Source organism: Exiguobacterium sp. s133 (assembly GCF_018618595.1).
In the GTDB taxonomy this organism is placed as follows: Bacteria; Bacillota; Bacilli; order Exiguobacteriales; family Exiguobacteriaceae; genus Exiguobacterium_A; species Exiguobacterium_A oxidotolerans.
In genome coordinates, this window is record NZ_JACSMK010000006.1 from 1 (window position 1) to 191678 (window position 191678).

Genomic DNA, 191678 nt, shown 5'->3' on the forward strand with positions numbered 1-191678 from the left:
TAAACGGCTTAAGTCCGCTGGAATTCAGGGCTCAAGCCGTTTAAAAAATTTATATTATTTGACCTGTCTACTTGACGGGGAGCAGTTCATTCAGAGGCAGGCAAGACCCTACTCGTTGTCCGCTAGGATCAAGGAGCAATGGCTTGCGCCTCGCCCGAGGAAAGCAACGAAAAAAGACGCTTAATGTCACGATAGCACGTTGTCTACAGTCTAAAGGGATTGCCATCTAACATTGATGAGCAATCCCTTTAGACTGTAAAAACCTTTTTATGAAGCGTGAACATGCTGCAGGAATAATGTCAATTTTCTCGCCTTGTCTTCAAAGAAGCAATTCACATTGCACTAAGTGAGGAACAAAAAAAGTGAGTCCCAAACACAGACAAGCTGCGTGAAGACCCACTTAACTCGAACATTCATTTTTAGTAATATGGACGAATCATGATGTAGACGATGACACCCGTCAGACTGACATACAGCCAGAGCGGCATCGTAAAACGTGTCCATTTTTTATGTTTCTCGAAATTTTGATTGAGCGCATGTGCGAGCGACATCAAGACGAGCGGCACGATAACCGCTGCCAAAATGATATGCGAAATCAAAATAAAGAAATAGACCGGGCGAACGAATCCTTCGCCGCCAAACTTCGTCGACTCACTCACGGCGTGATACGTCACGTAAGAAACTAAAAAGAGTGTCGTCGTCGTCATGGCACCACCGATGAAACGACGGTGATTGATCCGGTTTCCACGACGAATCGAAATCCATGCTCCAAGTAGGAGCATGAACGTAAAACTGTTAAAAATCGCATTGAAAAACGGTAACAACGTCCAATCAAAGCCATCACTCACCTGAAGCGGTGGCGCGAAAAAAAGTAAGGCGACAAGTAAGTTGATGACGAGCGTCAAAATAATGACGACCGGCACAAAATTACGCCGTTTAGCAGGTTCTTGCATGAATCATTCTCCTTGTTTCCAGTCAAAGTATCGTTTCAACCATTTCGGCAATGGACCATCAAAGAGACGCTCACGCCAGTAAAGATCAGCCGCACGTTGCACAGCCGCACCACGAATCGGATACGGGTGGACGACACGTGACAATTGACCGACTTTATCTTTACGAGCCATCGCATAAACGACTTCTTGCATCCACTCGCCAGCTTGCTCCCCAATCGCATGAGCACCAATTAGTTTACCACGTTTGTTCGCAATCAATTTGACGCGACCTTCTGTCCGACCATTGATGACGAAACGATCGACTTCATCGAGGCCTGTTTGATAAACCTTGATTTCGTCATATTTTTCGCGTGCTTCTTCTTCGGTCAATCCAAGATGGAACAGCTCAGGCGTCGTGAATGTGACCCACGGGACGGCACGGTAATCGGGCTTCGTCCGTAAACCGAACAAGGCGTTCGTAACGACCGTCTTACCTTCAAGACCCGCGACGTGTGTGAATGGTAACGATTGAATCGTATCACCGACAGCAAAGATGTGCCGTTGACTCGTCCGAAGTGATGCGTCGACTTGCACGTACCCTTTTTGCACATCAACACCGGCGCGATCGAGGCGTAAGGCTTCAATCCGCGGTTTACGTCCGACAGCGACGAGTACGGCATCCGTTTCGATGACACGTGATTCTCCATCCGTTTCGACCGTGACTTCAATCCCACCTGACGCTTTTCGAACTTGCGTCACCGTCGTGTTCAGATGCAACACAAGCTCTTGCTCAATTTGGCGTTGCAAGACTTCAACCATGCCTTTATCTTCTTTCGGCATCAGTGATTTTGCACCTTCAATGACCGTCACTTCTGTTCCAAGATGCGCGTAGGCTTGCGACAGCTCCATCCCGATTGCGCCGCCCCCGATGACGAGCAGACGTTCTGGACGCTCCGTCTGTTCAAAAATCGTTTCGTTCGTCAAATACGGAACCGTATCAAGACCATCGATTGGCGGAATGATTGGTTGCGAGCCTGTCGAGATTGCAAATTTTTCCCCGACAACAAGTTGTCCTGCTACCTCGACTTCGTTTGCACTGAGGAAACTCGCTTCACCGATATAGACATCTACGCCTAAGTCTTCGAACCGTTTTGTTCCGTCATGTGATTGAATGATGTTTCGTGCCCGGTCGACGCTCGCTTTCGTTTTCGAGTAGACCGCGTCACCATTTAATGTGACATTATATTTTTCAGCAGTCTGCTTCATGACATAGACATCGTGTGCTGCTTCAATCAACGCTTTTGACGGGACACACCCGTAGTGTAAACAATCTCCACCGAGATGCGTATGACGTTCAATCAAAGCGACGTGCGCACCAAGACTTGCAGCACCAGCTGCAATAGTCATGCCTGCTGCTCCACCACCGATAACAACGAGTTGATAACTTTTCATTGTGACTCCTCCTTCTGATAACGGTTAACGATATCTTCCATCCGCTTTCGATTGACGCCCCAGTCGGAGTAACCGACGCGTGAGGCAGACCGGAAATGAACAAGATGAGTCGACTGATCAAAATAAAATTCGACATCATCCTTAAAGTGGAAAAACTTACTCGAGAAGACAGCATGGATATAGTCTGGTGTTTCTTTCACGATTTTAACTCGATCGAGACTTTGCAAAATCCGCATGACTTGGAATTTCGAATCTTTCATCGTACCTTTGAACGGTAATGGGTCCATCTTTAACGCTTGTTGATCCGTTTGTGTCGATACTGCGTTCGGTTTTCCATTTAGCAGACTTAATGCTCCATTTGAGACGCCAAGTGCCATGTCTGATTCCTCCGTTTCATTTCTTGAAAAAAATAAATACTATTCCCATTTTACTTTACCAGTTCGATTTCGAAAGCGCTTCTCATTCGACTCCCCTGTTATGCTTTCGTCACCGGAAGCAAGATTGTCGCGATAGCACCACCTTCTGGTTGATTATCGATAAATAGTTTTCCTTCATGTGCTTCAACGAGTTCACGGCAAATCGATAGACCCAGCCCGGTCCCACCTTTTCCTTTTTGGACTTGATAAAATTTCTCCGTGACATGACGTAAATGTTCTTTCGGGATTCCTGGTCCTTCGTCACTAAAGGATAAAAAGAGCACACGTTCTGAACGGACGAGACGGATTGTAATTTCGCCACCTACGGGCGAAAAACGAATCGCATTATCTAAGAGGTTCAAGAAGACTTGTTTCAGTCGATTCTCGTCGTAGAGACCGATGACTTGTGCTGGTAACTTCCGCACGATGGTGACTTCTTTTTCTTCGACCTTTTGACGCAGTTGAGCCGTGACGGCTTCGATGATTTCCGTCAAGTTGACTTCCTGACGGTATAAGACGAGGCGACTCGTCTCAAGCTTCGAAAAGTCGAGTAACTGTTCAACGAGTGAAATCAGTCGTTCCGTCTCCGAGTGGATGATGCCCATACCGAGCGAGGCTTCTTCCGGTAGACGCTCTTTCTCTGCGAGCAATGTTTCACTCCATCCTTTGATTGAAGTCAGCGGTGTCCGTAACTCATGTGATATCCCAGAAATAAATTCATCTTTCAACGTTTCTTGTTGCTTGATCTGTTGTCCCATGTAGTTGATCGTCCGCGCGAGTTCTCCCAGTTCGAACGTATAGGCCTCATTCACTTTAACGTCGTAATGTTGCTTTGCAATTTGATCTGACGCCCCGATGACTTCTTGAATCGGTCGGACGATCGAGGAGACGAGTCGGGAAGAATAAATATAGGCGAGCCCCCAAATGAGGATTCCGAGCAAAAGGATTGCTAAACAAATCTCCATAACCCGTTGATCGATTTGATTGAGTGACGTCGTATAACGTAACGCCCCTGTCGTCTGTCCGAAAGAGACGACGGGTTCTGTCACTTCAAGCAGATGTTCATCCGTTGCAGCATCATCATAACGCTTCGTTATTGTTTCCCCAGCTTGGAGTTGTGTAATCTCTTCGTTCACTAATTTTCGTTTTGAGATGAAGCCAGTCGACGAATAGCGGGGGACGCCCTTCGCATCCAGCACCTCAATCTCAGCATCTTCATACGCATAGGAATCGAGGACGTCATGAATCGTCGCATCTGAATCCATGTAGTCATATGCCAAGCCACTATTTGCGAATAAGACAGCGCTCGCATTCGCATGCCGCTTCAAGACGTCTGTCGCCGTCACATAATAATAGTTATAGGTCACAAACGATAAAATCCCGATGACGAGCAGAACGGTCACCGTAATAATCGTCATGAACCGCATCAATATCTGTCGTTTCATTTTTCGTTACGCCACTTGTAGCCATGCCCCCACAACGTTTCGATAAACTGTGGTTCAGCCGGGTTTTCTTCAATTTTTTGACGAAGACGACGAATGTTGACATCGACGGTTTTTCGATCGCCGAAATAGTTTTCTCCCCAGACGGCATCAAGCAATTCATCCCGTGACATGACTTGATCTTCATTTTTAATGAAATGACAAAGTAAATCGTACTCTGTCGGCGTCACTTCGACATCGACGCCTCCTTTTTGGACACGTTTCGCGCCAAGATCAATCCGGAATGGTCCTGAAATCAGCTCGCGTGGTTGCTTCCGACGACGTAACGTTTCGACGCGTCGTAACAACGATTGAATCCGGGCCAGTAATTCGGCCGGGCTGAACGGCTTCGCGATGTAATCGTCCGCCCCGACACTGAGCCCCATGACTTTATCTTCCTCACGTGTCCGCGCTGTCAACATGATGATCCCGACGACTTCATCTTGCGCCCGTGCTTGCTCACATACAGCAAATCCATCGACTTCAGGCATCATGATATCGAGTAACATAATATCGAATGTCTCTTGTTTAAATTGTTCTAACGCTTCTCGGCCATTTTCCGCTTCACTCACTTCATATCCTGCCCGTTTTAAATTAATGACGATGAAACTTCGAATTGCGTGTTCATCCTCAGCCACTAATATTTTTGTCATGTTCGCTTCCTCCTACTTCTACTCTATTCGACGAGTGTTACGTTTGCTGCGTACTCTTCATATGATTTTGTGACATCCACGACATAAACGTAGTCAATGCCTTCTTTGATTTTCTTTTTTTGTGGACTGGCAATGTACTGATTCTTCGGAATCACTTCGATTTCGAAATCAATCCCATTCGTCTCCTGATTGATGAAGCGGATTCGATTATCTTTTTTATCAATCGTCTCTCGCGTCGCCCAGCGCGCCGGGAAGCGCATGACGAAATTGTATTCTAAATCGATGTATTGTTCTTCTCGGAGTTCAAATCCCGATTCGAGAAAAGGCGCCACGTCCAAGCCGTTCCATGTGTAATAGGCCGTGATACGCGGTTTGTCCTCACCAATCGGACCACTGCTGTTTTTTGGTGTGTACTGGTGTGCAAACTCTACGATTCCATCTTTATCGACGTCTTTCGGATACGTATACATCGGTTCGATGATCTCTGTTTGATTGCCGAATGTATGCTGCACAAGCCGACCTTCGTCCAGTTGAAACAGCGCCACATGCATCGCGGCATCACGTGTAAAAGAAATGAGCAATCCTCTTTTTTTAGACACATCAATCGAATCAACTTCAAACAAATCATGATCCGCGAACAAGTCACCCTCTTTTGTCGTCAAAGACATCGCCTGGCGATCAGATGGATTTAACACATCCTTGTAGTACATCACTTTTGCCGGTCGCCCTTTTTTCAAAAGAAGCATATCTTGTTGCTGATCTTGATTTAAGTCAGCAATCGTGACTCGATCGTATGTATCTACCTTCGTAATGTCTGCCGTTGGTTGAAGGAGATTTTTTAAGAGATAAACCGTGTTCGTCTCAAGGTTCGATATACCAATCACTAATTGATTAGACGTTTTCATCGGATTCAACACAACATGCAGTTGGTCGATTGCCTTTCCTTCTGCAATCGGTCGTCGTACCTTTAATGACCAACTCTCTTGTTTACGCTCGTGAACCAATAAATGAATTTGGAAGTCTCCGTTCACTTCAGTCCGATAAAAGGTGACCGCTTCTTGATGACCGTCCTGATTCAGGTCGATCAATTCATATAACCGTGATATCGACTGGTTTCGGGGGGCGATGATTTCTGCTCGTTCCGGGAGGTCGTGCTCAATTTTTTCCTTTAATGCAGTCTCCCATTTCGGTAGGGCCGGATGCTGTAGTAAGGTCGCAGGGTGCGGCAGGCTCAGGCCACATCCTGCTAAATATAGGGTCGATAAAATAATGGCAACATATCTCATAGTGGTTGAATCCTTTCCATTCGTGCTCTAATCAAACTGTATCATACTCTTCCTAAGGAGAGTATATTGTCGAATAGGAGGCAACTTGATACGATAGAACAGATAATTGAAAGGGGCTTACACTGAATGGCTTACGAAATGATTGTGCTCGATCTTGATGATACATTGTTGACGAGCGACCATACGATTTCCAAAAAAACGAAACAGGCACTACTCGACGTACAACGTCGTGGAAAAAAAGTCGTCCTCGCGAGCGGACGACCTACTTATGCGATGACTGATTTAGCGAAGGAACTTGAACTCGAACGTTACGGAAGTTTCATCCTTAGTTTCAACGGTGCATCCATCATCAACTGTCAGACAAACGAATCACTGTTTTCGAGTACACTCAGCCCGGAAACGGTTCATGGGCTTTACGATTTAAGTCGTCGTGAAGGCATCTATATCCATACGTACGTCGGTCACGAAATTTTTACGGAGACACCGAACGAGTATACGACGCTTGAAGGTCAATTGACGGGGATGGACGTCATCACGGTACCGGACTTTAAAGCTTCCGTAACAGAGCCAGTCGTCAAATGTCTGATGCTTGCTGAAGAACAACGCTTAGCGGAAGTCGAACAACAACTTCAAGTCGAACTTGCGGGTCAACTCGCAGTCGCACGTTCTAAACCCTTCTTCCTTGAGTTCACAGAAGCTGGTGTGACGAAAGGTACGAGTTTGGAACTTCTCGCTCGTCACCTTGGTATTAAACAAGCAGACGTCATCGCCTGTGGGGACGGCAACAACGACTTATCGATGATTGAATGGGCAGGCCTCGGTGTTGCGATGGCAAATGCTGCCGATACCGTCAAAGAGCGCGCTCAGCATATGACGGCTTCAAACGATGAAGACGGCATCGCACTCGTCATCGAACAATTCATGATGGATTGAGTTTTCAGATGACGATGTGATAACTACAAAAAAGCCGAATGCCTTCCCGCACTCAAAAGGGGGAAATCATTCGGCTTTTTTAGTGAACCTCCTACCCAAAACAGAATTCCCTGTTCGTTTATCAACCGTCTAATCCTGGTTAGGATATTTTCCGTTTCATGAGATACACCAATCAATCGGTTGGCGCCCTTGTTCTTCAAGCCACTGATTGACACGCGAATAAGGCCGACTCCCAAAAAAACCACGGTTCGCCGATAACGGACTCGGATGGACCGACTCCACTATCAGATGACGCGAGGTATCAATTAATACTTTCTTACTTTTTGCATGATTTCCCCAAAGAATAAACGCAATCGGTTCCTCCTGTGCACTGAGTACTTCGATTACTCGGTCAGTAAAGGGCTCCCAGCCCTTTTTAGCATGAGATCCAGCCTTCCCATCTTCGACCGTCAACGATGTATTCAAGAGGAACACCCCTTGATCCGACCACTTTTCGAGATTTCCGGTCGTTGGTTGCGTGCATCCTAAATCGGTTACAAGTTCTTTATACATGTTTCGTAACGACGGTGGAATCTTGACCCCGTCGTTCACGGAAAAGCTTAATCCGTTCGCTTGATTAGGTCCATGATAAGGATCCTGTCCTAAAATGACGCATCGAACGGCTGACGGTGCGACCGCATCAAACGCATGAAAAATCCGATCCTTCTCCGGATAAACTGTTGTCTCTTGATAGGCCGATTGAACGAACGACCAAAGTTGTTGAAAATATTCTTTTTCTTTTTCTTCTTTTAAAATTGTTTGCCAAGCAGGATGCATACAACTTCACTCCTTTTTCGGTCTTAGGACCCTGTTTGTTTAGATGGGTTCTGCTATGATGGAAAATGAGGTGGATTAACAATGATTCAAACAACAGAACTATTCGGGTTACCGTTCGTCAATGCCACACCATCGACATGGTATACCCATATTAAAACAGTCTTACACGACAATGAAAAAGCTTTTCTTGTGACGGCAAATCCTGAGCTCGTTCTCCGCTCTTTACGTGATCCGGAATACAACGTCATCTTGAAAAAAGCGACGTTCATCACACCAGACGGCATCGGTGTGACTGCCGCCAGTAAACGTCTAGGCAACCCGTTGCAGGCGACGCTTCCTGGAATTGAAACGGCACGGGAATTGTTGCGAACGGCTGACAATTTACACAAACGTGTCTTCTTACTCGGAGGTCGCCCGGAAGTCATGAAATCGTTGATTAAACAATTATCGATCCGTTTTCCGAATATCCAGTTCGTCGGGACATTTCATGGATTCGGTAAGGATCAGGAAGCTGCCGACGCCATTCGCTCTGCACAGGCTGATTTAATCCTTGTCGCGCTCGGAGCACCCAAGCAGGAACAATGGATTGCTTCCGTTTATGATCTCGTCGATCGCGGCATCTTCATCGGGGTCGGTGGTGCCTTCGATGTTTGGTCCGGTCATAGCAAACGAGCCCCTAAAGTGTTCCGCAAACTAAAACTAGAATGGCTTTACCGTATTTCGACACACCCTCGCGGTTTCGAGAAACTGAAGGACCTCGTTTTGTTTGCATTGCTTGTTCTACGTAAAAAATCACACATCTAATCAAAAAAATCCCTTCGTCCAGTCATTCGGACGAAGGGATTTTTTTAACTTACGCGTTGACCGTTGAGAACGCACGACCTAGTTCTTTTGCTTTTGCGATTGCTTCTTCTTTGATTTCTTCTGCTTTTTCTGGGTTCATCGCCATACCTTCGATGAAGAGCGCGTCGTATTCAGTCACACCTGTGAATGCGAGTGCTTGACGGAGATAATCGTCACCGAAGTTCAAACCAGAACCTGTGTAAACGCCGCCTGTTGCTTGGATGTGGAGTGCTTTTTTACCTTCCATCAATCCTTTTGGACCTTCAGCTGTGTAGGCAAAAGTTTTTCCAGCAAGAAGAACGCTGTCGATGTACATTTTGAGACGTGCCGGGAATGAGAAGTTCCACATTGGTGTAACGAAAACATATTCGTCAGCTGCCATGAACTGCTCGAGGTGTTTCGTCATTGTCCCGACTTTAGCGATTTCGACTTCTGAAAGCTCTTCACCTGTCGCGAATTTGCCCCATGCACTTAATACGTCTGTATCGATTTCTTGGACGTCTTCGCTGTAGAGGTTAAGTACTTCTACTTCTGCATTCGGGTTTGCTGCTTTATAGCTTTCAAGGAACGCTTCACCTGTTTGAAGGCTGAACGAATGTTCCGTAGATTTTGGGTTTACAGTTACATAAAGTAATTTAGTCATTTTTATTTCCCCTTTTTATTTAAAGTAATTTCTGTAACTAAACATACCAACATCATTTTCATTTGTCAATTCGTTTGATTTCAAAGTATTAACTCTATGAAAAGACAAACAAAAAAGATGAAATCTCACCTTTCGGTGACATTCCATCTAGATTGAATGGATCGGCTGGCATTACGCTTTTTCAGAATGCGTATAATTATCTGCCCGGTACCCGACTCGTTTAAGTTGATCAATCAATTGTTCTTTTTCGCTAACCGTCAAGTCGCTGAATAAGTCCATCAAAAATGCTTCATGTTTCGGGAACGTTTCTTCCATCAACGCTTGACCTGCCTCAGTCAACGTACCGAATGTGACGCGACGGTCTGTCGGGCAAGATTTGCGTGCTAGTAGTCCACGATTTTCAAGTTTATCTACTACGTAAGTGACACTTCCACTCGTCAATAAAATCTTGTCGCCGATTTGCTGGAGCGGTGTATCGCCTTTATGATACAACAACTCAAGCACACCAAATTCTGAAGGATTCAATTGATGGGTCTTGATGTCTGCTTTTACTTGTTCCGTCACAGCATGCATCGTTCGCGATAAGACTACGAGCAATTTTAGTGCTAGTTTCGAATCTGTCGCTTCCATTTTACGTTCGCCCCTCTTTATCTTGATTCGCAAATAATCATAGTCCTCTTTTTTACATTGGTCAATTGCGGTCAAAATCCTCATGCCTTCTTCCTCTTGAAATTGTTCTTGCCGTGGAACGCGTTCCATAGTCTATCGTCATGGTATACACTACTAAGGAGGTCTTCTATATGTCGCTTCATACACGACTAAAACGTCTCTACAAATGGAACGTCGCCTTCGAACTTGCGATTGAGCAGCTCGGGACGCCGACCGGTTATTACCTTTGCAAACATACCTTGATTGAACAATATCCCCATTTAAAACCGGCTGAAAAAATGAAGCTTCTCGAAAGAATTACGGAGCAAATCGAACGCTCTGATTCGTCGTCCGGACCGATCACGAAGCAACACTGGATTCAACTCGAACAACAACTATCTAGCTAAGGATAGGAGGGATTTTGAATGACGAACATTCGTGACTTGGCTCACGAAGCAAACGTTTCCGTGACGACGGTTTCACGCGTCCTCAACGATCATCCTTATGTCGCTGAAGAAAAACGGCGTGCCGTCAAAGAAGCCATTTTAAAGCTCGGCTACATCAGAAATCAGACAGCTGTCCATCTCTCGACTGGACGGACGAAAACGATTGGCGTCATGTTACCGTTCGTCGACCATCCCTATCATGCCGCGATTCTTCAAGGAATCGCTAAAAGTGCCTTCGAGGACGCCTATCGTTTTTTAACGTGGCAAACGAACTATTTCGAAGAACATGAACGAACTGTTTTACGCGCGCTTGCGCAACGTGAAGTCGACGGCTTAATCATCGTCTCACACAGTCTTGCCGTCTCTGAAATTCTTTCGTACGAACAATACGGCCCAATTGTCTTTTGCGAGTTGCATGAATATGTCTCATCCGTCTATATCAATCATTACACTGCGTTTTGTAAAGGCTTGACGGCACTCCAGCAACTCGGTCACCACCAGATCGGTATTTGCCTTGGACGGGCTGATAGTACGAATAGCCGCGCCCGCAAGCAAGCCTATCACGACCTCGTCGAACCTAATTCGAATGATTGGGTGTATGAGCAAACGTTGACGATTGAAGATGGTACCCGCGTCGCCGAACATTGGCTCAGTCAGAAACAGCGCCCTTCCGCTATCATGACGACGAGTGACCACGTCGCTGCCGGACTGATCATCGCGCTCAGAAAACGAGGGTACCGTATCCCGGAGGACCTATCTGTTATCGGGTTCGATGGCAGTGACCTCGCAGAAGTGCTCGATTTGACAACGATCGCGATTCCTTATGCGTTAATTGGTCAACAAGCTTTTTCGCTCGTAACGCGTGATGTCACGAAACAACCGTTACAAATCGAAATCCCGGCAACCCTTCGGATGGGGAATACTGCGGCACATCTTCCCTTTGCTGATTGAGAATGAGAACTAAAACACCCGCTTCTTGTCTCGCACAAGAGCGGGTGTTTGTCTTGTTCTTATAAAGTTCCTGCCGCGACGTAACGCGATCCCCAATACCCACCGCGGAATGATTCTTTGACGACTTGACCATAATACGAGTTAGCATTGATCATCGTCGAACCATCGACTGCAATACCGACGTGCTGGATGCCACTGCCATGCGTGAAGAACACGAGATCCCCGGCTGCTGGTGCCGTCCGTTTCGTTGCTGCATATTGTGAGGCTGCCGTACGTGGTAAAGATTTACCGAGCGCACGGTAAACGTAACTTGTGAATCCAGAACAATCAAAGCTCGTCGGACCCGTTGCACCAAAGACATATGGACGTCCTTTTAACCCTTCAGCGACAGATACAATCGTCGCACCTGTTTTTGAGAGTCCCGCTGTTGCTTTTTTATTGTAGCTCTTCGTGTACATCGCAGCGATGTACGCTGTCTTACCTTGATAACGCAACCGATACCAGTTGTTTGAGGTTTTGCTCGTGACAGTGACTGACTGGCCGAGCTTCAGCTGACCGAGTTTCTTCCCACTGACCGTGGCTTTCGAACGGATATTCAACACATCGACTGAAACGACTACTTTTTTTACCGATGCTGCTTTGGTTGCTTGTGGGACGGAACTCCAACTGCTAACGACTAATGTCACGAGTATAAATAAACGGATCCAGAGCGATACTTTCATCTTTTACTAATCCCCTTTTAAGTAAAGTTGACGGTTATGTAAAACGAATTAAATTGTCAGATAATTTCTGTTTTTATCCTATCATTTTGATTCCATCGCTCGTGTTACAGTTTATTGACAGGAATGCCTTCCTGTAATACTTTTGTAACAAAATAAAAAAAACAGGTTATAGAACGGCTTTATGAAGCCATTCTATAATTCCTGTTTCAGAGAGGTTTTTGTTTGAAATCAATTAATCGATTGACTTCTTTTTCCGAAAACGTGCTAAGAACTCATAGACAATCGGGACGATGAGAAGTGTGAGTAACGTCGAACTCGTTAACCCACCAATGACCGTGACCCCAAGTCCTTTCGAAATCAACGCGCCGCCTTCTAGACCGAGGGCGAGTGGTGATAAGGCACCAATTGTTGCGAGTGCCGTCATCAAGATAGGACGAAGTCGTGTGCCTGCTGCATCGAGCAGGGCCTCACGTGTCGCTAGACCTTCATTTTCCTTATGAATGACACGGTCAATCAAGACGATTGCATTCGTGACAACGATTCCGATCAACATCAAGGCTCCGATTAGTGAGGAAACCGAGATCGTTTCGCCAGTAATCAATAGGGCGAGTAAACCACCGATGATTGCGAACGGAAGTGAGAACAAGATGACGAGCGGCGTCAATGCTCCACCGAAAGTCACGACAAGAACGAGATAGACGATCGCGACTGCTGCTGCCATCGCAAGACCAAGTTGTGTGAACGATTCTTGAATCTGCTCCGTCACCCCACCGACTTTGTAAGAAACACCTGTCGGAAGGTCAATTGTTTTGACAGCATCGTCAATTGCTTGTGATGCTTCCGTCGCTTTATCTGTTTTCAGTTCTGCCGTCACGGTTGCGACGAGTTTCCCGTCTCGTTCATTTAACGAGTCCGGTGTCGTGCCTTTTTTGACAGAGACGAAATCAGATAACTTTTTAACACCGAGCGGCGTCGTGATATCGGCTTCTTCTAAATCATCAATCGAGTCGTACGTCGTTTGTTCGTTTGGTACGATGACGTCCAATTCTTTCCCGTCTACTTTTATAGTAGAAAGTGGTTTTTCGACGCCTTGCACGTTAGCGATTCCTTGCGCGAGTTGGGCTGTCGACACACCGAACTCGGCAGCTTTTTGTTGGTCGACTTCAAACGTGTACTGCGTATATGAATCTTTTAAGTCGGTCGTTACCTTCCGAACGTATTTTGATTCACCTTCGATTGCTTTAACGAACTTCGGTGTGATCGTTTCTAGATCTTCGATTGAATTCGCGAAGACTGAATACGAAACACCAGATGAACCGGCACCACCACTGAAGTCTTGTTCTTTCCATTCTCCAGTCGGGATGGCTTCATTCAAGTCTTTCACTGCCTGTTGTTTCACGTCTGCGAATTCCTCTGTATCTGGATCATACTGGGCGATGAAGACCGCTTGTTTCGTATTTCCCGGATTAAGTGGATTTTCGCCTCCTACCGTGAACTGGAGATTGTCGATATTCTTTTGTTTATCAAAATAAGCTTCAGCTTGATCCGCTGCCTCAAGCGAGTCATCAAGCGTTTGACCTGGTTCCGGATTATACGTCACATAAAACGTTTTTTCACTCTCTTGATTCAAGAAGTTGACCCCAATCGCCGGTACGAGAGCAAAGCTTCCGACAAGCATTAAGACTGCAAGACCGAAGACGATTAATTTATGGTTCAAGGACCAGTTCAACACGCCACGGTACCAGCTCGCTAATTTCCCGCCATCTTCTTTTTCCGGTTTCGGTGCTTTCCCACGTTTGAACAGTGAGTCAGCAAACATCGGTACGACTGTTACGGCAACAATCAGCGATGCGAATAATGCAAAGACAACTGTCAGTGCGAACGGCAGGAACAGTTCACCAACAAATCCTGTTACGAACCCGAGTGGTAAGAAAACAGCAATCGTCACGATTGTTGATGATGCGACCGGAATGAACACTTCACGTGTTGCATCGATGATTAAGGCTTTACCTTTAAGTTTTTCGCCGGGATCCGTTAAGCGACGATAAATATTTTCGATGACGACGATCGAATCATCGACGACACGACCGATTGCGACCGTCATCGCACCAAGTGTCATGATGTTCAACGAGATATCCATCTGTTTCAAGACAAGAATCGCCATCAGTAACGACAACGGAATCGAAATGACTGCAATGATTGTCGATTTAAAGTTGCGTAAAAATAAAAGGATGATGATGATCGCAAATAATGCACCAATCAAGGCTTTACTGATCATCGTTGAGACAGACTCTTCAATCGGTTTTCCTTGGTCGAGTGTGACTGACGTTTTGACCGATCCGTTTTCTTTTTCAAAATCTTGAATCGTTTCTTTGACGGCAGTGACGACATCGACGGTATTCGCATCCTGTGATTTCGTCACTTGAATTCCGATTGAACGTTCACCGTTCGACCGCGAAATCGATTCTTCGATTCCTTTATCTTCTACTTTTGCGAGCTCAGACAATTTAACAGTCGGGACTTGTGTTGGTGTTGGCGCTTGTCCTTCTGTTGGTGCTTGTCCTTCTGTTGGCGCTTGTGGCGTCGTCGGAGCTTGTGAAGGAGCTGCCGGTGTATCGCTTGCTGCCTGTTGCGGCGTATAAGGCAAACGAAGATTTTTTAATTCTGTGACCGTCGTAGCTTTTCCATCAAGCACAACAGCTTGCTCTTTGTCACCAAGCTCGTATAAGCCGAGTGCTAAACGCGAATCATTCGCTTGAATCAGTTGCTTGACGTTATCTTCTGTCAATCCATATTGCTGTAGCTTTTCATCATCGAATCGAATTTCAATCCGACGAATCTCTTGCCCAGCGATTTGAACCGTTTGAGCGCCTTCGATCCCTTCAAGTTTCGGTTGAAGTTCTGTCTCGACGAGCTTCGTCAACTCGGAGAGTGAACGTTTTTCGTCTGATACTGCGAAACCGACAACGGGGAAAGCATCGAATGAAATCCGTGAGACATTTGGTTCTTGCGCGCCTTCTGGTAATTCAACATTCGCTAATGCTTCTTTGACTTGTTGTTCTGCTTCATCCATATCCGTACTGAAGCTGTAGTCGATTTGTAGATTTGAGGCGTTTTGGAAAGATGTCGATCGGACCGTCTCGACGCCTCCTAGATTTTCGACCTTACTTTCGAGTTCTCGACTGACTTCATCAAGGACTTGTTCAGGCGTCGCCCCTGGATAAATCGTCGTTACCGAAACAGTCGGTGTCGTAATGTCTGGTAGCGTTTCGAGTTTCATCGTCGTTCCTGCATAAATCCCAGCGACGGTGATGATGATCGTCAGCAACCAAAGAGCAAATTTATTATTCACTGAAAATTGAATGATACGCTTCATGGTAATTATTCGCCTTCTCTCTGTTTTTTATTTCATATTTACTCTTTATCTGAAGCTTGGTCGATTTCGCGCGCCCGTTTTAATAGACGCTCGACCAATTGTTGACGCTCTGCTTTTGACGGCTGAGCGAACTTAAAGTGCTCCGACATTTTCAACCCATCTAATACGAATCGAATCATCATCGCTTCGACCGGATCAGCGCTCTCCATCAATTGATTAAAGAACTGATTAACTTGCTTTTTTCGTTCTTCGACAAACGCTTCATTTTCTTTCAAGAACGATAACAAAAACAAGACCGTATCGATATCCAAGTGAAACTCTTCCTCGTGATTCGCTTGTAACGTGACAAACGCTTCCATCTGACCTAAACCTTGATCCAGATATTCTTGATACTGCTTAAACTGACGGGATTCTTGTTCTTCAATCACACCCATCAGCAACTCTTCTTTAGAAGCGAAATGATACAATAAGCCACCCTTAGAAACATTCGCTTGTTTCGCGACTTCTTCTAACGTCAATTGCGGAAACCCACGGCTCATCATGACTTGAACAGTCGCGTCAGTGATTCGCCGTCTCGTTTCTAACGCTTTCGCACTAACCATACGTTACCTCCTTTCTTTTACTATACCGTCCAGACGGTTTATTTCTTCACTATACGAATTTTCATTTGATAATGCAACCGTCAATGCATGTTTCACGTGAAACGTTTTCAATTTTTACGAAAAAAGACACATTCTCGTCTGAACCGTGACGGAATATGCCTAAAGTCGTTCGATTTACGCTTCGCGTGCACTCTCACTTAATGCCGCTCGCATTATTTTCTTCAATTCATGCGTACGTAACACTTGAACCCCACGATCAGTTGGTCCACCCTCCGCCGCGACATCATCAATCAATGCCTCAGTCGGTCGATCGTCTTGAAGCAAAAGTTCGGCCGACCCTTTCATTGCTTGGGCGATGATCCGTCGCGCTTGTTGTGCTTCAAATCCGGCTTCCGTCAAAACAGGAGTCATCGCACCTACGATTTCATAGAAGAAAGCCGGACTGCAGCCAGCAGCAGCCATTAAGAACGGCATAGTCGTTTCATCCGTTTCTACCACCTCACCGACGCGTAGAAAAAGTTCCGTCGCCAATTGTTTTTGTTCCATCGCTACTTGATGACCGAACCAAAGCCCTGTCATCCCTGTCCGAAAAGCGACCGGTGTATTCGGCATCGCACAGACTGCACCGCAACCTGATATCTGTTCAATTTCATCCGGTGTGATATGTGCTGCGACAGAAACAAGCAGTTGATTCGTCCACTCATGACGCTCTACGTATTCCAGTACGCCGTCAGGTTGCATGGCTAAGACGACGATATCGAATGACTCGATATTCTCTTCTTCAATGATTTGAACACCATGTTCATTAGCGAGCTCTGATAAACGCTTACGATCTGCACGATTCGTCATCGTAATTGATTCGGGCGCAATTCCTGAATCAATCCATCCTTTGACCAACGATTCACTCATCGATCCTGCACCAACCATTAAAATGTTCATAACGTTCCTCCCACAACAAAAAAGGACCTGTTGTGCCAGGTCCTTTTCGTATTTTCCTTTTTAATTATACACGAAGTTCCAAGTCTTCGACAGCGACGACACGAAGCCCTTTTTCGTTCAATTTCTTCACGATTTTATTTTTTGTTTTCTCATCACAATCAAGCGGAAGGGTAATGAGAACACGACGCATGACACTACTTTTGGCATCAAGTGTCATGAGACTAGCAACCGTCGAGTATTTGTTGACGATTTTTGCGATTTTTTCAAGAGCACCTTTTTGTTCACTCAGTGCGATCGTCAACACGTAACTTCCTGAATCACGATTCCATGCCTCTTCCAACATCCCAAGCATTTTCCCGTGCGGTAAAATACCAAAGAATTGACCGTCATCATTTAGTACGGCGATGTATGGTAATTCTTTGATCGAAAAGAAGACTTCAAAGAAATTGCTTGCTGTATAGATGAATTTTGATGTGTTCTTAATGAGTGTCATGACATTGTCATCTAAACTGCCACCATTCATCCCATGGCGATAAATATGCATTTTATAGATATTTCCTTTAAATTCTTGACCTGACTGGTCGAGTACAGGTACGCAACGATATCCTGTATCTTCTAACGTCTTTAACGCTTCACGAAGCGTTGCCGTCTCTGAAATCTTGATACATTGGTGTTTTGGTATACATAAACTTTGCACGAGCATACAAAACGTCCTCCTCTATTTCACTTTGTGTTGTAACCTACTTCTTTATCCTTTGTACTTATTCGTTCTGTTATACATTTTTCCTGCTTCTCTTCTATTCCCTACTATTACAATAACAAAAACACAGATAAAACCCATTGAATACAAAGAAAATAGTCTTGAAAAATCTTTATCCAGATTATTTATTAATTTATCAACCCTATTAACTTTAAGTTTTATTAAGTTTTCGTAAACGCGGTACATAGTTGTATTCTTTTACAATAACGTCTGATACAATCGAACTCGTGAAGTTACTTCACTATTCTATTCTTGTTCTTAATATGGAGGCAGAAGAAATGTTTAGTAAAAAACAAGATCCATTCGCAGTGAAATTATCCGAGATTGCCGGACACTTGCAACAGACGTCTCAGTTTTTCGTTGATTTTAAAATCAATGGTATTGCGGACGTTAAAGAATTCGCGCATAAAGTCAAAGACTTTGAAACTGCTGGTGACGACTTGATGCACCAATTGATCATCGACTTGAACAATGCATTCATCACACCGATTGATCGCGAAGACTTGCTTGCACTCGCGAACTCACTGGATGATGTACTCGATGGATTTGAAGAATGTTCCGCGATTTTTGAGATTTATAACATCGTCCGTGCCGACGAACATATGATTAAATTCGTCGATGAGATTCATATCGCCGTCAACGAACTCGCTTTAGCGATGGACCTTCTTGTCGCACGTAAGCTTCAACCGATGCGTGAACATGTCATCAAAGTAAAAGAACAAGAAACGATTTGTGACGACTTACGTCGTAAATCAATCAAAGCATTGTTCGCGACTGAAACTGATCCAATTAAAATCATTCAATATAAAGAAATCTATGAATCGCTCGAATCAATCGCCGATTACTGCCAGGACGCAGCAAACGTCATTGAAACGATCATCATGAAAAACGCATAAGTGAGGAGCTAACGAGATGGATAGTCTGTTTATCATCACCGCTATAATCGTGATTCTCGCACTTGGCTTCGATTTCATTAATGGTTTCCACGATACGGCGAACTCGATCGCGACTTCAGTGTCGACTCGTGCATTGAAACCACGTCACGCCATTATCCTTGCTGCGACGATGAACTTTTTAGGGGCAATCACATTTACTGGAGTCGCTAAGACGATTTCCGGGGACATTGTTGACCCGTCAACACTAGAACACGGAAGTTATGTCGTCATCGCTGCTCTCCTCTCTGCGATTGCTTGGAATCTATTGACGTGGTACTTCGGTATTCCGTCCAGTTCTTCGCATACGTTGATTGGTTCGATTGCCGGTGCTGCGGTTGCTTCAGTCGGATTCGGCGGTATTGAAACAAAAGGCTTCTTAAAAATCGTCCAAGCCTTATTGATTTCGCCAATCCTTGCTTTTACACTCGGTTTTCTCGTCTACGGCATTTTTAAAGTAGTTTTCAAAAAAGGGAACTTGGCGAAGACGAATCGTCGCTTCCGTCATATGCAGATTGCGACTGCAGCCCTTCAATCATATACACACGGAACGAATGATGCGCAAAAAGCGATGGGGATCATCACCCTCGCCCTGATTTCTTCTGGTTTTCAGACCGATCATGATGTGGCCCTTTGGGTAAAACTCTCTTGTGCCATCGCGATGGGACTCGGGACGTCTGTCGGTGGATGGCGGATCATCAAAACAGTTGGTGGTCAAATCATGAAAATTCGTCCTGTCAACGGCGTAGCGGCTGACTTGACGTCTGCTGCCATCATCTTTGGTGCGACGGCGATTCACCTTCCTGTATCAACAACGCATGTGATTTCCTCTGCCATCATGGGTGTCGGAACATCGCATCGTAAAAAAGGCGTTAAATGGGGTACGGCTAAACGAATGCTGATCACATGGGTCATCACATTACCGATTTCGATGGCATTCGCCGCTCTGATTTATACGATTCTTGATTTTCTTTTCATTAAATAGTCTCGTCCCCCACTCGTTCATTTGAGGTGGGGGTTTTACTTACACTTCATAAGTTGCCGCAGTTGTCGCTCTGGTCATAATTCGCTATGATGAGAAAAAGAAGTAGCGCTATTTTATTAGGAGGAATTCCAAATGACAAAACGTAAAGCATTAACGATTGCTGGTTCTGACACGAGTGGCGGAGCCGGTATCCAAGCAGACTTAAAAACGTTCCAAGAACTTGAAGTCTACGGCATGAACGCGCTGACAGTCATCGTCGCGCAAGATCCTGATCAGGCTTGGCACCATGCGGTTTATCCAATCGATGCAGAACTCGTCCGGACACAAATCCATACAGTCCTCGGAGGAATCGGTGTCGATGCAATGAAAACGGGGATGCTTCCGACTGTCGAAATCATCGAAGTCATTGCTGAAAAAATTAAAGCATCAGGCGTTAACAACGTCGTCATCGATCCGGTCATGGTCTGTAAGGGTGAAGATGAAGTACTCAACCCGGATACAGCGAATGCCTTACGTGACATTTTGACACCGCTCGCGACAGTCGTCACACCGAACGTTTTCGAAGCGGGACAATTGTCTGGTCTTGGAAAAACACCTTCGACGATTGACGAGATGAAACTTGCAGCAGCACGGATTCATGAAAAAGGTGCACAATATGTCCTCGTTAAAGGTGGCAGCAAGATTGATCACCCTCGAGCAGTTGACGTGCTTTATGATGGGAAAGAGTTTATCCTAATTGAGGATGAACGCATTGAGACACCATATACGCACGGGGCAGGATGTACGTATTCTGCAGCGATTACAGCAGAACTCGCTAAAGGCGCTTCGGTCGAAGAAGCTGTCCGAACTGCCAAATCGTTTATCACAGCAGCGATTCGTAACTCATTCCGTTTGAATGAATATGTCGGTCCGACTGATCATGCTGCACATCGTACAGTTAAGTCTTAACACGTTCAGGAAGTCCGCGCAGTGATTCGCGGGCTTCTTTCTGTATTCGAAGGGAGAGATACTATTGCAAACACTTGATTTAAAGGTCGTTCAACAGTACATTGACGATCATGCGAACACACCACTTTACGTCCATGTCGAAACAACGAACGGTGCGTATGCGACGCACCAAGACCCGACGTTCCACAGTGCGGGGATGTTTTTCCGCAATGCGGAAATCACATACGAACGCGGCTTGATCACAGGAAACGGTCCATACCGGATTGGTCTTAAACTTGCCCACGGATGGCTATACGGTGAAGGATTAACCGATTATGAATTCGCGGGAGAGCAACTCTTGATCGCGGGACATGATGTCGAAGGACGTCTCGCGATTGCTTTTGAGCTCAGCCCGACACCATTCGCTCAAGGCGCAGAGGAGGTAGAATGATGGCTTACAATGAACACGATCACCTGCTCGTCATCTTCCCTCACCCGGACGATGAAGCATTCAGCTCGGCCGGGACAATCATCGAGCATGCAACGAACCGCGGACCTGTCACGTACGCCTGTTTGACGCTCGGTGAAATGGGACGCAACATGGGACGTCCCGTCTTTACGAACCGGGAACAACTCGCGACGATCCGCAAACGTGAATTAATCGCAGCAGCTGAAAAAATGCAGATTACCGATCTTCAAATGTGGGGATTACGGGATAAGACGGTCGAATTCGAAGATGAAGCAGCACTCGCTGAACGGATTGGACAGTTGATTCAAAAAACACGTCCGACTCGCGTGATTTCATTTTATCCGGGCTATGCCGTCCATCCGGACCACGAAGCAACAGCACGTGCTGTCGTTCGTGCCCTTCGCGCAATCGACGAAGCCGATCGTCCTGAATTTCTTGCCGTCGCTTTTGCGAACAACACAAAAGACGAACTTGGCGAAGGTACGTTCATTCATGATGTCAGTGCATATACGGATCAAAAAGTTGCTGCACTTGAAGCCCACGCTTCTCAAACAGGTGGACTGATGAAGGTCATTTCGGAAGACTCGAACATCCGGGACCTCCTTGTCAAAGAACGCTATTACCACTATCCATTATAATGAAGAACCTCGAAACGACTCCGACGTCGTTCGAGGTTTTTTTCGTAGAACAAAAGATTCACACGACTCAAGACGCTGACTCTGCGCGCTTTTCCCTGCAGGCGTCACAGGAGGCTGAATCTTTTGAAACCCGCAACGATTGACGCGAGAAAGAGTCGACTTTTTTTCTCCCGTCTGCTAGTGTGAATAGTTGAGACTGTGTCTCCGGAGTTCGTAACCTCCTCCGTCACAAAAACTAGGAATGGAAGTGTAAACTATGAAAAATGAACGTGCTCTTGTCGTCTTCAGCGGCGGCCAAGACTCGACGACTTGTCTGTTTCAGGCACTCGCGAACTATTCCGAAGTCGAAGTCGTTACCTTCAACTACGGACAGCGTCATGCCGAGGAACTCGAAGTCGCGCGAACGATTGCAGCAGAACTTGGTGTCAAACACCATGAGCTCGATCTCTCACTCCTCAGTCAACTCACAAGCAATTCATTGACCGATCACACTCAAACAATCACGACGAACGAAGATGGACTTCCTTCTACATTCGTAGATGGCCGAAACCATCTGTTCTTATCTTTCGCAGCCGTCCTTGCTAAGGGACGTGGCATCCGCCATATCATCACGGGTGTATGCGAAACTGATTTCTCCGGATACCCGGATTGTCGTGACTCCTTCATCAAGTCACTCAACGTGACACTCAACCTCGCGATGGATTATCCATTCGTCATTCACACGCCACTGATGTGGCTCGATAAAAAAGAAACATGGGCGCTAGCCGATTCGCTAGATGCTTTTGATTTCGTCCGTGAACGGACACTGACGTGTTACAACGGTATTATCGGAGATGGTTGCGGCGACTGCCCAGCTTGTGAATTACGGAAAAAAGGCTTAGACGCCTACATCGAGGAGGGAACTACCCATGAAATTCAACTATGAAGCACCTGAAACTGTCGAGCGCCCGACCGGCGACTCGCTCATCTATACAAAATCACGCGTCATGATCGTCAAAAAATTGACGTTTGATGCTGCCCATCACCTGTATGACTACGATGGAAAATGCCGTGCTTTGCATGGGCATACGTATCACGTCGATCTCGGAATCAGTGGATTCCTGGACCACCGCGGGATGACACTTGACTTTGGTGACCTGAAAAAGATCTTCAAAGAACATCTCGAACCATTGCTCGATCACCGTTATTTAAACGAATCGCTTCCCTATATGAATACGACGGCAGAAAACATGTCGGCCTGGATTTTTGAAACGCTCGGACAGCATTTACCGGACGAACGCGGTCTCCGTGTCGAATTCGTCAAGTTATATGAGACACCGACTGCCTTCGCTGAAGTCCGCCGCGAATGGATGAATGAAGCATGAGTCAACTGAAAAAAATACCAAAGATTCCCGTTCTTGAAATTTTTGGTCCAACGTTTCAAGGAGAAGGTCGTTCGATCGGACAAAAAACAATGTTCGTCCGGACAGGCGGATGCGACTATTCATGTGCCTGGTGTGATTCTGCCTTTACCTGGGACGGATCAGAAAAACCAGACCTCCTGACGGCAGAAGATATCCTGACGCGTCTCGATGCGCTCGGTTCGTATGGGCACGTGACGATCTCCGGGGGGAATCCATTGCTCCACGCATCAATCGGTACGCTCGTCGACGCCTTAAAGGCACGTGGCATCACGATGTCCGTCGAAACACAAGGTTCGTATTGGCAAAACTGGTTACTCGATATCGAAGACGTCACCATCAGTCCGAAGCCGCCGTCAAGCGGCATGACGGTCGATTACGATCGGCTCGACGTCTTCTTCAAACGACTCCCTGAACTGCAACGTGCTGTCAAAATCGTCATCTTCGACGAAGCGGACCTCGACTTCGCAGCAGCGATTTCTGAACGATATGCGTTAAAAACACTGTATCTATCACTCGGTAATCCGGATCCGGCGGAAGAAGGTACGATTGCTCCGCGGATGTTGTCCGACTTAAAAACTTTATGGGAACGCGTTGCGCAAGATGAACGATTTAATCATGCCCGTGTTCTACCACAACTGCACGCCCTCGTTTTCGCGAACGATCGTGGCGTTTAAAAAGGAGTTCTATTCATGCGTCCAGAAGATTTAAACGACTTATCTTTGCTCGGTCAAAAGGCCGTTCCTTATATTTTTGAATATCAACCGGAAGTGCTCGAAGCGTTCCCGAACCGTCACCCAGAGAACGATTACTTCGTTAAGTTCAATGCACCGGAATTCACGAGCCTTTGTCCGATCACGAATCAACCGGACTTTGCGACCATCTATATTTCGTACATTCCTGACGAAAAACTCGTCGAGTCAAAATCATTGAAGCTTTACCTCTTCAGCTATCGTAATCACGGGGATTTCCATGAGAACTGCATCAATGTCATCGGAAAAGACCTCGTCAAATTGATGGAGCCGCGCTACCTTGAAGTCTGGGGGAAATTTACACCACGCGGTGGCATCTCGATTGATCCGTATTATAACTACGGAAAACCCGGTACAAAATACGAAAGAATGGCAGAACACCGTTTGTTCAACCATGATCTTTATCCAGAAACGGTCGATAACCGTTAATCCGAAAACCATCAAAAAAAGCCAAATTCCTGACGTGATCATTTCACGAGAATTTGGCTTTTCTTCTATCTAATCGACTGTGTATGAACGTCAGCTCGATGGTAAATCCACGATTTTTTCTCGTTCTGCCTGAGCATGAATCGCTTCTGCTGACCAAGTATGTCGTAAGAGGTGCTCATAAGGAACGCCTAGCGCCTTCGCTAAGCGATCAATCATCGAAACGGACGGATGCGCGATACTTGACTCAATCCGTTGAATCATCTCAAACGTTGTTTCCGTCATAAGCGCAAGCTTTTCTTGGTCGATGTTCTGTCGCTCACGTAATGTTTGGATACGCTCTCCATAATTCGCAAGTGGATTCATCGCTTGATTCATGAGTTTTCAGTCTCCTTTATCGTCTCCCAGCTACTCCTACCCGATGCTACTTTTAGTTTATTCCCGCTTTTCATTTTCAAAACACATTTTAGTTTAATGTTTTTCACTATATGAAATATAATTTCAAATTATTCATTAAAAAAGACTAGCTTTTTAAAAGGTTATCGCTTACAATTTTAAATGCAAACGGTTGCATTAATCGCTTACATATTTGCACAATAAAGAGAAAATAGTCTGTCTGAGGAGTGAGAAAACATGCGTAAAACAATTTCATTCGACTTTTGGCAAAAGCTCGGAAAAGCTTTAATGGTTGTCATTGCAGTTATGCCAGCTGCCGGAATAATGATTTCAATCGGAAAATTAATCGGGATGTACGGTGGCGATATCACCATTGTGCAAACGATTGCAAGAATTGTTGAAGATCTCGGTTGGGCCATCATTACGAATCTCCACGTCCTCTTCGCCGTCGCGATCGGTGGTTCATGGGCTAAAGAACGTGCCGGTGGTGCCTTTGCCGCATTACTCGCGTTCATTTTAGTCAACCGCGTAACGGGTGCAATCTTCGGTGTCAATTCAACGATGCTCGCTGATCCGAAAGCAACGGTTAGTTCGTTACTCGGATCTGACTTGATCGTAAAAGATTATTTCACTTCTGTACTCGGTGCACCCGCTCTTAATATGGGCGTTTTCGTCGGAATCATTTCTGGTTTCCTCGGTGCCGTTCTCTTTAATAAATTCTATAACTTCAGCAAATTACCAGATGCACTGGCCTTTTTCAACGGCAAACGGTTCGTCCCATTCGTCGTCATCGGTGGTTCCGTCATCGCAGCATTTGTTTTATCGCTCGTCTGGCCGTTCGTCCAAGGCCTCCTAAACGATTTCGGTCGTTGGATTGCGACGTCACGTGATACAGCCCCAATCATCGCCCCATTCGTTTACGGAACGCTCGAACGTCTCCTACTGCCATTCGGTCTTCACCATATGTTGACTGTGCCGATGAACTATACGGAACTCGGCGGAACGTATAAAATTCTGACGGGTGCTGCACAAGGCTCGACAGTAGCAGGGCAAGATCCACTTTGGCTCGCCTGGGTGACCGATCTCGTCAACTTAAAGCAAGCCGGTAACACACAAGGCTATAACGACTTACTCAACAGCGTCGTTCCTGCCCGCTTCAAAGAAGGACAGGTCGTCACGTCACTTGCTTCTTTGATTGGTGTCGCAGTCGCGATGTATATGTCGGTCGACGAAGATAAAAAGAAAGCATACAAACCCGTCTTCCTGTCTGCCGGTCTCGCTGTGTTCTTGACAGGTGTCACGGAGCCAATCGAATTCATGTTCATGTTCATCGCACCTGTCCTGTACGTCGTCTACGCTGTCTTGACGGGTGTCGCGTTCGCACTTGCTGACGTCATGCACCTTCGGATCCATGCATTCGGGGCAATTGAACTCTTGACCCGGATTCCATTGATCGCGAAAGCTGGTCTGATCGGTGATTTGTTACGTTTCATCGGAGTCTGCGTGTTCTTCTTCTTCCTCAACTTCTTTACGTTCCGCTTTGTCATCAAGAAGTTTAACTACGCGACACCAGGTCGTAACGGAAACTACCTCGATGACATCGTCGTCAAAGAGGACGGGACAAGTGAAGTCGCTGCAACTGTCGTCGCTGACGGTTCGCAAGCAGCACGCATCATCGAACTGCTCGGTGGTCAACAAAACATCGAAGACGTCGATGCCTGCATGACACGTTTACGCGTCACGGTCAAAGATCCAAGCCTCGTCGCAAAAGAACAAGACTGGAAAGCGAATGGCGCACTTGGTATTATCCTAAAAAATAACGGCGTGCAAGCCATCTATGGTCCGAAAGCGGATGTCTTGAAGTCTGATATCCAAGATCGGATCGGCGCATAAACCAGACGAATTAGGGTAAATAAAAAAAGGTGGAGCTCATCCGTGAGTTTCACCTTTCTTTATTCAGAATCAACACTCAGGAGGAACGACAGATGCGCCTACTCACACTCAATTGCCATTCCTGGCAAGAAGAACACCAGCTTGAAAAAATCAATCAAATCGTCGCTCAAATCATCCAACAGGATTATGATGTCGTCGCCTTACAAGAAGTAAGCCAATTAATGGATACACCAATCGTTTATGGTGCAATCCGTGAAGATAATTTCGCCTACATGATTCAACAAGCACTTAAAGAACGTGGGCATGACTATGAATTCGTTTGGGACTTCTCGCACATCGGATACGATGCGTACGAAGAGGGACTCGCCCTCTTGACGAAACATCCGATTTTGAAATCCGATTCGTACTATGTCAGCCGAAGCCAAGATACGATGGACTGGAAGTCACGCAAAATCGTCCGCGCGACGATTGATGTCGATGGAACCCAAATTACGTTCAACTCTTGTCATCTCGGTTGGTGGGAAGATGCCGACGAACCGTTCAGCGAGCAGTTCAATCATTTGATTGCTCGGATGGATCCACTCGAATGGACCTTCTTCTTAGGTGACTTCAACAATGATGCCTTCGAACGGGAGACCGGTTACGATTATATGGTTGAACGGGGTCTCCATGACCTGTTCCTTCTAGCGGAAGAGACGGTTGGTGTCGAAACCGTCGAAGGTAAGATTGACGGTTGGGAAGAGAACCACCATGGCTTACGGATTGATTTAGTGCTCTCGAATCGCAAAATTGATGTCGCGCGTGTCGGTGTGACGTTTGACGGAGTACTGGCGCCAATCGTTTCCGATCACTTTGGTGTCGAAGTCGATATCGCGATTCAAAAAGATCCAATTTGACTGTTGACAACGCTTTCTTTTTTGCTTTATGATAAAGCCAACAAGCAAATAGTGCGGATTGTGACAGTACGGCTGGCAAGACCGATGCAACACCTAGAACGTTTAGGTGTTGTTCGGTCTTGCCTTTTTTTGTGGGCTGACCAGTCGCACACCTTTCCTAAAAGGAGGAATTCAAATGGATTACAAAAAAACAGCTGCGCAGGTCCTTACCCTTGTCGGTGGTCGTGAAAATATCATCACAGCAGCGCATTGTGCGACACGTCTCCGTCTCGTTCTTCATGACGAATCGAAGGTCGATCAAGCGGCACTCGAAGATCTTGACGGCGTCAGTGGTGCTTTCTCGAGTTCAGGTCAATATCAAATCATTTTTGGGACCGGGACCGTCAACAAAGTATTCGCGGAGTTCGCTCCCCTCGCTGGTGTCAACGTCAATGGTGAAGAATCAGTCGACGTGAAGAAAGCAGCTTCCCAAAAATTAAATCCGTTCGCGCGCCTTGCCCGGTCGCTTTCAAATGTCTTCGTACCATTGATTCCGGCAATCGTCGCCGCCGGTCTGTTGATGGGCTTACTCGGAATGATTAAAGCCTTCGGTTGGGTCGACGGGGCTTCACCGATCGTCCAACTGCTTGACATGTTCTCGTCTTCCGCTTTCATCATCTTACCGATTTTGATCGGTTTCTCTGCCGCGCGTGAGTTCGGTGCCAATCCATATCTCGGTGCGGTCATCGGTGGAATCATGACGCACCCTTCTCTGCTCAACCCTTGGACACTCGGAAACAGTGAACCGGAAGTGATGCACTTCCTTGGGATGAACATCGAACTGATTGGTTATCAGGGGACGGTCTTCCCTGTCCTCTTAACGGTTTGGGTCATGGCGAAAATTGAGCAGCAAGTCCGTAAACGGACACCGGAAACACTTGATTTGTTAGTCACACCGTTCGTGACGATTCTCGTCACAGGATTCCTTGCCCTCATCGTCATCGGACCACTTGGTACATTGCTCGGTAAAGGGATTTCATTCGTACTCGTCTTCTTCTATGAACAATTCTCGGTCGTCGCCGGTCTCTTGTTCGGTGGTCTCTACTCAACGATTGTCATCACAGGAATGCACCATAGTTTCCATGCGATTGAAGCGGGACTGCTTGCTGATAAGAGCATCGGGAAAAACTTCCTGTTACCCATCTGGTCGATGGCGAACGTCGCGCAAGGCGGAGCCGGTCTTGCTGTCTACTTCATGACGAAAAACGTTAAATTAAAAACGCTCGCTTTACCCTCTGCCTTCTCAGCATTTCTTGGTATTACGGAACCGATTATCTACGGGGTGAATCTTCGACTCGGTAAACCGTTCATCGGTGGTGCGATCGGTGGCGCAATCGGCGGTGGCTACGTCGTCTTGACGCAAGTCGCTGCAAACGCTTATGGTTTGACGGGCATACCGATGATTGCAATCGTCGCTCCACTTGGTGCTTCGAACTTAATCAACTACCTTGTCGGTTTTGCGATTGCTGTCGCGACAGCGTTCATCGCGACTGTCATCCTCATGCGTCTTGATGCACGAAAACAAAAACAAACCGATTTAGCCGCTTAAGTAAAAAAGACATGCGACCCTCACGAGTATACTCGTCGGGTCGCATTTGTCGGTTTTGTTCTGAGCACTGTTACCCGTATAATAAAGGGAGAAGGGAGGAGTCAGGCTGATTATTCATAAAGTACTCAACAACAATGCCATCGTCACAAAAGAACAAGGACAAGAACGCATCATCATGGGACCGGGGATCGCTTTCGGTAAAAAGAAAAAAGATCCCGTCGATCCCTCGAAAATCGAAAAGATGTTCATTCCCTCGTTCGAAAATGCTGAACTGTTTAAAGAAATCTTAACGACGACCCCATTAGAAATCATTGATTTGTCCGAACAAATCATTTCTTATGCGGAAGGCGAACTTCAGACACCTTTTCATGATTATATCCATGTCAGTCTGACGGATCACCTCGCCCATGCCGTTCGCTTAGCACGTGAAAATCTTGTCGTCCACAATCGGCTCGCGGAAGAAATTCGCTTGTTATATACAGCCGAGTACAAAATCGGAGCATGGGCGGTTGCGCAAATCGAACAGACACTTGCTGTTGTATTACCAAAGGAGGAAGCCGCGAACATCGCACTTCACCTCTTTAACGCCCGCCAACAGCATCCGAATATGGCGACGGCACTACAAACTGCTACTCTGTTGAACGAATTACGTGAACAAATCGAGAGTTTCTTTGGTCAAACGATCGAAACGACTTCCATGACGTATTACCGATTCTTCACACATATGAAACTTGTCCTCGCCCGGATTGAGCAGGGACAGACACTCCACGATATGGATGATGTCATTTTATCTGCTGTCAAAACACGTTACGCGGATGCGTTTCGTTGTGCAGAAAGTATGGCCGCTTGGCTCGAACAGGAATTAAAAACGACCGTCCCCGACTCTGAAGTTGGCTATATGGCACTTCATGTCGAACGGATTCGACCGGATTCAGAAAGGAGCGAACTATGATGAAAATTTTTAGTCTTGGAGAAGCATTAATCGATTTGATTCCACTCGATGACAGCAATACGACGTTCCAAAAAAATCCCGGCGGTGCTCCCGCCAATGTCGCCGTCGGACTTGCCCGCCTTGGCGCCGACAGTTATTTTCTCGGTGCTGTCGGGGATGACTCGATGGGGCATTTCTTGAAAGATACACTCCACCACTATGGGGTCAAGACGGATCACATCGTTCTTGACGCAACGAATAAAACGGGGCTTGTCCTCGTCACAAATGCTAAAAACGGCGAACGGTCCTTTGAATTCATCAACACGTATCGTGCCGATATGAGCTTTCATGAACAAGATGTTCCGGACGCACTGGCGGAAGCCGATTTACTTCACATCGGTTCGATTTCCTTAATCTCCGGTGATGCCGTCGCAGCAACACGTCGTGCCATCGCGCTCGCAAAAGAGCATCAGGTCCCGATTTCTTACGACCCGAACCTCCGCGAATCGTTATGGTCGAATCTCGATGTCGCCCGGATGACGATTCAGTCCGTCCTGCCTGACGCGCAAATCGTTAAGTTAGCAGAAGAGGAATTGACCTTCTTGACCGGCCAAACGAACCTGGATGAAGGGGCAGCCGAACTGCTTGCTGAATATCCGATTCAGTTGCTCGCCGTCACACGGGGCAGCGAGGGATCCTTACTCTATACGAATCGTGCGATGGCAGAGATCAACGCGATTTCGGTGGATGCCGTCGATACGACCGGAGCAGGTGACGCCTTTATGTCTGGTTTGCTACACCAGTGTGCGACGCGGTCCTTTGCATTCGATTGGGATGAAGATGAACTGCAGGACATCGGGCGGTTTGCCGCGATTTCCGGCGGGCTTGCCGCGTCCGTCAAAGGGGCGATGGCTGCTTTACCGACACTCGACGAGGTATCACGTCGTCTCGACTAAAACGTAAAAAACCTTTCCGTCTAGCTTCGTAAAATGGCTAGACGGAAAGGCTTTTTTAATTCGATGAAAGGAATGACTCAATTGCTTCAATCGCCTCATCCTGTTGTACTTTTGGTATTAATGGACTCGTGTTGTCGCCCTTTTGTGCGCCGTACATCCCGAAATTCGCGTGATTGCCCTCTTCGATGAAATGGAATGTCGCGTCCGATCGAAGATTTTTTTTACTTGCTTCGATGTCCGCTACAGGTAAGACGCCATCCCGTCCGCCATAGACCGTCAAGGACGGTGTATCGATGGCATCAATCGGATAGGACGCGAGAAATATGATTCCTTTAATCTTCGAATTATCCTCAAGTACCGTCGAAGCGGCACTTCCACCTAACGAATGTCCCATCACATACCATCGTTTGATTTTCGGATGTGCATCGATAATCGGTAAGGCCGCGTTTGCGTCGAGTAATGCGATATTAAATGGTAATTTCGGGATGACGACGAAATGTCCGTTCTTCGCTAACTGACTCCCGATATAACTGTAGGCACCCGGATCGACCTTCGCCCCTTGATAAAACACAAATCCGACTTCACTCTCCGGATCACCAAACTGATAATCCTGTCCAATCTGTTGTTCAACATATGTGTTTGCTTCTTTTGACGGATCATAATCAAATTGCGCCCAGACCATGAAGGCTCCGATGACAAGCCCGATGAGTATGATGAAACCGATGCTGATTCGCTTGAGCCACTTTTTCATATCCATTCCTCCCTCTTAACTCCTACCCCATCTCATGTGAAAAATCACATATGAAAATTATTTTCTAAATTTTCAGTCAATGTAAGCGTATCTATCGCTTTTTCAATAATTGGTTTAAGATGAAAAAAGTATCGTTTCTTTTGAAAGGGGAATCATTTGTTTTGCCACGTACCGTAGTCTCCACGATTCAGTGGTTTTTGTTTATTATCTGTACTAACATCGCCCCGCCACTCGCCATTGCCGCATCGTTTGAACTATCGAGCGCGGACACATTGGCTTTCCTATCTCGTTGTCTGTTCGTTTTTGCGATTTTAAGCTTATTCCAAGTGTTCCTCGGTCACCGTCTACCGATCATGGAAGGACCGGCCGGGATTTGGTGGGGTGTCTTCGCCCTCTACTCCTCAATCGGCATTACATTGTACGGGAGTTACTCGAACACACTCCAATCACTTGGTTTTCTCCTCATCTTAAGTGGCATCATCTGTATCATTTTGACAGTAACGGGTATTTTACGACGACTCGTTCCCTTGTTCACGCCACAAGTCATCGGCGTTTATATGCTCCTGTTGTCTGCCCAACTGTCGGGCTCCGTCATGAAAGGGCTACTCAACCTGGAAAACGGTAAGATTCAAGTGTTACCTGCCGTCATTTCCGTATTGACCGTCATCATCTCACTTTATCTCGAACGTAGCGATCGTTTGCGTCAGTATGCCTTACTCATCACGCTGCTCGTCGGTTGGAGCATGTTTGCCTTGATCGGACGCGCCGAGATGCCGAGCTTCGATGGTCCATTCTTTACTCTTCCTGATTTATTCCCGTTCGGCGGAATTCATCTGGACTGGACCCTTCTCCCGACAGCCTTAATCATTTCTTTACTGTTGATGACGAACGTGCTCGCGAACATCAAAGTCATCGAGCGCATCATCAGTGCGAAACGTGGCGAACACGTCAAAGGACAAGTCGGAACAGCCGGTGTCACGGCCGGTGTCGGACAGATTTTTGCCGGGATGTTCGGTACGGTCGGTCCCGTCGCGATTTCCGGAACAGCCGGATTCATCGCTTCGACGGATAACACGGATCGTAAATCGTTTGCGATTGCGAACGTCATTTGCTTATTTTTAAGTATCGTCACGCCATTCGTCGGTTTGATTGCAAAAATTCCTGTTGCCGTCGGTTATGCGATGGTTGCCCCGATTGTTGCCGGGATGGCTATCATCGGCGTCACGGAAGCAGCACGCGACTTAAATCGGCAAACGGCAATGATTACGGTCGGGTTACCGGTCCTCGTCGGAATCGGTGCCTTGCTCTTACCAAAAGGTGCGACAGCCGATCTCCCTCCACTCGTCACGACACTGATGTCGAACGGACTGGTGCTCGGGACGCTTGTTGCCCTGTTCGCAGAATCATTACGCCATATTCGGACAAATGACTAACAAAAAGACAGGTAACTCGGAAAAAGAATCCGAGTTCCTGCCTTTTTTTGTGGATTCGAGCTTAGCGAATACCACGCATATATTTTTGGAGCCTTGGTGCAAAAGCAAACAAGAGAAGTCCGAGTGCAATCGCGACGACACCTGTAATTCCGAAGTACGCGACTTCTGTTTCTTTCCCGTAATATTTAACGATCTGTGCATTGACGGCTTGTCCCGTTGCATTCGTTAAGAACCAAAGACTCATTGTCTGTGCCGAGAAAGCCGCTGGTGCCAGTTTCGTCGTTGCCGATAAACCGACTGGTGATAGTAACAACTCACCAATCACGACGAGGAAGAAACTGAGTGCGAGCCAGAGCGGACTAACGATTGTGTCTGTACCAAACAATAGTCCAGGCAACATCATGACGATGAACGAAAGTCCTGCGAAAATCAGACCGAACGAGAATTTTTGCATCGTCGTCGGCTGACGATCACCGAGTCGGACCCAAAAGCTTGCAAAGACTGGTGCAAGCACGATGATGAACAATGGATTCAATGACTGGAAGAACGCAGGCTGAATCTCAAAGCCTAAGAAAGATAAGTCTGTCCGTTCATCTGCAAAGATTGATAAGACATATGACCCTTGCTCTTGAATCGCCCAGAAAACAGCTGCTGCGATAAAGAGTGGGATGTAGGCGAATAAACGCGAACGCTCATCATCTGTAATTTTCGGACTGCGTAACATGAATGTGAAATACGCAATCGGAATCAAGATTCCGAGGAACGTCACCATCAACGTAAAGCGGTCGATCGTTAGTAAACCTGTCAATGCGGCAATCGTTCCGAGAACTGCTAGCGCAATGACGACAACTGTCGCAATTTTAAAGAAACGTTTCCGTTCCTCGCCTTCTAGCGGATTCAAGACGTATGTTCCGGCTTGACCTAAATTCTTTTTCTTCGTCAATATGAACACAACAAGACCGGCGAACATCCCGACCGCAGCGAGTGCGAAACCAGCATGGTATCCTGCCGTATCTGAAACTTTACCGACGACGAGTGGTGCTAAAAATGCACCGGCATTGATTCCCATATAGAAGATACTGAATCCAGCATCACGGCGGTTATCCGTTTTGCTGTACAAATCTCCGACGATGTTCGATACGTTCGGTTTTAAGAATCCCGTCCCGATGACGATTAAGCCCATCGAGATGAATAATGCCGTGATTCCGGCTGGTAGAGCTAACACGATATGTCCAAGCATGATGAGAATACCACCATAAAAGACGGTCCGTGATGTCCCTAACAGACGGTCGGAGACCCATCCTCCGATGATTCCCGACATATAGACAAGTGAACCATATACGGCCATGATGGAAGCGGCAGTCGTTTTATCAATTCCGAGTCCACCGTTCGCAACAGAGTCGTACATGTAGAATATAAGGATGGCGCGCATCCCGTAGTAGGAGAATCGTTCCCAGAACTCTGTGAAGAAGAGTGTGAACAATCCTTTCGGGTTTCCGAAGAACCCTTTTTGCGGAACAGTCTTGTAGACCTGATCGCGATCAAAATCTGCCATAATGAAGGCTCCTTTCGTCTACCATTGTATTCGTGCATAATCTAAAACCTTTTTTCCCGCTTTCCCCAAATGATAAGCGTCTCGTAATCGATTAAAAGATTTACACGTTTTTAACTGAATTGTCTCACTTCTTTTTATATAGGAGACAGCACCTTATCATTCAACCGTAAATCATTTGACTAGTCAAATATTAATTTTAAGCAAAAAAAAAGAGCGTAACGGAATCCGTTCGCTCATTTTTGCATGTCTTTTGATTCAAAGATGGTAATACCCGGGGGCGCATGGAGTGTTTGCTCCATCATCGCTTTCGCTACTTTACTCGCTTCGATTGGGGCATAAGGACTCCGTTTTAATAACGGGCGAAGAACCGTCGAGACACGAGCCGCCGCCTGTTCGCCAAACCGGAACTCTTCTCGCTCCCCTAACAAGAGCGATGGACGGAAAATCAATAAAGCTTCGTAGCCAAGAACCCGTAGTCCGTTCTCTGTGTCTCCTTTGACACGATTGTAGAACGTTTTTGCATTCGGATGTGCGCCGAGCGCTGAAATGAGCGCGAAGCGTGTCGCCCCTAAATCGAGCAATTCACGTCCGACTTCAATCGGATACGTGTAGTCGACCTGACGAAATGCTGCTTGTGACCCCGCTTGTTTAATCGTCGTTCCGAGCGCGCAGTAGACGTGATCCACCGTCGGCAATTCGATTTCCGTCACGCGATCAAAGTCAATCACCCATTCTTCCAGCTTTTGATGAAACCGGTTCATGGGTCGACGAACGAGCACATGAACTTCCTCATACGCATCATTCGCTAATAATTGATCGACTAACTCTTGTCCAACTAAACCGCTCGCTCCTAAAATGGCTGCTTTCATCTTGTCTCCTCCTCTCAATCTTGCAATCGCCCAATCGGTAAAAAGTAAGAACGATTTCCGGTGATTCGTTCGCCTGCTCGGACAGCAATCGCACTTGCCCGACCACCGAGGACGAACACGCCAAACATATAGGCCACTTCCACTCCATTACTAAGTACATGCGTCGGCAATGCTTGATACTGCTGATAAACCGATGCTTGGTCACTAAAGGAACGCTGATCATTCGATAACAGGATACGACCATCTGCTTGATAGATCGTTACCGTATCACCTTCTCTGCCAAAAACCGGTTTCTCGACAAAGGCGTGTCGCTGTTCAAGAAATACATCTGGTTCAAGATACGTTGGTAAAAAATAACGTTCTATGATTTGATGATCACGTCCTGTTAAATAAGCGTGGTCTGCTTCATGCAGTGCCCAAATCACTGCAAGAACGGACTTTGCTTGCATCAGAAACGCCGATGGTGGATTGATGATCTCGAGCAAACCTTGTTCGACGAGTTGTAACAATAAGACACCGAGTTCACGTCCCGTGTCATCGCGATCGAGAAGCGCCATTTCAATCGGAAAGGTCTGACGGTATAAAATATCAATCCGTCGTCCGTCCTGGTCGTACAATCCATCTTCCGGTCGAATTTCAAGGGCGTTAAGCGGGCAATACGCTGCCCCGTCCACGAACCCTTGCAAGTATTCTGTCGTCAGACGATCCTCGATATTGTCCCCATGTGACGTAAAGACGACATGCGGGCGTTGCTGCGTTCGATGTGTCGCTGCTGCGATGGCGCGACGGACGCTTGTCGCTAATTTCGCCGCTTCATCCGGGTTCACTGCCATCATGTGGCGTTTTTGCGCAATCCGGTCATTGACGTCAAACGATTCTTTAATGAACGTCGGCGTATCGGCATTCCATTCCATGACGGAAATCCGATCGTCCGTCACGATGAAGTCGAGTCGACTGATGATTGATAAGGGGCGCATCGTCTCTAGACGGAGAAAGGGAAGTGCTTGTTTTGGATACCCGAGCTCGAGTAACGCATCATCCTCCATCGTTCGTAGAATCGGTGCGACTTTCTCAAAAATCAGATACACGTCTCGAGCAGCTACCCGTAAGCGCTCCAGCGTCCGCGACGAAACCGTCAAAACATCAGTCAACGCATAGATTTCACCATCCAATTCATCCCAAAACGACTCAATGTCACCATATAAATCCTCTCGTTCACTCATCCGCCAAAGAAACCAGACGACGATCCCGTCCCGAATCCTTTTGTCTTCGCATTATAACTTTTGACTGCGTTCGACTTCGGCGTATAGCCTTTCGTCCGCATCGCACTATGCATCAGGGCACGGGATGCAAAATAACTGCCTCCCCAGTAATAAAAACCAGAATGGGTCGATGTTGCATCATCACAATACCAGACGCCTTCTTCATTATCATATTCATAATCGTCACAATCCGGATCATCCGGACGTTCGGCTTGCGCATCGTCTGCACCGCAACCACTGAGTGTCGTTCCAATCAAAAGCGTCGCCGCAAGTGATGCTTGTTTCATCCATCTCACGATTCATACCCCTTTCTTAACAATTTGTTATTCTAAGTATACGCTTTTTCTCTTAAAAAAGTTTCCTTGTCGTACCGGAACTTTTTTCTGATCGTCCGAGTAGAACATATCATGCCGTTACAAGGAGGAATCACGATGTCACTTGCTTATTATGTCGAAGATCAAGATGAATATAAGTCGATTTATCAATACAGTCGTTTCGCAATCGAACCGGATGAAATCATCGCTCATCAATTATGTGAATTTCATATCATCGAGGGCCAACTGTATGAATTACGCTCCAACGAAATGGAGGGCGAGTACGATCAGCTGATCGTCGATCACGTCGAAGCCTCTCCGCTCGATGCAGAGGACCGGATTTATCCGCCTCATCAAATTCACATCGAGTTTCGCCGGTACATGCCAAGCAGTACATCACCACTTATCAAAACGATGACCGTCCCGAACCACGTCCAAGCGATGCGCTATTTAATTAAGGATAAGGTGACCGTGCCAGAGCATGGAACCTTTGAACGTGACAGCTGCGAAATCGACATTGACCGGAATTGTTATGTCATTTATCTCGGTCAGGTTGTCCGTTAAAGGATGAATTAAGTAGAGTTCGTTTTCAAAAAGCGTTTTTTTTGGCATACTATAAGATAAGAACGAATTAATCGAGGTGAACACACATGAGCGAACAACAAAAAAAATTATCACTTCAAGAAGCGATGATTGAACAATTGAAAGCAAAAAAACAATCACAAACAAAACGTCCGACTGGTCTTCGTGGAACGGAAACGAAACAAATGACGAGCCAGAAGACGAAAAAGACGAACAACCAGAAAAAACGTACAGGTGTCTAATCACAGCGTTGAATTCATGAAATAAGGGAGTAGTTATGAGTATTTTAACGGTATCAAACTTAAGCCATGGCTTTGGTGATCGTGCGATTTTCGAAGATGTCTCGTTCCGCCTGTTAAAAGGGGAACACATCGGCCTCGTCGGAGCAAACGGTGAAGGGAAATCGACCTTCATGAACATCATCACTTCTCAGCTCGAACCGGATGAAGGGAAAGTCGAATGGGCGAAACACGTTCGTGTCGGTTATCTCGATCAACATGCCGTCCTTGCAAAAGGTTTATCGATTCGTGATGCGCTAAAAGGGGCATTCCAATACTTGTTCGATATCGAACAAGAAATCAATGACCTGTATGCGAAGATGGGTGAAGTCGAGCCCGAAGAACTCGAAAAGATGCTTGAGGAAGTCGGTGTCTTACAAGACATTTTAACGAATAATGATTTTTATACGATCGACGCAAAAGTCGAAGAAATCGCCCGCGGACTTGGTCTCGATGAAATCGGCTTAGACCGTGATGTCCATGAATTAAGTGGCGGTCAGCGTACAAAAATCTTACTTGCGAAGCTCTTACTTGAAAAACCAGATATCTTGTTACTGGATGAGCCGACCAACTATCTTGATGTGCAACACATCGAATGGCTGAAACGGTATCTCAACGATTACGAGAATGCATTCATTTTGATTTCGCATGATATTCCATTCTTAAACAGCGTCATCAACTTGATTTACCATATGGAAAATCAAGGCTTGAGCCGTTATGTTGGTGACTATGATAATTTCTTGACGGTCCATGAAGCGAAAAAGAAACAGCTGGAGTCTGCCTTTAAGCGCCAACAGCAAGAAATTTCTGAACTTAAAGATTTCGTCGCCCGTAACAAGGCGCGTGTCTCAACACGAAACATGGCGATGTCCCGTCAGAAAAAACTCGACAAGATGGATGTCATCGAGCTTGCACAAGAACGTCCGCAACCGGAATTCCATTTCCAGACGGCTCGGACACCAAGCAAGCTGATGTTCGAAGCAAAAGGTCTTGTCATCGGCTACGACGAACCCCTCTCGCGTCCGCTCGATTTAACAATCGAACGGGGGCAGAAAATCGCATTGCATGGTGCGAACGGAATCGGGAAGTCGACGTTACTGAAAAGTTTACTCGGTGAAATCCCCGCTGTTTCAGGGATGGTCGATCGCGGTGAAAACTTGCACATCGGCTATTTCGAACAAGAAATCAAAGAGAAGAATTCGAACACGTGTATCGAAGAAATTTGGGGGACGTTCCCATCCTTGACGCAACAACAAGTCCGGGCGATGCTCGCGAAATGTGGTTTGATGACAAAACACATCGAATCTAAAATCGAAGTACTCAGCGGTGGAGAGAAGGCGAAAGTCCGTCTTTGTAAGCTGATGAACACGGAATCAAACATTCTGGTTCTCGATGAGCCGACGAACCACTTGGACGTCGAAGCGAAAGAGGAATTGAAACGGGCCTTGCAAGAATATAAAGGAACGGTCCTCTTGATTTCACACGAACCTGAATTTTATGAAGCAGTCGCAACTGACTTATGGAATTGTGAATCGTGGACGACAAAAGTCTTTTGATTGATTGACTCTTACTTTTTTAAGAACGATGATTTGAGCCGCCCTGTTGATTGGGGCAGCTCTTTTTGTTTTTTATCGAAAAAGAGAATGGCAGTAATGCGGATTTTGTCAGCTCCTTTGGGTGAACGGTAGTGATTCAAAGCTTCTTCCTTTCCGTTGCTTTTCTCAAGCGCATGACTTGTCAGCTCCTTTGGACGAATGGTAGTGATTCAAAGCTTCTTCCTTTCCGTTGCTTTCCTCGGGCGAGGCGCAAGCCGTTGCTTCTTGTCCCGTAAGGACAAGAAGCAGGGTCTCGCCTGCCTCTGACAGCGCGTTAAAACGCGCCTTATCCCGTAGGAGTCAACGGAAAAGCGAAGCTTTTTTAAGATTTCCCTAAGAAGGGCGACATGTAACGCGAATATCTTGAAGCGCATTCCGGCTTGGATCGCTTCCGTAGCGAAAAGCGGGCGTCCGCGACCCTGCAACGCAGTGAAGCGGCGTGGACGCTCGCCGCTCGGAGACGAGACAAGGTGGAGACGCGCGGCACACTACGCACCTCTTTATCTCAGTATGCTGCAATTCGAAACGGAACATCTCTGACCTGGAGTCAACAAAAAAAGAAAGCTTTTTTTAGTTCTCCCTAAGAAGGGCGACATGTAACGCGAATATCTTGAAGCGCATGCCGACTTGAATCGCTTCCATATCGAAAAGCGGGCACCCGCCGCTCGGAGACGAGACAAGGCGGAAACGCGCAGCAGACTACAAGCTAGTCGATTTCAAGCACACCTCCATCCCGGCTCTCAAACGGCGGGGCGCAAAACGTTCTTTTCCTACTTTATTTTTTGTTCATAGACTTAACGATTGCTTTGCTTCCTAACTTGTATCACACTATGAAACATACGAAACTTTTTAAAGGAGCGAATGAGATGGAAACAATCACGAACAAAGCTAGTCTTTCTTTAATTGCCATACCGAGCGGAGGGAACGAAGCGCTATTTTGCCGTCTGTATTCTCCGGCAAGTACAGGTCCTGCTCCGTTAATCGTCCTCTTCCACGGGTTTCCCGGGAAACAATTGAACATGGACTGGGCGGTCCGTCTCCAAGAAATCGGCTACCATGTCCTCGTGACCTCTTATCGCGGCAGCATCGGCAGCTCGGGTGCGTTCCGTTTTCGTCATGTCCTGGAAGATGCGACAGCGATCATGGAGCACGTCGCTTCTCCGACCTTTACAGAACAGCATGATGTGCTCGGCGACCAAATTACGATTGTCGGTCACAGCATGGGTGGATTTGCTGGTCTACACGCGTTTGCTGCTGTTCCGCACATCAAACACTACATCGGAATTTCTCCGTTCAACTTCGGTCTAATCGGTCAACTGATCCTCGACTACCCGGAACACGAGGACGCCTTACGCGGTGTTCTCAGCCGCGGTGCGTCTTTCCTTACAGCGACTGACGGTGACACGTTACTCGAGGAGTTAAAAGCTAACCATGCGAGTTGGAACCTTCTTGCGCTCAAGGAAGAACTAAAGAACCGCTCGGCATTGCTCGTCACATCTGAACGGGATGAAACATCCGTCAAAGCGCTCCACCACGACCTCCTTCAAAACGCCGGTTATTTCGAAGAACTGGTCGTCGACAGTGATCACAACTACATCGAAAATCGGGAAGACGCTTTTGTCGCGTGGACGAAGTGGCTCGAGCAACAATGAATAAAACCGGAATCCTCTTAAGACGTCGAGGATTCCGGTTTTATTTGTACTTTTGTTTTAGGACGCAGACGCATCCGGTAAAGAATCAATGTGATAAATGTCAGTGTCGAAGCCACGTACCAGATTGTCGTAAACAACGTTCCCGTATCTGTCCCGATGAAGAGACCATGAAGCGTCATCAACCCCCAAGCCGGTAAGACAAGCCAGTGCGTTAATTTCCATAAAGTTTTTCCGAGCGTCTCTTTTAGGAAGTCCGACGTGATCAGGACAAAAGCGAAGAGATAAAGACTGATTGTCCCAAAGGCATTCCACAGTGGTTCGTAAGAAGCGTTGCCCGGTATCAAAATCTCGAGGATGGATAGCGGTGCATACGTATCCACGACAATCAACGTCGCGTGGAGGACAATCGCGAGCAGTCCGGCCCATCCGCCATAGAGGTGGACGTTATGAAGTCGTGCTTTTTGTTTTCGGAGATTCGGAAACGAGCCTAGTAATCCAGCTAATACGGATAATGTCATCAAAAAGTGACCCGCTAGCCCACTGAGACGAATCATCGTCCAGGTCGAAAACATCCATTTCAACCAGTCCATAGTGCACATCCTCCTTTCTTCTCAGATATGATTTCACCTGACGCGTCGAGTAACAATAATCGTCCATTCGGAAACCATCTGAATAACTTCTCTTGCCGTTCCTGTTCTGTCATCTGAAAAGCAAGTTTCGTCATTACTTCTGCTTCATACAGCTGTGGAGCAGAAGCCGTCACTTGAATGAGCGGTGTCTCAATCGGTCGCCCCGTTTTACCGTCAAGTAAGTGATGATTCATCCGTTCGCCGACATGCCAGGAGCGATAAATTCGATTCGAGGTTGCGATTGCCCCTTGTCGAAGGCTGATTTCCGCGATTTCTTCGTCTGTATGCGGATGTGTAATGCCAATCTTCCATGGTGTTTCGTCCGACCAGACGACGACATCACCGCCAGCTTCAATCAATCCGCGTCGTCGTTCTTTCCGAAGCCGTTGCGCCACCATCATTGCGGCTGCGCCTTTCCCGATTCCACCTAAGTCAATTGCTCCTCCACCGACACGTGTCACTTCAAGCCCTTCGAGAATAAAGGGTGTAATCTCTGGGGGACCAACCCGTTCCGACTCAGTCGCATAGTGAAACGGAAAGGAATCCCGGTATCCGTTTGCCTGTTGTTGTTCAAGAAGAAACGGAGAAAAATAGTGATCCGTCTGTTCAAAATAACGAATCGAACGCTTTAGTAACCGAGCGAGTGGTAACGAAATCGATAAGGTTTCACCGATTCGAAGGCGATTCAACCGATTCACTTCACTCGCTTCAGCAAACCGTGACCACTCTCGATCAACGTAGCTGAAAAATCGTTCAATCTCCTGCCATTCTTCTTCAGGAATCTGATTTTCCGTCACGAATCGAATCGTATTATGCATCGAATAGAGTTGTCGTTCCATCACTTGACCTCCTATTTCGAGTGACTCGAGCGTCCGTCGCTATTTCCGCTCGGCTGGCTGAATCCGGAAGAATCCTCTCCTGACCATCCCTCATCATCATCATAATATCCGCCATCATCGTCTGACTCCTCGTCACCATAAGAATCCCCTTGCGTCGGTTGACTCGGGAAATTCGTTTCATTCGAATACGTATCCCCTGTACTGACCGGTGTCGTCGATTGTCCATCTGAGCTGACACTTAATTGACCAATCGCTAGACCGATAAACACCGTACTACTTAAACCGACCATCCATTTTGCAAACGGCTTTGGTTTCATCTTCCTTCATCCTCTCTCGTTTGTTGTTATCTTTACTGTAGCGCTAAAAACTGATAACTAGCTGACGGCAACTATGGGATAATAAGAAAAAATGAACGCGGGGGGAAAATTCATGCGTGTATTGATTGCAGAAGACGATCAGCGGCTCGCAAAAATGCTTCGACTCCATCTCGAACGTGCCGGCTACCAAGTCGATGTCGCACACGATGGTGTCGATGCACTCAATCAATGCCAGACATTTCGTTACGATTTGCTTGTTCTCGATTGGATGATGCCTCATAAAAGTGGGGTTGAGGTCGCAGCTGAACTTAGAAAAAATCGTTTTGAAGGTGGTATTTTAATGTTGACGGCACGTGATACAGAAATCGACCTCGTCCATGGTCTCGATAGTGGTGCCGACGACTATCTCGTCAAACCGTTTCAATCGAATGAATTGCTTGCCCGTCTCCGCGCATTAAGTCGTCGACAAAAAAAGGCCTTCGTCGATACGGTATCTTTTCAAGGACTTGAACTCGATGTTTCATCGCAAATGATTTCCTATAATCATCATCCACTTGAATTGACACGTCGTGAATTTGAATTTCTATCACTCTTATTACGTCGACCGGAACAAGTGATGGGTCGCGAACTGATCATCGAAGTCGTCTGGGGAATTGGTGCCGACGTTACGGACAACGCTCTCGATGCCTTGGTCCGTCTCGTCCGCAAAAAATTAGAGGCGGTTGGCGCTCCACCACTCATCAAGACCGTCCGCGGTTTCGGGTATCGTCTTGGTGACCACCATGCTTGAAGTGATCCGAAAACGGCTGACCCTTTTATTCAGTGGGACCTTCTTACTGTTATTAATCCTCATACTCGTTGGCGTCTACTTTACGACGGCACGGTTACTCGACCAAACAGAGCTCAATCAATTAAAAAACATCTCGAACCGTGACGTCTTCGAACGAATCGAACATGGTGAAGATCGCTTGACACCTAATCCGATTTATTTTCAAGTGCTGGACGAAACGGGTGAAGAACAGTATTCGAGTCTTCCGGATGATTTAACGGAAGAGACCGTTCAGCGTTTCGTATCCTCTGCTCAAGAAACTGAAAAAGTGACTGTCGAGGATCACCATTTTTTATTGTACAAACGCGACACGAACGAAGGCTCCATCGTTCTTTTAAAAGAAACGTCCGCTACACGCGATACACTCCAACGTTTAATCGCTGTCTTATCTGGAATCGCCGTCTTATCGACGTTGATTTTGATGGGACTCAGTTATGTTCTCGCCGGTCGAGCCGTCCAGCCCGTCCAACAAGCTTTCGACCGGCAACGTCGCTTCACGTCGGACGCCTCCCATGAACTGCGCACACCGCTGACGATTTTATATAGCGGAATCGAATTGCTTGAAGCTGAACCGCTCAGTCGTGAGGGACAGACGATTCTCGACGATTTGAAAGCCGAGACGACTTCGATGCAATTACTCGTCGCGGACTTGCTGTTGCTTGCCCGCGGGGGTCAATCCATGACCCTGCAATCCGTTGATTTCAGTACGCTCGTCTCAAAGACCGCTGAACGGTTCGCCCATACATTATCCAACCGGACACTGCGAATCGAGATTGAACCGAACCTCTTAATTAAAGGGGACGCTAACCAATTGACGCGCTTATTAATGGTCTTTCTAGAAAATGCTTCCGTCTACAGTGACGGACCAATCAAGGTCCGCTTGTCAAAAGCCCCTGGCGAAGTTCAGCTGACAATCGCTGATGAGGGAATCGGTATCCCGAAAAGTGATCAGGCAAAAATCTTCGAACGCTTCTATCGCGGGGACCACGCTCGCCACGGAACAGGGACCGGTCTCGGCCTCGCAATCGCTAGCTCGATTGCTGATGCCCATAACGCGAGCATCGAGGTCGACTCCAGTCCAAATGAAGGAACACGGTTTACGATTCATTTCCCTCATTAAATAAAGCCGTCAGCTAACTATCAGGTAGCAGGGGTAAAGTAATGAATAGTCATACACTCATTACTTAAGGAGGATTTATCATGCTATTCGGTGTTCCGCTCCACCCCTTACTCGTCCATGCTCCAATCGGTCTGTTACTGTTCGCTACACTACTATTATTCTTTAGTTTAAAATGGGTTCAATTGAAATTGTTTGCTCTGATTACCCTATTCACCGGTCTCCTCGCAGGGGTCGCTGCGTATCTATCCGGAGATGAGACAAAAGACTATGCCCGTTCGACGTTCAATGCGACACGGGCTGCGATTGAAGATCATGAACACTTTGCGCTTTACAGTCTGATTGCTTTCGGTATTTCCTTTGTATTGTTGATTTTCAATTATCGATCAAATAAAAAAATGCTTCTTATCTTCAGTCTAATCGTCGCTGTGATTGGTAGTGGATTACTTGCTTATGCCGGTCATCTCGGCGGACAGATGGTCTATAAATAACACAGACCAGTAAAGCGTCTCTTCAACGATAAAAAATCCCGTTTCCGATGAATGGAAACGGGATTTTTCTGTAGATTGATTTGCTTACTTCCGGTGTGTCCGTCCTGGGCGACGATTATTCGACCGGCGTGTATTGCCACGGCCTTCCGTTGTCGGCTTTTTCGTGCCTTTACTCTGGTCATGCTGTGCCCGAATCATTTCATCTGACAATTCGACGACGATTGGTGTAACTTCGACCCCAAGTTCGCGTTCCATGTCACGGAAACTCCGACCGTCTTTCGGTGTGACGATCGAAATCGCGACGCCGTCGTTCCCGGCACGTCCCGTCCGCCCAATCCGGTGGACATAGCTTTCTGCATCGTCCGGCAAGTCATAGTTGAAGACGTGTGTGACACCTGTGACATCCAGTCCGCGTGACGCAACATCGGTCGCAATCAAGAATGGTGTTTTCCCTTGATAGAACTTCGACATCGCCTTTTCACGTTTTCCTTGCGTCAATCCACCGTGTAACTCGTCCGTCGGATACCCTTGCATTTGCAATTCTTCGTTTAATTTCGTTACGCGACGTTGCGTCCGACAGAAAATGATTGCGGCATACGGGCGCATTTCGTCGAGCATCGTCCGAAGTGTCGCTTGCTTACGACGATCCGTCGTTTCGACGACGAATTGTTCAATCGCATCGACCGTTACTTTTTCAGCTTCGACTTGAATTTCAATCGGGTCACGAAGGTACGTTTTCGCGAGTTGCTCGACTTTTGGTGGCATCGTCGCAGATAACATGACGAATTGACGATCGACCGGTGCTGCTGCGATGATATCTTCGATTTCCGGTAAGAAACCAATTTGAAGCATCTGATCGGCTTCATCTAAGACGAGTGTCTTCAGCGCGCTCAAATCGAGTGTTCCCCGTCCGACATGGTCTAAAATTCGTCCAGGTGTCCCGATGATGATTTGCGGCATCCGTCCGAGACGTTGGATTTGTTTAAAGACATCTTGTCCGCCGTATACAGCAAGTGCCCGAATGTCTTCCATATTCCGAATCAACTTATGTGTTTCGTCGGCAATCTGACGCGCAAGTTCACGTGTCGGTGCGACGATCAATGCTTGAACCGTTTTACTCTCTAAATCGATTTGCTCGAGAATCGGTAACAAGAAGGCAAGTGTCTTCCCTGTACCTGTTTGTGCTTTTCCTATTAAATCACGTCCCGCAAGCAAATGCGGAATAGCTTGTTCTTGAATCGGTGTCGGTTGTTTGATGCCTTGCTTTTGTAGTTTTTTTATCCACAATTCTTGAATGTTTAATGTTTCGAATGTTGACATAGTATCCTCCTAAAAATTATCCACAGAAAAAAGCTGTGGATAACCTGCTTCGCATAGACAAAAACAGTTATCCACAGCCGTGCTTTTACTAGTATACACAATTTACGCGTTTGTTGCTTCCTGTTTTAGCTTTCGATCGAGTACAAACGTACCAAACGGAATGAAGGATGCGATAAAGGCGATACCTGCTTTGACAAACGACCAGCGGTATTTAAATTTAACGACGACAAGCCATAACGCATACATGACAAACAACACACCGTGCATGGCTCCAACGACCGAGACTGCCTCAGGAATTCCTGCCATATATTTTAACGGCATCGCAATCAGCAACAATACTAAAAATGAAATTCCCTCTACAATCGCAATTAACCGAAATTGACCTAACGTAGTTCTTAACATCCCGTCACTCCTTTTCGTGATTCCTTCTTTTAGTATACGGGACGTCGACGTATCTGTGACCCGTGTCACAGGATTGTCAGATTTCGAGTGGACGAAGACGTGCTTCAATCTGCTCACGTTGTGGTTCTAAAAATGGTGGTAGTGCGAGTGTCTCGCCTAACTCCTCAATCGATTCATCTGTCGCAAATCCCGGTGTATCCGTCGAAAGCTCGAATAAAATATGATTCGGTTCCCGGAAGTACAAGGCTTGGAAGTAATGGCGATCAACTTTTCCGGAGTTCGGAAGACGGTAGTGGTTTAAACGCTCGACCCATAGATCATATTCCGCACTGTTCGGTACGCGGAACGCGACATGGTGGACACCGCCGCGACCAAGACGTTCTCGATCGAGATCCGGTCGCGCTTCGAGGTGGACTTCGGCTCCGATTCCTCCTTGCCCCGTTGCATACACTTCAATATCCGCAAACTCACCCGCAAGCGACGGATAACTGTCGATTTTTTTAAAACCGAGGACTTCCGTCAAAACGAGCGCTGTTGGTCCCGGGTCGTTAACGGTCAATGTCACGGCACCTAAGCCGACGATTGCATGTTCTGCTGGAATCTCGTCGTGTTTCCACGGCACGCCACCCGGGACGCCTAGTTCCCCATCTTCTGCGACGAGAATCAGACGTGTTCCTTCTTGATCACGAAAGGCAAGCGTTTGTCGCCCTGCCCGTTCGATGAGTGAATCATGATCAATCTCTTTTTGCTCAAATCGCTGTGCCCAAAACTTGAGTGCTGCCGTTGTCTTAACGCGAAGTGATGTTGAAGAAATACTCGATGCACCAGGTACACCTGTTCCGAGATGCGGAATGTCGAAGAACGTCAGATCAGTCCCCGGATTTCCTTCCGCGTCCCCATAAAATAAATGATACGACGTCGTGTCGTCTTGGTTCACTGTTTTCTTAATTAAGCGCATTCCAAGGACTTGCGTGTAAAATTGATAGTTCCGTTCCGCCATCCCGGTCAAAATTGAAACATGATGAATACCGAGTAATTCCATCTTTGCCACTCCCTTTTGAATTTGATTATATGCAAAGCATAGCGCACAGATATCTTAAATTCAAGATATTAAGACAATAAAAAAACCGCTCTTCCGAAGAAGAGCGATTGAATAGTTGAAATTAAAGTTTTACGACGTTAGCAGCTTGTGCTCCACGTGCGCCTTCAGTGATTTCGAATTCAACTTCTTGACCTTCGTCAAGTGATTTGAAACCTTCACCAGTGATTGCTGAGAAATGTACGAATACGTCTTCTCCGCCTTCAACTTCGATGAAACCGAAACCTTTTTCTGCGTTAAACCATTTTACTTTACCTGTGTTCATGGGAACAACCTCCAAAAATAAATTACTTAATACATATGACGATGCATATGAAAGAAATTCATTATTGTCCCGAAATACATGGAGCGACGAAAAGATTGTTCGTGACGCAATGTGAATCAGTAGTGACAATAACAATATTAAGCTAACGTCAGTATAGTATGGATGCGCTTTAAAAGTCAAGTTGTCTGACCAATATTTTTTCCAATTGATTCCACTTTTCAAAAGAAAAACAGACCTGGTTTCCCAGATCTGTTTTGTTCTTAACGGTGGATCCAGACAGCTCCAGCAGAGTTATCTTTCGCTTCACCGATGACTTGAATTTTAAGACCATTGTTCGGAAGAAGTTTCCCTGCATCCGGGATCAATTGGTTGATATACGATTTAGAATCATCGAATTTCGTTACACCTGAGAGACCTTTGTAGTCGTAAAGACCACGTGTTGGTGAATCGATCAACCAAGAAGGTGCTTTATCGTAGCTGAATGCAGCATCCGCAACTTGGTAACGTGTGCTACCTGATACGACTGGCTTGCCTTTAAGCGTACCGACGATTGCTTCAGGGTGTGAATCGACGACACCGAGGAATCCTTCACCCGGGTGAACACCGACCCAGTTATCTGTGAAGCTAGAATCTGCGTACCAAACGACGAGACCTGTGTTGTATTTCACGCCACGCGCATGCTCAAGTGCTTTATCTGAGCCTGCGTAGTTACGCCATTCGAGGTAGTACGCATTGTCAGCATAGCTGAAGCCGTCAGACGCGATGAACCCGTCGAGTTTAAACTTCGGTGTACCTTCTGCATCATCTTCGAAGACGACTTTACCGTCGACTGTCAATTTCGCGTTATCAAGTGCGAAACCGTCGAGTGCAAGACCAGCATCACCTGTGTAATCAAATTTAAGCATTACTTTTTTGCCTGCAAATTCGCTGAGGTCGTATGATTTATCGACCCATGCACCTTTTGAAGACTCAGCACGTTGATCACCATCAGTATCTTCGTCACCGATGACGTCGATGACTTTTTCTACTCCACCAGCTGTTGCTGTAACTGTCAAGAAGTCATAATCGAACTCGACATCAAAGTACGCTTTGTAATCAAATTTAGCAGCTTTAGCAGCTGTCAAATCGAATTCTGGTGACGTCATTGACGTATGAAGATCGTTTCCTTTTGTGCTGTAATAGTATTTTTTACCGAACGCCGGTGCAATTCCTTTGACCGGTTTTTTCGGTAAGTCTACTTTGATGATTCCTGGGTTTTTCGATTTTGTAACACTTTGATCGATATAAGAAGCAGTTCCTGCTTTTGATAACGAATCAAAATCGATTGTCTCGATATTCGCCCAGTTTCCACCCATCACGTTTTGGAAGAATTCTTTATTTTGTGGTGAGAAACTTGTTGGTTCTGTTCCGGCAACTTTCCCGTTCCAGCTACCGCCACTCATGATTGACCATGATGCGACCGGCTCGCCTTGACCTGTGTACTGTGTATCGTACTCATCTGGAAGACCTAAGTCATGACCGAATTCGTGTGCGAAAACACCGACCGCGCCGTCTTCAGGTTGAACCGTGTAATCGTAGGCAGCCATTTTACCGCCCCAATAGTTTACTTTCGCTACCGAGTCAGCAACAGGATATACGTTGCCGAGTGTCCAACGGTGTGACCAGATTGCGTCATCTCCGAGCGTTCCGCCCCCAGCTTCTTGTCCTGTTCCTGCATGGATGATCATCAAGTGATCGACGAGGCCGTCCGGCTCGTTCAAGTCGCCGTCTCCATCCATATCGTATTGGTCGAATTGATCGTACTCTGCTAAGTTGATGCCTGATTTTACTGCAGCATTCAACGAATCTTTAACGAGACCACGTGGACCCTTAGCGCCTGGAAGGTTATCGTTTCCGCCCGCTGGATTATCCGAACCGTAGTCTTTGGCTGTACCTGGAACTGTTAACCAGTTCGAGACCTTACCATCAACCGTGTAGCTTCCGCCTGACTGTTCTTCATAATACTGTTTAAACGTCTTGACCTTGTCTCCGTTAAAGAGTTCGAACTCTTTATTACCAAACATTAAATCTTGATAATGCTTTTGGTTGAAGTCATTCGAATACATGTATCCATCTTCTTGCACAACATTGTTATGCTTAAAGTCACTGTACTCAACGAGTAGAACAAGGACTTTATCTGTCCGTGTATCACCGTTGTATTTTGCTTGTTTAGCTTTGTCGACTTTGACAAACCCATCTTTTTTACCTTTTTTATAATTATCGTGTTTCTTGTTCAACTGTTTTGCGAGTTGATCTTTTTGTTTCGTCAAAAAGTCTTTTGTTTTTTGATCGAATTCTTTCGCTTTTTCTGACTCATGTTCAGCTGCTGGTTTACCGTTCGACTTTTTATCCAAATACTTTTGGACAGCCTTTTGTTTCTCAGCTGCAGATGATGCTTTTGAGACGACCCCACGATCCTGCAATACTTTTAAGAGACGTTCCTGATCGACTGTGTTCAAGTCCATCGGCGCTCCTACTGCTGCTTTTTCAGCAGCATCAACAGATTTTACCTTCCCACCAGGTAAAACCGGACTAACTGCGAATGCAGCTGCCGTGATTCCAGATAAAACGGCTAAGCTAAGCTGTTTCTTTTTCCCCACGTGAACTTACCCCCTATGTAGTAGTGAAAAGCACACTTTTAATATACTTTTCTGAATATTCAAATCATATGTTATTTTAGTTCGTTAATCAATTAGTTTTTGTATAATTAGGACTTTATAACTATACCTATTTTTGGAATTTAGTTTAATATTCTTACATCGTGCCGATATTAATAAGATAGACCATTATATAGTACTAGAAAAATTCTTTGCTGCACGCTTTGATTAAGAAGAGGAGGAATTCCATGCAACCTTTAAAACGTTTTGAGCGACAAGTCTTAACGAACTATTTAATCGGCTCATTCGTTGCCGTTTTCGGTGTCGGCAGTTTGTTCATCTTCGAAACACTGACCTTCAGTCCACAAGAGCGGATACTCTTGCTTGGTATCATGGCAGGATCTGTCACCCTGATGTTCAGCTTGGAATATACAATCTATCGCCGACACGTTCGGTCCCTTTATATAGTATTTCAATCAAAACAGCCCACTGCTGACGAATTGACAATTGCTTTTCAGACGACGCATCGCTTCCCGGTTTTGACGATGCAACGTATTCTCGGTCCACACTTTCTCGGATTATCACTTCCTTCTTCTACCTTGACAGCTTTCGCCATATACCGTGGTTGGCTCGACATGCCCTACTATTTGATTGGTCTCGCTTGTTTCGGAGCGATTCTCGTCGCGATTCTTCATGCTCTGATTGAATTTTTCCTCACTTACCGGGTCACGGAACCGATGTTGCTCGAGTTGACGAAACGATCTCAGGCGGCAGGTTACGGCGACATCGTCTTAAAGAAACAACATATGGTCAGCTTGCGCCAAAAAATGTTGATTAGTACACTCGTCATCGGTGTATTTCCAATCTTACTGTTCGTCCTCGCTTCTGCCGTTCAGTTAACGGAAAACGAAAGTCTTCAGTCTTATTGGAGTTGGGCGACGTTAATTTTGATTGTCATCCTCTGCCTTGCGACATTTTGCAGTCTTCTACTATATGAAAACATTAAAAAACCGATTCTTGCTTTGCAAGAAGGAGTTGCTCAAATCGAGTCGGGTCAATTGAATACGATTTCCAATCCCTACTCCGATGAATTCGCACACTTGATTGGCGGATTTAATTTGATGGTTGAAGGAATCGAAGGACGCGATTTAGAAAATGAACGCCTTTTAAATAGTTTATTTACGTTGTTTGCCGCGACTTTAGATGCTCGCGATCCTTATACGGCAGGGCATTCTTTACGGGTAGCGGAATATTCCGTTGAAATCGCCCGTGCCGCTGACTTACCTGATGAACAAATCGAGTTATTACGAAAATCTGCTCTTCTTCACGATATCGGTAAAATCGGTATCCGAGATGCCGTTCTTTTGAAGGAAGGACGGTTAACGGAAGAAGAATTCGATGAAATCAAACGCCATCCGGTAATCGGTGTCCATATTTTATCGCAAGTTGATTTACCAGAGACGTTACAACCGATTCTTCCCGGGGTAAAGTACCATCACGAGCGTTATGATGGCAAAGGCTATCCGGAAGGCTTGACCGGTGACGCGATTCCGCTTTTCGGAAGAATCATGGCAATTGCCGACGCCTATGATGCCATGACTTCCGATCGCCCCTATCGAAAGGGGATGCCCGCTGAACGAGCATTGTCGATTCTTGAAGAAGGAAGCGGCACACAGTGGGACGCAACTTTTACTAAACTCTTCTTAGACTTAAAACGACGGAACTTGACTACTGCTTCTTGATTTCTGACGAAAGGAGTCTCAAATGCATCCTAAAATTGTTGAACGTCACGAGCTTTATGTAATCGGACTCAGCATGACGTGCGAAGAAAATGAACTCCATACATTGATGCCTGAACTATGGCGTGAATTTTCACGTCGGGCCCATGAAATTCCGGCAGTCATACCGGACAGTTTTCCGTTAGATGTTTCGCTTGCCCATCGCGGAACGACCTATACGCAATGCGTCGGCTTACCTGTCTCTTCACTCGAACGGGTTCCTAAGGGAATGAAAGGATACCATCTCCCTCCCGCTCGCTATGTCTTTTGGAGACATGAAGGACCAGACATCGAGATTTGGAAGTCGTTTGAAAAAATTCAACGTTTTGCACACAAACAAGGGGTTGAACTTGATCCGCTTGATTTTAAAATCGATGAGACACGCGAAGGCACGCATCACTTATATCAACGAATTCTCTAAGGACTACTCAAATGAGTAGTCTTTTCCGCGTGTAGACAAACTCTAGCGTGAACTTACGATATCGAGACGGATTGTGCTCTAAACCGTCTGCATGCCCGGCTTTTCCCTCACGGTATTACCTACAAAGCGTCACGTTTCGTTGACTGCTACGGGAAAAGACGCTTTATCTACCGATAGTTCGTTGTCTACAATTTGAGGACTACTCACAGAATTTAAGGCCAGAAAGCCCGTTTCTTCAATGATAGGAGTGCTAGACGGGTATTTCTTCACTCGATTTGTCTCAATGACTAAATTGTTCAGTACGGGTACTAAATACCTATTTTCAGAAAATTCTATTTAATCCGAATGCCTTATTCTCGTTCTCTATTTTGTTTGGCATAGTTAGACTCAACCCAAACAAGGAGGCGATTTATTTTGAAAAAGTTTCTCGCTACATCGCTTGTCGCAAGTGTACTTGTCGTTCCTACAGTCGTAGGCGCAGAAGGTCTTCAATCTGGCAAGTTGACGAAAGCATCGTCCGAGCCAGCTGCATCAATCGTTAAAGAGTATGTCGAAGGTAAAGGTGACTTCTCTGTACAAGATGTTCAAAAAGATGGATCATCTCACATCGTACGTCTCCAACAAGAAGTGGATGGCGTCCCGGTCTTCGGTAGTGTCGTCGTCGGTAACGTTGCGAAAGACGGTACTTTAAAAGCAATCGTCAATGATGCAGTCAAAGTCAAAGGGAAACCAGGTCTTGATAAGAAAATTGCAATCTCTGAAAAGAAAGCTTTAAAGTTGTATAAAAAATCAATCAAAGCAACAGAATTCGAAGTGGCTCCAACGAGTGAACTCGTTGTCTATCCAGTCAAAGACGATGCTGTCTATGCTTATAAAATCACATCGACTGTCTTAGCTGGCGACGAGCCGTCACGCTGGACATACTTCATCGATGCAAACTCTGGTAAGGTCATCAACAAATATGACCAATTGGCACATGCGAAACCAGTTACGACAATCACCGGAACAACGACAGTCGGTTCAGGTACGACGGTTCTTGGAACAAGTGCTACATTCAACACAACGAAGAGTGGTTCTTACTACTACCTTCAAGATTCAACACGCGGTAAAGGCATCTCGACGTACGATGCAAAAAACCGGACATCACTTCCAGGATCACTTTGGGCGGATGCCGACAACGTTCTCAATGCTACTTACGACCGTGCCGCTGTCAGCGCACAAGTCAATGCAGTGAAAACATATGACTTCTACAAAAACACATATGGCCGCAACAGTTACGATAATGCAGGTGCAGCACTCAATTCAACGGTTCACTATTCTTCACGCTACAACAACGCGTTCTGGGATGGATCAAAAATGGTCTACGGTGACGGAGACGGTTCGACATTCACATATCTTTCTGGCGCACTTGATGTAGTCGCTCACGAATTGACGCACGCTGTCACTGAATACACAGCAGGACTCGTTTACCAAAACGAATCGGGTGCGATCAATGAGGCTGTTTCGGATATCATGGGAACAGTTGCAGAGTACTCAGTCGGATCAAACTTCGACTGGCTCGTCGGTGAAGACATCTACACACCAGGTGTAAGTGGCGATGCTCTTCGTTCAATGTCTAACCCTGCCGCTTACGGAGATCCAGACCACTACTCAAAACGTTACACAGGTACGGCTGATAACGGTGGTGTCCACACGAACTCTGGTATCGTCAACAAAGCCGCTTACCTCTTAGGTAACGGTGGTACACATTACGGTGTCACTGTACCAGGCGTCGGCGTACCGAAACTTGGTGCCATCTACTACCGTGCCCTTAACGTCTACTTGACTCCGACTTCGAACTTCAGCTACCTCCGCGCAGCAGTCGTTCAATCGGCAAAAGACCTTTACGGTTCTTCAAGTGCTGAAGCAGCCGCTGCAGCAAAATCATTTGATGCAGTTGGCGTCTACTAAGAAAACCTCCTCCCAAGGATTTTCTCTTTCCTCTCGAGTCGATGACTCGGGAGGTTTTTATTGTGGAACCAACGCAAAAAAGCACGTTCACTCGACGGAATGAACGTGCTTCAGACTTTAGATAAAATGAAAGACAGGACTGTGCATCTTTGTGAGATGACGATCCTGTCTTTTTTGTCGTTGCGTTCAAATCCAACTCGCCATGTCCGGCTCTTGATTAGAGAAACTGACTAGCTCCAGTCTCAATCGATTCATTTCCCAAGATCACGTGCGAGACGCAAGCGCGTCGAACCGTTATCCGGGAATGCCTTGAGCTGTAATTTCTCGCCCTCGTACCATGTGCCGTAATCCGTCTTGACGACCGGATCACCAAGTGCTGTTAAACCTGACGCTGAGACATTCATCCAGTCAATTGCTTCGACTACTCCATCTGATACGACGAGCAAGTACCCGGCGTTCGAGAAATGGTACGTATTGACGGCATCTTTTTGTGTGTTGCCGAGCTTGCCATACTTCGCCTCAAACGTTTCAAGCGGTTTCCCGAGGTATTGTTCCGGCTTGTCAATCGGCTGATTCGCGACGATTTGTCCGAGTGTCGAAAGGAGTTTCTCATCCTTTAAACCAGCCGGTGCCTCCATCTGAACATCCGTTTCCGGAATGTAGCCTTCGACAGCATCACTTAACTTCAGATGTACCATGCCGTCTTTTGCGTCGAGGACTTCATAAACATCCCCTAAGTCCGCCTTATAGATGACACTGGTCCGATTTGCATCTTGATAGACATCTGCAAACGGTCGTTTGATCCATGTTGCTGAACTAATCTCAGGTGCTGCTTCTTTTTTCGATTTCTTCGGCTCTTTTTTCTTCTCTTGATCGGCCGAATCTTTTTCTTTATCCTTTGATGTTTCTTTGGCAGAAGCATCTGTTTTCGGTGTTTCGACCGTCGACGTCGCTTGCGAAGGATCGTTATGCGCGACCATATAGCCCCATCCGCCGACGATCAAAGCCGTCGCCAAAAGGCCACCGAACGCAATCCCACGCCGGTTGCGCTTTTGTTTTCGACGCATGTGACGCGATTGCCGTGCCTGATCGTACTCTTGTTCCTGTTGACTCATATTTGGTTCCTCCTGAATTGACCGAGTGATGTTTCATTCACTATACCATCTAATCCAGAACCAAATTGTTTAAATTTCGATGACAGTTCTGCCTTGATGTGTCCCTTCAAGCAACGACTTGACGACTGCCGGAACATCACTCAACGCTTTCATTCGGACCATCTCGGCAATCGATAAATGCCAGTCGTTCGCGAGATGATTCCATAAACGCTCACGCTCTGTGATTGGTAACTGAACAGCATCGATTCCAATCAAACGAACACCACGTAAGATGAACGGATAGACGGTCATCGTCAGTTCAGCACCACCGACGTTACCGCACGTCGTGACGAGTCCACCGTATTGTACGTAACGGATGACCGAGGCAAGTAACGGACCACCGACCGTGTCGATAATACCGGCATACAGTCCTTTTTTCAAAGGTCGCGTTGTTTCTTCCAGAAGTGACTGGCGTGAGATGACTTCTGCGACACCTGCTTGCTTCAAGCGGTCATGCTCTGCTTCTTTCCCGGTCACGGCATGAACCGTGAACCCGAGTTTCACGAGGAGTGCGACCGCGACACTGCCGACGCCACCTGTCGCTCCCGTGACGAGGACCGGACCATCTTGCGGTGCTACACGTTGAACGAGTTCATCAATCGACTGGGCAGCTGTCAGACCGGCTGTTCCGTAACTCATCGCTTCAAGCGTCGTGATGCCGTTCGGTAGCGACGTAATCCAGTCCGCCGGCACGCGGATATACTCCTGAAAACCACCTGATGTATTCATTCCGAAATCAAAGCCGTTGACGACGACCGCTTGTCCTTCGCTGAAGCGTTCATCAGATGATGTTACAACATGACCTGCCGCATCGACGCCTGGTGTATGTGGGTAATTTTTCGTCACCCCTCGATTTCCTGTGACCGATAACGCATCTTTGTAGTTGATGCACGAATAGGCGACACGAATCAACACATCACCTTCTGGTAAGTCGTCGACTTGTTTTTGTTCGAGTGCCCCGACGAATTGTCCTTCTTCCTCACGTACGACGAATGCTTTAAATGAATTTTTCATATCAGTTCCTCCTTTAATATTTACTATTCCCCTAGCCTATACCCGAACTAAAGTAGTGGTCTACCTTTTTTTTTAAGGAATAACAAGATGTTATGCATAAAAAACCGCGATGCCGAAGCAATCGCGGTTTTTTGGCATCTGACGGAAAAAGTCTTTTCCGCAGGTAGTCAAAAGTGACAGGTAAACATGTCATCGGTCCGTGGTCATAGGTGTGCCGTGGCCGTTGTGATTCCCTTGTGGAAGCGTTTGAGAGTCAGAAATGCCATCCTTGATCAGGAGTCTCACCTGATCAAGGCTTACATATAACGGTGACCGTCAAAATCAATTTCCGTTCGGTAATTCGCGGCATTGATCGCATTCGAGATTCGGTGAGCAGCCCGCTCCATCTCTTGTGCCTTGATCCGGTATGCCTCAGGATCGTACAAAGCATGCCGGATGACCGTCGTTCCTTCAAATCCATACTGGAATTCGCGTTTCGGACGTGCGGCGAGTTCTTGGAACTGTGTCGCTTTTGCCCGTAATTGAGTCGCCAGTTCAATCGCTTCGACGAGCGGAATTGCTCCTTCTGTCGTCTCGATGGTCGTTGACAAGTTTGCTGCATAGACCAGCCGATCGAGTGTCCGCATATCACGCCTGACTGCATCCATCGCCGACTCGACATCGAGTAACGTCCGTTCTTGACCAGTCGGTAGGGCCTCCCCTTTTTCAAGGTCGATGAATGCAATACGCTCCATCTCTTCGACTAGTTGCTCCAACTGTTTCCGTAAGATACTTTTTAGTTTCACTGCGTCTGCTAAGTACATTCTTCAGTCCCCCGTTTCCTGACCTTCTGTTCCATGATACGTCGGGACTTTCTAAAAGGTTTCATCGGAATCGGTTGAGATAATTTGAAAAATCATGTTTGATGTCTGTCAGCGCAGTCGATGACACTTGAATTGATTGTTTTGAATCATACCGGATTACCTCATATAGATGCTGCAGTTCGGTTGACGGATGAAAACCGATCCGTCCGAACCACTCGCTGAACGACTCCGTCTCCCGGCGTTTCAGCCGTGCCGGCAACTGACGATTGAACAAAACGACCTGTTGCCGAACTTGTTCGACCGGCAATGGCGGGAACGTTTCCTCTGAATCCACCTTAGTCTGTCGGTATTGCTGCGGTGGCGTCACTTCGTCTTCGAGTGCATCTTTTCGCCGGCCACGGCGTTTTCGGAAGCGACGGATGAGCAGGACAAGCAACAGGACAGCCGCTGCACTAAACCCGATTAAGAAGTAAGGAAAGCCTCCGTCCTCTTCGACTCCCACACCTTTTTCAGCATGTTTAACTCCGAGTGAAATGAATTTAAATTTATCTTTAGGTTCCCCTCCCCGGTCACTCTTCTCATCCGTATCGTAACCATAAATCACACCCTCAGGTTTCGGTTCTTTCTTCCAAAGTAACTTCAGCCACCACCAGTCGAGCGGCTTGCTTTCACAATCTTCTCTGCACTGTTGCGCCGTTGCCGTCGCCGGAAAAACCTCGACATCACGCAGTGCTTGATAACCCGTCTCGACTAACGGTTTCATGATCCCAAGTGCAAGCAAAACTATACCCATCATCAAGAGTAATCGACTTTGAAATCGCATGCTCCCACCTCTTTAATGTCATTTTTATCCATTATATAATGATTCAAGCCTAATTAACGGAATTTTTTGATTTTAATTAAAAAGGGCTTGAACAACAGACGGGATGGGAAAAGGAATGTAGTGATTTTTAGAGAGGAGTTCAATCATGGTCATATTAGAAGCTACGCACGATCCCTATCAAAACGGGCGATTGATTGCTGAATATACGGAAAGTAACACGAATCTTGCGGCCGTCACCCGTGCGGAACAATTGATGACCGAAAGCCCGTTCGTCGCACCGCGTCGCGCGCCGCATCCGAGCCGCTACTTACGTTCGTTAATCTCGCCACTTTTTTTAACAGACCGCGATAAACATATCTTGCCCCTGACGAAAGCATTCGTCAGTCAACAGGATGAGGTCCGGCCGAGCTGGTTCGGTCGGCTAACTTATGAATTCGAACAACTGGCCTGTCAGGTCGAAAAAGTCGATGTCCGGACGTATGGAGCCATCGGTGACGGAAAGACCGATGACACGCTTGCCTTCAAGGAAGCACTTGCGGACGGACATCGGCAAGTCCACGTCCCTGCCGGCACATACATCGTCCGCGGGATCCGGCTCCCGAACTTTACGATTTTGACGGGTGACGGGAAAGGCCGGACGATTATAAAATTGCATGATGCTGCCCCGAAAGGACGCCGGTTAATCACGAACCAAAATTACTTACTCGGTAATCATCATCTGCTCGTCGAAAAAATGACCCTTGACTGGAACATCGAGCGGATCGGTGATGCTAAAAAGAGCAGCACATGGGGCAACCATTCGAGTTGTCTGACTTACGCCCATGTCACGTACGGCTGGGTCTTCGACGTCGAGGCAGTCGATCCCGGGCTCCATTGTTTCGACATTTCGACACCTTACTACAATTACAACGGGGACGGCGCACGGGCGAATTTAAGTAGTTCCTTCATTTGGTTCGACGGCTTGACGGGATCCGGATTCGGCGACGATGGCATCACGACGCATCATAGCGATCACTTATTCATCTCGAACTGCTTCATGCATGACCCGAGCGGGCGAGCCCACGCCGTCGGCTTTTCGAATTCGAACGGAATCGAAATCGATGATGGCTCGCGCGACGTCTGGTTGTTCAACAATGCGACGTCCCGTTGTTTCGGCGGACTCGAAATCAAGGCACATGCGACATCGTCCGCTGCTTCGACCGTCAAAATCGTCGGGCACCTCTCCATCGATGATCACCGCTCGTTCAACTTCCGCCATATCGGCCACCACCAAGCAACGGACCCGACGTCACAAACTGCCTATAACATCATCGCGACACGGCTCGTCGCGCAGACGCCTCAATACACACCGCTCTATGCAAACTCAAAACCGCGGGCACTCGTCGTCTCGGCGTATCGGAACGTCGTCATCCATGACTTCACCGTCCTCGGTGACCCGAACTATGATTACCAGGAACAGCCGGTGATCGGAATCCAGTACAAGGCGAAAAACGTCACCTTGAGCCAAGTCAAGATGACGGGATTCCGTCAGGCTAAAACGGACATTCAAGTCTTTGGCGGTGAGAACGGGGCAGACGACGTCCGGCTCGTCGATGTCCGGATTGAAGATTCCGCACGCCACGGGATTACGATCGGCCCCCACATTGAGCGCATCCGTTTGATGAACGTCGCGATCAAAGGGGACGGGACGGTCGGCTTGAATGCTAAATCCGAACCGGAGCTTGAACGCTTCATCGCAACCGGTTATCAAGTGCCTGTCCGGACCCATCCGTCCGCATAAAAGAAGCTCTGCCTGACCTCGGTCAGTGCAGAGCTTTTTCTCATTGGGCGCGGAGATAAGCAAGGACACGTGTATCGATCGTACGGTCCTGATGCTCACGCATCTCGAAATTCTCCGTATGCAGGTACGTCCGGAAAGCTTCTTCGAACGATCCCCGGTAACCGAGTTCGAGTAATTTATCCATCACTTCCGATTCGAGCGCATCATCAATCGGCTTGATTTCTTCCGGTTTACTTGGTTGCAGGTAAAGGGTGTGCAGTTGATAAATCCGCTCGAGCTCTTGAATCGGACTCGGGTGATCGTCGACACGCAAATCGATGTAGCGGTCATTGAAACCACCATATCCACCGTTTTCCTTGACGACGAGGAGCGCAGCCGACTGCATTCCGCGTGAGTCACCGCCTGCCGCTTGTCCGGCAGCGAGGGCACGTAACAACCGTTCACCGAGCGGTCCATCCGTCGCCTCGAACACACGGGCCATCTCCTTGACCGTGTTGCCGTCGACTAAGATATTCCCTTGCGCGGCAAAGTGTTTACCGGCAATTCCGCCTGCCCAGTCATTACAGGCGTCTCCCGTGAAAGTTGCGCTCCGACCAGTTGCGTCAACGATTCCGACTTGCCGCTCTGCCCGTCCTTCGTCCGCGTCCGTCAACAATTTTAAGACTTCTTCCGCCGACTTCCCTTCAGAAATCATCCGTAATCCTTCCGGACCGTATGTCGTATTCGCGAATGATTGGGTCGCGATTGCTCCGACACCTGCTTTTGCAAACGGGACGGCGCTGCCGACCGCAAGAAACTTCGATTGAACAGCGACTCCCCATGCTTGTTCTTTTTCACAATAGCCAACGATTGAATATGTCATGTTGAAATCCCCCTTATGAACTTATAACTAACGTTCGTCTTAGAAGTTCCCGATTCCTGCACGAAAAAAACCTTCCGCACCCATTGCACGGAAGGTCGGTGTTCATTGAATGCCTAAGGTGACGGCGAGGAGCAAGGCGACGCAGGCAAGTGTCACCCAAATCGCAAACAACTTCCAGACGAATCGTAACCATTTTTCATACGGGATGCCGGCAATTGCAAGGAATGCCATCAAATGGGCACTCGTCGGGAAAATCATATTCGTCAACCCATCTCCATACTGGAAGGCGAGGACTGCGACTTGTCGTTCAATCCCTAATAGATCAGCGAGCGGAGCCATGATGGGCATCGTCGTCGCTGCTTGTCCACTCCCGGATGGAATGAAGAAGTTCGTAATCAACTGGACGATGTACATGCCGATGACGGCAAGCGACGTCGGTAAATGTCCGACGGCGTTCGATAAACCGTAGATGACTGTGTCGATGACACGACCGTCTTCCAAGATGACGACGATTGCACGTGCGAAGCCGACGATTAAGGCACCGAACGTCACTGCTTTCGCCCCGTCAATCAAACTTTCGAACGTCCGATTGATACCGAGCGTCGCGATTCCGGCAAGCATACCGATGATGAGGAACGATGCCGTCAACTCCGTTAAGTACCAGCCCCACTCAAAGATTCCAATGACATTCAGTGTGATGCCACCAATCAAAACGATGAGGACGAACGCATGTTTCTTCGAAAACCGTGAAAATGTTGTCGTTACTTCTTCTTTCCGATGTTTCTCTAAGTCATAGACTAAGCTGCGCTCCGGATTTTTTTTAACCTTTTGGGCATAGTTCATGACATATAAAATCGTCACGAATAAAAAAGCCAAGTAGATTGCAGTCCGGTAACCAATCCCACTGAACAATGGAACTTCGGCAATCGACTGTGCAACACCAACCGTAAACGGATTAAGCATTCCGCCGGCAAATCCAACCGCTGCCCCGAGACTGACGATCGCTGCGCCCGTCATCGCATCGTAACCGAGTGCCCGGGCGAGCATGATACCGATCGGAACGAAAATAATCGTCTCTTCTGCCATGCCGATCGTCGCTCCAGCAACCGAAAAGACAAACATCGTCATCGGAATCATGATATGTCCCTTTTGACCAAATCGATTAATCAATTGATTGATTCCGGATTCGATTGCTCCCGTCTCACGGATAATACCGAAGACACCACCGACGAGAAAGATATAGAAGATGATGCCAGCACCCGCTTCCATGCCTTTTGGTATCGCTTCAAACAACCCAAACAAATTAACGGGTGCCGACTCGACCGCCCGGTATGTACCATCGATGACGACCGTCTGTCCATCTTGTTTCTCACGATCAAATTGACCTGCTGGTAACGTATACGTCAAGATAACTGAAATCAGTAAAATCCCCATAATAATGGCGTATGTATGAGGCATTTTAAAGAAAGAGCGTGAAGACGAATCTTCCTGGACTTTACGTTCGTTCATTTAGCTGCCTCCTCTCAAGTCTGAATCTAGCTACTCTTAAGATAATGCCCTATTTTTGGAAAAAGTAACAGGTATTCGAGGTCTTTTAATTTTTTTGTAACAAAAAAAGAGAACTTTCGTTCGCTTTAAACATAAAAAAAAAGCCTGACATTGCCAGACTTTTCTCCTACTTATGCAGTGAACATTTGAACATCAAGTGGTTTAGCGAGAACAGTTTGTGCAAATGCAACGAACTGTCCGAAATGTGTACTCGTGTTGTGTGATTCAATTGCTGCTTGATCTTCCCATTTCTCAATCATCATGAAGACATTTTCGTCTTCTGTGCTTTGGAACAGGTCATAGCTGACGTTTCCTGCTTCTAAGCGTGAACCTTCGATCAATGCTTTAGTAGCCTCCAAAAAATCAGTACGTTTTGCTGGTTGAACTTCTAATTTTGCTTCGATTGCGATCATGTAAATTCCTCCTTCAACTTTCGTTAACTTACATAGTTTAGCACCTCGATTATGCAAGTGCTATAAAGATGCCTAGACGATTAATTTAATTCGATTTCGGGTAAAAAATGGTATCATTTTTGACACCAGAGAGGAGTACACACGATGAGTATCGAGCTTTTTCGTTTTGAGGACGATGGTGTGATTCCAAATAATCCACGTTACCCGGTTTTGATTTATCGTCATGTCTTCGAAGACCCTTCTGCCATCGAAAAGACCTTCCGTGCGAACAATTGGCAAAACAGCTGGGTCGACGGTATTTTTGATTTCCATCATTACCACAGTGTCGCTCATGAAGTCATCGGTATTCTCGAGGGCCACGCCAGTATCCAGATTGGAGGACCGCTCGGGAAAACGTTTACGCTGACTGCTGGGGATGTCATCGTCTTACCTGCCGGAACCGGACATAAAGCGCTTGATACGAGTCGTCGCTTCAAAGTGGTTGGTGCCTACCCGAATGGTCAAGACTACGATACGTTGACAGGTGAAGCCTGCGAACGACCGGGTAATCTCGAGCGGATTGAACGCGTCGAGCGTCCATCGACCGACCCCGTTTATGGCCAGTCAGGTCCTTTGTTTGAGCATTGGTAAACAAACGATTGACGTTTTTTTCTTATCCATCCGTGGTAAAGCCTATTATTGTGAATTTTGGAGGAGGAAGCGAGAATGAATGAGACAGAACGGACGATTCTACTTGCCGCGTTAAAACAACAGACGGTAGCATTTCCCGATTCAACACACGTTCGGGCATTCGGTCAAGGAACGTGGCACATGGGTGAAGAACCGACAAAACGACAAGCGGAAATCGAAGCTTTGAACGTCGGACTCGACAGTGGAATGGAATTAATTGATACCGCAGAAATGTACGGTGAAGGGGCATCGGAACAATTAATCGGCGAAGCAATCGAAGGACGACGTGAAGAAGTGTTTCTCGTCTCGAAGGTTTATCCTCATAATGCTAGCGGAGACAAGTTACGCGAAGCATGTGAACGTTCGTTACGTAACCTGAAGACGGATTATCTCGATCTTTACTTACTCCACTGGCGCGGTGACATCCCGCTTCAAGAGACGATCGATGGTCTCGAGCAGTTGAAGGCAGAAGGAAAAATTCGCCGCTGGGGTGTCTCGAACTTCGACGTCGCAGATATGAAAGAGTTACTTGCGTTAGAAAACGGCGATCAATGTGCCGTCAACCAAGTACTTTATCACCTTGGCTCACGCGGGATTGAATACGAATTGATGCCGCTTTTAAAAGAGCACGGCATTCCAGTCATGGCGTACTGCCCATTAGCAGAAGGCGGGAGTCTCCGGGAGAAGCTGCTTGATCACCCGACCGTTGAACGCCTTGCTGAAACACATGGTGTCGACCCGGCACAAATCCTACTCGCCTTCGTCGTGCGGAGTGGTGATGTCATCGCCATTCCGAAAGCCGGTCAGGCGAAGCACGTCGAAGAAAATGGTCGTGCCGCACTCTTACAACTAACTGATGAAGAATTCGCAGCACTTGATGAAGCATTCCCTGCTCCAACTAAAAAAGAATCGCTCGATATCGTCTAAGGAGGAATTTGCTTATGGATACGAAAGTCAAACTCGGAAAATCAGATCTCATGGTTCACCCGATCGGTCTCGGAACAAATGCCGTCGGGGGGCATAACCTTTACCCGAATCTCGATGAACAAGCAGGACGCGATTTAGTCCGTGTCGCCTTGATGAACGGCATCAACTTTTTAGATACGGCCTTTATTTACGGACCAGAACGTTCAGAAGAACTTGTTGGTGAAACGTGGAGCGAGACGGTCGAACGCAAAGACGTCATCCTCGCAACGAAAGGCGCGCACAAAATCGTCGACGACGAGGTCGTCATCGATAACTCACCCGAGTTTTTGAAACAGTCGGTCGAAGAGAGCCTGAAGCGTTTAAAAACGGATTACATCGACTTGTTCTACATCCACTTCCCGGATGAAGCGACACCAAAAGATCAAGCAGTCGCTGCACTTGCCGAATTAAAGGAACAAGGAAAAATCCGAGCGATCGGTGTCTCGAACTTCTCACTCGAACAATTAAAAGAAGCCAATAAAGACGGGCACGTCGACGTATATCAAGGCGAGTACAACTTGTTCAAGCGGGATGCAGAAAAAGAAATCCTGCCTTATATCCGCGAACACGGGATTTCATTTGTTCCGTACTTCCCGCTCGCTGCCGGATTACTTGCCGGAAAATATGATGAAAATACGAAGTTCGATGATTTACGTGCGAAGGATCCCCTTTTCCAAGAAGATGTCTTCAAAGACAACTTAGCAAAAGTCGAGCTACTTCGCCCGATTGCAAAAGAAAAAGAGGTTGACGTCGCGCATGTCGTCCTCGCTTGGTACCTTGCGCAAGATGGCATCGATGCCATCATTCCTGGTGCAAAACGTGCCGACCAAGTAACAGATACGCTCCGAACGATTGAAGTCGAGCTGACGGATGCAGACATTAAAAAAATCGATCAAATCTTTAGTTAACGCCATGCAAACCCTCGGTCGCAAGATGACCGGGGGCTTGTTCATGAGCAAATAGCGCGAAAATCAAAAAGACAACACGTATGATAACAACAGAGGAGGCGATTTTGAAATGAAACATCATTTTCACTTAACAGCAGACTGGCCGGGAAACCGAAATGACATCGGCGACATCGAGACCGGTGACTTAAAAACAAAGATTTCGATTCCGGAAGCGATGGACGGTCCTGGCGTCGGGACGAATCCGGACGAAATGTTACTCGGTGCCGCTGCAACCTGCTACATCATCACGCTTGCCGCGATGCTCGAGCGCAGCAACATCAAAAAAGTATCGCTGACGATGGAGTCTGAAGGCATCGTCGATGTGACGAACGGGGTCTTTACGTATGATCAAATCATTCATCGTCCCACGTTGATTTTACCTGCCGATACGACAGAGGCAATGGTCAAGATGGCACGTCGCCTTGCGGAAAAAGCGGAAGGTTCGTGCATGATTACCCGTGCGCTTGCAGGAAATGTAAAAGTCTCGCTTGAAGCGATGATTGAAGTCGAAGCTTAATCGATGACTTTCTCCATATAAAAATAGATTTTTATACTTCGCTCAATTTTGGCAACGTGCTTTCCTACGGGATTCGCGTTGCACTTTTTCATTAGAAAATCTTTCTCTAAATAAAGAGCGGTCTGAACCTGTCTAAAAAAGATTCTTCCTTTTTTCGTGCTTTCCTCGGGCGAGGCGCAAGCCGAGGCTCCTTATTCTGACGAATAATGAACCTGGTCTCGCTTGCCTCTGTCAGCGCGAAAACGCGCTTCTTCCCGTAGGAGTCACGAAAAGGAAATCTTTTTTTACATCATCGTTTCAGTAAAATTAAGAAAAGAAAAAAGTCTCCAATTATTTTGAACAATTGCCGAGTAATTTTCATTTGGAATTAGATTGTTGCTGCACGATTTCCAATTACTTCGTATACTGAATTTAGTTTGGAATTTATTGGAGGTAGTCAAGATGTCTTCGTTTCAGGAACAATTACAGAATCAACACTCTACAACAGATTCTTCTACAAAAAGCTCACCTATTCAAACAGCAGATTATACAACAGAGCTCTTAACTCATTTAAATGAGCTTTTTTATAAATCGATTGTCGATCTTCAACAAAATCAGTTGACTGAAGAAATGATCGAAACTACAAACCGTTGGCTATCCGCATTAAATGAACCAAGCTTGACGGTTCCATTACAACGACAGTTAACAGCGTCTTCAACACCGCTCCCACTTCAATATGAAAAATCATTAAGAGCTTGGGATTTAATCGCACCCGGTCAGGAAAATCAAGAAAAGTTATTACACCATTTGATTGATGAGTTGACTACTGCTCAATCAGCGGACTGGATGGTGAGTTTCACTCGACATTCTGGTATTCAAGCGTTAGTCCCAGCATTTCAAGAAGCGGAACGATTAAACAAACCAATTCGTGTTCTCACTTCGTTTTATATGAACATCACTGAAGCGAAAGCACTTCGTACACTGATGCAATTCCGTAATATTGAGATCAAAATTTACGAACCGATCAAAAAGAATCAAGCATTCCATCCGAAGGCCTATTTATTTACACGAGAAACTGATTTACATAGTGCCATTATTGGTTCCTCTAATTTATCAAAATCAGCACTTACAAATGGCCTTGAATGGAATGTCCGAATTCCTCATTCTCCGCTTACTTCTCTCGTCTCTCAAGCGCAAACGTTGTTTACTAATTTATGGACGAGCGATGAAGCAATTACTTGTACAACAGAAATTTTAGAACAATATGAGCAACATCATCTGGAAACGCCAAAGATTAAACAGTTTGTTGTAAACGACCGTGTTGCTGAAGACTCCGTGGACTATGACACGATCCACCCTAATGAGATGCAGCTCCCGGCCTTAGAACAGCTTCACCGGTTGCGCTTAAAAAAACAAACTAAAGCCATGGTGATCGCTGCGACAGGAACAGGTAAAACATATTTAGCTGCTTTTGATGTAAAACAATTTGAAGCTAAACGTGTACTCTTTATTGCACATCGCGGGAAGTTACTGACCCAGGCAGAACAAACATTTAAAAAGATCTTTACCGATTCAGGGTCTACTTTCGGTCGCTACCAAGCAGATCAAAAAGAAATGGATAAGCAATTTACCTTTGCTACCGTTCAAACTTTTTCCAAAGAAATTCATTTAGCACAATTTCCCCCTTCAACATTCGACTATATTATTATCGATGAGTTTCATCATGCAGCATCAGAATCGTATCAAAAGGTTCTGAATCACTTTACACCGAAGTTTTTACTCGGTATCACAGCAACTCCAGAACGAATGGACGGACTAAATATCTTTAAATTAGTCGATCATAACATCGCGTATGAAATTCGTCTCTATGATGCACTGGCTCAAGATTTATTAACTCCATTCCATTACTTCGGGATTCAAGATGATGAAGAGATCGACTATGAAATGATTCCCCAAAAAAATGGACTTTATATTGAGAAAGATTTAGTTCAAGCACTTGAACGGTCTTCCCGAACGGAATATATCCTCGAGATGATCAATAAGTTCGGCAATAGTGGTTCTACCCAAGTCGGTCTTGGATTTTGTGTCAATATCAATCATGCTGAATTTATGGCTTCTGAATTTAATAAGCACCACATCGAAGCATTGGCGATCACAAGTAATCAAAGTGAAGTAGAGCGAGAACAAGCCATTCAGCGGTTAGAAGACGAACATGATCCATTATCTTTCATCTTCACAGTCGATTTATTTAATGAAGGGGTCGATATTCCTAAAATTAACTTGATGCTTTTCTTACGTCCGACGGAATCACCAACAATTTTCATTCAACAGCTTGGGCGTGGATTACGGAAGCATGATTCGAAAGAATATGTAACGATTTTAGACTTTATCGGGAACAGTCAACGTGCTTTTGTAGCCCCACTCGTTTTATCCGGACAACAATCGTTCCATTCCATTGATCGTTATCATGTAGCAAACGCTGTCCAAAATCACTTCCCGATCCTACCAGAAGGATCACTTGCGATTCTTGATCGTGTAACCGAAAACTTTATTATCGAGCAAATGAAGAAAATTGAGTTTTCTACAAGTAAACAGCTACGTGAAAGTTACCAGCGCCTTACGACAATGATTGGTGATACACCATCACTCAATGACTTAGTGACACACCGTGATGCTCCGGCCATTGAAGCGATTATCCAACAATGGAAAAGTGTACTGCGCTTAAAACAACTTGAGAAAGTTGCAACGGACGAAGAAATCTCACTTTTGCTCAATCCGGATGCACGAAAAGTCATTGAACATATCGAAAGTTGGTTCCCGATTCGTGAACCCTTTAGTTTATTGATGGTCGAGCTACTGTTACACCAAGAAACGATTTCAGTCGATGATATCATTCAGGCAGCTGCAAACCGCTTTGCGATTCCAACTTCTGCATTGTCCCATCGTTCGTCTCTTATTCAGCATTTATTCAAACGATGGTCGACACCACTTAAAAATGACCGTCTACCGTTACTTGTTGTATTAGACGATGGACGATTCCAGCTTTCAACGCAAATGACAGAAGCGTTATCATCCAATGAACACTTAGCTTCATACTTAAATGAATTGATTCAGGCTGGACTGCATGCTTTTGAACAACTATCGGGAGGTGAAGTCTGGTTAGCAAGTGATCAATCATTGATTTCACGAATGACGTATAGCCGCTCTGTCATACAGCGTTTACTTGAGTCACCACATCAAGAAGGTTCATGGCGGGAAGGTGTCGCGCAAGCAGGGGAAGATTATGTACTGTTCGTTAACCTACACAAAAACGAATCAATTGAAGATCAACTGAATTACCAAGATTACTTCATTGATAAAAATCATTTCCATTGGCAATCTCAAAGCATTGCGACTGCACATGGAAAAGCAGGAGAACTCTATCGTCACCATCAGGAGCGTGGCATTAAAGTTCACCTATTTATTCGTAAAGCAGAAAAAGAACAAGGCCGTTCATTACCCTTTACGTATTTTGGTGAGTTGATTCATAAAAGTAGTCATGGTTCTAAACCAATCAACGTAGAGTGGATCTTAAAAGAGCCTTTGACGGCGGAAGAATTTATTTCGTGGAAAAAACTTTCATAATTTTTTCAACAGCCGGAATATCTGCCGGCGCCCACTCTAACTGTTGTAAATCTTGAACGCGTAACCATCTAAGTTCCGCATGTTCTAACGCTTTAGGTGTACCTGCAACAATTTCCGCATAATATGTCGACAGCTCAACAATGATTTTTTCGTATTCATAAAGTGTTGTTTCAATATGTTCTTTCACTTGAATCGTACAATTTAATTCTTCGTTGATTTCACGGGAGAGCGACTGTTCTGGTCGTTCTCCTTGTTCGATTTTCCCGCCAGGAAACTCCCACAAGTTCGGTAACGACATCGCTTCACTTCGTAAGGCACAGAGTACTTCATTGCTTGAATTAAATATTACAGCACCGACAACTTGGATTGTTTTTTTCAAAATAACGTCCACCCTTTCTTTAAATCTTGTCTACAGCATTCAATATAAGTATAGAAGATGATTGATTTTATACTTGAGTTAAAAGAAGATCATCTTCGTAATTACGAAGGCGGTCTTTTTTCGAAGCAGAACCTTCGTTTCCACTCGACTCCTATGGGAAAAGAAAACATGACCGGTCATGTTTTCGTCAGAGCTGAACAAGACCCGAATCGGGACAAGCATTGGACCGCTTCGCGGCTTGTTGCTCGCCCATGGAAAGCGAGTGGAAAGAGATGGTTCGTTGAAGAACGTTCACTTAAGAACGTTCACTTAAATTATCTCCACCTGGATCATCTTAACTTATCCACAGAAACCGACGAAGGACATGTTAAATATCTATCGATTTGAATTATCCACATGTGGACAACTTTTCCTATGCTATAATTTGACTACTTATCCACAATTAGAAATGAGGAATTCACGTGCCACGCGAAATCTATCCTGTCGTCGTCAAAGCGACGGCTATCGAACAAATCAAAAATGGTCAGCCTTTACTTTATAAAGAACTGTTCCAAAAAAGTAACCACCTCAAAGAAGCCGGTGCGCTACTTCGACTTACTACAGAAGATAAAGAATACCTTGCGACCGGCTATTTTGGCAAGCAAGAAAAAGGACTCGGCTGGTTGCTCTCGACGGACGAGATTCAAGAAATCGATGACGTCTTCTTTAAAGAAAAAATCGAGGTTGCTCTCGACCGGCGCGATGCTTTTTTTGAGAACGAACTCATCGATACGTTCCGTGTCTTCAATGGTTCAGGTGACGGCATCGGTGGTTTGACAATCGATTGTTTTGATCACCACTACTTGATCACGTTCGAAAATGAAGGCATCTATTCATTTAAGCAGGAAATCGTCTCTGCCCTTGAGTCGTTAATCCACTTTAAGAGCATCTACGAAAAACGTGCCTTCCAAGTCGATGGTCAGCCCGTCAAAGGCGATGATTTCTTAGCCGGTGAACGGGGAGATTTCCCGGAAGTCCTCGAGGAGAACAGTCTTCCGCTTCTCTATCACCTGGACGCCGGCATGCGGACGGGTCTCGACATTAACCAACGCGACCTTCGTGCCACCGTCAAACAACATGCGACAGGACAAAATGTCTTGAACCTGTTTTCCGATACAGGGACGTTGACAGCCGCTGCGCTGCTTGGTGGAGCGCTTGAGACGACGAGCGTCGATTTCTCGACCCGGAGCCGGAACAAGACGATTGAACAACTTGAACTGCATCAGCTTGATCCAGCGGCGCAAACGATCCTCGTCCAAGATGCGTTTGATTATATCGATCAAGCTGATAAGAAAACACGTTTTGATTTTGTCATCGTCCATCCACCGGCACTCGTCAAAACACAAGCACGCCACTTCCGTGCCGAAGTCGATTTACCCGCTTTAATCCAACAAACGATTCACATGACGCATCGCGGTGGACTGTTGTTGATTACGACGGATTGTCAGCTATTTGATCAACAGCGCTTCATGAAAATGGTCGAACAAGCTTTCAAGAAACTTCGTCAAACGTACGAAATCGTTTGGGAAAGTTCCTCGCTTGAAGACTTTCCGGAGCATCCTTCGATGAAAGAAGCGGAACGTAAAGCCGTTCTTGTCCGCCGTAAATAAGCTCAAAACAAATAATTCTGCTAATCTTCTATCGATTAGCAGAATTATTTTTTGTATTAAAAGGAAAAATAAACCAAACGCCGAATCTTTTAGGTTAGTCGACATTCTGATTAAACATCATATACGCTGACCTTTCCGAAATGCGAGTGTTGGTCGAAGGTTTTATACGCTTCGTTTAACGCTTCCACTTGGCGCGGGACACGCGAATCGATTCGAAGTTCAATCGTTCCGTCTGCGACTAAACCGGCGACTTCCGTAAGGTGTTCTTGTTGGCGGCGCATCTCATCTGCTTTTCCTTTTAACAACGGCAATGCGACGAATAAGGCTTCAAGCGTCAATGCCTTACTATGCATTTGCGTCAAATCTTGTGTCGTCCGTGTCGCGATTGAGATGATTTTCCCGCGTTCCTTCGCTAAGACGAACGACTCTTGTAAATGATCACCGCCCACCGTATCGATGACGACGTCGAAACCGTCAGGCGCAACACGTTCGAGTAGCGCTTCACTCGTTTCGTCGCGATACCGATGGACTTGTATCCCATGTCCTTCTAGCCAGTTCGCTTTTTCATCGTTCGCGGCACTCGCCGTCACGTCGCATCCATAATGTTTTGCAAGCTGAACGACGAGATGACCAACCCCACCTGTTCCACCGACGACATACAGTCGCATCCCGTGTTGAACCATAGCCCGTTCTTTTAAAGCCTCCATCGCCGTTAAACCAATCACGGGCAGGCATCCGGCAATTTCCGAACGCAGTGCTGCTGGTTTTAAGACGGCCATGCTTTCCGGGATAAGCATCTCTTCCCCGAGTGCACCGGATCGTTCGCCTAATCCGCCTCCGAAGGCGATGACGTGATCGCCGACAGAAAAAGTCGTCACACTCGATCCAATTTCGATGATTTCCCCCGTTACATCGCCCTGGAGAATTCCAGTTGTCGGAGTTGCTGCCACATGACCGAAAAACATCTTCGTATCAAGTGGATTTAAGCTCGTCCCCGTAACACGAACGCGTAAATCGTAATGCCCCGTTTCAGCGAGTGTGACGTCTTTTTCTGTTAACGTAGCGTCTGTCCCATACTGATCGACAACAAATGCTTTCATCTGTACTCCCCCTTTTTTCTTTCCCATTTTAGCATGGTTCAGAATACTCGAATATTATCGCTTCATGATATGATGAACGTAACTCAACTCAGAAAGGACGTTTTTTCATTGAAACAAGATTTGATTCGTCGATTGACTACATATGCAAAAATCGACACACAATCCAGCTATGAAAGCACGACCGTCCCGACGACGGAAGGACAGTGGACACTCGCTCGTCTTCTCGTTGAAGAATTAAAAGAAATCGGCATGACGGATGTCACGGTCGACGCCAATGGTTACGTCATGGCGACACTCTCTGCGAATACAGACGCCGACATTCCGACGATCGGTTTTCTCGCCCATCTCGATACGGCGACGGATTTTACAGGAACGAACGTCAATCCGCAGCTCGTCGATACTTATGATGGAGAACCACTTGTCTTAAATGACACAATTCCAGTCGTTTTATCACCAAAAGATTTCCCATCCTTGACGAACTACGTCGGGCATACCTTGATGACAACGGACGGGACGACATTACTCGGCGCCGACAATAAAGCCGGCATCGCTGAAATCATGACGGCGATGGCTTACTTGATTGCCCATCCGGAAGTGAAACACGGACGGATACGTGTCGCCTTCACGCCTGACGAAGAAATCGGTCGCGGACCGCATCATTTTGATGTCGAAGCATTTGATGCCCAGTTTGCTTATACCGTCGACGGTGGACCACTCGGTGAACTCGAATATGAGAGTTTCAACGCGGCAGGTGCTAAAATCACGTTCCATGGAACGAACGTCCATCCAGGTACAGCAAAAGATAAGATGGTCAATTCACAAAAACACGCGATGGCCTTCCAAAACCGCTTACCGGGTGATGAAGCGCCCGAGTTCACGGAAGGGTTCGAGGGTTTCTATCATTTAATTTCCTTTGATGGATCCGTCGAAAAGACGATCGTCCACTACATCGTCCGTGACTTCGATCGCCATAACTTCGAGGCACGAAAACACTTCTTAACGGCGCTCGTCGAGGAATGGAACAAAAAGTACGGCGCCGGTAGTGTCGAAATGGAATTAAATGATCAATACTACAACATGCGGGAGAAAATCGAACCGCACATGCACATCATTGACATCGCGCATGCTGCAATGGAGTCGCGTGGTATCACACCAATCATCAAGCCGATCCGTGGCGGAACGGACGGTTCGCAGCTGTCCTACATGGGATTACCGACACCGAACATCTTCACAGGTGGCGAAAATTATCACGGGAAATTCGAATTCATTTCTGTCGACAACATGGTGAAGGCGACAGAAGTCATCGTCGCCATCGCAAACGGGTTCGCCGAAAAAAAATAAGTACCTTCACACGTGCGGCCCTGCTGAATCAGCAGGGCCGCTTGCTTATTATTCGGAAGATGCTTTTCGTTTCAAGTGATAAATGTAACCGAGTAAAAGAACGATGATGGAAAGCGAAACAATCATCAACATTTTCGATGTGTCTCCAAGGAACGAATTCGGATGTTGTTCGACGTCAGGAACCGTTTTTTTCATCTGTTCCACTTGTTTTTCACTAATTGTAAAATCATCCTGCCACGTCCAGTTTTTTTCTTTCCCGATTACTTTAACATCGAGTTGATATGTTCCCGGCTTCAAAATTCCCATTGATGTAAGTGGGAACGTCATGTATGTCGTCGGAGCGAATTGAGCCGTCATTTCTTTACGAACGATGACCTTTCCACCTTTTTTGACGACAGCTTCCACCTGAAATTTTTCACTGATGGCAGATGCTTGGTTCGCGAGGGTGACGAGGACGCTCGGACGAGACAGATAGGAAGTTGCTTTTACTCCCTCGAACAGCAAATCCGGTTCAATCTCCCGGATTGATGATCGAACCTTTACACCAATGACGTACGCTTGACGACTTTGAACACCGACTTCTGCGGATGCCTCTTCTGGTTTGTCCTGTTTCTTGATTTCAATACCTGCGAGCAGGACCCCTTCAATCGCTCGTTTCGGCAAAGTCAGCTTCAACGAAACGATTTTCGACTCTCCTGCTTTAATTGTAATTGGCTTTTCCGACACGCGAGCTAACTCGGATAGGGACACTTCCGCGAGCGTCAATGGTCCTTTCTCTTCATATACAATCAACCCGTTCCCGTTCGTCGTCGCATTTCGGAGCGAGACAAGATAGGACTGATCGTCTGATCCGTGATTATAAATCCGAATTTTCATATCAGTTCGTTGTTCCGGAGGTATCCTTAAATCGAAATACGTGACACCAGAATCCACTTGAAATTCATTCGGTATCGCTTCAACCGAAAAATTGACGTTACTCTCGGCACTGACGACTACTCCGGTCATGAGTAGATAGATGACTCCACTGAATCCAACAAGATACTGTATACCACGTTTAATCAACTCATCCCCTCCTTAATCAAGGAATCGAATCCGTTAATACCCAGTCGATTGTCGCGACGTGGGTTCCTTTGATTTGTTGATTTAATGGAACATTCAATGTAATGTTGTCATTCGACCAAAGTGATCCGTCCGTCTCAGGTGATACATCAGTACCCAACCAAGATAGTAACCAAGAGTAAGGCGATCCAGCTGTCGACGTTAAAATATCTACTGCTTCACCACCCGCAAGCAATTCAATCGCGCTTGTCACGGGTGCCGTCGCCCCGACGTTATAGGTAGGTGTATTCACGATGCCTTCCGCTATCGATAATGATGCTCCAGGCAACGTGTTTTCCCCTCCACTCGTGAACGTATTCAGCTTGGCAGTAACCGTCCATTCAGACAACACGACACGCCGGTCTGTCACTTGTAAAAAGGGTTTTTCGTCAGTCGATTCAAAAATAGCATCACTTCCAAGAATTTCATGTGTCCCAAAGTTAAAATTCGGTGCATAATCTAATGTCAACGGTCCTGTATTACCGGTCGGTGTGTTTTCACCCTTACCTGGGTCAGGTGTGTACGAATCATCGGGATTGGCTGGATCCAGAATGTCAGGTGCTTTATTCGTCTCAAAAGTGATGGTCGCGGTTGAACTTCCTGACGACGTTTCTGCAAATACGAGGGACGGTCCACCTAGTAGTAGTGCACTAGCAAACAATGAAGTAACGGTTGACTGTTTTTTCATTCAAATCTCCCCTTCTCATGGTGCATTAACTAATGTCCATTGAATTTGCGTCTGATACGTAGTAGCTCGTGGTCGTTTCCCTGTCAAATCGAGAATGATTCCTTCACTTGGTCCATACGTCAAAATTGTTGATGTCGCTCCCATTTTCCCGGATGCAATTTCGCTATCAATGGTTTGTAACGTTTGATTTGTCGCACCGACTTTAAAGAGCAGCACGTCATCTAGTACATCACCTCCCTCGCTCGAGAGTGGTGCCGTCAACCTAGCGCGAAGTTTCCAATCATAATTCAAAGCATTTTGATGCGAGATTTCAATCGTCATCGCTGTTTTTCGATTGATTACACCTTCTCTCCCTTTGATTTCCTGTGTTCCAAAATCGAGAACTTCAGGTACTTTAAGGTTAAATACGGGACCGATTGTTAAAGTCGCCATTCCAAAACCACTATTTAAAACATCCAAATCGACTACACTACTCGTCAATGAACTTTCAAATGTATACACTGAATTTGTTCCGACCGGAAGTGGATTGACTTTGAAACTTAACGTAAAGATATCTTTTGATAAAAGTGAGAGTGCAAGCAAAGAACCGACTTCTGCATAAATTTGATTACCGTTTTGTTGAATCGAACTGGCCGGTACATTTGCAACCTTCGCGCCCAGCAATCCTGTATAGGAATAACTCAAACTGATTGTCCCTGCCTGAATCGATTGCATCACTTCCTGTGGGAGTTGAAAAATCACGTATTTGCTTCCTAATCCTAAACTCAAAACGGATTGCATATCCGCAGTCAACGTAATTTTCCTTTGCGCTGCTTCATAGGCGGCGGTCAGGTTGACCGATCCTACCAACGCGACATCGAGTGCTCCTCTTTGTTCTGCTTTTTCCGCTCCTTCGTCGACAGGTATTTCCTTATCCTCTAATGCAGGATTTTGTGACTTTGATGCAGTTGATGATTCATCCTCGGATTCTAGTGATTCTTTCTCTTCAGGTACTTGAGGATCTAGTGTCAGGGGTATGTCAGTCTCGGGTGTTGGGGACTCTTCCTCTTCTGGTGCTTGAGGTTCTGGTGTCGGGGGTATCTCAGTCTCGGGTGTTGGGGACTCTTCCTCTTCTGGTGCTTGAGGTTCTGGTGTCAGGGGTATTTCACTCTCGGGTGTTGAAGATGCTTCCGGTGACGCAGGCTCTGCGTGATCAAGTTCGTCGTTTTCTGGTGGCACGACCGCTTGATCCTCACCTTTTGCCCTATCGTCTTCTTCCTTTTTTGCTTCTTCGTTGGATTCATTTTCTGCTTCATTCAAGGTGTTTTCACAATAATCGACTACATCGATTGCATTTTGGTCAGGTGGCGGTTGTGCTTCGAGAATGCTTACACATTCTTTTAACGTCGGATTACCTTTAATCGTAATCGAAGTTGCATTCGCTAAAGCGTGTGTGCCTGACAAGAAAATAATAAGCACTAATATTGTTGGGATAGATTGGATTGGAGATTTTTTTATCAACCACTACCTCCCCCTCCTAACGACCGATTACGATTAACTCATTCACGACTTACTTCAACAATTACCTTATAAACACTAAAATAAACCAATTATTTTACAATTTAAAAGATGTATCTTTCTTATTTTTTTCCTGAAATATGTTTATATGCTTGATATAACTCATTTATTCTCTCGTATCACTTTATCAAAATTATAATTTACTGTTTAAAATCTTCAAAAAAATACACCTTCCCATCGGAAGGTGTATTCCATTACTTATTCCTTCTCTGTTTCCTGATCCGGAAGCGGCAACTGCACCATGCTGCCCGATCCACTCACAAGTGGTGACTTTCCGTCCCACTTCTTGACAGCTTCATATTGAATCATTTCGGCAGTCAACGTTTTTTGAAGTTCCTTCTGTGCTTTCGCCAAACCTTGCGCTTCAATCAAACGCGCATCTGCTTCCCCTTGTGCCTCGACACGAAGTCGTTCTGCTTCAGCTTTGGCAATCGCGAGATCCGTTTTCTTCTTATCTAGCTCTTGTGAGGCTTTAACACGAGAATCGATGGCTTCTTGTGTTTTTTCATCTGGTTTCGGAGCACCGAGTGCAACGTCCTCAATGATGAAACCGATTTTTTTAACGTCTTCTGCAAATTGCGTTTGGATGCTCGTTGAAACATTTCCTGACTCTTCACCGAACAATTCGAGTACCGTTACTTTCGAAATTTGCTCTCGTGACGCATCATATAAACGTTGTTTCAAATAGCCATCTGCGATTTCATCGATATCGATCGGTCCGAACTTATTGAATACTTTCGTGACTTGATCGGGAGAGACTGCAAAACTGTACGTAAAGTCGACAACAATGTTCTTCCCGTCTTTTGTCGCGAGTGTCATATTGTCGAGCGACTTCGTTTGTGTCCGAATCGGATACTCCGTCACACGTGTGATCGGTGAAACGACGTGCCACCCTTGCGAAAGTGTTTCGTCCTGGACACCGCTTGACGGTTTGTAGACGACACCGACTTGCCCCGGTTCAATCTGTTCGACGATGAACGGTGTCATGGCAAGGAGTGCAACGACGATGACACCGGCGATGATCATCGCTGGGTTAATTCTTTTCTTTGGTTTGATTTCTCTCATTATGAGTCCCCTTTGTCAATTTTGTCTTGGATATATTTATACAGTTCGATTCCTAACAAGGCGATGAGTGCGAAAAACAGTAAGGTAAACAATGTTGCCATGATTTCTCATCCCTCCTTCATCCTGCCTCTTTAACTTATACGGTTGATTTCAGAAAATGTTTCATGACCATGGTTGCTTATTTTTAGAATCTGTCTTAACATGTAAAGAACTTTGTCCTTGAAACGAGCCGTATCATTTTGTGGTACACTCGTAACAGCACATCACACACTAGAAACGAGGGTTCATCTCTATATGATTACAGTACAAAACGTCGGCCTCCGCTTTGCGGACCGCAAATTATTCGAAGACGTCAACATCAAGTTCACACCAGGTAACTGTTACGGTCTGATTGGTGCGAACGGCGCCGGTAAATCGACTTTCCTCAAAATTCTTGCAGGAGACATCGAAGCACAACAAGGCGATGTCATCATCACACCGGGTGAGCGTCTTGGCGTACTCCGTCAGAACCACTATGAATATGAAGAGTTCCAAGTCATCGAAACCGTCATGATGGGACACAAACGTCTGTATGAAGTTATGAAAGAAAAAGATGCAATTTATATGAAAGAAAACTTCTCGGATGAAGACGGCATGCGTGCCGCTGAACTCGAAGGAGAATTCGCAGAAATGAATGGTTGGGAAGCTGAGTCTGAAGCTGCGATGCTCCTTCAAGGTCTCGGAATCAAAGAAAGCCTTCACACAAAAACAATGGCTGAATTAACAGGTGGAGAAAAAGTTAAAGTCTTGCTCGCGCAAGCGTTGTTCGGTAAGCCGGATATTCTGTTACTCGATGAGCCGACCAATGGTCTTGATTTGAAAGCTGTCAAATGGCTCGAAGAATTCCTGATCGGGTTTGAGAACACGGTCATCGTTATTTCCCACGACCGTCACTTCCTCAACAACGTCTGTACGCACATGGCCGATCTCGACTACGGGAAAATTCAACTCTATATCGGGAACTATGATTTCTGGTATGAGTCAAGCCAACTCGCTTCACGGATGGCTGGCGACCAAAACAAGAAAAAAGAAGAAAAAATTAAAGAACTTCAAGCCTTCATCGCGCGTTTCAGCTCGAATGCTTCAAAAGCGAAACAAGCGACGTCACGGAAGAAGTTGCTCGATAAAATCACACTTGACGACATCCGTCCGTCATCACGCCGCTATCCGTTCGTCGGTTTCTCACCGGAACGTGAAATCGGAAACGATTTGTTGACGGTTGAAGGTCTCTCGAAGACAATCGATGGCGTCAAAGTCCTCGACAACGTCCGTTTCTCATTAAATAAAACAGACAAAGTGGCATTCATCAGCCAAAGCGATATCGCCATCACAACACTGTTTAAAATTTTAATGGGTGAAATGGAAGCAGACAGCGGGACATTCAAATGGGGTGTTACGACGTCACAATCGTATTTGCCAAAAGACAACTCGGAGTTCTTCGAAGGGTCTGACAAAACGATTCTCGATTGGTTGCGCCAATACTCACCAGCTGATGAAAGTGACACATTCCTCCGTGGTTTCCTCGGTCGGATGCTCTTCTCCGGAGAAGAAGTCATGAAAAAAGCGTCAGTCCTCTCTGGGGGAGAAAAAGTCCGTTGTATGTTATCGAAAGCGATGCTCAGTGGTTCAAACGTCCTCGTCCTTGACGATCCGACGAATCACTTAGACCTCGAATCAATCACAGCACTCAACGATGGCTTGATTGCTTACAAAGGTGCGATGCTCTTCAGCTCGCATGACCATCAGTTCGTCGAAACAATTGCGAACCGGATCATCGAACTCACACCAAACGGAATCGTCGATAAAGAAACGACGTACGATGAGTACCTCAACAACGATTCAATCCAACAACAATTGACTGCGTTATACGCACATTGATTTGTCTACTGTCCTCGTTAATCGGGGGCAGTTTTTTGTAAATACGTTTATATTTTTTTGTTAAGTATCATCTTCCTTACTTAAAAAGGTACGCCTATTCTCGCAGTAATCGAGAGTAAGCGTACCTTTTTATTCTTGGATTTGCTTCACTTCTTTTTCGAGCCGCTCGAGAAATCCTTTGACGATTTTCTCGTTTTCACGTTCTCCGCCTAACGATAAGAGACTGCGACCGACGAAGTTGACGCCTTCATTTTTCCCCGTGTAAATCAAACGGCAGCTCGTCGCATCGATTCGCTTCAGCGCAAACGACATCTCAAGGCGAAACATCTTCGCTAACGTAAAACCAATCGTATTTTGTTTATAGTCCGGTTCATTCGTATAAGCGAGATCGGTCACGATGTAGGTTTCAAGACGATTCCCTTGCATGTAGGTTTGCCGGTACGTCGATCCGACGACGCCCGGCTTACGTTCAATCACCTCATGCTGGACGACACCCGGAATGAGTCGTTGCAGTCGATCGTGATCAAACAGATGCCACGCCTGTTCAATTGGAATCGCAAGTACTTTTTCTTCACGCCACGTCACCATGACACCACCTCCTTTTAGTTTAAAAATACCCTGATGTCCGTCGTTCTAACGCTCGACTCCGGCACAATCAGGGTATTTTTCTTACTTCAAGTGGTTTTTGATGTTCACTTCACGGTTTGACGTTCTAACGCATGACCAAGGAATGTTGCGAGTTCCAGCATCCCGAACTTCCCAGCTGCCGCTTCAGCGTCCGAATTGTAATTCGTATTCGTATTGACGTCGTACGTGTAAATCGTCCCGTCTGCATCCTTGATGAACTCAATCCCGGCGACCGCGATTTTATTTTCTTGCAGGAACGCTTCATACTGGGCGATGATCGGGTCATCGAACCCGTCGACAATTTGGAATTTCATCGGTGTCTCTGCCGCCTCTTCTCCGACCGGGCAGAACAAATCATCGATGACACAAGCATCCGCGGGGCAGAGCTCGAATCCTTCCGACGTATCGACACGGACCGCATAGACGAACTTACCACCGACGAATTCACAACGCGTAATGTAGGGTTCAGGTGCTTGAATGTACTCTTGAATCAACGTGATGCCGTCGACCGGCTCATCGAATGTCGGTCCGTCAAGATACGTCTCGAGTGCTTCAATCGAGTGGAACAATTGAACGCCGAGTCCTTTACCGGCACGATTGTGTTTCGTGATGAACGACGATACTCCGATGTTTTGAGCGGCTTGGACGATTTGATCACGTCCGACGGCTGCCGTCGTTTTCGGAACACGGATACCTGCTTTTCGTAAGGCGGTGTATTGGTTGACCTTACTGACCTCGAGTCGTAACGCACGGGTTCCGTTGAAAACGGTCCGGTCATGTTCTTCGAGCCAAGCGAGGACCCCTTCCGTCAATTCTGGTGCATAGCGGTGCCCGCGCGTATGGGACGAGGCACTCATCCGGCTGTAAAAAACGCCTTCCGGTGGTGTTTCATCGAGTGGGACGACCCCTTCGTTGAGGTGCCACTGTTCATACGGTAAGTTGAGTTCCTCGAGTCGCTTGATTAAATGATCCGTCCATTCCTGATTTTCGTGTAAGATATGAATTTTCGTCATTTTAGTTGACCTACCTTTCGTTTCGCTTCGACGCGTGGCATGACCTCGCGGGCAAAGCGTTCCATTTCTTCGAGTTGCGGAGAAAATTGAAGCAAGAGCAATGTCACGCCGACTGCTTCAAATTCAAGAATCCGTTCTGCGATTTGATCCGGCGTCCCAATCAAGTTCGGACGCAGTCCCCGGTTTGAGACCGAATAGTCATTTCGTTTGACCTGTTGTTCGAGTTGCGATTTACTGACGAAGTCGTCATACCCGGCATATCCGGCACCGTCTTCTTTAACGTTCGTAATCCGGTGCCATTCTTCGAGCGCCGCTTCTTCCGTCTCGCGACAGATGATGTAGGCCGCCAGTCCGAAACTCGCAAGCGGCTGCTTCCCGGTCGCCGCGCGGCGGGTTTTCATATCCGTAATTTTCGTCGCGACTTCATCGACCGTTCCTCCATGCATGACATAGGCATCACAGTGATTGACGATCGTCTGTTTCCCCGTCTCACTCTCACCACCAGCGTAGAGCTTGATTCCGGGACGCTGAACGGGTTTCGGGTGAAGCTCTGCCCGTTCCAGCTGATAGTACGCCCCATCAAAACTATAGGGTGATGCGTCCGCCCATAATCCTTTCATGACCGTCACGAATTCTTCCGTCCGGGCATATCGTTCGTCATGGGCTGTAAAAATCCCATTGTATTGACGGGCTTCTTCCTCCCACCAGGCCGAGACGACGTTGAGCGTAAAACGTCCGTTACTCAACTGATCGAGGTTCGCCGCCATTTTTGCTGTCGTCGCCGGATTATGAAAACCGGGCCGGACGGCTGTCATGATTTCCAACCGTTCCGTTGTCGCCGCAATCGCCGCTGCCGTCGTCCACGCCTCAAGACTCGGTTCGGCTATTCCTTTAATGTCGTTTAAGTTCAATTCTGCAATCAATGTCGTAGAAAAGCCAATCCGTTCTGCCGTCTGTGCGACTTGTTTCGCATAATCGAATGTCGCTGGCATTTGTTCCTCCTCGACGTTTCGTAACCAACCCCCGAAGATTGGTAACCAAAATCCGTATTCCATCCCCTGTGCCCCCTTTTTGCATAAAAAATCGCTCTTTTCGTTTAGAAAAGAGCGACGAATGTCTACTGTCAGCTCTTATCTTCAAAGGAATAAATTCCTCTTGGAAGTAGCACCTTCCGCTCATGCGGGGTTGCTGAAGTGTCGTCGGGCCAGTCCCTCGACTTCTCGTGATAAGAATAATTGAAATTAGCGTACATCTTTTAGCAGAGTAAAGCAACCTTTAAACCTTCTTTTCCTATCGGAATTAAAAAACATTTGGAAAATCACTCTGTTTCTTGATACTTCTTTGTCTAGAAGCTAAAAACAGGAATTGCACATCGGTTTAAGATGGCAATCCCTGCTTTGTATGGTGCTGTTCAAAATCAATTCATTCTGGTGATACGAACGGTGAGTCATTGTGATTTGCATCCATCATGGCTGTCCGGTGACCAGTCGTCGAAACTTCTTCCCCACGCACGCGATCGTAGAACTTCGCGATTGTGACGCTGAAGTACGGGCCAATCCAGAGGAAACCGATTCCGATCGTAACAATTCCGAGCAAGAACCAACCGATGAACGAAAGGACGAGGAAAAACGCCTCTTTTTTATGTCCATCCATCATTTGGCGTGAACGCGTAATGGCATCAAGGATGCCAATCGATGGTTCGTCCCGAATGATGTAATACGTCAACATGTAAGAGAATGACTTAATGATTCCTGGAATGATGAAAAGTAAGAACCATAGCCCTAAGAAAAAGGTTTGGACGATTGACACTCCAATGGCTTTCAAGAACATTTTGTACGGCTCAAACAAATCGGCGACTTTCGTCTGCTCGTCTCGGGCGACAGATAGGGTGAGCCATGACCATCCCATTGCAACCGGTAAGGTCAACACCGTCAAGAGCATACCAATCAAGTCGATAAATTGGAAATCCTCTTCGGGTGAGGACGCAAATCCGTTCGGAACGCCTTGAATGATTAAGAACAACAACATCATTAATGCCATGAAGCCCCATCGTCCCTGCAACGACTCGCGCGCTGCTAATTTTAATTGTTTTGACATCGAAAGATCCTCCTCAAAAATAAGTGCTACCTTTCTTTACGGTTTATTTTTGAGGAGGTTTCACTTTTTAACGCTCGTCTTTTAGTAAACGTTGGACCATTGCTTTTTCAAGTTGTTGCTGGCACGCCGTATACAAAGAGCGTCGTCCATCGAGTCGTTCAATCGCAAACGGAATATCGTGCTTTTTTGCTTGCACGAGAACATGTGCCGCTGCTGCGTGAGAAACCCGACTTTTGACGACGACGATCGCGTCCGTCTTTTTCGCGAGACAGGCGATTTTTTTCGCGGCTTGGGCGTCACCGCCAAGATGGATTAATTCGACTCCCGTCTCCGCAAAGAAGTCGCGGTAGACGGCGCGCTGTTGCTCATTACCGACGATGACGAGACGCATGCCGTCGTAGGAAGCAAAATCGAGTGCCGTTTTATCGACGAATTCGATTGGTTGACCTGGTAATGTCGTCGTATCGAGACGTTCGAGTTGCTGGACTTTCTTTTCCCGGAGGCGCCGCTCTTTTTTGACTTTCTTCGCCTTCGGTTTCCGTTGCATCATCTTGTCGTAGCGTCCTGTTTTCGCCTGTTTGTTTGCAGGTGACGCAGTGGCGGACTCGGGCGAACCACTCGATACGTCGCGTGCCGGTAATTCCGTCATGGTCGGTACTTCATAATGAAATGCGTGTTTCCAGACAATCGTCAATGTCTCCGGATGACCTTTCCACATGACGAGGTCGACGAGTTGACCTGCTTTCAGTTGGAAGAACCGCATGTCTTCGAGTGGTGTCGTGTAATAGAACGGTTTTCCCGTCTCATCTTGCAGTGGACCGTCAATCGTTGCTTCGATGATGCCATGGTTCTTGACGATACACTTTTCAAAAACGATTCGTTCTGCAAGTGGTTTTACTTGATCCGTCGCGACGACGGCTAAGATTTCAAGCGACGTCCGGCGCTCATCTTGATGTAGGACTTGGACACGGACTTCCATCCCATGCTCCAGGTTCCAGTCACGGATTTCTGTTTCTGAGACATGACTGTTTGGCCATTCCCGTAACGAGCCGCCCTTTAATTGCCGTTCGAACGTATAGGAATACCGTTGTTCGACAATCCGTTCAACTTCTTCCTTCCGTTCCTGGATCATTTTGATCGGGAGGCTAGATGGTGTTTCCGGACGTTCTACTAGTTTCGTCGTTGTTTGACGTGGCGCGTAGTACTGCGACAGCTGGACCCATTCATCGATTCCGTTGATTTCTTCAAGTAACAAACCCCAGTCGTCTGCTGTCTCGACGATGTTCAGTTTGCTTGTAACTAACTCCTTCGCTCGTTCGATTACGTGATGCATCATGTTAAAAACCCCTTTGCTATTTTTTCCAACTATAGCAAGGTCATGATGCTTCACCCGCGCAAAAAAACAACCTGGTATTTTTTTGTTATGGGTTACGATTTAACTTCGACTGCGGAGTCGCCACTTCGGTATTTTTCGACGACGACAATCAAGACGGTAATGATGACGAGTAAGAACCAAGACGATAATTTGCCAAAATCGACAAGTGCCCACCCCTCTTGCTGATGCGGATAGACCCAGCCCTTAAAAAAGGTGACGATGTTTTCCGCCAGCCAAATGAACCAGGCAATTAGTAAAAATGATAAGACAAGCGGGAGACGGTAAACCGTATCCTCTAGTCGGAAGTAGACCCACGATTTAAAGAAGACGACGATGACGAGTCCCATCAAGAACCACCGTAAATCGAGCATCCAGTGGTGCGTAAAAAAATTTAAGTAAATCAAACTCCCGACAGCAAGTGCGAGGGTCGGACGTGGAAAGGACGTAAACCGAAGATCAAGTCGCCGAAACGCCTGACAGATGTAACTCGCGACACTGGCATACATGAAACCTGCGTAGAGCGGAACACCAAACACTTTCGAAACAGCGTCTTCCGGATAACTCCACGAGCCGACGTGGACTTTAAACAGCTCAAGTCCTAATCCGATGACGTGAAAAATAAGAATCAGCTTGAACTCTTCTTTCGTTTCATAACGAGTCACGAGTAAGGCGACTTGGACGAACAGACACCACAGTAACAGGATGTCATAACGGGCAATCGGTTCACTCGGCAAATAACGTGATAAGGCGAGTGCAGCAAAGATGGCTACTGGAAAGATACAACAGAGCGCTTCAAGATATGTAAAACGGATGAGATGGCGGATCAATCGCATCGACGTCCCTCCTCTTCTTTCTTTAAGTATACGAGACGTTCGCCGTACCTCCCTCCTTCTCAAGTTGGACATTCGACAATTTGTTGCTTCTGCTTTAGTCCACGAACGTGATACAGTTAACGAATACGTATCTTATTGAATCGAGGTGACACGCAACGATGTTCAAACGTTTCCATACGTCCTGGTTGCTGCGCGCAACGTTGAAGTGGTTCTTATTTTTAAGCGGTCTCTTTTTACTCGCCGTCGGTTCCTCCATCATGATCACCGCTAACCTCGGTGTCTCGACTTGGGATGTCCTGCATCTCGGTCTTCAAAACAAAACACCTTTGTCAGTCGGGACGGTCATTCTTCTCGTCGGTCTGCTGCTCGTCCTCGTCAAATACTTACTCGACCGGATTCGACCGCAAGTCGGGACACTCGTCAATGCAATTTTCGTCGGTGTCTTCATGAACCTCGTACTTGGTTCTCATTTGCTTCCGTCGTTCTCAACTGTCTGGTTGAACGCCTTATGGCTCATCTTCGGTATTTTCATCATCGGCATGGGGGCAGGGCTATACGTCGCCGTCGGATACGGCGCCGGTCCACGTGACGGATTGACCTTGACGTTAGCCGAACGCTTCGGAACCTCAATCCGGATGATGCGGACAATCATGGAGATAACGGCATGTGGTCTTGGTTGGTTACTCGGTGGTCCCGTCTTTTTCGGGACGATTCTATCGATTTTTTTGATTGGACCGTTTCTTCAATTTTGGTTAGTCTATTTCCGCCGGATGATTGCCGCAATCGATGCTGGGGTCGTTCGACCGAACGAACAAAAAATCAGCTGAGCCGCTTGACTCGATATCGTTTCGAAAGAAATGGTATCTTTTTTTGTGGATGAAGCAGATTAGTTGCACCTGTAAAAAATACACGTTATATTAGTTTACATATCAATCTTTGATACGTCAAAGGTTTCTTGGGACGAAGGGAAGGATGTGATGATTTGAGTATTTCTTGTACGGAAAAAGGACGCCTCATTTATGCGCTCGTCTCGGTCAATAAGACGATTGCGCAAAAATTTGATTTATGTACAGATGGCTTCAGTCAGACTCGGATGGACTTACTAGCCCAACTCGAGGTCGGAAAGACAATTAGTCAAAAAGAATTGCAGCAACGCGTCAATGTCGACAACGCTGCCGTGACGCGACATTTAAAACATCTCGAAACGAACGGAATGATTCAACGTGTCCGTTCGGAGAGCGATAACCGTGTCATCCTCGTCTCATTAACTGCAGAGGGTGCCACGCGTATCACACAATTGCGCCAGCAAAAAGATGACTTCTTGGAAAGTCTGTTAACCGGCTTTACTGAAGAAGAACAAGATCAACTCGCACAAATGATTCAGCGCATTGAAGATAACGCGTTAACATTACCTAAAACTACTGCACGATAAAAAAGGAGAGCTTACTCATGACAACACAAACATCTACTGACTTTATGGAAATCGTAAAAGGCCGTCGTTCAATCCGCAACTACGACACGGACGTAAAAATCTCAAAAGAAGAAATGACACAAATTCTTGAAGAAGCAACACTCGCACCGTCTTCCGTCAACATGCAACCATGGCGTTTCCTCGTCATCGACAGCGAAGAAGGAAAAGCGACGCTCGCTCCACTCGCGAAGTTCAACCAAGTCCAAGTCGAGACATCATCTGCTGTCATCGCTGTCTTCGGTGACATGAATGCCATCGATCAACTTGAAAACATTTACGATACGGCCGTCGCACAAGGACTTATGCCGCAAGAAGTCCGCGACCGTCAAGTTCCGGCAATCAAAGGTATGTATGAAAACGTTCCTGCTAGTGCACTTAAAGACAGCATCTTGATCGACTCAGGTCTTGCTTCCATGCAATTGATGCTCGTCGCTCGCGCACACGGTTATGATACGAACCCGATCGGTGGATACGAAAAAGATCAAATCGCTGAAGCTTTCGGCATGGATAAAGATCGTTATGTACCAGTCATGCTCCTTTCAATCGGGAAAGCTGTTGATGCAGGATACCCATCAGTCCGTCTTCCAATCAACGATATCGCAGACTGGAAATAAGTTCGATTCGCTTCATCAAAAAATAGAGAACACAACAAGGGAGATTGAATACTATGACAACTCAAACAACTACTGACTTTATGGAAATCGTAAAAGGCCGTCGCTCAATCCGCAACTACGACACGGACGTAAAAATCTCAAAAGAAGAAATGACACAAATTCTTGAAGAAGCAACACTCGCACCGTCTTCCGTCAACATGCAACCATGGCGTTTCCTCGTCATCGACAGCGAAGAAGGAAAAGCGACACTCGCTCCACTCGCGAAGTTCAACCAAGTCCAAGTCGAGACATCATCTGCTGTCATCGCTGTGTTCGGCGACATGAATGCGGTTGATAGCATCGATACAATCTACGACATGGCTGTTGAAAAAGGGCTTATGCCGCAAGAAGTCCGCGATCGCCAAGTACCAGCAATTAAAGGATTCTACAGCCCAGAAGATACAGACACACTTCGTGACAGCATCTTGATCGACTCCGGTCTTGTTTCCATGCAATTGATGCTCGTCGCTCGTGCGCACGGTTACGATACGAACCCAATCGGTGGGTACGAAAAAGATCAAATCGCTGAAGCTTTCGGCATGGATAAAGATCGTTACCTCCCTGTCATGCTCCTTTCAATCGGGAAAGCCGTTGACGCAGGATATCCATCAGTCCGTCTTCCAATCAACGACATCACAGATTGGAAATAAGCAATCCGCACGACGAAGAGAGCACCTCGTTTTAACGGGGTGCTTCGACTGTAGACAAAGTTCTATCGGGAGATAAAAGCGTCTTTTTTCGTTGCTTTCCTCGGGCGAGGCGTGACAGGGAAGCGCAAACGGATTGCCTCTCGATATAACATGTTCACGCTTCATAAGCGTTTGTCTTCACGCTGAGCACCTCGTTTTACGGGGTGCTTTTTGCTATATCTCCTGTCCCTCCTTTGCATTTAAATTCAGTTCCAGTCAATCCTTTTGTATACTGAACGAAAAAGGAGCGGATGCAGGTGTATGACGTAACGATCATCGGCGCAGGTGTCGCCGGAATTTTTCTGGCACACGAACTCGTACAGGACGGACAATCCGTCTTAGTGATTGACGCCGGAAAACCGTTAGCCGAAAGAACCGTGACAGACGCTTACCTCGGCTTTGGCGGACTCGGTAAATCAGAAGGAAAATACAATTATTCAACAGAGTTCGGGGGCGAACTGGAACAAAAGTTAGGTCCGGAAGCGACACTTCGCTTAATGCAACAAGTCGATGCTGTCCTGTGTCAGTACGGAGCACTGGAGGTCCCTTTGTATTCCACTCATAATGCGTCATTTGCGGCGCGTGCTGAAGACGCTGGTTTACATACAATCGAGACGTCCGTCCGTCATCTCGGAACTTCACTTACGAAACAGGTGCTCGCCCGACTGGAGGACATGTTGATGCAGAAGGTCACGTTCCGCTTTTCGACGCAAGTCGAACAGATACAGAAACAAGCGGATACTACATTCACACTCAAAACAGCGTCAGAGACGTTCTCGAGCCGACGAGTCGTGCTTGCGACCGGACGTTCCGGAACGGACTGGATGCGCCAGCAGCTAAAGCAGCTCGGTCTGGTGCAAACGAAAACACGACTCGACCTCGGGATTCGGATTGAAATGGATGAAGCGCCTTTTCGGACTGTATTACAGGACACGTTCGAAACGAAACTGGCATACGCATCTGACGCTGGAACGGCCGTCACCTACTGCATGAATCCGACCGGTCGGATCATCCGCAAATATCAAGAAGGTCTCGTCATGCCGGACGGACAAAATTTCCGCGAACAGACGACGGGGACGGCAAATTTAAACTTCACGTTGTTTTTACCACGCTATTTCGATACGTTGACCGCAGCGAATCAATTTGCGACTTCAGTCATCGGACAAATCAACCAGGGGTCGGACCGGATTGTCGTCCAACGTCTCGGTGACTTGCTTGCCGGTGTAGCTTCTACAGCAACCGGAATCGCTCACAATCAAGTCGTCCCGACGCTCGAAGCAACACCAGGAAACCTGCTCGACGAGGTCCCGGACACAGATCTCACCGTGTTACTCGGATTTTTCGAGCGGCTCGAACGTTTGCTCGAAACTCCGCTCTCCCCTGATACATTGCTTTACGGAATGGACGGGAAGTTTTACGCTCCGGTCCTCGCGACCTCCCGCGACTTCGAAACAGACATCACGGGACTGTATGCAATCGGGGATTGTTCCGGCGCGACCCATTCGCTTTCGCAAGCAGCGGCGAGCGGTCTCCACCTCGGACAAGTCTTACAGCAAAAAACAGCCGTTTCGGGAGAGTAAAGCTCTCTCAAAACGGCTGTTTTTCATTCAGTTCTTATTTTTTAAACGCTTCATATACTTTCAGTTGTTTCCCTTTGACCTTCGTCGTCTTCATCGCGCGTAAGACGAGTGGCCCTTTACCGTTCAGAATCTCGACATACGTTACCGTATCTTGAATCGTGATGATCCCGATATCCTGAGCAGTCATCCCTTCGATTTTCGCAATCGTTCCGACAAAATCAACGGCCCGAAGTTTCTTTTTCTTCCCGCCATTGAAATAGAGCTTCATGATGTCAGCGTTCAGTTGTTGTGTTTTTGATGTGCGGACATCCGTCGTCGTGATTTTCTCTTCGAACGCATCTGCCGTCCGAATCAATTCACGTTCCGTCGGTGCTTGACGTTTTTCGATTGCTTCGCCACGGTACTGTTCGACTTCACGAAGACGGCGCATATCCGCTTCCGTCACGAGGCTGATTGCTTTCCCCATTGCGCCCGCACGCCCTGTCCGACCCGTCCGGTGCACATAACTTTCTTTTTCGACCGGCATGTCGTACTGGATGACGTGGGTGATGTTTTCGATGTCAATTCCACGTGCTGCGACGTCTGTCGCGACCAAGTAACGGAATTCGCCTGCACGGAATGCCTTCATGACCGCAAGGCGCTCGTCCTGTTCCATCCCGCCGTGAATTTTCTCGACCGGATACTCCATCGCCGTCAGTCCTTGGGCGACAAAATCGACATGTTCTTTCGTCCGGCAGAAAATCATACAACGGTCCGGATTTTCGACGACCGTGACGTCTTTCAGGATTGCAAATTTCGTCTTATCGGTTACAGAAATATAACTGTGATCGATTTGAGCGATTTCGGTTGCATTTGTCGTGATTTCGACCTCTTTCGGCGACTGCATGTAACGTTCGCTCAGCTTGTGAATGTCTTGCGGGAACGTCGCTGAGAACAACATCGTCGTCCGTTGTGTCGGCAGTTGTTTTAAAATCGTATCGACTTGCTCGAGGAAGCCCATGTTCAGCATCTCATCCGCTTCATCCAGGACAAGGTATTTGACCTTTTCAAGCGAAAGTGTCCCTCGCTCGAGGTGATCGAGCACACGACCTGGTGTTCCGACGACGATATGGGTCTTCTGTTTTAATTCCGTGACCTGACCACGGAACGGCTGTTTCCCGAAAACGGCTGTCGCTTTAATCCGCTTGTAACGCCCGATGTTCATCACGTCTTCCGTGACTTGCAGCGCCAGTTCACGTGTCGGTGTCAAAATTAGCGCTTGTGGTTTATTTTCTTCCCACTCGACGAGTTCACAGAGTGGAATGCCGAACGATGCCGTTTTCCCGCTTCCTGTGCGTGATTTGACGATGATATCTTTTTCAGACAAGGCGACCGGAATGACGGCTTGTTGGACATCCGTCGGAGTATGGTAACCAAGTTGTTCAATCGCTTCTAAAATTGGTGAACTGAGTTGAAAATCAGTGAATGGTTTTTTTGGCATGTGAATCCCTCATTTATTATATAGTTTCGAATTGACCGTACATCTCATGACCTCTCATTATGCGCTACTTTCCGCAGGACGTCAAAAGAGCTTCCCGTCAGAGTGACAGGAAGCTCCACTTGCTTATTTTGCTGCGACTTTATCTTTTTTGATTTGTTTACTACGTAACTGTCCACATGCTGCATCGATGTCTGTCCCGTGCTCGAGACGAACACCACAGTTGAGACCGTTCTTTTTCAACGTATCGTAGAATGTCGAGATATCTTCTGACGTACTCCGTTGATATTGACCATGCTCATCAACCGGGTTGTACGGAATCAAGTTGACATACGTCAAGTGACGTTTGTCTTCGAATAATTTCGCAAGTTCGATTGCTTGTGCTTTTTGGTCATTGACTCCACGAAGTAAGATGTACTCAATCGTAATTTTACGATTCGTCGTCTTCACGTAATAATCGATGGCAGGCATCAATTTTTCGAGTGGAATCGCACGGTTGATTTTCATGATTTGTGTGCGCAACTCGTTGTTTGGTGCGTGCAATGAAATCGCCAAGTTCACTTGAAGTTTTAAATCTGCGAATTTGTAGATTTTATCAGCAAGACCACTTGTCGAAACAGTGATGTGACGTGCACCGATCGCAAGACCGTTGTGATCTTTGATGACGTTCAAGAAGTCGACCATGTTGTCGAAGTTATCAAACGGCTCACCGATACCCATGACGACGACGTGGCTGACACGTTCTTCTTTACCGACAGCATCGAGGTGATGTTGGACGTTCATGATTTGTTCGACGATTTCACCAGCTGACAAATCGCGGCTCTTCTTAATCAATCCACTCGCGCAGAAGCTGCAGCCGATGTTACAACCGACTTGTGTCGTCACACAGACAGAGAGTCCGTATTTGTGACGCATGAGGACTGTTTCAATCAAACTGCCGTCATACAACTTGAAGAGGAACTTGATTGTTCCGTCCGCTGATTCTTGTTTAACTGATTCTGTCATCGAGCCAATCGCAAAACTCTGATCTAACAACTCAAGGCAATCCTTGTTGACATTCGTCATTTCAGCGAAAGTAGTGACACGTTTACGATAAAGCCAATCCCAAACCTGCTTCGCACGGAACGGCTTGTGACCTTGATGCGATAACCAGTCTGTCATCTGCTCAATTGTTAATCCATAAATGGATGGTTTATTCATTAGTGAGACCTCATTTCTTTTTCCAGAACTATAACATTCCTTTATCTTAGTAAAAATCGGGCACTTACGCAACGTTCAAATCCTAAATGTTCACTTTCTGTAGATTTCGAAAGGCTGTTTCGCTTTATTTTGTCAAAAAAATGCCTCAAATCGATAAATTCCGTTTTCGAAAACTGATAAAAGCAAAACTACTGAACATCAGACAGATTAGCACAAGTAGAAGGATGTGCAACAGTAAATGTTCTGTCTCCGCCAGCAATCGTCCCGTATCAAACAAACTGAAGATCGATCCATAACGCATCCAGTCCGTTTTTTCACTTAAGCCCGCTCCAATCGTCAAGACAATCGAGAAGACGAGGACACCGGCAGCGACGGAAAAGGCACGACGCTCATCGTCAAAGAGTGTCGTGATAAACAACGTGAAACCAGCAACCGCATACAGCAAAAACAAGGCATTGACTTGCAGTCGCAATAAAGTCATACCATCAATCGAGATACCAGACATCGTCCAGTCCGCCATCAGTAAAACGAGCCCATTCAATAGAATGAGACAGGTACTCGCAATCAGCATGACGATGAGCGCTGCTGCCGTATATTGAATCCGCGTGATCGGGGATGCTAGATATAAAATCAATTCGCCATTGTCGATCGGACGGGCAAGTAACCGTGCCGCGAGGGACAACATATAAAACGTCGCAATAACTTGAAAAATCAAGCCGTAATAATTGCCGGCTAAGAGATCGAGCAGATTATTGAACGTCACCTTGTCATATTGGAATGCCTGTAACAATTCTTTTGGGAGAGCTTCGAGTTTTGCCTCGAGCAGACCGGTCTTCATCATCGATGGATACAAGGCGGCGAGCAACAATAAGTACAAACTGGTACCAAGTGAATAGGCAACGATCGGTTTGACGTTCTGCTTGAGTAAAGACCAGACGACCACGCTCATGATTCGTCACCCTCCCCGTAATAGTGCAAAAAGACATGCTCCAAATCATCAGCCGTCGTCTGAATCGAACGAATATCGTACGCAGTCAGAAGACGGAGAACTTGATTCAGTGTCAATTGGTCACTTGTCAAAAAGGAGACACGTTGTTGTTTTTGCGTCGCCCCGACTTGAATCGCAAATTGTTCCGCCTGTGCAGCAAGACCGAATTCGACCGTATACTGTTTCCGGCTCGACCGGATCAGTTCATGGATATCGGATTCAACGATGATTCGTCCATTTTTTATCAACGCTGCTCGGTCGCACGACTTCTCCATCTCCGGGAAGTGGTGCGAACTCATCAAGATTGCTTTTCCGAGGCGACGTTCTTCCTCTAACCACGTCAGAAATCGTTCCTGCATCAATGGATCGAGTCCACTCGTCGGTTCATCAAGGAGATAGACCGGTGCGTCCTTCATGAAACATCCGACGAGTGCGAGTTTTTGTTTTGTACCTTTAGACATCTTCCGCACCTTCGTTTTCGGATCGAACGGAAAGCGCTCAAGTAAATCCGCTTGACGCTTCCGGTCCCCACCATGCAATTGTTGCATCAACTGTAAGATGTGGTCTCCCGTAAAGTCTCCCGGCAAACTGATTTCTCCCGGCAGATAACCGACGAGTCGTTTCACTTCTTTTGTTTCAACCCAGCAATCAAATCCACCAATCGTCGCATGACCGGAGTCAGCAGCAATCAAGCCCATCAATTGACGAAGTGCCGTTGATTTCCCTGCCCCATTCGGACCAATGAAACCAAAGACCATTCCCGGCTCGACAGAAAAACTGACATCGAATATTCCTTTACCCGACGCGAACGCTTTCGTGACATGTTCGAGATGAATCACTTCAACCGCCTCATTTCTTTTTTAAGAAATGGCTACAGTTAGTTATACCCGTTCTGTCATCGTGTCGGACGTAGCGAATCGATAAATCACAAACCGTTCATCATGATTTTTTTCGAATAAATCGCGTAACCGGACTTCCTCGATTTGTTCGAACGCCGTCTGGTTCTCTAAAAAATACCGGTATTCATCTGCCGGATAATAAAGAATCAAATCGATGGTCCGTGGCGCCTGCTCGACCGACTGTAAGATGTGGTTGACGACCTTGATAAAAATTTGAACGGAAAAAGGGTTAAAAAAATAAAATTTTGTCGCTTCTACCGGAATCGGATAACTTTCTGCATAGACATGTTCAAATTGAAGACTCCCGCGCCGTTTTTTAACTTTTTTTAAGTAATTCATCTGATTCGTCAGTGCATCCTCATAAAACTGACCGTTCATCTCGATTCCGATGACGGAACAGTCAAACCGATCGTGAAGATAAAAGTTCAGTCGTCCCTTCCCGCACCCAAAATCAATCACCGTATCCTCAGGATGAAACGGATAGACCGCGCATAGCTCATCCAGGGCTGCATATGGGGTCGGTTCATAACGGTTATAGTGACTGAAGGCATTGTAGAGGTGCTGGACATCAATCGTTTTAATGTGGAGCCGCGTTTCATATTCTTGTTCATTCATAGTTCAATTTCCTTCTTTCAAGCATTGTTTTCTCCATCGTACTATACTAAAGAGGTACGTAATTCGATAAAAGGGGATGTTTTTATGATCGTCGTAACGAACCGGATTAAAGTCAAAAAAGGGATGGCTGCTGCACTAGCACCTCGCTTCACACGCCCGAGTGGTCTCGACTCGATGGACGGATTCATTCGTGTCGAAGTTCTCTTAACGCAAAATATCGAAGAACATGACGAAATGAACGTCAACATGTACTGGGAAGACATGAAGCACTTCGAAGCATGGCGGAACAGTGATGACTTCAAGGAATCGCATAAGCGTCCTGCGCAGCAAGAAGGCGAGGCACAGGAGTCACCGATGCTCGGCAGTGAAATCATCACCTATGAAGTCGCTTCTGTAAAAGAAAGTACACGTTAATCGATACGACTTAAATCCTCGAATCCTTAAATCGATTCGGGGATTTAATTTTTCAAACGTTATTTTGCAATTAACCTCGCACAATATTTAACAAGGGTTAAATTGTATATCGTTCCATTTATTGTTATTATATGTCCAATACTAGAGAGAGAGGACATATTATGATTGATTCCTTAACGATTTTTGAACAAGTCATTCGAGATTTGCCTGTCGACCGGTCGTTGACACGAGAAGATATTTGTACAGAAGATTTTTTATTGCAAACGGAACATGAGTTATCGGTCTATTATTCCCCAATCGGTGACTACATCAATCCTTTCGCAAAAGTCATTATCGTCGGAATTACGCCAGGACTTGAACAGATGCGAATCGCGTTCGAAGAGATGGCCGATGCCTTACACCATGGCGTTTCGTTAGAGGAAGCGGCAAAAATCGCCAATTATTCAGCTAGCTTTTCCGGTGTGATGCGTCGAAATCTCGTAACGATGCTGGACGAACTTGATTTTGCGACAATGCTGTCGATTCCGACGACCGCTACTTTATTTAATGAACACCAGGAGTTACTCCATGCGACCTCCATCTTAAAACATCCTGTTTTCTATCGCGGGAAAAACTACAGTGGTCATCAACCGAAGATAGATCGTATCCCTTTACTCCGACACTATGCGTATGAACACTTCGCAGCAGAATTGAATCAATTAAATGAACCTGCCCTGATTATTCCGCTCGGCCGAATCGTTGAGGCGACGGTCCGGACCTTACTTCATCAAGGACGGATTCGAAAACATTTTCTTTTATCGGGTTTTCCTCATCCCTCTGGTGCCAATGGCCATCGTAAACGTCAATTCGAAGACAACCGTTCCTACCTCAACCAACAATTGATTCACTACTTCACGCGTTCGGATTAAATCAAAAAAAGAGTCCCTGTCGTACCAGCTTCGCGCTGAGACGTCAGGGACTTCTTATCGACCGATATGCACAGATGTGAACACGAATTTGTCATACCGGTGCCGCGAAAATGAATATTCAAATGGTTTTCCGTTCCCTAAAAAAACGACTTGTTCCACTTCGATGACAGGATCGGTTTCGAGATTTCCAAGATATTTTTGATCCCATTCATTCGGTTTATCTGCACGGATCATTTTGTGCGAGCTCGTAATCGTATAACCAAGTTCTTCTTGAATATAGCGGTAAATCGATTGATCGAGAATCGCCTTCGTTAAACCTGTAATCAAGGAGGAAGGCATGAATGTATGCTCAATCACGTAAGCCTCTCCTTCGACGTAGCGGACACGTCTAATTTCATAGACCGGATCCGTTTGCTCAATCATCAAATGTCGTGCGACTTCCTTCTCCGGAAAGCGCACCTCAAATTGAAGTACTTCGCTTTTAACAGCCCGTTCCCCAAGCAATTTGGTCAATCCTTGCGATTCTTTGTTCAGAACGTTAATACGTCCTTGTGAAAAATTCGATGGTAAAATAAACGTCCCTTGTCCCCGTTGTCGGTAAATAATTCCTTCTAAGACGAGAATCTCAAGTGCTCTCTTCATCGTCATCCGGCTGACTTCGAATTCTTCTGCTAAGTTGATTTCGTCCGGCATCGCCTGATCGACATCATATCCCCCATTTAGGATTCGTTTGCGAAGTTCATCAGCAATTTTCTCATATTTCGGTTGTTTCTTTATAGACATGACTTCACCCCATGTATAGACATATAAAAATAATATAACAAAAAAAGATGATCAGGACTAGACATCCTAATCATCTTTTCAGTTATTTCGTAAATCCTTGCTCTTCAATCAATTGTTTGAACCAATGGCCGCTTTTCTTGACCGTTCGTTTTTGGGTCGCGAGATCGAGTCCGACAAAACCGTAACGGTTTTTATAGGCATTGCTCCAAGACCAGTTATCCATGAACGTCCATAAGTGATAACCTTTGACGTTTGATCCTTCCTTCAGCGCACGATGCATCCATTGCAAGTGAGAGGCGATGAAATCGATGCGATAATCGTCCTGAACACTGCCGTCCTCGTCCCGGTAACGTTCCTCCCCTTCTACACCCATTCCATTTTCAGAAACAAAACACTTGATGTTCCCGTAATTCTCTCGCAGGTTCGTCAAAATATCGTAAATTCCCTTTTCGTAGATTTCCCAGCCACGATATGGATTCATTTTTCTTCCCGGCATCTCGTAATAATCGAACAGATGCTCCGGCATGAAAGGTGCATCTGGATGCGGAAGGTGCTCTTTTACTTTGATGCGTCGTGGTTGATAGTAATTAATTCCGAGTAAATCAACGGTATTTTTCGCGATGAGTTCCAGGTCACCTTGAACGACCTCGGGCAAAGCACCTTGTTGTTCCAATAAATCGACCAATTCGGCCGGGAACGTTCCGAGTACGGAAGGATCCAAGAAGGAACGATTGAACAATACGTCGGCTACTTGGGCCGCTTTCACATCCCCAGCATTTTGGCTTCGAGGATAAGATGGCGTTAAATTCAAGATGATGCCAATTTCACCCGTCTGCTCTGTTTCTTTATAGGCCTGTATTGCAAGTGCACTCGATAAAATCGAATGATAGGCCACTTGAACGGCACGCTTGAAATCAACAACGTTCGGGTAGTGGAAGTCGTATAAATAGCCACCTTCTACCGGGACGATTGGCTCATTATGCGTAAACCATTTACTGACACGATCTCCGAATAGTGAAAAGCACGTTTTAGCATATTCTGTATAGGCGGTGACGACGGCACGACTTTCCCAGCCACCGATGTTTTGCAGTGCAAGCGGCATATCAAAGTGATATAGATTTACGAACGGTTCGATGTCCGCTGCAATCAATTCGTCAATCACACGATTATAGAAATCAATGGCAATCGGATTCATTTCCCCCTGCCCCTCAGGAAAAAGACGTGACCAGGAAATCGAGATTCGAAACGAGTTGTGTCCGAGTTCTTTCATCAACGCAATATCTTCTTCATAACGATAATAAAAATCAGAGGCTACCGTTGCATTTACACCATCGAAAAAGCGATTCGGTTCTTGTTCGTACCAATGATCCCAAATGTTCGGTCCTTTTCCACCCTCAAATGCTGCACCTTCCGTTTGTGTCGCTGAAGCTGCTGTTCCCCACCAAAAATCTGCAGGGAACGTATACTTTTGTTCTTTTGCCGTCGTAACTTCCGTTTGATTCATCTCATCCACGTCCTATCTCTATTTTTGAATTCAACCTACATGTTGATTTTCATCTCCGGCAACATTCGCTTCTTCTCGTTCTTTTTTCATATTCAAGCGGTCAATGAAGACTAGGAATGGGAACCACACTGCCATGATAATGGCGAAGTTGACGAGTTGTAACAATCCGCCCGCCAGTGAATTCGTTGCCATCATGCCACTGATAAACATCGGCACCGTCCAAGGCACAGCAACTCCTGTTGGCGGCGGAACGATTCCTGTCGACATCGCAAAATAAGTAACGGTTACGGTAATCAACGGTGCAAAAATCCAGGGAATCATGATGAGGGGGTTCATGACGATTGGTAACCCGAAAATGATTGGTTCATTGACGTTAAAGATTCCGGGTCCGATCGATAACTTACCGATTTGCTTCAACTGTTTTGAGCGCATGAAAAGGAGGATTGCGACGACGACAGCCAGTGTCGAACCGGAACCACCAATTCCAACTGTATAAATTTCAATGAATTGTTTACTGATGATATTCGGGAGTTCTCCATTCGCCGTATAGGCGTTTAAGTTTTCAAGTGACAAAGTGTTCCAGATCGGATCCATGACCGAATTGACGATAACTTGACCATGCAGGCCGAAAAACCAAAACAATTGAACAAAAAAGATGGCGATTAATGTCGGAACCAAACCGTTCCCAAGATTCACGAGTGGTTTTTGAACTAAATTAAAGATTAAATCGTGGAGATTCGTGTCTAAAAGCGAGGTGATAGCGATGTTAATGCCAAGGAAAATGGAAAGTGTCAAAAGTGCAGGCACAAGAGCTGAAAATGACTTAGCCACAGCAGTCGGCACACCAGCCGGCATTTTAATCGTCCAGTTTTTTTGAACGACAAATCGATAAATTTCTCCTGCTAAGAACCCTGTCATCATTGCAAGGAACATGCCTTTTGCACCGAGACGGTCAAGTGGAATGACATTTCCGACAGGATCAGCAACATTTTCGACTGCTACAAAGAAAGGTGTTAAAAGTAAAAAAGAAACAAGGGCGATTACACCACCAAAAACAGCTTCTACATCATAGCTTTTCGAAAGATAATATCCGATACCGAAGACGACGAATAGTGACATGATTCCCATCGTCGCCGAGGGGGCGTTTCCTAATGAAGTTTTAAAAGCATCCAATACTCCAGGCGACATAAATTTATCTAAGAATGGTAAATTCGCAATAACAACGATTAATGAACCGAACATCGTAATCGGAAAAGCGAGCATGAACGCGTCACGTAACGTCTGAAGATAGCGGCTATTGTTTAAATATGCCGCAATCGGCATCAGAAAACGACTCAACAAATCGAACCACTTACTATTACCAGCCATTTCAATCCCTCCTCTTATTTTTGAGAAAATTTATGTTCCATCATTTCAACTAATCCTGACGTCAAATCAAGCATCGTTTGTGTCGACATCAAATGATCTTCTGCATGCAAAAGCAGTAAAGACAATGTCGTCGGCTCACCGCTCGCTTCTTTTTGGACTTGACCGAAATGAATCTGGTGCGCTTCTTGCAACTGTTCTCGGGCATCTGTTAATAACCGCTCAAATGCCTCAAATGATTCTTCCTTGTACACTTCGATTGCTTCACGAATCGTACTTCGCGCATTTCCACTATGCAAAATCATCATGAATGCTACTTGTTCCATCGTCTGTTCATTTGTTTTCATTTCTTCACCCCATCAACTTAACGGCTTGTTCATAGGCCGCTTTTCCGTCGGCCATTCCGTACGCCATCATATCGATGACTTCTACTGGTTTATCTGTCGCTTGTTGAAATTTTGATAATAAAAAGCGCATTTGTGGACCAATCAATACAACATCTGCTCCATCCATTTCTTTTAAAGCCTGGTCTTGACCGACTGCCCAAATTGTCGCCTCTTCACCAAGTGATTGGGCATGTTCCTGCATCTTAGTGACGAGAATACTCGTCGACATTCCTGAACTACACGCCAACATGATTTTTTTCATTTCAACCATTCCTCCCGCGTTTTGGAATCGCTTACAACTTTGATTATACGGATTTTACTACCCATGTCTATACTTGATTTTTATTTTGTTTATTTTTATTTTTAAAAAGTGTAGTGTTGTAATCGAAAACAACTTGGAGGAGGAACAATCATGGAAGAACTGATTCGTTTTGAGCCGATTTTACAGGAGCGGATATGGGGTGGATGTAAGCTTGATGCATATGGATTTGATACGTTAGGCAAACAAAACATCGGTGAAGCTTGGACCTTGGCTGATCACCAAAACGGGCAAACCAAGGTGAATGCCGGACGTTTTTCCGGTGATGCACTACGGGATTTATGGTCAAATCACCCTGAAATCTTTGGGATGGACACAACGGAAGCTTTTCCTTTACTCATTAAGTGGATTGACGCTGCGGATGATTTATCCGTTCAAGTCCATCCTGACGATCATGATGCCTGTCGCCTAGAAGGACAGCCTTACGGGAAAAATGAATGCTGGTATATCGTCGATTGTCCGGCAGACGCCACCATTATTTATGGGCATGACTTCAAAACAAAAGCTGATTTGTTGCGCGCTGTCCGTGAAGACGATTTAACTTCCGGCTTAATTGATTTGCCTGTTTCACCCGGCGATTTTTTTTACGTTCCAGCAGGTACTGTTCATGCTTTAACCGAAGGGTGTCTTGTCATCGAAATCCAGCAGAACTCTGATACCACGTACCGGTTGTACGATTACGATCGAATTGACCATTCGACCAACAAACCGCGTCAACTCCACCTTAAAGAAGCACTCGAAGTCATTCAATTTCCTCATTTCCAGTACGAGGAGCCTTATGTACCGACCTCTTTTTGTTCAAGACTACTGACAACCAACGCCTATTTTTTTGTCGAGGAATGGGCCATCCATGACATGATTACGATTGCACCACGAACTTCCTTCCAAGTCATCACTATCATCAGTGGCACGCTGATCATCAACCAATTGCGTTATACCGCCGGAGACACGGTTCTGATTCCGGCAAAAGTAACTTGTACCGTTTCTGGAAAGGGGAAACTTCTATTGACTGGTCCAAATCCAACACCGAAACAACGACTTCACATCGGAATTGATCTTGGTGGGACTCACACGCGTGTTGCCGCAATCAATCAGCACCATGTCGTAAAACAATATCGATTTTTGACAGAGGCGGCTGCTGGCCCGGACTATACAATTAAACATTTAAGACAAGCCATCCAAAAGCTACTTGAAGAATTTGAAGTCGAACGAATTGGTATCGCAGCGCCTGGTCCGCTTGATGCAGCAACGGGTCGGCTATTGTCACCTCCGAACCTGCCGGGTTGGGACGATGTAAATTTAGTTCGCCCGTTAGAAGAGTTCTTCAACATCCCGGTTTCCCTTGAAAATGATGCAAATGCCGCCGCGCTCGGCGAAGCATTGTTCGGGGCAGGACAAGACTATACATCCATCTATTACATGACAGTCAGTACAGGAATCGGTGGTGGATATGTCTATCAAAAGACGTTGATTCGAGGCGCACACGGATATGCTGGTGAAATCGGAAATACGATCATCGATGCTTCTGGACCGGAACATCACGTCTTGAACAAAGGCTCACTCGAAGGATTAGCAAGCGGTACGGCTCTTCAGACGCGGGCTGATTCATTAAATGAATCTTCTATTGCACAACTTCTTGGCAATACACAGGAAAGGCTTCGTTTCGTAAATCATTTAGCAACAGGCGTAGCGAACATCATTCACACACTTGATCCGGAAGCCGTCATCATCGGTGGCGGTGTTACGGCTTCCGCCGATTTATTTTGGGAAGAGCTCTTACAAGCCGTCAATGCCCGTCTCTACCCGACGTTACGTCAAAAAACAATCATTCGCTTAGCTGCATTGGAAGGAAATGCCGGTGTCATCGGTGCTGCCCATTTAAATCGGATGAACGCCGAATAACTTCATTGTTCCTTTTGAACAGACTTTACTACTTTTTTTAAAAACAGACTTGAAACTTTTTTCTGAAATATGATAAGGTTTTCTTATTAAAAGAATATGACTATTCTATCGATGAGGTAGAGGCGCGGTCTTAATGAGTATTTGATCTGAGGATGACAACGAGGACGATCAAGGAAAGGTAATGCTGCCGAAGTATCGTCAAGTGTCTGACTTGATGGTACTGGTCGAATTGGGAAATACCCGTTCGATTGCCATACGTGTTTTGTATGGAGCGCTCCAATTCGGCTAAGAAAGACGCATCCAGCAAGGGTGTCGGCTTTGTTGCCGGTGCCCTTGCTTTTTTATATGCAATGGGTCTCATCTTCTAAAAAAAGAGGAGGAACCACACAATGGTCAATTATTCAGATTCAATCGTTGCGCTCATTCCAGCTGTCATTGCAATCGCACTTGCAATCGTGACGCGCAAAGTCGTTATTTCACTTGGTGTCGGTATTTTGATTGGTGCTTTATTGCTGCATAGCTTTAATCCAATCGATACGGTCGTCTATCTCGGCAAAAACATCTTTAGTCTATTTTGGGCGGATGGGGCGTTAAATGAATGGAACGTCTTATTACTCATCTTCTTACTATTACTCGGTGTTCTATCGACGCTTATCCAAACATCGGGCGGTGCACATGCCTTCGGTGAATGGGCAACAACACACGTCAAGACAGCGCGCGGCGCTCGCCTCGCAGCATTTGGTTTAGGTATTTTAATCTTCATCGATGATTACTTCAACAGTCTTGCTGTCGGGAATGTCAGTCGTCCGTTAACGGACCGTCGTGGCGTCTCGCGGGCAAAACTTGCGTATATTATTGACTCGACGGCTGCTCCAGTCTGTGTCATCAGCCCGCTTTCAAGTTGGGGAGCGTTCATCATCTCGATCATCGCTGGTATCTTAACGACACATTCGATTACGGAGTATTCCGCATTCAGTGCTTTCATGATGATCGTGCCACTCAACTTCTATGCGATTTTCGCTCTATTGCTGACGCTTTACATCGCGTACACAGGGATTGCGGTCGGACCGATGCGGACGCATGAACTTCGTGCATTAAAAGGTGAACTTTTCGATGCAAGTAAAGGAACACCGATGGGGATGGCAGAGGAAGTCAAAGAACACGAAGGTGGAAAAGTACGTGACCTCGTCGTTCCGATTATCGTTCTCGTCATTGCAACAGTTTCCGCATTACTCTTTACCGGTGCTCAGGCACTCGCTGCTGACAATCGTGCATTTACGTTGATTGGTGCATTTGAAGCGACAGACGTAACACGTTCACTCGTTGCTGGTGTCGTCATCAGTTTAGTCGTTGCTTTCCTGATGTTGATTGGTCGGAAAATCCCGGCGCGCGAATACGGACACAGCATCTGGGCTGGGATGAAATCCATGTGGCCTGCTGTCGTCATCTTATTATTCGCTTGGACAATCATCGCTGTTATCGGTGACATGAAAACAGGTGAGTACTTAGCAAGCTTCGTCAGTAAGTCGATTTCTGCTTCGTACCTCCCCTTCTTATTGTTCTTGATTGCAAGCTTAATGGCATTCTCGACAGGTACAAGTTGGGGAACATTCGGTATCATGCTGCCGATCGGTGCTGACCTCATCATGGCGGTCGAACCGAATCTCTTACTTCCGACGCTCGCTGCCGTTCTTGCCGGATCCGTCTTCGGAGACCACTGTTCACCAATTTCCGATACGACGATTCTCAGTTCGACAGGTGCCGGTTCGCATCATATCGATCACGTCACGACACAACTTCCGTATGCGTTGGTTGGTGCAGCGACATCGGCAGTCGGCTACCTTGTGCTCGGTTTAACCGATTCATCAATCATCGGCTTCATCGGTGCACTTATCGCCTTCTTACTCGCACTCGTCGTCCTGAATGTCGTCTCGAAACGCGGCAAAGTACCAACTGAACTTCGCGCTGAATAATAAAAAAATAACGCTCAGCTTAGCCGAGACGAGAAAAAAAGAAGGGATTGCCATCTACGATGATGTGCAATCCCTTCTTTTAAGTTGTAGACAACATGGTATGAAGAAATAAAAAGCGTCTTGTTTCGTTGCTTTTTAGGTAATACCGTGAGAGAAATACAGGAAAGCACGAACGAATTGCAATTCGATATCGCATGTTCACGCTTCATAAGCGTTTGTCTACACGCTGAAGCGATCATTCTTACACCATCAAGGCACACACTTCATTTGCAAACGCAACTGGATCTTCGATTGGCAAGCCTTCCATGAGCAACGCTTGTTGGTACATTAATTTCGTATAGCGTTCAAATTTCGGACGGTCTTCTTTAAAGGCCGTTTCAATGGCTTGGAAGACGTCATGCGACGTGTTCAACTCTAAAATTTTCACGGCTGAAACATCTTGGTTGTTCGGCATCGATTTAAGAATTTTCTCCATTTCAATCGAAACGGCACCATCCGTCGCGAAGCAGACCGGATGTGATTTTAAGCGTGAAGAAGCTTTGACTTCTTTGACTTGCCCAGCAAGCACTTCTTGCATCGCTGTAAACATCTCGACTTGTGTTTCGGTCGTTTCTGCTTGATCCGCTTGCTCGATGCCAAGATCACTGCTCGTAACCGATTTAAATTCTTTTCCTTCATAGTTGAGCAACATTTGAATCGCGAACTCATCGATTTCTTCCGTAAAGTACAGAATGTCGAACCCTTTGTCTTTGACAAGCTCCGACTGTGGCAACTTATCTAAACGGTCCGTACTTTCCCCTGAAGCATAGTAAATGTATTTTTGATCTTCCGGCATCGCCGCGACGTATTCAGCGAGCGTGACCAGCTTCTTCTCTTTTGCCGAGTGGAACAGGACAAGATCTTTGACCGTCTCTTTATGCATGCCGTAATCATTGTAGATTCCAAACTTCAATTGACGACCAAAGGCTTGATAAAAGGCTTCATACTTCTCGCGATCGTCACGAAGCAGTCCTTCAAGTTGCGTCTTAATCTTACTTTGAATGTTTTTTGCAATCAATTTGAGTTGGCGGTCGTGCTGCAACAACTCACGTGAAATATTGAGTGACAAGTCTTCCGAGTCGACCATCCCTTTGACGAAGCTAAAGTGGTCCGGCAAGAGGTCACTGCATTTTTCCATGATCAAGACGCCGTTCGCATACAGTTCAAGACCTTTCTCGAACTCTTTCGAATAATAGTCGAAGGACGGTTGCTCCGGAATGAATAAAATCGATTGATAACGGACGGCACCATCTGCACTGATATGGATGTGCTTGACTGGTGTATCAAATCCATATCGTTTTTCTTGATAGAAGTTCGTGTAATCCTCGTCCGTCAACTCCCGTTTATTTTTCCGCCAAATCGGCACCATGCTGTTGATTGTCTTGACGACCTTCACTTCTTCCATCTCGTCCGATCCTTCAATCGGTTGACGTTCCGTCTCTTCCATCTCAATCGGATAGCGGATGAAGTCGGAATACTTTTTGACGATCGTCCGCAAACGATGCGTATCTAAATACTCATCATAATTTTCATCTTCTTCGTTCGCTTTGATGTGCAGCGTGATTTCCGTCCCGACTGTAGCTTTTTCGACTTCTTCAATCGTATAACCGTCGACACCGTGCGACTCCCACTTGTACGCTGTTTCGCTACCGAATGGTTTCGTGATGACCGTGACCACATCCGCGACCATGAATGCCGAATAAAAGCCGACACCGAACTGTCCGATGATGTCGTGTCCGTCTTGCGCGGCATTCTCCGCCTTAAAGGCAAGTGACCCACTCTTCGCGATTGTTCCGAGATTCGCTTCGAGCTCCTCTTTTGTCATCCCGATTCCCGTATCACGAATGACGAGCTGTCGTGTCGTTTGATTCGGTTCAATCGTAATCTTATAGGCATCCTTTTCGAACGTCAGCGTCTCGTCCGTCAATGCTTTGTAATAAATCTTGTCTATCGCGTCACTAGCGTTCGAAATCAACTCACGTAAAAAGATTTCCTTATGTGTATAGATGGAATGAATCATCATTTCGAGTAAACGTTTCGACTCTGCCTTGAACTGTTTCGTTTCCATTTCCGATACCCCCTAGTTCTTTTTTAGCACTCTAACAACAAGAGTGCTAATATAAATCTATTATTACGGATTGGAAAAATAGTGTCAATCCCCTTCTTCGAGTCGGCTGCGGATATATTTTCCGATTTTACGTAAGCTTTCCGCCGACCCGTATGTGCCATGACTGACACCATGGCAGTCCGGCCGATTCCCGAGTCCGATGAACTGCTCACTCGGTTTAAAGTGAAGACCGATGATTGGAACGGAAAATTGTTCCGAAGACCCGAGTTCGACGACGGCATCCGGATACCCCGGGACCGGCTCGGGTGCTTGCCATGTAGCCGTCTGATCGATTGTCCGGTAACGTTCCGTATGTTCCCGTCCGAGAAGAATAATTCCGCGTAACGAAAAAAGACGAATCAATTTCAAAAGGAACGTCTGACCAAATACGGTTTCTTCCAGTTCATGTCGCTGAGCAATCGTTCCCATGTAACGTTTCGTCGGAAATGGAAAAAAATCCGCATGGATGACCGGCTCTCCGGTTCCGTAAAAAGAAGCTTCGAATCCATTCAGAAAACCTTCCAATTTTCCTCCCCCCTCCCGTCCGAACCACGATTTATAAATGTCCGGCTGTTTGAAATAACGATTATAGGAATCAATCATTTGATTAAATCGTTGGTCCGTCCGGTACTCCGTAAGCGGCGCATCGACTTCTCTTAGGACGAATGGTCCTGTCGTCTCATAGCGTAACGTGCCATCCCGGTTCAAAAACTGGCCTGCCGACGGATTCGTCGCAATCGTAAGCCAGCTACGCTCGCTTACGTCACCAAACCATAAGACCGGTGTCGTCCGGTCAATCAACTCATCCTTAAATACATCATTCTCTAACTCGATTTGGTACAGAATCGCTTCATCGAGTAATTTTTTTGCATATTCACGTTGTTCAGATGTCAGCGTTCTCATTCCTTTCCTGTCGGGTTTTCACTTTTCATCTGTTCCCGTTCTCATGGATTGCTAGACAGTTCAGTAGGTTTATCCTCCAAAGTCAAGGGAATGATTCATAAGGTGAACAACATTCGGAGCAAGAGTACTTAGAAGGAGGAAATTACACATGGGTCGATTAGAGAATAAAGTAGCAGTTATTACAGGTTCAGCTACAGGAATTGGTCAAGCAACGGCACTCGTCTTTGCCGAACAAGGGGCGAAAGTCGTCTGTGCTGACGTCAATCTTGAAAAAGCACAGGAGACGGTCGAAAAAATCAAACAGGCTGGTGGACAAGCGGAAGCGATTCACGTCGACGTCACGCAAGTCGATAGTGTCGAACAGCTCGCGACACAGCTGAAAGACACGTACGGAACGATTGACGTTCTGTTCAACAATGCCGGGATTGATCAGCAAGGCGGAAAAGTCCATGAATATCCGATTGAACTGTTTGACCAAATCATCGCGGTCGACTTACGTGGTACATTCTTGACGAGTAAATTCTTGATTCCTTTAATGCTTGAGAAGGGCGGATCGATCATCAATACGTCATCGATGTCAGGTCGCGCTGCCGACTTAAACCGCTCAGGTTACAACGCAGCAAAAGGTGGAATCACGAACTTTACACGGGCGATGGCAATCGATTATGCGCGTGAGGGCATTCGTGTCAACTCGCTCTCACCAGGTACGATCGAAACACCACTCATCGACACGCTCGTCGGTGGAAAAGACGAAGACCAAGGAAAACAATTCCGTGATGCCAATGCATGGATCACACCAATGGGTCGTCTCGGGAAACCACGTGAGATGGCAACGGTTGCCCTCTTCCTCGCTTCCGACGACAGCTCTTACGTGACAGGTGAAGACATCACAGCAGACGGCGGGATCATGGCCTACACATGGCCTGGCGAGATGTTGATTGATGATAAATGGAAGACGGATGCTGAATAACGATCCATTTGACGCATGAAACATCGCAACATCTAAATAAAGAGGAGGACGATTTCGAATCGTCCTCCTCTTTTTCGTATGTCCTTCGACTTATTAAATCAACAATCTGCGCCTTTTGACCACAGTCCTTTGACGCATCCTCTTAAAAACGGACCATTTGATTCTAAGAAATACCGCGATTTTAAATTTTCTCCTCGCTTGTTTATCTCTCGGATAGCTTTTTTTCGGGGAATACTCTAGTGAATGTAAATCAAGGAGGAATCAGCATGACGCAACAACAACAAATCGAATCACTGCAACACTGCCTGCAAATTCCGAGTGTCAATCCGCTCGACGGGGAACGAGACGTCGCGACTTTTGTCTATGACTACTTGACCACTCACGAAATCGAAACCGAATGGATTGAGGTCGCGCCAAAACGAATCTGTCTCGTCGCGACCCTTCCGGCAAGCGAGGTAGCCACCGAACCAAAAACAATCGGTTTCTCGGGTCATCTTGATACCGTACCTGTCCAAACGACCGGTTGGACAAAACAACCTTTTGGTGGTGAAATCAGCGACGGACGGATTTACGGTCGCGGGGCATCCGATATGAAGTCTGGTGTGATGGCAATGGTCAATGCGATGATTGAGTTAAAGGACTGTGCGGACCGCCCGAATCATCTCAAACTACTTATTACATCTGATGAAGAAAATGGTATGACAGGCGCGAAGTATTTGACGGAACGTGGTGACGCCGACGATTTAGATGCGCTGTTGATCACGGAGCCGACAAGCGGAATGATTGGGTATGCTCAAAAAGGTGTCGTCGGAATCGAAGTGACGTGCGTCGGTAAAGGGGCTCATAGTTCCGCGCCGCAACTCGGAAAAAATGCCATCGATGATCTGTATCGTGTCATTCAGGAAGTGAAGTCGGACCGTTTCACGATCACCGACAATCGCCACCCGCAACTCGGACCTGTCGTCGCCTCGATCACGTCGATCCAAGGCGGAGAAGGTCCGAATGTCATCCCGAGTAACGCTTCCTTTTACATGGACATCCGGACGATTCCCGGATTCGGACGCCTCGAGATTTTAGAAGCTTTTGCGCAGATCGAACAACGGCTGCGTAAGGAAGATCCGACGTTCGCGATGACCCTGCGTGTCATCAAAGAGATTCCTTCATGTGAGACGGATGCGAATGCACCGTTCCTCGAAACGGTTGCACGACACATGGAAACCATCACGGGTCATCCGGCGCGTCGTGTTGCGATTCCGGGTGGGACGGACGGAGCCATGTTCAGCCAAGCCAACCGGACCTTCCCGATTGCCGTCGCTTCGTTCCATGACTTCCGTCTCGCCCACCAAGTCGATGAATCAATTCCCCTGTCGGAGTATTTCCAGACGATTGCGTTATGTAAGCAACTCGCACTTGAACCCCTAGCCTGAACGTAAAAAACCGCTCAAGCCTTCTCTTTCGAAGACTGGAGCGGTTTTTACGTATAGACCCCGATACTCGCAAGCGCTTGTCCGAGATAACTCTGATCACTTTGCAACGCTATTGTCTGTTGACCCTTCCATCCGATTTCAATCGTGACGTGACCGAGACGATGATAGGTCAACGTCATGTGAAAATCTGCTTGCGTATAGGTCGCAGATCCACGAAGTTGCTCATGGACCGTTAAAAAATCATGCGCAAAGGAATCATACTCAGCGAACGACATATTTAATCGATGACTGGTCTGGTTGTCCGATTGCGATAGGACGACATCGATTTCCAGTATTTCTTCCAGACGATTGACCCGTAAAATACGCCATTCGACCTTCCCTTCATAACCAATAAAGTAAATACTATGGACCTTCATCACGCTCACCTCGATTCTTATTGAGTGGATCGACATAAAATCGGGAAAAGAAGAACTAAAATCATAAATATCAATAGGTGTTTTCAGAAAGGAGCCGCCATATGACTTACAAACAAAAAACGCAACCCAACACAAACAGTGTGACTGAATTTTTAAATCAAATCGAATCCCCTGCAAGGCGCGCAGATTGTCAGGTATTACTTCAGCTATTTGAAAAAACGACGAACGCTCCACCTGTCATGTGGGGAGAATCAATGATCGGATTTGGTCACTATCATTATAAATACGCCTCCGGACATGAAGGAGATGCCTTTCTCGTCGGTTTTTCACCTCGCAAAGCAAACATTAGTCTTTATTTCGCTCCCGGGGCTGATCGTGAGGCATTGCTCGCCAAGTTAGGTAAACACAAAAGTGGAAAGGCATGCGTCTATATCAATACGGTAGCAGATGTCGATCTGGCTGTCATCGAATCCCTTATCGTCGAGTCTATGACTTTTTTACGTACTACGTATCCTGATTAAGAAAAACAATCCGCTCTTCTTTCTTAAGCAATTGAAAGAAGAGCGGATTGTTTAGTGACCGCTATCGATTGTATCGATGTGACGGATGTGCTTAAGATTGACCCCGATGATGACGACAGAGAGTAAGACAAATCCGCTCCCGACGTAAAACGGCAAGTTTGCGTTAAAGATTTCAGCCAATTTACCGGCCATGAATGGCGCGATGGCTGCCCCAAGGAAACGTAAAAAGCTGTATGCAGCAGATGCGGTCGAACGTTCGACCGGTGCCGCGTCCATGACGGCTGTCGTAATGAGTGTGTTGTTATTACCAAGTACCGCCCCGGCAAGAATCACACAGACGATGACGACAGCTGGTGTTTCCGTAAAGATCCCCATCAATAGTAAGAGAACGGCGAACAGTAACAGCATCAACACCATCGCTTTAATCGTCCCGAGCCATTGTTTTAATTTCGGTGCCGTCAAGACAGACGTGATGGCGAGCAACATCCCCCATCCCAGGAAGACGAACCCGAGACCTTGTGCCGGCAGTTTCATGACGAACGGCGCATAGGCCATGATTGTAAAGAAACCGACGTTATAGAAGGCCGCGACAATCCCGAGTGTCAAGAGCGACCGGTGTTTCATCGCTTGGAAAGGCGCGAGCAAGGAAATTTTTTGCCGTGGTGCCGTCGTTGTTGCGACCGGTTTCGGCATCAAGAACAACAGGACAAGGAAGGCGATGACCATGATTGTCGCGACACCCATGAATGGTGCACGCCATGTGATCGAACCGAGTGTCCCTCCGAGAAGCGGCCCAATTGAAATCCCGAGACCGACAGCTGCTTCATATAAGATGATTGCTTTTGCTGTCCCGCCTGACGAAAGGGAGACGATGGCCGCAAGTGCCGTTGCGACGAACAAGGCATTCCCAAGCCCCCAGCCGCCACGTAAGGCGACAAGCGTCCAAATGCTATCGGCTTGCGCTGCAAATCCAGCGACGAGCGCGATGACGGCAATTCCTAACATCAATGTTCCCTTTTGACCGATCCGTGATGAAATCGCACCTGTGATCAGCATCGCGAATGCCATGACGGCATTATAACTTGTAAATAAGAGCGTGACTTCACTTTTTGAGGCTTCTAAATTATCGGCGATCGTTGGTAAAACCGGGTTGACGAGCCCCATCCCCATGAATGCCGTGATACTCGCAAAAAATACTGCCCACACGGCAATCGGTTGGTGGAATAATCCATGCTTGCTTTCTTCTAACACCGTTTCCGGCGCAAGCGTCGTTGTTTTATTGGCAAGTGCCATATTGTCCCTTCTTTCTCTTATAAGAACCGTTTAAAGGAGTGACGGATGACGTCGCCCCGACTGATGATTCCGACAAGCTTTCCTTGTTTTAAAATCGGTAATTTTTTAATCCGTTTCGAACCGAGCGTCGCTGCGATTTCTTCCATCTCCGTTTCAACATCTGCCGTGACGACTTTCCGGCGTGCCATCTCCATGACCGGACGGTTCAGAATGTGACGCACCCGCGCGTCATAATCTTCTTCATCCCCTTTGATGACATCTACATATAAAAACGTATCGACGATGATGTCTTTGTGCTTTCCAATCGCCCGCATGATGTCACCATCACTGATGTACCCAACGACTTCGCTCTCGTCATTGATGACGGGAACACCGCTGATTCCGGATTGGATGAAACGTTCGACGACATGGCGGATGACGTCTGTTTCGTGGACTGTGATCACTTCTTGTTTCATCGATTCATAAGCTTTCATCGGAATTCTCCTTTTGTGTGTGTTCTGAATAAATAAGTTGTATGATGCAATTAAATAACAGAAATGATTGTATAATACAACTAATGGACTGTCAAGTTTCCTGACCTCTCATTGACAGGGGCTAAGTCCTTGCGTAATGATGGGAAACATGAAGCACTTAGGAAAAGAGGGGATTAACATGTCTGATCAGGCACTCGAAGTGATTGAACTAGAACTTGCGATTCTGATTCGTCGTTTGACGACAGCGACGGCCGATAACCGAAATTTAGATCGCGCGTCGTATTTGTTACTGCGTCAACTGTCCGAGTCTGGTCCAGTCGGGGTGAAGACATTGGCACGCGAATTGCAACTTGACGTCTCTACCGTCAGCCGGCAAGCGGCAGCGCTCGATCAAAAGAAATTGGTCGAAAAAGTACGCGATGAAGCAGATGGCCGTGCCTTCTTCTATCACATCACTTCATTCGGACAGGAAGAATTGACGATTTACCGGACGGCACGCCTCGCGAGCATCGAACGCTTACTGACAGACTGGTCAGGCGATGATACGGAAGCATTTGGACGCCTGCTCCAACAATTTAATCGTGAACTACGGGAACGTTAATTAAAAAGCTTCATCTCTTCTTTTTTAGGAGATGAAGCTTTTTCTATGCAATAAAAAACGTCTCACACCGCATTGGCATGAGACGTCTTATTTTTATTTCTTCGCGAAGAGATCGGCTGTCTTAAGTGCCATCCGAACCGCTTTACGGTTCAATGTACCTTCTTGATGTTTAACCATCTTCGTCTGCTTGTTGAGTTTACCTTGTAATGTTTTAATCTTTTTATCTTTATCTTTATCGCGTTTTTGGATCGCAGCGATTTTTTTCTCTTCTTCCGGGAAGAATGATTCAAAACGAGCGATTGCTTCTTCCATGCTGATTCCTGTGATCGGTTTAACCGCTGGGAGAAGTTCTGTTTTCGCCATTTCACGGTCAAACGGCACGTTCTCTGGGTAGTTCGTGTCTTGGTAGATGTGCTCCAATTCGTTTGTGTTCAAGAAATCGACGAAGTTGTCGAAGTTTTTCGCTTGAATCCGAGCCGGGCTTTGGAAGTCAGCTGTTTCGACGATGTCTGAAAGACGTGTGTCTGCCGTGATATCGTTCGCCCAGATGTGCGTCAATTGGTGGTAATCCGTCAATTCACGCATCCGTGCATCTTTCGGAATCAAAATACTTGGTGTTCCAGCGAGCGTCGCTGTGATGTTTCCGTGGAGACGCGCACCAAAGCTCAAGTCAGCTTCTTTGAGGAAGTCGAACCAAGTTTGAGCGTTCAAGAAGAAACGAACACGGTCGTTCATATATGTCGGGTCAGACATTTTAACCGGGTAGTTCGTGACAGAAAGGTCCGCGATCGGATGCGTTCCTGTGTACGTCAATTTCAATTCTTTCATCCATTGCGGGATGAAGTAGTGATTTGGATACTCTTCCATTCCACGTGTGATGAAATCAAGGACGTTTTTCGGCGAAAGACGTGACGAGTTAACACTGATCATCGAATCTTTCGTGATGTTTGTCTCACGGATGTGAAGATCACGACCAAACGCATACATCGATGGGCAACCGATGACTTTGTGATCGATTCCTTCACGGAAACCGAGGCGTGTCAGGTATTTCGATGTGATTTCACCACGAAGTCCGATGATGCTTGAACGTTCGAGGACTGCGCTGACGAATGCTTTAACATCCTCGTCGAACGGGAATCCGCCTTTTAAGTCCGGCTCGAATGGTGCGCGTAGACCAACACCGATGACGACGACCGGAATTTTCAATTTCTTAATCAAACGTGTGTACTTACGAAGTGATGGTGCGAACTCTTGACGGAATGCATCCGCAAGTGGAATGACGTAAAGATCGAAGTTTTCGTTGATCTCGTCTGCACGCTCTTCATCGTAGTAGTAATAGTCAGGTGTGATCGTCGTTCCTTCTGTCATCAATGTACGGAAGATACTGTACTGATAGATCAAGTTCCCGACGTTCCCTCCGATTGAGTTTTCTTTCATCATGTACTCAGCGTCGAACTGCTCAAACGGTGTCATACCGGCGCGAATGATAATACGTTTCATGTAAATTAAATCCCCTCTCACATCTGTTGTTCAGTTTTATATCCAAATGGTACTACACAATATATTGATGGTTTTTTCAATCTTACTAAGAATAGATGAATTCTAGTAAGGAAGTCAATGCTATGTCCGCGAGATTCAGCTAAAGTTCAGCTAGAACGTTTGTGCTCTCCAGTCTACTCTCTCCGCTTAATTTTACCAGTATAGTAAACAGCGTACTAATTCCTTATTCGGAAACTCCACTCCGCAATCGTTCATATATCTTTAAATTCGTATGAATCATCCGTAACGTCGGGTACACCGCTGGCTCCGCTCCTTCTATTAAACTGCCAAACAGATGGTCTGCTTCGACCATGCCTTGTTTTTCCATGTCCCGTTGCAACGACGACTTCATATCCGGTGCCATTTGGTGAATCCGTTTTTCCTGCTCCTGTTCGATATGTTGCACGAACGTTGCCCCTTGACTTTCCATGGCTTGTTTTGCTTCTTGTAAGACATTCCGGATGACACGATCCCCGGCTGCGTCGTCGCGAATCGGACCGATCGGTGCCCGAAATAGCGAAGTCACTCCGGAAAAAGTCGTAATGAAGAGATACTTTTGCCACATATCTTGCATGATGTGGTCTGATGCTTTAATCGATGCTTTCGTCCCTGCAAGTGCTTCCTTCACCTCAAACAAGCGATCCGTCCAGTCCCCTGTTCTTGGACCAAACACGAGTTGATGGGCAGGACTCGTCTGAATGACGCGTCCATTCGTGTCAAGCGTCGATTCAATGAAGCATAAGCCTCCGAGGACACGCGTCTCGCCAAATTTAGCGACGAGTTGTTCGATATGCCGCATCCCGTTCAAGACAGGTAACACATATGTATCAGGTCCGACGAACCCTTCGAGATCCCCGATGACATGCTCCAGGTGGTACGCTTTCGTCGACACGATGACTAAGTCAAACGTCTCTTTTGTTCCAACTTGGATTAAACGCGGCGTCAACGACACGTCTCCGTGCGGACTGTCAATCTCAAGACCTGTTCGCTCTAACTCCTTTGCCCGACGCTCACGGACAAGAAACGTCACGTCTTCCCCTTTTTCTGCTAGGCGTCCCCCGAAGTACCCTCCGACAGCTCCTGCACCCACGACTAAAATCTTCATCATATATCCTCCTTTGTCTTAAAGATCAACATGTTTTTCTCAGAAAATTGTTTTCTACATCCTATCATACTGAAGGTAATGCGAATGTAAACCAAACGAAATAAAGCGTTTTCATTAAAGCGCTTGCATTTTATATTCAGTCGTTTATACTACTTGTATACAAGTATACTCATAAAACAAAGCAGGTGATTTTTATGTCTGATTTTTTATACCCGATTAAATGGTTATCAAAAGCATCAACTGGAGATCGTGTCGCCCACGAACTCCGGATGCGTATCATTTCCGGAAAGATTGAGCAAGGGACCGTCCTTTCTGAAAATAAATTAGCGACGGATTTTTCCGTCAGTCGCTCGCCCGTTCGCGACGCTCTAAAAGTTCTCGCTGCTGAACGGATCATCCGGCTTGAGCGGATGGGTGCCGTCGTCGTTGGTTTGTCGGAAAAAGACATCCGCGAGATTTATGACGTCCGCCTGTTAATCGAAACGTTCGTCTTCGAACGGATCGTCCGGATGGACCGTCAAGAACTCGTCCGTGAACTGAGCAAGATCCTTGAGATGATGAAAGTCGCGATCAAGTTTAATGATGCCGACGAATTTTCGTATCAAGATGTTTTGTTCCACGAGACGATCATCCGGTCGATTGATCACAGTTATGTCAGCATGATTTGGCAAAACTTAAAACCGGTCATGGAAAGCTTCATCCTTTTATCGATGCGGACTCGCTTCGAAGGACAGATGGAGGATTTCGACCGGATCATCGCCAACCACGCACTTTATATCGAAGCCATCGAAACAGGAGACCGTGAACGGATGGTCACGTCTCTCCACCAGAATTTCGACGATGTCCAAGAAGTCGAAGATTTATGGCAATCGCAACAGATGATGACGAAAGGAGTCGAACCACATGACTGAATACATGCTAGGAATCGATATCGGGACGACGAGCACGAAAGCCGTCCTCTTTACGACAAAAGGAGAAGTCGTCGGCCAGACGAACGTCGGTTATCCGCTCCATACACCAAACCGTTCGACTGCTGAACAGGATCCGGAAGAAATTTTCCACGCCGTCCTCGAAACAATCCGGCTGCTGACGAGGCAGTATCCGGACCAAAAACCGAAATTCGTCGCTTTCAGTAGTGCAATGCACAGCTTGATTGCCATCGATGAGGAGGACCAGCCTTTGACTGCCTGCATCACCTGGGCGGACAGTCGGAGCGAAGCCTGGTCGAACCGGATTAAGGAAGAGTACGGAAATGATGTCTACCACCGGACCGGTACACCGATTCACCCGATGTCCCCTCTCGCGAAAATCTTTTGGCTCGTCGAAGACCGGCCGGAGATTGCCGAGCGGACGAAAAAATACATCGGAATCAAGGAATTCGTCTTCCAGCGTCTGTTCGGACGTTACGTGATTGATCATTCGCTCGCATCGGCGACAGGATTGTTCAATATCCACGACATGAAGTGGGACTCGAAAGCCTTAGAGATCGCCGGCATCGATGCTTCAAAATTGTCGGAACCTGTCTCGACGACGACACAGTATTCGGACATTAATCCTGAATATGCAAAACAAATCGGACTTGATCCGGCAACACCTTTCATGATCGGTGCCAGTGACGGGGTCCTGTCAAACCTCGGTGTCAACGCCATCCGTAAGGGCGAGATTGCCATCACGATCGGGACGAGCGGTGCGATCCGGACTATCATTGACCGGCCGCAGACGGACGAAAAGGGACGGACATTCTGTTACGCACTGACTGAAAAGCACTGGGTCATCGGTGGTCCGGTCAACAATGGCGGGATGGTCTTACGCTGGATTCGTGATGAGCTCGCATCGGCTGAAGTCGAAACAGCGAAACGACTCGGGATTGATCCGTATGCGGTGTTGACGAAAATCGCTGAACGGGTCCGTCCGGGTTCAGACGGACTGTTGTTCCATCCGTATCTATCGGGCGAACGGGCACCTCTTTGGAATCCGGACGTCAGTGGCTCATTCTTCGGATTGACGTTGTCACATAAAAAAGAACATATGATTCGTGCCGCGTTAGAAGGTGTCATCTACAACCTGTACACTGTCTTCCTGGCATTGATTGAATGTATGGATGGTCCTGTCACACGGATTCAAGCAACCGGGGGGTTCGCGCGATCTGAAGTGTGGCGTCAGATGATGGCCGACATCTTTGAGTCGGAAGTCGTCATTCCAGAAAGTTTTGAAAGTTCATGTCTCGGGGCTTGTATTCTCGGATTGTATGCGACTGGGGAAGTCGATTCATTCGAAGTAGCTGCTGAGATGATTGGGGAAACACATCGTCATGTACCGAATGAAGAAGCGATGCACGAATACCGTCAATTGCTACCGATCTTCATCAGCTTGGCACGGACGCTTTCAGCCGACCATCGGCGGATCGCAGAGTATCAACGTAGCTTGATTCAGCAAGAAAACTAATTTATCTTTTGGGGGAAGTCACATGCCGTTAGTCATCGTTGCCATTGGGATCATCACATTACTCGTTTTAATCATGGGGTTGAAATTAAACACGTTTGTTTCATTAATCATCGTCTCGTTCGTCGTCGCTATACTACTTGGAATGCCGCTCGACCAAATCGTCACGACGATTGAAGCCGGTCTCGGCGGAACACTCGGTCACCTTGCGCTGATCTTCGGACTCGGTGCAATGCTCGGGAAATTAATTGCTGACGCCGGTGGTGCACAGCGGATCGCGATGACACTCGTCGCGAAATTCGGGGAAAAGAACATTCAATGGGCAGTCGTCGTCGCTTCATTCATCATCGGGATCGCGTTATTCTTCGAAGTCGGACTTGTTCTATTAATTCCAATCGTCTTTGCGATTTCACGTCAGCTTCGCGTCTCGATTCTCTATCTCGGGATTCCGATGGTCGCAGCACTTTCTGTTACACACGGCTTTTTACCACCTCACCCCGGTCCAACTGTCATCGCGGGTGAATACGGGGCAGATTTAGGGCAAGTCTTACTTTACGGTTTCTTAGTCGCTGTTCCGACGGTCATCATCGCCGGACCGCTCTTTACGAAAGTCGCAAAACGTCTTGTGCCGGAATCATTCAAAAAAACAGGTAACATCGCCTCACTCGGCGAACAAAAAGAATTTGATTTAAGTGAAACACCTGGATTCGGAATCAGTGTGTTCACAGCAATGCTACCTGTACTCTTAATGTCGATCGCCACGATTTTGACATTGCTACAAAAAACGCTCGGCTGGGACGGCAATGCGGTTCTTTCTGCCATCCAGTTCATCGGGAATGCTTCCACAGCAATGTTGATTTCGTTACTCGTCGCAGTCTATACGATGGGACTTGCACGTAATATCCCAATCAAGACCGTCATGGATTCATGTACGACAGCGATCACACAAATCGGAATGATGTTACTCATCATCGGTGGTGGCGGTGCCTTCAAACAAGTCTTAATCGATGGAGGCGTCGGTAAATATGTCGCTGAACTCTTTGCTGACACAACACTTTCACCGATTTTACTCGCGTGGTTGATTGCCGCGATCTTACGGATTTCACTCGGTTCGGCGACGGTCGCTTCACTGACGACAGCTGGACTCGTCATCCCGCTCCTCGGTCAATCAGACGTCAACCTCGCCCTCGTCGTGCTTGCGACTGGTGCTGGTAGCTTAATCGCTTCGCACGTCAACGATGCCGGGTTCTGGATGTTCAAAGAATACTTTGGTTTAACTATGAAAGAAACTTTCGCGACGTGGACGCTGCTTGAGACAATCATTTCCGTCTTCGGACTTGGATTCGTCCTCCTCCTCAGTCTCGTCGTCTAAAAAAAGGAGTCGTTACACTATGCTAAATTCAATCGGAGTCATCGGCCTTGGTGTCATGGGACGCAACATCGCCATGAACATGGCGAGCCATGATGAAAACGTCGCTATCTATAACTACACGCCAGACTTAACGGAACAACTCGTCGCGAACCGCGAAGGGTTACCGCTTCATCCGTACTATGACGTCGAAGCCTTCGTCCGCTCACTCGAGCGTCCACGCAAGATTTTCGTCATGGTCACGGCGGGAAGTGCCATCGATTCCGTCATCGGTTCGCTTATCCCGCACCTTGAGACGGGCGATATCATCATGGACGGTGGGAACTCCCACTTCCTCGATACGGAACGTCGCTTTGATCAACTAAACGAGCATGGCATCGAGTACATCGGTGTCGGTGTCTCGGGTGGTGAAGTCGGAGCCCGGACCGGTCCTGCCATCATGCCGGGCGGAACAAAAGAAGCGTACGATCAAGTTGCGCCGATTTTGACAAAAATTGCAGCACAAGTGAACGGCGACCCATGTTGTGTCTACATCGGACCTAAAGGGGCCGGACACTTCGTCAAGATGGTCCATAACGGAATCGAGTACGCTGACATGCAGTTGATTGCAGAAGCTTACAGCTTCCTCCGTGTCCGTCTCGGACTCGATGTCGAAGAAATTGCGGACATCTTCTCCTCATGGAACGACGGCGAGTTAAAAAGTTATCTGATTGAAATCACGGCTGAGATTTTACGGAAAAAAGATGACGAGACGGGTCTTCCCTTGATCGACGTCATTCTCGATCAAGCCGGTCAAAAAGGAACAGGCAAATGGACGAGCTTGCAGTCCATTGATAATGGGATCGCTTCCTCTATCATTACGGAGGCACTCTTCGCCCGTTATCTCTCTGCCGTCAAAGAAGAACGTGTCGCTGCCGCCTCTGTCCTCGGTGGACCGGAAGCCCGTGCAGCGCTCGACAAAGACGTTTGGATCGAACGCATCCGCCAAGCACTCTACATGGGTAAAATCGCTGCTTACGCACAAGGCTTCACCCAGTACCGGACTTCATCCGAACTGTATGACTGGAACTTACGTCTTGAAGAGATTGCCTTGATTTTCCGTGGCGGTTGTATCATCCGCGCCGAGTTCCTCAATGTCATCAGCGAGGCTTTTGCAACGGACGCATCACTCGACAACTTAATGCTCGCACCGTACTTCGCAGACAAGGTACAGGCGTATCAAACGTCGCTCCGCCAAGTCGTCGCAGAAGGTGCGCTCACAGGTCTTGCGTCACCGTGTCTCAGCACGTCACTGACGTATTACGACAGTTACCGGACAGCGAATTCAAATGCCAACATCCTGCAAGCACAACGTGATTATTTCGGAGCCCATACGTATGCCCGGACCGATCGCGAAGGAATGTTCCATACTGAATGGCAATGACTTATACAGCTCCATCTCCCTGTTTCATTCAGGGAGATAGAGCTCTTTTTTTGTTCACAATTCATTTCTTGAAATAAGAATTTACAGGTTAAACCTTGACAAAAGAGACGCTTTATATGAAATTAGTATTAGATTAGAATTATTCTAGTGTGATAAGTACAGTTATTCTTAACGACTAGAACAGATTCTTAAATAGAACCCAACAGGAGGATTTTTATCATGTCTTTAATCGGAAGTGAAGTAAAACCATTTAGTGCATCAGCATTCCACAACGGAGAGTTCGTCGATCTTACAGACGCTAACCTTCGTGGAAAATGGAGTGTCGTTTGTTTCTACCCAGCAGACTTTACATTCGTTTGCCCGACTGAGCTCGAAGATCTTCAAAACCAATACGCAGCACTCAAAGCGCTTGACGTTGAAGTGTACTCCGTTTCAACAGATACGCACTTTACACATAAAGCTTGGCACGAAACTTCAGAAACAATCGGTAAAATCGAGTACGTCATGATTGGTGACCCGTCACACGTCATCTCACGTAACTTCGAAGTCTTAAACGAACAAGATGGACTTGCTGATCGCGGAACGTTCATCATCGATCCGGACGGCGTCATCCAGACTGTTGAAATCAACGCGGGTGGAATCGGCCGTGATGCAAGTACACTCGTCAACAAAATCAAAGCAGCACAATACGTGCGCAACAACCCAGGTGAAGTTTGCCCGGCGAAATGGGAAGAGGGTTCTGCAACACTCACACCTAGCCTTGACCTCGTAGGGAAAATTTAAGGAGCGGATTTGAGATGGCTTTAGCAGCAGATATTAAAGCACAACTCGCTCAATACCTCGATTTGTTAGAAGGAGACATCGTCCTCGCCGTCAGCGCCGGGACGGACTCCGTCTCACTCGAGATGAGCGAACTCGTCGAAGAAATCGCGAGTATGTCACCACGCATCAGCATCGAACAGGCGACGCTCGCCCGGACACCGAGCTTCAGCGTCAACCGCGCTGGTGAAGTAAGTGGAATTACGTTCGCCGGGATTCCGCTCGGTCACGAGTTCACGTCACTCGTCTTGGCTTTGCTCCAAGTCAGTGGTCGTGCGCCGAAGATCGATGCGCCTGTCATCGAACAAATTAAAGGCATCAAAGAGACGTATCACTTCGAGTCGTACATCAGCCTCAGCTGTCACAACTGCCCGGATGTCGTCCAAGCCTTGAACGTCATGAGCGTCCTCAACCCGAACATCAGTCACACGATGATTGACGGTGGAGCGTTCAAAGAAGAAGTCGAGCAAAAAGAAATCATGGCTGTCCCGACGGTCTTCGTCAACGGCGAAGCATTCGGGAACGGACGGATGTCACTCGAAGAGATTCTTGCGAAGCTCGGTACGGGTACAGATGCAGCCGATTTCGCTAACAAAGATCCGTACGACGTCCTCGTCGTCGGTGGCGGTCCTGCCGGTTCAAGTGCCTCGATTTACGCAGCACGTAAAGGCATCCGGACCGGGATTGTCGCAGAACGTTTCGGCGGACAAGTCATGGATACGATGAGCATCGAAAACTTCATCAGCATGAAGTACACGGAAGGTCCGAAACTCGTCGCGAGTCTTGAAGAACACGTCAAGGAGTATGGCATCGATGTCATGAACCTGCAACGGGCAACACGTCTCGAGAAAAAAGACCTCGTTGAGCTGGAACTTGAGAATGGTGCGGTCCTCAAAACGAAAACGTTGATTTTGTCGACAGGTGCACGCTGGCGTAACGTCGGTGTCCCAGGCGAACTTGAGTTCAAGAACAAAGGTGTCGCGTACTGCCCACATTGTGATGGTCCACTCTTCGAAGGAAAACGCGTTGCGGTCATCGGCGGCGGTAATTCCGGTGTTGAAGCGGCAATCGACCTCGCAGGTCTCGTCAAACACGTCACGGTCCTTGAGTTCGCACCTGAACTGAAGGCAGATGCAGTTTTACAACAACGTCTCGCAAGTCTTCCGAACGTCACGGTCGTCGCAAACGCCCAGACGAAGGAAATCACGGGGACGGATAAAGTAAACGGCATCACCTATGTCGAGCGTGAAACAGGCGTTGAACAACACGTTGAGCTGGAAGGCGTCTTCGTCCAAATCGGTCTCGTGCCGAACACGGACTGGCTCGGTGATACGGTGGAACGCAACAAATTCGGTGAAATCCTCGTCGACCGTCATGGTGCGACGAATGTCCCTGGTGTGTTCGCAGCAGGTGACTGTACCGACAGTGTGTATAAACAAATCATCATCTCGATGGGCTCAGGCGCGACAGCTGCACTTGGTGCCTTCGATCATATGATTCGCAATTAATCGTTTAAACGTCTTGCTTCGGCAAGGCGTTTTTTTAATTTAAATACTATGTTTTCATCGATGTACGATTCTTATTTCCATTGCTTTCCTCGGGCATTGCTCCTTGCCTAGCGGACAATGAGTAGGGTCTCGCCTACCTCTGGCAAGTCGCGTTAATAACGCACTTCAGACTGTAGACAAAGTGATATCGGGAGATCAAGCGTCTTTTTTTCATTGCTTTCCTCGGGCGAGGCGCAAGCCGTTGCTCCTTGGTCCTAGCGGACAATGAGCAGGGAGGGTCTTGCCTGCCTCTGAAAGTGCGTTAAAAACGCACTTTTCCCCGCAGGAGTCAACGAAACGTGACACTTTTTAGGTAATACCGTGAGGGAAATCCAGGCATGCAGACGGCTTAGAGCGCAATCCGTCTCGAATCGCTTTTAAAGCGAAAAGCAATCGATCGCGACCCTGCAGCTTTGCTGTAGCGGCGTGACCGATTGCCGCTTTGAAGACGAGGCGAGACAGGGGAGCGCGAACAGATTGCCTCTCGTTATCGCATGTTCACGCTTCATAAGCGTTTGTCTACACGCTGAGTGCGTTAATAACGCACTGTTCCCGTAGGAATCAATGGAAAATAAATCTTTTCCGAGACCATTTGGCTGAAGCACTATGTGAAACACAGATCTTTTAACGCGTATCCTGAATGGTATTGCTCCAACGCGAAAAACAAGCAGAAGCGAATTTGAACGAATACATACGCCGTCTTCCCTCTTCAGTATAAAAAGCAACGGTTCAACTGACCCCTATAAATTGTTCGATATTGACACTTTTAGCTAGTCCAGTATTTTGATAGATTTAAGCTATTCAAAATCTATCATAAAGAAGGTCTGACTCATGCAAAACGCAACACCGTATTCAAGCACTCGTACCCGGCAACTCGTCATCACGTCGATGTCGATTGCACTTGTTTTTGTCGCAACATTCTTTATTAATATTAAATTGCCAATCGCAGCGAACGGCGGACTTGTCCATATGGGGACGGCCATGTTGTTCATTATCGCCCTCTTGTTCGGACCGCGAACTGCCATGATCGCCGGAGCAGTCGGAATGGGACTCTTCGATATCGTATCAGGCTGGACACTTTGGGCTCCGTTCTCGTTCGTCGGACGTGGTCTGCAAGGTTTCGTTGTCGGTTATATTGCCTGGACATATGGTCGTAAAGCAACGAATGTCAGCGTCAACGTACTCGCAATGATTGCTTCTGTTCCATTTATGCTTGGCGTTTACTATATCTGTGAAGGGATTCTTTATAGTAACTGGATCGCTCCTGTTGCTTCAATCCCAGGTAACCTCGTTCAAAACGTCGTCGGAATCCTCGTTGCGATTCCGGTCAGCGCAGCTTTAAAGAAAACAGCATTTTTCCGCCAGCGCGGATAATCCATATGAAAAGCCCTGTCTCCTAACGATTAGGAAACAGGGCTTTTCATTTTGTCGTTTTTAATGAATCGGTTGTGCGGCTGTTAGTTTAAGTGTTTCGGTTGTTTCCGCATGGATTTCGTCAAACAGATCCGGGTGCGCAACAAGCGATGTTCCGTATGACGGAATCATCTCCTTGATTTTAGCTGTCCAACCGTCGATTTGATTCGGGAAACATTTTTCGAGCACTTCGAGCATGACCGGTACAGCGGTCGAAGCTCCCGGTGACGCACCGAGTAAGGCCGCAACGGACCCATCCGCCGCACTGACGACTTCCGTTCCGAACTGGAGCGTCCCTTTTCCTTGTGGTGTATCTTTGATGACCTGAACGCGTTGTCCCGCGACGACGACATCCCAGTCTTCAGTTTTTGCGTTCGGAATGAATTCACGTAGCTCGTTCATCCGTTGTTCTGTCGAAAGCAGCACTTGTTCAATCAAATATTTCGTTAAGCCCATTTCTTTTGCTCCGGCAGCAAGCATCGTCAAGACATTGTTCGGTTTGACGGACGCGAGCAAATCGAGATTCGAACCGGTCTTAAGGAATTTCGGTGAGAACCCGGCAAACGGTCCGAATAACAGTGATTTCTGCCCGTCGATGTATCGTGTATCCAAATGCGGGACCGACATCGGAGGTGCTCCGACTTTCGCTTTCCCGTACACTTTTGCATGGTGCCGTTCCGCGATGTCCGGATTTTTACAGACGAGGAACAGACCGCTGACCGGGAATCCGCCGATTTGTTTTGATTCGGGAATCCCTGTTTTTTGGAGCAATGGCAGACTGCCGCCACCGCCGCCGATAAAGAGGAACTTCGCCGTATGATGTTCAATCCGGTTGTCCTGTTCGTTTTTGACTTTGACTTCCCAGCCGCCGTCGACTCGTTTCAAGTCTTCGACGCCGTGCCCATAATTGATTTCAACGCCCTGTCCTGCGAGGTGCGTGAATAAAATCCGTGTCAGCGCACCGAAGTTGACGTCTGTCCCCGAATCAATTTTTGTTGCAGCGATCGGTTCCGGTGACGTCCGCCCTTCCATGATGAGCGGAATCCATTGCTTCAGCTGCTCCGGATCATCGGAAAATTCCATCCCTTTAAAGAGTGGATTCGCTGATAGCGCTTCCAATCGTTTTTTCAGAAACTCGACGTTTTCCGCTCCTTCGACCATACTCATATGCGGAATCGGCATAATGAATTCTTCTGGATTCGGTAAGACGTTTTCTTTGACGAGATGCGACCAAAACTGGCGTGACAGTTGGAATTGTTCATTTACTTTCACGGCCTTACTGATATCGATCGTTCCGTCTGCATTCTCTGTCGTATAGTTGAGCTCACATAACGCGGCATGACCCGTGCCCGCATTGTTCCACTCATTCGAACTTTCTTCCCCTGCGTTCGGTAACTTCTCGAACACTTTAATTGTCATGTCAGGCGCGAGCTCTTTTAATAAGACCCCTAGCGTCGCACTCATGACTCCTGCACCAATCAATATTACGTCTGTTTGTTTAGGCATACTGCTCATGATATCCTTCCTATCCCCGTTGATATTATGGACCTGCCATGAAAAATAGAGCGCTCTCATGACGACAACTTACCTTTCCATTATAACCCTATCACAGGTCGTTCATATATTAAAATATTGGGTGTTTCCGACTTAAAATAGATGCACTTTCCCTGAATCGCACGCGCACATCCTGAGACATACTTTCAGAGAAAGCGGATATATACTCTAGTAGAAGAAAAAGGGGGAATGATTCATGGCGACACGCTGGATTTTTGGCAATCAGCTGAACCACACGTTACCGCTTCTGCAGGAAGCGGATCCGAAACACGATGTCATCCTGATGGTCGAAGCAACGTCCCGCTCGACCTGGAAAATGTACCACAAACAAAAACTGGTGCTGATTTTTTCAGCGATGCGTCATTTCGCAGACGAACTCCGGAATAAAGGGTTTACGGTCGATTACCGGGAAGCGGATTCGTTTGACGAAGCATGGAAGCAGCACCAGCAACAATACAAACCGACGCACCTGCTCTATACAGCCATCACAGACGAACCGATGCGCCGTGCCATGAAAAAATTCCAGGAAAGTCTTCCGAAGACAATCACCGTCGATGTCTGTTCCGACGTTCCGCTCTTTTTGCTGACACAGGACGAAGCCGTCGCCATGCTCGGGGACAAACCGTGGAAGATGGACCGGTTCTATCGTCAACTCCGAAAAGACCGCCTCCTGTTAATGAACGGAACCAAACCGCTCGGTGGAAAATGGTCGTTTGACGCCGATAACCGAAAACCGGCGAAAGACGGCGTCGATTTTAAAGCACCGATCCGGTTCCGGCCGGATCAGATTACGCGTGACGTCATCAACAAAGTCGAGACGACGTTTGCCGATCATCCGGGGCAGCTCGATACGTTCCACTGGCCGGTCACACGACAGGAAGCACAGCGGGCACTCGCCCGTTTCATCGACGAACGGCTTGAGACATTCGGAACCTATCAGGACGCGATGCTGACAGGAAAGGATACGTTATCACACTCTCTCCTTTCCTCGTCGATCAATATCGGGTTGCTGTCACCGGACGAAGTCATCAAAGCCGTTGCCGCAGCGCTCGAAGAACAGGAGGCGCCGCTCAATGCCGTCGAAGGGTTCATCCGCCAGATTCTCGGGTGGCGTGAGTACATGCGGGCCGTCTATTTGAGTGAGATGCCCGGTTATGAACAGGTCAATGTCCTCAAACACGATCGTGACTTGCCGGACTTCTTCTGGGACGGTCAGACGACGATGACCTGCGTCGCCGAGTCGCTCCGCCCTGTCATCGAAACGGCGCACAATCACCATATCCAGCGGCTGATGGTGCTCGGAAACTTTGCCAATCTGTTTGAGATTTCGCCGCAACAAACGGCGGACTGGTTTAATGAAATGTACATCGACGCCTATGACTGGGTTGTCCTTCCGAATGTACTCGGCATGGCCTTGCATGCCGACGGTGGTCTCCTCTCGACGAAACCGTACATCGCGTCGGCGAACTACATCCATAAAATGAGCGACTATTGCGGGAACTGTCCCTTTAATCAGAAGGAGGCCCTAAGTGACGAGGCCTGTCCGTTCAATGCCTTGTACTGGGACTTCATCGCGAGGCACGAGGAACGCTTCTCCGGCAATCAACGGATGACGATGATGTACCGGCAGTGGGCCAAGCGGGACAAAGCGGATCAGCAGGCCATCCGTAAAAAAGCGACGGCATTGAAGAAACAGTTGGCGGACGGACAGTTTCATCGCTGAGTCTGCCACTGCGACAGCTCGACAAAGACCCGACTCCCTGTCTTCTTCGGCAGGCAATCGAGTCTTTGTCTTTCAGGAGCGCGGGTGAAAAAAGTGAGCGCGCCTTTGTCAGACGTTGCTCTGTTTTTTTCATCACGCACTGTGCCGTTCTGCTTTTTGATGTTTTTTCGTCCGCAACTGATACAGGACAAACAATCCGATGAACCAGACCGGTGTCAGGAGTAAGGCCGGACGGGTTTCATCCGCGACGAGCATGACGACGAGGATCAGTCCGAACAATCCGAGGACGAGGTAGTTGACGAACGGTGTCCACGGTGCCTTGAACGTTGACGCCGCATGCAGTTCCGGTTGTGTTTTCTTATATTTCAAGTGACAGACGAGAATCACACCCCAGACCCAGATAAAACAGATCGCACTGATTGTCGTGACGATGCTGAAGGCTTGTCCCGGGATCAATTTACTGAGTAACGCTCCGCCCGATACGACGAGTGTCGAGACAAACAAAGCGTTCGCCGGAACATGGTTTTTGTTGAGCTTCGAAAAATTAGCCGGTGCCTGTTTTTGATTTCCGAGATTATAGAGAATCCGGCTTGTCGAGAACATTCCGCTGTTACAGGCTGAGGCAGCAGACGTCAAGACAACGAAGTTGATGACGCCGGCAGCAAGCGGGATTCCAATCAAGCTGAACGTTTTAACGAACGGACTTTCCGTCGCATTTAGTCCCGTCCACGGATTGATCATCAGGAGAACCAGTAACGCCCCGACGTAAAAGAAGAGAATCCGTAACGGAATCTTATTGATCGCGGACGGAATGTTCTTTTTCGGATCCGCTGTTTCCGCTGCTGAGACCCCGATTAATTCAACTCCGACATAGGCGAAGACGACCATCTGGAACGACAACAGGAAGCCGGTCACACCGTTCGGGAACATTCCGCCGTGTTGCCACAAATTACTGACGGTTACAGGACCTGAATCGGTTTGGAAACCGATGATCAGTAAGACGATCCCGACACCAATCAAACCTAAAATCGTAATGACCTTAATCAAAGCGAACCAAAATTCAAGTTCCCCAAACAGTTTGACCGTCAGTAAATTAAAGCCGAGTAAAATCAGGAGCGAGATCACAGCCGGAATCCACTGCGGAATATCGAACCAGTATTTCACGTACACGCCGACCGCAATGACGTCCGCCATCGCCGTCATGATCCAGCAGAACCAATACGTCCAGCCGGTCACGAACGCGGCACGTGGACCGAGATAATCTTCTGCGATGTCCGTTAATGATCCGTATCCGGCTTTCGACAATAACAATTCTCCCAGTGCCCGCATGACGAAGAAAATCGCAATCCCGACGAGTAAATACGCAAAGACGATCGATGGTCCCGCGAGTTGAATCGCTTTCCCAGATCCTAAAAACAATCCTGTCCCAATCGTTCCACCAATCGCAATCAACTGGACGTGCCGATTCGATAAATCCCTTTTCAATCCTTCTTGTTGTTCCAAACCTGAACTCCTCCTTGAATGCTTTCTCTAGTTCCCCCGGTCGGACTGTTCTGTCAGTCCAACAAAAAAAAGAGACTGGACGGGTGTCCAATCTCAAAAAAATCATCAGAATAGCAAATAATCATCCCTTGACTGGCGACGCCAATTCAAAGAATCAAGATTTAGTACTACTCTTCTGTCCTTTTGCCTGAGATTGTGAACCCTTCGGCGCCGCATCATGCGGTCTCTCCAGAAGCTGCTCCTGCCATAGTGTGACCCATGACAATCATAGCTTTCTCTTTTATTCGGTTGCTGAGGTGACATAATCACCTGAATTGTTTTTAATACTAGTAATCTTATGATTGTTTGTCAACCGTTTTAGTTTATTCTTTCATTTCTTCTTTCATAGACTGAAACAGGAATCGATGTTGATTTTCTAGAAAAAGTAAATCACTACAGTCAATTAGGAGGATTAACATGAAAAAAATTTACTTGATCCGCCACTGCGAAGCATCAGGACAAGAACCGGACGCTCCGTTGACGGAGAACGGCCATAGACAAGCTAAAGAATTGGTTTCTTTTTTTGAATCCCGTTCCGTGGATCGTATCTTATCAAGCCCTTTTCGCCGAGCAATTGAATCAATCGAAGCTGTTGCTTTTCAGACAAATTGTTCCATCGAAATCCAAGATGATTTGCGTGAACGCGTTTTAAGTCGTCAACCACTGACCGATTGGCAGGAGCATCTCCAAAAGACGTTTACCGACTTTGATTACGCATGCCCCGGTGGAGAAACGAGCGCAGAGGCGACGCGGCGAATCCAAGACGTCCTGAATGACGTTTGGTCCCATTCTGCTGAGACAACTCTTCTTGTCACGCATGGCAATCTACTTGCGCTATACCTCCACTCACTCGATGCCTCTTTTGGTTTTGAACAAGGACAACAACTTCGCAATCCCGATGTATTTCTCGTGACAGAAGTTGACGATGCTCTCGTTTTCGACCAGTTAGATCTCTTCTGATTCCACTGATTGGTTGTACCGACCGTAACGTTCGAGTTCAAAAACGGTTTTCTCGAAATCGAGTAAGCCGTTTTCGATACGTATACCGAACTGAACGGCTCACTCGTCAATCTGCTTGTCTCCGGTGCCGGAATCATCGGAACTTTGTTGGTCTGAAAATCGGCAGTCGCGGAACACCGCGAAAACCGATTCTCCTGACCAGCGGACTCATCATGATTGGCAGTTTCATCGTTATGGTTGCGTTCGGCAACATCTCGCCACTCGTTTCGTACATCTTTGCCTCCATTTCCGATTTTGCGATGTACATCCAGTATCCGATTTTCACGAACTTGGCACATGAGATGAAAGGGATGACCCCGCAAAAAATCACCGTCCTCTTCGGTCTGTTTTGGGAAATCGCTTATGCGACGCAGACGATTTTCACCATCATTTGGAGCTATGCCCTCGGTCATATGGGCTATACCGTCTCGATGGTCGTCTTTTTCGTCAGCTGTTCGACTTATCTGCTGTTCAGCTTCTTCCTACCTGAAACAAAACTGAAGCAGACGCAACCCGCTTCGAAAAAAACGGCGTAACATTGCAAAAACCCATCGTGTTTCCTGACAAAAATACGATGGGTTTTTAGTTACAATAACGCGTATGATGTGATGTTGCCGCGTTGTTTACGTAACGCGAACAATGTCGAAATTAAACCTTCATGGTACGGAATGAACGTCCCTGCTTGAATCCGGGCGATGATTTCCTCCTCCGTCGCCCAGGCGACAGCTTGCACTTCTTCCTGTTGCAGGACGAGTGATGTTAAATCAACATCCCTTTCGATTAAGTAGATGTCATCAAATCCCTCGTCAAAATGTGACGTCAAATGCGGGCGCATGCCCTCAAAATCATAGCGCAGGCCAATCTCTTCAAACAGCTCCCGTGCCGCCGCCTGCTGGCTCGTGTCTCCCGCGACCGCACTTCCCCCGACGGTCAAGTCCCATAAGTTGGACCAGCCTTCTTTGAAAGGTTGCCGTTGCTGAATCAACATTTCGCCGCTTGAGTTAAACAGACAGACGTGCACGACTAGATGATAATCGCCGTCTTGTAACTTCTTTCCCCGTGTCCATGTCCGTCCTGTTTTCTCGCGGTCCGCTGTATAGATATCCCATTGTTCCATTTACTTCTTTCCCCCTGCCCAATTGTCCGCAAACAGCGTCGAGACCGTTTTGTCTGCTTTCGCCCGGTCGAGTCCGAGCACGACACTTAAAAACAGTGTCTCCGCCGTCTCGTCGAACAGTGTCAATTCATACTGTTTGATGAGGCGAACCCACCGTCTTTTGCCTTGACCGATTTTGTTTCCTTGATACGTGACACTAAACGTCATCGTCGCCCAGTTGATGTCGATCTGCAGGTCCCGGCTGTCAATCCGGTAATCCGCAAACATCAAAAACCCGGTTTTTTGAATGGTCGCAACGACACGCCCGTCCACTTCCACAAGGATATGCGGCAGCATGCTGAACGTCTGTTTCGTCACGCGGCCGACCTCGGCAGCTTCTTGTACGAGTTGCCAATTTTTCTGCATTTGCAACAACTGCCCGGTCACTTCATGCGTGACGTGTCCGGCTTCATCTTCAATCGTAAAACGACGGTTCAAATCCATCGTCTGGTTCATCAAAAGTGCTTTCATCGGTTCCTCCCTGGGTTCGGTTTATGAACTAGCCTCTTCGTCCTCTTTGACACAGTCAATTGCGACGACCAGCGCGATCAACACCTTCTCGACATCCGGGTCAAAGACTTGAATCTCGTAACTGTCACCAAACGTGAACCATTTTTTCTCGACGCTCCCGACGACTTCCCCATGACGTTTGATTTGAAAATCCATGTCCCACCAATCGCCGTCGATTTCTAAATCTGCCGCGTCAATCGTGTAACGGTCTTTAAAGAATGTAAATGATTTTTCGATCGTCAGTGTTTCGCCATCGACCTCAACAAAAAACTTCGGCAACAGGCTGAATACTTTCTTCGTGATGACGGCGACTTCTTCCCCGTCGACGCTCGAAATCGAAAAGGTCTTCGGAATTTGCATGAAGCTCCCTTCGACAAGATAGACATCCTGTTCCTGCTGATCTTGAATCGAAAAACGTCCCCGTAAACTGAATACTTTCTGTTTCATGTAAAGTGTGTGCATGGCTCTTCATCCTTTCGAAATTCAGAAGTTTTATTATCCTACGCACCACACTAGTATTTAGTTTCAACACAATACGAATATTTCACATAGTTAGTTAGGTTTGTTAGCGTCTCGTGAGTGGTATCGGATTAAGACTACAGTTCGCTTAGGAGGTCCACTCATGCCCATCCATACCGTCATCTTGATTACCTTACTTCTGCTCGTTGCGCTCGTCTTCATCGTCCCGCTTATTGTCGTTCTCTACTTATGGGTGACCGATTCACGTCAAAAAGAACATGCCGTCCTCCGAAATTTTCCCGTCCTCGGTAAAATGCGTTATATCTTAGAAAAGATGGGTCCGGAACTTCGGCAATACCTGTTCTTGAACAACAATGAAGGAAAACCATTTTCCCGAAACGATTACAAATCAGCCGTCATCGCCGGTAAATACAATTCACGGATTCTCGGTTTTGGATCAGAACGTGACTTCGATGAAGCCGGTTTTTATATCCAGAATGCCCTCTTTCCGACGAACCGCGATGAACTCCGGGTCGCGAACGATAACAAAGTTCCAACCTACTTATATGAACTCGATCAAGATAATTTATTCACCCGGAAAGAACATCTCGTCGAAAAACAAGTCGCGCCCTTTTTATTACAGGACGACGACGCCCCCATCATCGGTGAAGCGACGTGCCGCCAGCCGTTTCAAGTCCGCGGACTGATTGGACAATCGGCGATGAGCTTCGGTGCACTTGGAGACCGAGCGATCACTGCGCTGTCGATTGGCCTCGGACGCGCTCAAGGCGCCTGGATGAACACAGGCGAAGGCGGTCTGTCCGACCATCATTTAAAAGGCGACGTCGATATCATTTGCCAAATCGGTCCCGGACTGTTTGGCGTCCGGACGGAAGACGGTGACTTTTCATTCGAAGAATTTGAACAGAAAAGTCAAATTCCCCAAGTCAAAGCATTCGAATTAAAACTTGCCCAAGGTGCAAAAACGCGTGGTGGTCACCTCGAAGGTGAAAAGGTCACACCGGAGATCGCCAAAGTCCGGAAAGTCAAAGCCGGTGTCGGCATCGATAGTCCGAACCGCTTTAATGAGTTCAAGACGAACGCCGAGATGCTAACGTTCGTCGAGAAGTTACGCGACATCGGTGGGAAGCCGGTCGGCCTCAAAATCGTCGTCGGGAAAGTCGATGATATCAAGGATCTTGTCGCCTATATGGCGGAGTCCGGCAAACACCCTGATTTCATTACGATTGACGGCGGCGAAGGCGGGACCGGGGCGTCGTTCCAGGAGCTCGCCGACGCGGCGGGTCTTCCGATCAAATCGGCGCTCCCCTATGTCCATCAACTCCTCGTGGCATACGGGATTCGTGACCGGATCAAACTGTTTGCGTCCGGTAAGTTGATCAGTGCCGATAAGATTGCCGTCGCCTTAGGGCTCGGTGCTGATTTCGTCAACATCGCCCGCGGCCTGATGTTCAACGTCGGTTGCATTCAGGCGCAAGTCTGTCACACAAACCATTGTCCGGTCGGTGTCGCGACGACGGATCCGAAACTGCAAAAGGCCCTCATCGTCGACGAGAAGAGCTTCCGGGTGACGAACTACATCATCTCGCTTCGGGAAGGGCTCTATAATTTGACAGCAGCGGCCGGACTTGAAAGCCCGACGCAGCTGACGGCAGAACACATCATCTACAAGGATCAAAATGGTCATGTCACGAAAGCAACGGCGCTGAACTACAATCCATTGAAATGATTGACGTGTGCAAGCAGCTGACTCCTACGATCTGTGGAGTCAGCTGCTTGCACTTTTTCTGCAATACGCTTAAAGTATATAGTTGATGAAATTTTAATTGAACAAAACGAATTACCTTAAGGAAAGGGTTTTATATACGATGAAAAACAACTTTTGGCAGGACCTGCCACGACCATTTTTTGTACTTGCACCAATGGAAGATGTCACCGACGTCGTCTTCCGTCACGTCGTCGCGAAAGCAGCGCGGCCGGATGTCTTCTTCACTGAATTTACGAACACCGAGAGTTACTGTCATCCGAAAGGCAAACAGAGTGTCCGCGGACGCCTCGAGTTCACGGAAGATGAACAGCCGATGGTTGCCCACATTTGGGGCGACAAGCCGGAATATTTCCGTGAGATGAGTATCGGGATGGCGGAAATGGGCTTTAAAGGCATCGATATCAACATGGGTTGCCCGGTCCAGAACGTCGCCGTCAACGGAAAAGGATCAGGCTTGATCAACCGTCCCGACGTTGCGGCCGAACTGATTCAAGCAGCGAAAGCCGGCGGTCTGCCGGTCAGCGTCAAGACGCGTCTCGGCTATTCGAAAATCGAGGAGTGGCACGACTGGTTACGCCACATTCTCGAGCAGGACATCGCCAATCTGTCGATTCACCTGCGGACGCGTAAAGAAATGAGTGCCGTCCCGGCGCACTTCGAACTGATTCCGGAAATCAAGAAACTCCGCGATGAAATCGCGCCGCAAACGCTCCTGACAATCAACGGGGACATCAACGACCGGCAGCACGGTCTGGAACTCGTCGAGCAGTACGGTGTCGACGGTGTCATGATCGGTCGCGGGATTTTCCATAACCCGTTTGCGTTCGAAGTCGAAAAGAAAGAGCACTCGAGCGAAGAGTTACTAGGCTTGTTACGTCTGCAGCTCGACCTGCACGATCAGTATTCAGCGGAATTCGAACCCCGTCTGTTCAAACCGCTCCGTCGGTTCTTTAAGATTTATGTCCGCGGTTTCCGCGGGGCGAGCGAATTGCGCGCCCGTTTGATGGAAACGAATTCAACGGACGACGTCCGGGCGCTGCTCGACGAATTCGTCGAACAGGAAGGCATTCACGCCGTCAATTCGTTTTCGATTTAATGTAATCATGTGAAAGAGCAAGGCCACGCGCCTTGCTCTTTTTGTCGTCAGTTCGCTACCGCTTCCAGTCGAATCTTTAAACAGGTGAATTCAAATGGTGTGTCGCAGGTCACCCGTTCAAGCCGCCGCTTTCCGACACGCCGGTCGAGCAAGGCAAAGCCGCGGATAAAGGCATGGGGATGCGTCAACGCTTCTTCAATTGATAGTGTCGGGTACAACAGAAAATCCTGTTGGACGGCATAATTGGCATGCCATCCCTCTTGTTCCAACTCCCGTTCGATTTGCTGGTCTAATTCACTTGATGCCTTATACCAGTCTGATTGAAAGATTTCCAACGTAATCTGTTCCGGCTTTTCCGGCAAGCGGTTCTTCACCAACGCATAACGACGATCTGACTCTAATGTAAAACGTAAATCTTCGGCCTTAAAAAAGGGTTTTCCATCCAGTGTCATCCAGACTCGAGCTTCGCCGTCATGAAAATGACGATCGACTGTTGCATAGAGATTTATACGTGTCTGAAGCGATGGTGCGACAAACGACAACATCTGTTTTTTTATTTTTGAGAATTGCATCGGGTCCTCCTTTTACACACATCAAACACCAGGCAGCAACTGACTGCCTGGTGTTTAGTTTACCCGTTCTTCATATCGAACGACTCCGTCAACGTGAAAGTAATTTGCTTCACATCAAGACCCCCGAGCGTAAAGTAGAGCTTGAAGTAATTATGCGGATTAAAGACGAAAACGTCTTTCGTTTGCGTCACCCATTCGCCGTTCGTCCCGTTGAATGTAAAGGTCGCGACCGGCATATTGTTCGCAAACAGCGTCACCGGCATCTGCGCCAGCTCACCGGCAAACGAACGTACTTCTAGCGAAACATGATACATACCTGTCTCTTCTGCAGTCACAGCAAAAACATGACTGTTCCCAGTTGACGTAACAAGTTCATCGAAGACCAGTGGCACACCACTGATGAGTGGTTGATGCGTCATGGCTTGTTCGTTTGTATCCATTGTTTCTTCTGGTAATCCTATCACTTCAACTGTCGCTTCTTGACCAAGCGCCCGTTCCATGACCGGTGAGCGGAGAATGAAGCGGCAAATGTTTGATGCACTCCGGAGTAGCTCCGCCCGTGTCAATGTGCTGTCAGTGATTGATGTTAATGTATCATCCTCAAACGGATTGGCACCCGATTCACCGACGACCATGTATAAATCGTTTTGCGAACGGACCATCGCTGCCGTTTGTTGACGGTTCGCGTCCGTTCCTTCAGCATTGATCTTCGCCCACCAGTCGGTCATGACGACACCTTCAAAGCCCCACTCGTCACGCAGAATCCGTGTATTCTGATCGTAGAGTCCTGCGGTCCAAAGGCCATTGACGGCACCATACGTCGTCATGATCGCATAGGCCTGTCCGCGTTTGACAGCATGCTCAAATCCTTTGAGATAAATCTCCCGTAAGGCCCGTTCCGAGACAATCGAATCGAGATCATGGCGATGGAATTCCTGGTTGTTGGCGCTTAAATGTTTAAGTGTTCCCGTCACGCCGACCCGGTGCATCCCGTCCAGTTCAGCGACCGCCATCATCCCCGTCAGGTGCGGATCTTCCGAGAAGTACTCGAAATTTCGCCCGTTGAGCGGATGACGGTGAATGTTCATGCCCGGTCCGAGCAAGGTATCGACGCCGTTTTTCCGAAGTTCAAGACCTGTCATCTCAAACAAGTCCGCCACGAGCTCGACGTTAAAGGTCGAGGCGACAAGCGTCCCGTTCGGAAGTGAAAAGGCTTTTGTTCCGATATCCATCCGGATGCCGGACGGACCGTCGGCACAGCAGGCTGCCGGGATCCCGAACGCCGTCAGCCGGTCGGTCACGCCGCCAAACGCCGCCGCTGTTCCCGGTGTGACACGCGGTGAATTCATCCCTTCACCGCGCACGATTGCGGCGAGATCCTCATCCGTCAACTGATCGAGGAACACGTCGAGTGATGTGTTGCCTTCGTAAACGTCCTGCAATGTCAGTCCTTGATCGTCCGAGTAGATCCGCTCTACGGGACGTTCCGCTAAGCGACGGGCTTCCGGATCAATCGTCCGCAGCGGTGTTGCTTCGTACGACACGTCGTAACCGGTCTCCGTCTGTTGCGGCTTCAAGCGGTCGAATGCCGTGACCGGTGCCATGTTTTCGCTTAACGTCTCGATCACCTGTAACTGCCCGATCGTTTGCGTGGCCACGTGCGCCGCCGTCCGGACATCTGTTCCGACGTACAGATGATATGCTCCCGCTTCGATGACGTAAGACGATTTATGACCGGTCAGACCGGAGTCATCGTAGCTCGCGTATTCCGTCAGTGGAACCGTTAACGTCAGCGTTTCACTTTGACCCGCTTCAAGGAGTTGGGTCTTCGCGAACGTCACAAGTCCGCGCGCCGGATTGCCGAGCTTCCCTTGTGGTTTCTCAAGATAGACCTGGACGACTTCTTTTCCGCTGTGCTCTCCTGTATTCGTGACGGTGACGGTTAACGTCACCTGTTGATCCGTCATATCGACCGTCTCCGTCGCGACGTCAAACGTCGTATACGATAAGCCGAATCCGAACGGATAGAGAACGTCGTCTTTCGCAAACGTCTCGAAGTAACGGTACCCGACATAGATGTCTTCTTTGTAAATCGCCCGGTCTTCGTGACCGAAGTACGGTGTCGACGGATACGCATCAAGTGAACGGGCAATCGTATCCGGCAGTTTCCCGGATGGTGTGACAGCGCCCGTCAAGAGATCGACCAAAGCATTGCCGCCTTCCATCCCGCCTTGCCATCCGTACAGAATCGCACTCGGATTGAAATCGACTGCCCACTGCATATCGATGACGTTCCCGACGTTCAGTAAAACAACCGTCTTCGGGAAGGTCTGCGAGACTTTTTCGATCAACGTCAACTCGACGTCCGTCAGCAGATAACTGCCCGGGTCCGCCGTGTTATCCCGGTCTTCACCGGCTGTCCGGCCGATCATGACGATGGCGACATCTGACTGTTCCGCTGCGGCTGCGACCAACTCATCGCTAACCGGCATTTCTTCCTGTGACCATGTTTCTGCCGCCCAACCTTCCCCTTTATCAAACGGGTGATCTTCGAGCCATGCTTCATAGACGTCGAGTAACGACTGGTTCAGTGTCAAATCCGGATGACGTTGCAGGGCTTCGAGCGGACTGACTACGTATGAGACGTTGACCATTCCACCTGATCCTGTTCCACTTTTATAATAATTGAACTGATTGCGTCCAAAAACAGAAATCGTTGTCCCGGTAGCAAGTGGTAACGTCTGATTATCATTTTTTAACAGGACCGCGCCTTCTGCGGCCGTCTTTCGTGCAAGTGCTGTATAAGCGTCCCAATCTAGCGTGTATGTCGTCATCTGCTCATCCCCCTATGGTGTTTGTATCAGATTTTATCTCAGCAAACCGTTTCTGAAGACCGTTCGCGATTTCCGTGATGCAGTCTTCCGCTTGCGGGTATTGCCCGAGTTTTTCAATGAAGGCATGATCCATGCCGTTGTACTGAATCCGTTTTGTTTTGACGCCGGCCCGCGCGAGTTTCCGTCCGTACGCTTCGCCTTCAAGACGGAGGTAATCGTACTCTGCCGTGATGATTAACGTTTCCGGTAATTCTGCCAGCTTGTCACTGAAGAGTGGTGAGACGTGCGGATCCTGTACGTCCGTCGTCCCTTGCAGGTACAAGCGGTTTAACAAGCCATCCGTGTCTTCAAGTGCTGTGACAATCCCTTCAAGTAACTCACGATTTTCGTTCATCTCGTACGCGTCAAGACGCCACTCGAAGTCGTCCGTCGGCAAGGCGGCAAGATTAACGACCGGATAGAGCAGGACTTGGTACTGGATCATCTCTGTCTGTTGTTCGCGGTCAAGCAGGGCACAGACGGTCGCCAGGTTGCCGCCGGCACTGTCGCCGGCGACGGCTAGCTGCTCGCTGTTGATGCCGAGCTCATGCGCCTGTTCGTAGACCCATCTGACGGCCGCGAAACAATCGTTCAGACCGCTCGGGAAAGGATGTTCCGGTGCCAGCCGGTAATCGACGGAAATGACGACGACGTGCGCCCTTTCTGCCAGCAACTTACACGGGTGCTCGACCGGTTCAAGCGTCCCGCCGAAAAAGCCGCCGCCGTGAAAGTAGAGAACAGCCGGTAACGGTTCCGTCGACCGGGGACGATAGATTCGTGCCGGAATCGGTTGCTCGGCACTCGGTATCGTGATGTTTTCCGTCGTGATGTCTGTCGTCGTCAGATCAGTATTGATCCAACCCATCCCGGCCCGTGCCGCTTCGAGTGAAAATGGTGCTGCCGGTTGACTGTCTTGTTGTTGCTGCATCACGTCAATGACCCGTGGATCGAGCACACCTGTTTCTTGGCGGTCCGGCACCGGTTTGATGACGACTTCAACGCCATCTTGCAGTTTACCAGTCGTTTTTTCCGCTAACCGATCGACCAATTGCTGATAATCCTGTCCCATGCATCTTCCTCCTTTAACTCCATCATTTGCTTGCTTATCAGAGATCATTCATTTGTAAAAATAAGTATCGAAACCGCTTTCGTAAATATTCAAAAAATTTTCAGGATCCCTTTATCAATAAAAAGATACCGCTTACAAAACCAATCATACGCATCTTTATCCGATTAATCAATCATTCTGGATGATTCAAAAAAAGCCACTTATCTTTCGCGCGCTTTCCTTACCGGAATGACGTAAAATGAGTGGCTTTTTGACTTAACTTAAAATATTTTCTTCGGAAACAAGCTTAAAGCCGTCAATAATCGTATCTTCCTCGACTTCAATCAACAGACACTGTTTACCGTTGTAGTTGACCTGTTTGATGTACTTCAAGTCTTGCGGACTGACCGTGATGTTTGCGACTTTCGTATTGATTTTAATCGACTTCGCTTCATAGTTCGGGACGATGTTGCTCGCCTTCATTTCGTATGCCGTATCATCGATGACCGTCTTAAAGGCCCGCTCGACCTGTTCCGTGTCGACGTCTTCGATGCCGCTCGCTTTTAGGACCCGTTCGACTTCTTTGACGTCAAGCATCGGGATTTCTTCCGGCTCGTCTTCTTTTTCATCCTCAAACACAAGCAGGTGATTGACTTCCTCATAGACGCCGGCAAGCGTTTTTGAATCGACTTCTTCGCCGATGACGAGTTTGACGATTTCTTCAAAGACCGCTTTATCTTCTTCCGCCGTCACGATCTGGTCCCCGTTCAGGACATTTTCGATGAAGGCAAGGTCCGGTTTGTTCGGTTTACTCGCCGTGTAGAGGACACGGTTGACGTCCGCCGCATTGTCCGTAAAGCACGGGAATAAAAAGCCGCCGATTGGTGAAGCGAGTTTAATGACCGGGTTGATCAGCAGGTTCGACTTAAATTCGAGATCGACATAGTCAAAGACAAGCGACTGTTTCGGTAGTTCCGTCTGGTTGAGACTGCTGAGGATGAATGGCGTCGTATAGACTTCATCGTTTTTATCGACCTCCGTCTCGTCTGCCTGCCGTTTCGTCGTCTTGTAATACTGCCCCCGGATGAACGTGACGACGATATCGTTGTCGTACTGCACGTCCTGAACCATCTTCAATGCAATCTGTTGCATTTGCTCCGTCCAGTCTTCCGTTTCTTCCGTGTAGAGTCCTTCATACAGCAACTGCTGCGTATGGCCCGTCGCCCCTTCTTCCGGCTGCTGGAACTTGACTTCAAACAGCTTAATGTCGAGTTTACCGGTCAAGACTTTTTTAAAGTTCGCGAGGAACAGCTCCTGTTGCTCGAGTTCGAGAAAAGCGAACGGCCGGCTTTCTTCATAAAAGATTTCACTCGTTTCCTTGCGGATATATACATTATAAATTTCGTTGATTTTAAGTAGTTCCGAGTCGACCTTAAAATGGCGACGGATATCACTGATGTCTTGTTTGTTCATGATGCGATTTCAGCTCCTTGGCGTTTGAATTCCTCGTGGCTCCTAAAAAAGGAGTGCCTCCTGTCCGAATCGAACAGAGGTACCCCTTTACTATACAAGATTTGAATCAGATTCGCTGACAGAGTTCAATTCTTTGCCCGGGAACTGAATAAATAATGTCGAATTAGATAACCGACCAGAACAATCAGCAACGCGATGGAAAAGTAGACGATGAAATTCAGCGCGACCGGCAGAAAAATCGAGACGACATAAATGATCATCACCGTAACGGCATAAAACAGTAAAAACTGGCTGATGGCTTTCAATGGATTTCTCCTTTCGACGGAATTCGTATCAATCCTGTTCGAAGGCTCTAAAACTGTAAGAGTTCGTAATTGGTTCATGGATCACCAATTCGTAGCCGAGACCTCGTTCATCCGCTTGCTCGACAATCGACTCAATCTGAACCGTATTAAGGTGGCGTTGGACGAAGACGAGTGAAATGGCTACCGCGAACGCTAAACCAGTTAAAAGAACGATAGATGTAATAGATGAATGTAACCTTTTTTTCATGGTCTCAGCCCCTTTTTCAATTAATACGTTTTATTTCATCGAAAGTTCCTAGTTTTATTATTATGGCAGTTTTATTATTATGGCAGTTTTATAAATCTACTTTCTTTGTGTCTTCATATTGTCCATGTCAATACCATTTAATTTTTGTAATTTTTACATGATTTCAACCCTTTAAAAAATATTCAATGGCATACTGAAAAATGTAAGAGGATTCTCTCATCATAACCTACATAAGAGGAGGCAGTTCATGTTCCAGAAACTCAAGTTACTCGCCGTATCCGTTGTCTTGTTCCTCACTGCATTTCAGTTCGACCTTTCACCCGTCTCGGCACTCCCGTCCGGACTTCCGTCAAAAGCAACCGCTCAGTCTGAATTAAATGCATTAACGGTCAAGACCGAGGGCACGATGACCGGTTACTCCCGTGATCTCTTCCCGCATTGGAGCAGCCAGGGAAGCGGCTGTGACACACGTCAAGTCGTCTTGAAACGCGATGCGGATTCTTACGTCGGCAATTGTCCGGTCACGTCCGGCTCATGGTACAGTTATTACGATGGACTGACGTTCACGAACCCGTCCGATCTCGACATCGACCACGTCGTGCCGCTCGCTGAAGCATGGCGTTCTGGGGCAAGCAACTGGACGACGACGACCCGTCAAGCATTCGCAAACGACCTCGAAGGTCCGCAACTGATTGCGGTTTCTGCAAGCTCGAACCGTTCAAAAGGAGACCAGGATCCATCAACATGGCAACCGACACGCTCGGGTGCAAGCTGTGGTTACTCGAAGATGTGGATCCATACAAAAAGTCGCTGGGGCTTAAGTCTCCAAGCAGCTGAAAAAACAGCATTACAAACGATGTTAAACACATGTTATTACTAAAAGAAGCACACATTCCCCATAAATCAAGTTATCCGGAAGGACTGATTCGATGGAAACGAAAACCTCTACTTTCACCGCCACGCATGGTGTGATGACAAATGAAGTCGGCGTCATCCGCGGTGAACTGGAATTACGGACGACATGCCAGGAGGACGGCATGCTGGAGCTTGCGATTTTATATGCCGGTGCAACAGACGTCTATACCTTACCAGGGAAAGATTATCAGTTATATGATGCCCGCGATCATGACGTGGTACACCGGATGTTAGCAAACGTGCTTGAACGTACTTAAGAAGAGAAAAAGCAGCCATGGCGAAGGTTCTCGTCTTGGCTGCTTTTAAATGTTTTATCGTCCGATGCGACGAAAGGCAACAATCACACCGACTGAACTCATTAAGAATGCAAACAGAATATACGCATCGCTCTTCGTATAGTCTCCACTCGTTTCTTCACTGTCTGCATTGTTACTCGCTTCATTATTTAAGGGTTGATTGTTATTTGGATTTTCTCCATCAGCATTTTGAGGCGGTCCTTGTCCTTGTCCTTGTCCTTGTCCTTGTCCTTGTCCTTGTCCGCCCCCCATATTTTCATTGAGGTACGTCTTTTTCTCTTCAATCGTCATCGTCTCAAAATCATCTGGTAAGGCGATTGGCAGATTTCCAGATTGAATCTGTTCGACAAATTGATTAAATTCTTCATCTGTCATCGAGTTAATATCGGGTCTTGGCCCCATATTCCCTCCTGGTTGTGCTGGTGCACCTTCTTCATTCGTAGTTTGTTTATTATTGTCTGGGGTTTGATTTGCAGCTGAATTGTTTTCAGCTACCTCGTCAGCGTCAACCACGAGTTCACCCGATAATTGAGCTAATATTGATTCACTGCGTTGTTTAGCAAACTCTGGGAGACTGTTTTCACCACTGACACCTTCTAAAAATTCTTCCGTTGTAAAGAATTTAGAAGGATCGCTGTCGACGTAGGGTTCTAATAAGATACCGAGCTTCGACGTAATAGACTCCACGTTTTCTTCAGTTAAAATTTCAGTCGCAATTTCTTCCAGATACTCCTCGTATTGCTTCGATAAGGTTTCGTCACTTAATAGTACGTTCAACAAAGGACGTTCAGATAAAGTTGTACCAGAAACGGGCTGATCTATGCTGAAGTTGATCGTGTCTTCACTTAATAATTCTCCAGCCTGCGTTCCGCCACCTTGATTCCCTCCACCTGCTTGAGGAGTTACCGGTTCTGCATCTGTATCAGACTCCTGCGTGGGCGGAACTTGTTCCGGTCTAGTTTCAGGAGCTGTTACTTCTTCACCTTGTGTGTCTGCACCATTTTGTGTAGCTTCTTCGCCCGGTCCGCCTTGACCACCGGGTCCACCCTGACCGCCACCACCCATGTTAAATCCACCAAACGACATATTATAATCCCAAGGTAAAATCGAAAATTCACCGTCTGCATCTTCGTAGAGATAATAATTATGCTTCAGTTGGCCTTGATAACTATCTAAGCTGACTAAAGACGTGTTCAGGGCAAAATAGCGGAGCATCTCATCCGTATTCAGGTAATCCTCATACCCCTCCCCTTCATTGATGGCTTTCAGCATCGAGATCAGTTCAGATTCGTCTACACTTTCTTCATTCATTTCAACTTCGATACCGTCATAATCTTCAAGTGAATCACTTATATAAACCAAATCACTACCTGTACCGTCCGGCTTATACAAGTACCCTTCCGTCGTATTATAATTTTGGGCGATAAACGTCTCGTCAATTGCTTCTACACCGAGCATCAGTCCATAGTATTCTCCATTCACCATGACCTTCATGTAGGCATGCTCCGGTGTCTCTATTCCCATTTGCTCCATCAATTCATAAGAAACAAACTCTTTCATTTGTGTCGTGTCACTAAAGTTGTTATTTAAATTGAGTTTGGATAGACCATAATAACTTTGATTGGAATCATAATAGTTAAAATCTACTTTTAAGCTATACCGGTCTGAATCTTCATCACGAGCAACTGATGTTAATGAGGAGTTTCCTTTTGTACGGATGGCTACATTCGAAACTTCTTCTCCATTAATCGTGATAGAAGCTTCTTTATACTCCTCCTCAAGCGGATTTTCAATCAAATCCTCCCATTCATCGTCATCCATTGAAATCTCAATAGTAGAAACTTCATCTTTATTAAACATGGTTTCGTCATACGAATACGCAGAATTTACTTTTTGTAGTTGAAACTCTTGAACCGTATAAAGGCTCCCCACTGTAAAGAAAATCGCAACGAGCATTAACGTGATAATCCATCTTTTTTTTATTAACATTTCCACCCCTCCATTACGTAAATCTTAAGTAATCCGTTTAATTGAAACAGCGGTGGCAGCAAGAGTTTTCTTGCTGCCACTTGAGGTTCTCTCTTTTAATTAGGCAGTAAAGTTCCCGTCGTAACTGATCATGACCGCTGATTGGACACCTTTCATATCTGAAAGTGTGTTTAAAAATTCCATATCGTCTTCTTTAACACGAATTTCGTAAGTCACCTCAAACTGATTACCGGGTAACACAGACTTTGATTTGACTGTATGTTTCTTCGCATAATTCTTGACGACATGATCCACTAATTCAATGACTGAATTTTCGTTATATTTGATAACAAGTAAATAAGGATTTTCGATTTTGATTTTATTCACGAACAAAATTAAAACTAGACCAATGGCGATAGAACCTAATACTGCCAGAGGAACGAATCCTGCTCCACATAAAATCCCGACTACGATTGCCCAGAAAAGATAAACAATGTCCATCGGATCTTTAATCGGTGTCCGGAAACGGACGATCGATAGCGCACCAACCATACCAAGAGACAACAAGACATTTGACGAAATCCCCATGATAATGAGTGAAGTCGCCATCGTCATGATAATCAGCGAGATGTTGAACGTATGAGAATAAATCACGCCGGCAAATGTCTTTTTATATACCGTGTAAATCAATAAACCTAAAATAAACGCTGCCACTAAACCGATCAAAGAATCAACAATTGAAAAGCTCGTTGTTTTCTCTAAAATATTGGACTTGAAAATATCATCAAAAGTTATATTTTCCATTTCTATTCCTCCAAATGACTAATCTTTTATACGTTAGTCTTTTTTATTATCCGTACATTCGACTCATTTGATATTTTGAATACGTTCCTTTTCGTCTGTTACCAATCTGAAGAAGTTTTTTTATGACATCCGGTAGAAATTCGTCATACTTAATTTCTAAAATGACGACATCCGGATTCGTTTCAATCATCGGCAAATCAAAATTGAGAACGTCATTATTTCGAAAACTGGTTTTGATATCACTGTCAAACGTGACCCGGACATTCCCGTAATGATAAATGAACACTTCACGTTCATAATCCACTACGGTCATTGGTTTGATGTGATACATCTTCATTTCAATATAGAGTTCACGAATCAACATTCGTTCATCATGTTCCATCCAAGAAATCTCGCCATTTCGCATGTCTTCATACTCTTCAATACGAATGCGACATTTTTGTTTGTACGTGAGATTATTACGCTTACTTTTCTTCTCCAAATGGAGAAGACTGATACGATGGTCATACAACCGCACACGAAATTTATCTCGGTCGTAGTATCCTTCTTTTTTTTGCGTTAGCACTTTATTATCGATGTTATCGAAATACACGCTTCGAATATGATATTTGCCTTCCTCGTTTGCATGAGGATCGACCTCCATGACGTGCTTCAATCGATGGCGAAGCAGGTAACAATCCATTTTTGATAGCTCGTGCTTAAGCTCCGTCCGCCCTTGTACACCATTCAACGTCTTTGCCTGCATAGTGTTCAACTCCCTTTTAATAACTTCCTCATGCCTTGATTATTAAAGATGAACCTTAAAAATTGCTTAAAGTTTTACGCGATTTGAACAAAAAAAAGAAATCACAAATGCGTGATTTCCTTTTTAGGCAATTTAATTTGAAAAATACTCCCTTTTGATTCACCAGTGTCGACTACTTTAATTGTGCCGCCATGACTGACGACAATCCAGTGGGCGATTGCTAAACCTAGACCGGTCCCACCGGTATCTCGTGTTCTCGCTTTATCTTCTCTAAAGAATCTTTCAAAAATTCGTTTTCTATTTTCTGGACTTATTCCAATGCCTGTATCACTTATTTCTATGATTATCTTATGTCCTTCCAGATATGTTTTCACCCCGATACTTCCATTTTCCGCGGTAAACTTTAATGCATTATCCAACAGGATGACGAACAGTTGATGCATCCTACTCTTATCTGCTTCAATTTCTATCGGAGTATTTACATGAAGCCACATCGTTTTATCTTGCATTTCAGCAATTTCAAGATAGGGCTGACAGACACGTCGTACAAAATCATCTAAGTGGAACGTTTCTGTACTTAACAGGGTTTCCAATGAATCTGCACGGGCAAGCGTTAGCAAGTCGGTCGTCAGCTTCGACATGCGTCTTGTTTCAGATAAACTGAGTGCAATGCTCTCAAAAGAGTCTACAATTTTTTCATTAGGCTGGACCAATAACAATTCAAGCTTATTTTGAATGATCGTCAACGGGGTTCTTAACTCATGCGAAGCATTTTCCACAAATTCAGCCTGGCGATCCCAGGACTTAATGATTGGTTGCATTGTTTTTTTGGATAGTAAATAACTAATCGTAAGAGAAAGAACAATGCTTACAATTGAACAAATCAGTAAAATCCATCTGAAGTTTTCGGTTAGACTTTCTTCAGCATCTGTATTAATTAACAGTTGGGTGTAGGAAAAATCATCACTCTCATCATTCTCGTAAGACAAAGACCGAAAAGTATATTCATCCTTTAAGCGAACCTTCGTGACTTCATTCAAGGACTCTTCGTTAAAGTTTTGGTCTTCAAAATAATTTTGATAGAACTGCGTACCAATCTGATCTTCATTTACATTTTCGCCCTCACTATTCCACCGTAAGACAATGATTCGTGGATTTAACGGGGGCGCCAGCTGGTCCGGTTGTCCACGGTCAGCCGGCAGATTTTCTTGCTGATCTAAGTCTTCACGTTGTATTTTTTGTTTGAAATTATATAACTCCTCATCCGCTTTTTTATAAAGCGTACTTTGAACGAGTGTAAAAATAATCACGCTGAATATCGCAAAAATCAGCGTAAATGCAATAAAGTTCAACGACATAAACGTAAATTGCTGCTTGCTTATTATCTTGTTTTTATTCATGCGTCCTGACCTTCCTCGGATAACATATAACCTAATCCACGAAATGTCTTAATGTAACGATCGTAATCATATGCCTTTAATATTTTACGAAGATGACTTGTATAGACTTCGACGACTGTATTCGTCGTATCTGATTGAAAGCCCCAAATCCGGTCAAATATTTGTTCTTTCGTCACAATCGTTTCTTTGTTGTTAATGAGATACTCAAGTAGTTCAAATTGCTTTCGATTTAACTTAATCGACTCTCCGTTTAAAGTGGCAGTTTTAGTTTTTACATTCAGAATAAGCTCTTTAAACGAAATATTATTTTCTTTGAAATGCCCAATTGTCCTTCGAACGATTGCCTCTAACCGTAACAATAATTCTTCCCGGTGAAAGGGTTTCACTAAATAATCATCTGCACCTAGACGAAGACCCTGTATTTTATCATCAATCGCATCTTTAGCTGTTAAAATAATTACGGGTGTCGTGATGTCCTTTGACCGTAATGCCTGTAATACTTCGTATCCGTTCATAAGCGGCAACATCAAGTCTAAAATAATAATGTCATGGATGTTTTGCTCAGCTAAATAAAGCCCTTCTTCTCCGTCAAACGCTTGAGAAGTTTCATATAATGTATTCGTAGACTCGACAATTGTATTGGACAGCATCACATCATCTTCAATAATTAGTATTTTCATAAAATCCTCACTTTTCAATTTAAACTTTATTCTGCACCACTGAGATTAGAGAAGAAACAATCTATTTCGCACGTGTAAAGTTTACCGTAAAAAAGATTGTATCAGACTAAAGATTAAACGGTATCATGGTCCGATTAGAGTCGCTAAGTATGCTGATTTTAACTAAACCTTACATCCTTTATTTGATGTGTCTAACACCTTCTTAAAGGTTTGCAATTTTTTCATCTAGCGTAACACAATGAAATGCCATACAAATCAATTGCTTATTTTAATTTTGTAGACACAGAAAAAGGAGTTGTTTATTTGCACCCATCACATCGTCAGTTGATTTCCTATATAAATGATATCAAGGAACGAAATCATAGTAGTGCTGCTGCCTTAGTTGTCATGCAGAATGACAAGATCATTTTGGAGCATTATGAAGGATTTCATTCCAATGCGGAATCAAACGAAATTGGTATAAATTCCATGTTCAACATCGCTTCCGCTCGCAAAAGTTACCTGGCGTTAGCAATTGGATTTGCCTTGTATGAAAAGAAACTTCATAGCCTTGATGATTTGATATCCAAATACTTGAGCAACTACGATAATAACGTCTTGCAGGGTACAACAATTCGACATCTTGTCACTCACTCACATGGGCTGAATGAACGACCAGATGGATCGATTTACAGAGAGTTCGATGCTGGCAAAGGATGGGCCTATCGTGGCATCAACGTCCGAATCATGACTGAACTTTTCAAGGATATATACGGGTATGATTTCACTCGATTGTTAAAAGTGCGTGTCTTCAGTCCATTGGGATTTGAGTATACAGACTGGTCAACGGAAGCAGCAAAAAAACTAGTTCAAGTCATCGATAATCCTGATTCGAAAGCAGATTTTGCACTTTACCCTTCCGATGATGGCATGGGTTCTAACCTACACACCACAGCAAGAGAATTAGCACTTTGGGGAAATCTTCATCTGAACGATGGTCGTCATGAAGGCATTCAAATCGTCCCGAAAGAAGTCATTCAACTCTGCACCTCTATTCAAAGTCTTGAATACAACGATACACATCTTCCTGCCAATGGACTGTTTTGGTACGTGCAAGATAAACCACGAGATAACAGCGAGATAGGAGAGCGCGTCCCGCAAGAAGCCTATCAAATCCTCGGAAACACAGGTCCCCTCTTACTCGTGATACCAGAAAGTCGTCTTGTTGTCGTACGGATGTATAATAAACGGTACAACTTTGGTGGAGACAACTATCTTCATTATCTTCGTGAGTTTAGTAATCTAGCCTCGGACACGTTTTCATTAAATACACGATGAATGCTTAAACTGCACACATTTACTACGGATTATGACTAGTAAGTTCCCCTGTTCTGTTACTTCCATGCAGCGCATAAAAAAGACGGCCATCCACATGACCGTCTTGTATCATTCATTCAGTAAAATTCAACCGTCACATCGTTATACCCGTTTGTTTTAAGGAAAGAGGTTAATAGTTTTTTGATTCGTTCATCTGCTTCTTTCAAAAAACCCTGCTCGATTTTTTCCTCTTCAATTTTTCTTTTTTCTTTATTAATGTCATCGAAAATCTGCTGGGATTGATAGTCAGAAAAAATATTCCCTTTGACATCCGTTACCTTGGCTGTATCTGTATCCGCTACATTATCAAGAATCGTCGCATTCGGAACCTTAACGTATAATTGCTTTGCTGTTTCGTCATAAGATAACTGTAATTTCGAAAGGTCCGTTCCCGCTTTTAAATAACCATCATATTCAATTAGTTTGATTGCCTCTGCTAGCTTCATGTCGGTGAACGGTACCTTTTTACTGCTTCGACTGACTATGACTTTGCTGTATTCATATTTCAAAGTAGTCCATTCCGATAATTCTACTAACCGTTCTTTTACAAGAGCAGTGTCAGAGCTTTTAGTCGTAGAAAAGAGAGAAGGTTTGAAATAGAAAACGGCTCCCGCACCGATTACTCCGAGAATCACTAAAAGCACAGACATATTTATAATTAGTTTTTTCATCTTTAAAATCTCCTTAAGTCTGTATCATTACACTCCTGGCATAGAGAATATGTCAAAATTTCGTTAAAAAGAGTTGATGTGATTGCCAGACATCATACCCCCCCTTGAGTTTTACGCTTCTTGATACTGATTAGACTCCATTGCTCGTTTACATACCGCATAACATTCTTCGATATGTGCATTGCCCAAGTATTTCATCGCACCAAAGCTGATTCCGGCCGAGACGGCCTGGCCCACAAAAGGAACGTACTTTGTGACCTGTTTAATTGCCATTTTAGCTCCCATTTTTTTCAGTAACTGTGCCACTACTGTTTTTGTAATGTACTTACCGACTAGTTCACTGCCGACGGAAGAAATGATAATCGCAAGTCTTCCTTTTATCTCAGAATCGAGCTGATCAATCTGTTCCGGGGATAATCCAAACTTACGGTTAATTGCAGGAAGAAGTTCCATCATGATGACAACATCCGCTCCGACATCTGCCCCGGGAATCGGCACGACCGCTGCTGCGGCTGAAGCCGATGCTCGTTTATTCACCATTGCGTTACACTCTGCTTTAATACGATCTAACTCTGAAATAGAAATAGGTAACATGTTATTTCCTCCGGTCCTTAAATTAATTTCTATACTAATAAAAGATAGAATTTCATAATAAGTATCGGTTTCATTCCTTAATTTTACAATGGTTTTTTATTATTTACTGTCAATAGTGATTTATTCGTAATACCTCAAACCTTGCGAACATAATGCTTATAAAAAAAGATTACTTGCTAACTACTATGTAACAGTCGCTGCTCATTTTTTTATTCAGAGGTATCATACTGATGTATCTTTCCACTCATTCACTGCCGTTTCTAAAACGTACTCTTTTAAATTTTCCTTCTTTGTTTCAATAATGACTACATACTACATACTACATACATAAGAAAGACCATCTGAAACGCTTCTTAACGTTTGAAATGGTCTTTCTTATCAACTCTATTCACTTATGATACGGCTCATTCCGATTAATCCGATATGCCCGGTAAATCTGTTCACAGAGAATCATCTTCATCAATTGATGCGGAAACGTCATCTTCGAAAATGAAATCGTATCGTTTGCCCGCTGCATGACTTCTGGTGCTAATCCAAGCGATCCACCGATGACAAACGCGATTTTACTCTTGCCGTACGTCGCCAACCGATCGAGTTCTGTCGCAAACTGTTCACTCGTCCGTTGCTTTCCTTCGATAGCAAGTGCGTAGACATGAACGTCCGGTCCAATCTTCGCTAAAATCCGTTCGCCCTCTTTTTTCTTCACTTGCTGCATCTCGGCGTCACTCAATTGTTCCGGTGCTTTTTCGTCCGGGACCTCGATTTCTTGAATCGAACAATAGGCGCCAAGCCGTTTTGTATATTCGGCAATCCCTTGCTTCAAGTACTTCTCTTTCAGCTTTCCGACCGTGATAATGGTAATTTGCATCATTTTTCTCGCTTTCTGACAGAAAATTCAGGAGTTATCCACAGAGTTATCCACATGTCCACATGTTGATAATTATTTTTTGCTTGACACAAGATATGTTGCGGGCTGATCACAGTACTCACAAGTGACCGTTTTTTCTGAATTCACTTCTTCCAAAATCGGGTATTCTTCCGTTTCATCGACGACTTCGTCAAGTGCTAACTCGACATGTTCCAAACAGACATATTTATCCACAGGTCTTCTCCTCCTTTTCAGTTATCCACAGTTATCCGCTACCAGTATAACAAAAATCGGCTTCTTCAACCGCTTAAAAGTTATCCACATGCGTGGTATTCTCGCTTCTTTTCGTTCCATGATTAAGCTGCTGCTCATCGTGTCGGCTGCACGCGACTCCTACAGGAAAAAGCACGGCTCGTCCGTGCTGTCAGAGGAAAACGAGACCCTGGCATCTGCCGTCAGGCAAGAAGCCACCGGCTCGTTCCTCGCCTGAGGAAAGCGCGTGACAGCACATCACGATGACTCTTTCTCTTTCTTTCATACGCCCATTCATATCCCCAAACAAAAAAACTACCCGTACATGTACGAGTAGTTAATCTGAATCTGTTATTGCACCGTCGCCGCTTGTGCCGACAACTTCACATCAAGGGACTGTTTATCCCCATTCCGGTAGAACGTCACTTTGACGGTCTGTCCAACTTTCGCATCACGGTACAGGACACTCTTGAGATCTGCGAATGAATTAATCTTTGTCCCGTCGATTTCGACGATGACGTCATTTGCTTTCATCCCTGCTTTTTCTGCTCCACTGTTGTTTGTCAGACCGACGACGACGATTCCTTTCGTCACGTCACTCGGCAGTTTCAGGCGGTCCTCACGGTAGCCGCTCGGGAACTCCTGGACGTCCCGAATCTGAATCCCGAGTTGCGGGCGAATGACTTCACCGTTCTGTTCGAGGTCACGCATGATTGGTAACGCTTCGTTGATCGGAATCGCAAAACCGACACCTTCGACGCTTGCTTCCGCAATCTTCATCGAGTTGATCCCGATCAATTGACCGGACGTATTGATCAGTGCGCCGCCCGAGTTCCCGGGGTTAATCGCCGCATCCGTCTGGATGACTTCCGTGTTGAAGTCCTGCTGTCCGTCCTTGTTCGTATCGACCGGCACCGTCCGTTCCTGGGCACTGATGACACCACGTGTGACCGAGTTTGCGAAGATCCCGAGCGGGTTGCCGATCGCAAGGACCGTTTCACCGGCACGTAACGTATCGGAGTCACCGATTTTCGCGACCTGTGTCACTTTTGCTGCATCGATGGATAAGACGGCTAAATCATACGTCGGATCTTCGCCGAGGACTTTCGCTTCGAGCGCCGTTCCGTCTGATAACGTGACCGACAAGCTGCTTGCCCCTTCAACGACGTGATAGTTCGTCACGACATAGGCTTTATTGCCATCTTTTTTATAGATGACGCCGGATCCTGCTCCTGTCTCTTGATCCGCACCGCGGAATGAACTTTGTAAGTTCGTCACACTGACGACGGCTTCTTTCGTTTTACTGACGGCACCGACGATATCATTCTCGGCTTCCGTCGCTGTCGTCGCTGCCTGTTCCGTCGTCACCGTCGCGGCTGGTGTCGGACTCGTCATTTGATCACGGGCAAATGGCCAGGCGATCAAGGCAATCAGTAAGGCGCCGATGACGCCACCGATTAAGCCGACAAAAAATGCTTTACCACCGCCACCACGCTTACGTGGAGGTTCGTCTGTTTCTTCATATGGTTCACGATAAGGACTGACCGGTTCTTCTTCAGTCGGTCGGCGCGGTGGAAATCCGCTCTCCTCATCGGTCGATTGATTGATCTGTTCCGATTCATTCCGTGGTTCTTCAGGTCGATCCATCGGCACATGCCTCCTTCTTAAACTCTCTTTACACAAGTATACCCCCATCACCTGGCAAGTTAGCCAAATGTGGGGGTCTTTTGAGCATATTCAGTAATTTCCCATAATCAGAGCTTCAGGAGTGGTGTCGGAATGACGGGATCGGTATCAAGCAGATGAATCTTGCTGAGGTCGACATCCCGGCTCGCCAGTGTCTGGGAGACACTCATCCGGGCCAGTTCCTTCATGTTGTTGTCCTTGCTCAAATGGGCCATATGGATCCGTTTCGTCCGCTCGTCGAGCACCTCGCTCATCGCGACCGCCGCGTCTTCGTTCGAGACGTGACCGTAGTCGCCGAGGATTCGGCGTTTGACGCTCCACGGATAATGCCCCATCTGGAGCATCCCGATATCATGATTCGCTTCGAAGATATAGGCATCGGCACCACGGATCGTCCCTTTCATCCGGTCCGAGACGTAGCCGGTATCCGTGATGTGCGCGAGTCGTTTCCCTTCATGGGCGAACTGGAAGAACATCGGATCGGCTGCGTCATGGCTGACGTTAAACGATTCGACTTCGATATCACCGAACTGTTTCACTTCGCCGACTTCCCAGAGGAACTTCAAGGCGGGATCAATCTTGCCGATTTTTGCTTCCATCGCGTCCCATGTCTTTTGGTTCGCATAGAGCGGGATGTTGTACTTGCGGGCTAAGATGCCGACCCCTTTAATATGATCCGAGTGTTCATGGGTGACGAACAGCCCATCGATGCCTTCCGGTGACCGGTGAATCTGGTCGAACAATGCAAGCATTGCCTTTCCTGTCAATCCGGCATCGACGAGCAGCCGGCTTTGTTCACTTTCGATGTAGAGGGCATTTCCCGTCGAGCCGCTCGCAAGAACGCTATAGTGTAGGCTCATCGTGTATTCCTCATTTCTCTGAAACTGTATCGAGGCGTTCGATCGTCTGAACACCCCCGTCAATCGCGTTGACGAAATAAAGTTCTTCCCCGTCGAGTTCGATCTGCCACGTCGGCGGTAAAATCTGGACCGATTTTGTCCCTTCCGTCACGAGACAGAAATAGCCAAGCTTATGGCCTGTCATTTTTTTCGAGGCCGGGAAAAGACCTTGCTCCGACAATTGGATGACGGCTTCGCTCGCTGACAACAACGTCACGTCCTGTGCTTGGCGGACGACTTCGTTCAAGTGACGTTGCTTATAGCTGACGATTTCCTTGTCATCGTTCAGCTGCAGGACGAGCAGAGACGGACCAATCATCGCCTCATCGTCCCGTGATTGCTCCGGTGTCGAATACAGCGGTTGTCCTTTATATGTCTGCACGAACGTCAGTTCATTTTGTTTATTATCAAACTTCCAAAACGTGTAGTCTGAACCGTGATTAACGGACGACTGGACGAATGAAGTCGCCGAGTCGCGCATCGCTTTTGCGTCGAGCGGTGACGGCTTCGACAACCGAACAGACCATTCGACCTGATTTTTGACTGATGTGATCGCATCTTTAATCGGTGAGCTCTCTTTTGGTGCCAGTGAGCTCGAATCGACTTCTGCCGTCAAATAACCGATGTCGCGAGATGCGGTCTGCAGTTGTTTTTCGTCAATCTTCCGATCTTTCAAAATCGTCTTTCCGGACGCCGTCGTCGCGACGATCCGTGGTTCAATCATCCGATCCATCAATTGAACGACCAGGTAGACGTTCAGGATGAGGAAAGTCAGAATCAACAACGTCTTTGCTTTACTCCAATCCATTCAACATTACCCCTCATTTCCAATTGCTTGATCGACTGTGCTCCATTCTCCATCCCGTTTGACGAACCATGCCGGTTCAAACAGGGCGTAGCGACTCGTCGCGATTTTGTATGTCATGCTGTAGCCGACTCGAATTCCGGTGATGTCCTGCATAAGGTCTGCTTGCTCCAGCTCTTTCACCGTCTGTTCAATCGTCGGTAACGTCGTTTCCTTTAACAAAAGTTTCCGGTCTGCCCGTAACATGCTCCGGCTGATCGACCGGATTTGATTTTCTTCGAACGTCATCTTGATCGTCGCTAAATCAAATTCTGGTTGTTCGAGCAACGGGCCAATTTCGCCGAAGACCGGATAACGATTCAAATAGAGACGGAAGATTGCCGTTTGTTGCTCTTCTTGACTACTCATTTGATCGAAGTAATAACGGAAGCCACTGCGTTGTGTGACTTGGTCGAGCCAGCCCCCATGAATATTGATGTAGCTGACGAGCGTACTGTAATCGACTGCCGTACTTTGTGTATTCGGTGACAGCGTGTTGAAACGATAGGCATTGTAATCCCGGTCGTACGTCGAGACGCTGACCCCATCCGTCAACACGTCGAGTCCGTCTCGTCCCTTGATTTGCTGCACGTTCGTATTCGCTGTGAAGAACGCACTGCGGATCCGGTCGAGTGGTTTCGGGTCCTGTCCGACTTCGTCATAGACAAACACTTCTTCAAGACGAGGGGTCGCTGTTGCGACGTACGTGTAGTCACCGCCTTTAAGCTCGACCTTCGTCATCGGTTTTTTCTTATCGTAGGCAAAGAGGCGTTTTAAGACTGTCTCGTCGCCGACCAATTGAAAGTCTTTAAAGCGACCAGTCGCTGACTCGAGCCGAAGAATCGGTCCGTCATAATCGAGCAGATAGAGCCGTTTAATCGGTTCAGCCATCGCAATCTCTTTTTCACCGAGTAGTTCTTCAAGCATCGCTGCCGTGACCGGTGTCGGGAAAATCATCTCGACACTCCGTTTGCTGAGCGGGATGTTTGAGGCTTTATCCGTCAAGACGAGGACACCGATATCAAACGAAGCACCAATCCGGTTCAAAATCGTCCGCCCGATGATTTGTGTCTGATAGGCTTCCACACCATTCGAATAGACGACGAGTTCGGGATTGACGAGCTGATTACTCTCAACCGTCTTTGAAGCATCAATCTCATTAAACGATACTTGTTCCTGCTCAATCGATTCACTACTTGGATGATATGTCCAAAGCATTGCCGTCTGAAAAATAGAACCACATACAAGTAGAATCAGCAGGGTCGTTTTCAGTCGTTGCTTCATCATCCGGCATCCACCTCTTCAATCACTTCATAAGGAAGGGTAAAGTAAATCGTCGTACCACGTCCCCATTCACTTTCTGCCCAAATGTCGCCGCCATGTGCCGAAACGACATCTTTCGCGATCGAGAGACCGAGACCTGTCCCACCAATCTTCCGTGCCCGTGCCTTATCGACACGATAGAAACGTTCGAAGATTTTTTGCAGGTTCGCTTTCGGAATCCCGACTCCCTCATCCTTGATGCTGATGACGATCCGTTTCGCCCGTAACATCGTCCGGACAGTAATCGTTCCGCCTTCCGGTGAATACTTGATCGCATTCGTCAAAATGTTATCGGCAACTTGAATCAACTTATCCTGGTCCCCACGAATATAAACTTTCCGTTTCATGATTTTCCGGCGGAAGCGAATCCGCTCCGGTTTTGTCATGTCATGACGATCGAGAATTTCATTAATGAACTGGATATAGTCGAAGCGCACTTTATTCATCTTGTATTCCTTACTATCCATTTTCGACAGTTGCAGGAGGTCTGTGACGAGACGAATCATCCGCTCCGTCTCATTTTGTGTCGTCTCAAGGAAGCGTGGTGCCAGTTCTTCGTCTTGATAGGCCCCTTCTGCGAGTGCTTCGAGATAACTCCGCATCGTCGTCAATGGAGTCCGGAGTTCGTGACTGACGTTCGCGACGAACTCGCGGCGGTCCTGTTCGACTTGCTCTTGTTCCGTGACGTCATGCAAGACGATGATCATTCCGGTAATCGGTCCACTGTGTTTCTTGACGGGCGAGAAGAACGCCCGGACGAGGAACAGTTCATCCTCACTACTGAAATCAAGCAAGCGTGGTGGCATTGTTCCGTCTTCCGGAATCATGAAGTCATCCCCGAGTGCGAGTAAATCCTTCAGATTCGTTCCGACCATGCCTGCCTCTTCGACGCCGACGATGTCTTTTGCCTGATCGTTCATCAAGATGACACGGAGCGTCCGGTCCGTCGCGATCACACCGTCCGTCATGTTTTCGAGGACGCTCGTCAACTTCCGTCGTTCCGCTTCCGTCGTCGCGTTTGCTTCGAGCAACTCGTCGGTCAATTCGTTGAACGACCGGGCCAGCTGTCCGATTTCGTCATCGGAATAGACTTTTACTTTCCGGGAGAAGTTCCCCCGGCGCATCTCAATCGCTTGCCGACGCATGTCGGAAATCGGTCGCGTGATCGTTCGAGATAACAGCACCCCGAGAATCGACGTGATGACAAGTGCAATCACTGTTCCCGTCGCTAGAATGCGGGTGACCTGTTGCATCTGTGAATAGATCGACTCCATCGATGCCCGGACATAAATCATCCCGATCGTCGAACCATCACCTTCTGACGTGACAGGTACGGCGAAGATTCGGATTTTATCTTCATTCGGATCAAGGACGGTATCGATTCGGGTCGAACTCGTCGCCTGTGCTTTTTTGATTAACGAGTTTGTCGCCCGTTGCCCCACCGCCGACTGGTTGTCCTCATCCGACGTCGCTTGAATGACAGAATCCTGGTCGATGATTTGGACTTCGAGAATGTCGTTCCTTGAAGTGGAGCCACTACTAAACTCAGACAGCAGCTGCCCAAGAGACTCAGACAACTGCCGTTTAGAGGCTTCATCATCGCCTGCCTTATCAAATTCCTTCCCGACATTGTAAGCTACAAGTCCGGCTCGATCCTCGACAGATTTTGAGAAGTTTGTAATGTACTGCTTTTCAAGGGAACGAACGAAATAGACTCCAATGACTTGCATCGCGACTAAAATCAGTAACGCGTAAATGACGACAAGTTTCCACTGGATGGATTTAAAGAAGTTCGTTCCTTTTAACATAGTTATTCATTCTCCCCATCTTGGAGATAATAACCGACACCACGACGTGTCATGATATAAATGGGTGTACTCGGGTTGTCTTCGACTTTCTCACGTAGACGGCGTACCGTCACATCGACCGTCCGAACGTCGCCGAAGTAATCATAGCCCCAGACTGTCTGAAGAAGATGTTCGCGCGTCATGACTTGTCCGATGTTCTTCGCTAAATAATGCAACAGTTCGAATTCACGTTGTGTGAGTTCGATTTTTTCTTCACGCTTCGTGACCGTATGCGAATTCAAATGAATCGTCAACTCACCAATCGTAATATCATCAGGGTCATCACTGACTGGTTTTTCATCACGTCCTCGTTTTCGCATGTTCGCTTTGACACGTGCGAGTAGCTCGCGTGAACTAAATGGTTTCGTTACGTAATCATCCGCACCGAGTTCCAGTCCGAGTACTTTATCGATTTCTGAGTCTTTTGCCGTCAACATGATGATGGGTGTCTCAAGTGTTTTTCGGACTTCACGACAGACTTCCATCCCATCCATTAAAGGCAGCATGATGTCGAGCAAGATCAAGTCTGGTTTGAATTCCTCGACCTTCTCAAGTGCTTCAACGCCATCATTGGCAACAGCGACGCTGTAACCTTCTTTTTCAAGTTTAAATTTTAATATATCCGCAATCGGTTGTTCGTCGTCGACGACGAGTATTCTACGTTCCGTCAATGGGTGTTCCCCCTTAAAAAATTTCTATTCAATCTATTTTACCTGTTTTTTCGGCATATAGAAAGGTGGCGACGGAAACTACCGACGCCACACCTCTACCATTCAACCGATTTCATGTGGAACGTTCCACGTGAAACATTACTTTTAGTATACGCTCTTATCCTTTTGTTTGTGAATTATTTCGCTTATCAAAAGATATAAAAAAACAGGTGCGGCACCGATTGATGCCACGCCTGTTTGTATTCGACTTATGCTTCTTCGTAAAGATCGCGAAGGACGACTGTCTGCTCGCGACCTGGTCCGACCGAGAACGTGACGAGTGAAATGTTCGTCAAATCTGCGATCCGTTTTACGTAGTTTTGAGCATTGATTGGAAGGTCTTCAAACTTACGAATCCCTGTAATATCTTCTTTCCAACCCGGTAACTCTTCGTAGACCGGGACACACGCTTCAAGATCACGGAAGCTTGCTGGGTACTCATCGATTTGTTTTCCGTTGAATTCGTATGATGTACAAATCTTCAACGTTTCAATCCCGGTCAAGACATCGATCGAGTTCAAGGACAGGTCTGTCAAACCACTCGTCCGACGTGAGTGACGAACGACAACCGAGTCGAACCAACCGACGCGACGCGGACGACCTGTCGTCGTACCATATTCGCGACCGACTTCACGGATGTGATGACCGATTTCATCGAACAATTCCGTTGGGAACGGACCATCACCAACACGTGACGTATAGGCCTTACAGACACCGACGACGTGGTCGATACGAGCAGGACCGACACCGACACCTGACGCGACGCCACCCGCTGAAGCATTTGATGATGTGACGAACGGATACGTTCCGTGGTCGAGATCGAGCAAGACACCTTGCGCTCCTTCGAACAACACTTTTTCCCCTTTATCGAGGCTATCGTTGACGACGACTGATGTATCGCAGACATACTTCGCGAATTCTTGACCATACGCGTAGTATTCTTCAAAGATATCATCAAAGGCAATCGGCTCTGCGTCGTACATTTTCGTAAACATCCGGTTCTTCTGTTCAAGCACGATTTGAAGTTTTTCAGCGAACGTTTCTTTATCGAGTAAGTCTGCCATCCGGATCCCGATCCGTGCTGCTTTATCCATGTAGCACGGTCCGATTCCTTTCAGCGTCGTTCCGACTTTCGCGTCGCCTTTTGCTTCTTCTTCGAGCTGATCTTGCAATTGATGGTATGGCAAGATAACATGAGCACGATTTGAAATTAATAAGTTATCCGTAGAAACACCACGATCGTGCAGATACTTTAATTCCTTGACGAGCGATTTCGGATTGACGACTAGGCCATTTCCGATGACACATTTCTTGTCTGAGTAAAAGATCCCTGAAGGAATCAAGTGTAACTTATACGTCTCATTATTGAATACGATTGTATGTCCTGCATTGTCCCCACCTTGATAACGAGCGACGACATCGGCTTTTTTCGAAAGGAAATCGGTAATTTTACCTTTCCCTTCGTCGCCCCACTGTGTTCCGACTACTACTACTGATGACATATTCTCATCCACCTCCACGTACGATTCAAAACCACGACTAAGTGTAACGCGGAAAAAAACAGAAGTCAATCAAATACCGAACAATTAATTAATGTATTTCTGTTTCGTTCGTTTAATTACTCCTTTCTGCTTCCTTTTTTCCTTTACTTTCAAGATATCGAAACATAATGATTCTTCCCGATGACTTCGTTTGTCCAAATCGTTATGCTTCCTTTATGTGCTTTACTCTCGTCTTGTTTATCAAAATCGGGGGCTAGTCTACAGACAAGCTCATATCGAAACCTTTTACATACGCCCGCCGCGCTTTTCCTCTCCGAATCGACTTCTGAGCGGCAATCCCTTGCGCCGCTTCGCTTCGCTGCAGGGTCGCGCCTGATTGCTGTTCGTTCGAAAGCGATTCAATTCGGAACGCGCGACTCAACAAATCGATCCCCAATGATCCATACGACCCGCTACACAAGCCAACCGTTTCGCTTTTCGTGACTCCTACGGGAAAAAGTGCAAGATTTCTTGCACTGTCAGAGGCAGGCAAGACCCTGCTCCGTGTTCGTCAGAACAAAGGGGCAACGGCTTGCGCCTCGCCCGAGGAAAGCACGAGAAGAAAGAAACGGTTGTCAGCTCACCTCGTTCATAAAACACGCTACCCACATGCTTCGCTTTTCGTGACTCCTACGAGAAAAAGCACAAGACGTCTTGTGCTGTCAGAGGCAGGCAAGACCCTGCTTCGTGTTCGTCAGAACGAAGGAGCAACGGCTTGCGCCTCGCCCGAGGAAAGCAGAAAGCAAAAAGCAAAAAGCCTCGTTCACAACATTGAATTTATCTTGTCCACACGTGAACTAAACTAACACCTCAGTCATGATTTTCTACAAACAAAAACACCCCGACCTGGTTAGATCGAGGTGTTGCTTGTTACGCCGGTGGAGCATACGAATTACTCGGCTCAAGATCGACGAATTTATTAAATTCTTTCCGGAAAGCGAGTTTAACCGTACCGGTCGGACCATTCCGCTGTTTCGCGATGATGATCTCGATCGTATTCGCATCTTCCGTTTCTTTGTTGTAGTAATCGTCCCGGTATAAGAAGGCGACGATATCCGCATCTTGCTCAATCGCCCCTGATTCCCGGATATCCGACATCATCGGTCGTTTATCTTGACGACTCTCCACACCACGCGAGAGCTGCGATAAGGCGATGACGGGCACTTCGAGTTCACGTGCGAGCGACTTTAAGGAACGGGAAATCTCCGAGACTTCCTGTTGACGGTTGTCGCTTGAGCGACCGTTCCCTTGAATCAACTGCAAGTAATCAATCATGATCATGCCGAGTCCGTGCTCTTGCTTTAAGCGACGACACTTCGCCCGGATATCATTGACACGAATCCCTGGCGTATCATCGATGTAAATCCCTGCTTGTGACAAACTACTCATCGCGAGCGACAGTTTACCCCAATCTTCATCTTCGAGTTGCCCCGTCCGGAGACGTTGCGCATCGACGTTGCCTTCTGCACACAACATCCGCATGACGAGTTGTTCCGCACCCATCTCAAGACTAAAGATGGCAACATTCTCGTCGGCACGGGTGGCGACGTTTTGCGAGATGTTCAAGGCGAATGCCGTCTTCCCGACAGACGGACGGGCGGCGACGATGATTAAATCGTTACGCTGGAACCCGGCCGTCACTTGATCGAGGTCGCGGAAGCCGGTCGGAATCCCGGTCGTTTCACCGCTTTGCTTATGCAATTTATCAATCGTCGCATACGCGCTCGTCAAGACGTCAGAAATCGGGATAAAGCTTGCGCTCCCCTTGCCTTGCGATACTTCAAGAATCTTCCGCTCTGCCTCATTCAGCAGGACGTCGACTTCATTTTGTCGTTCGTACCCGTCTGTGACGATTTCATTCGCTGTCCGGATTAAACGGCGAAGCGTTGATTTTTGGTCGACGACATTGACGTAATAATTGATATTCGCCGCTGTCGGGACACCTTCCGCAAGCTCACCGAGATAGGCAAGCCCGCCGATTTCTTCTAAGACACCGAGCGTACTCAGTTCCGCCGTAACTGTGACAAGATCGATTGCTTCGCCACGGTCCGACAACACGAGCATCGCTTCAAAAATCCGTTGGTGTGCCGCCCGATAAAAATCGTGTGGCAATAATCGTTCGGACGCACTGATCAATCGATCAGCATCAATCATGATCGCCCCAAGGACGGCTTGTTCCGCCTCGATACTTTGGGGTGGCGTATTTTGCATTACATCACTCATCACCGATCCCCTTTTCTAATCACGCTTCTTTGACCTGAACGTTTAGCGTCGCTGTGACTTCATTGTGCAGTTTTAACGGCACTTTCGTGAATCCGAGGGCTTTGATCGGGTGTTCAAGCTCGATTTTACGTTTGTCGATTTTGTAACCCATGCTCTTCAATGCTTCTGCAATTTGTTTACTCGTGACTGAACCGAAGACACGACCGCCTTCGCCCGCTTTCGTCGAAACGACAATCGTTTCTTTTTCAATCTTCTCTTTTAACGCTTCCGCGTCGAGCAATGCTTGTTTCGCTTGCTCTGCTGCTTTACGTTCATGTGCTTCATGTTGTTTTAAGTTCCCTGTTGTCGCGGGACGCGCTAATTTCTTTTTGAATAACACATTGTTCGCGTATGCATCTGCGACTTCTTTCACGTCTCCTGCTTTACCTTGTCCTTTAACGTCTTGCAATAAAATAACTTTCATTCGATTTCCTCTCCTTTTGTTTCATCTTCTAGATAACGATCGATTGCTTGTCTTAATTCATCCGCGACCGTGATGATCGATTCCGCCATCTGCGTCGCCGCATTCGTTAAGTGACCACCGCCACCTAACGTCTCCATGATTAACTGGACATTGACCTCACCGAGCGACCGGGCACTGATTGCCGTCCGGCCATCTTGGAGCTCTGCGATGACGAAGGCGGCACGGATTCCTTGTAAGGATAACAGTTGATCCGCCGTTTGGGCGATCAAGACTTGATCATGGATGACCCCTGGCTCCGCTGTCGCGATTGCCATACCGGCCTTATAGATTTCCGTCCGCTCGAGAATATGCGACTGTTCGACATACGTCTCGAGGTTTTGACTAAGGAACTCTTGGACGAGGACCGTGTCTGCGCCTTGCGAACGCAAGTAGGAGGCCGCATCAAACGTCCGCGAGCCTGTCCGGATCGTAAAGCCTTTCGTGTCGACGATGATTCCTGCAAGTAACGCCGTCGCTTCAAGCATTGACAGCTTTTCGTTCGTCGGTTGGTATTCAATCAACTCTGTGACGAGTTCTGACGTCGAAGATGCATATGGTTCAAGATAGACGAGCACCGGCTCCTCGATGAAATCTTCTCCGCGACGATGATGATCGATGACGACCATTCGTTCGAACTGATCCAGTAATGCCGGAACGACGACAAGCGACGGTTTATGCGTGTCGACGATAATCAATAACGCTTGATCGTCGACGAGTTGCTCAGCTTGGAACGAATTGATGAAACGCGACTCCAGTTTCTCGTCTTCACTGATTTCCGACATCATCCGTCGAATCCCTTGACCGATTTCTGCATCCGGTAATACGATATGCGCTTCCTTATCGTTCATCTCGGCAAGCTTGAGAATACCAATCGATGCTCCAAGTGAATCCATGTCAGGATTTCGATGACCCATGACGAGGATTCGACTCGATTCCTGCATCAAGTCACGCAACGAATTGGCGATGACCCGTGCCCGGACACGCGTCCGTTTTTCTGTCGGATTCGTTTTCCCACCATAAAAGCGGACTTTCCCGTCACGTTTGATGACGACCTGGTCACCCCCGCGTCCGAGTGCTAAGTCAAGACTCGACTGCGCCATCTGACCGAGAACAGGTATCGCGTCACTGCCACAGCCAATTCCGATTGACAGCGTTAATTGCACCCCACGTTGACTCGTCTCGTCTCGGACAATGTCTAAGATGGAAAACTTCGTCCGCTCAAGAATCCGTAGATTCTCTTCTGTCGTCACGACAAAGTACCGGTCTGAGGCGGTACGTTTTATATAGGTGCCGTGATCCGCCGCCCAATGATTCAATAACTGGGTGACCCGACTATTTAATTCACTTCTTAATTGATCTTCAATCCCCTGCGTCATCTCATCATAGTTATCGAGATAAATGACGCCGATGACGGTTTGATTGTCGACGAGTTGTTGTTCAACTTGCGCCTCTTCTGTCATATCAAATAGATAGAACGTCCGATTTTCACGATTCGAGAAGACACGATAGACGGACTCACCAATCTCAAGTGTCGCTTGATCTTCATCCGTCGCCATCATTTCAACGAACAAGGGATCGAGATCGAGTAACAGATGCCCCATTGCCAAGTCGTCGAAGATTTCACGCATCGGATCATTGAACCATGTGACGTGCGTTTCCTCATCATATAGTAAGATTCCAATCGGCATATTCGTCAAAGCATCTTGCCCTGTATCCTCGACTTGAATCGATATTCTTTCGACATATGCTTCCCAGGACTTTCGTGCCCGCTGCTCTTCTAATAGATGAAGGACAAAAAGAACAGTCGTCACGAACGCACCAATTGCTGCGATGATTGGATTACTAATTGCGACGACGAGAAGTAGACCGACGATTAATAGATACGGAACGAAGCGAACAACCCGCCGTTCCCGTTCTGATGATACTTGTTGACCTGACTCCATCGCGTCCTCCTTAAATACTTCTAATTAAAAATTCGTTAACTTGTTTATTATAACCGAAAAATAGGACCGGTTGAAAGGGAAGCGAAAAAAAGCGCCCCTCCTTCGAAAAGGAAAAGCGCTTCACCGTAATCAGTCAGCTACGTATGGGATTAAAGCCATTTGACGTGAACGTTTGATTGCGATTGTAAGTGGACGTTGGTATTTCGCTGAAGTACCAGTCACACGACGTGGAAGAATCTTACCGCGTTCCGAAATGAAACGTTTGAGAAGTTCTACGTCTTTATAATCGATATGAGTGATGTGGTTCGACGTGAAGTAACATACTTTACGACGACGTTTTCCACCTGGACGACGTGCCATGTGATTAACCTCCTTTTTAGAGTAAATTTTTCAGTCCAACGTTCCCATTAGAATGGGAGATCGTCGTCTGAAAGATCGATCGAACTTCCACCGCTGAACGGATCAGCGCCGAAGCCCGAGTTCGATGAAGATGAAGCGGGTGCTGGCGAGGAAGAGTTGTTCTGCTGTTGCTGTGAACCCCATCCTGCAGCATTCCCGTTTCCACCTGTATTTGAATTCGAAGAATAGCTGTCACTATCTGAAGAACGGCTTGCATTGCGTGATTCTAGGAATCGAACACTATCCGCGACGACTTCAGCACGATATCGACGTTGACCCTCTTTATCGTCATAACTGCTAATCTGTAGGCGACCCTCGACACCTGCGAGGCTACCTTTTTTCAAATACTGAGCAACGTTCTCTGCTTGCTTGCGCCATACGACGCAATCGATGAAATCAGCTTCTCGCTTCCCATCTTGTCCCGTAAATGGACGGTCACATGCGAGTGTGAATCGCGTTACCGCAATCCCGCTCTGCGTATAACGCATTTCAGGGTCACGAGTTAACCGACCGACTAAAACGACGCGGTTAATCATCAGAATCACTCTCCTGTTTCAGCTTATTTCTCGTCTTTTGTGATCATTAAGCGAACGATATCGTCACTGATCTTCATGAGACGGTCAAGTTCTTTAGTAGCTGCTGGTTCAGCAGTCACGTTAAGAAGAACATAGAATCCTTCACGCATATCATTGATTTCGTAAGCGAAACGACGTTTACCCATTTCAGTTGTTTTTTCAACTGTACCACCGTTGTCAGTGAGGACTTTGTTGAAACGCTCAACTAGAGCTTTTCGTGCTTCCTCATCAACTTCCGGACGGATGATGTAAAGTACTTCGTATTTACGCATATCTGTCACCTCCTCTTGGACTGGCGGCTCGATTCATCGAGCAAGGAGCAATAATTCATTACTCACATTTGTTAATACTATCAAAGTATTTTGGTTTATGCAATAACGATTCGTTCGCTCTGCTTAAACGTTGAAGCGGAATGTGACAACATCGCCATCTTGGAAGACATATTCTTTACCTTCAGAACGGTAACGTCCTTGTTCTTTGACTGTCGCCATGTTTCCAGCTGCTGCTAAGTCATCGTATGCGACAACTTCAGCACGGATGAATCCGCGTTCGAAGTCAGAGTGGATGACACCGGCACATTGTGGTGCTTTCATCCCTTTTTTGAACGTCCAGGCACGAACTTCTTTTTCGCCCGCTGTGAAGTATGTCGCGAGACCGAGCGTGTTATAGGCTGCATGGATCAATTGATCGAGACCTGACTCTTCGATTCCGAGGTCAACGAGGAACTCTTGACGTTCTTCCGGTTCGAGTTCAGCGATTTCTTCTTCGATCCGGGCACAGATGATGATGACTTCCGCCCCTTCTTTTGCTGCAAACTCACGGACGAGACGAACGTTTTCGTTACTGTCTGCATCCGCGACTTCATCTTCCCCGACGTTTGCGACATAAAGCATCGGTTTCATCGTCAACAATTGGAAGTGTTTCACGATTGCCGCTTGATCTTCGTTTAATTCTGCAAGACGTGCTGGTTTTTCGTCTTCGAGCAATGCGAGGACGATTTCAAGTGCTTCGAGTTCGCCTGCTGCGTTTTTATCACGTGACTTAACTTGTTTTTGGACACGTTGGATCCGTTTTTCAACCAATTCGAGATCGGCCAAAATCAACTCGAGGTTGATTGTTTCGATATCATCGATGGGTGATACTTTACCTGAGACGTGTGTGATGTTTTCGTCGATGAAGCAACGGACGACCTGACAAATCGCATCGACTTCACGAATGTTTGCTAAGAATTTATTTCCTAATCCTTCACCCTTTGACGCGCCTTTAACGATTCCGGCGATATCCGTGAATTCGAATGCTGTCGGGATGGTCTTCTTCGGGTTGACGAGTTCTGTCAATTTACGAAGACGTGCATCGGGTACTTCGACGACACCTACGTTCGGATCGATTGTTGCGAACGGATAGTTCGCCGCCTCGACACCTGCTTGAGTAATTGCGTTAAAAAGTGTTGATTTTCCTACGTTTGGTAAGCCAACGATTCCTGCTGTTAATCCCACTTGGAATTCCTCCTTTTCGGTATTTCCTAGGAAATCCGTGCTAGCGGCCGCAGTGGGTAGATTGATTACACCACGTCAGCACATCTTTCACAATTATAGATAGTTCAATTTTTTTAAGCAAGGAGATGGGAATTCTTTTTTAAAGAGTTTGCTAATTCACCTAGCCGCTTAATCAAAACTTAGACTTCTCCTTAACCTTTTTTCCACCATTAGCGTTCTGCTTTGTAATTAAAAAAGACCGAGGCACCTATTAAGCGCTTCGGTCGTATTTGATAAAACTCATTCTGGTAAGACTTTTTTTAACCGCTTATCAAAATCGCGCCGTGGCATTAAGATGCTTGCCCCACACCCTTGACATTTGATGCGGATGTCCATGCCGACACGAATGATTTGCCACCGGTTCGTTCCGCATGGATGTTGTTTCTTCATTTCGACATAATCATGGAGATTGTACGTTTTTGGCATCATTGATTTGTTCACCATTCCCTTGATCTGTAGTGTTCATCATGACCATATGCGGGTACGGAATCTGGATTCCTTCCGCTTCGAGACCTTGTTTGAATTCTTTACGCATCAAACGTCCCGCTTGAAAATGTTGCATCGGTGGTACTTCTGCCATCATGCGGTACGCAACGCCAGAAGAATCAAGCATTTGGACACCGAGTATTTGAATCGGTTCAACGAACATATCGGCATATTTCTTCGTCGTCGCTTCCGAGATGTCGTTCAGAATCGTCTCGACCCGGTCGAGATCCTCTTCATACGGAACTTGGACATCGACTAAGGCAAAACTGTTATCGACCGAGAAGTTCGTCACTTGCAGGATTTGCCCGTTCGGAACGATATGAATCTCGCCCGTCAGACCTTTCAGCTTCGTCGTCCGAATACCAAGCTCGATGACAATCCCTTCAATCACGCCGACGCGGACATAATCACCGACTTTGAACTGTCGTTCGAAGATGATGAAGGCACCTGTGATGATATCTTGAACCAGGTTTTTCGCACCAAACGAAATGGCGAGACCGGCAATCCCTGCACTGGCGACGAGCCCTGTGATGTTGATTCCGAATTGACTGAGCACGGTCAGTAACATGACAATTCCGAGGACGTAGCGAATCGCATTTTGTAACAATTTGAGTAACGTCTCGTTTTGTCGTTGCGCTAAATAATCATGCTCGTTGATTTTTCGAATCGTAAACAAACGGGCGACTGCTCCCGTCATGATCCGTGTCAGGATATAAAATCCGGCAATGATGATTAACGCAATTGTCACCTTGAGTCCAAACCGAATCCACATTTCTGTGTCCGTCACTTGCGCAATCAACTTATCGACCTGGGCGACTGATTCTTTCACATCTTGATTGGTAGCCATTCTCTTCATCCTTTCATTTCTCTCTATTACGACAGTATACGTGATTTTAAATCAGTTTCAACTTAAAGAACCGATTTCGACGTTAGTTTTCTTGAAAAACCGGGAAAGGAAAATCATTACAGAACACCTTCACTCTCGCCAATACACCATGACGTAGACACCTAGAGAAGAAAGGATGATCTAGAGATGAACTTCCGCTTTCATTCACATGAGCCAAAGCCCTATTCTTTCTTTTTAGAGCATACAGAGCCGTTTGCGAAAGAACGATTAGCTGAACAATTACACGAGCAAGTCGCTGCGACGAAAGAAACACGTCCTGTCGTTCTCGTTTGTATCGGTTCCGATCGTTCGACGGGGGATTCCCTCGGTCCACTCGTCGGTACATTCCTCGAAAAATCCCGTCCCGCTCATATGCATGTGTATGGCACATTAGCCAAACCGGTTCATGCCTTAAATTTAGCTGAAACACTTCACTCGATTCAAACGACCCATTACAAACCACTCGTCATCGCCATCGATGCTTGTCTCGGACGCTTATCGAGCGTCGGTCATGTCTTTTTCTCGGAAGGTCCTCTCGCACCCGGAGCCGGTGTCCAAAAAGAATTGCCTGCTGTTGGCGACTTCAACATCAAAGCCGTCGTCAACGTCAGTGGATTCATGGAAATGATGATTTTGCAAAATACCCGACTCCATCTCGTCTATGAATTAGCTGAACTTGTTGCCGACAGCTTCGCCTTACTCGATGCGAAACTGGCAGCGGAAACAAAACGAACGACGATTTCCTTTACGCCCCGTTCGATCTAAACAGCACACACTACAATTAAAATAAGGACAAGCGAATCCTTACGACTCGCTTGTCCTTATTTTTTTGTCATTCTTCTTCCGGCAACAAAATCTCAAGTATCCGATTTAAATCCTCTTCGTCCATAAAATCGATTTCTAGTTTCCCTGCCTGCTTCGTCATCTTGATTCGAACACTGGCCCCGATCCGCTCCCGTAACGCGTCTTCAATAAAATGAAGTTCAGTCGTCTGTTCAGAAACATGCCGCTTTTGCTTACGTTCGCGGAGCTCTTGCTCAAGACGACGGACATTCCAATTCTCCGTGATGACGCGTTCCGCCATCCGCTCGATTTTTTGCGGGTTTTTTAAAGCGAGCAAGGCACGTGCATGCCCCATCGATAAACGTTCTTCCATGACTGCTTGTTGGACGAGTGGCGGTAACTGCAACAAGCGTAGACTGTTCGTGATGTGCGAACGGCTTTTTCCGACACGGCTCGCAAGTTCTGCTTGCGTCACTTCAAACTCTTCCAACATTTCGGCATACGCCATCGCTTCTTCAATCGCACTTAAATCAGCGCGCTGAATGTTTTCAATCAAGGCAAGCTCCATCATCCGCGTATCATTGGCCTCGATGATTAAGACGGGTACATGAACGAATCCGACTTGTTTTGCTGCCTGATACCGGCGTTCCCCGGCGACGATTTCGTAAAATCCATCACGTGGTCGAACGACGATCGGTTGAATCATCCCGTGCTGCCGTAAAGAATGTGCTAATTCTTGTAATGCTTTTTCATTAAACTGTTTGCGCGGCTGACCTGGATTCGGTCGAATCGCCCGCAGGGGTATCTCATTCACATAAATCTCTCCTAAACGTAGCGGAAGGCACGACCGCAGTTTACGGACGTGCCTTCACGATGCGAATTCGCACCTCGACATATTCTTCACAATCTACTTCTTCTTTTTCGACGGTCAATCCTGTCCGCTCAATCATGTCGACTGAATCACGTAGTGTATTCAACGCAATCCGTGTATCCCGTGCAAAACTTTTATGTCGCTTCTTCGGCTTTTTCGGTGTCAGTAGACGCTCGACACGCTGTTCCGTTTCTTTGACATTCCATTCGCGTTCCATGATTTCCGCTAAGACTGAGATTTGAAGATCTGCATCCTTTAAAGGCAACAAGGCGCGCGCGTGACGTTCCGTGATTGTCCGTTGCTTCAATGCCTCGCGAATTTCAGCTGGCAAACGCAACAGACGTAACTTGTTCGCAATCGTCGACTGACTGCGTCCTAGTTTACGTGCTAAGACTTCTTGCGTAATGTGTTGCATCGCAAGCAATCGTTCATATGCTTCTGCTTCTTCGATTGGAGTCAGTTCTTCCCGTTGTAGATTCTCAATCAATGCGAGTGCAGCTGTCGTTTCATCGGTCATTTCCTTGATAATTGCGGGAATCGTTTCCCACCCAAGTGATTGAACCGCTCGAAAACGACGCTCACCTGCGATGATTTCATAACCTAGCCCCTGTTTTCGTACTACGATTGGCTGTAGTAACCCATGTTCTTCAATCGTCATCGCCAATTCTTCAATCCGCTCCCCATCAAAAATCGTTCGGGGTTGGAATTGATTGGCAACAAGCTCTGTCAGCTTTAGCTCCTGAAGCGTGTCTCGGGGATCAAGCTCAAGCGGGACAGGCTGTCCCCCTTTACCAAGCAGTTTAGCAATTGCATTTTTCACGTTCGCGCACCTCACCTTTATCAGTCATCGTTTCACGTGAAACGGTGTTTAACTCAGTGGATCTTTAGCCGGTGTTCCCGCCTTACGCGGATATTTCCCGGGTGTTAATCGTTTTTTATCTACAATAACGATATTACGCTCACTTTCCTCACCTGGCAATTGGAACTGGAAACTTTCCCGTAAATTACCACCAAGTACTTTGAGTGCCGTTGCGCCTTCTTCTAACTCTTGCCCTAACTTCGCTGCCTTCAAGGCAACAAATTGTCCGCCGACTTTCGCGAGTGGCAAACAGTATTCTGCAAGGACTGACATGCGGGCGACGGCGCGTGCCGTCACGACATCAAAATGTTCCCGGAACTGTTTGTTTTTACCGAACTCTTCGGCCCGACCATGATGGAACGCGACACCTTCAAGTTCAAGTTCTGTCGCGAGCATGTTCAAGAAGCCGATTCGTTTATTCAGTGAATCGATGATCGTGACTTTTAAGTGCGGGAACATGATTTTAATCGGGAGGCTCGGGAAACCGGCACCGGCTCCGACATCACAAACGGTTTCGACTTCTGTGAAATCAAAGTAGAAAGCCGCTGTGATCGAATCATAAAAGTGTTTCAAGTAAACATCTTCTTTATCCGTGATCGCCGTCAGGTTCATTTTTTCATTCCATTCGACGAGCAGTTCATAGTAGCGTTTGAACTGGTGTAATTGTTGTTCTGAGACGTCGAGACCTTGCTCGGCTAAAGCCGTTACGAATTGCTGTTCGTTCATGTTATCACTCCGCAGTCAATGCGTATTGGCCTTGCTCGATATAAATTAGCAAAATCGAGATATCTGACGGGTTAACCCCAGAAATCCGTGATGCTTGTCCAATCGAGAGCGGACGCACTTGGTTTAGTTTCTGTTTTGCTTCAATCGCGAGACCATTGATGACATCGTAATCGAGTCGATCCGGAATTCGTTTTTGTTCCATCCGCATCATACGTTCGACTTGGTCGAGTTGTTTGTCGATATAACCTGCGTACTTGACTTGGATTTCGACTTGCTCGGCCGCTTCCGCTGACAATGCGACAGGTGGCTCTGTCATGTCTGCAATCATTGCGTACGTGATTTCCGGACGTTTCAATAACGTAATTGCGTGCAACGCTTCTTTCAACGGTGAGACACCGATTGCTGTCAGTTTTTCGTTGACGTCTGGTGTCGCTTTGATGACGACTTTTTCAAGACGTTTCATTTCGCGACTGATTTCGTCTTTTTTCAGTTCGAGTTTCGCATGACGCGTATCATTGATCAGACCGAGTTCATGCCCGATTTCAGATAAGCGAAGATCGGCATTGTCATGACGGAGTAAGAGACGGTATTCAGCACGTGACGTCAAGAGGCGATACGGTTCGTTCGTCCCTTTTGTGACGAGATCATCAATCATGACACCGATATACCCTTGCGAACGCGACAAAATCAATGGCTCTTTGCCTTGAACTTTAAGCGACGCATTGATTCCAGCCATGATGCCTTGTCCGGCAGCTTCTTCGTAGCCGCTCGTACCGTTAATTTGTCCTGCTGTGAATAACCCTTCGACCCGTTTCGTTTCAAGTGTCGGCCACAGTTGTGTCGGAATGACCGCATCGTATTCGATTGCATAGCCGGGACGCATCATTTCTGATTTTTCAAGACCGGGAATCGAACGTAAGATATCATGTTGGACATCTTCCGGTAAGCTTGTTGATAACCCTTGGACATAGACTTCTTCCGTATCGCGACCTTCCGGCTCGAGGAAGATTTGGTGACGCGGTTTATCATTGAACCGGACGACTTTGTCCTCGATTGAAGGACAGTAGCGTGGGCCTGTTCCTTTAATCATGCCTGAGAACATCGGTGAACGGTGTAAGTTCGCGTCAATCAATTGGTGTGTGTACTCTGTCGTATACGTTAACCAACATGGAATCTGCTCCGTGATCATCTGAGTCGTTTCATGGCTGAACGGTAAAGCAACCGCATCCCCTGGTTGGATTTCGGTTTTTGAATAATCAATTGTTTTTCCATCGATTCGGGGTGGTGTCCCTGTTTTGAAGCGCGCGAGCTCGAACCCGAGTTCCTCGAGATGCTTCGATAGGTTGACGGACGGCATCTGATTGTTCGGACCACTCTCGTATGAGAGTTCGCCGATGATGATTTTCCCGCGCATGAACGTTCCTGTCGTAATGACGACAGCATTCGCCCGGTACTCTGCTCCCGTATTCGTCACGACACCGACACAGCGTCCATCTTCAATCAATAGACGTTCGACGAGTGCTTGACGTAACAAGAGGTTCGGTTCATCCTCAAGGGCTTTTTTCATTCGATTTTGATACTCAAATTTATCTGCCTGCGCCCGGAGTGCACGGACGGCCGGACCTTTTGATGTATTGAGCATTTTCATTTGGATGTAAGTCGCGTCGATTGCTCGTGCCATCTCGCCACCTAATGCATCAATTTCCCGGACGACAATCCCTTTTGCGGGACCACCAATCGACGGGTTACAGTACATGAATCCGACCATGTCGGGATTCATCGTTAACATCACCGTTTTCGAACCCATTCGCGCTGATGCGAGTGACGCTTCGATTCCAGCATGTCCGGCTCCGACGACGATGACGTCGAATTCACCTGCTTGATAAGCCATAATTTCGGTTCCTCCTTTTATGAATCAACAACCTGACAGTGCAATTATTTCCCTAAACAAAACTGGGAGAAAAGTTTATCGAGTAGACTATCTTGCGCCGTATCCCCATTGATTTCGCCAAGCGTATCCCATGCCCGGCGTAAATCGATTTGGACCATGTCGATCGGCATCGCTGCTTCTGCCGCCCCGAGCGCATCTTCAATCATCTGACTCGCTTGTTTAATCAATTGAATATGACGTGCATTCGAGACGTACGTCATGTCTTGGCTTTCAACACCTTGTTCGAAGAAGAGGGCTGCGATTGCTGCTTCGAGGTCGTTGACGCCTGCTTCTTCAAGCAAGGATGTCGTGACGACCGGGCGTCCTGCAGCCAGTTCTTCAACACGTGTTAAGTCGATTTGTTGCGCAAGGTCACTCTTGTTGACGATGATGATCGCGTTCATATCGCGAATCGCTTCAAACAACAAAATATCTTCTTGCGTCAATTCGTCATTCCCGTTTAAGACGAGTAAAATCAAATCCGCCGAATTGAGTGCCTGGCGTGATTTTTCGACACCCATTCGTTCGACGATATCTTCGGTTTCCCGAATCCCTGCCGTATCGATCAACTTGAGCGGTACACCGCGGACATTCACATATTCCTCAATCGTATCACGGGTCGTCCCTGCGATATCCGTGACGATTGCTTTTGCTTCTTGCACCAATGTGTTGAGCAAAGATGATTTCCCGACGTTCGGTCGCCCGATGATTGCTGTCGACAGGCCTTCACGTAGAATTTTTCCTTGGCGCGCCGTCCGGAGCAGTTCCGTCAGGATGCGGCGGACTTCCCCAGCATCTTTTTGGACGATTTGTTGCGTCATTTCTTCCGCATCGTATTCCGGGTAGTCGATGTTGACTTCAATCGAAGCGATCGTCTGTAACAGCTGTTCGCGCAATTCTTGGACAAGCTTCGAGAGCCGCCCTTCGATTTGACCGATTGCAACCGTCATCGCCCGGTCCGTTTTCGCACGGATTAAGTCCATCACGGCTTCAGCTTGTGATAAGTCGATGCGCCCGTTCAAAAAGGCGCGTTTCGTGAATTCACCTGGTTCTGCTAGACGAACATCAGGTTGTGCCAGAATGAGTTCGAGTACACGATTGACCGCGACGACTCCACCATGGCAATTCAATTCGACGACATCTTCGCGCGTAAACGTCTTCGGCGCCCGCATGACACTGACCATTACTTCATCGACGACCTGCTCCGTCTCGTGGTCAACTAATTTCCCGTAATGAATCGTGTGGGTTGGTACTTCCGTTAACTGATTCGCACCTCGGTACACTCGGTTTGCCGTTGCTACTGCTTGCGGACCTGATAAGCGGACGATTGCAATCGCCCCTTCGCCCATCGGTGTCGAAATCGCGGCTATCGTATCAAATTCCATCATTCGTCATTCACACCTCGTTTTCTTCTATCGTTTCTATGATTAATTGATGAGTTAGTTATAAATGGGTATAACGTGACAACTATACACGAAAATGACTCAAAGAAAAAGAGCGACACTCTGTAAAAACGGAGTATCGCCCTCATTTGTGATTAACGTTTCTTTTTCGGCTTTTTCGGAGCAGGAGCTGCTTCGGCCGCTTCTTTTTCACGTTTTGAAGCAATCGTTGCTTCAGTCTGTAATTTGATCTTCTCACGCATCGGCTTCATGATCACGATCGTCACGATGATCGAGAAGATATAACCAACGACCCAGTAAAGTGACAAGGCAGAGGGTAACGTCACACCCATGACGAAGATCATGACCGGGAAGACGTACAACATGATTTTCATCTGCGGATTATCTTCTTGCCCTGCCATCGAGAGTTTCTGTTGCAGGTACGTAAAGACTGCTGAAAGAATCGGTAAGATAAAATATGGATCTGGCTTTCCAAGATCGAACCAAAGGAACGTATGCTTGAAAATATCCGGCGTGTAAATGATTGCGTTATAGAAGGCAATCAGGATTGGCATTTGAATTAAGATCGGTAAACAACCTGCAAGTGGATTGACGTTATGCTCCTGATAAAGCTTCATCATTTCCTGTTGCAATTTCTGTTGTGTTTCCTGATCTTTTGAACTGTATTTCTCACGCAGTTTCATCATTTCTGGCTGGATGACTTGCATACCACCCATACTCTTCGTCTGTTTAATCATCAACGGTAAGATGACAAGACGAACAATCAATGTCGTAATCACGATTGCAATCCCGTAATCCCCGTTAAAGTATTCTGCAATTTTTCCAATCAACCAAGCCATCGGCCAAACAAAATAATGTTTCCAGAAACCTTCTGTGTCAGCAGTAATCGGTTCACCTGTTCCGTATGTTCCAGGTGTACAACCCGATAGAACAACCGCGAGTACTGACATCAGTCCAAGTGTCAACCAAATCTTAGTTCTCTTGTTCATAATTCCTCCTAATGATGTTTACCCTTTGTCGGTCAGACTCCTTCTATAGATAGAATCAGGAAAGACCGTTACAAATCAAACAGAATATATTACGTATTTATTTAACTTGCCGCTTCCAGACGCCGGAACGCTTTAATACATGCCGCAAACTATCTGCGACTTCTTGCGCAGTCATCTTCGCAGCTGGATTGCGGGCGATGATTACAAGATCATAATCTGGTGCAATCGAAGCTTCATGTAACAAAAATGCTTCACGAAGGTACCGTTTTACCTGATTACGTACGACAGCATTTCCGATTTTCTTACTCACTGATAAACCAATCCGAAAATGAGCTTGCTGGTCTTTTTTTAGTGCGTATACGACAAATTGCCGATTGGCGACAGAGGCTCCTCGAGTAAACACCGCTTGGAACTCCTTGTCTTTCTTGACGCGGTATTCCTTCTTCACCTTGATCACACTCCATCCTGACATCACGAAAATTCGTCGTCTTTCATCATATCATAGAATAATCCTGCTTCGCGAGAGGGGGTTGTGACAAAAGCACGAACACCCTTAAAAAAAAAGCAAAAAAAAGATCACCTCAGGCATCGCCAGAAGTGATCTCATCATCGCTCGATTATACAGTCAAGGCTTTGCGGCCTTTAAGACGGCGAGCAGCCAAGATCCGGCGGCCACTCTTCGTTGCCATGCGCGCACGGAATCCGTGAACTTTTTTGCGCTTACGGTTGTTTGGGTTGAAAGTTGGTTTCATTTTAGTCTGCACCTCCTTTAAAAATTACTCTATTAAAAAACATCGTTTTCTACTTTAAGGCAGTCTTGTACATTATATAAATCAAAAGGGACCTTGTCAATGAAAGTTCGTAAGAATTATCTCGTTCGATTCTATACGATTCGTTACGATAGAAATCTGGATGAGGGTTCGTATTACAAGATAGGAATCCGATCTGCATGAACACTAGGAAATTCCCCAAATTAAAACTATCCACAGACTTATCCACACTATCCACACTTTCCGTGGATAACTCTTCACTTTGTCTACAATAGTATTTTTTAAAATCAACGTCAAGGTTTGATTTTCGACTCGATTCTCCAACTATTTTTGATTTTGTGTATAACTATTTTTTTACGCTTCCTCTTTCAAAAAGTTATACACACGTTATCCACACCTTATCCACACTATCCACAGCCTGTGGGTAACTACCTGTGTATATCTTTATTTACTTGTGGATAAATCACTCTAGGCATTGCCAGGGCTCATTTCATTTGATACACTAATTGTGCATAACAACGACACGAACCAAATTGAATTTTCAAGTTATACACACCCTGTGGATAACTTTATACACAGTTTTACTTGCCTGTGGATAACGTTATCCACAGTTTTTATGTTGTGGGGATAAGTCGAGTTTCTTCATTAACTTTGTCCTGTGCATAAACCTGTGTATAGTTTTTTATATCATGATAGAAAAAGGGGGGTATTTATGAAAAACGCTGCCGAACTTTGGCATAATGTATTGTCTGTGATCGAGGAAGAAGAACGGACACCTAAGGCAAGTTATGACATGTGGTTAAAATCCACTGAAGGCGTCACGCTGAATGGAACGACACTGATCATCTCAGCACCAGCTGCATTTACCGTTACTTGGCTGGAACGTCAATACTTATCGTTACTCGAAGATACGGTTGAAGAAGTGACAGGGAGTCGACTTGATATTCAATTTATCGAGGAAGGCCAAGCAAAGAAGATGCTCGATCGTCAAAATGAGGAAGCGTCTGAGACGGTACCACCGTCTAAAACATCAAATCGTGCACAATCGTCACGAAAACCGACCGATGAGCTGGTCATGAGTGAACTCGGTCAATTGAATACAAAATACACGTTCGATACGTTTGTCATTGGATCAGGTAACCGTTTTGCCCATGCCGCTTCCTTGGCTGTAGCAGAAGCACCTGCGAAAGCCTATAATCCTTTATTCATCTATGGAGGAGTCGGACTTGGTAAAACCCATTTGATGCACGCGATTGGCCAGTACGTCCAAGATCAAAACCTTGGGACGCGGATCGCCTATGTCTCCTCGGAACGTTTTACAAATGACTTCATTAACTCGATTCGGGACAATAAAACCGTTGAGTTTCGGAACAAATACCGGAATATCGATGTTCTATTAATAGATGACATTCAATTTCTCGCAGGAAAAGAGCAGACGCAAGAGGAGTTTTTCCACACATTCAATGCCCTGCACAATGATCAAAAACAAATCATCATCTCGAGTGATCGACCACCAAAAGAAATTCCGACACTTGAAGATCGGCTTCGCTCTAGGTTCGAGTGGGGATTGATAACAGACATCACACCTCCTGACCTTGAGACACGGATTGCGATTTTGCGGAAAAAAGCCAATGCCGAGCAACTTGATGTTTCTAATGAAGTCATGCTCTATATCGCGAGTCAAATCGACACGAACATCCGCGAGCTCGAAGGGGCGCTGACGCGTGTCATCGCTTATGCGAACCTGGTCGGACGGACGATTGATCCGAATGTTGCAGCAGAAGCGCTGCATAACATCATGCCGGTCACGGAGCCGCGAAAAGTCACGATCCGCGACATCCAGGAGTCCGTCAGTAAACACTTCAACTTACCGTTTGACGACTTAAAGGCTAAAAAACGAACAAAATCGATTGCCTTTCCCCGCCAGATCGCGATGTACCTCTCGCGAGAGATGACGGAAAGCTCTTTACCGAAGATTGGTGAGGAATTTGGTGGACGGGATCACACGACAGTCATCCATGCACATGAGAAAATCAGTATGCTCGTTAAATCGGATGGAGAAACAGGAAAAGTCATCGAACAAATTAAGCATGAATTGAAACATTCCTGAACCTGTGGATAAGCTGTGGATAAAAGAGGCTAGTTATCCACAAGTTATCCACACGCAGTTTGGCTCTATACCAAGTTATCCACCGACTTATCCACACTATCCACAGCCCCTAATACTATTATTAAAAAAATATATTATTATGTTATGATGATGTAACGCCCATTTTGAGAGGAGCTTAACGACAATATGCATATTACAATTCAACGCGATACTTTAATCCAAGCCATCCAGGACGTAGCGAAAGCTGTCTCATCAAGAACAACGATTCCAATCTTAACGGGAATCAAACTTGAAGCGCATGGTGACGGAATGACGTTAACAGGAAGCGATACCGAGATTTCAATTGAACGGACAATCTATGCGGAAGAGAATGGTACTTCTTATGTAACCGTCCACCGCGCCGGTAGTGTCGTCCTCAATGCCCGTTTCTTTGGTGATATCGTTAAAAAGTTACCAACAGACGAAGTCATCATCGAAGTCTCTCCAAACTTCATGACACGGATTCAATCCGGGACAGCTGAATTTCATCTGAACGGTCTTGATTCAGACGAGTTTCCGCGTCTTCCACAAGTCGATGGGGGACAACAGTTCCGTTTACCCGCAGATCTATTACGTTCAATGATCCGTCAGACGAGTTTTGCCGTCGCGGTTCAAGAAACACGTCCTGTTTTGACAGGGGTTAACTTCTCAGCAGATAAAGGCATTTTGACATGCGTATCGACGGATAGTCATCGCCTTGCACTACGCCGGGCACAGTTTGAGACAGAGAACGAGATTTCGTTCCAAAATGTCATCGTGCCGGGTAAGAGCTTAAACGAATTATCGAAACTGTTAGGTGATGGTCATGTCGATGTCACGATCACGAACCAGCAAATCCTCTTCAAAATGAAACATGTCCTATTCTTCTCTCGCTTACTCGACGGGAACTATCCGGATACGTCGCGTTTAATTCCGGAAGAGTACCGGACGGCTGTCCGTATGAATGCGAAGGAATTGCTTCAGGCAATCGACCGGGCATCACTTCTTGCACGTGAAGACCGCAACAACGTCATCAAGTTTGCAGCAGAAGGTACGACAGCTGTCGAAATTTCATCGCACTCACCAGAAGTTGGGAAAGTTTCGGAACAAGTGAGCATCTTGTCGCTTGAAGGCGAAGAGCTGAAGATTTCTTTCAACTCGAAATACATGATGGATGCCTTGAAAGCACTTGATGCGACGGATATTGAAATTCAATTCACGGGATCGATTCGACCATTCATTCTCCATCCGGTCGACCAAGATAACGTCTTGCAATTGATTTTACCTGTCCGTACGGCTTGATTCCCTCCCCGAGAAACCGACTTGGTTTCTTGGGTTTTTTTTGTAATCCGTATATATGTTCGTTCATTTTGCTAAATCATGAGTTTTTTAGTACAATAAAGAGTATGTCATTTATAATATGTAGGTAGGAGGAGTCAATCCATGAATCAAATCAAAATCACGTCGGAATATGTCACATTAGGTCAGTTCTTGAAGCTGTCTGATATTATCTCGAGCGGAGGACAAGCAAAACCATTTCTAGCGGAGGTACCTATTCTCGTCAACGGTGAGGTCGATCAGCGACGTGGTCGTAAGTTGCGGGATGGAGATGTTATTGACGTAGAAGACTACGGTCAATTCGTCATCAAGAACGAGGCGAACTAACGTGCGACTAGATTCGGTACGACTCAGTCATTATCGCAACTATGAGTCGCTGGAATTGTTCTTTTCTGAAAAGACGAACGTCTTAATCGGGGAAAATGCTCAAGGCAAGACGAACTTGCTCGAAGCGATCCACGTATTGGCGCTCGCGAAATCGCACCGGACGACACACGATAAGGAACTGATCCAGTGGGATGCGGAAGCAGCGCGCGTCGAAGGACGTGTCATGAAGCGGATGGGTCCCCATTCGCAGGAAATCCAGATTTCGAGTCGTGGGAAGAAGGCGAAGCTCAATCATCTCGAACAGCGGCGCCTCAGTGATTATATCGGGGCGCTCAATATCGTGTTGTTCGCACCAGAGGATTTGCACATCGTCAAAGGCAGTCCACAAGTACGGCGTCGCTTTTTAGATATGGAGATTGGTCAAGTCAGTCCGGTCTACCTGCATGAATTAAGTCAATACCTGAAAGTGTTGAAACAACGAAATGCGTTGTTAAAGCAGTTGTCAATTAAAGGGGGGGACGAGACGTTCCTCGACATTTTGACGGAACAGATGATTACGCTTGCCGTTAAAATCGTTCAACGCCGTCATCATTTCATTGCCCAGCTCGAAAAGTGGGCGCGACCGATTCATGATGGAATCAGTCGTGGACAGGAAGAACTCGTTCTACGCTATCGATCCGATACATTTAGTGATGATTCGCTGGATGTCGAAGGAATGACTGCTTCTTATACGCAGAAGTTTGGTAAAATAAAAGAAAATGAAATTAGACGAGGCGTGACGTTATTTGGTCCACACCGTGATGACTTCGAAATGGAGGTCAATGGACGAAATGTCCAGACATACGGTTCACAAGGACAGCAACGGACGGCTGCGCTCTCGTTGAAGCTAGCAGAGATTGAGTTGATTCATGAGGAGGTCGGGGAATACCCGCTACTTCTTCTAGACGATGTGTTATCGGAACTCGATGATCATCGTCAAACCCATTTACTCGATACGATGCAACAAAAGGTTCAGACGATCCTGACGACGACGAGTGTCGAGGGAATCGCACATGAAACGATTAGACAAGCGAAGTTGTTCCACGTGAAACAAGGAGCAGTTATTTTGGAAGAGACATCCTATAAAGAAACAGTAGGTGAGAAAACCGATGAGTAATCATGAAGATATGGAATTGGAACAAGGGTACGGTGCCGATCAGATTCAGGTACTTGAAGGTCTTGAAGCCGTTCGAAAACGTCCAGGTATGTATATTGGATCAACCGCGTCGAAAGGGCTCCACCATTTAGTTTGGGAAATCGTCGATAACTCGATTGATGAAGCACTGGCTGGATACTGTGACACGATTAAAGTCACGATTGAACCAGGGAACTCGATTCTAGTTGAGGATAACGGTCGGGGGATTCCGATTGATATTCAAGAAAAAATGGGACGTCCTGCAGTCGAAGTCATTTTAACGGTCCTCCATGCCGGCGGTAAGTTTGGTGGCGGAGGCTACAAAGTATCAGGTGGTCTTCACGGTGTCGGGGCTTCGGTCGTCAATGCGTTGTCGACGAAGCTTGAAGTATTCGTTAAGCGGAACGAGAAGCTCTATTATCAATCGTATCATCGTGGTGTTCCAACACAAGATCTCGAAATCATCGGGACTTCAGAAGAGACAGGGACAATGATTCGTTTCTTCCCGGACAGTGAAATCTTCCAGGAAACACTCGAATACGATTACGATTTACTTGCGACACGTTTACGTGAACTCGCTTTCTTGAATAAAGGTCTGAACATCGTCATTACGGACGATCGTGCAGAAGAACCGATTACGCGGCACTTCCATTACGAAGGTGGAATCAAGTCGTACGTTGAACACTTGAACCGCTCGAAAGAAGTTGTTCACCCGGAACCGGTCTACGTCCACGGAACGAAGGACGGCATCGAAGTCGAAGTTGCGCTTCAATACAACGATGGCTTTGCAGCCAACATCTATTCGTTTACGAACAACATTCCGACGCATGAAGGTGGTACGCATGAAACGGGCTTTAAGACGGCGTTGACGCGTGTCATCAATGACTATGCGAAGAAGTTCGGTTTGATGAAAGAAGCAGACGGTACGTTGTCTGGGGAAGACGTCCGTGAAGGAATGACGGCAATCGTCTCGATCAAACACCCGAACCCCCAATTCGAAGGACAAACGAAAACGAAGCTCGGTAACTCGGATGCTCGAACAGCGACCGATACGTTATTCTCTTCCATCTTTGAACAGTTCATGATGGAAAACCCGTCGAATGCTCGTGCAATCGTCGAAAAAGGAATGATGGCCTCGCGTGCCCGGATGGCAGCGAAACGCGCGCGTGAATTGACACGTCGTAAAGGTGTCCTTGAAGTAAGTTCACTTCCTGGTAAATTGGCCGACTGTTCATCGCGGGATGCAACGATTTCAGAAATTTATATCGTTGAGGGTGACTCAGCGGGTGGTTCTGCGAAATCAGGTCGTGACCGTCACTTCCAAGCGATTTTACCGATCCGTGGTAAAATTTTGAACGTTGAAAAAGCCCGTCTCGATAAAATTCTCGGCAGTAACGAGATCCGGACGATCATTACCGCACTCGGAACGAGTATCGGTTCAGAATTCAACATCGAAAAAGCACGGTATCATAAAGTCATCATCATGACCGATGCCGACGTCGATGGTGCCCACATCCGGACACTCCTGTTGACGTTCTTCTACCGGTATATGCGTCCGCTCGTCGAGCATGGTTATGTCTATATCGCACAACCGCCGCTATACGGAATCAAGCAAGGGAAAAACATCACGTATGTGCATAACGAACGTGAGCTGAACGAGGCCTTAGCCGCACTTCCAGAAAACGCGCGTTACGACATTCAGCGTTACAAAGGTCTCGGTGAGATGGATCCAGAGCAACTTTGGGAAACGACGATGGATCCGAGTGGTCGTCAAATGCTTCGGGTTGAACTTCAAGATGCCATCGAAGCGGATGAAGTATTCGATATCTTGATGGGAGATCAGGTAGAACCACGTCGTGACTTTATCCAGTCGCACGCGCATTACGTGAAGAACTTGGATATTTAACGTTGAATAGAGAGGGTGGCCAGACGAATGTCCGATCAACAAGGAATCATTAAAGATATAAATATTAGTCAAGAAATGCGTACATCCTTCATGGATTACGCGATGAGCGTCATCGTCGCACGTGCACTTCCTGACGTACGTGACGGTCTGAAGCCAGGACATCGTCGTATTCTTTATGCGATGAACGATCTCGGTATCCGCGCAGATAAGCCACATAAAAAATCTGCCCGTATCGTCGGTGAAGTTATCGGTAAGTACCACCCACACGGTGATTCTGCTGTTTACGACACGATGGTTCGGATGGCACAGGACTTCAGCTACCGGTATGAGCTCGTGGATGGACACGGAAACTTCGGTTCTGTCGACGGCGACTCTGCCGCTGCGATGCGATATACGGAAGCCCGTATGTCAAAAATCGCGATGGAAATCGTTCGCGATATCAATAAAAATACCGTTGATTTCAAAGATAACTATGATGGATCAGAGCGCGAACCAGAAGTCTTACCGTCGCGTTTTCCAAACTTGCTCGTCAATGGATCAAGCGGGATCGCAGTCGGGATGGCAACAAACATTCCGCCGCACCAATTAGGTGAAGTCATCGATGGCGTACTTGCGCTAACGCATAACCCGGAGATTACGATTTCCGAGTTGATGCAACACATTCCAGGTCCTGATTTCCCGACAGCCGGTGAAATCTTAGGTCGAAGCGGGATTCGCCGTGCCTATGAAACGGGACGTGGGTCAATCATCGTTCGTGCGAAAGCAGAAATCGAACAAGCTAAAAAAGACCGCGAGCGGATCATCGTGACGGAACTGCCATATCAAGTCAACAAGGCGCGTCTCGTAGAAAAAATCGCCGATCTCGTCCGTGAGAAGAAAATTGAAGGCATTACGGACTTACGTGACGAATCCGATCGTCGTGGTATGCGGATCGTCATGGAAATTCGTCGTGACGCGAACGCAAGTGTCATCTTAAATAACTTATATAAACAGACATCGATGCAAACAACGTTTGGTGTCAACATGCTTGCGATCGTGGGTGGTCGTCCGAAAACGCTGACACTCAAAGAGATGCTCTATCATTACCTCGAGCACCAAAAAGAAATCGTCCGTCGCCGGACACAGTTCGACCTTGAGAAAGCGGAAGCACGGGAACATCTTCTTGCGGGTCTTCGCATCGCACTCGATCACTTGGATGAAGTCATCAAAATCATCCGAGCGAACCGAACGGCTGATGCGGCACGCGAACAGTTGATGGATCGGTTTGCTTTGTCTGAGAAACAATCGCAAGCGATTCTTGATATGCGTCTTCAACGTCTAACAGGACTCGAACGTGAGAAAATCGATGCTGAATATGATGAAATCATGCAGCTGATCACGGAACTCAAAAAAATTCTCGAAAGCGATGAAGAATTGCTTGAATTGATTCGGACGGAACTCGAAGAAGTGAAAGAACGCTTCAACGACAAACGCCGGACTGAAATTCGGATGGACCACATCGAATTCGAAGATGAAGATTTGATTCCTGAAAAAGATATCATCATCACATTGACGAGCAGTGGATACATTAAACGTCTCACGACGGATTCGTATCGTGCACAACGTCGTGGTGGTCGTGGTGTCCAAGGAATCGGTACGAATGATGCGGATTATGTAACACGTCTCTTATCGTGTTCGACGCATGATACGATCCTGTTCTTTACAAACCGCGGGAAAGTCTACCGCATCCGTGGGTATGAAGTACCTGAGATGAGCCGGACTTCAAAAGGTGTGCCGATCATCAACCTGATTCAGATTGAACGCGGTGAAAAGGTCGAGACGATGATTCCAGTTAACTTTAAACGATACCTGGAAGAGCAAAATGTCGTCGAAGAATCCATCATCGAAGCGACAATCGAATCGGATGACGACGTAACACCGGAAGAAGAAGCGGAAGAGGTACTTGATGCAGAAGAAGTCATGCAGGATGAGCAAAAATCATTAATCTTCATGACACGTAAAGGACGCGTTAAACGTTCGCCACTCTCTGCTTATGCCCGGATTAATAAAAACGGTCTGATTGCGATTCGTCTGTTCGAAGACGACGAATTGACATCTGTCCGTCTCGCATCGACAGACGATGAAGTCTTTACCGTTTCAAACCGTGGTAAGGCGATTCGTTTCCCGATCACAAACGTTCGTTCAATGGGACGTGGTGCGCGTGGTGTCAAAGCGATGAAACTAGCAGAAGAAGATATCGTCATCGGCATGGAGCTTGCGCGTGAAGAACAAGATGTCCTCGTCATTACGGAAAAAGGATTCGGGAAGCGGACACCAATGACTGAATTCCGAAGCCAGACGCGTGGTGGTAAAGGATTGATTGCAAGTAAAGTGAACGACCGGATTGGTCAAATTGCTGCCCTGCGAATCGTTGACGTCGATGATGACATCATGATCATGACAGAAGGCGGAATCGTCATCCGGACCGATTCACAAAATATTTCACGTGTCGGACGTAACACACAAGGTGTCAAAGTCATCCGGATTGAAGAAGGTGACCGTGTCGCTACCGTCGCGAAACTGAAAAAAGAAGAAAACGAAGAAACGATCGTTGATGAGCTGTCGACTGTCGTGGATGAAGAAAACATTTCTCCGGTTGTTGAAGCAGAAACAGTAATCGAAGAAACAGAAGAATAACATCAGTATGGAATAAAGAGGTACAGCAGAGTCGGACGGTAGATGTCCCTACTCTGCTGTTTTTCTACAAATAAAACTGATGAGAGAAAGGGACGAGGTAAGATGCGTATCGCAAGCGAGCGACTCATCATCGGCGATCGGGTAAAGGAGTCAGTCTTTTTACATACCGATATACCGATTGTCGAAGCTGGAAAAAAACTAGGGACAGACGAACTAAGACGCCTGAAACGGTTTTTGATTAAGGAAATCGATATTGAGGAACGACCAGAAGGTCTAGTCGAAGAAAGTCAACAAGAGATGGTTCGTCTTCAAGAAGTAAGCGAAAATCCATTCGAAGAACTTGTTGATTCCTATAATCAAGTCTTCACCTCATGGGAACAAGGTTTCACCCCGAATACATATGAAGCTTTGAAATGGGTTAAAAACTCGATGCCAGACACAGTTCGTCGGGAAGACATTTTACCGTTTTTCCTTGAACGGGGAACGGAAGCATATACAGTTCGCCATGCGGTTTATCGAGGTGCACTCGCTCAGCTGTTAGCGGAAGCAGTCAGAAAAGAACGAAAGATGATTCAAGACTTATGGACAGCCTCTTACTTTGCAGACTATGGACTTGCACGTATCATGGAGTGGCGACATACAAAACGATATGAAGCGATGCAACAAGAGATTTTCCATCGGCATCCGGCGATGGCTTATCAAGCCTTACAAAACGATACTGTCATTTCAGATACGGTCAAACGTTTAATCGTCCAACACCATGAACGTCTAGACGGATCCGGTTACCCATTAAAAGCCACGGGTGATAAAATCATGGATCATACACGTCTTTTCATCGTAGCAGATGTTTTTGCGGCAATGACAAGCTGGCGTCCATACCGGGAGGCTTATACGGCATACGATGCATACGTTCACCTAAAAGCGCGGCCGATGCAGTACGATTCGAAGTACGTTACATTACTCGGACAACTCTTATTGCCGATTGGAATCGGAGATCGTGTTTTGATGAGTAACGGAAAAATTGCAACTGTCGTGCGGAAGAATGTCATCTTTGATCGTCCTGTCATCGTCTATGATGAGCAGAACCAGCAAGTCGTGAAAGACTTAATGGAAGACCGGCAGTTGAACATCATGCAGCTGATGGATTAAAGCAAACTTACTATATAGAAGAAACGCGTAGTTTAATCAGTCTGTAGATCAACTTTTATGAAGAGGGAAACATTTAGGTGGATCTGCTAGGAATAGGTTAGTTTTCTGTTTGAGCCGTATGTGACAGGTGTCCTAAAAAAGGTGAATGCTAAAAGTCGAAAGGTACGGCTCAAAAACAGGAAGACGTGGCAAAAGCCACTTATACCAACAAAAAATGAAAGTCTAGTCAAAAGTTATAAAACAATTTTTAATGAAATTAAAATTAATTATCAAAAATGCTTGCACAATAATAAATCGCATGGTATATTATTTCATGTCCTAAAGAGGACGCACGCTTGAAACGAACGAAAAAAATTCTTTTAAAAAGTTGTTGACTTATCGTTCCAGACTTGGTATTCTAATTGAGTCGCCAAAACAGGCGCGGACGAACTTTGAAAACTGAACGATGAGGCAAAAAACGTATCTTCGGATACAAACAATGAATGAAGCGCAAGCTTCGTCAACGTGACTTT

General features: G+C 46.7%; 183 protein-coding genes and 3 riboswitches. Of the genes, 75 read left to right on the plus strand and 108 right to left on the minus strand.

The annotated features are described in order from the left end of the window. Positions 1–419 precede the first annotated feature (419 nt). The 6 genes from KNP96_RS09465 to KNP96_RS09490 all read right to left on the minus strand — a co-directional run bounded on the left by KNP96_RS09465 (position 420) and on the right by KNP96_RS09490 (position 6220). Positions 420–953 carry a DUF420 domain-containing protein gene (locus tag KNP96_RS09465; RefSeq protein WP_088838161.1) on the minus strand — a complete coding sequence of 178 codons (534 nt, stop codon included), beginning with the start codon at positions 951–953 and terminating at the stop codon, positions 420–422. A gap of 3 nt (positions 954–956) precedes the next feature. Next, a complete protein-coding gene (locus tag KNP96_RS09470; RefSeq protein WP_029332004.1) occupies positions 957–2384 on the minus strand; it encodes a dihydrolipoyl dehydrogenase family protein in 1428 nt (475 codons plus the stop codon). Then, a complete protein-coding gene (locus KNP96_RS09475) occupies positions 2381–2761 on the minus strand; it encodes a DUF1499 domain-containing protein (RefSeq protein ID WP_088838162.1) in 381 nt (126 codons plus the stop codon). Before KNP96_RS09475 ends, KNP96_RS09470 begins: the two co-directional genes overlap by 4 nt. 98 nt (positions 2762–2859) lie before the next feature. Further along, positions 2860–4245 (minus strand): sensor histidine kinase, encoded by a 1386-nt coding sequence (locus tag KNP96_RS09480; RefSeq protein WP_088838163.1) that lies wholly within the window; start codon positions 4243–4245, stop codon positions 2860–2862. Beyond that, entirely contained in the window at positions 4242–4934 is a 693-nt protein-coding gene (locus KNP96_RS09485) for a response regulator transcription factor (RefSeq protein ID WP_088838164.1), read from the minus strand. The genes KNP96_RS09480 and KNP96_RS09485 overlap by 4 nt, the downstream gene beginning before the upstream one ends. Positions 4935–4957: 23 nt before the next feature. Further along, entirely contained in the window at positions 4958–6220 is a 1263-nt protein-coding gene (locus tag KNP96_RS09490; protein WP_214770147.1) for a hypothetical protein, read from the minus strand. Positions 6221–6346: 126 nt separating this feature from the next. Here KNP96_RS09490 and KNP96_RS09495 point away from each other — a divergent pair, with 126 nt between their 5' ends. After that, the gene (locus KNP96_RS09495; protein WP_214766381.1) at positions 6347–7153 is read left to right on the plus strand and encodes a Cof-type HAD-IIB family hydrolase; all 807 of its coding nucleotides are present in this window, start codon (positions 6347–6349) and stop codon (positions 7151–7153) included. Positions 7154–7309: 156 nt separating this feature from the next. On the opposite strand, the gene KNP96_RS09500 is transcribed toward KNP96_RS09495, so the two are convergent. Next, complete coding sequence (locus KNP96_RS09500; RefSeq protein WP_088838167.1) at positions 7310–7969, minus strand: uracil-DNA glycosylase; 660 nt, start codon at positions 7967–7969, stop codon at positions 7310–7312. Between the two features lie 81 nt (positions 7970–8050). Here KNP96_RS09500 and KNP96_RS09505 point away from each other — a divergent pair, with 81 nt between their 5' ends. Continuing rightward, on the plus strand, positions 8051–8773 hold the full coding sequence (locus KNP96_RS09505) for a WecB/TagA/CpsF family glycosyltransferase (protein ID WP_088838168.1): 723 nt from the start codon (positions 8051–8053) through the stop codon (positions 8771–8773). Positions 8774–8822: 49 nt separating this feature from the next. On the opposite strand, the gene KNP96_RS09510 is transcribed toward KNP96_RS09505, so the two are convergent. Continuing rightward, positions 8823–9455, minus strand: a complete 633-nt coding sequence (locus KNP96_RS09510; protein WP_029332013.1) for an NAD(P)H-dependent oxidoreductase — start codon at positions 9453–9455, stop codon at positions 8823–8825. A 171-nt stretch (positions 9456–9626) separates the two neighbouring features. Next, complete coding sequence (locus tag KNP96_RS09515; protein ID WP_088838529.1) at positions 9627–10085, minus strand: MarR family winged helix-turn-helix transcriptional regulator; 459 nt, start codon at positions 10083–10085, stop codon at positions 9627–9629. Positions 10086–10255: 170 nt separating this feature from the next. On the opposite strand from KNP96_RS09515, the gene KNP96_RS09520 reads away from it, so the two are divergent. Next, positions 10256–10510, plus strand: coding sequence for a hypothetical protein (locus KNP96_RS09520; protein WP_214770150.1), 255 nt, complete (start codon positions 10256–10258; stop codon positions 10508–10510). An 18-nt stretch (positions 10511–10528) separates the two neighbouring features. Continuing rightward, on the plus strand, positions 10529–11500 hold the full coding sequence (locus tag KNP96_RS09525) for a LacI family DNA-binding transcriptional regulator (RefSeq protein ID WP_214770153.1): 972 nt from the start codon (positions 10529–10531) through the stop codon (positions 11498–11500). Between the two features lie 59 nt (positions 11501–11559). On the opposite strand, the gene KNP96_RS09530 is transcribed toward KNP96_RS09525, so the two are convergent. The 5 genes from KNP96_RS09530 to cbpA all read right to left on the minus strand — a co-directional run bounded on the left by KNP96_RS09530 (position 11560) and on the right by cbpA (position 17842). Then, positions 11560–12222, minus strand: a complete 663-nt coding sequence (locus KNP96_RS09530) for a C40 family peptidase (RefSeq protein WP_088838171.1) — start codon at positions 12220–12222, stop codon at positions 11560–11562. 232 nt (positions 12223–12454) lie between these two features. After that, complete coding sequence (locus KNP96_RS09535) at positions 12455–15598, minus strand: efflux RND transporter permease subunit (RefSeq protein WP_088838172.1); 3144 nt, start codon at positions 15596–15598, stop codon at positions 12455–12457. 38 nt (positions 15599–15636) lie between these two features. Beyond that, a complete protein-coding gene (locus tag KNP96_RS09540; RefSeq protein ID WP_088838173.1) occupies positions 15637–16200 on the minus strand; it encodes a TetR/AcrR family transcriptional regulator in 564 nt (187 codons plus the stop codon). A gap of 174 nt (positions 16201–16374) precedes the next feature. Continuing rightward, on the minus strand, positions 16375–17139 hold the full coding sequence (locus tag KNP96_RS09545; protein ID WP_088838174.1) for a pyrroline-5-carboxylate reductase family protein: 765 nt from the start codon (positions 17137–17139) through the stop codon (positions 16375–16377). 64 nt (positions 17140–17203) lie between these two features. Beyond that, entirely contained in the window at positions 17204–17842 is a 639-nt protein-coding gene (cbpA, locus tag KNP96_RS09550; protein ID WP_088838175.1) for a cyclic di-AMP binding protein CbpA, read from the minus strand. A 335-nt stretch (positions 17843–18177) separates the two neighbouring features. On the opposite strand from cbpA, the gene KNP96_RS09555 reads away from it, so the two are divergent. From KNP96_RS09555 to queF, 9 genes are all read left to right on the plus strand, one after another. Beyond that, positions 18178–18795, plus strand: coding sequence for a DUF47 domain-containing protein (locus KNP96_RS09555; RefSeq protein WP_029332023.1), 618 nt, complete (start codon positions 18178–18180; stop codon positions 18793–18795). Between the two features lie 16 nt (positions 18796–18811). Continuing rightward, a complete protein-coding gene (locus KNP96_RS09560) occupies positions 18812–19816 on the plus strand; it encodes an inorganic phosphate transporter (protein ID WP_088838176.1) in 1005 nt (334 codons plus the stop codon). 132 nt (positions 19817–19948) lie between these two features. After that, entirely contained in the window at positions 19949–20764 is an 816-nt protein-coding gene (locus KNP96_RS09565) for a bifunctional hydroxymethylpyrimidine kinase/phosphomethylpyrimidine kinase (RefSeq protein ID WP_088838177.1), read from the plus strand. Positions 20765–20828: 64 nt separating this feature from the next. Further along, complete coding sequence (locus KNP96_RS09570) at positions 20829–21194, plus strand: YojF family protein (protein WP_088838178.1); 366 nt, start codon at positions 20829–20831, stop codon at positions 21192–21194. Then, positions 21194–21850 (plus strand): bacillithiol biosynthesis deacetylase BshB2, encoded by a 657-nt coding sequence (gene bshB2, locus KNP96_RS09575; protein WP_353048339.1) that lies wholly within the window; start codon positions 21194–21196, stop codon positions 21848–21850. The genes KNP96_RS09570 and bshB2 overlap by 1 nt, the downstream gene beginning before the upstream one ends. Positions 21851–22106: 256 nt before the next feature. Continuing rightward, on the plus strand, positions 22107–22775 hold the full coding sequence (queC, locus tag KNP96_RS09580) for a 7-cyano-7-deazaguanine synthase QueC (protein ID WP_088838180.1): 669 nt from the start codon (positions 22107–22109) through the stop codon (positions 22773–22775). Next, entirely contained in the window at positions 22759–23214 is a 456-nt protein-coding gene (gene queD, locus KNP96_RS09585; RefSeq protein WP_029332031.1) for a 6-carboxytetrahydropterin synthase QueD, read from the plus strand. Before queC ends, queD begins: the two co-directional genes overlap by 17 nt. Then, positions 23211–23927, plus strand: a complete 717-nt coding sequence (gene queE, locus KNP96_RS09590) for a 7-carboxy-7-deazaguanine synthase QueE (RefSeq protein ID WP_034801026.1) — start codon at positions 23211–23213, stop codon at positions 23925–23927. Before queD ends, queE begins: the two co-directional genes overlap by 4 nt. A gap of 15 nt (positions 23928–23942) precedes the next feature. Next, positions 23943–24431: a preQ(1) synthase gene (gene queF / locus KNP96_RS09595; RefSeq protein WP_029332033.1), complete on the plus strand. Its 489-nt coding sequence runs from the start codon at positions 23943–23945 to the stop codon at positions 24429–24431. Between the two features lie 90 nt (positions 24432–24521). Here queF and KNP96_RS09600 read toward each other — a convergent pair whose 3' ends face one another. Beyond that, positions 24522–24806, minus strand: coding sequence for a helix-turn-helix domain-containing protein (locus tag KNP96_RS09600; RefSeq protein WP_214770156.1), 285 nt, complete (start codon positions 24804–24806; stop codon positions 24522–24524). 255 nt (positions 24807–25061) lie between these two features. Here KNP96_RS09600 and KNP96_RS09605 point away from each other — a divergent pair, with 255 nt between their 5' ends. The 5 genes from KNP96_RS09605 (at position 25062) to KNP96_RS09625 (ending at position 31088) form a co-directional block, all read left to right on the plus strand. After that, positions 25062–26717 (plus strand): PTS transporter subunit IIBC, encoded by a 1656-nt coding sequence (locus tag KNP96_RS09605; RefSeq protein ID WP_214770159.1) that lies wholly within the window; start codon positions 25062–25064, stop codon positions 26715–26717. Between the two features lie 92 nt (positions 26718–26809). Continuing rightward, the gene (locus KNP96_RS09610; RefSeq protein WP_088838184.1) at positions 26810–27613 is read left to right on the plus strand and encodes an endonuclease/exonuclease/phosphatase family protein; all 804 of its coding nucleotides are present in this window, start codon (positions 26810–26812) and stop codon (positions 27611–27613) included. A gap of 175 nt (positions 27614–27788) precedes the next feature. Continuing rightward, entirely contained in the window at positions 27789–29201 is a 1413-nt protein-coding gene (locus tag KNP96_RS09615) for a sucrose-specific PTS transporter subunit IIBC (protein WP_088838185.1), read from the plus strand. Positions 29202–29313: 112 nt separating this feature from the next. Beyond that, positions 29314–30153 carry a PRD domain-containing protein gene (locus tag KNP96_RS09620; RefSeq protein WP_353048342.1) on the plus strand — a complete coding sequence of 280 codons (840 nt, stop codon included), beginning with the start codon at positions 29314–29316 and terminating at the stop codon, positions 30151–30153. Then, a complete protein-coding gene (locus KNP96_RS09625; protein WP_088838187.1) occupies positions 30153–31088 on the plus strand; it encodes a carbohydrate kinase family protein in 936 nt (311 codons plus the stop codon). Before KNP96_RS09620 ends, KNP96_RS09625 begins: the two co-directional genes overlap by 1 nt. A gap of 55 nt (positions 31089–31143) precedes the next feature. Here KNP96_RS09625 and KNP96_RS09630 read toward each other — a convergent pair whose 3' ends face one another. Further along, on the minus strand, positions 31144–31839 hold the full coding sequence (locus tag KNP96_RS09630) for an alpha/beta hydrolase (RefSeq protein WP_088838188.1): 696 nt from the start codon (positions 31837–31839) through the stop codon (positions 31144–31146). A 161-nt stretch (positions 31840–32000) separates the two neighbouring features. Here KNP96_RS09630 and KNP96_RS09635 point away from each other — a divergent pair, with 161 nt between their 5' ends. Further along, positions 32001–33272, plus strand: a complete 1272-nt coding sequence (locus tag KNP96_RS09635; RefSeq protein WP_029332042.1) for a purine/pyrimidine permease — start codon at positions 32001–32003, stop codon at positions 33270–33272. A 61-nt stretch (positions 33273–33333) separates the two neighbouring features. On the opposite strand, the gene KNP96_RS09640 is transcribed toward KNP96_RS09635, so the two are convergent. The 4 genes from KNP96_RS09640 to KNP96_RS09655 all read right to left on the minus strand — a co-directional run bounded on the left by KNP96_RS09640 (position 33334) and on the right by KNP96_RS09655 (position 37245). Further along, the gene (locus KNP96_RS09640) at positions 33334–34827 is read right to left on the minus strand and encodes a peptide MFS transporter (protein ID WP_088838189.1); all 1494 of its coding nucleotides are present in this window, start codon (positions 34825–34827) and stop codon (positions 33334–33336) included. 233 nt (positions 34828–35060) lie between these two features. Further along, positions 35061–35696 carry an NAD-dependent epimerase/dehydratase family protein gene (locus KNP96_RS09645; RefSeq protein WP_088838190.1) on the minus strand — a complete coding sequence of 212 codons (636 nt, stop codon included), beginning with the start codon at positions 35694–35696 and terminating at the stop codon, positions 35061–35063. Positions 35697–35710: 14 nt separating this feature from the next. Then, on the minus strand, positions 35711–36919 hold the full coding sequence (locus KNP96_RS09650; RefSeq protein WP_214770161.1) for a glutathionylspermidine synthase family protein: 1209 nt from the start codon (positions 36917–36919) through the stop codon (positions 35711–35713). After that, positions 36916–37245 carry a hypothetical protein gene (locus tag KNP96_RS09655; RefSeq protein WP_029332046.1) on the minus strand — a complete coding sequence of 110 codons (330 nt, stop codon included), beginning with the start codon at positions 37243–37245 and terminating at the stop codon, positions 36916–36918. Before KNP96_RS09655 ends, KNP96_RS09650 begins: the two co-directional genes overlap by 4 nt. Before the next feature lie 144 nt (positions 37246–37389). Between KNP96_RS09655 and KNP96_RS09660 the strand changes: the two genes are divergently transcribed. The 4 genes from KNP96_RS09660 to KNP96_RS09675 all read left to right on the plus strand — a co-directional run bounded on the left by KNP96_RS09660 (position 37390) and on the right by KNP96_RS09675 (position 41379). Next, the gene (locus tag KNP96_RS09660; protein WP_214766360.1) at positions 37390–37836 is read left to right on the plus strand and encodes a hypothetical protein; all 447 of its coding nucleotides are present in this window, start codon (positions 37390–37392) and stop codon (positions 37834–37836) included. Positions 37837–37922: 86 nt separating this feature from the next. Continuing rightward, entirely contained in the window at positions 37923–38096 is a 174-nt protein-coding gene (locus tag KNP96_RS09665) for a hypothetical protein (protein WP_214770164.1), read from the plus strand. Between the two features lie 35 nt (positions 38097–38131). After that, entirely contained in the window at positions 38132–39688 is a 1557-nt protein-coding gene (locus tag KNP96_RS09670) for an ABC-F family ATP-binding cassette domain-containing protein (protein ID WP_029332048.1), read from the plus strand. Positions 39689–40593: 905 nt separating this feature from the next. Next, positions 40594–41379, plus strand: a complete 786-nt coding sequence (locus tag KNP96_RS09675; RefSeq protein WP_214770167.1) for an alpha/beta hydrolase family protein — start codon at positions 40594–40596, stop codon at positions 41377–41379. Positions 41380–41396: 17 nt separating this feature from the next. Here KNP96_RS09675 and KNP96_RS09680 read toward each other — a convergent pair whose 3' ends face one another. From KNP96_RS09680 to KNP96_RS09690, 3 genes are read right to left on the minus strand one after another with little or no spacing between them, the layout of a single operon-like run. Further along, positions 41397–41969 carry a ferric reductase-like transmembrane domain-containing protein gene (locus KNP96_RS09680; RefSeq protein WP_214770171.1) on the minus strand — a complete coding sequence of 191 codons (573 nt, stop codon included), beginning with the start codon at positions 41967–41969 and terminating at the stop codon, positions 41397–41399. Continuing rightward, on the minus strand, positions 41957–42847 hold the full coding sequence (locus tag KNP96_RS09685; RefSeq protein WP_214770174.1) for an FAD:protein FMN transferase: 891 nt from the start codon (positions 42845–42847) through the stop codon (positions 41957–41959). Before KNP96_RS09685 ends, KNP96_RS09680 begins: the two co-directional genes overlap by 13 nt. An 11-nt stretch (positions 42848–42858) precedes the next feature. Beyond that, positions 42859–43164, minus strand: a complete 306-nt coding sequence (locus KNP96_RS09690) for a hypothetical protein (protein WP_214770178.1) — start codon at positions 43162–43164, stop codon at positions 42859–42861. A 112-nt stretch (positions 43165–43276) separates the two neighbouring features. On the opposite strand from KNP96_RS09690, the gene KNP96_RS09695 reads away from it, so the two are divergent. The 3 genes from KNP96_RS09695 (at position 43277) to KNP96_RS09705 (ending at position 45601) form a co-directional block, all read left to right on the plus strand. Next, the gene (locus KNP96_RS09695) at positions 43277–43954 is read left to right on the plus strand and encodes a response regulator transcription factor (protein WP_088838197.1); all 678 of its coding nucleotides are present in this window, start codon (positions 43277–43279) and stop codon (positions 43952–43954) included. After that, positions 43947–45113: a sensor histidine kinase gene (locus KNP96_RS09700; protein ID WP_214766346.1), complete on the plus strand. Its 1167-nt coding sequence runs from the start codon at positions 43947–43949 to the stop codon at positions 45111–45113. The genes KNP96_RS09695 and KNP96_RS09700 overlap by 8 nt, the downstream gene beginning before the upstream one ends. A gap of 80 nt (positions 45114–45193) precedes the next feature. Further along, positions 45194–45601, plus strand: coding sequence for a DUF2231 domain-containing protein (locus KNP96_RS09705; RefSeq protein ID WP_088838199.1), 408 nt, complete (start codon positions 45194–45196; stop codon positions 45599–45601). Between the two features lie 84 nt (positions 45602–45685). Here KNP96_RS09705 and KNP96_RS09710 read toward each other — a convergent pair whose 3' ends face one another. From KNP96_RS09710 to KNP96_RS09730, 5 genes are all read right to left on the minus strand, one after another. After that, positions 45686–46921 (minus strand): DEAD/DEAH box helicase, encoded by a 1236-nt coding sequence (locus tag KNP96_RS09710; protein WP_088838200.1) that lies wholly within the window; start codon positions 46919–46921, stop codon positions 45686–45688. A gap of 102 nt (positions 46922–47023) precedes the next feature. Next, the gene (locus KNP96_RS09715; RefSeq protein WP_088838201.1) at positions 47024–47323 is read right to left on the minus strand and encodes a DUF3817 domain-containing protein; all 300 of its coding nucleotides are present in this window, start codon (positions 47321–47323) and stop codon (positions 47024–47026) included. 76 nt (positions 47324–47399) lie between these two features. After that, positions 47400–48365 carry a ring-cleaving dioxygenase gene (locus KNP96_RS09720; protein WP_214770181.1) on the minus strand — a complete coding sequence of 322 codons (966 nt, stop codon included), beginning with the start codon at positions 48363–48365 and terminating at the stop codon, positions 47400–47402. Positions 48366–48486: 121 nt separating this feature from the next. Next, the gene (locus KNP96_RS09725; protein ID WP_012371797.1) at positions 48487–48687 is read right to left on the minus strand and encodes a cold-shock protein; all 201 of its coding nucleotides are present in this window, start codon (positions 48685–48687) and stop codon (positions 48487–48489) included. Between the two features lie 260 nt (positions 48688–48947). Next, positions 48948–51326: an immune inhibitor A domain-containing protein gene (locus KNP96_RS09730; protein WP_214770184.1), complete on the minus strand. Its 2379-nt coding sequence runs from the start codon at positions 51324–51326 to the stop codon at positions 48948–48950. A 245-nt stretch (positions 51327–51571) separates the two neighbouring features. Here KNP96_RS09730 and KNP96_RS09735 point away from each other — a divergent pair, with 245 nt between their 5' ends. From KNP96_RS09735 to KNP96_RS09745, 3 genes are all read left to right on the plus strand, one after another. Further along, positions 51572–53065 (plus strand): HD-GYP domain-containing protein, encoded by a 1494-nt coding sequence (locus KNP96_RS09735; RefSeq protein WP_088838204.1) that lies wholly within the window; start codon positions 51572–51574, stop codon positions 53063–53065. A gap of 22 nt (positions 53066–53087) precedes the next feature. Next, on the plus strand, positions 53088–53522 hold the full coding sequence (locus KNP96_RS09740) for a GyrI-like domain-containing protein (protein WP_214770186.1): 435 nt from the start codon (positions 53088–53090) through the stop codon (positions 53520–53522). Between the two features lie 414 nt (positions 53523–53936). Beyond that, the gene (locus KNP96_RS09745; RefSeq protein ID WP_214766342.1) at positions 53937–55472 is read left to right on the plus strand and encodes a M4 family metallopeptidase; all 1536 of its coding nucleotides are present in this window, start codon (positions 53937–53939) and stop codon (positions 55470–55472) included. 251 nt (positions 55473–55723) lie between these two features. Here KNP96_RS09745 and KNP96_RS09750 read toward each other — a convergent pair whose 3' ends face one another. From KNP96_RS09750 to KNP96_RS09765, 4 genes are all read right to left on the minus strand, one after another. Further along, complete coding sequence (locus KNP96_RS09750) at positions 55724–56587, minus strand: hypothetical protein (RefSeq protein ID WP_214770189.1); 864 nt, start codon at positions 56585–56587, stop codon at positions 55724–55726. 69 nt (positions 56588–56656) lie between these two features. Next, on the minus strand, positions 56657–57640 hold the full coding sequence (locus KNP96_RS09755; protein ID WP_214770192.1) for a YhdH/YhfP family quinone oxidoreductase: 984 nt from the start codon (positions 57638–57640) through the stop codon (positions 56657–56659). Between the two features lie 296 nt (positions 57641–57936). Then, positions 57937–58443 (minus strand): hypothetical protein, encoded by a 507-nt coding sequence (locus KNP96_RS09760; RefSeq protein ID WP_159173223.1) that lies wholly within the window; start codon positions 58441–58443, stop codon positions 57937–57939. Between the two features lie 61 nt (positions 58444–58504). Further along, entirely contained in the window at positions 58505–59266 is a 762-nt protein-coding gene (locus KNP96_RS09765; RefSeq protein ID WP_214770195.1) for a hypothetical protein, read from the minus strand. A gap of 145 nt (positions 59267–59411) precedes the next feature. Here KNP96_RS09765 and KNP96_RS09770 point away from each other — a divergent pair, with 145 nt between their 5' ends. Then, positions 59412–61046, plus strand: a complete 1635-nt coding sequence (locus KNP96_RS09770) for a glycoside hydrolase family 55 protein (protein WP_214770198.1) — start codon at positions 59412–59414, stop codon at positions 61044–61046. A 40-nt stretch (positions 61047–61086) separates the two neighbouring features. Here the strand turns inward: KNP96_RS09770 and KNP96_RS09775 are convergent, their stop codons facing one another. The 3 genes from KNP96_RS09775 to KNP96_RS09785 all read right to left on the minus strand — a co-directional run bounded on the left by KNP96_RS09775 (position 61087) and on the right by KNP96_RS09785 (position 63869). Continuing rightward, the gene (locus tag KNP96_RS09775) at positions 61087–61908 is read right to left on the minus strand and encodes a DUF1028 domain-containing protein (RefSeq protein WP_214770202.1); all 822 of its coding nucleotides are present in this window, start codon (positions 61906–61908) and stop codon (positions 61087–61089) included. Between the two features lie 102 nt (positions 61909–62010). Then, entirely contained in the window at positions 62011–63417 is a 1407-nt protein-coding gene (locus KNP96_RS09780) for a YfcC family protein (protein WP_214766334.1), read from the minus strand. A gap of 170 nt (positions 63418–63587) precedes the next feature. Then, positions 63588–63869 (minus strand): putative quinol monooxygenase, encoded by a 282-nt coding sequence (locus KNP96_RS09785; protein WP_214770206.1) that lies wholly within the window; start codon positions 63867–63869, stop codon positions 63588–63590. 144 nt (positions 63870–64013) lie between these two features. On the opposite strand from KNP96_RS09785, the gene KNP96_RS09790 reads away from it, so the two are divergent. The 5 genes from KNP96_RS09790 (at position 64014) to KNP96_RS09810 (ending at position 70571) form a co-directional block, all read left to right on the plus strand. Further along, on the plus strand, positions 64014–64499 hold the full coding sequence (locus tag KNP96_RS09790) for a cupin domain-containing protein (protein ID WP_214770209.1): 486 nt from the start codon (positions 64014–64016) through the stop codon (positions 64497–64499). Positions 64500–64574: 75 nt separating this feature from the next. After that, a complete protein-coding gene (locus tag KNP96_RS09795) occupies positions 64575–65465 on the plus strand; it encodes an aldo/keto reductase (protein ID WP_214770213.1) in 891 nt (296 codons plus the stop codon). Positions 65466–65479: 14 nt separating this feature from the next. Beyond that, a complete protein-coding gene (locus KNP96_RS09800) occupies positions 65480–66412 on the plus strand; it encodes an aldo/keto reductase (RefSeq protein WP_088838216.1) in 933 nt (310 codons plus the stop codon). Positions 66413–66521: 109 nt separating this feature from the next. Next, complete coding sequence (locus KNP96_RS09805; protein WP_088838217.1) at positions 66522–66968, plus strand: OsmC family protein; 447 nt, start codon at positions 66522–66524, stop codon at positions 66966–66968. Between the two features lie 441 nt (positions 66969–67409). Then, entirely contained in the window at positions 67410–70571 is a 3162-nt protein-coding gene (locus tag KNP96_RS09810) for a DUF3427 domain-containing protein (protein WP_214770217.1), read from the plus strand. Here the strand turns inward: KNP96_RS09810 and KNP96_RS09815 are convergent. Then, entirely contained in the window at positions 70546–70950 is a 405-nt protein-coding gene (locus KNP96_RS09815) for a (deoxy)nucleoside triphosphate pyrophosphohydrolase (protein WP_088838220.1), read from the minus strand. The two genes, KNP96_RS09810 and KNP96_RS09815, sit on opposite strands and share 26 nt — an antisense overlap. A 57-nt stretch (positions 70951–71007) precedes the next feature. Between KNP96_RS09815 and KNP96_RS09820 the strand changes: the two genes are divergently transcribed. Beyond that, positions 71008–71337: a hypothetical protein gene (locus tag KNP96_RS09820; protein WP_214770219.1), complete on the plus strand. Its 330-nt coding sequence runs from the start codon at positions 71008–71010 to the stop codon at positions 71335–71337. 74 nt (positions 71338–71411) lie between these two features. Next, positions 71412–72599: a class I SAM-dependent rRNA methyltransferase gene (locus KNP96_RS09825; RefSeq protein WP_214770221.1), complete on the plus strand. Its 1188-nt coding sequence runs from the start codon at positions 71412–71414 to the stop codon at positions 72597–72599. Positions 72600–72709: 110 nt separating this feature from the next. Here KNP96_RS09825 and KNP96_RS09830 read toward each other — a convergent pair whose 3' ends face one another. Then, positions 72710–73699 (minus strand): zinc-binding dehydrogenase, encoded by a 990-nt coding sequence (locus KNP96_RS09830; RefSeq protein WP_214770222.1) that lies wholly within the window; start codon positions 73697–73699, stop codon positions 72710–72712. Positions 73700–73807: 108 nt separating this feature from the next. Between KNP96_RS09830 and pepT the strand changes: the two genes are divergently transcribed. Next, positions 73808–75040 carry a peptidase T gene (gene pepT, locus KNP96_RS09835; protein ID WP_214770224.1) on the plus strand — a complete coding sequence of 411 codons (1233 nt, stop codon included), beginning with the start codon at positions 73808–73810 and terminating at the stop codon, positions 75038–75040. A gap of 48 nt (positions 75041–75088) precedes the next feature. Here the strand turns inward: pepT and KNP96_RS09840 are convergent, their stop codons facing one another. From KNP96_RS09840 to KNP96_RS09855, 4 genes are all read right to left on the minus strand, one after another. Further along, positions 75089–76102: a WxLIP family cell surface protein gene (locus KNP96_RS09840; protein ID WP_214770226.1), complete on the minus strand. Its 1014-nt coding sequence runs from the start codon at positions 76100–76102 to the stop codon at positions 75089–75091. A 16-nt stretch (positions 76103–76118) separates the two neighbouring features. Continuing rightward, a complete protein-coding gene (locus tag KNP96_RS09845) occupies positions 76119–76826 on the minus strand; it encodes a WxL domain-containing protein (RefSeq protein WP_088838226.1) in 708 nt (235 codons plus the stop codon). 15 nt (positions 76827–76841) lie between these two features. After that, positions 76842–78326: a hypothetical protein gene (locus KNP96_RS09850; protein ID WP_214770229.1), complete on the minus strand. Its 1485-nt coding sequence runs from the start codon at positions 78324–78326 to the stop codon at positions 76842–76844. Between the two features lie 255 nt (positions 78327–78581). Continuing rightward, positions 78582–79448: a prohibitin family protein gene (locus tag KNP96_RS09855; RefSeq protein WP_088838228.1), complete on the minus strand. Its 867-nt coding sequence runs from the start codon at positions 79446–79448 to the stop codon at positions 78582–78584. A gap of 294 nt (positions 79449–79742) precedes the next feature. Between KNP96_RS09855 and KNP96_RS09860 the strand changes: the two genes are divergently transcribed. After that, a complete protein-coding gene (locus KNP96_RS09860) occupies positions 79743–81365 on the plus strand; it encodes an ABC-F family ATP-binding cassette domain-containing protein (protein WP_088838229.1) in 1623 nt (540 codons plus the stop codon). A 129-nt stretch (positions 81366–81494) separates the two neighbouring features. On the opposite strand, the gene KNP96_RS09865 is transcribed toward KNP96_RS09860, so the two are convergent. The 6 genes from KNP96_RS09865 to KNP96_RS09890 form a co-directional block, all read right to left on the minus strand. Then, positions 81495–81953: an SRPBCC family protein gene (locus KNP96_RS09865; RefSeq protein WP_088838230.1), complete on the minus strand. Its 459-nt coding sequence runs from the start codon at positions 81951–81953 to the stop codon at positions 81495–81497. 104 nt (positions 81954–82057) lie between these two features. Then, complete coding sequence (locus KNP96_RS09870) at positions 82058–83005, minus strand: ATP-grasp domain-containing protein (protein WP_088838231.1); 948 nt, start codon at positions 83003–83005, stop codon at positions 82058–82060. Next, the gene (locus KNP96_RS09875; RefSeq protein ID WP_214770232.1) at positions 83002–84060 is read right to left on the minus strand and encodes an LLM class flavin-dependent oxidoreductase; all 1059 of its coding nucleotides are present in this window, start codon (positions 84058–84060) and stop codon (positions 83002–83004) included. The genes KNP96_RS09870 and KNP96_RS09875 overlap by 4 nt, the downstream gene beginning before the upstream one ends. Positions 84061–84132: 72 nt before the next feature. Continuing rightward, positions 84133–84237, minus strand: a riboswitch (SAM riboswitch). Between the two features lie 190 nt (positions 84238–84427). Further along, positions 84428–85102 carry a DUF975 family protein gene (locus tag KNP96_RS09880; RefSeq protein ID WP_214770235.1) on the minus strand — a complete coding sequence of 225 codons (675 nt, stop codon included), beginning with the start codon at positions 85100–85102 and terminating at the stop codon, positions 84428–84430. Between the two features lie 67 nt (positions 85103–85169). Then, positions 85170–86438, minus strand: coding sequence for a DUF2325 domain-containing protein (locus KNP96_RS09885; protein WP_214770238.1), 1269 nt, complete (start codon positions 86436–86438; stop codon positions 85170–85172). Positions 86439–86530: 92 nt separating this feature from the next. Further along, on the minus strand, positions 86531–87310 hold the full coding sequence (locus tag KNP96_RS09890; RefSeq protein ID WP_088838235.1) for a DUF817 domain-containing protein: 780 nt from the start codon (positions 87308–87310) through the stop codon (positions 86531–86533). A gap of 158 nt (positions 87311–87468) precedes the next feature. Between KNP96_RS09890 and KNP96_RS09895 the strand changes: the two genes are divergently transcribed. The 5 genes from KNP96_RS09895 (at position 87469) to KNP96_RS09915 (ending at position 91703) form a co-directional block, all read left to right on the plus strand. Further along, a complete protein-coding gene (locus tag KNP96_RS09895; RefSeq protein ID WP_214770241.1) occupies positions 87469–88137 on the plus strand; it encodes a YczE/YyaS/YitT family protein in 669 nt (222 codons plus the stop codon). A gap of 155 nt (positions 88138–88292) precedes the next feature. Further along, entirely contained in the window at positions 88293–88742 is a 450-nt protein-coding gene (locus KNP96_RS09900; protein WP_239456778.1) for a MarR family winged helix-turn-helix transcriptional regulator, read from the plus strand. Between the two features lie 17 nt (positions 88743–88759). Continuing rightward, a complete protein-coding gene (locus tag KNP96_RS09905; RefSeq protein WP_088838238.1) occupies positions 88760–89395 on the plus strand; it encodes a nitroreductase family protein in 636 nt (211 codons plus the stop codon). Between the two features lie 53 nt (positions 89396–89448). Further along, positions 89449–90084, plus strand: a complete 636-nt coding sequence (locus KNP96_RS09910) for a nitroreductase family protein (RefSeq protein WP_029332098.1) — start codon at positions 89449–89451, stop codon at positions 90082–90084. Positions 90085–90380: 296 nt separating this feature from the next. Then, positions 90381–91703 (plus strand): NAD(P)/FAD-dependent oxidoreductase, encoded by a 1323-nt coding sequence (locus tag KNP96_RS09915; protein WP_214770244.1) that lies wholly within the window; start codon positions 90381–90383, stop codon positions 91701–91703. A 34-nt stretch (positions 91704–91737) separates the two neighbouring features. On the opposite strand, the gene KNP96_RS09920 is transcribed toward KNP96_RS09915, so the two are convergent. The 5 genes from KNP96_RS09920 to KNP96_RS09940 form a co-directional block, all read right to left on the minus strand. Then, a complete protein-coding gene (locus KNP96_RS09920) occupies positions 91738–93183 on the minus strand; it encodes a DEAD/DEAH box helicase (RefSeq protein WP_214770247.1) in 1446 nt (481 codons plus the stop codon). 123 nt (positions 93184–93306) lie between these two features. Then, on the minus strand, positions 93307–94380 hold the full coding sequence (gene rlmN, locus KNP96_RS09925; RefSeq protein ID WP_088838241.1) for a dual-specificity RNA methyltransferase RlmN: 1074 nt from the start codon (positions 94378–94380) through the stop codon (positions 93307–93309). Between the two features lie 145 nt (positions 94381–94525). Next, positions 94526–95329, minus strand: coding sequence for an ABC transporter permease subunit (locus KNP96_RS09930; protein ID WP_214770249.1), 804 nt, complete (start codon positions 95327–95329; stop codon positions 94526–94528). Then, the gene (locus KNP96_RS09935) at positions 95326–96207 is read right to left on the minus strand and encodes an ABC transporter ATP-binding protein (RefSeq protein ID WP_214770251.1); all 882 of its coding nucleotides are present in this window, start codon (positions 96205–96207) and stop codon (positions 95326–95328) included. Before KNP96_RS09935 ends, KNP96_RS09930 begins: the two co-directional genes overlap by 4 nt. A 42-nt stretch (positions 96208–96249) precedes the next feature. Further along, entirely contained in the window at positions 96250–96882 is a 633-nt protein-coding gene (locus KNP96_RS09940; RefSeq protein WP_214766294.1) for a methyltransferase, read from the minus strand. A gap of 84 nt (positions 96883–96966) precedes the next feature. On the opposite strand from KNP96_RS09940, the gene KNP96_RS09945 reads away from it, so the two are divergent. Together KNP96_RS09945 and KNP96_RS09950 are read left to right on the plus strand one after the other, a co-directional pair. Continuing rightward, the gene (locus KNP96_RS09945; protein ID WP_029332105.1) at positions 96967–97296 is read left to right on the plus strand and encodes a heme oxygenase; all 330 of its coding nucleotides are present in this window, start codon (positions 96967–96969) and stop codon (positions 97294–97296) included. Positions 97297–97457: 161 nt separating this feature from the next. Next, positions 97458–98204, plus strand: a complete 747-nt coding sequence (locus tag KNP96_RS09950) for a uracil-DNA glycosylase family protein (protein WP_088838245.1) — start codon at positions 97458–97460, stop codon at positions 98202–98204. 54 nt (positions 98205–98258) lie between these two features. On the opposite strand, the gene KNP96_RS09955 is transcribed toward KNP96_RS09950, so the two are convergent. The 5 genes from KNP96_RS09955 to KNP96_RS09975 form a co-directional block, all read right to left on the minus strand. After that, complete coding sequence (locus KNP96_RS09955) at positions 98259–98987, minus strand: GntR family transcriptional regulator (protein WP_088838246.1); 729 nt, start codon at positions 98985–98987, stop codon at positions 98259–98261. 82 nt (positions 98988–99069) lie between these two features. Next, positions 99070–100491, minus strand: coding sequence for a glycoside hydrolase family 1 protein (locus tag KNP96_RS09960; RefSeq protein WP_088838247.1), 1422 nt, complete (start codon positions 100489–100491; stop codon positions 99070–99072). Positions 100492–100521: 30 nt separating this feature from the next. Beyond that, the gene (gene celB / locus KNP96_RS09965) at positions 100522–101859 is read right to left on the minus strand and encodes a PTS cellobiose transporter subunit IIC (protein WP_088838248.1); all 1338 of its coding nucleotides are present in this window, start codon (positions 101857–101859) and stop codon (positions 100522–100524) included. Between the two features lie 14 nt (positions 101860–101873). Continuing rightward, on the minus strand, positions 101874–102203 hold the full coding sequence (locus tag KNP96_RS09970) for a PTS sugar transporter subunit IIA (protein WP_088838249.1): 330 nt from the start codon (positions 102201–102203) through the stop codon (positions 101874–101876). Positions 102204–102207: 4 nt separating this feature from the next. Next, positions 102208–102504 (minus strand): PTS sugar transporter subunit IIB, encoded by a 297-nt coding sequence (locus tag KNP96_RS09975; protein WP_088838250.1) that lies wholly within the window; start codon positions 102502–102504, stop codon positions 102208–102210. Positions 102505–102654: 150 nt separating this feature from the next. Between KNP96_RS09975 and KNP96_RS09980 the strand changes: the two genes are divergently transcribed. Both KNP96_RS09980 and KNP96_RS09985 read left to right on the plus strand, forming a co-directional pair. Continuing rightward, entirely contained in the window at positions 102655–104463 is a 1809-nt protein-coding gene (locus KNP96_RS09980; protein WP_214770253.1) for a type I phosphomannose isomerase catalytic subunit, read from the plus strand. 109 nt (positions 104464–104572) lie between these two features. Continuing rightward, positions 104573–104748, plus strand: a riboswitch (Lysine riboswitch). 104 nt (positions 104749–104852) lie between these two features. Beyond that, complete coding sequence (locus KNP96_RS09985) at positions 104853–106436, plus strand: Na+/H+ antiporter NhaC family protein (RefSeq protein ID WP_088838252.1); 1584 nt, start codon at positions 104853–104855, stop codon at positions 106434–106436. Positions 106437–106677: 241 nt separating this feature from the next. On the opposite strand, the gene htpG is transcribed toward KNP96_RS09985, so the two are convergent. After that, positions 106678–108543 carry a molecular chaperone HtpG gene (htpG, locus tag KNP96_RS09990; protein WP_214770255.1) on the minus strand — a complete coding sequence of 622 codons (1866 nt, stop codon included), beginning with the start codon at positions 108541–108543 and terminating at the stop codon, positions 106678–106680. Between the two features lie 84 nt (positions 108544–108627). Next, positions 108628–109485 (minus strand): hypothetical protein, encoded by an 858-nt coding sequence (locus KNP96_RS09995; RefSeq protein ID WP_088838254.1) that lies wholly within the window; start codon positions 109483–109485, stop codon positions 108628–108630. Positions 109486–109633: 148 nt separating this feature from the next. On the opposite strand from KNP96_RS09995, the gene KNP96_RS10000 reads away from it, so the two are divergent. Next, positions 109634–110455 (plus strand): SDR family oxidoreductase, encoded by an 822-nt coding sequence (locus KNP96_RS10000; protein WP_088838255.1) that lies wholly within the window; start codon positions 109634–109636, stop codon positions 110453–110455. Positions 110456–110721: 266 nt separating this feature from the next. Further along, positions 110722–111882, plus strand: coding sequence for an ArgE/DapE family deacylase (locus tag KNP96_RS10005; RefSeq protein ID WP_214770256.1), 1161 nt, complete (start codon positions 110722–110724; stop codon positions 111880–111882). 47 nt (positions 111883–111929) lie between these two features. On the opposite strand, the gene KNP96_RS10010 is transcribed toward KNP96_RS10005, so the two are convergent. Beyond that, positions 111930–112298, minus strand: a complete 369-nt coding sequence (locus KNP96_RS10010; protein ID WP_088838257.1) for a hypothetical protein — start codon at positions 112296–112298, stop codon at positions 111930–111932. 101 nt (positions 112299–112399) lie between these two features. Here KNP96_RS10010 and KNP96_RS10015 point away from each other — a divergent pair, with 101 nt between their 5' ends. Beyond that, entirely contained in the window at positions 112400–112819 is a 420-nt protein-coding gene (locus tag KNP96_RS10015) for a DUF1801 domain-containing protein (RefSeq protein ID WP_214766284.1), read from the plus strand. Between the two features lie 51 nt (positions 112820–112870). Here the strand turns inward: KNP96_RS10015 and KNP96_RS10020 are convergent, their stop codons facing one another. After that, positions 112871–114112 (minus strand): MFS transporter, encoded by a 1242-nt coding sequence (locus KNP96_RS10020; RefSeq protein ID WP_214766282.1) that lies wholly within the window; start codon positions 114110–114112, stop codon positions 112871–112873. 17 nt (positions 114113–114129) lie between these two features. Then, entirely contained in the window at positions 114130–114585 is a 456-nt protein-coding gene (locus KNP96_RS10025) for a CBS domain-containing protein (RefSeq protein ID WP_029332115.1), read from the minus strand. 178 nt (positions 114586–114763) lie between these two features. Here KNP96_RS10025 and KNP96_RS10030 point away from each other — a divergent pair, with 178 nt between their 5' ends. Continuing rightward, positions 114764–115186 (plus strand): MarR family winged helix-turn-helix transcriptional regulator, encoded by a 423-nt coding sequence (locus tag KNP96_RS10030; protein WP_088838261.1) that lies wholly within the window; start codon positions 114764–114766, stop codon positions 115184–115186. 93 nt (positions 115187–115279) lie between these two features. On the opposite strand, the gene KNP96_RS10035 is transcribed toward KNP96_RS10030, so the two are convergent. Both KNP96_RS10035 and KNP96_RS10040 read right to left on the minus strand, forming a co-directional pair. After that, complete coding sequence (locus KNP96_RS10035; protein ID WP_088838262.1) at positions 115280–116686, minus strand: polysaccharide pyruvyl transferase family protein; 1407 nt, start codon at positions 116684–116686, stop codon at positions 115280–115282. A 223-nt stretch (positions 116687–116909) separates the two neighbouring features. Beyond that, positions 116910–117830, minus strand: a complete 921-nt coding sequence (locus KNP96_RS10040) for a ketopantoate reductase family protein (protein ID WP_088838263.1) — start codon at positions 117828–117830, stop codon at positions 116910–116912. A 194-nt stretch (positions 117831–118024) separates the two neighbouring features. Here KNP96_RS10040 and KNP96_RS10045 point away from each other — a divergent pair, with 194 nt between their 5' ends. From KNP96_RS10045 to KNP96_RS10075, 7 genes are all read left to right on the plus strand, one after another. Continuing rightward, positions 118025–118741, plus strand: coding sequence for a GntR family transcriptional regulator (locus tag KNP96_RS10045; protein ID WP_088838264.1), 717 nt, complete (start codon positions 118025–118027; stop codon positions 118739–118741). Next, positions 118734–120275: a gluconokinase gene (gene gntK, locus KNP96_RS10050; protein ID WP_214770259.1), complete on the plus strand. Its 1542-nt coding sequence runs from the start codon at positions 118734–118736 to the stop codon at positions 120273–120275. The genes KNP96_RS10045 and gntK overlap by 8 nt, the downstream gene beginning before the upstream one ends. Before the next feature lie 22 nt (positions 120276–120297). Further along, positions 120298–121644, plus strand: a complete 1347-nt coding sequence (locus tag KNP96_RS10055; protein ID WP_029332123.1) for a GntP family permease — start codon at positions 120298–120300, stop codon at positions 121642–121644. 19 nt (positions 121645–121663) lie between these two features. Then, the gene (gnd, locus tag KNP96_RS10060) at positions 121664–123064 is read left to right on the plus strand and encodes a decarboxylating NADP(+)-dependent phosphogluconate dehydrogenase (protein WP_214770262.1); all 1401 of its coding nucleotides are present in this window, start codon (positions 121664–121666) and stop codon (positions 123062–123064) included. A 219-nt stretch (positions 123065–123283) separates the two neighbouring features. Next, positions 123284–123847, plus strand: a complete 564-nt coding sequence (gene ahpC, locus KNP96_RS10065) for an alkyl hydroperoxide reductase subunit C (RefSeq protein ID WP_028105377.1) — start codon at positions 123284–123286, stop codon at positions 123845–123847. 14 nt (positions 123848–123861) lie between these two features. Then, complete coding sequence (gene ahpF / locus KNP96_RS10070; RefSeq protein ID WP_214770265.1) at positions 123862–125391, plus strand: alkyl hydroperoxide reductase subunit F; 1530 nt, start codon at positions 123862–123864, stop codon at positions 125389–125391. Positions 125392–126261: 870 nt separating this feature from the next. Beyond that, positions 126262–126804, plus strand: coding sequence for an ECF transporter S component (locus KNP96_RS10075; protein ID WP_029332126.1), 543 nt, complete (start codon positions 126262–126264; stop codon positions 126802–126804). 60 nt (positions 126805–126864) lie between these two features. Here the strand turns inward: KNP96_RS10075 and KNP96_RS10080 are convergent, their stop codons facing one another. Beyond that, positions 126865–128358: a malate:quinone oxidoreductase gene (locus KNP96_RS10080; RefSeq protein ID WP_214770267.1), complete on the minus strand. Its 1494-nt coding sequence runs from the start codon at positions 128356–128358 to the stop codon at positions 126865–126867. A 235-nt stretch (positions 128359–128593) separates the two neighbouring features. On the opposite strand from KNP96_RS10080, the gene KNP96_RS10085 reads away from it, so the two are divergent. Next, the gene (locus KNP96_RS10085) at positions 128594–130120 is read left to right on the plus strand and encodes a cryptochrome/photolyase family protein (protein ID WP_214770270.1); all 1527 of its coding nucleotides are present in this window, start codon (positions 128594–128596) and stop codon (positions 130118–130120) included. A gap of 132 nt (positions 130121–130252) precedes the next feature. Here KNP96_RS10085 and KNP96_RS10090 read toward each other — a convergent pair whose 3' ends face one another. Beyond that, positions 130253–131623, minus strand: a complete 1371-nt coding sequence (locus KNP96_RS10090; protein WP_214770273.1) for an amino acid permease — start codon at positions 131621–131623, stop codon at positions 130253–130255. Between the two features lie 165 nt (positions 131624–131788). Then, positions 131789–131865: riboswitch (glycine riboswitch) on the minus strand. Positions 131866–132079: 214 nt separating this feature from the next. On the opposite strand from KNP96_RS10090, the gene KNP96_RS10095 reads away from it, so the two are divergent. Together KNP96_RS10095 and KNP96_RS10100 are read left to right on the plus strand one after the other, a co-directional pair. Then, positions 132080–132622 (plus strand): histidine phosphatase family protein, encoded by a 543-nt coding sequence (locus tag KNP96_RS10095; protein WP_214770277.1) that lies wholly within the window; start codon positions 132080–132082, stop codon positions 132620–132622. A 212-nt stretch (positions 132623–132834) separates the two neighbouring features. Further along, the gene (locus KNP96_RS10100) at positions 132835–133197 is read left to right on the plus strand and encodes a hypothetical protein (RefSeq protein WP_214770280.1); all 363 of its coding nucleotides are present in this window, start codon (positions 132835–132837) and stop codon (positions 133195–133197) included. Between the two features lie 50 nt (positions 133198–133247). On the opposite strand, the gene KNP96_RS10105 is transcribed toward KNP96_RS10100, so the two are convergent. From KNP96_RS10105 to KNP96_RS10115, 3 genes are read right to left on the minus strand one after another with little or no spacing between them, the layout of a single operon-like run. After that, the gene (locus tag KNP96_RS10105) at positions 133248–133778 is read right to left on the minus strand and encodes an NUDIX hydrolase (RefSeq protein WP_214766265.1); all 531 of its coding nucleotides are present in this window, start codon (positions 133776–133778) and stop codon (positions 133248–133250) included. Further along, positions 133779–134288, minus strand: a complete 510-nt coding sequence (locus tag KNP96_RS10110) for an LURP-one-related/scramblase family protein (protein ID WP_214770283.1) — start codon at positions 134286–134288, stop codon at positions 133779–133781. Between the two features lie 21 nt (positions 134289–134309). Further along, positions 134310–134789, minus strand: coding sequence for an LURP-one-related/scramblase family protein (locus tag KNP96_RS10115; protein ID WP_214770286.1), 480 nt, complete (start codon positions 134787–134789; stop codon positions 134310–134312). 160 nt (positions 134790–134949) lie between these two features. Between KNP96_RS10115 and KNP96_RS10120 the strand changes: the two genes are divergently transcribed. Continuing rightward, positions 134950–136536 (plus strand): FMN-binding glutamate synthase family protein, encoded by a 1587-nt coding sequence (locus KNP96_RS10120; RefSeq protein WP_214770289.1) that lies wholly within the window; start codon positions 134950–134952, stop codon positions 136534–136536. 139 nt (positions 136537–136675) lie between these two features. Further along, positions 136676–137671: a tRNA dihydrouridine synthase gene (locus KNP96_RS10125; protein WP_214766257.1), complete on the plus strand. Its 996-nt coding sequence runs from the start codon at positions 136676–136678 to the stop codon at positions 137669–137671. A 47-nt stretch (positions 137672–137718) separates the two neighbouring features. Here KNP96_RS10125 and KNP96_RS10130 read toward each other — a convergent pair whose 3' ends face one another. From KNP96_RS10130 to KNP96_RS10155, 6 genes are all read right to left on the minus strand, one after another. Next, the gene (locus KNP96_RS10130) at positions 137719–138243 is read right to left on the minus strand and encodes an SF0329 family protein (RefSeq protein WP_088838281.1); all 525 of its coding nucleotides are present in this window, start codon (positions 138241–138243) and stop codon (positions 137719–137721) included. A 59-nt stretch (positions 138244–138302) separates the two neighbouring features. After that, positions 138303–141077, minus strand: a complete 2775-nt coding sequence (locus KNP96_RS10135; RefSeq protein WP_214770293.1) for a glycoside hydrolase family 3 protein — start codon at positions 141075–141077, stop codon at positions 138303–138305. A 4-nt stretch (positions 141078–141081) separates the two neighbouring features. Then, entirely contained in the window at positions 141082–142185 is a 1104-nt protein-coding gene (locus KNP96_RS10140; protein WP_088838283.1) for an alpha/beta hydrolase, read from the minus strand. Positions 142186–142440: 255 nt separating this feature from the next. Then, positions 142441–143637, minus strand: a complete 1197-nt coding sequence (locus KNP96_RS10145; protein WP_214770296.1) for a DUF4317 domain-containing protein — start codon at positions 143635–143637, stop codon at positions 142441–142443. A 125-nt stretch (positions 143638–143762) separates the two neighbouring features. Further along, entirely contained in the window at positions 143763–143942 is a 180-nt protein-coding gene (locus tag KNP96_RS10150; protein ID WP_012371875.1) for a hypothetical protein, read from the minus strand. Between the two features lie 28 nt (positions 143943–143970). Continuing rightward, on the minus strand, positions 143971–144189 hold the full coding sequence (locus KNP96_RS10155; RefSeq protein ID WP_088838286.1) for a hypothetical protein: 219 nt from the start codon (positions 144187–144189) through the stop codon (positions 143971–143973). Positions 144190–144436: 247 nt separating this feature from the next. Here KNP96_RS10155 and KNP96_RS10160 point away from each other — a divergent pair, with 247 nt between their 5' ends. Then, positions 144437–145069, plus strand: a complete 633-nt coding sequence (locus KNP96_RS10160) for an HNH endonuclease family protein (protein WP_214770299.1) — start codon at positions 144437–144439, stop codon at positions 145067–145069. Between the two features lie 49 nt (positions 145070–145118). Further along, positions 145119–145361 (plus strand): hypothetical protein, encoded by a 243-nt coding sequence (locus KNP96_RS10165; protein ID WP_214770302.1) that lies wholly within the window; start codon positions 145119–145121, stop codon positions 145359–145361. Between the two features lie 54 nt (positions 145362–145415). On the opposite strand, the gene KNP96_RS10170 is transcribed toward KNP96_RS10165, so the two are convergent. From KNP96_RS10170 to KNP96_RS10190, 5 genes are all read right to left on the minus strand, one after another. Then, positions 145416–147389 carry a CotH kinase family protein gene (locus tag KNP96_RS10170; RefSeq protein WP_214770305.1) on the minus strand — a complete coding sequence of 658 codons (1974 nt, stop codon included), beginning with the start codon at positions 147387–147389 and terminating at the stop codon, positions 145416–145418. 99 nt (positions 147390–147488) lie between these two features. Beyond that, a complete protein-coding gene (locus KNP96_RS10175) occupies positions 147489–148172 on the minus strand; it encodes a DUF4956 domain-containing protein (protein WP_214770308.1) in 684 nt (227 codons plus the stop codon). A 46-nt stretch (positions 148173–148218) separates the two neighbouring features. Next, the gene (locus KNP96_RS10180; protein WP_088838291.1) at positions 148219–148917 is read right to left on the minus strand and encodes a polyphosphate polymerase domain-containing protein; all 699 of its coding nucleotides are present in this window, start codon (positions 148915–148917) and stop codon (positions 148219–148221) included. Positions 148918–149018: 101 nt separating this feature from the next. Then, positions 149019–150317, minus strand: a complete 1299-nt coding sequence (locus KNP96_RS10185; RefSeq protein ID WP_214770310.1) for a sensor histidine kinase — start codon at positions 150315–150317, stop codon at positions 149019–149021. Then, the gene (locus KNP96_RS10190) at positions 150314–150997 is read right to left on the minus strand and encodes a response regulator transcription factor (protein ID WP_088838293.1); all 684 of its coding nucleotides are present in this window, start codon (positions 150995–150997) and stop codon (positions 150314–150316) included. The genes KNP96_RS10185 and KNP96_RS10190 overlap by 4 nt, the downstream gene beginning before the upstream one ends. Positions 150998–151300: 303 nt before the next feature. Here KNP96_RS10190 and KNP96_RS10195 point away from each other — a divergent pair, with 303 nt between their 5' ends. Beyond that, on the plus strand, positions 151301–152314 hold the full coding sequence (locus tag KNP96_RS10195) for a serine hydrolase domain-containing protein (RefSeq protein WP_251135765.1): 1014 nt from the start codon (positions 151301–151303) through the stop codon (positions 152312–152314). 116 nt (positions 152315–152430) lie between these two features. On the opposite strand, the gene KNP96_RS10200 is transcribed toward KNP96_RS10195, so the two are convergent. The 20 genes from KNP96_RS10200 to KNP96_RS10295 form a co-directional block, all read right to left on the minus strand. Beyond that, positions 152431–153024: a DUF4230 domain-containing protein gene (locus KNP96_RS10200; protein WP_214770317.1), complete on the minus strand. Its 594-nt coding sequence runs from the start codon at positions 153022–153024 to the stop codon at positions 152431–152433. A 111-nt stretch (positions 153025–153135) separates the two neighbouring features. Continuing rightward, complete coding sequence (locus KNP96_RS10205; protein ID WP_251133108.1) at positions 153136–153564, minus strand: hypothetical protein; 429 nt, start codon at positions 153562–153564, stop codon at positions 153136–153138. 442 nt (positions 153565–154006) lie between these two features. Then, positions 154007–154486: a 23S rRNA (pseudouridine(1915)-N(3))-methyltransferase RlmH gene (rlmH, locus tag KNP96_RS10210; RefSeq protein WP_012371884.1), complete on the minus strand. Its 480-nt coding sequence runs from the start codon at positions 154484–154486 to the stop codon at positions 154007–154009. 72 nt (positions 154487–154558) lie between these two features. Further along, entirely contained in the window at positions 154559–154720 is a 162-nt protein-coding gene (locus tag KNP96_RS10215) for a CxxH/CxxC protein (RefSeq protein ID WP_084157652.1), read from the minus strand. A gap of 369 nt (positions 154721–155089) precedes the next feature. After that, entirely contained in the window at positions 155090–156385 is a 1296-nt protein-coding gene (locus KNP96_RS10220) for a S1C family serine protease (protein ID WP_088838294.1), read from the minus strand. Positions 156386–156492: 107 nt separating this feature from the next. Next, on the minus strand, positions 156493–157284 hold the full coding sequence (locus KNP96_RS10225; protein WP_029332152.1) for an MBL fold metallo-hydrolase: 792 nt from the start codon (positions 157282–157284) through the stop codon (positions 156493–156495). Between the two features lie 10 nt (positions 157285–157294). Further along, positions 157295–158131 (minus strand): two-component system regulatory protein YycI, encoded by an 837-nt coding sequence (locus tag KNP96_RS10230; RefSeq protein WP_214770324.1) that lies wholly within the window; start codon positions 158129–158131, stop codon positions 157295–157297. Positions 158132–158137: 6 nt separating this feature from the next. After that, a complete protein-coding gene (locus KNP96_RS10235) occupies positions 158138–159454 on the minus strand; it encodes a YycH family regulatory protein (protein WP_088838296.1) in 1317 nt (438 codons plus the stop codon). After that, positions 159451–161298: a cell wall metabolism sensor histidine kinase WalK gene (gene walK / locus KNP96_RS10240; RefSeq protein WP_029332155.1), complete on the minus strand. Its 1848-nt coding sequence runs from the start codon at positions 161296–161298 to the stop codon at positions 159451–159453. Before walK ends, KNP96_RS10235 begins: the two co-directional genes overlap by 4 nt. Positions 161299–161300: 2 nt before the next feature. Further along, the gene (gene yycF, locus KNP96_RS10245; protein ID WP_088838297.1) at positions 161301–162008 is read right to left on the minus strand and encodes a response regulator YycF; all 708 of its coding nucleotides are present in this window, start codon (positions 162006–162008) and stop codon (positions 161301–161303) included. Positions 162009–162256: 248 nt separating this feature from the next. Further along, a complete protein-coding gene (locus KNP96_RS10250) occupies positions 162257–163549 on the minus strand; it encodes an adenylosuccinate synthase (protein ID WP_029332157.1) in 1293 nt (430 codons plus the stop codon). Positions 163550–164458: 909 nt separating this feature from the next. Next, positions 164459–165811 carry a replicative DNA helicase gene (gene dnaB, locus KNP96_RS10255; protein WP_029332158.1) on the minus strand — a complete coding sequence of 451 codons (1353 nt, stop codon included), beginning with the start codon at positions 165809–165811 and terminating at the stop codon, positions 164459–164461. A 19-nt stretch (positions 165812–165830) separates the two neighbouring features. Continuing rightward, positions 165831–166274, minus strand: coding sequence for a 50S ribosomal protein L9 (gene rplI / locus KNP96_RS10260; protein WP_029332159.1), 444 nt, complete (start codon positions 166272–166274; stop codon positions 165831–165833). Then, a complete protein-coding gene (locus tag KNP96_RS10265; protein WP_088838298.1) occupies positions 166271–168256 on the minus strand; it encodes a DHH family phosphoesterase in 1986 nt (661 codons plus the stop codon). The genes rplI and KNP96_RS10265 overlap by 4 nt, the downstream gene beginning before the upstream one ends. A gap of 129 nt (positions 168257–168385) precedes the next feature. Next, positions 168386–168616 carry a 30S ribosomal protein S18 gene (gene rpsR, locus KNP96_RS10270; protein WP_012371896.1) on the minus strand — a complete coding sequence of 77 codons (231 nt, stop codon included), beginning with the start codon at positions 168614–168616 and terminating at the stop codon, positions 168386–168388. A 47-nt stretch (positions 168617–168663) separates the two neighbouring features. After that, a complete protein-coding gene (locus KNP96_RS10275; protein ID WP_029332161.1) occupies positions 168664–169191 on the minus strand; it encodes a single-stranded DNA-binding protein in 528 nt (175 codons plus the stop codon). 23 nt (positions 169192–169214) lie between these two features. Continuing rightward, on the minus strand, positions 169215–169502 hold the full coding sequence (rpsF, locus tag KNP96_RS10280; RefSeq protein WP_012371898.1) for a 30S ribosomal protein S6: 288 nt from the start codon (positions 169500–169502) through the stop codon (positions 169215–169217). Between the two features lie 123 nt (positions 169503–169625). Beyond that, positions 169626–170726: a redox-regulated ATPase YchF gene (ychF, locus tag KNP96_RS10285; protein WP_214766217.1), complete on the minus strand. Its 1101-nt coding sequence runs from the start codon at positions 170724–170726 to the stop codon at positions 169626–169628. A 279-nt stretch (positions 170727–171005) separates the two neighbouring features. Beyond that, on the minus strand, positions 171006–171194 hold the full coding sequence (locus KNP96_RS10290) for a DUF951 domain-containing protein (RefSeq protein ID WP_012371900.1): 189 nt from the start codon (positions 171192–171194) through the stop codon (positions 171006–171008). Further along, positions 171166–172098: a mechanosensitive ion channel family protein gene (locus KNP96_RS10295; protein ID WP_088838299.1), complete on the minus strand. Its 933-nt coding sequence runs from the start codon at positions 172096–172098 to the stop codon at positions 171166–171168. Before KNP96_RS10295 ends, KNP96_RS10290 begins: the two co-directional genes overlap by 29 nt. A 186-nt stretch (positions 172099–172284) precedes the next feature. Between KNP96_RS10295 and yyaC the strand changes: the two genes are divergently transcribed. After that, positions 172285–172902, plus strand: coding sequence for a spore protease YyaC (gene yyaC, locus KNP96_RS10300; RefSeq protein WP_029332164.1), 618 nt, complete (start codon positions 172285–172287; stop codon positions 172900–172902). Positions 172903–172969: 67 nt separating this feature from the next. Here yyaC and KNP96_RS10305 read toward each other — a convergent pair whose 3' ends face one another. The 8 genes from KNP96_RS10305 to rpmH all read right to left on the minus strand — a co-directional run bounded on the left by KNP96_RS10305 (position 172970) and on the right by rpmH (position 180450). Further along, the gene (locus tag KNP96_RS10305) at positions 172970–173734 is read right to left on the minus strand and encodes a ParB/RepB/Spo0J family partition protein (RefSeq protein WP_088838301.1); all 765 of its coding nucleotides are present in this window, start codon (positions 173732–173734) and stop codon (positions 172970–172972) included. Positions 173735–173774: 40 nt separating this feature from the next. After that, complete coding sequence (gene noc / locus KNP96_RS10310) at positions 173775–174611, minus strand: nucleoid occlusion protein (RefSeq protein WP_088838302.1); 837 nt, start codon at positions 174609–174611, stop codon at positions 173775–173777. 48 nt (positions 174612–174659) lie between these two features. After that, positions 174660–175376: a 16S rRNA (guanine(527)-N(7))-methyltransferase RsmG gene (rsmG, locus tag KNP96_RS10315; RefSeq protein WP_088838303.1), complete on the minus strand. Its 717-nt coding sequence runs from the start codon at positions 175374–175376 to the stop codon at positions 174660–174662. A gap of 4 nt (positions 175377–175380) precedes the next feature. Beyond that, the gene (gene mnmG, locus KNP96_RS10320) at positions 175381–177267 is read right to left on the minus strand and encodes a tRNA uridine-5-carboxymethylaminomethyl(34) synthesis enzyme MnmG (protein ID WP_088838304.1); all 1887 of its coding nucleotides are present in this window, start codon (positions 177265–177267) and stop codon (positions 175381–175383) included. Between the two features lie 44 nt (positions 177268–177311). After that, positions 177312–178694 (minus strand): tRNA uridine-5-carboxymethylaminomethyl(34) synthesis GTPase MnmE, encoded by a 1383-nt coding sequence (gene mnmE, locus KNP96_RS10325; protein WP_088838305.1) that lies wholly within the window; start codon positions 178692–178694, stop codon positions 177312–177314. Between the two features lie 149 nt (positions 178695–178843). Then, on the minus strand, positions 178844–179698 hold the full coding sequence (gene yidC, locus KNP96_RS10330) for a membrane protein insertase YidC (RefSeq protein WP_214766213.1): 855 nt from the start codon (positions 179696–179698) through the stop codon (positions 178844–178846). 97 nt (positions 179699–179795) lie between these two features. After that, on the minus strand, positions 179796–180146 hold the full coding sequence (gene rnpA / locus KNP96_RS10335) for a ribonuclease P protein component (protein ID WP_029332171.1): 351 nt from the start codon (positions 180144–180146) through the stop codon (positions 179796–179798). Between the two features lie 169 nt (positions 180147–180315). After that, positions 180316–180450, minus strand: coding sequence for a 50S ribosomal protein L34 (gene rpmH / locus KNP96_RS10340; protein ID WP_012371910.1), 135 nt, complete (start codon positions 180448–180450; stop codon positions 180316–180318). 730 nt (positions 180451–181180) lie between these two features. Here rpmH and dnaA point away from each other — a divergent pair. The 7 genes from dnaA to KNP96_RS10375 all read left to right on the plus strand — a co-directional run bounded on the left by dnaA (position 181181) and on the right by KNP96_RS10375 (position 191166). Continuing rightward, the gene (dnaA, locus tag KNP96_RS10345) at positions 181181–182578 is read left to right on the plus strand and encodes a chromosomal replication initiator protein DnaA (protein WP_029332172.1); all 1398 of its coding nucleotides are present in this window, start codon (positions 181181–181183) and stop codon (positions 182576–182578) included. A 186-nt stretch (positions 182579–182764) separates the two neighbouring features. Continuing rightward, complete coding sequence (gene dnaN, locus KNP96_RS10350) at positions 182765–183898, plus strand: DNA polymerase III subunit beta (RefSeq protein ID WP_029332173.1); 1134 nt, start codon at positions 182765–182767, stop codon at positions 183896–183898. A 141-nt stretch (positions 183899–184039) separates the two neighbouring features. Beyond that, the gene (gene yaaA, locus KNP96_RS10355) at positions 184040–184261 is read left to right on the plus strand and encodes a S4 domain-containing protein YaaA (RefSeq protein WP_029332174.1); all 222 of its coding nucleotides are present in this window, start codon (positions 184040–184042) and stop codon (positions 184259–184261) included. Between the two features lies 1 nt (position 184262). Continuing rightward, positions 184263–185417, plus strand: a complete 1155-nt coding sequence (gene recF / locus KNP96_RS10360) for a DNA replication/repair protein RecF (RefSeq protein WP_029332175.1) — start codon at positions 184263–184265, stop codon at positions 185415–185417. 10 nt (positions 185418–185427) lie between these two features. Further along, the gene (gene gyrB, locus KNP96_RS10365; protein ID WP_204251446.1) at positions 185428–187341 is read left to right on the plus strand and encodes a DNA topoisomerase (ATP-hydrolyzing) subunit B; all 1914 of its coding nucleotides are present in this window, start codon (positions 185428–185430) and stop codon (positions 187339–187341) included. A 27-nt stretch (positions 187342–187368) separates the two neighbouring features. Next, the gene (gene gyrA / locus KNP96_RS10370) at positions 187369–190017 is read left to right on the plus strand and encodes a DNA gyrase subunit A (RefSeq protein WP_214770327.1); all 2649 of its coding nucleotides are present in this window, start codon (positions 187369–187371) and stop codon (positions 190015–190017) included. A 102-nt stretch (positions 190018–190119) separates the two neighbouring features. Next, positions 190120–191166 carry an HD-GYP domain-containing protein gene (locus KNP96_RS10375; RefSeq protein ID WP_214770330.1) on the plus strand — a complete coding sequence of 349 codons (1047 nt, stop codon included), beginning with the start codon at positions 190120–190122 and terminating at the stop codon, positions 191164–191166. Positions 191167–191678: the final 512 nt, after the last annotated feature.

Excerpts from the sequence above, each read along its gene's own strand:
- KNP96_RS09465 (WP_088838161.1), bottom strand. The coding sequence starts at position 953 with ATGCAAGAACCTGCTAAACGGCGTAATTTTGTGCCGGTCGTCATTATT.
- KNP96_RS09470 (WP_029332004.1), bottom strand. The coding sequence starts at position 2,384 with ATGAAAAGTTATCAACTCGTTGTTATCGGTGGTGGAGCAGCAGGCATG.
- KNP96_RS09475 (WP_088838162.1), bottom strand. The coding sequence starts at position 2,761 with ATGGCACTTGGCGTCTCAAATGGAGCATTAAGTCTGCTAAATGGAAAA.
- KNP96_RS09480 (WP_088838163.1), bottom strand. The coding sequence starts at position 4,245 with ATGAAACGACAGATATTGATGCGGTTCATGACGATTATTACGGTGACC.
- KNP96_RS09485 (WP_088838164.1), bottom strand. The coding sequence starts at position 4,934 with ATGACAAAAATATTAGTGGCTGAGGATGAACACGCAATTCGAAGTTTC.
- KNP96_RS09490 (WP_214770147.1), bottom strand. The coding sequence starts at position 6,220 with ATGAGATATGTTGCCATTATTTTATCGACCCTATATTTAGCAGGATGT.
- KNP96_RS09495 (WP_214766381.1), top strand. The coding sequence starts at position 6,347 with ATGGCTTACGAAATGATTGTGCTCGATCTTGATGATACATTGTTGACG.
- KNP96_RS09500 (WP_088838167.1), bottom strand. The coding sequence starts at position 7,969 with ATGCATCCTGCTTGGCAAACAATTTTAAAAGAAGAAAAAGAAAAAGAA.
- KNP96_RS09505 (WP_088838168.1), top strand. The coding sequence starts at position 8,051 with ATGATTCAAACAACAGAACTATTCGGGTTACCGTTCGTCAATGCCACA.
- KNP96_RS09510 (WP_029332013.1), bottom strand. The coding sequence starts at position 9,455 with ATGACTAAATTACTTTATGTAACTGTAAACCCAAAATCTACGGAACAT.
- KNP96_RS09515 (WP_088838529.1), bottom strand. The coding sequence starts at position 10,085 with ATGGAAGCGACAGATTCGAAACTAGCACTAAAATTGCTCGTAGTCTTA.
- KNP96_RS09520 (WP_214770150.1), top strand. The coding sequence starts at position 10,256 with ATGTCGCTTCATACACGACTAAAACGTCTCTACAAATGGAACGTCGCC.
- KNP96_RS09525 (WP_214770153.1), top strand. The coding sequence starts at position 10,529 with ATGACGAACATTCGTGACTTGGCTCACGAAGCAAACGTTTCCGTGACG.
- KNP96_RS09530 (WP_088838171.1), bottom strand. The coding sequence starts at position 12,222 with ATGAAAGTATCGCTCTGGATCCGTTTATTTATACTCGTGACATTAGTC.
- KNP96_RS09535 (WP_088838172.1), bottom strand. The coding sequence starts at position 15,598 with ATGAAGCGTATCATTCAATTTTCAGTGAATAATAAATTTGCTCTTTGG.
- KNP96_RS09540 (WP_088838173.1), bottom strand. The coding sequence starts at position 16,200 with ATGGTTAGTGCGAAAGCGTTAGAAACGAGACGGCGAATCACTGACGCG.
- KNP96_RS09545 (WP_088838174.1), bottom strand. The coding sequence starts at position 17,139 with ATGAACATTTTAATGGTTGGTGCAGGATCGATGAGTGAATCGTTGGTC.
- cbpA (WP_088838175.1), bottom strand. The coding sequence starts at position 17,842 with ATGCTCGTGCAAAGTTTATGTATACCAAAACACCAATGTATCAAGATT.
- KNP96_RS09555 (WP_029332023.1), top strand. The coding sequence starts at position 18,178 with ATGTTTAGTAAAAAACAAGATCCATTCGCAGTGAAATTATCCGAGATT.
- KNP96_RS09560 (WP_088838176.1), top strand. The coding sequence starts at position 18,812 with ATGGATAGTCTGTTTATCATCACCGCTATAATCGTGATTCTCGCACTT.
- KNP96_RS09565 (WP_088838177.1), top strand. The coding sequence starts at position 19,949 with ATGACAAAACGTAAAGCATTAACGATTGCTGGTTCTGACACGAGTGGC.
- bshB2 (WP_353048339.1), top strand. The coding sequence starts at position 21,194 with ATGGCTTACAATGAACACGATCACCTGCTCGTCATCTTCCCTCACCCG.
- queC (WP_088838180.1), top strand. The coding sequence starts at position 22,107 with ATGAAAAATGAACGTGCTCTTGTCGTCTTCAGCGGCGGCCAAGACTCG.
- queD (WP_029332031.1), top strand. The coding sequence starts at position 22,759 with ATGAAATTCAACTATGAAGCACCTGAAACTGTCGAGCGCCCGACCGGC.
- queE (WP_034801026.1), top strand. The coding sequence starts at position 23,211 with ATGAGTCAACTGAAAAAAATACCAAAGATTCCCGTTCTTGAAATTTTT.
- queF (WP_029332033.1), top strand. The coding sequence starts at position 23,943 with ATGCGTCCAGAAGATTTAAACGACTTATCTTTGCTCGGTCAAAAGGCC.
- KNP96_RS09600 (WP_214770156.1), bottom strand. The coding sequence starts at position 24,806 with ATGAATCAAGCGATGAATCCACTTGCGAATTATGGAGAGCGTATCCAA.
- KNP96_RS09605 (WP_214770159.1), top strand. The coding sequence starts at position 25,062 with ATGCGTAAAACAATTTCATTCGACTTTTGGCAAAAGCTCGGAAAAGCT.
- KNP96_RS09610 (WP_088838184.1), top strand. The coding sequence starts at position 26,810 with ATGCGCCTACTCACACTCAATTGCCATTCCTGGCAAGAAGAACACCAG.
- KNP96_RS09615 (WP_088838185.1), top strand. The coding sequence starts at position 27,789 with ATGGATTACAAAAAAACAGCTGCGCAGGTCCTTACCCTTGTCGGTGGT.
- KNP96_RS09625 (WP_088838187.1), top strand. The coding sequence starts at position 30,153 with ATGAAAATTTTTAGTCTTGGAGAAGCATTAATCGATTTGATTCCACTC.
- KNP96_RS09630 (WP_088838188.1), bottom strand. The coding sequence starts at position 31,839 with ATGAAAAAGTGGCTCAAGCGAATCAGCATCGGTTTCATCATACTCATC.
- KNP96_RS09640 (WP_088838189.1), bottom strand. The coding sequence starts at position 34,827 with ATGGCAGATTTTGATCGCGATCAGGTCTACAAGACTGTTCCGCAAAAA.
- KNP96_RS09645 (WP_088838190.1), bottom strand. The coding sequence starts at position 35,696 with ATGAAAGCAGCCATTTTAGGAGCGAGCGGTTTAGTTGGACAAGAGTTA.
- KNP96_RS09650 (WP_214770161.1), bottom strand. The coding sequence starts at position 36,919 with ATGAGTGAACGAGAGGATTTATATGGTGACATTGAGTCGTTTTGGGAT.
- KNP96_RS09655 (WP_029332046.1), bottom strand. The coding sequence starts at position 37,245 with ATGAAACAAGCATCACTTGCGGCGACGCTTTTGATTGGAACGACACTC.
- KNP96_RS09660 (WP_214766360.1), top strand. The coding sequence starts at position 37,390 with ATGTCACTTGCTTATTATGTCGAAGATCAAGATGAATATAAGTCGATT.
- KNP96_RS09665 (WP_214770164.1), top strand. The coding sequence starts at position 37,923 with ATGAGCGAACAACAAAAAAAATTATCACTTCAAGAAGCGATGATTGAA.
- KNP96_RS09670 (WP_029332048.1), top strand. The coding sequence starts at position 38,132 with ATGAGTATTTTAACGGTATCAAACTTAAGCCATGGCTTTGGTGATCGT.
- KNP96_RS09675 (WP_214770167.1), top strand. The coding sequence starts at position 40,594 with ATGGAAACAATCACGAACAAAGCTAGTCTTTCTTTAATTGCCATACCG.
- KNP96_RS09680 (WP_214770171.1), bottom strand. The coding sequence starts at position 41,969 with ATGGACTGGTTGAAATGGATGTTTTCGACCTGGACGATGATTCGTCTC.
- KNP96_RS09685 (WP_214770174.1), bottom strand. The coding sequence starts at position 42,847 with ATGGAACGACAACTCTATTCGATGCATAATACGATTCGATTCGTGACG.
- KNP96_RS09690 (WP_214770178.1), bottom strand. The coding sequence starts at position 43,164 with ATGAAACCAAAGCCGTTTGCAAAATGGATGGTCGGTTTAAGTAGTACG.
- KNP96_RS09695 (WP_088838197.1), top strand. The coding sequence starts at position 43,277 with ATGCGTGTATTGATTGCAGAAGACGATCAGCGGCTCGCAAAAATGCTT.
- KNP96_RS09700 (WP_214766346.1), top strand. The coding sequence starts at position 43,947 with ATGCTTGAAGTGATCCGAAAACGGCTGACCCTTTTATTCAGTGGGACC.
- KNP96_RS09705 (WP_088838199.1), top strand. The coding sequence starts at position 45,194 with ATGCTATTCGGTGTTCCGCTCCACCCCTTACTCGTCCATGCTCCAATC.
- KNP96_RS09710 (WP_088838200.1), bottom strand. The coding sequence starts at position 46,921 with ATGTCAACATTCGAAACATTAAACATTCAAGAATTGTGGATAAAAAAA.
- KNP96_RS09715 (WP_088838201.1), bottom strand. The coding sequence starts at position 47,323 with ATGTTAAGAACTACGTTAGGTCAATTTCGGTTAATTGCGATTGTAGAG.
- KNP96_RS09720 (WP_214770181.1), bottom strand. The coding sequence starts at position 48,365 with ATGGAATTACTCGGTATTCATCATGTTTCAATTTTGACCGGGATGGCG.
- KNP96_RS09725 (WP_012371797.1), bottom strand. The coding sequence starts at position 48,687 with ATGAACACAGGTAAAGTAAAATGGTTTAACGCAGAAAAAGGTTTCGGT.
- KNP96_RS09735 (WP_088838204.1), top strand. The coding sequence starts at position 51,572 with ATGCAACCTTTAAAACGTTTTGAGCGACAAGTCTTAACGAACTATTTA.
- KNP96_RS09740 (WP_214770186.1), top strand. The coding sequence starts at position 53,088 with ATGCATCCTAAAATTGTTGAACGTCACGAGCTTTATGTAATCGGACTC.
- KNP96_RS09750 (WP_214770189.1), bottom strand. The coding sequence starts at position 56,587 with ATGAGTCAACAGGAACAAGAGTACGATCAGGCACGGCAATCGCGTCAC.
- KNP96_RS09755 (WP_214770192.1), bottom strand. The coding sequence starts at position 57,640 with ATGAAAAATTCATTTAAAGCATTCGTCGTACGTGAGGAAGAAGGACAA.
- KNP96_RS09760 (WP_159173223.1), bottom strand. The coding sequence starts at position 58,443 with ATGTACTTAGCAGACGCAGTGAAACTAAAAAGTATCTTACGGAAACAG.
- KNP96_RS09765 (WP_214770195.1), bottom strand. The coding sequence starts at position 59,266 with ATGCGATTTCAAAGTCGATTACTCTTGATGATGGGTATAGTTTTGCTT.
- KNP96_RS09770 (WP_214770198.1), top strand. The coding sequence starts at position 59,412 with ATGGTCATATTAGAAGCTACGCACGATCCCTATCAAAACGGGCGATTG.
- KNP96_RS09775 (WP_214770202.1), bottom strand. The coding sequence starts at position 61,908 with ATGACATATTCAATCGTTGGCTATTGTGAAAAAGAACAAGCATGGGGA.
- KNP96_RS09780 (WP_214766334.1), bottom strand. The coding sequence starts at position 63,417 with ATGAACGAACGTAAAGTCCAGGAAGATTCGTCTTCACGCTCTTTCTTT.
- KNP96_RS09785 (WP_214770206.1), bottom strand. The coding sequence starts at position 63,869 with ATGATCGCAATCGAAGCAAAATTAGAAGTTCAACCAGCAAAACGTACT.
- KNP96_RS09790 (WP_214770209.1), top strand. The coding sequence starts at position 64,014 with ATGAGTATCGAGCTTTTTCGTTTTGAGGACGATGGTGTGATTCCAAAT.
- KNP96_RS09795 (WP_214770213.1), top strand. The coding sequence starts at position 64,575 with ATGAATGAGACAGAACGGACGATTCTACTTGCCGCGTTAAAACAACAG.
- KNP96_RS09800 (WP_088838216.1), top strand. The coding sequence starts at position 65,480 with ATGGATACGAAAGTCAAACTCGGAAAATCAGATCTCATGGTTCACCCG.
- KNP96_RS09805 (WP_088838217.1), top strand. The coding sequence starts at position 66,522 with ATGAAACATCATTTTCACTTAACAGCAGACTGGCCGGGAAACCGAAAT.
- KNP96_RS09810 (WP_214770217.1), top strand. The coding sequence starts at position 67,410 with ATGTCTTCGTTTCAGGAACAATTACAGAATCAACACTCTACAACAGAT.
- KNP96_RS09820 (WP_214770219.1), top strand. The coding sequence starts at position 71,008 with ATGATTGATTTTATACTTGAGTTAAAAGAAGATCATCTTCGTAATTAC.
- KNP96_RS09830 (WP_214770222.1), bottom strand. The coding sequence starts at position 73,699 with ATGAAAGCATTTGTTGTCGATCAGTATGGGACAGACGCTACGTTAACA.
- KNP96_RS09845 (WP_088838226.1), bottom strand. The coding sequence starts at position 76,826 with ATGAAAAAACAGTCAACCGTTACTTCATTGTTTGCTAGTGCACTACTA.
- KNP96_RS09855 (WP_088838228.1), bottom strand. The coding sequence starts at position 79,448 with ATGAGAGAAATCAAACCAAAGAAAAGAATTAACCCAGCGATGATCATC.
- KNP96_RS09860 (WP_088838229.1), top strand. The coding sequence starts at position 79,743 with ATGATTACAGTACAAAACGTCGGCCTCCGCTTTGCGGACCGCAAATTA.
- KNP96_RS09865 (WP_088838230.1), bottom strand. The coding sequence starts at position 81,953 with ATGGTGACGTGGCGTGAAGAAAAAGTACTTGCGATTCCAATTGAACAG.
- KNP96_RS09870 (WP_088838231.1), bottom strand. The coding sequence starts at position 83,005 with ATGACGAAAATTCATATCTTACACGAAAATCAGGAATGGACGGATCAT.
- KNP96_RS09875 (WP_214770232.1), bottom strand. The coding sequence starts at position 84,060 with ATGGAATACGGATTTTGGTTACCAATCTTCGGGGGTTGGTTACGAAAC.
- KNP96_RS09880 (WP_214770235.1), bottom strand. The coding sequence starts at position 85,102 with ATGTCAAAACAATTAAAATTAGCAGCGCGCGAGTCGTTGCAGGGACGA.
- KNP96_RS09885 (WP_214770238.1), bottom strand. The coding sequence starts at position 86,438 with ATGATGCATCACGTAATCGAACGAGCGAAGGAGTTAGTTACAAGCAAA.
- KNP96_RS09890 (WP_088838235.1), bottom strand. The coding sequence starts at position 87,310 with ATGCGATTGATCCGCCATCTCATCCGTTTTACATATCTTGAAGCGCTC.
- KNP96_RS09895 (WP_214770241.1), top strand. The coding sequence starts at position 87,469 with ATGTTCAAACGTTTCCATACGTCCTGGTTGCTGCGCGCAACGTTGAAG.
- KNP96_RS09905 (WP_088838238.1), top strand. The coding sequence starts at position 88,760 with ATGACAACACAAACATCTACTGACTTTATGGAAATCGTAAAAGGCCGT.
- KNP96_RS09910 (WP_029332098.1), top strand. The coding sequence starts at position 89,449 with ATGACAACTCAAACAACTACTGACTTTATGGAAATCGTAAAAGGCCGT.
- KNP96_RS09920 (WP_214770247.1), bottom strand. The coding sequence starts at position 93,183 with ATGCCAAAAAAACCATTCACTGATTTTCAACTCAGTTCACCAATTTTA.
- rlmN (WP_088838241.1), bottom strand. The coding sequence starts at position 94,380 with ATGAATAAACCATCCATTTATGGATTAACAATTGAGCAGATGACAGAC.
- KNP96_RS09930 (WP_214770249.1), bottom strand. The coding sequence starts at position 95,329 with ATGAGCGTGGTCGTCTGGTCTTTACTCAAGCAGAACGTCAAACCGATC.
- KNP96_RS09940 (WP_214766294.1), bottom strand. The coding sequence starts at position 96,882 with ATGAATGAACAAGAATATGAAACGCGGCTCCACATTAAAACGATTGAT.
- KNP96_RS09945 (WP_029332105.1), top strand. The coding sequence starts at position 96,967 with ATGATCGTCGTAACGAACCGGATTAAAGTCAAAAAAGGGATGGCTGCT.
- KNP96_RS09950 (WP_088838245.1), top strand. The coding sequence starts at position 97,458 with ATGATTGATTCCTTAACGATTTTTGAACAAGTCATTCGAGATTTGCCT.
- KNP96_RS09955 (WP_088838246.1), bottom strand. The coding sequence starts at position 98,987 with ATGTCTATAAAGAAACAACCGAAATATGAGAAAATTGCTGATGAACTT.
- KNP96_RS09960 (WP_088838247.1), bottom strand. The coding sequence starts at position 100,491 with ATGAATCAAACGGAAGTTACGACGGCAAAAGAACAAAAGTATACGTTC.
- celB (WP_088838248.1), bottom strand. The coding sequence starts at position 101,859 with ATGGCTGGTAATAGTAAGTGGTTCGATTTGTTGAGTCGTTTTCTGATG.
- KNP96_RS09970 (WP_088838249.1), bottom strand. The coding sequence starts at position 102,203 with ATGAAAACAAATGAACAGACGATGGAACAAGTAGCATTCATGATGATT.
- KNP96_RS09975 (WP_088838250.1), bottom strand. The coding sequence starts at position 102,504 with ATGAAAAAAATCATGTTGGCGTGTAGTTCAGGAATGTCGACGAGTATT.
- KNP96_RS09980 (WP_214770253.1), top strand. The coding sequence starts at position 102,655 with ATGGAAGAACTGATTCGTTTTGAGCCGATTTTACAGGAGCGGATATGG.
- KNP96_RS09985 (WP_088838252.1), top strand. The coding sequence starts at position 104,853 with ATGGTCAATTATTCAGATTCAATCGTTGCGCTCATTCCAGCTGTCATT.
- htpG (WP_214770255.1), bottom strand. The coding sequence starts at position 108,543 with ATGGAAACGAAACAGTTCAAGGCAGAGTCGAAACGTTTACTCGAAATG.
- KNP96_RS09995 (WP_088838254.1), bottom strand. The coding sequence starts at position 109,485 with ATGAGAACGCTGACATCTGAACAACGTGAATATGCAAAAAAATTACTC.
- KNP96_RS10000 (WP_088838255.1), top strand. The coding sequence starts at position 109,634 with ATGGGTCGATTAGAGAATAAAGTAGCAGTTATTACAGGTTCAGCTACA.
- KNP96_RS10005 (WP_214770256.1), top strand. The coding sequence starts at position 110,722 with ATGACGCAACAACAACAAATCGAATCACTGCAACACTGCCTGCAAATT.
- KNP96_RS10010 (WP_088838257.1), bottom strand. The coding sequence starts at position 112,298 with ATGAAGGTCCATAGTATTTACTTTATTGGTTATGAAGGGAAGGTCGAA.
- KNP96_RS10015 (WP_214766284.1), top strand. The coding sequence starts at position 112,400 with ATGACTTACAAACAAAAAACGCAACCCAACACAAACAGTGTGACTGAA.
- KNP96_RS10020 (WP_214766282.1), bottom strand. The coding sequence starts at position 114,112 with ATGGCACTTGCCAATAAAACAACGACGCTTGCGCCGGAAACGGTGTTA.
- KNP96_RS10025 (WP_029332115.1), bottom strand. The coding sequence starts at position 114,585 with ATGAAAGCTTATGAATCGATGAAACAAGAAGTGATCACAGTCCACGAA.
- KNP96_RS10030 (WP_088838261.1), top strand. The coding sequence starts at position 114,764 with ATGTCTGATCAGGCACTCGAAGTGATTGAACTAGAACTTGCGATTCTG.
- KNP96_RS10035 (WP_088838262.1), bottom strand. The coding sequence starts at position 116,686 with ATGAAACGTATTATCATTCGCGCCGGTATGACACCGTTTGAGCAGTTC.
- KNP96_RS10040 (WP_088838263.1), bottom strand. The coding sequence starts at position 117,830 with ATGAAGATTTTAGTCGTGGGTGCAGGAGCTGTCGGAGGGTACTTCGGG.
- KNP96_RS10045 (WP_088838264.1), top strand. The coding sequence starts at position 118,025 with ATGTCTGATTTTTTATACCCGATTAAATGGTTATCAAAAGCATCAACT.
- gntK (WP_214770259.1), top strand. The coding sequence starts at position 118,734 with ATGACTGAATACATGCTAGGAATCGATATCGGGACGACGAGCACGAAA.
- KNP96_RS10055 (WP_029332123.1), top strand. The coding sequence starts at position 120,298 with ATGCCGTTAGTCATCGTTGCCATTGGGATCATCACATTACTCGTTTTA.
- gnd (WP_214770262.1), top strand. The coding sequence starts at position 121,664 with ATGCTAAATTCAATCGGAGTCATCGGCCTTGGTGTCATGGGACGCAAC.
- ahpC (WP_028105377.1), top strand. The coding sequence starts at position 123,284 with ATGTCTTTAATCGGAAGTGAAGTAAAACCATTTAGTGCATCAGCATTC.
- ahpF (WP_214770265.1), top strand. The coding sequence starts at position 123,862 with ATGGCTTTAGCAGCAGATATTAAAGCACAACTCGCTCAATACCTCGAT.
- KNP96_RS10075 (WP_029332126.1), top strand. The coding sequence starts at position 126,262 with ATGCAAAACGCAACACCGTATTCAAGCACTCGTACCCGGCAACTCGTC.
- KNP96_RS10080 (WP_214770267.1), bottom strand. The coding sequence starts at position 128,358 with ATGAGCAGTATGCCTAAACAAACAGACGTAATATTGATTGGTGCAGGA.
- KNP96_RS10085 (WP_214770270.1), top strand. The coding sequence starts at position 128,594 with ATGGCGACACGCTGGATTTTTGGCAATCAGCTGAACCACACGTTACCG.
- KNP96_RS10095 (WP_214770277.1), top strand. The coding sequence starts at position 132,080 with ATGAAAAAAATTTACTTGATCCGCCACTGCGAAGCATCAGGACAAGAA.
- KNP96_RS10100 (WP_214770280.1), top strand. The coding sequence starts at position 132,835 with ATGATTGGCAGTTTCATCGTTATGGTTGCGTTCGGCAACATCTCGCCA.
- KNP96_RS10105 (WP_214766265.1), bottom strand. The coding sequence starts at position 133,778 with ATGGAACAATGGGATATCTATACAGCGGACCGCGAGAAAACAGGACGG.
- KNP96_RS10110 (WP_214770283.1), bottom strand. The coding sequence starts at position 134,288 with ATGAAAGCACTTTTGATGAACCAGACGATGGATTTGAACCGTCGTTTT.
- KNP96_RS10115 (WP_214770286.1), bottom strand. The coding sequence starts at position 134,789 with ATGCACACACTTTACATGAAACAGAAAGTATTCAGTTTACGGGGACGT.
- KNP96_RS10120 (WP_214770289.1), top strand. The coding sequence starts at position 134,950 with ATGCCCATCCATACCGTCATCTTGATTACCTTACTTCTGCTCGTTGCG.
- KNP96_RS10125 (WP_214766257.1), top strand. The coding sequence starts at position 136,676 with ATGAAAAACAACTTTTGGCAGGACCTGCCACGACCATTTTTTGTACTT.
- KNP96_RS10130 (WP_088838281.1), bottom strand. The coding sequence starts at position 138,243 with ATGCAATTCTCAAAAATAAAAAAACAGATGTTGTCGTTTGTCGCACCA.
- KNP96_RS10135 (WP_214770293.1), bottom strand. The coding sequence starts at position 141,077 with ATGACGACATACACGCTAGATTGGGACGCTTATACAGCACTTGCACGA.
- KNP96_RS10140 (WP_088838283.1), bottom strand. The coding sequence starts at position 142,185 with ATGGGACAGGATTATCAGCAATTGGTCGATCGGTTAGCGGAAAAAACG.
- KNP96_RS10145 (WP_214770296.1), bottom strand. The coding sequence starts at position 143,637 with ATGAACAAACAAGACATCAGTGATATCCGTCGCCATTTTAAGGTCGAC.
- KNP96_RS10155 (WP_088838286.1), bottom strand. The coding sequence starts at position 144,189 with ATGAAAAAAAGGTTACATTCATCTATTACATCTATCGTTCTTTTAACT.
- KNP96_RS10160 (WP_214770299.1), top strand. The coding sequence starts at position 144,437 with ATGTTCCAGAAACTCAAGTTACTCGCCGTATCCGTTGTCTTGTTCCTC.
- KNP96_RS10165 (WP_214770302.1), top strand. The coding sequence starts at position 145,119 with ATGGAAACGAAAACCTCTACTTTCACCGCCACGCATGGTGTGATGACA.
- KNP96_RS10170 (WP_214770305.1), bottom strand. The coding sequence starts at position 147,389 with ATGTTAATAAAAAAAAGATGGATTATCACGTTAATGCTCGTTGCGATT.
- KNP96_RS10175 (WP_214770308.1), bottom strand. The coding sequence starts at position 148,172 with ATGGAAAATATAACTTTTGATGATATTTTCAAGTCCAATATTTTAGAG.
- KNP96_RS10180 (WP_088838291.1), bottom strand. The coding sequence starts at position 148,917 with ATGCAGGCAAAGACGTTGAATGGTGTACAAGGGCGGACGGAGCTTAAG.
- KNP96_RS10185 (WP_214770310.1), bottom strand. The coding sequence starts at position 150,317 with ATGAATAAAAACAAGATAATAAGCAAGCAGCAATTTACGTTTATGTCG.
- KNP96_RS10190 (WP_088838293.1), bottom strand. The coding sequence starts at position 150,997 with ATGAAAATACTAATTATTGAAGATGATGTGATGCTGTCCAATACAATT.
- KNP96_RS10200 (WP_214770317.1), bottom strand. The coding sequence starts at position 153,024 with ATGAAAAAACTAATTATAAATATGTCTGTGCTTTTAGTGATTCTCGGA.
- KNP96_RS10205 (WP_251133108.1), bottom strand. The coding sequence starts at position 153,564 with ATGGTGAATAAACGAGCATCGGCTTCAGCCGCAGCAGCGGTCGTGCCG.
- rlmH (WP_012371884.1), bottom strand. The coding sequence starts at position 154,486 with ATGCAAATTACCATTATCACGGTCGGAAAGCTGAAAGAGAAGTACTTG.
- KNP96_RS10220 (WP_088838294.1), bottom strand. The coding sequence starts at position 156,385 with ATGGATCGACCTGAAGAACCACGGAATGAATCGGAACAGATCAATCAA.
- KNP96_RS10225 (WP_029332152.1), bottom strand. The coding sequence starts at position 157,284 with ATGAGCCTACACTATAGCGTTCTTGCGAGCGGCTCGACGGGAAATGCC.
- KNP96_RS10230 (WP_214770324.1), bottom strand. The coding sequence starts at position 158,131 with ATGGATTGGAGTAAAGCAAAGACGTTGTTGATTCTGACTTTCCTCATC.
- KNP96_RS10235 (WP_088838296.1), bottom strand. The coding sequence starts at position 159,454 with ATGATGAAGCAACGACTGAAAACGACCCTGCTGATTCTACTTGTATGT.
- walK (WP_029332155.1), bottom strand. The coding sequence starts at position 161,298 with ATGTTAAAAGGAACGAACTTCTTTAAATCCATCCAGTGGAAACTTGTC.
- KNP96_RS10250 (WP_029332157.1), bottom strand. The coding sequence starts at position 163,549 with ATGTCATCAGTAGTAGTAGTCGGAACACAGTGGGGCGACGAAGGGAAA.
- dnaB (WP_029332158.1), bottom strand. The coding sequence starts at position 165,811 with ATGAGTGATGTAATGCAAAATACGCCACCCCAAAGTATCGAGGCGGAA.
- rplI (WP_029332159.1), bottom strand. The coding sequence starts at position 166,274 with ATGAAAGTTATTTTATTGCAAGACGTTAAAGGACAAGGTAAAGCAGGA.
- KNP96_RS10265 (WP_088838298.1), bottom strand. The coding sequence starts at position 168,256 with ATGGAGTCAGGTCAACAAGTATCATCAGAACGGGAACGGCGGGTTGTT.
- rpsR (WP_012371896.1), bottom strand. The coding sequence starts at position 168,616 with ATGGCACGTCGTCCAGGTGGAAAACGTCGTCGTAAAGTATGTTACTTC.
- KNP96_RS10275 (WP_029332161.1), bottom strand. The coding sequence starts at position 169,191 with ATGATTAACCGCGTCGTTTTAGTCGGTCGGTTAACTCGTGACCCTGAA.
- rpsF (WP_012371898.1), bottom strand. The coding sequence starts at position 169,502 with ATGCGTAAATACGAAGTACTTTACATCATCCGTCCGGAAGTTGATGAG.
- KNP96_RS10290 (WP_012371900.1), bottom strand. The coding sequence starts at position 171,194 with ATGATGCCAAAAACGTACAATCTCCATGATTATGTCGAAATGAAGAAA.
- KNP96_RS10295 (WP_088838299.1), bottom strand. The coding sequence starts at position 172,098 with ATGGCTACCAATCAAGATGTGAAAGAATCAGTCGCCCAGGTCGATAAG.
- yyaC (WP_029332164.1), top strand. The coding sequence starts at position 172,285 with ATGAACTTCCGCTTTCATTCACATGAGCCAAAGCCCTATTCTTTCTTT.
- rsmG (WP_088838303.1), bottom strand. The coding sequence starts at position 175,376 with ATGAACGAACAGCAATTCGTAACGGCTTTAGCCGAGCAAGGTCTCGAC.
- mnmG (WP_088838304.1), bottom strand. The coding sequence starts at position 177,267 with ATGGCTTATCAAGCAGGTGAATTCGACGTCATCGTCGTCGGAGCCGGA.
- mnmE (WP_088838305.1), bottom strand. The coding sequence starts at position 178,694 with ATGATGGAATTTGATACGATAGCCGCGATTTCGACACCGATGGGCGAA.
- yidC (WP_214766213.1), bottom strand. The coding sequence starts at position 179,698 with ATGAACAAGAGAACTAAGATTTGGTTGACACTTGGACTGATGTCAGTA.
- rpmH (WP_012371910.1), bottom strand. The coding sequence starts at position 180,450 with ATGAAACCAACTTTCAACCCAAACAACCGTAAGCGCAAAAAAGTTCAC.
- dnaA (WP_029332172.1), top strand. The coding sequence starts at position 181,181 with ATGAAAAACGCTGCCGAACTTTGGCATAATGTATTGTCTGTGATCGAG.
- dnaN (WP_029332173.1), top strand. The coding sequence starts at position 182,765 with ATGCATATTACAATTCAACGCGATACTTTAATCCAAGCCATCCAGGAC.
- yaaA (WP_029332174.1), top strand. The coding sequence starts at position 184,040 with ATGAATCAAATCAAAATCACGTCGGAATATGTCACATTAGGTCAGTTC.
- gyrB (WP_204251446.1), top strand. The coding sequence starts at position 185,428 with ATGGAATTGGAACAAGGGTACGGTGCCGATCAGATTCAGGTACTTGAA.
- gyrA (WP_214770327.1), top strand. The coding sequence starts at position 187,369 with ATGTCCGATCAACAAGGAATCATTAAAGATATAAATATTAGTCAAGAA.
- KNP96_RS10375 (WP_214770330.1), top strand. The coding sequence starts at position 190,120 with ATGCGTATCGCAAGCGAGCGACTCATCATCGGCGATCGGGTAAAGGAG.